This window comes from Streptomyces sp. NBC_01549, from assembly GCF_026339955.1.
Classification (GTDB): Bacteria; Actinomycetota; Actinomycetes; order Streptomycetales; family Streptomycetaceae; genus Streptomyces.
In genome coordinates this window covers 1,552,781-1,783,466 of sequence record NZ_JAPEPW010000001.1, presented here as the reverse complement: position 1 = coordinate 1,783,466, position 230,686 = coordinate 1,552,781, and the positions used below count along the sequence as shown (strand labels likewise).

Below are 230,686 nucleotides of genomic sequence, written 5' to 3'. Positions count from 1 at the left end.
TCGGTCACGGTGGCGGACGGCACGGAAACAGGTCTCTCATCATCAGATCAGGGGCTCGAACCACTGAGGGGCCGGGCCGAACGCCGTCATGCGGAAGCCACCACCTCGCCGGCCACGACCTGGGGAGGGTTGGGGAGCAGCGACGCGAGGTTGTCCCGCACGAAGTCCGCAGCCCTCGAGATCGATTCGTCGGCACCGGCCCGATCCTGGAAGACGCTGGTCGAGACCATCACTCCGTCCCCGGCGTCGATCCAGTAGTAGGCCACGAAGCCGGAGACCTGGCGCATGAGCGGCACGAACCCCTCATTCACGAGACGTGCGGCCTCGGCCGAATCGGTCACCCCTTCGTACCGCCGGACTGCTGCGTACATCGCCAAGCTCCTCACGGTGTTCTGGGTTCGCGCTCTGCTGAGACGTCGTACCCCTGCGACGGCTGCCCGGCCCATGAGGCGTCCGGCAATCACCTGAAGGGCCGCCTCGGGTGATCCGAACGGCGGCCTCCGGCCCGGACACACGGCCCTGGCGAACCGCGGACTACTCCTCGGTGGCCTGCGGCGCCGGCGCGATGCCCGTCGGGCAGGACGCTCCCCGGTTCGTCCCGAACGGGGTGCTCAGCTTGACGCCCGTCCCGCCGATCCCGCAGTAGCCGTCTATGTTGCGGTCAAGATACTGCTGGTGGTAGCCCTCGGCCGGGTAGAAGGTGCGCCCCTCCGCGGGGAGGAGTTCGGTGGTGATCGTGCCGTAGCCGGAGGAGGTCAGCGCCTTCTGGTAGGCCTCGCGGGAGGCGGTCGCGGTGGCTGCCTGGGTGGCGGTGTGGGTGTGGATGGCGGAGCGGTACTGGGTGCCGACGTCGTTGCCCTGGCGGAAGCCCTGGGTCGGGTTGTGGGACTCCCAGAACACCTGGAGGAGGCGCTCGTAGGAGATGAGGGCGGGGTCGTACACCACGCGGACGGCCTCCGTGTGGCCGGTCAGGCCCGAGCAGACCTCCTCGTACGTGGGGTGCTCGGTGAAGCCGCTCTGGTAGCCGACGAGGGTTGTGTACACGCCCGTCGGCAGCTGCCAGAACTTGCGCTCGGCGCCCCAGAAACAGCCCATGCCGAAGTCGGCGATCTCCAGGCCCTCGGGGTAGGGGCCGAGGAGGGGGGTGCCGAGGACGGTGTGCCGGTCGGGGACCGTGAAGATCGGCTCCGGACGGCCGTGCAGTGCCTGCTCGGCGGTCGGGAGCTGAGGGGTGCGGCTGTGCAGGAACATGCGGTCTCCACGGGGTCACAGGGGCACGGGGGAGCGGAGGCGGGGTCGGGTGCGTGATCCAGAACGTGTGGAGACCGGTCGGAATTCCGGGGCGTCGCTCAGCGGGGCAGCGACGCCGGCGTTCCGCCGTTCGCCTCGTAGCCCGCCACCGCCAGGGCGCGGTAGAGCGCGTAGTCCGCCGCCGGGTCGGGTGTGAGGGTCCAGGGGAGGGCGCCCACGTGACCGTCCACGTGCACCAGCTGGTTCATGGCCTCCGCCCAGCGCTCGCCGCGGACCAGGAAGAGCACCAGGAGGTGACGCACGTGCGCCAGCATCGGGTCGTCGGGGCGGGCCGCGTGCACCGCGTAGAGCGCGCCGTGGACCGCCTTGGTGACGACCTCGCTCTGGTAGAAGCCGCGGACCAGGTTCACCTCGGGGAGATGCTCGAAGACCGCGAAGAGGGGCATGGCGGCCAGCAGCGAGCCCTGAGGAGCGCGGGCCGCCGCGGCCTCCGCGAAGGAGTACGCCACCTCGCGCGAGCCGTGCCACTTCTCGCACCAGTAGTGCAGCGCCGCCAGATGCGCGCCCATGTGGGCCGGCGCGCGGTCCAGGATCTTCAGCCAGAGCGCCTCGAACTCGGGCTGGGAGTAGGCGAGTCCGCGGGCCACCGACAGCTCGATGATGTACGGGATCGGGTCACCGGGGGAGAGTAGTGCCGCCTCGCCGCACGCCGTCCTCGCCTCCTCCATGATGATCCGGAACTCGTCCGTCCCCGGCGTCGACGTCCGCCACGCCTGCTGCACCAGGAACTCCGCGTGCACCGCCGCGCCGCCCGCGTCCTTGGGCTTCTCGGCCCGCCACACCCGCAGCCACTGCCCGCCCGGCATCTCGCTGACCCCGCCCGGGCGCTGCTGCAGCTCCAGGGACGCGGCGCCCGCGAAGGCCTGCACCCGCTGCCAGCGCGTCTCGCCCGAGATCTCCGTGCCCGCCAGGAGCTGAGAGGCCGCCTGGTAGTCCTGTGTGCGCTGCACCAGGTCCAGGACGTCCAGGAGGTCCCCGTCCGGTCCGGGCATGCGGATGTCCAGCTCCTCCTGACGCAGGAATCCGTAGTTCGCCGGGTCCGCCGCGTCCGGGTCGCCGGGCGAGACCAGCTGAATGCCGGTGCGCCTGCGCCTGAATACCGGCAGCAGGACCAGGCTGAACATGGCCAGCGCCATCAGGACCCAGAGAATCTCCATGCCTCAAGCGAACCAGACGGGTCCGACAATTGGCCAACCCGGTCCGGTCCCGGCGGCCACGAGGAGCCCCGCGCAGGCCGTGAGCCGCCATCAACCCCGCGGGCGCACTACGCTCAGGACTCATGAGCGACAGGCACATCAGTCAGCACTTCGAGACCCTCGCGATCCACGCGGGCAACACCGCCGATCCCCTCACCGGCGCGGTCGTCCCGCCGATCTACCAGGTCTCGACCTACAAGCAGGACGGCGTCGGAGGGCTGCGCGGCGGTTACGAGTACAGCCGCAGCGCCAACCCCACCAGGACCGCACTGGAAGAGAACCTCGCCGCCCTGGAGGGCGGACGTCGCGGCCTCGCGTTCGCGTCCGGACTGGCGGCCGAGGACTGCCTGTTGCGTACGCTGCTCAGCCCCGGCGACCACGTGGTCATCCCGAACGACGCGTACGGCGGCACATTCCGCCTCTTCGCGAAGGTCGTCTCGCGGTGGGGCGTCGAGTGGTCCGTGGCCGACACCAGCGACCCGGCCGCCGTACGGGCAGCCCTCACGCCGAAGACGAAGGTCGTGTGGGTGGAGACCCCCTCCAACCCGCTTCTCGGCATCACCGACATCGCCGCGGTCGCGCAGATCGCGCGCGAGGCGGGCGCCAGGCTCGTCGTCGACAACACCTTCGCCACCCCCTACCTGCAGCAGCCGCTCGCGCTCGGCGCGGACGTCGTCGTGCACTCGCTGACCAAGTACATGGGCGGCCACTCGGACGTCGTCGGCGGCGCGCTGATCGTCGGCGACCAGGAGCTCGGCGAGGAGCTGGCCTACCACCAGAACGCGATGGGCGCGGTCGCCGGGCCCTTCGACTCCTGGCTGGTGCTGCGCGGCGCCAAGACCCTCTCGGTGCGCATGGACCGGCACAGCGAGAACGCCACCAAGATCGCCGACATGCTCACCCGGCACGCGCGCGTGACCCGCGTTCTTTACCCGGGCCTCCCGGAGCACCCCGGTCACGAGATCGCCGCCAAGCAGATGAAGGCGTTCGGCGGCATGGTCTCCTTCCAGGTCGAGGGCGGCGAGGAAGCGGCCGTCGAGGTCTGCAACCGCGCCAAGGTCTTCACCCTCGGCGAGTCCCTGGGCGGCGTGGAGTCCCTCATCGAGCACCCCGGGCGCATGACGCACGCGTCCGCCGCCGGCTCGGCCCTGGAGGTCCCCGCCGACCTCGTCCGCCTCTCCGTGGGCATCGAGAACGTCGACGACCTGCTGCAGGACCTGCAGCAGGCCCTCGGCTAAGGGCTCGCAGAAGAACAACATGCGCGCGATCGGCGCGGTGACCTGCGAAGTCATTCTCTGCGAGCTCTAAAGCCGGGTCGGAGCCGCCTCGCCGGCTCCTCGAGGTCACCAGCCCGTCAGTGGTGGAGTCGTCTGCGACGGCGGCTCCACCCAGGGGCGGGCCACGGACGCCCAGACCACGAAGGCGACGGCCGCGGCGAACAGCAGCAGCCACATCACCCGCCGGGCCAGCGTCCTGCGGCGCAGCATCCGGCTCCCGCGGCGCACGATGTCCGCGTACAGGTCGGGCGGCACGGAGGGCTGCTTCTGCTCCAGCAGGTGCCGTACGGTCGCCTCACGCTCGGGCAGGTTCATGACGGCACCACCTTCGCCAGGGCCGGCGCCGGTCCCCGCGGCGGGTGCAGCAGTGTCGTCATCGCCCGGGCGCAGATCGCCCGGACCCGTTCCACGGGGAGCCCGAGCAGGGCCGCCGTCTGTTCCTCGGCGACCCCCTCGTACATCCTCAGGACCAGGATCAGCCGCTCCTGGGGCGTCAGCCGGGCCAGGACGGCGACGGAGCCGGAGGGGGACGGGGAGGGGCGGGAGCGCCCCAGGGCCCCGTACTGGTGCCACGCCCCGCGCGCGAAGCGGCCGGCCAGCTGCTGGCGGGCCCGGTCGTACGGGTCCTCGCCGCGCAGCCGGTCCCAGGAGGCGTACGTGTGGGCGAGCGCCAGCGTCAGCAGGCGCCGCGCGCGCGGGTTGTCGTTCGGCGGCTCCGCCGTGAGCAGCGTGGCGGCATGCAGCAACCGCCCTGCCGCGCCCGCGACGAACGCTTCGAACTCCCGGGCCCGGCGGGCGCTTTGGAACGCACGCCGTTCTCGCACCACGCCTCCCGATCGAGGGCGACCCTGAAGGAACCAAGGGCCCCGGCCGTGTACGACGGGTCGCACCGCGTGCGACAAGGACCCGGTCTCATATGAGGCCAGACGCGCCCCCGCGGTCAAGAGTCCGGCGGGCACACACGCGTGAAGGCTCGGGAAGGGGCCGGCGGGTCAGGAAGCCGGCTGCTCCCCCGCCGCGCCCCCCGTGGGGGCCATCCGGGACGAGAGCGCGCCGTTGAAGCGCGTGAGGAGCGCACAGAAGGCCTCGCGCTCCTCCGGCGCCCAGTCGTGTGTCAGCTCGGCCATCAACTGCCGCCTGGAGGAACGCACTTCGTCGAGACGGGACTGCCCGCGCGGCGACAGCTGGAGCACCACGGCGCGCCCGTCCTCGGGGTGCGAGGTCCGCTTGACGAGACCGGTGTCGACCAGTGGGGCCACCTGCCGGGTGACCGTCGAGGAGTCGATGCCCATGCTCGCGGCGAGCGCCTTGACGCCCATCGGGCCTTCCTTGTCGAGGCGGTTGAGCAGCAGGTATGCGGCGCGGTCCATGGAGTTGCGGACCTGCCCCACCCCGCCGAGCCGGGTCTGTTCGGCACGGCGCGCGAACAGGGCGACCTCGTGCTGCAGCGTGTCGAGAAGACCGGTGTCACCGACGGTCGTCATGTCCATCGACATTTCTGGTGTTGTGGGCATGGCCGGGGGCTCAATTCATGCGTGGGGAGCTGGGTTGGGGGAAAGGGTACGCGGCCCGGACGCGGGTCGTACCGACGCTGAGTAAAACCGGTCTCGGCCCGTGGTCACACCAGGATCCCTCGGGTGTGAACTGCGAGACTGATGGTCATGAACTACAGCACGGCGGACTCCTTGCTCAAGGTGACTCTGGACGACGTGCGAGGCGCCCAGAAGATGCTCACGGGCGTGGCGCGGACGACCGCGATGGAGGGCAGCAGGTACCTGTCCCAGCTGGTGGGCGCCCCGGTGCACCTCAAGTGCGAGAACCTCCAGCGCACCGGCTCGTTCAAACTGCGTGGCGCGTATGTGCGGATCGCGGGGCTGCTTCCGGAGGAGCGCGCCGCGGGTGTGGTCGCCGCCAGCGCGGGCAACCACGCGCAGGGCGTCGCCCTCGCCTCCTCGCTGCTCGGCGTGCGCTCCACGGTCTTCATGCCGACCGGCGCCCCGCTGCCCAAGGTCGCGGCCACCCGCGACTACGGCGCCGAGGTGAGGCTGCACGGTCAGGTGGTCGACGAGACGCTGGCCGCCGCCCAGGAGTACGCGGCGGAGACGGGCGCGGTGTTCATCCATCCCTTCGATCACCCCGACATCATCGCGGGTCAGGGCACGGTCGGGCTGGAGATCCTGGAACAGTGCCCGGAGGTGCGCACGATCGTCGTGGGGATCGGCGGCGGGGGGCTGGCCGCGGGCATCGCGGTCGCGGTGAAGGCGCTGCGCCCCGATGTGCGGATCGTCGGCGTGCAGGCGGCGGGCGCGGCGGCGTATCCGCCCTCGCTGGCGGCCGGACGCCCGCTGTCGATCGACAACCCGGCGACGATGGCCGACGGCATCAAGGTCGGTCGGCCCGGCGACGTGCCGTTCCGGATCGTCGCGGAGCTGGTGGACGAGGTCCGTACGGTGTCCGAGAGCCACCTGTCGAGCGCGCTGCTGCTCTGTCTGGAGCGGGCCAAGCTGGTCGTCGAGCCGGCCGGAGCGAGCCCCGTCGCGGCGCTGCTGAGCGAGCCCGGGGCCTTCGAGGGCCCGGTCGTCGCGCTGCTGTCGGGCGGCAATGTGGACCCGCTGCTGATGCAGCGCATCCTGCGCCACGGCATGGCCGCGAGCGGCCGCTACCTCGCGGTCACGCTGCGGCTGACGGACCGTCCCGGCGCCCTGGCCACACTTCTCGGGGTGTTGTCAGTGGCGGACGCTAACGTCCTCGATGTGAGTCACGTACGGACCGACCCCCGGCTCGGGCTCACGGAGGTGGAGGTCGAGCTGCACCTGGAGACGAAGGGTCCGGAGCACTGCGCCGAGCTCGGCCGCGCCCTGCGCGAGGCGGGCTACAGGGTCATCGACTGACATCGTCCGAGGCCGGGGCCACCGTCCTCGAAGCTCGGAAAAATCTGTTGAGTAACGCGATACATCGCGTTACGGTGGGTGTCACGCCCAGCTCTCGCCGGTCTCTCGCTGTGCTCGTCGCAGTCTGTGAGGCGGGACGAGACGGGCAAAGGTAGGTAGTTGCCGTGAAAATTCGCCAACGACGTGGAGAACTCACATGCCAGGCGCCATCTATGCCGAAGGTCTGGTGAAGACCTTCGGTGACGTAAGGGCTCTGGACGGCGTCGATCTCGATGTCCCGGAAGGCACCGTCCTGGGCCTGCTGGGACCGAACGGCGCGGGCAAGACGACCGCCGTCCGCTGTCTGACGACCCTCCTGCGCCCCGACAGCGGCAAGGCGTTCGTCGCGGGCGTCGACGTGCTCAAGCACCCCGACGCGGTACGGCGCAGGGTCGGCCTCTCCGGGCAGTTCGCGGCGGTCGACGAGTACCTGACCGGCCGGGAGAACCTCCAGATGGTCGGCCAGCTCTACCAGATGAGGGCGAAGGCCGCGAAGGTCCGCGCGGCCGAGCTCCTGGAGCAGTTCAACCTGACGGACGCCGCCGACCGCCCCGCGAAGACGTACTCGGGCGGGATGCGCCGCCGGCTCGACCTGGCCGCCGCGCTGGTCGTCTCGCCGCCGGTGATGTTCATGGACGAGCCGACGACCGGCCTCGATCCGCGCAACCGGCAGCAGCTGTGGGAGGTCATCAAGCAGTTGGTCTCCGACGGTACGACCCTGCTGCTGACCACGCAGTACCTCGAAGAGGCCGACCACCTCGCGCACGACATCTGTGTGGTCGACCACGGCCGGGTCATCGCGCGCGGCACCGCCGACCAGCTCAAGGCGCAGACCGGAGGCGAGCGCGTCGAGGTCGTCGTACACGAGCGCGAGCACATAGCGACGGCCTCGGAGGTGCTCCGCGGCTTCGGCAAGGGCGAGACGACCGTCGAGGAGCACACCCGCAAGCTCACCGTGCCTGTCACCGGCGGCGCGAAGCTCCTCGCCGAGGTCATCCGCGAGCTGGACACCCGCGGCATCGAGATCGACGACATCGGGCTGCGCAGGCCCACGCTCGACGACGTCTTCCTCTCCCTGACCGGACATGTCGCCGAGATGAAGGACGAGGAGAACGGCGTGGCGGGGGACACGAGGGGCCGCAAGGCGAAGAAGGGCCCCGTGAAGAAGGACCCCGCGGAGAACGAAACCGCGCAGACGGAAACCGCGCAGACGGAAACCGCGCAGACGGAAACCGCGCAGACGGAAACCGCGCAGACGGAGGCCACGAAGTGAGTGTTGTGACAGACACCGCCCCCGTGGCGGCGGCCCCTCAGGGCGCCATCGTCTTGAAGGAGCAGGCGAAGTGAGCGCTGTGAACGATTCCCTGGTCATCGCGCGCCGGAACTTGATTCGGATGACCCGGATTCCCGAAATGATTCTGTTTGGGCTGATCCAGCCAATCATGTTCGTGGTGCTGTTCACGTACGTGTTCGGCGGTTCCATGCAGATCGGCAACAGCGCCGATCTGGACGTCTACAAGAACTTCCTGATGGCGGGCATCTTCGCGCAGACCGTCACGTTCGCCACCGCCAGCTCCGGTGCGGGCATCGCCGACGACATGCACAAGGGGCTCATCGACCGGTTCCGCTCGCTGCCCATGGCGCGCGGCGCAGTGCTGACCGGACGTACCGTTGCGGATCTCGTGCAGACGGCCTTGACGCTGTTCGTCCTCGCGATCGTCGCGTTGCTCGTGGGTTGGCGCCCTGGCTCCGTGGAGCCGACCAACTTCGGGAAGATCTTGGGCGGCTTCGGCCTGCTGCTTCTTCTGGGGTACGCCTTCACGTGGATCGGCGCGCTGATCGGCCTGTCGGTGCGCACACCGGAGGCGGCCACCTCCGGTGGACTGATCTGGCTCTTCCCGGTGACCTTCATCTCGAACGCGTTCGTGGACTCCAGCAAGATGACCCCGTGGCTGCGTCACATCGCTGAGTGGAACCCGTTCAGCGCGACCGTTCAGGCGTGCCGCAAGCTCTTCGGCGACCCAGGCCTGTCCCCGTCCGACGCCTGGCCGATGCAGCACCCCGTGTGGGCGTCGCTGATCTACTCGATCCTGATCATCGTCGTCTTCCGCACGCTCGCGGTCCGCAAGTACCGCCGGGCGACCAGTTGATGGCTCCGCTTTCCCTGAGCTGCCTTGCCGGCATGCCGCTCTGAGGCCCCTCTCGATTGGGAGGGGCCTCAGGGCTGTCCGCGTCAGTTCTGGCAGCCGCAGTCGGATGTGGTCTTGGCCTCTGTGACGGTGACGCCGGGGTCGGTGGAGGCCTCGGCGGGTGTGCAGCAGGCGTTGATGCCGCAGCAAGCATCGGCCGAACCGGTCGTCTGTGATGCCTGCGTCTCGGTCTCGGGCTTGGTGGCGCGGACGATGGCGGAGTGCATGCCGTCGGCCACGGGGTGCGTGGGGGTGATCTCGACGTTCACGAACCCCGCCGCCTCTAGGCCTTCGCGGTACTCGGTGAACGACAGGGCCCCCGCGATGCAACCGACGTAGTCGCCGCGCTCCGCGCGCTGCTGGGGTGTCAGGGTGTCGTCGGCGACCACGTCCGAGACGCCGATGCGGCCGTTGGGCGCCAGGACACGGAACGTCTCGGCGAAAACTGCCGCCTTGTCGGTCGACAGGTTGATCACACAGTTGGAGATCACCACGTCGATGGTGCCCGCGGGGAGCGGGATCGCCTCGATGGTGCCCTTGAGGAACTCCACGTTCGTCGCACCGGCCTTCGCGGCGTTGGTGAGGGCCAGGGCGAGCATCTCGTCGGTCATGTCGAGGCCGTACGCCTTGCCCGTGGGGCCGACGCGGCGGGCGGAAAGCAGGACGTCGATCCCGCCGCCGGAGCCGAGGTCGAGGACGCGTTCGCCTTCGTGGAGATCGGCCACGGCGGTCGGGTTGCCGCAGCCCAGTGAGGCGGCGACGGCCTCGGCGGGCAGGGCGTCGCGTTCGTCGGCCGCGTAGAGGGTGGAGCCGAAGTTCTCGTCGACCTCGACCGGCTGCGGTCCGCAACACGCGGTGCCGCCCTCGGTCACCTTCACGGCTGCGGCGGCGTACCGCCGGCGGACGGTCTCACGCAGTTCGGTGGACTGCTCGCTCATGACTCACTCCTGGATGACGGGGCACGGCAGGCCCCGGAACGGCTTGTATTGACGTTCATTGATGTAACCTTGCGCCGTGCATCGAAAAACGTCAACATAGAGGCATGTCGAAACAAGAGCTTGAGGTGATCAGCCAGGACGCGGACGGCGCCTGCTGCCAGGGACTGGCCTCGGCCCCGCTGACCGAGGACCGGGCCGTCGAACTGGCAAAGGTCTTCAAGGCGCTGGGTGACCCGGTCCGGCTGCGGCTGCTCTCGATGATCGCCTCGCGGGAGGGCGGCGAGGTGTGCGTATGCGAGCTGACGCCCGCGTTCGAGCTGTCGCAACCGACGATCTCCCACCACCTCAAGCTGTTGCGGCAGGCCGGACTCATCGACTGCGAGCGTCGTGGGACCTGGGTCTACTACTGGGTACTGCCCGGCGTGCTGGACCGGCTGGGCGCGTTCCTGACCACTCCTGAGCCCGCCGCGGTGACCGCGTGAGCGCTTCGCTCGGTCGGCGCGCGGCGGCCGAGCTGGTCGGGACGGCCGCGCTGGTCGCGGTGGTGGTCGGCTCGGGCATCCAGGCGACGGAGCTGTCCCGGGACGTCGGCGTCCAGCTGCTCGCGAATTCGCTCGCCACCGTCTTCGGCCTGGCCGTGCTGATCACGCTGTTCGGGCCGGTGTCGGGGGTCCACTTCAACCCGGCCGTCACCTTGGCCGCCTGGTTCACGGGGCGCAAAAGCGGCGACGGAATGACCGCACGCGAGGTAGCCGTGTACGTCCCCGCCCAGACCCTGGGCGCGATCGGCGGTGCGGTGCTGGCTGATGCGATGTTCGCCGAACCGTTGGTGAAGTGGTCCACGCACGATCGCTCCGCCGGCCATCTGTGGCTGGGCGAGATCGTGGCCACGGCCGGGCTCATCCTGCTGGTCTTCGGCCTGACCCGGACCGATCGTGCCCACCTCGCGTCAGCTGCGGTGGCGTCCTACATCGGGGCCGCGTACTGGTTCACGTCCTCCACGTCGTTCGCGAACCCGGCGGTGACGGTCGGCCGGGCCTTCACCGACACGTTCGCGGGGATCGCCCCGGCTTCCGTCGCCCCGTTCATCGCCGCGCAGCTGGTCGGTGCCGCCGTCGGCCTGGGGCTGTTGGCGGCGGTGTTCGGCCGACCGGCGCCCGCCGAGACAGACGTCGTCGTCCCTCAGGGCGAGACCGAACTCGCTCCGTCCGCCCCCTGAGCCCATCTCCTCCCCAGAAAGACACCTGCCATGAGCACTGCCACCCCGCGCCCGTCCGTGCTGTTCGTCTGCGTCCACAACGCCGGACGGTCCCAGATGGCCGCCGCGTTCCTCACCCACCTCGCGGGCGACCGGGTCGAAGTCCGCTCAGCGGGCTCCACTCCCGCCGACACGGTCAACCCGGCGGTCGTCGACGCGATGAAGGAAGTCGGCATCGACATCTCCGCCGAGACTCCGAAGGTGCTGACCGTGGAAGCGGTGCAGGCATCCGACGTCGTGATCACCATGGGGTGCGGCGACACGTGCCCGGTCTTCCCCGGTAAGCGGTACCTGGACTGGCAACTCGACGACCCCGCTGGGCAGGGCGTCGACGCGGTCCGGCCGACCCGCGACGAGATCGAACAGCGCATCCGTGGCTTGCTGACGGAGCTGGATGGTTGATCCGGCTCGCGTATGACGATGCCCCCGGCGCGCGGCCGGGGGCATCGTCATAGGGGCTGCTCGAGGCTCAGCCCTTGTAGGGCTCGGCCTTGAGGATCTTCACCGAGGCGAGCTTGCCGTTGGGCAGCTCGTACTGGGCGTCCTCGCCGATCTTCTTGCCGTTCACGCCGGAGCCCAGGGGGGACTGGGGCGAGTAGGTCTCGATGTCGGCGCTGGCGTACTCGCGCGAGGCGAGCAGGAAGTCCAGCGTGTCGTCCTCGTCGCCGTCGAAGGCGATGGTGACGACCATGCCGGGGGCGACCATGCCGTCCGCCGCGGGAGCCTCGCCCACCTTGGCGTTCTCCAGGAGCTGGGTCAGCTGGCGCACACGGAGCTCCTGCTTGCCCTGCTCTTCCTTGGCCGCGTGGTACCCGCCGTTCTCGCGCAGGTCGCCCTCCTCGCGCGCGGCCGCGATCTTGGCGGCGATCTCCGTGCGCGCAGGACCAGACAGGTAGTCCAGCTCGGCCCTGAGCTGGTTGTACGCCTCCTGGGTCAGCCAGGTGACGTTCTCGCTGGTCTGGGTCACAGGTGCTCCTCGTAGGTACTGGGAATACAAAGCATCGCCCTACCCAGAAGGATGTGCTTTCACGGGTGGGCGAAACCACGAGCCTAACAATTCCGCGGCAGAAGGGGGAGGACATAAGGCATCAGAATTCCGTCAACGCAGGTCAGCGCGTACGCGTCAAGAGTGATGCCGGGGACGGCGGCGGGTGGAGTCAGTCGGCGTGGCAGCCGAGCAGCTCCGCCGTGCCGCCGCGGGCGGTGGTACGGATCGTGACGACCTTGTCGATGCGGGAGGAGTCCTGGTCGAAACGGAAGTCCGCGCGGCCCACCTCGCTGCCGTTGTCGGCCTGCGAGCGCAGGGTGCAGTAGCCGTGGGCGCCCGAGTCCTTGCGCACCTCCAGATGCACCTCGACCGCGTTGTCCGAGACGGCCTTGAAGGTGATCACCTCGGCGCTGATCTTGTTCGAGAAGACGTAGTAGTACGCGAACCAGCCCATCAGGATGAGCAGAGCCACGCCCAGCACACTGCCGATGACCTTGAGTTTCCGGTCCGCGCGCTCGTCCTCGGAGCGGCCGTAGCGACCCTCGGGCAACTGCGTGCTCGCCGTGCTCATGATCGTCCTCTCGGGGAGGGGGTCCCGGAATTATTCGCCCCCCGATTCCGTCACTATAGAAGCCGCCCATCACGCCGAAACACGCCGGGCGCCGACTTGCCGACTGGCCGACTGGCCGACTTACTGAGGATCGAGTCTTGACTGACCAGCTGCGACTGATGGCCGTGCACGCCCACCCCGACGACGAGTCGAGCAAGGGCGCGGCCACGATGGCGAAGTACGTGTCCGAGGGGGTGGACGTGCTGGTCGTGACCTGCACGGGCGGGGAGCGCGGCTCCATCCTCAACCCGAAGCTGCAGGGCGACAAGTACATCGAGGAGCACATCCACGAGGTACGCAAGAAGGAGATGGACGAGGCCCGCGAGATCCTCGGCATCAAGCAGGAGTGGCTCGGATTCGTGGACTCCGGCCTTCCGGAGGGCGACCCGCTGCCGCCGCTGCCCGAGGGCTGCTTCGCGCTCGAGGACGTGGACAAGGCGGCCGGAGAGCTGGTCCGGCAGATCCGCTCGTTCCGTCCGCAGGTGATCACCACGTACGACGAGAACGGTGGTTATCCGCACCCCGACCACATCATGACCCACAAGATCTCGATGGTGGCGTTCGAGGGGGCGACGGACACCGAGAAGTACCCGGAGTCCGAGTACGGCCAGGCGTTCCAGCCGCAGAAGCTCTACTACAACCAGGGCTTCAACCGCCCGCGCACCGAGGCATTGCACAACGCCCTCCTTGAGCGCGGTCTGGAGTCGCCGTACGGGGACTGGCTGAAGCGGTGGTCGGAGTTCGAGCGCACCGAGCGCACGCTGACCACGCATGTTCCGTGCGCGGAGTTCTTCGAGATCCGTGACAAGGCGCTGATCGCGCACGCCACGCAGATCGACCCGGACGGCGGCTGGTTCAAGGTCCCCATGGAGATCCAGAAGGAGGTCTGGCCGACCGAGGAGTACGAGCTCGCCACCTCTTTGGTCGACACTTCCCTCCCCGAGGACGACCTCTTCGCGGGCATCCGCGACAATGCCTGACATGAGCGCAAGCCTGGCACTGACGCACCTCGTCCCCCTCGCCAAGGAGGTCGACGAGAACAAGGTCACCCCCGGCGTCCTCGGCTTCATCGTCTTCGCGGCGTTGGCCCTGGCGGTGTGGGGCCTGATGAAGTCCATGAACCGGCACATGGGGAAGGTCACCTTCGAGGAGGACCCGGAGCAGCCCAAGAAGGGCGTTGCGGCCTCCGGCAAGGGGAGCGGCCCCGGTGCCGGTCCCGGCGGGAAGGCCTCGCCCGCCAAGGGCTGAGGGCTCAGGGCCGAGGGCGGTGTGCGGGCTCCGGTCGCGGGTGGCCGGAGTGCGTACCCACGGCACCGCCCGCCCCTGCGGTCCTACAGCGGTCCTACGGTGGCCCGCTCCAGCCTGCTGTCCATGCCGCACTGCAGGGCGTACGCGAGGCCGAGCGGGTTGCTCCACGCGTCGGCGAAGTGCCGGGCGAGCCCGTGGACGATCTCGCCCGCGGTCTCCCGCCCGCCGAGGTAGCGGGTGATGTACGCGTGGGCGTACTCGGCGGCGAACAGCCGTGGCATCTCGATCTGCGGCCCCAGCACCCCGCCCGCACCCGCCTCGATGAGCGCGCCGCCCAGGCGTGCCGGCTCGGCGTCGGCGGGCAGCCCGGCGTAACAGGCGTTGAGGAACACCAGGGGACGCCGCGGGAGCGGGGGTTCGGCGACGCCGCGGGAGCGAGGGTTCGGCGACGCCGCGCTCGGCGAGGACCGTACGGACGTCGATGTCCTTGTGGTCGCTCAGCCGTACGGCGAACAGCGGGGCGCTGTCGTCGGGGACGGGTCTGAAGTGCCCGTGGCACCAGAAGTACATCAGCTGCTCGTCGAGCCCGCCGGAGCGCAGGGCGCCCAGCAGTTCGTCGCACCGGGTGCGTTCGACGCGGACGGTGCCGGTGGCGAGGGCGCTCTCGACCTCGGCGGCCCGGGTGGCGCCCTCCGGGTTGATGCCCTGGTCGTGATTGAGGCTCACCACCGGTAACGGGGGCGGCAGCCGGGCGTGCTCGTCGTCGACGGGGACCGGGAGGGCGGGGAGGGCCGGGGGGTCCGGGAGGTTCGGGTGGTGGCCACCGGTCTGCTCGATCTGGTGCCGGTAGCCGAGGAAACGGCGGAAGGCGTCGCCGACGGGGCCGCCGGGCCCGCTCGCGGTGTCCTCGGGCAGCGCGAGCATCGGCCAGGGCAGGACCAGGTCGGAGTCGACGCGGACGCGCAACGGCTCCTCGCGGCTCAGCGCGCCGGTCAGGATCTCGCCGAAGCGCCGGGTGCCCTGGCCGCCGTCGCCGAGCAGTTCCCCGTACAGCAGATGGGAGCCCTGACGGGCGAGCTCGTCGAGGATCCCGCGCAGCTCCTCCCGGGGCTCGGCGGTGAGATCCGGGCAGGTGGCGTACGGGAAGTAGGGGCGGCCCCCGACCGGGATCCCGCGTCCGTCGACGGGCTGGAAGTCGACCAGCTCCCGTTTCCACAGCGCCCGCAGATGCGCCGCGGCGGCGGTGACGGCGGCCGGCTTCACATTCAGCTTCAGCGCGTGCTCGGTCGCGGACGGGGGCCCCGCCGGGCCGTACAGCCGGGCCCTGATGTGGTCGTCGGCGTGGGCGTCGAGGGCGAGGACCAGGTCCGGGTGGCGGACGGTGGGGTCCGGGCGGCGGGTGAAGCCGCGGCTGGGGTCCTGGACGACCTGGGTGAGAAGTTCGCGGGCCATCGGGCTCAGGCCCTCCGTGCGGATGCGGGGCGGGGCGCGGGCGCGGTGGGCCGGTGCGGCCTCGGATCGGACGGGACCAGGACCACGTCGATCTCGGCCTCGACCTGCTGGAGGACGGTCCCGGTGGCGGGATCCTCGAGGGTGAAACGCAGCCGGTGCGAGCCGGGGCGGTGCGGGGTGAAGCGGAACTCCGCTCCGTGGGACTCCGAGCCGTAGGACTTCGCACCGACGACGGGGACGGCGTACGCGGGGTCGATCTCCGCGTGGCCGAGGGGGGTCGCGCGGGCCGTGAGCGGGGGAAGCGGGGCGGTGGACCACGGATGCGCGGGCCCGGGCACGACCTGGAGGGCGATACGGGCGGGCACGTCCGGGACGGGCGCCTCGTCGAGCAGGGTCAGCCGGACGTGGGCCCTGAAGTCGTCCGGGCGGTCGCGGTCGCCGGGGTGCGGGGAGCCGGGGCGGGGGAAGTCGGGGCGGGGGTCGGGCTGGGTGTCGCGGGCGGCGCGCGGGATCAGCGGATCGCCTGCCTCGGTCCACTCGACCGCGTCCAGCAGGGCGGCGGGGTAGCGGCAGGCCAGTTCGTACGGCGGCTCGCCGTCCGGGGGCGGTCCCGCTTCGGCGAGGTCCACCCAGGCCTCGCCCGCCTCGTCGCCGATCCCATGGAACACATGGCGGATCTCGGCCGCCCAGTCGCCGTTCAGGAAGCGGCGGGCGGGGGAGCGGAGCGCGTACTCGCGCATGGTCCAGGCCCGCCCGTGCGGGCAGTCCGCCTCTTCGAAGAGCGCCAAGGCCCTCTCGAACAGCCGGTCCGCCTCGCGCTGACGTTCATCCGTCCCGTCCGTCCCGTCAGTCCCGTCCGCGCCGTCCGGCCCGTCCGCACGGGTCAGGGTCAGCGCGTGGTGGTGCAGTGTCCAGGCCGTCCCGAGCCGGTCGGAGACCTCATGGAAGCGGCGTAGGACGTCCGTGAACTCCTGCTGCCAGGGGAAGCCGGGCTCGTCCGCCCGCGCCACGGTCCACCACAGGTGCGCCCAGGCGGCGCCGCGCCGGTCGCCCGCGCGCTCGTGCAGCCGACGCGCCTCGGCGAGGGCTTCCGGGGCCGGGGTGCCCGACCGAGTGGCCAGCCGCGCGAGTTCGCCGCTCGCCCACGCCACGCCCCGCGCCTCCCCGACCGCCCGGAACGCCTCCCGCGCGGAGTGCAGCAGTCTCCGCGCGTCCTCGGCCCGGCCGCGTAATCGGCACATCCGCCCGTACAGGAAGACGGTCCACGCCTCGCCGTGCCGGTCGCCGCCGACCTGGTGGGCCTCCACGGCTCGCCTCAGCAGCGGTCCTGCCGCGCGCGGATCTCCCCGGTCGCAGTGCACGGCGGCCCGGGTGAGCAGCGCCCGGCCGTCGGCGCGCCGGTCGGAGGGGAGGGCGCGGAGGTGCTGGTCGGCCTCGCCGAGACGACCCCCGCGGTGGGCGGTGACGGCCCGTTCGAGGAGGACCGTGTGGTTGTCGAGGGCGTGGGCCGACGGTGGAGCGGCGCCCTCCTGGGCGTCCGCCGAGCCCACCAGCAGGAAGGACTCCGACTCGGCGAAGACACTGATCAGGCCGGCGAGAAGGGACCCGTCCGCCGTCCCGGTGGGGATTGCGTCCACCGTGCCGCTGGGGATTGCGTCCATCGTCCCGGCCGGGACTCCGTCCACCACCACGACGCAGGGATGCGCGACGAACGCGCCCCGGCAGGCCTCGACGACGCGGTCCGCCGCCTCGCCCGGCGTCCGCACGGCCGGTTCGGCGAGCGCCTCCCGGGCTGCCTCCCCGCACGCCTCCAACAGGCGTGACAGCACGACCTCGGACGACCACTCCCCGGAGTCCGCCGCCACCCGTACGCGGTACACCGGAAGCCCCGCCTCGTCCGCGACCTCTCGCGCGAGTACGTCGAGAAACGCGGACCGGTCCGAGCGGGGCCCGCCGGTCACCACCAGGACCCGCCTGGCCGCCAACTCCCTTCGCGCCGCGCCGAGTTCGTGAGTGCGCCCGACGAACGACACCGAAGTCCCCCTCGTACCCCACCATCACCACCGCGCTAGCGCGCCGCGGTCACCGGCACCCCCATGACCTCCCGGGCATGCCGGTTCGGCACCATTCTCAGGCGCCAAGCCTGCCATCCCGCGTCCAGGTCGACCCCCCGTTCCAGCAAGAGCTGGTACGCCTCCACGTAGTCGTCGAGTTTTCCGTCGCGCAGCGGATGGCCGGTGCGGGAGAGCTGCGCCAGTTCCTCCTGGGCGACGGCGCTGCCCACTTCGAGGCCGCCCGGGGAGGCGTACGGCAGAAGGGTGCACCTCAGGAACCTGGCCCAGTCCTCGCCGCGCCGGTCGCCGTACGAGGCGAACAGGCCCGCCGCCTCGTCGCACAGGGCGAGGGCCCCCGGCGTACGGGCGTTGCCGGCGTCGACCACCGCGAGCTCCAGGCAGGTCCACGCCTCGCCGTGCGCCACGCTGATGCGCTGGAAGTCGGCGCGCGCGTCCACCAGGAGCTGGCGGGCGAAGCCCGAGTTGCGCAGGGAACCGGTCTGAGCGGCCCGTTGGTCGCGGGTCACGCGCGCCGAGTGATGGCGGGCGCAGGCGAGCCCGTACACGTCCCGCATCCGGGAGAACATCGTGCGGGAGCGCTCGAGTTCACGGACCGCCTGGTCGAGATTGCCGGTCTCCTCCAGGGCCTGGCCCAGGTAATAGATCGTCCATGCCTCGCCGCGCGCGTCCTCGTTCTCCCGGTGCCGGGAGACCGCCTGGCGCAGACCGTCGACCGCGGTGGAGGGGTCGCCGTCGACGAGGCGGGCGCGGGCGAGCTGGGTCAGGGCCCAGGCCTCGCCTCGGGCGTCGCGTGTACGGCCGTACAGGTCGAGGGCGTCACGCAGTTCCCGTTCCGCGCGCGGCACGTCGCCCATCCGCAGGCCGAGCTGGCCGAGCTGGAAGTGGGCCCACGCCTCGCCGTGCACGGACTCGCCCTCGCGGTGCAGGACCAGGGCCTCGGTGAGCAGGTTCAGGGCGAGGGCGACATGGCCCCGGTCGCGCTCCACGGCGGCCAGCGCGTGCATCGTCCAGGCGCGGTCCGTCGCCAGCTCGGGGGAGGCCTGCAGGTCCATGGCCTCCTGGAGCTTGGCGGCCGCGTCGGTGAGGTTGCCCTGGTGGTGGAGGGTGATGCCCAGGGAACCCAGGGCCCGGGCCGCGCCTGCGTCGTGGTGCGCCTCGAAGTAGAGGTTCACCACGGAGGACAGGGTGGTGTGGGCCTTGTCCAGTTCGCCGAGCTGGCGGGCCGCGATGCCGGTGCGCCACTGCACCGAGCGCACCAGCAGGCCCTGGTCGACGGCCTGCGTCAACTCGCTGATCTCGCCCAGGCGGTAGAGGTCGCCGCGCAGCAGGCAGTAGTCGCACAGGGCGCCGAGCAGGTTCAGTACGGCCGCTTGGTTCACGCCTTCCGCCTGGCGCAGGGCCGCCGTGATGAAGCTCGACTCGTCGTCCAGCCAGCGCAGGGCAGCGTCGAGGGAGGTGAAGCCGTGCGGTCCGAACTGATCCGCCCGGGTCGACGTCTTGCCGTCGACCAGGCGGATCACCGAGTCGGCCAGCTCCGCGTAGTTCACGATCAGGCGCTCCTGCGCCGCCGTCCGCTCGGCCGGCTCCTCCTCGTCCAGCAGCCGTGCCTGGGCGAAGGCCCGGACGAGGTCGTGCAGCCGGTAGCGGCTGCCGCGGACGTGGTCGATCAGGCCCGCCTGGGCGAGCGCGGTCAGGTGGCGGGTGGCCTCCTGCTCGTCCGTCGCCAGCAGGGAGGCCGCCGCGGCGGCGCCGAGCGAGGCGCGGCCCGCCAGCGCCAGCCGGCGCAGCAGTCGCCGCGCCGTGTCGGTCTGGTCCGTGTAGCGCAGCCACAGCACTCGCTCGACCGGCTCCACGGGGCCGTACGCGCCGAGGTCGGAGGCCAGTTGGCGCGGGGTGCGCGGGCCGAGGGAGGAGCCCGCGATGCGCAGGGCGAGGGGGAGACTGCCGCACAGCTCCCGCACCTGGTCGCAGGCTTCGGCGTCGTACGGGTCCGGCTTCTCCTGGGCCACCGCGTTCAGCAGTTCCTCGGCGCCCGCCGCGTCCAGCGCCTCGACCGGGAGCTGGTGCACCCAGGCGGGGAGGTCGGCGGGCAGGTCGAGCGGTTTGCGGGCCGTGACCAGGACCAGGCTCTCCGAGCGCTCGGGGACCAGGGTGCGGACCTGCTCGGCGTCGCTCGCGTCATTGAGCACGATCGTGACCGGCAAGCCCGTCAGGTGCTGGTGGTACAGCTCGCTGAGGCGTCTGACCTGCTGGTCCTGCGAGGAACGCTCACGGAAGAGGAGCTGCTCGCGGGGCGCGCCGAGCCGGTTGAGGAGGTGGAGCATGGCGTCGCGGGTGGTGAGGGGCGGCTCCTCGGTGCTGTCGCCGCGCAGGTCCACCACGCACGCACCGCGGAACTGGTCCTTCAGGCTGTGCGCCGCCCGGATCGCGAGGGTGCTGCGGCCGGAGCCGGGGGCGCCGTGCAGGACGACCACGGTCGGCTTCGTCTCGGTGCTGGCGCGGGCCGCGTGCACCCACTGCGCCACCCGGGACAGCTCGGTCCGGCGCCCGGTGAACGGGTCGGCCGGCTCGGGAAGCTGCCCGAACGACTGCTCCAGTACGTTGCGTCTGCGCGCGGCGGCGCTCTTGTCGGTGCGCCGCAGCTGGGGCGCGCCCTGTTTCGCACCCGCGGAGGCGATGATGACCCGCTGCTGGTCGAGGAAGGGCCGGATGCCCCGTACCTCCAGCGCCGTCAGCCACTGGAGCCGCAACTGTTCCGGACCGCCCGGCTGGCCCAGGGCTCCCGCCCGGCGACTCGCGGCGGGCACGTGCGAGGCGGTCACCTTGAGCACGGTGGCCGCCGCGCCCACCACGGCGACGGTCGCCCCCGCGCCGACGGCCGTGCCGGCGCCCGTACCCAGCGCCAGGTCCGCCGCGCAGGCGGCGACGGCGGCAACCACCGCCACCAGCAGGGGAGTTCCGGCGCCCTCGCGGGCGTACCGCTGCCCGAACGTCAGCTGTCCGGCATCCGCCTCGTCCAGAGCGCGGGTGTACGCCCCGTACTCGTCGGCGGCCGCCTCAGCCATGGTGTCGAGCGCGGCGCGGGCCCGCGAGAGCAACACGGCTCCGTCGCTGCGCCCGCCCGAGCGCCGCACCTCTTCCTCCACGGCCCGGGCCAACAGCCGCTCGGCTTCCGCCCGATGGCCTTCCCGCATGTCACGTCCCCCTCCAGCGGCAACTCCTTTGATTTCCAGTGTCCTTCGTGGGGGGCGTGAGCGCGAGGGCGCGACGCGATCAATGGGTGGTTGCGCCCGGCGCGTCAGGGGCCGGGTACTGCGGCAGGATGGACCCATGCCGAACCGACTGGCCCATGAGACGTCCCCCTACCTGCTCCAGCACGCCGACAACCCCGTCGACTGGTGGCCCTGGTCGGCCGAGGCCTTCGAAGAGGCCCGTGAGCGGGGCGTGCCCGTGCTGCTCAGCGTCGGCTATTCGTCTTGTCATTGGTGCCATGTCCTCGCACGGGAAAGTTTCGAAGACGAACAAATCGCGGCGTACATGAATGCTCACTTTGTGAACATCAAGGTCGACCGCGAAGAGCGGCCCGACGTCGACGCCGTCTACATGGAGGCCGTGCAGGCCGCCACGGGGCAGGGCGGGTGGCCCATGACCGTGTTTCTCACGCCGGATGCGGAGCCCTTCTACTTCGGGACGTACTTCCCGCCCGCCCCCCGGCACGGGATGCCGTCGTTCCGGCAGGTGCTGGAGGGGGTGCGCGGGGCCTGGACCGATCGGCGGGACGAGGTCGCCGAGGTCGCGGGGAAGATCGTGCGGGATCTCGCTGGGCGGGAGATGAGTTTCGGGGACGATCGGGTGCCGGGGGAGGAGGAGCTGGCGGGGGCGCTGCTCGGGCTCACCCGGGAGTACGACGCCTCGCGCGGCGGCTTCGGGGGCGCGCCCAAGTTCCCGCCGTCCATGGTGATCGAGTTCCTGTTGCGGCACCACGCCCGGACCGGTTCCGAGGGTGCTCTCCAGATGGCGCAGGACACCTGTGAGCGGATGGCGCGGGGCGGGATCTACGACCAGTTGGGTGGGGGGTTCGCACGGTACTCCGTTGATCGTGAGTGGGTGGTGCCCCACTTCGAGAAGATGCTCTACGACAACGCCCTGCTCTGCCGCGTCTACGCGCACCTCTGGCGTTCCACCGGCTCCGAGCTCGCCCGTCGCGTCGCCCTTGAGACCGCCGACTTCATGGTGAGTGAACTGCGCACCAACGAGGGCGGGTTCGCTTCCGCGCTCGATGCCGACAGCGATGACGGGACGGGCAAGCACGTCGAGGGCGCGTATTACGTGTGGACCCCGCAGCAGCTCCGCGAGGTTCTTGGTGAGCAGGACGCCGAACTGGCCGTGCGGTACTACGGGGTGACAGAGGAGGGGACCTTCGAAGAGGGGGCCTCCGTGCTGCAACTGCCGCAGCAGGACGAGGTGTTTGACGCGGAGAGGGTGGCAGGCATTCGCCGTCGGCTGCTCGCCGCGCGGGCCGGGCGGCCCGCTCCCGGGCGCGATGACAAGGTCGTCGCCGCCTGGAACGGGCTCGCCGTCGCCGCCCTCGCGGAGACCGGCGCCTACTTCGACCGTCCCGACCTCGTGGACGCCGCGATCGCCGCCGCGGATCTCCTCGTACGGCTGCACATGGACGACCGCGCACGGCTGTCCCGTACCAGCAAGGACGGGCAAGTCGGGGCCAACGCGGGGGTGTTGGAGGATTACGCGGATGTCGCCGAGGGGTTCCTCGCGCTGGCCTCCGTCACCGGGGAGGGGGTGTGGCTGGAATTCGCCGGCTTCCTGCTGGACCAGGTGATCGTGCAGTTCGCCGATCCCGAGTCCGGGGCGCTGTACGACACCGCGGCCGACGCCGAGCGGCTCATCCGCCGGCCTCAGGACCCCACCGACAACGCCACGCCTTCCGGCTGGAGCGCGGCCGCCGGCGCCCTGCTGAGCTATGCCGCCCAGACCGGCGCCGCACCCCATCGGACCGCCGCCGAAAGGGCGTTGGGCGTCGTGAAGGCGCTCGGACCGCGCGCTCCCCGTTTCATCGGCTGGGGGCTCGCGGTGGCGGAGGCGCTGCTCGACGGGCCGCGCGAGGTCGCGGTCGTGGGGCCCGACGGGCATCCCATGACAACGGCCCTGCACCGGACGGCGCTGCTCGGTACCGCGCCGGGTGCCGTGGTCGCCGTAGGCGCTCCGGAGAGTGACGAGCTGCCGCTTCTCGTCGATCGCCCCCTCGTCCAGGGCGAACCGGCCGCGTACGTCTGCCGTAACTTCACTTGTGACGCCCCGACGACCGATCCCGACCGGCTTCGCACGGCTCTGAGCGGCTGAAACACAGATCATCAGCCTGCTCATCAACTGGTTGAAACGCGACGACTGTTCGAATTGTTCAGCAAATGATCCGACTGTGATGAAACACGCTCTTCACCAGAACAGCCTGTGCGCTTCACAGTTCACCCATAGTCTCTGCATCGTGACGCGGCGGATGTGACACTTCGTCGCGACTGGGGGTTTTGGGATCTGGGGGGATCTGTTGCTCACGTCTGTCTTTATTGCTGCCGTTTCACTGGCCTTGTTCTGGATGGCGGCGTTCACTCTCTGGTGGCAGATGCACGCGTGGCGCACGCCCGAGGTGCTGGCGTCCACCCGGTTCAGCAGACCGGACGGCGATGACCGGCTGGCGTTCTCGCTGCTGCTGCCGGCCCGCCACGAGCAGGCCGTGCTCGACCACACCATCCAGCGGCTGCTGGAGTCGAGCCACACCGACTTCGAGATCATCGTGATCGTGGGGCACGACGATCCGGAGACCGCCGAGGTCGCCCGGCGGGCCGCGGCCCGCGACGAGCGGGTGCGGGTCGTCGTCGACCACCACGAGAAGAAGAACAAGCCGAAGGCCATGAACACGGCGCTGCCGCACTGCCGCGGCGACGTCGTCGGGGTCTTCGACGCCGAGGACCAGGTCCATCCGGAGCTGCTCGCCCATGTCGACCACGCGTTCCGCACGACGGGTGCGGACGTCGTCCAGGGCGGGGTCCAGCTCATCAACTTCAACTCCAGCTGGTACAGCCTGCGCAACTGCCTCGAGTACTTCTTCTGGTTCCGCTCGCGGCTGCACCTGCATGCGCAAAAAGGTTTCATCCCGCTCGGCGGCAACACCGTCTTCGTACGGACGGACGTACTGCGGGAAGCGGACGGCTGGGACCCCGAGTGCCTCGCCGAAGACTGCGACCTGGGTGTACGGCTCTCCAGCGTCGGCAAGAAGGTCGTCGTCGCCTACGACTCCGACATGGTGACCCGGGAGGAGACCCCGGGCAGCCTGGTTTCGCTGATGAAGCAGCGCACCCGCTGGAACCAGGGCTTCCTGCAGGTCTACCGCAAGAAGGACTGGAAGCAACTGCCGGGCTTCGGGCAGCGATTGCTCGCCCGCTACACGCTCATGACGCCGTATCTGCAGGCCGTCTCCGGGGTGGTCATCCCGCTCAACGTGGCCATCGCGCTCTTCCTCGACGTCCCCGTCGGGATCGCCTTCATCACCTTCCTGCCGGCCGTGACCGCCCTGGTCACCTTCGTCTTCGAGCTCGTCGGACTGCACGACTTCGGCAAGCAGTACGGGCTCCGCGTCCGGTTCGTCCACTACCTGAAGCTCGTGGTCGGTGGCCCCTTCTATCAGGTGCTTCTCGCCGGTGCGGCCGTCCGTGCCGTCTGGCGTGAGCAAAGGGGCCGCAACGACTGGGAGTTGACCAGTCATGTCGGTGCGCACCTCGCCGAGGCCGAAGCGACCCACTAGGGCCTGAGGCCACCCGCCCGACGTCCCGTCCGGCGGGATGGCCTTGGTTCCGCATGCCCTGGTGCCGCAGGCCTTGGGCCCGAACATCCAGAAACGTACCGAAAGTCCCGAGAGGACCTTCCCGCGTGACCTCGACACTTCCCGCGGTGACCACGTCCACGGTCCCCGCGACGCGCCCCGACGCGCCCGACATCGTCCACGACCACCCGCCGCTCCAGCGGCTGCGCACCTCGCGCACCGACCTGCTGCTGTGCGGCGTCCTGCTGCTGGCGATCATCGCCGTGCAGGGCTGGAACATCACCGACTACCCGACCCTCAGCGACGACGAGGGCACCTATCTCGCCCAGGCGTGGGCCGTGCAGCAGAGCAAGGGCCTCGCGCACTACACGTACTGGTACGACCACCCCCCGCTGGGCTGGATCCAGATAGCCGCACTGACCTGGATCCCCGCCCACATCAGCCCCTCGCTGATGACGGTCGGTTCGATGCGGGTCGCGATGCTCGCCGTCAGCGCCGTCAGCGCGGTCCTCCTGTACGTCCTCGCCCGCCGTCTCTCGCTGCCGCGCTGGGCGGCGGGCCTCGCGATGGTGCTCTTCGGGCTCTCGCCGCTGTCGGTGGTGCTCCAGCGCGAGATCTTCCTCGACAACATCGCGGTGATGTGGACGCTGCTCGCGTTCTGCCTGGCCGCGTCCCCGAGCCGCCACCTGTGGCACCACTTCGGGGCGGGCATCGCGGCCGCGGCCGCCGTGCTCACCAAGGAGACGATGCTCGTCGTCCTGCCCGCGCTCCTGGTCACCATGTGGCGCCACGGCCACCGCGACACCCGCAAGTTCGCCCTCACCGGAGCCATCACCGCCTGCGCCCTGATCGGCCTCGCGTATCCGCTGTTCGCCCTGCTCAAGGGCGAGTTGTTCCCGGGCGCGGGCCATGTCTCGCTCTGGGACGGCATCACGTACCAGATGAGCCGGCCCGGCTCCGGCTTCATCCTCGACCCCGGCTCCGGCTCGTACGGCGTGCTGCACTCATGGCTCTACTACGACCGGGTGCTGATCATCGGCGGTCTCGCCGGAGCGCTGCTGCTCCTGGCCACCTGGCGCTGGTCCGTCACCGCCCGGGCCCTCGCCGGACCCGCGCTCACCGTGGCGATCCTCGCCCTGGTGGCGCTGCGCCCCAGCGGCTATCTGCCCGCGATGTACGCCATCCAGGCGCTGCCGTTCCTCGCGCTGGTCCTCGCGGGAGGCACCGCCAGCCTCGCCCATCTGGTGCTGCGCAGATGGCGGAGCGAGGCGGAGAAGTCGTACGTCACCTGGGGACGGCGGGTGACGGCGGCCGCGCTCGTGGCGGTCGCCGCGCTCTACGTCCTGCCCCGCTGGTACGACGGCGACCACACCGCCGTGACCGCCGACGCCAACGCCCCCTACCGGGCGGCGGCCACCTGGTTGAAGACCGAGGTCCAGAACCCGGCCGACACCCGGGTCCTGGTCGACGACGCCCTCTGGCTCGACCTCGTGCACGACGGCTACCGGCCCGGGCTCGGCGTCATCTGGTTCTACAAGGCGGACCTCGACCCCGCGGTCACCAAGACGATGCCGCGCGGCTGGAGGGACATCGACTACGTCGTCGCCTCCCCGACGGTGCGGCGCGACGCGGTCGACCTGCCCAACGTCAAGGCGGCCATCGAGCACTCGACGCCGGTCGCCACCTTCGGCGAGGGCGCGGACCGGATCGAGATCCGGCAGATCGACGACAGCACGGGAAACACCATGACGACGGCGACGTCCGGAGGCGGTCGATGAGCAGCTTCGAGAGCACTGTCCCCGGGGAGCTCGGCGATCCGGCCGTACGCGCCGCCACCGCGAGTGAGCCGGAGCGGCGCGCCGGTGTCGAGAGGGCATGGGGGTCCCCCCGCTCATGGGGGTCCCCCCGCTCGAGCGAAGTCGAGAGTGGGGGAGAAGCCGAGAGTGGGGGAGCGCGGAGGCCCGAAGGGTTGAGCACGATCGCCCTCTCGACACCGGCTGGAGCGCCCCGGAGGCGAGCCGAGCGCGAAAACGCAGTTCCCGAACCCGGCGCCGTCACCATCGTCGTCCCGACCTTCAACGAGTCCGCGAACATCCGCGAACTGCTGCACCGGATCACCGAGTCGGTGCCCTCCCGGCTGCCCTGCGAGGTCGTCTTCGTGGACGACTCCACGGACGACACCCCCGAGGTGATCTCCCGGGAGGCGCAGGACTGCCCGTTCCCGGTGACCGTGCTGCACCGGGAGGAACCCGTGGGCGGGCTCGGCGGCGCCGTCGTCGAGGGGCTGAAGGCGGCGAGCTCCGACTGGATCGTCGTCATGGACGGCGATCTCCAGCATCCGCCGTCCCTGATACCGGAGTTGGTGGCGTCCGGGGAGCGGTCCGCCGCCGGGCTCGTCGTCGCCAGCCGGTACATCAAGGGCGGCAGCCGCGAGGGCCTCGCGGGCGGCTACCGCATCGCCGTCTCACGCGGCGCGACCTGGCTGACCAAGACGCTCTTCCCGCGCAGACTGCGCGGCATCAGCGACCCGATGAGCGGCTTCTTCGCGATCCGCCGCAGCGCGGTCACCGCCGACGTCCTCCAGCCGCTCGGCTACAAGATCCTCCTCGAACTCGCCGTGCGCAGCCGCCCCCGCCAGGTCACCGAGGTGCCCTTCGTCTTCCAGGACCGGTTCGCCGGCGAGTCCAAGTCGACCGCGCAGGAGGGCTTCCGGTTCCTGCGTCATCTCGTCGGGCTGCGCACCGCCTCGCCGGTCGCCCGGATGGTGGTCTTCGGCCTGATCGGCGCCACCGGCTTCCTGCCGAACCTCCTCGGCCTGTACGCGCTCACCGCCGCCGGCATGCACTACGTCCCGGCCGAGATCCTCGCCAACCAGCTCGGCGTCGCCTGGAACTTCCTGCTGATCGAGCACCTGCTGTTCCGCGAGCGCCGCAAACACCGCACCTGGTGGGACCGGGTGGGCCGGTTCGCGCTGCTCGCCAACGCCGACCTGGTGCTGCGCATCCCGCTGATCGCCCTGTTCGTCCGCCACTTCGGGATGGGCGCCCTGTCCGCCACCGCGCTCGCCCTGGTGACGACCTTCGTCCTGCGCTTCGTGGGCACCGAGGCGCTGGTCTACCTGCCGCGCCGCAGCAATGAGGCCCCGGGCGGGAGCCGCACAACAAGGAGAGCCGCGTGAAACACCTGGCACGACCCAGACGGAGAACCTCACTGCTGGCCGTGGCGGGCCTGGCCGCCGGGCTGCTGCTCGTCTCGCCGCAGCCCGCCTCCGCCGCCAACCTCGTCACCAACCCGGGTTTCGAGACCGGCGGCACGGACGGCATGCCGTACTGCTGGGAGAAGTCCGGCTGGGGCGACAACGACTTCACCTTCTCCACCGTCGCCGACTCCCACTCCGGCTCCAAGGCCATGAAGGTCACGCTGACCCGGCGCGTCGACGGCGACCGCAAGGCCCTGATCACGGAGTCCGCGACCTGCGCGCCGGTCGTCACCGCGGGCAAGCAGTACGACCTCGGGCTCTGGTACAAGACGACGACGCCCGACGCCTCGATCACCCTCTTCCGGCACGACACCACGGCGGGCTGGCAGTACTGGACCGACCTCAAGACGCTGGACATGGCGGCGGGCTGGACGCAGGCGAGCGTGCGTACGCCCGCGGTCCCGGCCGGTACCGACCGCATCACCTGGGGCGTCTCGGTGTACGGCACCGGCTCGGCGACCACCGACGACTACACGATGGAACAGGTCTCCGACCCGATCCCGCCGGCCACCTGCACCGCCACCACCGACGAGTGCGCCAACGGCCGCTGGGACGTGCTGCCCACACAGAACCCGGTGCGCTCCATGCACTCCGTCGTCCTCAACAACGGCAAGGTGCTGCTGATCGCCGGCTCCGGCAACAGCGAGGAGAACTTCGACGCGGGCACGTTCACCAGCGCGGTCTACGACCCGGTGAACGGCACGTACAAGGTGATCCCCACGCCGAAGGACATGTTCTGCTCCGGTCACGTCCAGCTCGCCGACGGGCGGGTACTGGTGATGAGCGGCAACAAGGCGTTCCCGGTCGCCGGCGGACACGGCTACGAGGGGTACAAGGACTCGTACATTTTCGACCCGGTCACCGAGACCTACAGCAAGACGAACGACCTGAACGACGGCCACTGGTATCCGTCGGCCACCGAACTCGGCAACGGTGACGTCATCTCGTTCGGCGGGCTGCGCGAGGACTCCACCGGCTCGGTGACGGCCGAGCGCTGGTCGGCGGCGCAGCAGCAGTGGCTGCCGTTCACGCAGGTCAACCAGACGTGGTCGTACTGGGGTCTGTATCCGTCGATGATCCTGATGCAGGACGGGCGGCTCTTCTACTCGGGCAGCCATGTCTTCGGCAACGGTACGCCGGGCACGGGCTCGGCGATCTACGACTATGCCGCGAACACCGTCACGGCGATCTCCGGGCTCCAGAGCAAGGACGAGCGCGACCAGTCCGCGAGCGTGCTGCTGCCCCCGGCCCAGGACCAGAAGGTGCTGACGCTCGGCGGCGGCAACATCGACTCCAACCCGGAGGCGAACCGGCTCACCGACATCATCGACCTGAAGGCCGCGAACCCGGCGTACACCGTCGGCCCGCGGATCCCGCAGGGCACGGTCGACCTCGGCAACGGCAAGGTCGCCGAGACCGGCGACCAGGGCAAGATGTACGTCTCCGCTGTCCTCCTGCCGGACGGCAAGGTGCTGGAGACGGGCGGTGGCCTGCACAACCGCGCCAACCCCGTCTTCGAGGCGTCGATGTTCGACCCGGCGACCTCCACCTTCGACCCGGTGGTCGCCGACCCCGAGGCCCGCGGCTACCACTCCTCCGCCTTCCTGCTGCCCGACGGCCGGGTGATGGCCACCGGCGACAACCCGGGCAACGGCACCTGGAACCACAACGTGTCCATCTACACCCCGCCCTACCTCCTCAAGGGCACCCGCCCGACGATCACCTCGGTGATCGACAACGAGTGGGTGTACGGGGACACGCAGCGCATCACGGTCGACCGGCCCATCGTGAAGGCCGAGCTGATCCGCCCGGCCGCGGTGACGCACTCCTCCGACCCGAACCAGCGTTTCGTGGACCTGCCGCTGTCGGTGGACGGCAACAACGTCGACCTGAACGTGACGAGCAACCCCAACATGGCCCCGCCCGGCTGGTACATGCTCTTCGCGGTCGACGCCAACGGAGTGCCCTCGGTCGCCAAGTGGGTGCACCTCCAGGGCCCCGCCGCCCTGGCCACGGACACCGCCTCGGCACACGTCCACTCCTTCGCCGACTCCCTGGAGGGCACGGTCACCAAGGGCGGCAAGAAGCGGACCTCACAGAAGGTCAGCACCACGATCTCCGGCTGCGACCGGCACTACGGCACGATCAACGTCTGCGTGCCGACCGTCTTCCCGGACGGCGTCAAGACGACGACGGCCGCGCGCTGCGCCTGGCTGAAGACGAACGACTACGGCCGCCTGAAGGTCAACGGCAAGGACGACCCACTGGGTCTCGATCCCAACAGGGACGGGCTGGCCTGCGGCCCCAAGGATCTCAGGCGTCGCTAGGGCCTGTCCGGCGGATCATGCCGGAGACGCGGGGTCTGGCACGCCCATCTGCGGCGTTGTCGTCGGTTGCCGACGCTCCGCGTCGACGCCCTCCTCCGCCTTGCAGCTGGACGCACCAGACCCCGCTCACCTGCGCTTATGAGGCGCCGTTACTTTCCTCCGACCTGATCCGCCGGACAGGCCCTAGGCGTCTGGCTTCCGAACTCGGCGAGGGCGCGCGCCACGATGGCTTCCAGGTCGTCGTGGTGCGCGCCTTTCCAGTAGGCGCGCCCGCACTCCTCGCACTGCGCGAACACGTCGTAGGACCGCTCGGTGCCGCCCTCCAGCTGGTCCACGACCTGCTCCTTGGTGGCCTCCTTGAGCAGGCCGTTGCAGGCGGTGCAGCGCGTCCATGGCCGCAGCTCGGGTGCGAACCGGCCCAGCACGTCACGGAGTTGGTCATCGGGCCGGGTGCTGTAGATGAACGCGCCCGCCCACAGCTCGCGGCGGCGCAGCAGCCCCCGGTCGCGGCTGAGCATCACGCGCCGTTCGGCGGCGGAGCGGGCGGCGAGGGCCGGGTCGCCGATGTCCGTCGACTCGTACGCCGTGTCGACCCCGAGGAGACGCAGCCGGCGCGCGAGGGTGCCGAGGTGGACGTCGAGGAGGAAGCGGAGCGGGGCACCGGGCACCCGCTGTGGGCGTTCGACCGCCCGTACGTCGACGCTCTCGCCAGCCGCGGGGATGTGCGAGACGGGCACCTCGCCGCCGTCCACGACGAGAGCGCCCACCTCGGTCAGCGGGACGCCGAGCGACTCGACGACATGCCCGAGGGTGGAGGAGCCGTCGGTGACGATCGCCGTGGCGCCCGAACGCCGCCGGTGCGGGACGAAGAGCCCCAGCTCGGGGGCGAAGGCGACATGGATCTCCGGTCCGTTCACCGGGTCAGGATGTCATGCCGGAGAGCCCTGGCCTCAGGGGTTTTCGGTGGAGAGGCCGTGTTCCAGGACGTCCATCGTGCGGTCCACCAGGTCCTTGAAGTCGTCCCGGTGGTCGTTCTCCGCCCAGTACAGGGACGTCTCCATCAGGCCGCCGATGATCGCCATCGCGTAGACCCGCACCTCCAGGCTGTCCGGGTCCCGGCCGGTGCGTTCGCCGATGGCCTGGCAGAGCATGTTGCCGGTGACCGACATGCTCTCCATCATCCGCGAGCGCACCGCCGGGACCTGGACCATCAGATGGGTCCGCAGCCGGGACACCTCGGGGTCGTCCTTGATGCCGAGCCGGATAGCCTTCTGCATCACGTACCTGAGGGTGTTCATCCATGGTTCGTCCTTGGGCCGGGCCCGCAGCTCCTCCATGATGAGCGGGTCGAACTCGTCCGTGAGGACGATGTCCTCCTTGGTGGGGAAGTAGCGGAAGACGGTCGACGGCGACACCTCGGCGCGCTCGGCGATCTGCTCGATCGTCGTCGCGTCGTACCCCTGTTCCCTGACGAGTGCGTACGTCGCAGTGCGGATCGCCTCGCGGGTCTTGATCTTCTTCCGCTCGCGGAGTCCCAGCTGAGGGGGGTCGGCGGGGCTGAAGGGGGAGGGTGCGGCCGTCATGTTGCTCATTGTCCGGCATCCGCCACGACGGTTGCCATGGCCGGGTCCGCGTCCTCCTTCGTGGCGTGCGTGACCGGGGTGTTCGGCAGGAACGCCGCGGCCAGCAGGGCGGTGACGAGGGCCGCGACGCCGCACACCAGCAGGACCAGGCCCATGCCGTGGACGTACGCGCTGTTCGCGGAGGCCACGAGGTCGGCCGAGCCCGCCTTCTGGGCGACGATATGGGCCGCGACCACGGACTCCCCGGCGGTGTCGGCCGCCTTCGCGGGCAGAGCGGTGACGTCGAGGCGGTCCCGGAAGGTGCTCGCCAGCAGGCTGCCGAGGAGGGCGATGCCGATCGCGCTGCCGACCTGGCGCGTCGTCATGAGGAGCCCGGAGCCGCTGCCGGCCCGGTCGCGGGGCAGGGCGCCGAGGGCGCCGTCCATCGCGGGGACGACCGAGAAACCGAAGCCGAAGCCGGTGATGGACAGCCACAGCGCGGTGAAGCCGTAGCCCGAGTCGACCGTCGTACGGCTGCCGAGCAGCGCGGCGAAGGCCAGTACCACCAGTCCCGCGCTGACCACCGCGCGGGAACCGAACCGGGCGACGACCGGCTGTGCGGCCCGGGCCGCGATGATCAGACCGCCCATCATGGGCAGCAGCCGCAGGCCGGTGCCGAAGGCGTCGTGGCCGAGCACCGCCTGGAGATACGGCGGCAGCACGAACAGCAGGCCGGACAGGACGAACATCACCAGGGTCGCCGCGATCGTGTTGAACAGGAACCCGCGCTGGGTGAGCAGCGACATGTCGAGCATGGGGCGTTCCACGCGCCGCTCGCGCAGCACCAGGGCGGCGATCAGAACGGCGGCCCCAGCGAGCATGCCCACGATCAGCGGGTCACCCCAGCCGCGGCCGGGCGCCTCGATGATCGCGTAGATGAGGGCCCCGAGGCCTGCCGCGGTGAGCGCGGTGGAGAGGGTGTCGACCTTGGGGGAGGCGGGGTCGCGGGTCTCGGGCAGCAGGAAGACGCAGGCGGCGATGCCGATCGCGGCCATCGGGACGTTGACCAGGAAGACCGAGCCCCACCAGAAGTGGTTGAGCAGCCAGCCGCCGATGATCGGGCCGAGCGGCAGACCGAGCGACGAGGCGGCGGAGATGATGCCGACGGCCTTGGTGCGCTCGTCGGGTCCGAAGAGCGAGGGCAGCACGGACAGGGCGAGCGGCATGACCAGCGCGGCGCCGAGGCCCATCACCGTGCGGGCCGCGATGACCCAGTTCACGTCGCCGGCCAGGGAGCCCATCACGGAACCGGCGAGGAAGATCCCGAGTCCGACGACCAGCATCCGCCGTCGTCCGAACCGGTCGCCGAGCAGCCCCGCCGGGAGCATCAGCGCGGCGAAGACGATCACGTACGCGTCCGCCATCCACTGCTGCTGGCCGGTGGTGGCGCCGAGTTCGCCCGCCATCGTCGGCAGGGCGACGTTGAGGATCGTCGTGTCGAAGCCGAGCGTGAGCATGCTCGCGACCAGGGCCCCGAGGGCCCACCAACGATGGGGGTCCCCCCGCTCGAACGAAGTTGAGAGTGGGGGAGGGTCGCGCCGTACGCCATCGTCCTGAGTGACAGTAACCATGAAATGAGAGTAACTATCAAAAGATTGTTGATGTCAATGGGGGTGTACTGTCAGGGCGCACGAAAATGGCCACGGCTCGTGAGCCGTGGCCATGAAGAGAGGAGGGGGGTGCGTTACCCGTGCTGGTACGCCACCAGTGAGATGCCCACGTAGTGCACGATGAACGCCGCGAGGGTCAGGGAGTGGAAGACCTCGTGGAAGCCGAACCAGCTGGGTGAGGGGTTGGGGCGCTTGATCCCGTAGATCACACCGCCCGCGCTGTAGAGCAGTCCGCCGACGATCACCAGGACCAGGACGGCGATCCCGCCCGTGCGCATGAAGTCCGGGAGGAAGAAGACGGCCGCCCAGCCCATCGCGATGTAGCAGGGGGTGTAGAGCCAGCGCGGAGCGCCGACCCAGAACACCCGGAAGATGATGCCCGCCGCCGCGGCGGCCCAGATGCTCCACAGGAGCCACTGCCCCTTGGCGCCCGGGAGCAGCAGCATCGTCAGCGGTGTGTAGGTGCCCGCGATGATCAGGAAGATGTTGGCGTGGTCGAGCCTGCGCAGCACGCCGTCCATTCGCGGGCTCCAGTTGCCGCGGTGGTAGAGCGCGCTCACTCCGAACAGGAGGCAGGCCGTCAGGACGAAGATCCCGCAGGCGATGCGGGCGCGGGTGGAACTGGCCAGGGCGGTGAGCACCAGACCGGAGATCAGGACGGCCGGGAACATGCCGAGGTGCAGCCAGCCGCGGAGCTTGGGCTTGACCGGGTGCGACGGGGAGGACGCTGCGGGGCTGCGGCCTGCGGCCGGCGAGTCCGTGGGCGCGTCGGGGACGGGCGCAGTCATAGGCGGAATCCTACCTACGGAACCGTAAGTTACGTGTCAGTACGACGCACTGAACAGCCAAGAGTGGCCATGTTCTCACGAGCGTGGCGCAATGCGGCTTCCGCGCAAAAAAACCTTCAGCTGAACCCAACGTGTACGCAAAGAATCGCGGATACACGTGGCAATGGTCACTCCGCTCACGTGTGCGGCCCTCTGGACATATGGGCGAACCCGTCGGATGATCAAATGAGTGCGGTCGGCACCGGATGAGCGCCATGGGTTTCCACACCCCGAAGCATCCGGGTCGCAGCCCCCACGGGGCCTCAACAAAAAACCCCTCATCTAGGAGCAATCGTGGCGCGCGACATCGCGGCTCCCTCCACCGTCCCCACCCAGCACAAGGAACTGATCTCGTGGGTCAACGAGATCGCAGAACTGACCCAGCCGGACAACGTGGTCTGGTGTGACGGATCCGAGGCCGAGTACGAGCGCCTGTGCGAGGAGCTCGTTCACAAGGGCACCTTCAAGAAGCTCGATCCCATCAAGCGCCCGCATTCCTACTACGCCGCTTCCGACCCGTCCGATGTCGCGCGGGTCGAGGACCGGACGTTCATCTGCTCCGAGAAGGAGGAGGACGCGGGCCCGACCAACCACTGGAAGGCGCCCGACGAGATGCGGGCCATCTTCACCGGAGGAGGAGACGCGGGGGAGAAGGGCATCTTCCGCGGCTCGATGAAGGGCCGGACGATGTACGTCGTCCCGTTCTGCATGGGCCCGCTCGGCTCCGACCTCTCCGCGATCGGCGTCGAGATAACCGACTCCGCCTACGTCGCCGTGTCCATGCGCACCATGACGCGTATGGGACAGCCCGTCCTCGACGAGCTCGGCACCGACGGCTTCTTCGTGCGTGCCGTGCACACGCTCGGAGCGCCGCTGGCCGAGGGCGAGGCGGACGTACCGTGGCCGTGCAACTCCACCAAGTACATCTCACACTTCCCCGAGTCCCGCGAGATCTGGTCGTACGGCTCCGGCTACGGCGGCAACGCGCTGCTTGGCAAGAAGTGCTACGCCCTGCGCATCGCGTCCGTCATGGCGCGTGACGAGGGCTGGCTCGCCGAGCACATGCTCATCCTGAAGCTGACCCCGCCCACCGGTGAGTCCAAGTACGTCGCGGCCGCCTTCCCGAGCGCCTGCGGCAAGACCAACCTCGCGATGCTGGAGCCCACCGTCTCCGGCTGGACGGTCGAGACGATCGGCGACGACATCGCGTGGATGCGGTTCGGCGAGGACGGCCGGCTGTACGCGATCAACCCCGAGGCCGGTTTCTTCGGCGTCGCGCCCGGCACCGGTGAGCACACCAACGCCAACGCGATGAAGACGCTGTGGGGCAACTCCGTCTTCACCAACGTCGCGCTCACCGACGACAACGACATCTGGTGGGAGGGCATGACGGAGGAGACTCCGGCCCGCCTGACCGACTGGAAGGGCAACGACTGGACGCCGGAGTCCGGTACGCCCGCCGCCCACCCCAACGCCCGCTTCACCGTCCCCGCCTCGCAGTGCCCGATCATCGCGCCCGAGTGGGAGGACCCCAAGGGCGTGCCGATCTCGGCGATCCTCTTCGGCGGACGCCGCGCCACCGCCGTACCGCTGGTGACGGAGTCCTTCGACTGGAACCACGGCGTCTTCCTCGGCGCCAACGTGGCCTCCGAGAAGACCGCCGCCGCCGAGGGCAAGGTCGGCGAGCTGCGCCGCGACCCCTTCGCCATGCTGCCGTTCTGCGGTTACAACATGGGCGACTACATGGGGCACTGGGTCGACGTCGCCAAGGACAAGGACCAGGCGAAGCTCCCGAAGATCTACTACGTGAACTGGTTTCGCAAGAACGACGCGGGCAAGTTCGTGTGGCCGGGCTTCGGCGAGAACAGCCGCGTCCTGAAGTGGATCGTGGACCGCCTCGACGGCAAGGCCGAGGGCGTCGAGACCCCCATCGGCATCCTGCCGGCCAAGGGGGCCCTGGACACCAAGGGGCTCGACCTCTCCGAGGCCGACCTCGACTTCCTGCTCACCGTCGACAAGGACGTGTGGCGCGAGGAGGCGGCGCTCGTGCCCGAGCACCTCAACACCTTCGGCGAGCACACCCCGAAGGAACTGTGGGACGAGTACCGGGCGCTGGTGCGGCGCCTGGGCTAGTCCCGACACGGATCTCCGCGGCCGGTCCGGCTTGCCCTGACCTGCGACGTCGTCAAGACCGGCCGCGGTGACAGCACCACCAACCGGGCCGGGGGCCCGCTGCACCGTACAACGGCGTGCGGGCGGGCCCCCGGCCCAGTTCTCAGTTCTGATCATCCACCCCCGAAAACCAGTACCGGCTCCGCCGGTTGCTCGGCGACCGAAGTCAACCGGCCTGCGTCTGGCATACGTTCGTACTGGGGTCGGCCCCGGCGCACCGTCCAAGCACGGTGGCGATGGTGACCAGCGTATTAGCAGACCCAGCCCACGTACCCCAACAGCCCGAGCGGTGCCGGAGAACGCGGCCGAGTTCGCCCGGAATGTCTACGAGGGGGAAAACGGTCGGCGCGATCTGACCAGCGACTGCGCCGATGTGGGTACTTATGAGGCGAAACATCGCAATTGTGAGGAGTCGGCCGGTAATCTTCGAGCGTCAGTCAGCGCACGACGAAGGAAGTCCGGCCATGTCATTCAACTCGGGGGAGCAGCTCAACTTCGGTGGTGAGGCCGCTGTCGTGCTGGAGGACCGCGGTGACGGTGGCTACCTGATCTCCAGCGGCCCGGCGCAGCTGCCGATCGTGGTCCCCGCCCCCACCCTCGAGGACGCGCAGCTCAAGCCCGCCGCGAAGCGGCTGTTCACCCCCACCGCACCGCACCTGCTCTCCGTGGATGACTTCCTCGACGACCCGGACGAGGTGCGCGAGATCGCGCTCAGCGCCAGCTACCACACCGATCTGCAGTACTTCAAAGGCCTGCGCAGCGACCACCGGTTCCTCTGGCCCGGCCTGCGCGAGGAGTTCTCGCGGCTGCTCGGCACTCCGGTCACCGAATGGCTCGGCCACAACGCCAACGGCGTCTTTCAGCAGACCGCGCACGACGACCCGCTGGTCTGGCACCACGACTCGCAGAGCTACGCCGCCGCGATCTACCTGAACCCGAACCCGCCTCCCGGTGCCGGCACCAGCTTCTGGCGCGACAGGACCTACGGCTGCCGACGTGCGCCCAACCATCCGAAGGAACAGGCACGCCTCGGCAGCTCCAAGGCCGTCGAGGCCGCGCGCTCGGTCGTCTACGACCCTTACAACCTCGAGCACGAGGACAACTGGGAGCTGATCGAGTCGGTCTCCGGACAGTACAACCGGCTGGTGATCTGGGACGCGAAGCTGATGCACTCGGCCACGTCGTACGAGCACTTCGCCGGGGAGCACGGCACCCACCGCCTGGTGCAGCTCTTCTTCTTCGACATCAACGTCTGAGAGGGCGTTTAGGAAGGTTTTTTGGCGCTAAGTTCCTCTTGTGGTCAACGGTTTTCAGGTGGATTCGCACTTTGCATGCGCCTTCGCGGCCTTCCGGGTGTCGACCTGTGCACCCGCTTGATCCGCTTTTCGGAATTGGATTCCGTCTGGTTTGGCAATGGCCCGGAAGCTCCCCGCCGGTGGGGAGTTTCCGGGCATTTCAGGCTGTGCACGTTGGTGATAAACACGGCAAAGCGTGTCGAGGGGGAATGTCAACTCAGCGGTTTCTCTTGGTTTATGGGGGTTCGGCTGTTGGCCGGAGTGCTGACCGAAGGCGATCTGGAAGGCCTTCAGGGGCGCCTTCGTGCGCCATGAGGCGCCGGGGGGGGGTGGGAGCAGTGCCGACAAGGCCGGGGTGCAGCGGTACCGCCACCGGTTCGTTGGTGGCGGGGAACTTCCGGGAGTCGTGAAGCCGATGGCCGGGAGGCCGCGGGGAAGGTCTGCGGTGTAGCGATCGAACCGAGTTGGTGAATCGAGGTCAGTCCTCGGCCGTGTGAAAAAGCGGCATTCATGGGCAATTCACCTATGGTGATGCCATGCGCGGAATCCTGTTGGCCGGAGGCACCGGCTCGCGACTTTGGCCGTTGACCCGCTCGGTGTCGAAGCAACTGCTCCCGGTCTTCGACAAGCCCATGGTCTATTACCCGCTGTCCACACTCGTGATGGCCGGCGTCCGGGAGATCCTGATCGTCACCACCCCCGAAGACCAGTTCCAGTTCCGTCGGCTGCTCGGCGACGGCAGTCAACTGGGCCTGCGGCTGGAATACATGGCACAGGAGCGCCCGGAGGGCATTGCCCATGCTTTCATCCTGGGCGCCGACTTCATTGACGACGAGTCGGTCGCCCTGATTCTGGGCGACAACATCTTCCATGGCAGCGGCCTTGGCACCCGGCTGGCCCACCACGACGATCTGAAGGGCGGCAGGGTGTTCGCCTACCAGGTCGCCGACCCCACGGCCTATGGCGTGGTGGAGTTCGACGAACTGGGTCGGGCGCTGTCCATCGAGGAGAAACCGGCCCGGCCCAAGTCCCGGTACGCCGTGCCCGGACTGTACTTCTACGACAACCACGTCGTGGACATCGCCCGCGGCCTACGGCCCAGCGTCAGAGGTGAGTTGGAGATCACCGATCTCAACCGCGTCTATCTGGAAGCCGGGGCGCTGCACGTCACCCGGCTCGACCGGGGCACCGCGTGGCTCGACACCGGAACCTTCAACTCCATGGTTCAGGCTTCGGAATTCGTCCGGGTGATCGAGGAACGCCAGGGCTTCAAGGTCGGCTGCGTCGAGGAGGCGGTCTGGCGGGCCGGCCTGATCGACGACGACCGGCTCCGGAAACTGGCCCAGCCGCTGCTCAAGAGCGGATACGGCGACTATCTGCTGGGGCTGCTGGAGGACTCCCGATACGTCGTCATGCCCCAAAGGGGCAGCGGATCGCCTCGCGAAGAACTGCTGCGCATGGGGCCGGGCGCTCCGGTGTAACCAACATCCCGAGACGCCCGTGCCGCGGCACCCATTGGGTCGACCAGGTCGCCGCCGCCCCTCCCACCCTGCGCAAGGTGTGGGTGGACGGCGGCGACCACCTGGCCACGGTCGTTCTCATGGCCCGCCCACTCACCGGCGAAGCCCCCGTCTCCTGGGGAGACGGCGATCTCTCAGGCGTGTCCCGATCGGCTCCGCTGCTGCGGCATCACCTCCTGGCGGTGCATCAGCACGAAGCCGCCCTCCTGCGCCACCAGGGCGTACCCCGCACGGCTGCTTTCCACCAAGTGCTGCTGTTCCGCCTCAGCGCTGAGGGGCGCGCCCAGCCACCCTCGCGCGCTGTCCGGCGCCCAGACGTCCACCATGATCCACTGGGGGTTCGGGCGGCTGTCGTTCGAGCCGTAGAGGCTGACGCTCGTACGGTTGCTGAGCTGGGGCACCAGATGGTCGGACGTCTGGACCGTGGCACCGTCGGGGATCTTGTCCATCAGGCGGTGGGCGACGGCGACGCGAGGATCGGTCCGCCAGGTGTCCGGCTGGACCAGCTGGAACAGGGCGAAGTTCGGAAGGATCACGAGGGTGATCGCGGCGCAGCCCGCGAGGTAACGGCGCAGACCGCGCACGCTCGTCCCGCGTCGCACCAGGGCGTCGATGAAGGCCGCGAAGACCATGGGCATCAGGACGAGCGAGTAGTGGAAACCCGTCCCCCAGTGCAGGCCGTTGCTCGACGTGAAGCGCCACACCAGAGTCGGCAGGGCGACCCACAGCAGCGGGGACCGCATTGCCAGGAACATGGTGGGAGCCAGCATGAGTACGAAAGTCGACACCTTCGTCTGGGGGGTGACCAGACCGATCGTGCCCCGGTGGAGCAGATCCAGCAGACCGCCTCCGCTGCCACCGTCCACTCCAGGTGCTCCAGAACCGCCCTCGACCAGGGACCAATAGGCGAAGGACCCACTCGGGCTGAAGGCCGGCAGAACCACGAACAGTGCTAGCGCCGCTGCGGCCACACCGGCTGCAACCGTGAACATGCCGAGCCTGCGGTCGCCTCGCCAGGCGATGACGAGACCGATGACGAGAACCGTGAGTCCGAGGTCCTCCTTCACGAGCAGCAGGGGCAGAGCCCAGTACGCGGCGGCGCTCAGCCGGTCATTCCCGAGGGCGGTCAGCGAGAACGCCAGGAGCGGCACGGCGAACGCCACTTCGTGGAAGTCGTAGCCGACAGCACTCGCGATTCCCCAGGAGAGGCCGTAGCAGGCACCGATCACCGCGCCGGCCGGGCCGCCCAGGGTCCGGCGTGCCCAGAGAGTCAGCGGGACGACGCTCACGGCGAGAAGCGCGGCCTGCACGACGAGGAGCGTTTCCGCTCCCCGCCACACCCAGTAGAACGGCGCCACGAGCGCGAGGATGGGAGAGAAGTGATCCCCGAGGACGGGAAAGTCCTGGCCCTTCACTTCGGAGACCGGCAAGTGTCCTTCCGCGTATGAGCGGACGACCTGATCGAAGATTCCCAGGTCGTAGCTGCTCGTGATCATCCGCTGGTGGAGACGGAGCGACACCGCCGCGTACATCACGAACAGCACTCCGGCCATGGCCCAGATCCACCATGTGCCGTCGAAGCGGCCGTTGTGCGGTGATGCGGCCACCGCCTTTTTCTCGAGGGTCGATTGCTGCGTCGGGAGCGTTGCGCTTTTGGTGAGGGGTGTTTGCATCGCGAGCCCTTCAGGGAACCGGGAGTAGCGGCCATCAAGATGCCAGCAGCACGCGGTATCCGACCTCGACCAAACTCACGTGTGGTCAGAATCCCCCGAATGGCCGCACACATCCGCGTCACCATGTAGGGCACGGTCTAAAGTCCCGCGGTGGATGTCCCGAAGACATGGAGGTAGTGAGCGGCGAAAAAGCCGCGCGGTGGAAGGGAGCATCACGTGAGACCACTGGGCATCGAAGGGGCCTGGGTGGACACACCCAAGGTTTTCGCGGACACCAGGGGACGATTCCACGAGTGGTTCAAAGGTGAAAGGTTCCACGATTGCATCGGCCAGGGACTCCAACTCGAGCAGGCGAATTGCTCCCGCTCCGCTCGCGGCACTCTCCGCGGTATCCACTATGCGTCGGTCCCGCCCGGCCAGGCCAAGTACGTCACATGCGTCAGCGGCGCCGTCCTCGACGTGGTGGTCGACATCCGTACCGGCTCCCCGGATTTCGGGAAATGGGAGGCGGTCCGACTCGATGACACGACGCACCGCTGCGTCTACCTCTCGGAAGGACTGGGCCACGCCTTCATGGCTCTGGAGGACAACTCCACTGTCGTCTACCTGTGTTCGCAGGGATACGCGCCGCAGCGTGAGTACGGGATCAATCCGCTCGACCCCGCGTTGGGTATCGCCTGGCCCGAGGACCTCGCACCGTGCCTTTCGGACAAGGACGCGGCGGCGCCCACACTGGAGGAAGCCGAGCGGCAAGGTCTGCTGCCTTCCTTCGAGGACTGCACCGCGTACCGCGGAAGTCTCGTGAGCGGCACCTGAGACAGTCGGTCTTCGGCGAATCCCCGCCCTTGCGGCGGCGCTTCGCGCTGTCGGCAATCACCGGCCGCCATGACATTGCGCCGGAAAGCCGGTACCACGCCGGAATCGGCCTGAAAAAGTGTATTGAGGCCGCACGGGTGATCTTCGCCTATGACACGGACCGAATCGTAATTATTCAATCTCCGGATGTGAAAACTGGGTGTGTCAGTAACCGAAGCCACGTGACACGCATGCGAATGAAGCGCACCGAGTGCGCGCTTGCGGTCTGATGCGTCCAAGTTCCCGAGGAAGGTTCTCTGTGAGCCGTAGAACGATCCGAAGTTCACGCGTGAAGTCCGCCGCTATGGTGTCGGTCGGCGCGCTTGCCGTAGTGCTCAACATCGCCCCGAGCGCGACGGCCATCGCTGACGCGATCCACAGGTCTGGCAGCAGCACCGGCGCTGGTGAGGTTGCGACGCCCGGCCCGAACGGCGCAGTGAGCGCCCGCGGCGGCGACCGTGGGCCGCAGGGGCCCCGCGGCCACGACGGCCACGACGGCCACGAAGGTAAGCGTGGTCCGCAGGGTTACCAGGGTGCGCAGGGCGCGCAGGGTAAGCAGGGCAACCAGGGTGACCGGGGTGCGCAGGGCTACCAGGGCAACCAGGGTGACCAGGGCTTCCAGGGCAACCAGGGTAACCAGGGCAACCAGGGCAACCAGGGTGACCGGGGTGCGCAGGGCTACCAGGGCAACCAGGGTGACCAGGGCTTCCAGGGCAACCAGGGCAACCAGGGCAACCAGGGTCCGCGGGGCTACCAGGGCAACCAGGGTCCGCGGGGCTACCAGGGCTTCCAGGGTAACCAGGGCTACCAGGGTGCGCAGGGCAACCAGGGTAACCAGGGCTACCAGGGTGCGCAGGGCAACCAGGGCAACCAGGGTGACCGGGGTGCGCAGGGCAACCAGGGCAACCAGGGCAACCAGGGTCCGCGGGGCTACCAGGGCTTCCAGGGTAACCAGGGCTTCCAGGGTGACCAGGGCAACCAGGGCTTCCAGGGGAACCAGGGTCCGCGGGGCTACCAGGGCTTCCAGGGCAACCAGGGTAACCAGGGCTTCCAGGGTGACCAGGGCAACCAGGGCTTCCAGGGGAACCAGGGTCCGCGGGGCTACCAGGGCTTCCAGGGCAACCAGGGCAACCAGGGCTTCCAGGGTGACCAGGGCAACCAGGGCTTCCAGGGCAACCAGGGTCCGCGGGGCTACCAGGGCTTCCAGGGCAACCAGGGCAACCAGGGTTCCTCCGGCATCAAGACGTACGTCAGGCTCGCCAGCTTCGACCCGCCCGCCCAGACGGTGACTGCCACGTGCGACCCGGGCGACATCGCCACCGGCGGCGGATTCAACGGAAATAGCGCCAACGTCCAGACCAGCAGGCCCTTCACCTTCGGTAGCGGAGACACCCCCACGGGGTGGCAGGTTTCCGTCTCAGCTGCCCCCCCCAGTACCCCCCCGGGCCCCAACACGCAGACCGCCTATGTGGTCTGCGCCGATATCACCCCGTAACTCCCATGCGAGCGGTAGCGCGCTACCAGCCATTCGCTTCCGCTTCCGCTGGGAATGAGCGACGGTGCCCCCGATGCTTCGGCCTCGCGGGCACCGTCCGCATTGTGTCCGCGCCCGCGACCTGGCGTCTGAAGCTTTGGTGCTGGACCCTGGGCAGCAAAAAACTCGGAGAAATATGCGCATCCTTGTGACCGGCGGCGCCGGATTCATCGGTTCGGAATACGTCCGCCGACGGCTGGAATCGGATCCGACAGCGCGGATCACCCTCCTCGACAAACTCACCTACTCGGGGGTCGAGGCCAATCTGGCACCGGTGGCGGAACATCCGGGCTACACCTTCGTCCGGGGCGACATCTGTGACCCGGACGTCGTCGACCAGGTGATGGCGGGTCAGGACGCGGTGGTGCATTTCGCCGCCGAGTCGCATGTGGACCGGTCGATCGACGGGGCCGGTCCGTTCGTCCGTACGAATGTGATGGGCACGCAGGTGCTCCTGGACGCGGCCCACCGGCACGGCGTCGGCCGCTTCGTCCACGTGTCCACCGACGAGGTGTACGGCTCGATCAGCGAGGGTTCCTGGACCGAAGGTTGGCCGCTGGCGCCGAACTCCCCGTACTCCGCGTCGAAGGCCGGCTCCGACCTGCTCGCGCTCGCCTACCACCGCACCCATGGCCTGGATGTCGTGGTCACCCGGTGCACCAACAACTACGGGCCGTACCAGTTCCCCGAGAAGGCCATCCCGCTCTTCATCACCAACCTGATCGACGGGAAGACGGTCCCCCTGTACGGAGACGGCCGCAACATCCGCGACTGGCTGCACGTCTCCGACCACTGCCAGGGCATCGACCTGGTCCTGCACGGCGGCAGGGCCGGGGAGATCTATCACATCGGCGGCGGGACCGAGTTGAGCAACCACAAGCTCACCGGCCTGCTGCTGGACGCGGTCGGCGCAGGCTGGGACCGGGTCGAGTACGTGGCCGACCGCAAGGGCCACGACCTGCGCTACTCGCTGGACGACAGCAAAATCCGCGAGCACCTCGGCTACGCGCCGCAGGTGTCCTTCACGGAGGGTCTGGCCGCCACGGTCGCCTGGTACCACGCACACCGCGCCTGGTGGGAGCCGCTGAAGGAGAGGGCCGAGCTGCGATGACCATCAGCTGGCTGGTGACCGGTACGCGCGGGCTCCTCGGCCAGGACGTGCTGGCCGAGCTGGCTGCCGATCCGGACGCCGCGGTGACGGGACTGAGCCGTGACCAGCTCGACATCACCGACCCGACAGCCGTGCGCACGGCCGTCACCGGTCACCGAGTGGTCGTCAACTGCGCTGCCTGGACGGACGTCGACGGCGCGGAGCGGTCCGAGTCGGCGGCCACAGCCGTGAACGGCACAGGCGTCCGCCACCTCGCACGCGCCTGCGCGGACAGCGGCTCACTCCTGCTGCACATCTCCACCGACTACGTGTTCCCGGGCGACTCCCGTCGACCGTACCCGGAAGACGCACCGACGGATCCCGTCAACGCGTACGGACGGAGCAAACTGGAAGGGGAGCGGGCAGTCGTCGAGCTGCTGCCCCGCGCCGGCTACATCGTGCGCACCGCCTGGCTCTACGGCGCGCACGGCCCCAACTTCGTGGCCACGATGCTGGAACTCGCCGCCCGCCGCGAGACCCTGGATGTGGTGGCCGACCAGCACGGCCAGCCGACCTGGTCCCGTGCGCTCGCCCGGCAGCTGGCGGCCCTCGGCCGTGCCGCCCTGGCCGGTCGGGCCCCGGCGGGCATCTACCACGGCACTGCGGCCGGTCACACCACCTGGTGCGGCCTGGCGCGGGAGACCTTCCGTCTCAGCGGCCTCGATGCCGAGCGCATCCGCCCGGTCGGCTCGGACAAGTTCCCGCGTCCGGCCACCCGCCCGGCGTTCGGTGTACTCGGTCACGGCAACTGGCTGCGGGCCGGCCTCGCGCCCCTGCCCCGCTGGGACGACCAGCTGACCGCGGCCCTGAAGGCGCCCGCCTTCGCCGCTCTGGTCGCCGCGGCGCGCCCGAGCGGCAGACGCCTGCCGACCTGAGGGAGGACACGGCCACGACCGAGACGGAACGGCCCAGAACGCTACGAGGCGCCCGGCGGAACCTGACAGATCCGCCGGGCGCCTCGTCACGCAGGCCCTAGACCAGCAGCGGTCCGCCGCACCGGGCGGCTCCCTGCTTCATCGCGATGAGGTTGGCGACCACGTACGAGATGTCGTTCTGGGCGTGCCACTCGGTCGGGAAGTAGGTGACCAGCCGTGACGTCTGGAACTGGGCATCGAGGTCGGGCACGAAGACACGGTACTCGTTGTCCGTGTAGTACCAGAACGAGTTCTCGTTGTAGTAGGCGACGTGAGTCGGGTCCTGGTAGGCGCCGCGGCCGTCGGAGCTCGGCGTCATGGTGAGGAGCATGCCGCCGGGTGCCAGCAGCCGGTACAGCTCGTTGATCAGCGGCACCTTCCCGGGCACGCGCTCCAGGAACTCGGTCGCCCGCACCAAGCCGACCGATCCGTCGGGCAGGTCCAGCTTCCCGGGCAGGGCCGCGACGAGGTCTACACCCTCTCCCGGGTACTGGTCCACGCCCACGTAGCCGGGCGGCTTCCGGCGGGCCGCGCCGAGGTCCAGCGCGAGCAGTCCGCGCCGCTGGGTCCAGGCGAGGGCGTTGGCCTCGATGTACTTGTCGTACAGGACGACTGTCTCGCGCTGGATGTGTGCGTTGATCTCCGGGTCGAGCTGGGTGTTCGTGGAGTGGATCCGCTGGAGGTACAGGCAGCGGTTGATGTGGTGGAAGTCGCCGGCGTGGAAGAGGCGGCACATCAGGTCCTGGTCGTCCAGGACCGTACGCGTGGCGTCGTACCCGCCGACCTCCTCGTAGGTCTCCTTGCGAAACGCCCGGACATGGTTGGGCGCGTACCAGATGTACGAGACGTTGTGCGGCGTCGCCGCCAGGGAAATGGCCTGCAGCAGCTTGCGGCCGTCGACGTCCACCTCCTCGTACTCCCAGCCGCACGTCTCGTCGAAACGGAGTTCCTCCCGCTTGCCTTCCTCCGTGATGTGCGCGGTGTTGCTGTAGACGAAAACGGCATCGGGGTGCGCGTCGAACGCCTCGCCGAGCTCCGCCAGGCACGCCTTCGCCAGGAGATCGTCGTGGTCGAGTTCCACGAGGATCTCGCCGCGCGCCAGTTCACAGGCCCTGCGCTTCGCCGCTCCGACGCCGTGGACGTCGTCCGCGACCTCCAGACGGACCCTCTCGTCGGGTCGCTCCGGCCGCCACCGGGCGCCGTTGTTGAGCAGGACGATCCACTCCCAGTCCGAACAGGTCTGCGCCTGCAGGGACGCCAGGCACTCATCGAGGAAACGGGGACGGTGGCTGGGGGTGAAGACAGAAAACCTGGGCGTCGCGGTCGACGTCATCTGATGCTCCCTGCTTGGCTCGATGTCGGGGAGGGGCTGACGGAATCCCGGAAATCTTCCGGTACTTGGGAACGCAGCGAGGGATTGGCCGCGACGGCACGCCGGAACTCGTCCCCGGCCTCGTCGGCGCGGCCCTTCTCCGCCAGGAGAAGCCCGAGTTGCATGTGGATCACGGCTGCTTCCGGTTCGGCGGCAACGGCACGCTTCAGGAGTTCCATGGTCCGGTCGGGGTCGCTCGACTTCAGCATCATCGCCTCGCTGAAGAGAGCCGACGTGTATGACGGATCGATCTTCAGAGCCTTGTCGTAGGCCGCACGGGCATCGAGCGTCTTGCCGTTCTGCTGCGCGATGAAGCCCAGGTTGTACCAGGCGAGCTTGTTGTGAGGGTCCAGTTTCAGCAGCCGCCCGTAGGTATTGACCGCCCCCTCCGAATCGTTGAGCTGTCGCTGTTGCAGAAGAGCGGTCTGCATAAGCGCGTCGACCTGTTGGTTCTTCGTCCAGATTGCTGGCGTGGTCTTGGAATCCGGGGCCAGGGTCGGATGGGGCTGAATCGCCCAGACGGTCACGCCTGTGGCAACCGCCAGCGTTCCGGCGAGCCCTGCCCACAATCGCCTACGTTTCACTTGGTCACATCTCGCGGAATAGTGAGGGACGGATGGATGCGGCTGATTTCCGAATCACCGTCATCTTCGCCGACGTTACGAGGCCGTCCTGATGAGTCGCCATGTGGCAGGCACTTGGGGGCTTGCAGACCACCCGAATGCACGTATCAAGGATGTGCATCATCGAAACCGATGTCGCGAATCTCTTGCTCTCATCGGGTAATTGGGCGGGCTGTTCGGCTCCTCATCCTCTGATAGGCCACCACCACGGCGCTCATGCCGATGAGAACGGCTGCCTGGACGTCATGCGACCTCGGCGGCGAGCTGCGCGCGAGAACTTCAGTTCCCTCCAGGCGCGTGACACGCCGTGCTGGTGGTTGTGCCGGCGGTCGTCGCGAAACAGCTCCAGGGCTGATGACCGCTCACTGTGAGCGTCCGCGGTCCTCCAGATAGCGCGTGTGCGACTCCTGGCGCCGGGCTTCGACCTCTCGCAGGGCCACCGCCAGCCGGTCGGCCTCCTCCTGCAGCAGGGTGAGCTGGCGCTCCAGGTGGCGTTCCGGCGGTTCGGTGCCGGGCGTCAGCCGGGTCCACCATCGTGTCCGTACGAAGGTGTCGACGGCCTCGGGGATGTCCTGCCGTACGGCACGGGACAGCGCGTGCACGCCCTCCGGGTCCTGCGCGAGCACCTCGGCGACCCAGCCGGGATCCAGAAGCGCGGTCAGGAGCTCGGTCAGTTCGGTGAGCCGGCCCGCCGCCGCCGGGGGCAGTTCCACACCGTCCAGATACTCCCGCAGGCGGCCGAAGTCGCCCCGTAGCTCCTCCAGTTGGGCCGAGGGGTGCGGGAAGTCCGGCAGTGGCGGCCGCTCCGGCGGGGCGATCAGGGCGCCCGCCCCGTACAGCCCCGCGACGACGACCGGCCAGTACGGGCCCGCGACTCCCGCGAACGTGAGGGCCAGACCTACGAGCCCGCAGGCGCTGCCGGTGAGGTTCTTGCGGGACTCCAGGTACCTCAGGGGGTTCTTATTGGTAGCCACGGATCTCCTCGAAGGCGCCGTCGAGCGAGCCCTTGCGGGCGTCGAAGAGGCGGCCGCCGGTCAGGTCGGCGATGTGCTGGAGCTCGCCCCGGTCGGAGTCGCCGAACAAGATCGGGAAGACCGGGATCTCCTTCTGTTCGCCCGGCAGTCGGCCGTAGAAGCCGTCGAAGTCCTCGGGGTCGGCGCCGCTCGTGTTCTCGCCGTCCGTCATCAGCACGATCGACGTGAACGTGTCGCTGCCCGCGCCCAGATGCTCGTAAGCCTTCTCCAGCGAGGTGTAGATCGCGGTGTCGCCGGAGGCGCTGAGAGCCTCGGTGTCCTTGCGGATGCCGTCGAGACCGGCCCCTGGGTCCTCGGGCCGCACCACGTGCGTGTGGACGCTCTTGACCTTCGAGCCGAACGGCATCAGCGTCACCTCCTCGCGGTCACGGAAGTCGCCCGTCAGTCCGGTGAGCGCCTTCTTCAGCCGGTCGAGCCGGCCGCCGCCCATCGAGCCGGAGGTGTCGAGGACGTAGACGGTTCGGGAGGGCCGGCGGAGCTTGTTCTCGTACGAGTCGAGGAGGTGGTCGGCGACGGACCGGCTGCCGGGGAAGGGGAGTTCACGCCGCCGTCCGGTGTCGAGGCCGGCCGCCGGGGCGACGGAGGCGACGACCGGGCGGCGCCGCGTCTGCTGGGTGATCTCGCGCTGGACGGCCGGAGCGCGCAGCGCCTCGGTGAGGCGGCGGACACTTTCGCGGGTGTCCTTGCTGGAGGAGGCGAGCGAGGAGAGCGGGTAGTCGGCGGTCACCACGCCGTCGCGCGGGCGGATGACCGTGAGCCCCTTCATGCCCTTGAGGATCGACTCGTAGTTGAGCAGGGCGTCCACGGTGCCGCGCCGCTCGTACGCCGTCGCCAGCCAGCCCGAGGACCCCGACGTCAGCTTCTGCCCCTTGAAGAACTCCTTCAGGCGCCCGGTCGCCTTCGCCACGTCCGCGTCGGTGAGCGCCGACTGCGCCCCGGACAGCCCCGAGGCCACCGAGATCAGCGTGGAGAAACCGGAGTTGGAGCGGGCCGGGTCGGTCATGCCGTACGTCAGCTTCCGCTCCGCGACGGCCTTCTCGACCTGCGACCAGGTGACGTCCTGCGGCTTCCAGCCCAGCGCGCTCACGGTGGCCGGCTTCACCCCGATCGCCACCGGGCTCGACATGATCGGGGTCTGGGAGACGACTTTCTTCGCCGCTTCGGGGCGCAGCCGCAGATAGTCGTCGGACGACAGCCACAGAGCGTCGTACGCGCCGTCCACCTTGCCCTTCGCGAGCAGGTCGACGGCGGAGAGGGTGCCCATGTAGGTGGGGCGGACCTTGATACCGGTGTCCTTGCGGACCTGTTCGAGGATCGGCGCCATGTCGCTGAGCTCGCTGGAGGCGAGGACGCGCAGGGTGCCGGGTTCGGGGGCGTTGCTGTCGGACCCCTGCTTCTGGTCCTGCGTCGTGCAGCCGGTGACCGCGGCGGTGGCCGTGACGGCGAGCAGGGACACGACGGCGTAGGCCGTACGACGTCTCACGCGGAGCCCCCTTCCAGGGCGCCCTGCGAGCGGCTGCGCTCCAAGTAGGCGCTCGCGTGCTGGAGTTCGGACGTGAGGGACTCGACGGTCGCGGCCATCGACTCGGTCGCCTGGACCTTGTACGTGTCGATGGCGTCGAGGGTGCGGTAGATCTGCTGGAAGGCGGTGCGCAGGGTCTCCGCGCCGACGGCCGGGTCGGCGGCGATGCGCTGGATCTCCCCGCTCTGGGTGGCGAGCATCTCGGCGTTGCCGCGGATCAGGTCCTCGGTCGTGCCGCGCAGGGCGTTGACCTGGTCGACGACCTTGCGCTGGTTCTCGAGGGCGGAGGCCAGCATCACGGAGATGCGCAGCGCGGACACCGTGGTGGTGGCGGCGCGGTCGACGCCCTTGATGAGCTCGTCGTTGTTGCGCCGGACCACGTCCATGGCCAGATAGCCCTGCGCGCACACCGTGAGCTGGGTCAGCAGGTCCTGGTGCTTCTGCCGGACGGGGAAGAGGACGTCGGCGCGCAGGGTGTCGGCCTGCGCGGGGTCCACGGCCTCGGCGGCGGCGATGTGCTCCTCGACCGCCGTGTCCAGCGCCTGGGTGAGGACGACGTACTCCTGCAGCTTGCCCATCGTCTCCCAGAGCCGGACGCGCTCGGTCTGCAACGCCGCGTTGTCGCGGCGCAGTTCGTCCTGGCCGCCACGCAGCGAGCCCACGATCTTGTTCAGGGTGGTCTGCGAGGAGGCGTACTTGGCGACATGGTCACGCAGCTTGTTGCCGCCGGGCAGCTTGGACAGGAACTTCCGCCCCTTGCTCGCGGGCAGGTCGCGCGGGTCCAGGTCCTCGACCACACGGCGGAGTTCGACGAGCGAGCCCGCCACGTGCGACTGGGCGTCCCCGCCCTTGTCGGGCAGGCTGCGCAGGGTGCGCTCCAGCATGCGGTTGGACTGCGCGGCGGCGCCCCGCATCTCGCTCGCGCCGAGGCCCGCGATCTCGCCGACCTTGCCCGCGAACTCGGGCGAGCGGGCGTCGAGGGCGGCGAGAGAGCCGACGTACTCGGCGGCCCGGCGCGCCATCTCGTCCTGGACGGACGGGTCGACGGGCACCAGCCCGCCCGCCTTCTCACGGGGCACGGGCGCGACGGCCTCGGGCGGTGTGAGGGTGAAGGTGTCTTCGGTGGTCACGTGCTTTTCCCCCTAGTTCCCGGCCCGGCGCGCCATCTCGTGCAGCACCTTGTAGGCGGGCACGGGCGCCTGCCGGACGCCGGTCAGCTTCTGGTTGAGATGGGTGGCGTGGGCGGCGGTGGCCGCCGTGAACTCCGCGGTCGCGCCCTGCGGCCGGAACCCGTGCCTGACGGCGAGCTTGCGCAGGGTCGGGTCACTGCTGAGGAGCTCGCCGAGCGCGCGGCCCTCGGGAGTGAGGGGTACGACGGTGTGGTCGCTGTTCGCCGTGGTGTCCGGGTAGAGGACGGTGAGGTCACCGACGTCCTGGCCCTGGTTGAGCAGCGCGGCGACCTGAGACTCGTACACGAGCACGAGCGGGTTCCCGGCCCCGCTGATGAAGTCCCGGAAGGCCGCGTCCGTGCTGGACTGCTGGGCGCCCTGGACGCTGACGAGCTTGTGCATGAGGGGCGCGGTGCGCCCGATGGCGGCGGCGCCGGCCGCGACCCGGCCGCCGTCGGCGACGTACGAGGCGGCGGCGAGGTAGAGCGCGCCGGAGTTGGAGGTGTTCGGATCGGTGCTGGCGATGAAGAGCGTGCCGGTCAACTCGCCGTGCGCCTCTGCCCCCTTGAGCTGCTGCCAGGTCCGGTCCTGCCCGGCGGCCTTGAGGTACTCGGCCATCCTGAGCGTGCCGGTGCCCTTGCCGACGGTCGCGAGCCCGTTCGCCGCCAGGACCTCGGCCGCGCTGCGGTGCGCGACGACCACGAGGGGCGAGTAGAACGGGCGCGGCAGCGGCTGGCGTACGTGGTACTTGGCGGCCAGCTCGTCGGCCGGGGCCTGGCTTGAGGGGAAGGCGAAGTCGTACCCCTTGAGGTCCAGGCCGTCCATGGCCCAGGACCCGGAGGTCTCCGTCTTCACGGTGAAGCCCTTGGCAGCCAGGGCTTTCACCACGTCGGGATCGGCGAAGAACTCCGCCTTCTCCGATCCGATCACTCCTTGCACGGTCTTCGTTGCCGTGCCCTTGTCCTGACCTTCGCGGCCCCCGATGACGGCTGCTACCACGCCGCCGATCAGCAGGACCGCCAGGACGATTCCCGCGATGCGTCTCACATCGAGGAGAGTGCTCCCGGAACCCAACATTCCCGGCCGCGTCGGGTGAACGGAAGGTGTCCGACCGATCCCGGTATGCAACCGGAACGGCGGGTTCGAGCTCTCCGTCTCGGGGGACTGGCAGTACCAGGCTGTGGCGGCGGCGGGGGAGCACCATGGAGGGGTGAGCCAACGAGACCTTCGGGACCATCGCGAGCACGGAGAGCTCGGTACCGCGCTGAGGTACTGGCGCGACCGGACCACACCCCAGGAGGCCGGGCTGCCGAGGGGCGGCGCGCGGCGGGCGCCCGGACTGCGCAGGGAGGAGCTGGCGCAGCTCGCCGGGCTCTCGGTGGACTATGTCACCCGCCTCGAACAGGGCCGGGCCACCGCCCCCTCCGGCCAGGTCGTCGGCGCGCTCGCCCGCGCCCTGCGCCTGTCGGGACCCGAGCGCGACCACCTCTACCGGCTGGCCGGGCAGGCCCCGCCCGCGGCCGGACGCATCTCGCAGCACATCCCGCCGAGCGTGCAGCGCCTCCTGGACCAGCTGAGCCAGTCCCCGGTCGGGGTCCACGACGCGGCGTACAACCTCATCTCGTGGAACCCACTGTGGGCCGCGCTGGCGGGGGATCCGTCCGGCTGGCGCGGGCGGGAACGCAACTACGTGTGGCGGCAGTTCACGGGTCTGCCCAGCCGGACCACGCACACCCCGGAGCAGGAGCAGAGGCTGCGCACGGCTCTGGTGTCGGATCTGCGGTCAGCCACCGCCCGCTATCCCGACGACCGGGGGCTGCGCTCGCTGATCGCGGATCTGCGGCGGGAGAGCGAGCTGTTCCGTGAGCTGTGGGCCTCGCACGCGGTCGGGTTCCACACGGCCGACACCAAGACGGTCCACCATCCGGAGGTGGGGGTGATCGTGCTGGACTGCGACACGCTCGCGGTGCCGGGCGGGGACCTGCGGATCACGATCTGCTCGGCGGCGCCGGGCACGGAGGCGGCGCAGCAGCTGGCGCTGCTCGCGGCGGTGGGGTTGCAGACGACGGGCACTGCCCTCGGCTGACCGGTGGGATGTGTGGCACCCGGTCCGCACGTCGCTGCGGGTGCGCGCGGACCGGGGCCGTACGGGGGAGCCCTGGGGCTCGGGCTCTCAGCGGGCCGCGAGTGTGCGGGGTTCGGCGGCCGGGGCGTGGGCGTCCATGCGCTCGGCGGCCAGGATCGCGCCCGCCGTGTCCGCGCGGGACGCGGCGACGACGAGGGCACGGCCGGCGAGGGCGTGGGCCCGCTGGTGGAGAGCGACGACGTGCGGCTCGCGCACGGCGGCGGCCGACGCGCGGACCGGCGCCACTCCTCGCCGCAGCCGCGCCACCTGCTCGGCGAGCCGCTCGGCCGCCGCGTCCAGGTCGGCGGACGGCTCGATCGCGCGGATCTCGTCGGTCACCGCGAGGAGTGCCGCGAGGTGTCCGGCGAGCTGGATGTCCAGCTCCTCCTCGCGCGACCGGTGGGGGAAGTCGGTAGGGGTGTCGCCCGTCGTGTGGACCGACTTGGTGCGGATCGGTTCGTACATGGGGACGGCCTCCTGTGGTCTTTCAGGAAGCCATCCTAGCTTGGATTTCGTCTAAAGTTGAGCCGGTTCGCAAAAGGGGGGGAGTCTCATGGGGCATGAGTGATTTGGGTGATTGTGGACCGTTATGGCTGGCTGTAGCCGTCCAGGAAGTTCCCGATCCGGGTCACCGCGTCGGTCAGATCGCCCACGCTCGGCAGGGTGACCACTCGGAAGTGGTCCGACTCGGGCCAGTTGAAGCCGGTCCCCTGGACGACCATGATCTTCTCTCGGCGGAGCAGGTCGAGGACCATCTGTCGGTCGTCCTTGATCTTGAAGACCTTCGGATCGAGCCGCGGGAAGAGGTACAGCGCGCCCTTGGGCTTCACGCAGCTCACGCCCGGGATCTGCGTCAGCAGCTCGTAGGCGGCGTCCCGCTGCTCCTTCAGCCGGCCGCCGGGCAGTACCAGGTCGTTGATGGTCTGCCGCCCGCTGAGCGCGGCGACCACGCCGTGCTGGCCGGGCATGTTCGCGCACAGGCGCATGTTCGCGAGGATCGTCAGGCCCTCGATATAGGAGTCGGCGTGCGCGCGGGGGCCGGAGATCGCCATCCAGCCGACCCGGTAGCCCGCCACCCGGTACGCCTTCGACATGCCGTTGAAGGTGAGGGTGAGCAGGTCGGGCGCGATCGAGGCGGTCGGGGTGTGGGTGGCGCCGTCGTAGAGGATCTTGTCGTAGATCTCGTCCGAGCAGACCAGGAGGTTGTGGCGGCGGGCGATGTCGGTGAGCCCGCGCAGCATCGCCTCGTCGTACACCGCGCCCGTCGGGTTGTTCGGGTTGATGATGACGATCGCCTTGGTGCGGTCGGTGACCTTGCGCTCCACGTCCGCGAGGTCGGGCATCCAGTCGGACTGCTCGTCGCAGTGGTAGTGCACGGCGGTGCCCCCGGACAGGGACACGGCCGCGGTCCACAGCGGGTAGTCCGGTGCCGGTACGAGGACCTCGTCGCCGTCGTCCAGCAGGCCCTGCATCGCCATCACGATCAGCTCGGACACGCCGTTGCCGACGAAGACGTGCTCGACGTCGGTCTCGATGCCGAGGGTCTGGTTGTGCATCACGACGGCGCGGCGGGCGGCGAGCAGACCCTTCGCGTCACCGTAGCCGTGCGCCGTCGACACGTTCCGGAGGATGTCCTCCAGGATCTCGGGCGGGCACTCGAACCCGAACGCGGCCGGGTTGCCGGTGTTCAGCTTGAGGATCCGATGACCTGCCGCTTCCAGCCGCATCGCCTCCTCGAGTACCGGGCCCCGGATCTCGTAACAGACGTTGGCGAGCTTGGTCGACTGGATCACCTGCATGACGGTGAGCTTACGGCCGCGTAACGCTCGGCGGGGGGTGTTTTCCACCACGTGAGACGGGGCGTTTTGGGTCATTTTCTTCCCACGTTGTGCCGCAAGCCCTTGCAGTCCTTAGAATCCGCGCCTATGTCCTGGCATAGCGGTGAGACCGAGCCCGAGCCGAGGGTGTACCTCCCGAGCGGTGACGGCGAGACACCTCCGGCGTACGAGGTGTACGCGGATCCGGCGGAGGCGCACGGCTGGCAGGACGCGTACGACGGGTCGGGTCCGCGGACGGCCGATGACGACGGGCCGGGTGCGGGGACGGGCGACGACGGAGCCGGGGCGGGCCGTCGTGGCGGCTCGCGGCGCCGCCGCCGTGCGCGGCTCCCGCGGCGGAGGGTGGCGGTGGCCGGCGGCGCGGTGTGCGCGGTCGTCCTCGGCGCGGTGGTCGTGGGACTGTTCGACTCCGGGTCGTCCGGGGGCTCCTCGCCCTCGGGGCGGAGTGACGATGACGGCCGGGGCGCGTCCGCGTCCCCGGAGCCGACGGCTCCCACGGGCGCCTCGACCGCCGGGGAAGAGGGAGCGGCGCCGGGTGATGCGCCGACCGCCTCTCGCGGGGCCGCCGACCCGACCTCCCCGGGTGCGTCCGCCTCGTCGGCCCCGTCCACGGCCGCGTCGCAGTCTCCGTCGGCCGGGACGTCCACCACCCCCACCTCCACTCCCACCTCGACCACCAGCCGTAGCGCCGTCAATGGCAACCCCGGTCACGGCCGGGGCGCCACCAAGCGGCCGAAGTAGCCGCCGGGTCCCCGACGGGTTCCGCCCGGGACGCGGTGGGCCCCGCGGTGGCCTTCACCCCCGTTCGCTCGCCCGCGTAGGCGAAGCGCTCCGTCCCGCCATGCCGGCCTGCCCATGGCCGGAAAGCGCTCCTTGTTCCCCTCGCCCCCTCGATTGACAATGCGCATGACAAAACTGGAAGTGGCCGGAAGATCTCCGGTCGCCCAAGTCGCAAGAGGGGACCCCCACATGAGAAAGCCTCTCGTCGCCGCGCTCTTCGCCCTGGTGATCACCGGGGCGGGCGTGGCACCCGCGGTCGCGGCACCCGCATCCGCACCCGCGGCGGCGTCCGTGTCCGCGTCCGCGGTCAAGGCGGACACGAAGGCAGCGGCGCCGACCCTCCAGGCCGTCAGCCTCGCCGGGACCGTGGCGCTCAGCAACTGCTCCGGCTCCGTCATCCGCTTCCCCAACTCCGCGGCCAGTGACCCGGCGCTCGTGCTCTCCAACGGTCACTGCCTGGAGACGGGCTTCCCGGAGCCCGGCGAAGTGATCGTCGACCAGGCGTCCAGCCGTACCTTCGGCCTGCTCAACTCCGCCGGCACCCGGGTGGCGACCCTGCGGGCCGGCAAGGTCGCGTACTCGACGATGACCGACACGGACGTCACGATCTACCAGCTCACCAGCACCTACGCGACGATCCAGAGCTCGTACGGCATCGGCGCGCTGACCGTGCAGGACACGCACCCGACCGTCGGCACCGCCATCACGGTCGCCTCCGGTTACTGGAAGCGGCTCTACAACTGCAGCATCGACGGGTTCGCGTACCGCCTCAAGGAGGGCGACTGGACCTGGAAGGACTCGATCCGCTACACCTCCGCCTGCAACACCATCGGCGGCACCTCGGGCTCGCCGGTCATCGACCAGGCCACCGGCAAGGTCGTCGCCGTCAACAACACCGGTAACGAGGACGGCGAGACCTGCACGCTGAACAACCCCTGCGAGGTCGACGCGAGCGGCAACGTCACCATTCACCCGGGCATCAACTACGCCGAGGAGACCTACCAGATCCCGGCCTGCTTCACGACCGGCAACAAGCTCAACCTGAGCGCGAGCGGGTGCACCCTGCCCAAGCCGTGACCGCGGTGCGGCGGCGGGCGGTCACCGGGGAGTCCGGCGGACCGCCCGCCCCGCCAGCACGTCCGTGCGCCGCCCGTCCTCGATCACGAACCGCCCGTCGACCAGGACGTACGGGATGCCCGTGGGGAGTCTGCGCGGGTCCTCGAACGTCGAGCCCGCCGCGACCGTGGCCGGGTCGAACAGGACCAGGTCGGCGCGGTACCCCTCGCGGACCAGGCCGCGGTCGGGCAGCCGCAGCCGGGCGGCCGGGCGGCCGGTGAGATGGGCGACGCACTCCTCCAGGGAGAGGACGCCCAACTCCCGTACGTACTTCCCCAGATACTGCGGGAACGTGCCGTACGCGCGCGGGTGCGGCTTCTCGCCGCGCAGCACGCCGTCCGAACCGCCGGTGTGCACCCGGTGCCGCATGATCGCGCGGACGTTCTCCTCGTGCCCGACGTGCTGGAGGATCGTCGAGCCCAGCCGGTCGTCGAGGAGGAGGCGGCGGGCGGTCGTCCAGGGGCTCTCGCCGAGCCGGTCGGCGGACCGGCGGACCGTGCTGCCGACGTACGATGCGAGCGCCGGGTCGTTGACTCCCGAGATCTCGATCGTGTCCCACTCGATGGGCACGCCGTGGCAGCCGTCGGCGCCGATCACCTCCATGTGGTGCCGGATGCGTTCGGCCGTCTCCTCGTCCTTCAGGCGCGTGAGGATCGCCTCCGGGCCGCCCTCGCTCGCCCAGCTCGGCAGCATCGCCACGAGGGTGGTGCAGCCGGGGGTGTAGGGGTACGTGTCGAGGGTGATGTCCGCGCCCGCGGCGAGGGCGTCGTCGAGGAGGGCCAGCAGCTCCGGGGCCCTGCCCTCGTTGACGCCGAAGTTCATGGTGGCGTGGGCGAGGTGGAGCGGGCAGCCGGCCTCGCGGGTGAGGGTCACCATCTCCTCGTACGCCTCCAGGGCGCCCGCCCCGTACGAGCGGTGGTGCGGGCAGTAGTAGCCGCCGTACTCCGCCACCACCCGGCACAGCTCGGTGAGTTCGGCGTCCTTTGCGTACATGCCGGGGGTGTAGGTGAGGCCGGAGGACATGCCGACGGCGCCCTCGCGCATCCCGTCGGCCACCAGCCGCCGCATCCGCTCCAGCTCCCGCGCCGTCGCCGGGCGGTCGTCCCAGCCGACGGCGAGCATCCGGACGGTGCCCTGCGGGATCAGATACGCGGCGTTCACCGCGATGCCCTCGCCGTCGAAGCCGTGGTCGAGCCGGTCCAGGTACTCGCCCACCGAACGCCAGCTGAAGTCGATGTCGTCACCGGGTCCGTTCCAGCCGGTGATCGCGCTGCGGATCTCCGCGAGGGTGCGGTCGTCGACCGGCGCGTACGACAGCCCGTCCTGGCCGAGGACCTCCAGGGTCACCCCCTGCGCCGCCTTGGCGCTGTGGTCCGGGTCGCGCAGGAGGGCGAGGTCGCTGTGGGCGTGCATGTCGATGAAGCCGGGGGAGAGGGCGAGGCCCTCGGCGTCCAGCACCCGCCGGGCGAGAGGCCGCAGACAGCCGGCCGCCGCCCCCTCCTTGAGCACGGTGGTGATCCTGCCGCCCTCGATGCCGACGTCGGCGCGGTACGAGGGGCCTCCGGTGCCGTCGACGACCTCGGCGTCCCGGATGACGAGATCCATCACAGGGACCTCCAGGAAACATTCGTCACAACGGCCTCCTAGAAGAACGTACGGACGTAGTCCACGACCGTGCCGTCCGCCTCCACCAGCGGAATCAGCTGCCATTTGTCGAAGGACGTGCAGGGGTGGGACAGCCCTAGGCCCACCCAGTCGCCGACCTCCACATCCGCCTCCGGGTCCGTGCGCAGCCACGCGTGCTGGTCGGAGAGCGCGGTCACCGCCAGACCCGGCGCCGGCCGCTCGGCGCCGTCCCGCCGCACCACCTGGACCTCGGGCAGATCGAGGTCGTACGCCGCGTCCCGCTTGCCCGCGTTGGCGAAGGCCTGCTCGGGGGAGGGGCGGGAGACGACCTGGGCCCAGAGGCGGAACGCGGGGTGCAGGGCGCCCTCCTCGGGGACCCGGGTGAAGGGGGTCAGGCGGCGGTAGTGACCGTCGTCGTGCGAGACGTACGCGCCCGAGCGCAGCAGCTTCAGTACGGGAAGGGAGAGGTCGGGGAGCTCGGAGAAGACGTCCGCGACGGCGTCGAACCAGGCGCTGCCGCCCGCGCTGACGACGATCTCCGCCACCCCTTCGAACCGGCCCGCCTTGTCGAAGTCCACCGCCAGCGCGGTCAGCCGCCGCAGCCACGCGTGCACGCGCTCGGGGTCCGCCCGCGGGACCTCGCCTTCGTACCCCGCCACGCCCACCAGCCGCAGCGTCCGCGTCGCGGCCACCGCGTCCGCGACCGCCGCGCACTCCGCCTCCGTACGGACACCGGTGCGGGCCCCCTCACCGGCGGCGAGCTCGACGACCACGTCCACCGGACGGGTGTAGCCGTGCAGCGCCGCGTCCATCAGCTCGACGCCGCGCACCGAGTCGACGTAACAGACGAAGCGGAACTCCGGGTCGGCCGCCAGCTCGGACGCGATCCAGCGCAGCGCCGCCGCGTCGACCAGTTCGTTCGCGAGGAAGATCCGCTCGATCCCGAACTCCCGTGCCACGCGCACCTGGTGGGGCACCGCGAGCGTGATGCCCCAGGCGCCGTGCTCGATCTGCCGCCAGAACAGCTGGGGGGCCATCGAGGTCTTGCCGTGCGGGGCGAAGGCGAGGCCGTGGCGGACGGCGTACGTCTCCATCAGTTCGAGGTTGTGCGTCAGACGCTCGGCGGAGAGGGCGAGGACGGGGGTGGTGAAGCCGCCGGTGAAGAGGTTGCGGCGCTGGGCGGCCAGCTCGCGGACGGTCAGGCCCTCGGCGTCCGGGGGAAGGCCCTTGAAGCGGTGGTCGACGCGGTCCGCGGCGAGACGGTCCGCCCCGAGGGCGGCGGCTTCGGAGGCGGTCATGGGGCCTTCCCTTCAGGGGTGTTGCATCATGCGCAACGGTCATTGCGTATATCGCTTACTGCTGTCTAACATCCCAGCCAACGCAGGGTCAACGGTGCCGCCCGGTCCCCGTCGGCCGCGAGAGCGAGGAGCCCCAGACATCGTGACCCCCAACGGACCTGTCGACGCCCCGGACGTCGTGGATGTCGTCGCGCTCGGCGAGTCCATGGTCACGTTCCTGCCCACCCGGCCGGGGCGCCTCGCCGACGTGCCGTCGTTCGAACGGGCGATCGGCGGAGCCGAGTCCAACGTCGCGTGTGTGCTCGCCTCGGCCGGACACACCGTGCGCTGGGTGGGCCGGGTCGGCACCGACGGGTTCGGCGATCACCTCGTCGAGGCGATCGCCGCGTACGGCGTCGACACCTCCGCCGTACGACGGGATCCCGCGCGCCCGACGGGCATCTACTTCCGCACGGCGGGCGACCGGGCGAGCGACGACCACGAGGTCGCGTACTACCGGGCCGGATCCGCCGCCTCCGCGATGACGAAGGACAACGTGGGCGTGGACGCCGTACGGTCGGGCCGCGTACTGCACCTGTCCGGCATCACCGCGGCGCTGTCCGAGGACTGCCTCGGCCTGATGCGCGAACTCACCGCGCCGCGCGCGGGGCGCCCCCTCGTCTCCTTCGACGTCAACCACCGGGCCCATCTCTGGCACCACCAGGAGCCGGGCAAGGTCCTGCTGGACCTCGCCCGCGGCAGCGACCTCGTCTTCGTGGGCGAGGACGAGGCCGAGGCGGCCTGGGGCGTCATCGGCGGCCCGGCCGCGATCCGCGCCGCGCTGCCCGAACCCCGGGCCCTGGTCGTGAAGCAGGGCTCCCGGGGCGCCACCCTCTTCCAGGGTGACGGCGAGGGCTTCCAAGGCGAGGACGACACGGTCACCTTCGTCCCCTCCCTCAAGGTCGACGTCGTCGCCCCGGTCGGCGCCGGCGACGCCTTCGCCGCCGGGTTCCTCTCCGCCACCCTGCGCGCACTTCCCGCCCGGGACCGGCTCCGGCACGGCCACCTCATGGCCGCCGCCGCCCTCACCGTCCCCGGCGACCTCGCCGCGCCCCCCTCCCGCGAGCACGCCGACCGGCTGGCCGCACTGGACGACCGGGCGTGGGAGACACTTCGACTCGGCCCCGGCTGGACCGAAGCCGTCACGCGGGCCCAGGAGGAGGTACGTACCCCATGAGCCAGACCGTCGACCGAGCGCTGAGCATCCTGCCGCTGCTCGCCGAGGGCCCCGCCGACCTCGGCCAGGTCGCCGACCGCCTCGGCGTCCACAAGTCCACGGCGCTGCGCCTCCTGCGCACCCTGCACGAGCACGGCCTCGTCTACCGCCAGTCCGACCAGCGCTACCGCCTCGGCGCCCGCCTCTTCGCCCTCGCCCAGGAAGCGGTCGAGAACCTCGACGTCCGCGAGATCGCCCACCCCCACCTCGTACGGCTCAACGAGAGCTGCGGCCACACCGTCCACCTCGCGGTGTACGAGGAGAACGAGGTCCTCTACATCGACAAGGTGGAGAGCCGCTATCCGGTGCGCATGTACTCGCGGATCGGGAAGCCGGTGGCCATCACGGTCGCCGCCGTCGCCAAACTCCTCCTCGCCGATCTCCCGGAGCCCGAGCGCCGCGCCGTCGCGGACAAGCTCGACTACCCCATGTACACGGCCCGTTCGACCCCGGGCGCCGCCGCCTTCCTCAAGGAGCTGGCCACGGTGCGCGAACAGGGCTGGGCCACCGACCTCGGTGGTCACGAGGAGTCCATCAACTGCGTCGCGGCCCCCATCCGCGGCGCCGACGGACGCGTCGTCGCCGCGATGTCGGTCTCCGCGCCGAACGTCGTCGTCACCGCCGACGAACTCCTCACGCTGCTCCCGCTGGTGCGCCGTACCGCCGACGCCATCAGCCACGAGTACTCCGGCAAACCCTCAGCCAAGGAAGAGAGTTCCCGACGTCCATGACCGAGAAGACCGCGCTCACCCCCAAGACCCACACCACGCCGCCCGCGAAGTTCTCGCACGGCGTGAAGAAGGGGAACATCCTCCAGGTCGCCGGACAGGTCGGCTTCCTCCCGGCCGAGGAGGGCAAGCCCCCGACCCCCGCGGGCCCCACCCTGCGCGAACAGACCCTCCAGACCCTCGCCAACGTCCAGGCGATCCTCGAGGAGGGCGGCGCGAGCTGGGACGACGCGATGATGATCCGCGTCTACCTCACGGACGTCGACCACTTCGCCGAGATGAACCAGATCTACAACACCTATTTCGAGGAGCAGGGCCTCACCGCGCCCCCCGCCGCCCGCACCACGGTCTACGTCGGCCTGCCGGCCGGCCTCCTCATCGAGATCGACGCGCTGGCCGTACTCGGCTGACGGCGTCCGCGGGCCGGCCGGGCCGACCCTGAGCCGAGGCTCGCCTCCCCCTTCTCCCGCACCTCTTCTCCCGCACCGCGTACGTCATCACGGCACGGCGTCCCCCTTCATGGGGCGCCGTGCCGCGATCCCCCCTGCCCGAAAGCCGCATGCCCCACTTACCCGAATGCAGAGGTCCTCCGCTCATGTCCTCACCCCTGCCCCTGCTCGCAGCCACCACCACACCACCGGCCCCACCCCACACCGGCGGCCTGATCGCCCTCATCCACGGCACCGCCGGTCTGCTCACCGTCGCCGCGCTCGGCATCGCCCTGCTCCTCGTCCTGATCATCAAGGCGAGACTCCAGCCCTTCGTCGCGCTGCTCGCGGTCTCCATAGCCGTCGGCCTCGGGGCCGGTCTCTCCGTCACCGAACTCTTCGGCACGGTCCAGCGCTCCGACGCCGTCTCCCTCATCGAGTCCGGCATGGGCGGCACCCTCGGCCACATCGCGATCATCATCGGGCTCGGCACGATGCTCGGCGCGATCCTCGAAGTCAGCGGCGGGGCGGAGGTGTTGGCGTCCCGGCTGCTGAACCTCTTCGGCGAGAAGCGGGCGCCCCTGGCCATGGGACTCACCGGCCTCATCTTCGGCATCCCGGTCTTCTTCGACGTCGGCATCTTCGTCCTCGCGCCGATCGTGTACGCGGCCGCCAAGCGCGGCGGCAAGTCGATCCTGCTCTACTGCCTCCCGTTGCTCGCGGGTCTCTCCATGACCCACGCGTTCCTGCCGCCGCACCCGGGCCCGGTGGCCGCCGCGGGACTGCTGCACGTCCAGCTCGGCTGGGTCATCCTCATGGGCATCGTCTGCGGCATCCCCGCCGTGCTCGCCGCCTGGGCCTGGTCCGCGTGGATCGGCAGGCGGATCTTCGTCCCCGTGCCGCAGGACATGGCCGAAGCCGCCGACGAGGCGAGGACGGCGCTGGCCGAGGAGCAGCGGGCCGCCGGAGTCACTCCGCAGGAGAAGCCGGTGCCGCTCGGCACGGTCCTGGCCATCATCGGTACGCCGTTGGTGCTGATCCTGCTCGCGACCTTCTCCTCGATCGCCTTCGACCCCTCCACGGGCCGCTCGGTCATCACGTTCTTCGGCCACCCCTTCGTCGCGCTGACGATCGCTCTGATGCTGGCGTACTACCTGCTCGGCATCCGCCGCGGCTGGTCCCGCAAGTCGCTGGAGACGGTGTCCACGGCCTCGCTCAAGCCGGTCGGCAACATTCTGCTCGTGGTCGGCGCGGGCGGGGTCTTCGGCGCGGTCCTCAAGGGCAGCGGGGTCGCCCAGGCCCTCTCCGACACCTTCAACGACGTCGGCCTGCCGGTGGTCGTCCTCGCCTACCTCATCTCCCTGGTCCTGCGCGTGGCCCAGGGCTCGGCGACGGTCGCCATCGTCACCACAGCCGGCATCGTCGCCCCGCTGCTGACCGAGGGCGACCACTCCCAGGCGTTCGTCGCGCTGGTCATCATGGCGATCTCGGCGGGCTCCATCTTCGCCTCGCACGTCAACGACGGCGGCTTCTGGATGGTGGCGAAGTACTTCGGCATCTCCGAACGGGACACCCTCAAGACCTGGACGATCCTGGAGTCCGTGCTGTCGGTGGCGGGCTTCGCGGTCGCGGCGGTGGTGAGCCTCTTCGTATAACAGCCGCGTAGCTATGTAGGGGCTGGCTGTGCCCGACACAGGATCTTCGACCATACTGCCCGCTGTGGAGCAGCGCATAGGTTCGAAGAGCCAGCCCCTGGACGCCGCCGCGGTGAACCCGGCGTACATCCCCGGGCTTACGTCACCCGCGAAGGCGGAGCCGAAGGACGCGGTCGTCGAGGAGGCCGAGTCCGAGGAGGCCGTGTCCGAGGAGGCGGCTGTCGAGGACGCCGCCCCCGAGGACACCGTCTCCGACGAGGCGCCCGCCGATGCCCCTTCCGAGCCCGAAGAGGAGGCCACCGCCGAATCCGGATCCGACTCGGGATCCGAACCCGACCCCGACGGGCCGGAGTTCGAGGCGTCCGACCGGCGCGCCTCGATCAAGGCCGACCACAGCGGCGTACGGCTGCGCCTGGACGACCAGGAGGCGGAGTTCCGCTGGGACGAGATCGGCGCCGTCGAGACGGAGTCGCCACGTTTCGGGAAGCGGTTCACCATCACGGTGCACACCCCGGACCGCCGCTGGTACCCGATCGAGATCGAGGCGACGGCCCGGGCGCGCTTCAAGGAGTGGGAGGACCAGCTGGACGCGGTCCTGGACGCCTACTTCGAAGACGGTGAGGATTCCGAGGAGGCCGCGGACGAGAGCACCCCATAGGGGTGCGGGGAACTGCGCGCCCAGCCACAACGGGCCCGCAGTTCCCTCTCATCGCACCGCCCCGGTGGTCAACTGCAGTACTGCGTCGCCCTCCCGATCGACCGGTACATGCAGTCCGCGTTCTCCAGCAGCTGCAACACGGCGTCCCGGTTGCGTGAGGTCTCCCGCTCGATGACCTCGTCGGGCGGGTAGAACCCGCCTCCGGAACTGGACGTCGGATACATCTCGAAGGTGTAGTCGAAGATCTTCTGGGAGCCCCAGAGATAGTCGTCGATCGACCCGTCGGTGATGTAGAGGTCGCTGGACTGCTCGGGGGTGTACCCGTTGCTGGCCGCCATCTTCTGGCCGACGGCCTTGAACGCGGCGGCGTCGTCCGCCGTCATGCCGGTCGCGGTGTCGGCGGTGGTGTACCCGAAGGGCCACAACACGAGTTCGCTGTACGTGTGGAAGTCGATGCCGGCCTTGATCTGCTGCTTCCCGCCGACGACCCGGCCGCGCACGAAGTCGGCGACGACCTTCACCTCGGGCGCGGATTCGGCCGAGGCACCGCGGTAGGTCTCGGAGGACGTGGAGCCGGACGAACCCCCGCAGCAGCCCCACTTGTAGTTCCAGTTGCGGTTGAGGTCCGTACCGACGTACGAGGAACCGGAGTTGGGCTGGCGGTTCTTGCGCCACGAGCGGTACGAGCCGGTCGCGATGTCGTACTCGCCGCCGTCGGGGTTGAGGTCCGGGACGATCCAGATCTCGCGGCTGTTCACCATGTTGGTGACGCGGGAGTCGCTGCCGTATCCGGCTCCGAGCTCGCGCAGCAGATACAGCGCCATCTCCACGGTCAGGTGCTCGCGGGCGTGCTGGTGGAAGGTGAGGAGGACCTCGGGCTCGTTCTCGTCGGTGGCGACGTTGTCGCTGACCTTGATGGCGACGATGTCCCGGCCCTGGTGCGACTTGCCGATCACCTGCTTGCTCATGATGCTCGGGTAGGCCGCGAGCCGCTGGTCGATCTCCGTGTTCGTCTCGGCGTAGTTGTGGTACTTCGAGTCGGCCGAGGGGAAGTCGAAGAGCCGGACGTCACCGGTGCCGTTCGACCGGTTCGGCGCGGACCCCAACGGCGACACCTCGTAGCCGAGTCGGCGCAGCTCCTTGACCTGGTCGGCGCGGCCGGAGACGACGACGGTCTCCTCGTCGGCCTCGTCCACGGTGACGCCGGTCCGCTGGATGGCGGTGCGGGTCACCGGGGTGGTGCTCTGGTGGATCTCGTACTGACGGATGTCGTCGGCCGAGGGTGCGGGGGCCTTCGCTCCCGTCGCCGTGGCGTGGGTGGCGGTGGCGGTGATCGGGGCGGCGAGGGCGAGCGCGAGCAAGGTCGCGAGGGTGACGGTGCGCCTGCCGCGTCTGTGAAGTCGCATGAAGTCTCCTTGGCGGAGTGGGGGGTGGAATCAGTGCGACGTACGGAGTGCGGGTGTGGCGCTCATGGTGAGTGGTTGGCATGGTCAGGTCAAGAGTCGATAAAGGGCCGGTGGCGGAAACCGGTCATGCGGCGGGCCCCGTCGGCAGCTCCGCCCGACGGGGCCCGAGTCGTGAGAGAGGTGAGGGACCTCAGCCCAGGCCGCGCCACTTCGCACTGAGGGCGATCGCCCGGAGCTGCTTCAACGTGAGCACGGGGGCGGCGCGTGTCGCGGCCGTCACCTGGCTGCCGGAGTTGAAGGCACTGACCACCACACGGAACCCGTCGGTCCTGATGGTGTCGGCGGTCCACATGACGACGTCGGCGCCGCCCTTCTCTCCCGGCTTCTTGTGTGTGACGACCTTCGTGCCGTCGGCCAGCGTCTCGGCGCCCGCCCCGAAGAGCTGGTCCTTGACGTCCGACATGTCCGGCTGCACATTGATCTGGACCAGGCTTCTGCCCTTGCCGTCGTCGAGGACGACGTAGGCGTACCCGCTGCCCGGGCCGCTCTTGGCGACCACCTTGACGCCCTTGGGAAGCAGTGAGACGAGCGTCGAAGTGACCGCGCCGCCGTCGATGCCCTCGGGCTGTGATGGGGCCGCCGTCGGGGCCCTGGGATCCACCGGGATCGCGTCGACGACGTCCAGCCACGCGCCGGCCGTGGCGAGTGTCTTCAACCGGGCCGTGGACAAAGGGGGTTCGGCCCGGCTGACCGCCGCGCCCTTCTCGGCCGCGGCGTTCCACTCACTCACGCTGACCTGCTGACCCTTGGGGGTGACGAGGTCCGCCGTCCACAGCTTCGTGTCCGCGCGGCGGTCCGGGTACTCGTACCCCTGGAAGATCTTGAGCGCCGAGCCGTCGGACAGCCTGGTCACGGCGCAGCTGTCGTACAGCGTCAGGGTCTTGTCCGGGCACGCGATGGTCTGGCGGGCCTGCTCGCTGCCGGGCAGGACCCGGTTGAAGCCGACGGAGATGGCCGCCTTGCCCTTGCCGTCGTTGTGGACGACCTGTGCGTACGGGGGCAGCTTCTCGTCCGTGCCGCGTGCCTGCGCCGTGCCGAACTTGCCGCGGGGGAGCAACTTCTTGAGGATGCCGATCAGTTCGTCGCCGGTGTAAGACGCCTTGGGGGCGGCCGAGGCGACGGGGGTCTTCGCGCCGGTGGCCACGGACTGCCGCCCGTCGTCGCCCCCTGGTACGAGGAGTGCCCCGCCGAGGCCCACGAGCGCGACCGAGACCACGCCGCCCACGACGGCGGCCCTGCGCCGCAGCAGCAGTCGGTGGCCGCGCGCCTCGCCGGCGGCGACCAGGGCGCGCCGGTCGGTCTCGTAGGCCCCGCCGGCGTGGTGCAGGGCCTCGCCGAGCCGTTCCCCGAAACGGTCCTCGTGGTCGTGTCCCCGGTGGTGGTCGTGTCCCCGGTGGTGGTCGTGGTACCGGTCGTGGTCGTGGTCGCGGTCGTCAACGGGCATGGCGAATCACCCTCTCTGCTCTCCGTAAGGGCTGTATGTCGGAGCGGTCTGTACGGTCGTCGGCGCTGGCGCCGGGCCGGGGTCAGGGTCTGGCGTGCTCGCTGAGGGCGTCCCCGAGCAGCAGCCGCAGCCGGGCGAGGGCGCGGGTGCAGCGGGTGCGTACGGCGGCCGAGCTGACGTTCATGGCCTCGGCGGTCTCCTCGACACTGCGGTCCTCCCAGTAGCGCAGCACGACCACGGTCCGGTCCTTGGCGGACAGCCGGCCGAGTGCCTCGACCAGGGTCAGCCGCGGGGGCGTGTCGGTGTCGGCCGCGCGCGGGTCGGGAAGGTCGGGGAACTCGTCCGTGGCGCGTTCCCGGCTGCTGCGGCGCCGCTGGTGGGCGAGGAAGGTACGGGTGAGGACGGTCTGGGCGTACCCGGCGGGGTTGCCGACGCGGGAGACCCGGTACCAGCGGACGTACAGGCGACCGAGGGTCTCCTGCACCAGGTCCTCGGCGAGATGGGTGTCCCCGCCGGTGAGCAGACACGCGGAACGGTAGAGATGCCCCGCCCGCGCCGCCGCGAACTCGGCGTAATCGTCCCTCCGGACCTGTCTCATCCCGCTCCCGTGTCTTTGGTACCGCCGCCTTCACTCCATTGATGCGCCGGCCCCCCGGAAATGTTTCAGGGGACGGAAAGAAGGTTCAGAGGGGGCCCACAGGCAGCCCTCCACGTAGGGGATCTGCGTACGCCGGGTAGGTTGCCGGAGTGACAGACCAGCCGCCCGCTTCCACCCCACCGGGTTTCGGCCCGCCCCCGCCGCAGTACGCCCCAGGGCCACCCCAGCCCTCGGCGCCCGGCCCGGAGTTCCTGGCGGTCGACAAGCACAACTCGGTCGTTGTCGACGCGTCGGGTGTGGCCTTCGAGATGTACGACATCACGGTCGACTTCCCCTGGCCCGAGATCCGCAGCGTCCACTACAAGGCGAGCCCCAACGGCAAGGCCCTGATGGTCGCCGTGGTCCACCTGGACGGCAGGGTCTACGAGTGCGTGGTGAACGCGAAGCCGCGGGAGTTGTTGCGGGGGTGGTTCGCACAGTTGGCGTGGGTGCTGGGGTACTACCGGCCGATGGGGTAGCCGTCCGGCGGCTCAGAGGAGGTGGTCGGCCCTGCCCGCCTTGATGTCGAGGATCATGGTGCGGAGCGCTTCGCGGGTGTCGGTGAGGTAGTGGTCTTCGGCGCCGGCTATGGCGATGTAGGCATTGCCTTGGGGGTCGGTGCCGAGGCGGAAGCAGTTGTTGCCTTCACCGCAGAACGGGTCTTCCCAGGCGATGTGGTCGGTCACGACGTCTCCTACAGTTCGTGGGCGATCTGTTGGATGAGGTCGCGTGACGCCGCTGGGGTCATCGCCGCAACGTCCATCCAGTCCAGATGGGCACGGTACTTCGTGAGCTGAGCCTCGGCGTGGGTGAATTCCGGTCCGTGGGCCGAGTCCAGTTGCACGGTGTCGAGCCGGGGCACGGCCCCGTCTGCGAAGAGCACCGCGTGTCCCGCGCCGGGGAACCCGCCCTTGGACGTGGGGATCACACGGACCTCGATGTTCTCGCGCTCGGACTGGGCGCCCAGATGGCCGAGTTGCTGCCGGTTCGCTTCCGCCCCGCCGTACGGCATGCGCAGGGCCGCTTCGTGGACGTAGGCGATGTACCGGAGCGGGTCCGGCCGCTCGAAGACCTGCTGGCGTTCCATCCGATGTGCGACCCGCAGTTCGACCTCGAGCCGGGTCAGCGACGGCAGGACGGCGGCGAAGACGGCTCGGGCGTATTCCTCGGTCTGGAGCAGCCCCGGCGCGTGCATGACCTGAGCGGTCCGGACACGGGTGGCGTGCCACTCCAGCTCCGCGATGTCCAGGAGCCCGGAGGGCAGCGTGCCCCGATGACGCTCCCACCAGCCGCGCTCCTTTCCGTCCGCCATGGCCACCAAGGCTTCGACATAACCCTTGTCCGTGCAGGCGTAGTTGCATGCGAGGGTGCGGACGCGCTCGGGCGAGAAGGGGCGGATGCCCGACTCCATGTTGGACAGCCGTGTCCTGTCGATACCGAGAAGACCCGCCGCGTACTCCGTGGTGGATCCCGCCGCCAGGCGCATCTTGCGCAGCTCGGCACCGAGACGCTTCTGCCGTTCCGTCGGGGTGGTTCTGGTTGCCATGGCGACAGTCTGCCTGCGTCTGGCGGGGCAGGTCCACGCTCGAAGGGGGTAATTATCCCCAAGGTGATGGACACAGTGACTCCGCAATCTCTACATTCGGTAACGCGCCAGCCACTCTTGGCAGTTGGAAGTGCATCGCAGGCCCCTGCCCGCGACAAGCCACCGCTGCCCTCCCCCCCCCACAGGAGGACCGATGTCCCCATGCCCCCTCGCGACCGCCTACCCCGCCGACCCCACCCGGCCCAGCCCCGAAACCCTCGCGTACAGCCTCACCCTCCCGGCGGCGCCGGCCAGCCCGGCGCTCGCGCGAGCGGCCACGCGCGCGTTCCTCGCTGCGCACGACCTGCGCGACATCATGGACGCGGCACTCCAGGCGATCGGTGAACTGGCCGCGGCCGCGTGTCAGTTCACCGAATCCCCCGACTTCTACCTGTCGCTCCGCTATCGGGGTGACGCCTTCCGCGTGATCGTCTACGACCGTCACCCACGCCACACCCACCCCCGCCTGGCCGCCGCCTGCGACGGCCGCCGCCGCGCGGCCCTGCGGGTCCTGGCCTGCGTATGCCGGGCCTGCGACGGCGACTGGGGCTTCGGGGAGTCGCGGGAGCCGGGCGGGGGGACGCGGATGTGGGCGACGCTGCCGCGGGCGAGCGCGGCTGAGTACGGATCGGAAGCGCCGTTCATCTCGCTGAGGGCTGTCCCGTAAATGATCTACGCCATGTCGGTTGACCAGCTTGGCTTCCGTCAGCCGGCGAGGCTGAGGTTGTGGAGTCGGGCGATGCCGAGCATGGCGTGGTGGCTGACCTGCCTGTTCTTCTGCGCCCGTCAGGGCGTGAGCAGGTCGGCGAGTTCTGTTCGGGAGGTGATGCCGAGCTTGGGGAACGCGCGGTAGAGGTGGTGGCCGACGGTGCGTGGGCTCAGGAACAGGTGCGTGGCGATTTCGCGGTTGGTGGCGCCGGTGGCCGCGAGGCGGACGACTTCGCGCTCCTGGGCGCTCAGGCGAGTCAGGGGGGAGTCGGTGGCGTCGGACGGGTCGTGGGTTTCGCCGGCTGCCTGGAGTTCCGTGCGAGCGCGGTGGGCCCAGGGTCGGGCGTTCAGCTGATCGAAGATTTTCAGTGCGGTGCGCAGTTGGTCGCGGGCGTCGATTTTGCGGCGCGAGCGGCGCAGCCATTCGCCGTAGAGGAGTTGGGTACGCGCCCGATCGAAGTCGTTGCCGTCGGTGTGCAGGTCCAACGCGGCCAGATAGTGCTGCTCGGCCTGTGTGTCCGGGCTGGTCAGGGCCGCGCAGCGGTGCGCTTGGGCCGTGAAGTGGAGCTGTCCGAGGTCGGCCGCCCATGTCATCAGCTGGTCCGCGGGTGCCCGCGCCCCTTCCGGATGTCCGGCGCGCACGGCCGCCTCGATCAGATCCGGCAACAGGTGCCGGGCCAGGAAGGGGTGGCCCGCCGCCTGCCGGGCCGCCTCCAGATGGCGCAGCGCGTCCTGCGCCCGCCCGAGGGCGAGGTCGAGCAGCCCCAGCGCCCACAGCGCCTCCGCCGCGCCCCGTCCGACCTCGCGCGGGCGGGTGTACTCCAGTGCCTGTTCGGCCATTTTCCGGGTCTGCGCCTCCTCCCCTTGGACGGCGGCCAGCACCGCCAACAGGGCGCGCAGATGGGCTGCTCGGTGGTCCAGGTCGTAGCCGTCGGCCAGCCGGAGCGCTTCGGTGGCGTGTGCGTGCGCGTCGTCGAGCCGGCCGAGCGCCAGCTCCACCTGGGCGCGCAGATGCAGCGTGGTGGGCAGCCATCCACCGATACCCTGCTCGCGGCAGTGGGCGACCGCCGCGGCGGCCAGTCTGTGCGCGGTCGCGTGATCGGCCATCAGGTGGCAGTAGATCGCGGTCACCAACTGGTCCATGAGCCCGGCGTCGGCGAGGCGTCCGGCCCGGACGAGAGTGTCCAGGGCCCGGCGCGCGCCGGGCAGGTCGCCCGCCAGGAGGTGGGCGGGCACGGCCAGGATCGGCAGATGGGGTGTGCGGACGCCGATCTCCACCATGAGGGGTGCGTCGCCCGCGCAGAAGGCCGCGTGGATGGCGTCGGTCAGCAGTGGCGCGAGCTTGTCGGGGCGGTCGGCCGAGATTGTGTCCGCGCAGTCGGCCAGGATGCGGGCGGCTCGGCGGGGGCTGCCGTAGCCGAGCTCGACCACGGAGCGTACACGGGCGAAGTCCGCCGCCATCCCTGGGTCCCGCAACGGCAGTGGCACCTGGTCGGTGAGAGCGCGGCACCGTTCGTCCTGGCCGGCCTCGCTCGCCTTCTGCGCGGCGGTGATCAGGCGGCGGGCGTGCCGGTGCGGATCGGCGGTCAGGCGGGCGGCTCGCTCGTACGCCGCGGACGCGGACGCCATCGCCTGCCTGTTTCCGGCCCACTCGGCGACCCGTTCCAACTCCGCGGCGACCTCTTCGTCCGGGCCGGTCGTCGCGGCGGCCAGGTGCCAGGCGCGCCGGTGCGCGTGCTGGGCGCCGTCCAGGTCCGCCGCCAACGCCCGGTGCGCCGCGATCCGCCAGGCCAGCGGGGCCTGTTGGTAGGCGGCGAACCGGATGAGGGGGTGCCGGAAACGCAGTTTCTGCGCGGAGACGAAGACCAGTCCGGCACGCTCGGCGGGCTCTAGATCCCTGACCTCCCCGTCGAGCCGGCCCGCGGCTGCCAGCACGGTGGGAAGGTTCCCGGTGTCGTCGGCCGCGGCCACCGCGAGAGTGCGCTGGGTCGCGTCGGGAAGGCGGCGGATCTGCTGTGCGAACGCGTCCTGGAGCTGATGGGGCAGCTCGGGCCGCGCCTCGGCCGGCGCCAGCGGCCCCAGCTGTCCGGCGCGCTGCGCCGGGGTCAGCGCGGCGGCCAACTCCCGCAGCGCCAGCGGGTTTCCCTGCGCCTGGTCGAGGATGTGCTCGGCGACCGGGGGAGCGAGGCCGGGCAGGAGCGCCACGGCCGACCGCCGGTCGATGCCGGTGACGTGTACGCGCGGCAGCGCCTTCGATCCGCTCTCCGGCGAGGTGCCGCGGGTGGCGAAGAGCACGACGATGCCTTCGTCCCGCAGCCGCCGGGCGGCAAAGGTCAGCGCGTCCCCGGACGGCCGGTCGAGCCATTGCAGGTCGTCGACCAGGCACAGCAGGGGGTCGTCCGTGGCCGCCTCGGACAGCAGCGACAGTGTGGCGAGCCCCAGGGTGAGACGGTCCCGTACGGGCTCGTCGCTCAGGCCGAAGACGGCGCGCAGAGCCCCGGCCTGCGGTCCCGGCAGCCGGTCGAGTAGATCGAGCACCGGCAGGAAGAGCTGATGGAGCCCTCCGAAAGCGAGCTCCATCTCCGACTCGATGCCCTCGACCCGCAGCACGCGCATGCCGTCCGCGTGGGCGGCCGCATGCTCAAGGAGAGTGGTCTTGCCGATGCCGGCCTCGCCGTGCAGCAGCAGTGAACTGCTCGCTCCGCGCCGAGAGTTGGCGAGCAGCCGCTCGATGTGCCGTCGTTCGTCTGCGCGCCCCTGCACCGTCCGCCCCCCGCCAGCAACCGAGCATCATGATCGACACTGTACGTCCGGGGAGGGGCGATGCCGCAACGGGCTGTCCTCAGGTGCCTTGGAGCACCGGCCAGATCTCGATGGTCTCCAAGGTGCCGAGCCCCTTGGCGAGTTCCACGGCTTCCTCACGGTCGGCCACGTTGATGACGAACCAGCCGCCCAGGGTCTCCTCGCCGGGGTGTGCGGGCCCGTCGGTCACCGTGGCGGGCGCTGCTTCGGTGGTCTTGCGCACGGTCGTCGCGGAGGCCGACTCGGTGTCCAGGGCATCGCCACTGATCAGTTTGCCTGCCGCCGCGATCTTGCCGATCCAGGTCTCGTACGCCGCTCGGTGAGCGGCCCGGTCGGTCCGGATCCGGTGGCGTGACTCATCGGTCTCGAAGATCACGAGTGCGTACTTCATGAGCGTTCCCTTTCGTTGCTTCGTTGCTTCGTTGCTTCATTGCTTCATTGCGTGCGGACACGGACGCCGACGCGGGCGAGTGCGCCGATTTCCAGCGCTGTCCACAGAGCTCCGTCCGGGCCCAGAGCGATCCCGTGTGGCTCCGAGCCCGGGGTCGGCAGGTCGTGCACGGTGACAGTGCCGTCGGGGGTGAGGGAGCCCACCCGGTTGCCGGCCCACTCGGTGAACCACAACGTGCCGTCGCTGCCGGTGGTGATGGCATGCGGCCGGGACGTGCGGTCGGGCAGCGGGAACTCGGTGATCCCGCCGTCGGGAGTGATCCGCCCGATCTGCCCTGCACCGATCTCTACGAACCAGACCGCCCCGTCGTGCCCGGCCGCGATGCCCACCGGGGCGGCGGACCTGGTCGGCAACGGGTGCAGAGTGACGGCTCCGTCCATGCCGATCCGCCCGATCGCGTCGGCCTGGTTCAAGGTGAACCACATCCCGTCGTCGGCGCCTGCGGTGATCGCGGAGGGGTAGCTCCCCGTAGCCGGCAGCTGGAACTCGGTCACCCGGCCGTCGGTGGTGATCCTGCCGATCCGGTCGGCGGCGGTCTCGGTGAACCACAGCGCTCCGTCCGGGCCGGCGGCGATTCCGAACGGACCGCACTTCGCGGTCGGCACGGTGAATTCCTCGACCTTGCCGTCGAGGGTGATCCGGCCGATGCGGTGCGCCCGGTGCTCGGTGAACCACAAGGCGTCGTCCGGCCCGACAGCGATGATCGTCGGCCCGCAGTCCGGATCGAGTTGATGGTGCGTGAGTATCCCTCCGGGCACGAGACGCCCGATGCCCCCGCTGTGAACCAGCGTGAACCACAGCGCCCTGTCCGGGCCCGTGGTGAGCGCGTAGGGACCGCTGCCGCTCCCGGCCAAGGTGAACTCTTCGATGAAAACCGGCATCAGACCGGCTCTCCTCTCTTCATACGGCGCGCCCGCTGCCGCCCTTCATCAACCGTCCGTCTCCCCCGGGCGAGGGGGCCTCCGTCTCTCCGCCCTACGCCACCGGCGCCGAATACAGCATGCGGATCTCCGAAGTCCGGTAGCCGGCGCGGGCGAAGGCCGCGGCCATGGGGGCGTTGCCGGTGTCCGTGGTGGCTGTGATCAGTTCGGCACCGGACTCCGCGTGGATGAGGGTGATCTCGGTGAGGAGGTCGTCCACGTACCCATGGCCGCGGAACTCGGGGACGACGCCCAGGTAGCCCACGTTGCGGGCATACGGTGTCGCGGAGGGGAGGGCGAGGCCCGCGACCTGCCCGTCCGGGGTGTGGGCCACGCGCCACCACTCGCGCCGACCGGGGCAGCCGAGATAGAAGTCCATCTCGTCCCTGGCCGTGGCTTCGGCGCCCTTGACGGCGATGTTCCTGCGTGTCTCGTCGTCCAGGCTGCCGACGGCTATCCGACGGAACAGCCGGAGGAACTCCTCGTCCGAAGCGGGGGCGAACGTCAGCCGGCCCCTGGACGCGGGGAGGCCGACGTCGGCCGTCCATTGCAGGCGTAGCCGTTCCACCTCGTGCGTGAGGCCTGCTGCCACGGCGGCCCGGCGCCGCCACTCCACGGCGGCCACCGCGGCCGGGGTGTCACGCCAGCCGACGGGCAGCGTCAGGTTGTACAGCGGAGTTCTGGGCGCACCGGCGTCGGCGAACGCCCGCAGCGCGGCGGTCAGCAGCCCGGCCGCCACCTCCGCGCGGTCGGGGAGCGTCGGGTCGACATGCAGACAGTCCAGGGCGACGGGGTGAGCGCTGTCCTGCTGTCCCCACCACAAGGAACGGCCCACGATCCGCCCGTCGTCCTCGGCGATCCAGGTCCACTCCGGCCGGTACATCCCCTGCTTCAACTCGTCCAGGTAGCGGTCGGCGTCGATCCAGCCCACCGGTTCATCCACGATGACTGCTGCGACACGCTCTTGATCGGCCTCGGTCGTGGGGCGAAACAACACGTGTTCTCCTACTGCTTGGTGTACGTAGTGACAGTCGCGCCGGTGGCGAAGACCCGGAAGTCGGTCAGCGTGAAGGCGGCAGGGTCGAATGCCGCGTGGAACAGTGGAACGCCGGCCCCGAACACCACCGGGTGGCGGTGGACCACGAGCTTGTCGACCTCGTGCAGCAAGCGCCCGGCCAGCACCGGGCCGCCGCACAGCCAGACGCCCATGCCCGGCCGCCGCTTCAGCCCGCGGACGAACTCCGCCGGGTCCTCGGCGACGACATCGACGCCTGACGCGGGCCGTTTCAGGGACGAGGAGACCACGTACTGCCGCAGCCAGGGATACGGGCTGTCGGCACCGGCCGCCCGAGCGGATTCGTAGACGCCGCGCCCCATGACGACCGTGTCGAACAATCTGTTCGCCGTGCTGACGACGCCCAGCGACCTGCGGGCATGGTCCGGGACGGTCTCGGGGTACTCGGCCAGAACGGCGGCCTTGAGATCGCCGTCGAAGCCGAAGGGGGCGCACTGTCCGTCAGGACCGGCGGTGAAGCCGTCGACACTGCAGCCGACGAGGTACGTGAGCAGACGCATGCGGGTCCGATTCCGATCCGTTGCCACCAGGGACGAGATGACACTAGGCACCCCGGTTCAGGAGGGCATCGGTCATCGCGACGTAACGTGACCCGCCTCGCCCGGAACGGCATCGGTAGCGGTGTCGGGGTCGGTACCGGCGGGCCGGGGTGTCAGGGCCGCCCCTTCTGCGCGTCCCGAGTCAGGGGCACGGTGGAAGCCATGAAGTGGTCGCAGACCGTGCGGAGTTCACCGAACCAGCGGCAACCCGGCCAGACAGACCTCCCCGCCTGGAAAGAGGAACGGGTTGTCGGAGCTGTTTCAGCGGGTGCTGCCGCCGCCTCCGGCGCGACCACGAGGTGGCGGTCGCAGGCGGACTATCGGGCGTGACCGCGTTCCGCCGGTGCGCCGAGTGGTCGCGGACTCGAGTGTGGGCCAAGTTGCATCGCCTGATCCTCGACGAACTCGGCAGCCAGGGTGAGCTGGACTGGTCGCGGTGCGCCATCGACCCCGTGAGCGTCCGGGCGGTCAAGGGGGGGGCCTCTGACCGGACCGTATCCGCCTGACCGTGGCAAGAGCGGATCGAAGATCCACCTCGTCGTCGATCGCCGCGGCCTGCCCATCTCGCTGGGAATATCCGCAGCCAGCATCCATGACGGCAAGCCCCGCAATCGGTCGTGCAAGGCATCCCACCGATTCGCTCACGCCGTCGGAGACGACGCCGACGCCTGGTCAAGCTGCACGCGGACAGGGGATACGACTACTTCCACCTGCGGCGATGGTTACGCCCGCGGGGCATCGTCCCCCGCATCGCTCGCCGCGGCATCGGGAATTCCACGCACCTGGGCCGTCGAACGCACCCTTGCCCGGCTCGCCGGCTGCCGGCGCCTGCACCGCCGCTACGAGCGCAAACCCGACCACTTCGTCATCCGTCACGGGTGGATTCATCACATCGGCGCATTATCAAACGCAACGCCGACAGGCGAGTGCCGGCCACCCCTGCATGGGGTGGCCGGCACCGTGTCCGGCCGAAGGGCGCCTTTCTAGCCGAGCGCGTGCACGTGCGCCCCCACCGAGTTCGACCAGGCGTTGCCCGCCGCCGCGTCCCAGTTCGTCGACCAGGTCATCGCGCCGCGCAGGTCCGGGTAGGTCTTTGAGGGCTTGAAGGAGCCGCAGTTCGTGCCCTTGGCCAGGCAGTCCAGGGCGTTGTTCACCACGGAGGGCGAGACGTAACCGCTGCCCGCGCCACTCGTCGAGGCCGGCAGGCCCAGGCCCACCTGGGAGGGGGCCAGGCCGCCCTGGAGCTGGATGCAGGCGAGGGCCGTGAGGAAGTCGACCGAGCCCTGGCTGTACACCTTGCCGTCGCAGCCCAGCATCGAACCGCTGTTGTAGTACTGCATGTTGACGACCGTCAGGATGTCCTTGATGTTCAGGGCGGTCTGGAAGTACGCGTTCGACGTGGACTGCATGTCGATCGTCTGCGGGGCCATGGTGATGATCAGGGGCGAGCCCGCTTTGGAGGAGAGGGACCGCAGGGCCTGGGTCATGTACGTCGCGTTGAGGCCGTTCTCCAGGTCGATGTCGACGCCGTCGAAGCCGTACGTCTGCATCAGGGAGTAGACGGAGTTCGCGAAGTTCGTCGCGGACGTGGAGTCGCTGATCGACACGGTGCCGTTCTGGCCGCCGATGGAGATGACGACCTTCTTGCCCGCGGCCTGCTTCGCCTTGATGTCCGCCTTGAACTGGTCGACCGTGTAGCCGCCGAGCCCGGCCGAGTCGAGGTTGAAGGTCACCGCGCCCGGCGTGCCCGTCGCGTCCGCGAACGCCACCGCGATGATGTCGTACTGGGACTGCACGGCGGAGATCTTCTGGACCGTCGCGCCGTTGTTGAAGTTCTGCCAGTAGCCCGTGACCGCGTGCTTGGGCAGGGTGCCGCCGCCACCGCCCGAGGACGCGGTCGTCGTGCCCGTCACCGCCGTCGACTTCGCCGACTCGCCCGCCGCGTTGGTCGCCGTGACCTGGAAGGAGTATGAGGTGGAGGCCGCGAGGGACGAGACGGTCGCCGATGTTCCCGTCGTCGACTGGACCTTCGTACCGGCCTGGTAGACGTTGTAGCCCGTCGCGCCCGACACCGTGTTCCAGGAGAGGGAGACGGAGGAGGACGTCGTGGAGGGAACCGACAGGCCCGTCGGAGCCGCGGGGACCGTCGGGGCCGGGTCGCCGCCTCCGCCGCCGTCGGGGCCGAAGACCGAGAGGTCGTCGGCGTAGTACGAGGCCTGGCCGTACCACCCGTGCGTGTACACCGTCACCGAGGTCGTTGACGCGCCCGTGGTGAAGGTGGTCGAGAGCTGCTTCCAGGAGGCGGAGTCGGGGGTCCAGGTCGAGACGTCCGTGGTGCCGGTGCCCGTCACGCCCAGATAGGCGTACCCGCCCTGCAGCCACGCGCTCAGCGTGTACGTCGAGTTGGGCTTGACCGCGACGGCCTGGGTGCACTGGGCGTTGTCCTGCCCGACGGGCGTGCCCTTGAGCGCGGCCGAGCCGCCGTGCACCGGTGAGGAGACGGTCGTACCGCTGCCCGCCGTACAGGTCCAGTTGCTCAGGCCCGACTCGTAGCCGCCGTTCTTGGCGTTGTTGACGTCCGCCGCCTGGGCCTGGCCGGCCAGGCCGGTGAGGGAGAGGACGGAGGCGGTGACGACGGCGGCGAGGGCGCCCGCCCATCTCCGTCGGGGCGGTCGGGGCATACGTATGACGCGGTCCACTGGGACCTCCGGTGAGGGGAGGGGGGAGAGGGGATGCGGAACGGTGGCCACCGGCGGACGTTGCTGCGTACAAGTTGGTCCAGACCAATTCGGTTGTCAAGACCTCTGGCGGGCGGCGGGGGTGATCGGACCCTTCAATGGGCCCACAGGGTGGGCGACTTGTGGCATATTCGTCTCACTCTCCGTTGATCAAGCCCGTACCTTCCGTGAGTTGATCTGGAAGATTCGGTGTTGAGGCGGCCATGCCGTGGATATGGTGCTGATGCAAGAGGACGTCACAGGGGCCATCTGAGGCGGTGGTCGACCACCCCGCCACAGTGAACGGGGTGTGTGCAGCGTGCCGACCGCGATAGCCGTCACCAGTCCCGATCTGGTGCTCCCACCGCACGACCGGCAGACCCCACCCGCCGTGGTCCAGCCCCTCGACAGTCTCGAAAGCTCCCTCACGGGCATGCACGCCCTCATCGAGCAGCACGGATACGTCATCGCGCTCTACCCGGCCTCGGTCGAGGACGCGGTCACCCGGCGGCTGCACACCGTCCGCTCCGTCCTGGAGAGCGACCGCATCGCCCTGCTCGGCATCGACCTGCCGCCGCTCGGAGTGGCCTTACTGGCCCAGCAGTTGCGGCAGCTGTCGGTCTGCGACTTCAGCCCGGGCGTGCTCGCCTCCTCCGCCCGGCTGCTCGCCCACTACATCTACGCCGGCGCCCTGCTCGGCTCGGTCGCCAAGCTCGACCGGGTCCCGGTGACGCTGAAGTCGCACGCCAAGTCCTGGGTGCCGGGCGCCCAGTTCGCCGTACTGTCCCATCCGCGCCCGCAGCTGGCCCGGATCGGGCAGGACGAGCTGACCGGGCCCGAGTTCGCCACCCGGCTGCTCGTCGCCGCGGGTCAGCCGCCCTCCGACTGGGTCACCGCGACCCTCGCGCCCGCCTGGCGTGTGCAGGGCGTCGCGTCCGTACCGCTGCCCCAGGAGTCGGCGCGCTGGTGGGGCACCACCAAGCTCGCCGAGTTCGCCGCCGGTCTGTACGACGTCTCCGTGCTCTACCAGCTCGTGTCGTCCGTCCGCCGGGAGGAGTGCCACTGGTGCGGTCTCGAACTCATCGGCGACCGCTGCGGGTTCTGTGCCGCACCGCTGCCCCCGCCTCCTGAGCTTCCGGTGGCCACTGTGCGGGCAGCATCCCCAGTACGCGCTCTGCCCCGAGGCGGCACATAAGCCACGTCCGTACGGCCGAACAACACGCTGATCAACAACAACACGCTGATCGACAACACGCTGATCGACACGTCGAACCACACCAGGCACGACCGCTCGACCCCGCCGTCCCCGCCCCACGATCGAGGTTGTCCGCGTCATGAACTCACGCCAGCGCCGCGGCGTCATCCTGCTGGTCCTCTCGGTCCTGTGCGCCCTCGGCGCCTTCGCCGGAGTGCTCTCGGTGATCCGCGACGTGAACTCCAAGGTCGGCCCGGAGGTGGCGGCGTACCGCCTGAAGAGCGACATCGCGCCCTACAAGGAACTGTCCGCCGACCAGTTCCAGAAGGTCTCGATGCCCAAGCGCTGGCTGTCGAGCACCGCGGTCACGAACCTCGGCCAGATCCGCGGGAAGATCGCCGTCACCCAGCTGGAGAAGGGCTCCCTGCTCCAGACCGACATGATCGTGGACCGGCCCGCGCTGGAAGCGGGCCAGCAGGAGATCGCGATCATGATCGACGCGGCGACCGGCGTGGCCGGGAAGATCGACCCGGGCTCCCGGGTCAACATCTACGCCACCTTCAAGGCCGAGAACGACAAGCAGAAGGACCAGTCCAAGGTCATCGTGGCGAACGCCCGCGTCATCGACGTCGGCAAACTCACCGCCCTCGACCCCGGCCAGTCCAGCACCGACCGGCGCAACAGCGCCACCCAGGCCGTCCCCATCACCTTCGCGCTCGACACCGCCGACGCCCAACGCGTCGCGTTCGCCGAGTCGTTCGCCGAACATGTCCGCCTGGCCCTGGTCGCGGGCGGCTCCGACGCGACCGTCGCCCCCGGCGACCGTACGTACACCCTCGACGAGGACAAGTAGGAGGCCGCGCATGAAGTCCATCCCCACGGGGCTGCGCCGATGGCCCCGCACGAGGTCGATGAGTACGAGGTCGACGGCTACGGGGTCGATGACCACGAGGTCGACGGCTATGAGGTCGATGACCACGAGGCCGACGATCACGGGGACGCGCCGATGACCATCCGTATCCTCCCGGCCGTCGGTGACATCGACTCGGCCCGCGCGCTCACCACCCTGCTGAGCCAGCTCGCCGACGCCGAACCCGCCCCGCCCCTCCCCGACTCGACGGCGCTCCTCGACACGCTGGCGCGGCTCGCCGCCGAGTCCCTCGACGAACTGCCCGAAGTGGTCCTGGTCCACGAACGCATAGGCCCCGTCCCCGCGTTGGACCTGATCCGCGACGTGGTGATGCGCTTCCCCGCGGTCGGCGTCGTCTTCATCACCGCCGACACCAGCACCGGTATCCTCACCGCCGCCATGGACTCCGGCGCCCGCGGCATCATCGGCCTCCCGCTGGGCTACGACGCCCTCGCCGAACGCGTCCAGGCCGCCGCCGGATGGTCGCTCGGCATGCGCCGCCACCTCGGCAGCGGCACGCCCGAGCTGTACACGGGCCCCGGCGGCACCGTCGTCACGGTCACTGGGGCGAAGGGCGGCGTCGGCGCGACGGTCACCGCCGTCGAACTCGCCCTCGCCGCACAGGCGTCGGGGCGCAGCGTCGCGCTGGTGGACCTCGACCTCCAGTCCGGGGACGTGGCCTCGTACCTGGACGTCCAGTTCCGCAGGTCGATCGCTGACCTCGCCGGAATCAGCGACATCAACCCCCGCGTCCTCCAGGACGCCGTCTACACCCACGACAGCGGAGTGGGCCTGCTGCTGGCCCCGGCCGAGGGCGAACGCGGCGAGGAGGTCACCGACCGGGTCACCCGCCAGGTCCTGTCCGCCCTGCGCTCCCGCCACGACGTCGTGGTCGTCGACTGCGGCGCCCAGATGAACTCCGCGACCGCGGCGGCCGTCGAGATGGCCGACCGGGCCCTCCTCCTCGTCACCCCCGACGTCGTCGCGGTCCGTGCCGCCAAACGCATGGTCCGCATGTGGGACCGCCTCCAGATCCGCAAGGCGGAGGAGACGACCACGGTCGTCAACCGCTTCGCACGCGGTACGGAGATCCAGCCCTCCCTCGTCGAACGCGTCACCGGTACCAAGGTCGCCCGCACCCCCGTCCCCGCCGCCTTCAAGGAACTCCAGTCCGTCGTCGACGCCGGCCGCCTCCAGGACCTGGACGCCCGCTCCACGGTCAAAGGGGCGCTGTGGGCGCTGGCGGCGGAACTGGGACTGGTGGTCGCCCAGGAGACCGGCGGGGGCGGGGGCAGGCGCCGCAAGACCTCCTCGGACCGGGGCGCGCTGGCCCTGCGGCGCAAGGGCGGTGACCGGGGCGCGGTCACCCTCGAATTCGCCGGCATGTTCCCCATCCTGCTCGTCGTGATGACGATCCTCTGGCAGTGCGTGCTGTACGGCTACTCGTACTCGCTGGCCGGGAACGCGGCGGACGAGGCGGCACGGGCGGCGACGGCGGCGTACGCGGTCAACGGTGACGTACCCGGGGCGTGCCAGACGGCCGGGAGCAAGCATCTGCCGGGCGCCTGGAACGGTGCCAAGATCAGCTGCGGCCGGGCGGGCTCGGTGATGCAGGCCACCGTGAAGGTCGACGTGCCGCTCTTCTTCCCCGGCTTCGACGCCGGGTTCCACGTGCAGGGGAAGGCGGGCGCCGCGCTGGAGGGGGACAACGGATGAGGTCCCTGCGGTGGCTGAAGCGTCGGCTCCGCGGCGACCGGGGCGTCTCCATGCTGGAGTTCGCCGGGTTCCTGCCCATCCTGCTCGTCATCGGGATGGCCGCCATCCAGCTCGGCCTCATCGGGTACGGGATCAACCAGGCGGGGACGGGGGCGCGGGCGGCGGCACGGGTCGCCTCGCAGGGCGGCGACGGCACGGCGGCCGGGCAGGCCGCCGTGAGCGGCTGGCTCAACCCGAACGTGCCACCGCCCGCTCAAGACACCGACGTCACCACCGCCACAGTCCAGGTCACGGTCCCCGGCGTCATCCCCCTCTTCGGCCCCTACACCGTCACCCGCCACGCCACCATGCCCACCGACAACTGAACCGGAAACGGACAACCGACGAATGACCGGGAGGAGCTGAACCCATGAGTCTGCGCAGCCGACTCTCCACCCCCGACGAGTCGGGCCCCGCCCGCGAGGACGGACACCTCGTCGCCGTCTACCGAGCCAAGCTCCTCGAGGAGATCGACCTCGCGGAGATGTCGAGCCTGGCGGCAGCCGAACGGCGGGTACGTCTGGAGCGCGTGCTCGGCCACATCATCAGCCGTGAGGGCCCGGTCCTGTCCTCCGCCGAGCGCTCCCAGCTGATCCGGCGGGTCGTCGACGAGGCCCTCGGCCTCGGCGTCCTGGAACCGCTGCTCGCCGACGCGTCGATCACCGAGATCATGGTCAACGGGCCGGACTCCATCTTCGTGGAGCGCGCGGGACGGGTTGAACAGCTCCCTCTCCGTTTCGCCTCCCACGACCAGCTGATGCAGACCATCGAGCGCATCGTCTCCACGGTCAACCGCCGCGTCGACGAGTCCAACCCCATGGTCGACGCCCGGCTCCCCACCGGCGAGCGCGTCAACGTCATCATCCCGCCGCTCGCCCTCACCGGCCCCACCCTCACCATCCGCCGCTTCCCCCGCGCGTACACCCTGCCCGAACTCATCGACCTCGGCTCGCTCGACGAGCAGATGCTGATGCTGCTCGCGGCCTTCGTGCGGGCCCGCTTCAACGTCATCGTCAGCGGCGGCACCGGCAGCGGCAAGACGACCCTGCTCAACGCCCTCTCCGGACTGATCCCGTCCCGCGAGCGCATCATCACCATCGAGGACTCGGCCGAACTCCAGCTCCAGCAGGAACACGTCATCCGGCTGGAGTCCCGGCCCCCGAACGTCGAGGGCAAGGGCCACATCACCATCCGCGACCTCGTCCGCAACTCCCTGCGTATGCGCCCCGACCGCATCATCGTCGGTGAGGTCCGCGGCGGCGAGACCCTCGACATGCTCCAGGCCATGTCGACCGGTCACGACGGGTCCCTGGCCACCGTCCACGCGAACTCCGCCGAGGACGCCCTCATGAGGCTCCAGACCCTTGGTTCGATGTCCGAGGTCCAGATCCCCTTCGAGGCGCTGAAGGACCAGATCAACTCGGCCGTGGACGTCGTCGTCCAGCTCACCCGCCACGCCGACGGCTCACGCAAGGTCACCGAGATAGCCCTGGTCGTCTCGCACGGCCGCGAACAGTTCCGCGTCGTCCCCGTCACCCGCTTCGTCCCCCGCCCCGCAGGACCCGACCGCGTCGTACACGGCCGTTTCGAGCACCTTCCGGTGCCGCGCCAGGTCGCCGAGAAGCTGTACGTCGCCAACGAACCGCTGCCGCCCGCGTTCGGCGTGGGCGAGGTCCTCGACGTACTCGACACGAGGCGGGCCATCGGATGAGGACGGTGAATCCTGTGCGGATCGTGAACCCTTTCTGGAGGTGTGAGCCATGAACGACCCCGCCCTGCTCGCCCTCGGTGCGACGGTCCTGTGCGGCACCCTCGCCGTCGCGGGCGTCCACATGTACGCCTCGGGCCGTGCCCAGCGTCAGGCCCTCGTCGACCGCCTCTCCGGCGGCGGCCCGCTGCGCACCGCGGCCGGCCGCGTACGCCGTTTCGCCGCGGTCGACCGCCGACTGCGCCGCACCCGACTCGGCCGCACCATCCATCTGCGCCTGTCGGCGACGGGCCTGGACGTGACGGCGGGGGAGTTCGCCACGTACGTCACCGCCGTCGTCGTCGCGCTGTGGCTGATCGCCGCGTCGGTGCTGGCCCCCTTCTTCGGTCCGATCGCCGCCCTCGTGGGCGTGTGGAGCGCGGTCGTCTTCCTCAACTGGCAGCGCCAGAAACGCATCGAGGCCTTCATCGGCCAACTGCCTGACGTGGCACGCCTGCTGGCCAACGCCACCGCCGCGGGCCTGGCCCTGCGGACGGCACTGGCGATGGCGGCGGAGGAACTCGAAGCCCCCGCGGGGGAAGAACTCGCGCACGTGGCCGACCAGTTGATGCTGGGCCGTACCATCGACGACGCCCTCGGTGAACTCTCCGAACGCCTCCCCTCCCGTGAGCTGATCGTCCTCGTCACGACCCTGGTCCTCGCCAACAAGGCGGGCGGCTCGGTCGTCAGCTCCCTGCGTAACCTCACCCACACCCTCGAGGACCGCAAAGAGACCCGCCGCGAGGTCCGCACCATGCTCTCCGAGGTCAACGCCACCGCCTTCACGGTCCCGATGCTCGGCCTGGGCTCGCTGCTCCTGATCAACTCCTCGAACGAGGGCGCCCTCGCCCGCGTCACCGGCTCCGGCCTCGGCCAGGCCCTCGTCCTGATCTCGCTCGGCCTCTACACCGTCGGCTTCTTCGTCATCCGCCGCCTCGGCAAGATCGAAGTCTGAGAGAGGAGGGGTCACGTTGCTCGCACTGCTGCTCGCCCTCCTGACGGCCGGGGCCGTCGCGGGCGCCCTGCTGGGCATCCGCATGATCCGCGCCGACGCCAAACTCCCGAGCGACCTCGCGCTCGCCCTGGAGGTCGGCGGAACCCGCGTCTCCACGGCGGAGTCCGCCGTGGACCGCCTCGGCATGCGCTTCGCACCCACGGTGCTGCGCCTGATGGGCCCCCGCCGCGTCGACGCCAAACGCCGCCGCATCGACATGGCGGGCAACCCCGGCGGTCTGACCCTCAACCGCTACGCCGCCCGCCGCACGGTGTACGGCATCTTCGGCGTCGTACTGGGCCTCGTCTTCCTCTCCAACGGCCAACTCCTGTTCGCCGTCCTCACCCTGACCTTCGGGCTCGTCGCGGCCGACGCCCTCATCTGGCAGGCCGTCCGCGAACGCAAGGAGGTCATCGACCGCACCCTCCCCGACTTCCTCGACGTCCTCGCGGTCGTGGTCTCGGCGGGCCTCGGCTTCCGCCAGGCACTGGACCGGGTCGCGGAGAAGTACGAGGGCCCCTGGGCGGACGAACTGCGCATCACCCTGCGCCAGATGGACATGGGCGTCAGCCGCCGCCAGGCCTTCGACGAACTGCGCAAACGCAACTCCTCCGAGCAGGTCGCCCAGTTCGTCTCGGCGCTGCAGCAGGGCGAGGAGCTCGGTTCCCCCATCGCCGAGACCCTCATCCAACTCGCCACGGACATGCGCCGCACGGACGCCCAGAACGCCCGCCGCCGCGCCGCCAAGACCATCCCCAAGGCGACGATGGTGACCCTCGTCTTCATGCTCCCGGCGACGATGATCCTGATCGCCACGGGCATGTTCCTGGGGTCGGGCACGAACTTCGGCTCGATCCTGGGCCGCTGATGAACAGCCGCCGTACACCCATGCCGCGCCCGTCACCGCTCTGGACGCTGTCCACTCTCTCGCTGCGGCTGTCGCAGCCGCCACCGTGGCTGACCCGCCTGTGGGCGCGGCGGCACCTCGCGAGTACCGAGGACGGCTACCTGGCCGACGACGCCCCGGCCCCCGGAAGCGTCCGCCTCCAGCTCAACGCCCTCCAGGCCCTGTGCCGCCAGGCCTTCGGAGTCCGCCTCGCCGCGATCGCCATCGGCGCCCCCTTCGCGATGACCAACGCCGTGAACGGCCCACCCCGCTACACGGTCCTGGCCGCCGCCGTCCTCGGCGTCATGGGCTCGTACGCCATGCTCAGGGACTGGGACCGGTTCGGCCCCCGCCTCCTCGCGCACCCCGGCCTCATGGCCGTGGACCTGACCTTCGGCGCGGTCCTGCTTCTGACGGCGTCCCCCGCCTCCCCCCTCGCGTACGCGACGGTCTGCACCCCACTTCTGGCAGGCCTGCTGTACGGCTGGCGCGGCTCGGGCATCTTCACCGGCCTCCAGCTGATCGTCCTGGTGACGGTGTACAGGGCCTGGCAACACCACCCGGGAGCCGGCGCCAGCACCCTGCTCATCGCGGGCTTCTGCGTCGGCGCCGGCATCATCGGCGTCACCCTGCGCAACCTGATGTTCCGCTTCGGTACGGCGAGCCAGGCGCTGTCGGAGGCGAACTCCCGCCTGGCCGTCGCCGAGGCGGTGGAGTCCGAACGGGCGCGACTGGCCCGCGAGATGCACGACTCGGTCGCCAAGACCCTGCACGGACTGGCCCTGGCTGCCGAGGCCCTCGCCACCTCGGCCGCCGCCGGAGACGCGGACCCGCGCACCCTGGGACAGCAGGCGACGATCGTCGCGGGCGCGGCCCGCCGGGCGGCCGCGGAGTCCCGCGACCTCCTCTCCGACCTGCGCCGCCACACGGACCTCACGAGCGCGAACACGGACGTCCTGTCCGAACTCGACACTCGGGTCCGGGCCTTCGAGTCCCGCACCCACCTCCCCACGACCCTCCACCACCGGGGCGAGCCCCCGGTCCTCCCGTACGCCACCGCCCACCACGTCCTGGCGATCGTGTCCGAGGCGCTGGAGAACGCGTACCGCCACGCGGACGCGACGCGGGTGACGGTGGAACTCGAGGTGTCGCAAGCCGAGTGCGCACTGCGCGTACGGGACGACGGAGTCGGTCTGCCCCCGTCCGTCGCCCTCGACGACCTGACCAGATCCGGCCACTTCGGTCTGCTCGGCATGGCGGAGCGAGCCGCGTCGCTGGGCGGCCGCATCGATCTGAACCGCTCCCCGCAAGGAGGCGCGGAGATCCACCTGACCCTCCCGCACTCCTCCGCCGTCCCCCACCCTCCCCCCACCCACCAAGAGGAGGCCGCACATGCCTGAACAGGCACTTCCCGGCCCGAACCTCCGCATACTCGTGGCCGACGACAACCCCGTCGTACGGGCCGGCCTGGCCGCGCTGCTCGACGGCCACCCGGACCTCGAAGTGGTCGCGAAGGCGGCCGACGGCGAAGAGGCCATCGAGGCCGCCACCCGACTGCGCCCGGACGTCATCCTCCTCGACGTCCGCATGCCCGGCACGGACGGGCTGACGGCCCTTCCCGCCCTCTCCCTGCTCGCCCCCGTGATGATGCTGACCTACAGCCGCGAACCCGAGGTCGTGGCCGAGGCGTTGCGCCGGGGCGCGGTCGGCTATCTCGTCCACGGCGAGTTCACGGCCGCCGAACTGATCTCCGCCGTACGGGAGATACGGCACGCGAGGGCGACTGTCCCGGATTCACTCGGTGTTTCGTACGAACCGAACGATTCCTCTTCGCATATGCAACCGCTTGTGGCACAGTCGTCAAAGGCCCGGTCCGGCTTCGCGGCGAGGCTCCATCGCCGCGTGCCCAATCGGCTCAACTTCGGCCTGAGTTCAAGGGAGGTGGAGGTCATGGATCTCATCGCGTCCGGCATGAGCAATCGGCAGATCGCCGCCGCCTGCTTCATCAGCGAGAAGACCGTCAAGAACCACATCAACCGCATCTTCGCAAAGCTGCACAGTTCCTCGCGCAGCGAAGCGATCGCCCACTGGCTGGGCACGGCACGCGAGGGGTGGAGCCGATGACTCCACCGAGGCGAAGTTGGGCCCCTGGGCCCACCCGGAGTAGGCACGGTCTCACGTACGGTGCTCGGGTCGGTAGTGGTGGCGTCGGGTGGGAGGACAGGGGCCATGGTGACGAAGTACTGGAAGCTGAGGGCGACGGTTCGGGTGGAAACCTGGGTGCGTGCGGTCTCCGACCGGGTGCGGGGGCGGGAGCGGGATGCGGGCGCCGGGTTCGTGGAGTATGCGGGCTTGATGATCCTCATTGCCGGGATCTTCGTGATGATCAGGGGTCTGAATCTGGCCGGCACGATCTCGGGAGCGATCGGGACCGCGGTCAACAACGTCATCGGCGGCTGACCGCCGTACACCTGCGGGGCGACCGGGGGCAGACCCTTCCCATCTACATCTGGCTGACAGGGATTCTGCTCTTCGCCGCCTTCGCCTGCTTCGCCTTCGCCCAAGCAGCGTCCGCCCGGAATGGAGCTCAATCCGCGGCGGACGCTGCGGCGTTGGCGGCGGCACAGAGCGCCCGGGACGAGTTGATGGACCACCTGGGGGCCGCCATCGGCACGGACGACAACTGGCTGGATTGGCTCGACGGCGTGCAGAGGCCGGAGGGCGCGGGGGCCGACGCGGCGGCTCAGCAGTTGGCCGCCGAGAACGATTCGACCCTTCAAGGCCGCCTGCAACTCGGCATGAGGAACGGGTATCCCGGCTACCAGGCCAGCATCCAGACCAACTACACGGTCGGCAGGTCGATCATTCCCGGCACGGAGGCCAAGCACGCGACCGCCCACGCCGTCGCCGTCATCCAGCCGCGCTGCGATTTCGATCCGGCCGCGGATCCCAAGAAGCCCGTCGAGCTGAAGTGTGACGGCGAGACCCTGAACATCGACCCCGGAGATTTCGATCCGGGTGATCTTCCGGATGCGTCCGTGCTGTTCTCTGTGCATCTGGCCGAGTGAGAGGAAGCCGTACCGATGGACTTTCGGCACACCATGAAGGGCCGCAGGGCGCTGAGCACGGTGGCGATCACGACTGGGCTATTCCTCACGGTGGCCGGCTGCGGAGGGGGAGGCAGTGGAAAGTCCGACAAGGGGTCTTCGTCCTCGTCATCCTCCGCGACGAACAGCACCGGCGGAGCGACGCAATCGAAGGCCCCTGAGTCCACCACCGCCCCGCTCGCCGAGGTCAGGGGCGAGAGCGGCCTGGTGCTCACGGTCAGCTCCGCGAAGCGTGACGGGGGAGGCTTTGTGACCGTTGAGGGGACAGTTACGAACAACACGAGTGCCCTGTGGGTCGCGGCGGAGTGGCTCGGCGACGAGAGCGAGTTGGCCAGGAACGGCGGCTCCATCGCCGGCGCCAGCCTGATCGACCAGAAGGGCAAGAAGAAGTACTTCATCCTCAGGGACACCTCGGGGCGCTGTCTGTGCACGAAGTTCACCGGCGGCGTCCGCCCGGGCGCGACCGCCGACTGGTTCGCCCAGTTCCCAGCCCCACCCGCCGACACCACCAATGTGGACTTCCAAGTCGGCTCCATGCCCCCCGCCTCCATCCAGATCTCCGACGGCGAGTGACCATGGCCCTCCCACCCCGCAGCGCAGCGACCACGCTCACGGCCCTCGCCGTACTGGCCGCGCTGAGCCTCACCGGTGGCCCGGCGCAAGCCGACGGCACCGATCCCAGTGCCCCGCCGGGCAGCGTTACCACCTCTCCACCCCCCACCGTCGACCCCACCAGCCCCGGCCTGAAGCTCGCCGACGGCGCCACGCTCGCGCCGGCCAAGGTGTTGGACATCAAGTCGGTCGTGGAAGACCTCGGCGGCGAGGAACGCCGCGAAGACACCAACTCGGACGTGACGTTCGCGTTGCAGGCCGAGGTGCTGTTCCCCAAGGACAGTTCGAAGCTGAACCCCGACGCCCGTTCCCGTATCCAGGCGATCGCGGACGAGATCAAGAACCAGAAGGCGACGACGGTCAGGGTGTTCGGGTTCACCGACAACCTCGGCTCGTACGCCCACGGCCTGGTCCTCTCCAAGAAGCGCGCGGAGATCGTCCACGACGAACTGGCGGCGGCGCTCGGCTCGACGGACGTCACCTTCGAGGTGCGCGGCTACAGCGAGGACTACCCGATCGCGGACAACACCTCGGAGCAGGGCCGGAGGAAGAACCGCCGGGTGGAGGTGACGTTCCCGAGGGGCGCGTCCACGAGCGAGAGCGAACAGGGCTGACCGGTTGACCAGGTTCGACCACTGTGTCGTCGCGGTCGTGAGCATCAAGGGCCCGCGGACGGACTGCCAACTCTTCGAGAAGGCGTGTGAAGACAAGGGGGACGATCCTGGAGCGGCCACCGCACCCCACGAGGCCTGAATGCTGCTTGCTGGTGGCGATTGGAGCGGGCCTCGTCGCGGTGTCGCGAGGCTATCGTCGACAGGTAACGGATGAGGCCTGGAAGGAGAGCCGTGCTGGCGGCGACTCCGGCGGCACAGTCGTCCTCTGGGAGCTCGGCACCAAGAAGTTCCCGGCCTCCGGCCACGCCCTCAAGTTCCCCATCTCCCGGCTCCGCATCGCCCCGACGGCCGCCCCGGACGCGCCCTGCGGCTGACCGCGCCGAGCCGCACGCTACGGCTCCGCCACAGCATCGTTGCACGGCAGCACCGCCCACATCCGCGTAGCCTCTCGTCTCCCGCGCTTTCCCGATCGCCCTCGCAGGTCCCGTACAAGACAACCGAGCACTCGCAGGGCCTCCCGGCGCCGAGAGGGGGCAAGGCGAGGAGTGGCGTGGCGCGGACCCCCGCCCACGCCATGACGCCGAGCCTGCTCACGCGATGACACGGGGCGCAGTCCGTACCCTCGTCCGCGACTTCAAGGCAGGCGAGGCGCACCACCTCCCGCACCCCCGCTCCCCACCGCCCGCCGAATCGTGGCGATCACCGTCCCCGGCGAGCGGAACACCTCCTCGGCGGTGAATCGCAGGGCGATCCGGACTTCGGGGCACTGCTGGAGGTCGTTGAAACGGGCGACGTCCCGGCGGTGGTCCTCGCGGCGGCCGTGGTATGCGTACCCCTCGATCTCGACGGCGACGCCCTGTGCCCGGAGCAGGAAGTCGGGGCGCAGGACACGTCCGGCCAAGGTGACGACCTCGGCCTGTGTCTCCGGGTGCAGCCCGGCGTCGTGCATCCGCAGCCGGGCCACTGTCTCCGCCGGTGACCCGCTCGCCGGGTCGGCGAGCGTCAGCCAGCCGCGGGCCCGGGTAGCGCCGCGCGACCGCTGCCCGAGGGCGGCGGCGACTGCGTCGAGCCGGGTGAGCGGCACCCGACGGACTCGCTGTTCGCCCGCCGTGACCGTGCGGCGGGCGAGCGCGGAGTCAACGGCCACCAGAGCCTCGTCCCGGGGCCCGGACAGGAGCAGGTCGGCCAAGGTGCGGTCGACGCTCGTGATCCGCAGCCCACCCCGCTCGACCACGTCCTCGGCCGGCAACGCGCTGCGGTGTACCCGCACCCCCGTCCGCTTCCGAACCCCCTCCGGATCGGTGAACTCCGCCTCCACCCGTAGGAGTTCGATCCGCCACAACCAAGCCGCCGCCCGATGGCTCACCACGAGCTCCGGTGTGGTCAGCTGCGCCGCTCTGAGCCGTATCCGAAAGTCCGTCCTTGCCCCCGGCTCCGCCCAGACACCCTGCCCGAGCCCCGTCCACCCCTCCTCCTTCAGGCGGCGGAAGAGAGAGGGACGAGACCACCCTTCCCCCACCGCCCACGACGTCAGCAACAGCCCTGCCCGGGCCACATCCCGCAACTCTCGCACCCCCCAACTCTCCCGCACTCCCGCCCGCCACCCACCCCCCTGTGGATAACCAGGCACGGCCCCAGGGCCGAAAAAGGCCCTGGGAGGGGTAAGTGTCTTTTCAGTCTCAGGGGGTTGCTGACGTGAGGCCTCTGACCTGGACGTATGCGATACACATCGACGAATTCCTGAGACGGGATGCCCAATTGGCTCATGTCCCAAGGGCGGCCCGAGCGGCCGTGAGAGACGCTGATCGCTACTGCGGGGCCGGGGCGGCTCCCGTGCCCTCTCCTTGGTCGTCGGTGCCGGACCCGCCGGGCAAGGGATCGGCCACGGAGTGGCCGCCGCGGCGCCGCTGCATTCCGGAGGGGGCGACACGGTCCGGCGCGGCCTGGCCGACTGGCTGAGCCTCCTGTCACCATGCTCCCGGAATGGCCCGGCAACGACCCCGGCAACGACCCCGGCGAGGATGCGATGAGAAGGATCGTCCTGATGATGTCGGTGTCCCTGGACGGATTCATCGAGGGACCGAACCGCGAGATCGACTGGCACCGCGTCGACGCGGAGCTGCACCGCCACTTCAACGAGGAGATCGGGAAGCTCGGCGGCCTGCTGGAAGGGCGGGTGACGCACGAGCTGATGGCCGGGTTCTGGCCGACGGCCGACCAGGATCCGGACAGCCCGGACAGTACGGCTGAGACGGTCGAGTTCGCGGGGATCTGGCGGGACATCCCCAAGTTCGTGTACTCGCGGACGCTGGAGCGGGCCGACTGGAACACCACGATCGTCCGGGACGTCGTACCGGACGAGGTCAGGGTGCTCAAGGAACAGCCCGGCGGGGACCTCGGCCTCGGCGGCGCCGACCTCGCCGCCGCGTTCCTGCGGCACGACCTGGTCGACGAGTTCCGGGTGTACGTGCATCCGGTCATCATCGGCCGCGGCAAACCACTGTTCCCGGAGTCGGGCACCCCGACCGGTCTGAGGCTCATCCAGTCACGGGCCTTCGGCAACGGGGTCGTACTCCTGCGGTACGAATGCGACAGCGCCGCCACGACCACCGTCACCGTCACTGTCACCGATCCCGACCCCGGTACCACCGACGCATAAAGGTGTTGTCCGCGCGCCGGGGCATCGGTAGGAAGGCTCCATGACTGTTCTCGGTGCTGTGTTCCGGCCCCAACTGCCCCCCGAACGGCTGCGTGCCGTCGCGCGAGCGGCGGACGAGGCGGGTCTGGAGGAGCTGTGGCTGTGGGAGGACTGCTTCCTCGAAGGGGGTATCTCGGCCGCGGCGGCCGCCCTCGCCTGGACCGAACGGGTCCGGGTCGGCGTGGGACTGCTGCCCGTCCCGCTGCGGAACGTCGCCGTCACCGCGATGGAGGCCGCCACGCTGCACCGGATGTTCCCGGGGCGCGCGATCGTGGGCGTCGGCCACGGCGTACAGGACTGGATGGGGCAGGTCGGGGCGCGTGCGGAGTCGCCCGTGACGCTGCTGCGCGAGCACCTCGACGCGCTGCGCGCGTTGCTGCGGGGCGAGCGGGTCAGTACGGACGGCCGGTATGTGAGGCTGGACGGCGTCGCCCTCGACTGGCCGCCGACAGGGGCACCGGAGGTGCTCGCGGGCGCCACCGGGCCGCGTTCGCTCCGGCTCTCCGGGGCGGCTGCCGACGGCACCGTCCTCACCGCGGCCACCGCGCCGGAAGGGGTACGGCGGGCGCGCCGACTCATCGACGAGGGGCGGGAGTCGGCGGGCCGGACCGACCACCATCGGGTGGTCGTCTACCTCCACACGGCCACCGGACCGGACGCGGCGGCCCGGCTGCGCGCCGAGATCGAGGCGAACGGTGAGGATCCGCTGCCGGAGCACGGCGTCGCCGGGGACGCGGGCGCGGTCGCCAAGGCCGTACAGCGCCTCGCGGAGGCCGGCGCCGACACCGTGGTCCTCCAGCCCACCGCCGACGAACCGGACCCCGAGGGCTTCGTACGGTTCGCGGCCGAGGAGGTACGGCTGCTCATCACGTAGGCCGGTCGTTGTCAGTACCCGCTGCCACACTCGTCGGCATGAGCGATGACGACGTACGACTGAGGGACGTGGTCGAAGCCGACCTCGACAGCTTCCTTGCTTACGAGCACGATCCCGAGGCGGCCCGGCGGTCGAGGTTCACGCCTCGGCCGCGGGAGGCGTTCATGGCGCACTGGAGGACCAGGGTCCTCGGCGACGACACCGTCCTCGTGCGGACGGTCACCGTGGACGGTGAGCCGGCAGGGAACCTCGTCTCCTGGTGGGAGGGCGAGCGCCGCTTCATCGGCTACTGGCTGGGCCGCCCGTACTGGGGCCGGGGGATCGGTACCAAGGCCCTGGCACGCTTCCTCGAGCTGGAGAAGAACCGCCCCCTGTACGCCGATCCCTTCACGGGCAACACCGCGTCCATACACCTCCTGGAACGCCACGGCTTCCAGAGCCAAGGGACCGTCCGCCACGGCGACGACGAGCACACCCTGCTCGTACTCCACGAGGAGTGAACCGGTGACCGGCCCCGTCCTCCCCGCCCCCTGGCAGCTGCCCTTCGAGCTCGCCTGGGAGGCCCTTCGCGCCGGTAGCCGTCCCATCGGCGCGGTCCTCCTCGACGGGGCGGGGCGGCCCGTCGCCACGGGACGAAACCGCAGCCAGGAATCCACCGCCCCGCCCGGCCAGTTGGCCGGCACCGCGATCGCCCACGCCGAGATCAACGCCCTCGCCCAGCTGCCCGCGGGCGGCCGCTACGAGAACCACCGCCTCTACACCACCCTCGAGCCCTGCCTGCTCTGCAGCGGCGCCCTCATCCACAGCCACGTCCGCCACGTCCTGTACGCGGCGTCCGACCCGTACTGGACGGGCATCGAGCACGTGCCCGGCGTCGGCGGGCAGATCGCCGCGCGCTGGGCCCACAGACAGGGCCCTGCCGCCGCGCCGCTCGCCGCGTTCAGCGTGCTGCTCATGGACCTGTGGGCCGTGCGGCACGCCCCGTCCGGCCTCCGCAACCAGGCCGACGACAGCTCGGTGGCCCTGGCGCGGCACTGCCTGACCGTCGAGGGCATCCTCGACGCTCGGAGCGTCGAGACGGTCTACAGGCTGGCCTTCCCGCACCTGCACCCGCACCGACGAGGCCCCGAAGGAAAACACCTCGCCTCCCCACCGCCCCGTTGAGAAGATCTCCCCATGACCACCACCCGCACCTTCGAAGCCCTAGTCGACGAGGCCGTGGCCGCGCCCGTCGAGGGCTGGGACTTCTCCTGGTTCGAGGGCCGTGCCACCGAGGAGCGGCCCTCGTGGGGCTACGCGCGGGTGATGGGGGAGCGGCTCGCGCACGCGTCCGCCGCGCTCGACATCCAGACCGGTGGCGGCGAGGTGCTGGCCTCCGCCCCGGCCCTGCCCCCGCTCACCGTCGCCACCGAGGGCTGGCCGCCGAACGTCGCGAAGGCCACCGCCCTGCTCCACCCGCGCGGCGCCGTGGTCGTCGCCTGTCCGGAGGACGCCCCGCTGCCCTTCGCGGACGCCGCCTTCGACCTGGTCACCAGCCGGCACCCGGTCACGACGTACTGGTCCGAGATCGCGCGCGTCCTGCGCCCCGGCGGTACGTACTTCTCCCAACAGGTCGGCCCGGCGAGCGTGTTCGAACTCGTCGAGCACTTCCTCGGCCCGCAGCCGGAGGACGTCAGGAACGGCCGGCACCCGGACCGCGCCCGTGCCGCCGCCGAGGCCGCCGGGTTCGACGTCGTCGATCTGCGCGCGGAGCGGCTGCGCATGGAGTTCCACGACATCGGTGCCGTCGTCCACTTCCTGCTCAAGGTGATCTGGATGGTCCCCGGCTTCACCGTGGACCGGTACGGGACCGAGTTGCGTACGCTGCACGAGCGGATCGAGGCGAAGGGTCCGTTCGTCGCCCACAGCGCCCGTTTCCTGATCGAGGCGCGCAGGACCCGGCGGCGTGCGTAGGGCGTGAGGGCTCAGCACCCAGGCACCAGGCACCCAGGCACTCAGGCATGTGGTCCCGCCGTCACCGCCCCCACCACCAACTCCGCCCTCGCCTCCAGGATGTCGCCCACCCGCTCCACCTGCTCCGCCAGCTCCCGTTCCCGCGCCGCCGGCAGCCGTTCCAGCGGCTCCACGGTGACCGTCGTACGCCGTCCCCGGCGCCGCTGGTGCCAGACCCCGGCCACCACACCGTCGACGAGCAGGACGGGGAAGTTCCCGGCCTGGCCGCCCGCGAGGGCACGTGCGTAGGCCGGCCCGGGGAAGAGCGTCTCGCGGGGCTGTGCGGCGATGGCGTACGCGTCGAAGTAAGGAAGCAGTCGCACCCCGCGCACCGGTGTCCCGGGGAACTCCGTGTCGCCCGCCACGACCCAGGCCGGGCCCTCGAAGTCGACCTCTTCGATGACCCCCGTACCCGCCAGCGAGGCGAAGAGTTCCGTGGCCCAACCGCGCGGCGCCGCCGCCCACTTGGCGAAGTTCCCCGGCGTCGCGGGTCCGTACGCGCGCAGATAGCGCCGTACGAGCAGGGTGAGCCCCTCGTCGGCGGGGAGCGGCTCGAAGCGCGGGGGCCGGGTGTACGTCACCTTGCGGCCCCGGTTCGGGGCGAAACACAGCGCGCCACGCTGACCCGCCCGGTGCATGACCTGCCGCCAGCGCGGCCACATGCCCTGGAACGCGGGCATCACCAGGTCCCCGGCCCAGGGCCCGGTGCGAGCCACCACCTCGTCGCTCAACTCGTCGACGGTCAGCCGGGCGCCCTCCAGGGCGTCCCCGATCGCCGCCACGACCTCGTCCGCCTGCTCCTCGGTGAGCTGGACGGCCGGCGCGAACGGGCTCCGGCCGGACGGGATCGCGGTCAACGCGGCCGTCCAGAGCGGGAGTTCCGCGGTGGGGAGTAGATGTACGGTGCCGCGCGGGCCGTATGTCTTCACCAGCGACCGGTCCTCCCAGAGCGCGGCGCGCACCTCTGCCCGTGTGACTCCGTCGGCGCGTACGCCCACCGACACCTCGGCCGCCGACAGGACTTGTGCGTGCGCGCCGAGCATCGCGCCGACGATGTCGGCGACCGGAGTCCCGGCCCTCGCCGGAAAGGCCAGGAACTGGCGCTCCGTTCGCCGCGCGCTCGCCTCGTCCCATGTGATCTTCAGGGTCATGCGGCGAAGGTAGGAGGGAATGAGGTCAGATCCTGTCCGCTGGAGCGTCCGGGAACCGATTGACCGAAAACACCCTGATGCGTCCTTTCAGGGCTGAGATGTCCGTCCGTATGACGGACTTCTCCACGGGGTTTCCACATCGTTATCGGGGGTGGGTCGCCCGGGGTGTGCGCCTCACGTAAGTTCAGACCAAGGTAATTCGCGTGAGCAAATCTGCGCGTGTGGCGCCGCGCAATGGAGGGGCTGCGCGGTGCTGCGCCCCCTGCCTGGTGTGGCGTCACCGGTCGTGCACCGTGACCTGCGCCCCGCGCCGCACACCCCATCGCTCCATCGTCCCGGCCTCCGCCTCCAGGATGTGGCGGGAGCGTGGGCGGGGGCGTCCCACGCGCCCCGGCTTCATCGTCCGCACCGCGAGGACGCGGTACTTCCGGTCCAGATAGGCGACGTCGATCGCGAACCGCATCCCCAGGGTGTGCACCGCGCCGGCCGGCGAGAGCAGCAGGGCCCCGTCGATCCCGTCACGCCCGAGCAGCCCACGGCGTCGGGCGTGGGCCGATACGGCGACTTCGAGCGGCACCGGTGCGGGGATTCCCGGGGTGGTGAGCGTGGCCATGGGTGCGAAGTTAGCGGCGCCGTCAAGCGGGCGACACCGACGTGCGTCACTCTCCCGGAGTACGTGGGGGCGAGCCGGCGCGGAAGACCCAGTTGTTCGCAAATCCTCCAGAACTCTCCGTTTACCTCTTCATTCCCTTTGAATCCGCTGCGATTCGGCCATGATCATGCCCTGAATGAGAGGTTCCGCAGCCATCGTGGCGTCGTCGGCCGGTTTCGGAGAGTAGTTGTGGCACGCCGATGCACGCAGCATCACTTGCGAAGGGTTATGGTGGAAACCCCCCCTCGGGCCGGTCCGTCTCCCCCCCACGGACCGGCCCGTTTTTTGTGCCCTCACGCGCCACCCCGCCGACGTCTCCGCCTGCGCCCCCGTGCGCCCCCCTGACCTCGGGGACCGGCCCTGGTAACTCAGCGCCGCCCACCCCGGCCTCTTGTCGGACCACGACACCCCAAGGGCCTGTCCGGTCGATCACGGCGGAGACGCGGGGTGGCGGTGACATCAGCCGCTCCGCTACGGGCGCACATCTGTGGCGTTGTCGTCGGTTGCCGACTCCCCCACTCGCGGCTTCGCTCGAGCGGGGGGACCCCCATCGCGTCGACGCCCTCCTCCGCCTTGCAGCCGCACGCACCACACCCCGCTCACCGGTATCGACAAGGCGCCGCTGCTTTCCTCCACCGTGATCGACCGGACAGGCCCTTGGAAGGGCGTTGGTTTCGCGGGGGTAGGCTTCGCCCCCGGGGACCGTCATATGGACAGGGGTTGCGCTGAGCGAGGCCGCTCTGCCGCGCCCGTCCGATCCGCACGGAGGGGCTGACAACACGTGAACCTGCGGGACAACCTGCGCCGGCTGCTGCTCAGGTTCTACACGCGCAGGGTGGAGGGCCACCTCGACCACGACCAGGTGCCCAAGCACATCGGGGTCATCATGGACGGCAACCGGCGCTGGGCGAAGGCGGCGGGCAGCACGGCCGCCCAGGGGCACCGCGCGGGCGCCGACAAGATCGAGGAGTTCCTCGGCTGGTGCTCGGAGACCGATGTCGAGGTCGTCACCCTCTGGCTGCTGTCGACGGACAACTTCGACCGTCCCGAGGACGAGCTCGTCCCGCTGCTCGGCATCGTTGAGGGCGTCGTACGCACCCTCGCCGCCGACGGCCGCTGGCGCGTGCACCACGTGGGCACGCCGGACATCCTGCCCTCGCAGATGCAGACCGCGCTGAAGGAGGCCGAGGAGGCCACCGCGCAGGTCGACGGAATACTCGTCAACGTCGCCATCGGCTACGGCGGCCGCCAGGAGATCGCCGACGCCGTGCGCTCCATGCTTCTCGACGCCGCCGACAAGGGCTCCTCGATCGAGGACGTCGCCGAGTCCGTGGACATCGACCTCATCGGCAAGCACCTCTATACGAGTGCCCAGCCCGACCCGGACCTGGTGATCCGTACCAGCGGCGAGCAGCGGCTGTCCGGATTCATGCTCTGGCAGACCGCCCACTCGGAGTACTACTTCTGCGAAGTCTTCTGGCCGGCGTTCCGCAAGGTCGACTTCCTGCGTGCCCTGCGTGACTACGCGGCGCGACATCGCCGTTACGGAGGCTGACCCAGGGGGGTGCGAGGGGTGCGCGTCATCCGGAGTTAACGAACGCGTGGTCACATGCTTTTGCATGGCCGCGCATGTTCGAGGGCATAAGCCATGCAGGTCGACGCCCGAACCACGGGTGTCGTATCTCAGCGGACGGCACGGGGCCGTCCGCCCGGGAGGCCCTTTGCACCAGCCCGACCGTGCGGTCAGTACGGACGAGACGGAGGGCCGGTCTCCGGCCCGCGCAATGCGGCCAGGACCGGTCCAGCTCCTCTCCGTCGCTCCCCGACCTCATCCGAGGGGGTACGTCCTTCCGTGGTGACCAGCGCAAAGCGCCACAAGCCAGACCGGCGCACCTATGTTCTCGACACCAGCGTCCTGCTGGCCGACCCGAACGCCCTGAGCCGCTTCGACGAGCACGAGGTCGTGCTTCCGATCGTCGTGGTGACGGAACTGGAGGCCAAGAGGCACCATCCGGAACTCGGCTACTTCGCCCGGCAGGCCCTTCGCCTGCTCGACGAGTTCCGGGTGCGGCACGGCCGCCTCGACTCCCCCATTCCGATCGGGGACCTCGGCGGGACCGTACGCGTCGAGCTCAACCACTCGGACCCCAGCGTCCTGCCCAGCGGGTACCGCCTGGGGGACAACGACTCCCGCATCCTCGCGGTCGCCCGCAACCTGCAGGCCGAGGGGTACGACGTCACCGTCGTATCGAAGGACCTGCCGCTCAGGATCAAGGCCTCGTCCGTCGGGCTCCTCGCCGAGGAGTACCGCGCGGAACTGGCCATCACGGGCTCCTCCGGCTGGACCGGAATGTCCGAACTGACCCTGTCCGGCGAGCAGGTGGACATCCTCTTCGAGGAGGGACACGCGTACGTCCCCGAAGCGGCCGACCTGCCGGTGCACACCGGTCTGACGATCCAGTCGGAGCGTGGCAAGGCCCTCGGCCGTGTCACCTCCGAGGGCAACGTCCGGCTGGTGCGCGGCGATCGGGAGGCCTTCGGCATCAAGGGCCGCAGCGCCGAGCAGCGCATCGCGCTCGACCTGCTGCTCGACCCGGACATCGGGATCGTGTCGATGGGCGGCCGGGCCGGCACCGGCAAGTCCGCGCTCGCGCTCTGCGCGGGGCTGGAGGCCGTGCTCGAGCGGCGTCAGCACCAGAAGGTGATGGTCTTCCGGCCGCTGTACGCGGTGGGCGGGCAGGAGCTCGGCTATCTGCCCGGCTCCGAGTCCGAGAAGATGAGCCCCTGGGCGCAGGCGGTCTTCGACACGCTGTCGGCGGTCACCTCGCGCGAGGTCATCGAGGAGGTCACGGCGCGCGGCATGCTGGAGGTCCTGCCGCTCACGCACATCCGTGGCCGCTCCCTGCACGACGCCTTCGTGATCGTGGACGAGGCCCAGTCACTGGAACGGAACGTGCTGCTGACCGTTCTGTCCCGCATCGGCGCCAACTCGCGGGTGGTTCTCACTCATGACGTGGCACAGCGGGACAATCTGCGCGTCGGTCGGTACGACGGTGTGGTCGCCGTCGTCGAGAAGCTGAAGGGTCATCCGCTCTTCGCGCACGTGACGCTGAACCGCTCCGAGAGGTCCCAGATCGCGGCGCTTGTGACCGAAATGCTGGAGGACGGACAGATCTGACCCGCCTGGATGCATCTGACTCCATCTGGGGCCACCTGAATCCATCTGGCACCACTTGGCCCGGTTGGTCAAAACGTGGTGGATGCAGGGTAGTTGACGCCGCCCGGTGAAAGGCCAAGAGCCTAGCCGGGCGGCGTCTTCGTGCGCGCTTGTTTCCGTAAAATTCCCGGGGCAAACGGGGTGTGAGCTTTCACACTCAACGGGGAATTGCCTCGCGGCGTCGGGTTACGGCAGAGTCTCACTCCTGTCAGGCCCCGCATACGACACACGTGTACCCCCAGCGGTACCGCACCTCAGGAACAACCAGAACTCCATAGAGTCGTCGTATGCCGCCCGAGCACCACGCGGCGCTCCCGTCAAGGGAGTTGCCCACCGGGCCCGTGCCTCCCGTGACCCCGCAGTTGGGAGGCCAGCGTTCAGGGGCACGATTGCGTCCGCGCGGGTCACCTAAACGGGCGATGCTGGAAGGAAACCGTGTGAGCCGGATTTCGGTCCGGGGACTCGCAGTGGCCTCGGCCACCGCGGTCACCGCTGTCGGCGCCGTGAGTGGTGTTGCCTCGGGCAGCACTGGCCAGCCGTCTATCGACGCTGAGGCGACGGCGAGTGACTCGACCCTCCTCGCGGACATACCTGCGGGCCAGCAGGCCCAGGTGCAGACCGCGTCCCTGACGCAGCAGGCCGACGCACAGGCCGTCGCCGCGGACGCGAGCGCCAAGAAGGACGCGGAGGAAGCCGCCCGCAAGCAGGCGGCCCAGGACGCGGTCGCCAAGCAGAAGGCCGCGGCGAAGGCCGAGAAGGAAGCCAAGGAGCGCAAGGCTGCCGCGGAGGCCGCCAGCCGGTCCGCGGCCCGAGGCCCCGTCAGTCTGGCCCCGCAGGCGTCGTACACCGTCGCCGAGGTCCAGGCGCTCGCGCGCCAGATCATCCCCAGCGGCCAGTTCCAGTGCTTCAGTAACATCGTGGACCACGAGTCCACCTGGAACTACCGGGCCCAGAACCCCTCTTCCGGCGCCTACGGTCTCGTCCAGTCGCTGCCCGGCAGCAAGATGGCGTCCGTCGGTGCCGACTGGGCGACCAACCCGGTCACGCAGATCAAGTGGGGCCTCAACTACATGAACGAACGCTACGGCAGCCCCTGTGGCGCCTGGTCGTACTGGCAGGCCCACGGCAACTACTGAGCCGACGCCGCTCCGGCCGCTCAACCTTTCGAAGCCCCTCCCCGTCCTAGGGGGAGGGGCTTCGGCCATGTACGGTCGGAACGGAACCGACGACTCCAGGGGGGAGTGGTGGGGAGAAGCGGGGGAGAAGGACGGATCATGTCGCGAGTGCCAGGGTTGCTGGGCCGGCTCGGCGCCGGACTGACCGAGCTGGGTGAGCGGTTGGACAAGCGCCGCGCCGAGGTGGAGAGGGAGTCGGGGGGCTCGCTCGACCTGAGCGACTTGAGCGACCTGAGCGATGAGACCGACGACCGCTCGCCGCGCAGCTTGACGACGACGGCGGCGACAAAGGCGGACACGCATCCCTCCGCACCCCCTTCCGATGCGGCTCCCGATGCCGCCCCCGAGCCCACTCCCGACCGGGAACCCGAATTCGCATCCGAACCCGGGCCCGCCCCTCCGCACACTCATGACGCCCATGACACTCATGGACCGGGGACGGGCGCTCGGCCCGATCCCGTCACGGCCGTGCCGTGGGGTGTACGGGTCGCGGCCGAGGCCGGCTGGCGACTGCTCGTTCTCGCGGGCACCGTCTGGGTGTTGATGCGAGTGATCAGCGCCGTACAACTGGTCGTACTGGCCTTCGTCGCCGCGCTGCTCATCACCGCGCTCCTCCAGCCCACCGTGGCGCGCCTGAAGCGACTGGGATTTCCCAGAGGTCTCGCCACCGCGCTCACCGCGATCCTCGGCTTCGTCATCATGGGGCTGGTCGGCTGGTTCGTGGTCTGGCAGGTCCAGGAGAACATCGACAACCTCTCCAACCAGATCCAGGACGGCATCGACGAGTTGCGCAAGTGGCTCCTCACCAGCCCGTTCCATGTGACGGACAAGCAGATCAACGAGATCGCCAAGAACCTGCGGGAAGCGATCGGCGCGAACACGGACCAGATCACGTCGGCGGGCCTGGAGGGCGTGACGGTCATAGTGGAAGCGCTGACCGGCATCCTCCTGACGATGTTCTCGACGCTCTTCCTCCTCTACGACGGCAAGCGCATCTGGGAGTGGACGCTGAAACTGGTGCCGGCGGCGGCGCGGCCGGGGGTGGCGGGAGCCGGGCCCCGTGCGTGGCGGACCCTGACGGCGTATGTCCGCGGCACGGTGATAGTGGCTCTGATCGACGCGATCTTCATCGGCCTCGGCATCTACTTCCTCGACGTCCCCATGGCCGTGCCCCTCGCCGTCTTCATCTTCCTTTTCGCGTTCATTCCGCTGGTCGGCGCGGTGGTGTCGGGGGCGTTGGCGGTGGTGGTCGCGGTGGTGACGCAGGGTGTGTTCACCGCGCTGATGACGCTGGCCGTCGTGCTCGCGGTCCAGCAGATCGAGGGCCACATCCTCCAGCCCTTCATTCTGGGGCGGGCTGTGCGGGTGCATCCGCTGGCGGTCGTGCTGTCCGTCGCGGCGGGTGGGCTGGTCGCCGGGATCGGTGGGGCTGTGGTGGCGGTGCCGTTGGTGGCGGTCACCAACACGGTGGTGGGGTATCTGCGTTCACACTCCCGCGAGCCGGCACTCCGCCACGCGCCGGAGCCGCGGGGCGCCACGGCGATGGACGTGGCCCCGGTACGCCCCCCATCGCCGTAAGGATTCCACCTCACCCCGGACGCGTTCCTTGCCTGCGGGCGGAGCTGCGCCCCGGAGCCCGGGTGGGTTCTTCGTCTACGGGCGGGTGGGGGCTGGTCGCGCAGTTCCCCGCGCCCCTAGAGACGGCAGCGCGTCCCGCACCCTTCAGCCCGTCCGGCGTTTGAGGACGAGGCCGTTCAGGCCGACGGGGGCGAGAAAGGCGAGGCCCCGCCCACCCGACCAGGGTGAACGGGGCCCGAGTGAAGAGGCGGAGGTTACTCCGCGAGGACCGCTTCGGCGTCCAGGGTCGTGGCGACCGCCTGGATCACAGAAGCGATCTTGAACGCCTCCTGGATCGTCTCCCGATCGACGCCCGCCTTGCGGAGCACCTGCTCATGGGAGTCAAGGCACTGACCGCAGCCGTTCACCGCGGACACCGCCAGCGACCACAGCTCGAAGTCGACCTTCTCGACACCGGGGTTGCCGATGACGTTCATCCGAAGACCGGCCCGCAGGGTCCCGTACTCCGGGTCCGACAGCAGATGCCGCGTGCGGTAGAAGACGTTGTTCATCGCCATGATCGCGGCGGCCGACTTGGCCGCGGTGTACGCCTCCGGCGACAGCTGAGCCTTCGCCTGGGGCGCCAGCTCCCGCAGCACCCGCGGCGACCGCGCCGCGATCGCGCACGCCAGCACCGTCCCCCACAGCTGCTGCTGCGGAAGGTCGGAGTTGCCGATGACCGAGCCGAGGTTGAGACGCAGGTCCTTCGCGTAGTCCGGTACGGCGGACTTCAGTTCGTCGAGGGCCATGGAGGGTTACTCACCCGCCAGGAGCGCCACCGGGTCGAGGGTGTTCTCGCCCTTGGTCCAGTTGCAGGGGCAGAGCTCGTCCGTCTGGAGCGCGTCGAGAACCCGGAGGACCTCCTTGGGGTTACGGCCGACGGAACCGGCGGTCACCATGGAGAACTGGATCTCGTTGTTCTGGTCGACGATGAACACCGCACGCTTGGCGAAGCCGTCCTCGCCCTCGATGCCGAGGTCCCGCATGAGCTCGTGCTTCGAGTCGGCCATCATCGGGAAGGGCAGGTCACGCAGGTCGTCGTGGTCCTTGCGCCAGGCGTGGTGCACGAACTCGGAGTCGCCGGAGAAGCCGAGCACCTGGGCGTCACGGTCGGCGAACTCGTCGTTCAGCTTGCCGAACGCCGCGATCTCGGTCGGGCACACGAAGGTGAAGTCCTTGGGCCATGCGAAGATCACCTTCCACTGACCCTCGTAGGTCTTGTGGTTGATCTGCTGGAACTCCTCGCCCTTCTCCAGCGAGACACAGGCGGTCAGATCGAACTCGGGGAACTTGTCACCGACAGTGAGCACGCGCTCTCCTTGCAGCAGGGAAGAGCCCCTTTTGAGGGCGTTTCCCGGGGGTTGGACGCTCCTGATGCTGGCACAAGCTGCATTGATTACGGAAATAGCTACACTCGGTCGTGTTGATCGACTGCAGCTATCAGTGACTATGAGTAAGAGGTACGGCCATGGCCAGCCCGCTGGGCAACGCAAGCTCCAAGGGCCCCATGAGCGGCAAGGGGGCCATGAGTTCCAAGGGGAACGGGCGTCGTCAGCCCAGCCTCGCCCAGCTGCGCGCCTTCGCCGCCGTGGCCGAACACCTGCACTTCCGTGACGCGGCCGCCGCGATCGGCATGAGCCAGCCCGCACTGTCGGGCGCGGTCTCCGTCCTGGAGGAGACGCTCGGCGTGACCCTCCTGGAGCGTACGACCCGCAAGGTGCTGCTCTCACCCGCCGGCGAGCGCCTCGCCGTACGCGCGAAGGCGGTACTGGACGAGGTCGGCGCGCTCATGGAGGAGGCGGAGGCGGTACGGGCGCCGTTCACCGGGGCGCTGCGCCTCGGCGTCATCCCCACCGTCGCGCCCTACCTCCTGCCCACCGTCCTCAACCTGGTCCACGACCGCTACCCGGACCTCGACCTCCAGGTCCACGAGGAGCAGACGGCCAACCTGCTGGAGGGCCTCGCGATCGGACGGCTCGACCTGCTTCTGCTCGCCGTGCCGCTCGGAGTGCCCGGTGTCCTCGAACTCCCGCTGTTCGACGAGGACTTCGTGCTCGTGACCCCACTGGACCACTCGCTCGGCGGCCGGGAGGGAATACCCCGTGAAGCGCTGCGCGAGCTCAACCTCCTGCTGCTCGACGAGGGGCACTGTCTGCGCGACCAGGCTCTCGACATCTGCCGGGAGGCCGGGCGTGCGGACGCCCCCGTCACCACCACGGCCGCCGGACTGTCCACCCTGGTGCAGCTCGTGGCCGGCGGGCTCGGCGTGACCCTGCTGCCGCGTACGGCTGTCAGGGTCGAGACGACCCGCAGCAACCAGCTCCGCACCGGCTACTTCGCGGACCCGGCGCCGACCCGCCGGATCGCGCTGGCGATGCGCGCCGGGGCCGCGCGCGGCGGCGAGTACGAAGAACTGGCCGCAGCGCTCCGAGAAGCGCTGCGGCCGTTGCCGGTACGGGTGTTGGACCGGGACGCCTGAGCGTCCCGGTCCATGGGCCCGTCACTCGGTGCGCAGTCCGTCCGGCCGCATCAGCCGCAGCAGCGGCGGCAGACTGAACAGGGTGACCAGCAGGACCACGCCGGCGCCGATGCCGGACATGGACAGCACGCTCACCCAGTCCAGGCGGACCGAAGTGTTGGTCATCTTCAGCAGCACCGCGCCCAGGGTCAGGCCCACCACCGATGCCAGCGCCATCCCCAGCCCGATCGGGATCGCCGTCTGCCACAGCACCGACAGGCTCAGCGTGCGCCGCCGGGTGCCGAAGGCGACCAGCGCCGACAGCAGCTTCTTGCGCTCGCGCAACTGTTCCAGCTGCGACACCAGCAGACTCGCGCCGATCAGCAGGAGGACGCAGGTGGCGCCGACGAACAGCCCGGTGCGGATGGACCGGAACTGCTGCGACTGCTTGCTGGCCGCCAGGGTGAACACGTCCGCCAGCGGATCGAGCCGGGCGGCGGTGTTGCGCGCGTAGTCGCCGGCGTCCGGCACCGACGGGTCGAGGGTGACGAACACCTTCTGGCTCAGGCCGTCCGCCGCGTTCGCGGGCAGCGCGCCCGAAGTGACCAGCAGTCCGCCGCGCGCGTAACCGGTCGGATCCTCGCGGGGTTCCGCGGTCTTCAGGTCGGCGGGCACCTTCCAGGCCGCCGAGTGGGTCGGCGTCTCGTCGTACGACGGATCGAAGTAGAGGGTGCTGCCCGGTTCGATGAGCTTCTTCGTCTTGTTGTCGTACTCGCCGCCGCGGATCCAGAAGGCGTCGCCGTCCTTGCAGGAGGCCAGGCGTGCCACCTCGCGCAGTTCCGCGCAGCTGCCGGCGGCAACTTCCAGCTCGGTGTCCGGATTCTTCGGCCGGTCGCCGACCGAGGACAGCGAGAGGGCCGACGCACGGCGCACGCCCTCGGTCCGCGCGAGCTGTCGGCCGGCCTCGCCCAGCTGGACGTCGCGGTGCAGGGAGATCTCCATCTGAGCCCGGGTCACGTCGTTGGCGGTCTGCTTGGTGTAGTCGCCGTCGACCCCGGCGAACAGCATCTGCAGCGCGATCGCCCCGGCCACCGCGACGGCGATGCCGTTGACCATGCGGGCGGCCGTACCGCTGCTCAACTGTAGCCTGCGTACGGCCAGTTGCCAGGAGACCGAGCCGGAGTTCAGCCGGGCCACGACGGCCTCGACGACCCACGGCAGCAGCGCGGTGACGCCGACGAGCAGCAGCACCGTGCCACCGATCACCAGCCACTGGTTGAAGTTCCCGTTGTCGTTGCCCTGGCCGATCATCGGGTACAGCAGCCCGAGGCCGCCCAGCGGCAGCAGCAGCCGCCACCACAGCCGGCGCCGCGGCGGCTTCGCCGTGCGGACCACACCGAGCGGTTCGATGACGACCCCGCGCAGCGCGAACAGCGTCACCAGGACGGCCGCGGCCGGCACGGCGAGAGCGACGAGCACGGCCAGCGCGGGCGAGGGGTTGAGGTCGCTCGGGAACATGCTGATGTCGCGCACGACCAGCAGGGTCGCCAGCTGACGCCCGGCCAGGAAGAAGCCGGTGCCGAGGACGAGCCCGAGCAGCGCTCCGGCGAGCGCCTCGCCGCCCGCGATCCGGCGCACCATCCGTCCGTCCGCGCCGACCAGCCGCAGCGCCGCGAGCCGGCGGTCCCGGCGCTCGCCGCCGAAGCGCACGGCCGCCGCGATGAACACGCCGACCGGCATCAGCAGCACGATGAAGACCATCAGGACGAGCAGGAGCAGCACCGGGTCCAACTTGTCCGGCGCGCTCCCGGGGGAGGGTCCGAAATAGTCGATGCGCTCGACGCCGCCGTTGGCCAGTTGGCTCGCCAGCCCGTCGACGCCCGCGTAGTAGGCGAGTTCGGCGGGTCCGATGAGACCGGACTGCCCGATGGTGCCGGTGACCCGGTAGGGCAGGCGGTCGCGCAGCAGCTTGCCGCCGTCGGACTTGAGCAGCCTGTCGAGCGCGGGTGAGACGACCATGTCGCCCTTCGCGGGGAACTTCCCGACGCCCGGCGGCAGCGGGGCCTGCGGGCCCTCGGCCTCCAGGAGCCGGCCGCGTACGTCCTTTTCGCGGAACGTCGTGTCGGAGCGGCCGATGACGAGCGTGTCGTCCGCCTTCGGCAGCTTCTTCCCGCTGTACGTGAAGTCGTCCCGGGAGCTGCTGCGATGGTCGCGCGCGGCCAGCGCGTTCGGTATCGCCGTCGTCAGCAGCAGCAGTGCCACGCCGAGTCCGACACCGACCGCTGTCAGCAGTGCCCGGACCCACCCTTCGCGTCCGCCGGAGAAGGCGAACCGGACCCCCATGGCGAGATCTTTGGACCACTGACGCATGCTCATACGATGCGCTCCATGTCCTTGGACTTGCCGTCCCGTACGACGATCTCGCGGTCCGAGTAGGCGGCCACGCGTGCCTCGTGCGTCACCAGCACGACCGCCGCGTTGGTCGAGCGGGCCGCCTCCGTGAGCAGCTCCATCACGCGCTCGCCGTTGAGGGAGTCCAGCGCGCCGGTCGGTTCGTCGGCGAACAGCACCCGGGGACTGGTGACGAGCGATCGGGCGACGGCGACCCGCTGCCCCTGACCGCCGGACACCTCACCGGGTCGCTTCGCCGCGAGGTCGTCGACCTCCAGCCGTTGCATCCACGACAGGGCGGCCCGTTCGGCCTCCTTGCGCCCGGTCCCGTTGAGCCGCAGCGGGAGCGCGACGTTCTCGACGCAGGTCAACTCCGGCACGAGCTGGCCGAACTGGAACACGAACCCGAACTCGCTGCGCCGCAGCGCACTGCGCTGGGCGTCGTTCATGGTCGCCATCTCCTGGCCGTTGTAGACGATCGAGCCGGAGTCCGGTGTCACGATGCCGGCCAGGCAGTGCAGCAGGGTCGACTTGCCGGAGCCGGAGGGGCCCATCACGGCGACGACTTCGCCCGGGTGGATGGAGAACTCGGCGCCGTCGAGGGCGTTGGTGGGGCCGTACGCCTTGCGCAGGTCGTGGGCCGCGAGCAGGGAGCCTGCGGGGGTCATCGGGTTACCGCCTCGGCGAGTTTGTCGAGGCGCGCGGCGGTGAGCTCGAGCCACCGCAGGTCGGCCTCCAGGTGGAAGAGGGCGTGGTCGCAGATCAGCTGGTCGGCGAGGTCGCCCTTGCGCTTGCGATCCGTCAGGATGCGCATCATGCGCAGGTGCTCGGACCGCTGTGTGTCGAGGATCTCGGACGCGTCCCGGTGGGTGAGCAGCGCGAGAACGACCTTTGTGTAGAGGGTCGACTGGAGATACGGCTCGGGCTTCTCCGGCGTCGCGAGCCACTGCTGTACGTCGGTGATCCCGGCGTCGGTGATCGCGTACCGCTTCCGCTCCGGGCCGCCGCCCGCCTCAATTCCGTCGACCTCGACGAGGCCGTGCTTGAGCAGCCGCGACATCGTCGAGTAGACCTGGCCGTAGTGCAGCGGCCGGTCGTGACCGAACTTCTCGTCGAAGGCCCGCTTCAGGTCGTAACCGTGACGGGGCCCGGACTCCAGGAGTCCTAGGAGGGTGTGACCGATGGACATGCGGAGCACTCTACATACGGCGTATACACCGCACGTATACACACCGAGAATAGATCATGCCGAGCCCCACGTCCGCGCAGGTCACAGCCGATTGTCACGGTTCCGTCACCACGCATTTCAGGGGCGCGGGGAACTGCGCGATCAACCCCCACCCACCCGCGGACGGCAAACCCGTCCGGGGGTGGGTGGGGGGCGGAGGTGGTGCCTACTCCTCCGGTTCCCCCGTCGCGGAAGCGGCCGGTCGCCCCCGCCGGGGAATCGGCCCCGCCCCACCCGGCAACCGCCCCGCCTCCGTGAGCGCCCGCCGCAACAGATACTCGATCTGCGCGTTGGCCGAGCGCAGCTCGTCCCCCGCCCACCGCGCCAGCGCCTCATGGACCAGCGGATCCAGCCGCAGCAGAACCTGCTTGCGCTGCTGCGGCCGACGCCGGGGGGCCGACTCTTCGGAGGGATCCGTCACTGGTAGAGGGACCCCGTGTTCAGGACGGGCTGCGGAGCCCGGTCACCGCACAACACCACCAACAGGTTCGACACCATCGCCGCCTTCCGCTCGGGGTCCAGCTCCACGATGTCCCTCTCGGCGATCCGCGCGAGCGCCGCCTCGACCATCCCCACCGCTCCGTCCACGATCTCCCGCCGCGCCGCGACCACCGCGCCCGCCTGCTGGCGCTGGAGCATCGCGGAGGCGATCTCGGGAGCGTACGCGAGATGCGTGAAGCGCGACTCGATGATCGAGACCCCGGCGGCCTCCACACGCGCGTGGAGTTCGACGGCGAGCTTCTCGGTGATCTCCTCGGCGTTGCCGCGCAGCGAGAGACCGTCCGCCTCGTGGGCGTCGTAGGGGTACTCGATCGCGATGTGCCGTACGGCCGCCTCGGTCTGCGTGGCGACGAACTCCAGGAAGTCGTCGACCTCGAAGGAGGCCTGCGCGGTGTCCTCGACCCTCCAGACCACGACCGCGGCGAGTTCGATCGGGTTGCCGTAGGCGTCGTTGACCTTGAGGACGGCGGTCTCGTGGTTGCGCACCCGGGTTGATATCGCCGTACGGGAGGTGAAGGGGTTCACCCAGCGCAGCCCGTCCTGGCGGATCGTCCCCCGGTACCGCCCGAAGAGCTGGACGACCCGCGCCTCGCCGGGCGCCACCGTGTTCAGCCCGCACATCGCCAGGAACGCGGCGAGGCCGATCAGGATGCCGGCAACGATCAGCGCGGCCTTGGCGCCGCCGGTGAAGACCGCCGCGGCGGCCGCGATCATACCCACGCCGAGCAGCAGCCCGACCAGCCCGAACAGCAGCGCGAGTCCGCCGTCGATGCTGTGCGCGGTGAACTCCCGTACGCGCGGATCGGGCAGCCGCGGCACATCGGCGAGAGGGGCAGAGCCGCTGGGGTTCGAGCCGCTGGGAGTCGAGCCGCTGTGATCGGAGTCGCTGGGAGTGGAGTCGCTGGGAGTGGAGTCGCTGGGAGTGGAGTCGTGTTCCGGCATGGGTCCCCCCGTTTTCGTGCGGCGGAAGCCCGTACGGCTCCCGCCCGCCCAAGGCCATCCAGGGCCTATCTAAGTGATATCACTTTACCCCGCATGGCAACCTTCCACCCCTCTCGCTCGTCGGTTGAGATGGGGCGGATGCGCAGTCCTGGGCAGTACGTGCTGATTGTCACGTCCGCAAAAGAGCGGATCGGCAGCCCTTTGTCATAGCGCGTGGTGTTAGTTTGCTGAGCTGACCTCAGCGGCGAACCTGTGTGGCGCACGAGCATGAACGCGACACGCGAGCGCGTGAGTGAACGCGGCAGGACACGCGTACAAGAGAGCGCGACACGAGAGCGAGCGGAGCGGACTCAGCCATGGGACGAGCGCAAGAGAGACGAGCGCGGCAGCACGGTGGCCGCCGCGCGGCGGCCATGCCCTCGTTCGGAGGGAAGCCCCGCCGCACCGGCATACGCCGGTTCGTGAACTGGAAGACGATCCTCGGCACCTTCCTGGGCGTCTGCCTACTTGGCATGGGCGCCTTCATCGTGCTCTACATGGTCGTCTCCATACCTCAGGGCAACGCGGACGCACAGCGTCAGAGCAACATCTACAAGTACAGCGACGGCAGCACGCTCGCCCGGACCGGCAAGGTCAACCGAGAGATCGTCGGCCTGGACAAGGTGCCCCAGGACGTCCAGAAGACCTTCGTCGCCGCGGAGAACAAGTCCTTCTACAAGGACTCCGGCGTCGACCTCAAGGGCACGGCCCGCGGTCTGATCAACACTCTGTCCGGCAAGGGCAAGCAGGGTGGTTCGACGATCACCCAGCAGTACGTCAAGAACTACTACCTCACCCAGGACCAGACCGTCACGCGCAAGCTGAGGGAACTGGTCATCTCGCTGAAGCTGGACCGCCAGCAGTCCAAGGACGACATCCTCGCGGGCTACATCAACACCAGCTACTACGGCCGCAACTCCTACGGCATCCAGGCGGCGGCCCAGGCGTACTACGGCAAGGACGCGAGCCAGCTCTCGGTCGAGCAGGGCGCGTACCTCGCCTCGCTGCTCCAGGCCCCGAGTCAGTACGACTGGGGTGTCGCCACGGACACCGGCAAGCGGCTGGTCACGGCCCGCTGGAACTACACCCTCGACAACATGGTCGAGGAGGGCTGGCTGCCCGCCGCCAAGCGCGCGACCATGAAGTTCCCGATCCCGCAGGACCCCAAGGGCGTGCCCGGCATGGAGGGCCAGACCGGCTATCTGGTGGACGCGGCCAACAGCGCGCTGGCCAACCGGCTCGTGGCCCAGGGCGCCGCCGCCGACTACGAGGACGCCAAGGCGCTGGTCGACGCGGGCGGCTGGACGGTCACGCTCAACATCGACAAGAAGAAGCAGACGCAGCTGGAAGTCGCCGTCAAGACGAAGCTCACCGGCAAGCTGGACGCCAAGAATCGCACGGTCGACGGTGACGTCGAGGGCGGGGCGGTCTCCGTCAGTCCCAAGACCGGCAAGGTCGTGGCGATGTACGGCGGCGAGGACTACTTCAAGCACTACGTGAACAACGCGACGCGCCGCGACTACCAGCCGGCCTCTACCTTCAAGCCGCTGATCTTCGCGGCGGCCCTGGACGAGCAGGCCAAGACGCAGGACGGCCAGGACATCACGGCGGACACGGTCTACGACGGCACCAGCGGTCGCTCCGTCGAGGGCAGCAGCATCGGCTTCGCACCGCCCAACGAGGACGACCAGAACTACGGCGACGTCACCGTCCAGACCGCGATGAACAAGTCCATCAACTCCGTCTTCGCGCAGATGGGCGTCGACGTCGGAATGGACGAGGTCCTCAAGGTCGCCGGCAAGCTCGGCATGGACACCAAGGGCATGCAGGCGGTGCCCGCGCAGACCCTCGGCACCATGGGCGCGAGTCCGATGGAGATGGCCGGCATCTACGCGACCCTCGACAACCACGGCCGGAAGGTCACCCCGGCCATCGTCGCCTCGGCCGAGCACAAGGACCGCTCGGTCGACTTCCCAAACCCGATCGGCGACCAGGTCATCAGCAGTGAGGCGGCCGACACCGTCACCTCGGTGCTCACCGGCGTGGTCAACGACGGTACGGCCCAGGTCTCGGTGGCCCAGGCGGTCGACCGCAACGGCCAGCAGGTAGCGGGCAAGACGGGTACGTCCGACAACAACAAGTCGGCCTGGTTCACCGGGTACACGCCGAACCTGGTCACCTCGGTCGGTCTGTTCGGAGAGGTCCCCAAGGACCGCAAGGACGCCGAGGGCAAGGTGGTCAAGCAAGGTACGCAGGTGTCCCTGAAGGGCGCCGCGGGCGGTGGCCGTGTCAACGGCGGTGGGTTCCCGGCCCAGATATGGGCGGCGTACACCTTCAACGCGATGGGCGGCGTCACCACGTTCGAGCTGGACACCACCCAGGGCGCGGCGATGGCGCCCAGCACCACGCCGACGATCAGCGAGACGCCGAGCGAGACGCCGTCGCAGACCCCGACCACCGAGCCGCCGACGATCGAGACGCCCACCACCAGCGCCCCGCCGACCCCGACCTCCGAGCCCCCGACCACCCCGGCGACGACACCGGCGACCACGTCACCGACCCCGACCGACGAGATCACGCCAGAGGACCCGTTCAACCCGCTCAACCAGCAGTAATCGTCAAAACGGCCCACCAGGGCCTAAGGAAAAGGGCGCCCGGTGACCCACCGGGCGCCCTTTTCGTGCCAACCGGACCGAAGCTCATGGTCGAGATGGTCGCGTATATCTGAAGGATTCCCTCCATGGGGCGATTTATTCCCGGGCGATTATCGGCCACAAAGGCCGAAACTTTAAAGTTCTATGAGAAATTCATTGACTCGGGTTGGGTGTCTGTTCCATTCTCCCGTCAACGGGGAGGGGATCTTGGCGACACCTTGCGCTGCGCACTGACCGGCTGACCGCGCTCAATTCTTGTCTGAATCAGCGAACTGCGAAATCGGTGTGCGGCTCTCAGGCATGCCCGGATTGTGGTCAAGGTGCCCTTTCCCTTTCAGGGCTCTCGTAGTGCGGGAGCCATGTGAGAAGGGGATGTTTTGAGACTCTGCAGACGAATGCGGGCACGGCTGGCCGCGTTGGCGGCCGGTGCGTTACTCGCCGGACTTACGCAGTCCGTGGCCTGGGCCGATCCACCGGCACCGACGTCTTCCGCCACGAAGGCGGCGACCGGGGCTCAGCGTGACGCGGTGCCGTCGGCCGAGCGGGCCGCGGTGCTGGGCAAGGGGTGGCAGGCGTCCGGCGATGTGGCGTGGACGACCTCGGGGGACGCGGACGGCTTCCATCTCCTGACCGCCGGTAAGAAGGACGGATACAGCTGGCGCACCATCGCGTCGCTTTCCGAGCCGGGATTCGACGCCGACGCCTGGATCGGCAACACCTGCGTCACCGGTTCGGGTAAGCGGGCGGTTGTGGTCTATGCGCCGCGTACCTTCACCAACAAGCCCCAGCTGATGGCTCGGGGCGGGTTCACCGCGGTGGTCGATCTGGCTTCCGGCCGGGTGACGAAGCTGGACCTGAAGGCGTCGCTGTCCTACTACAACCCGGGCTGCGGACCTGGTGAGACGGTGATCCTGACCCAGTCCGGTGGTGAGGACCGGCCCGGCACCCGCCTGTTCCGGCTGGACGCCTCAACAGGCGGAATCGGCAAGCCGATCCCGGTCAAGGGGCAGGTCACCTCGGCCGTCCCGGCCGCCGACGGTTCCATAGCCGCGGCCTCCGGCGCGGAGGTCATCAAGGTCGACGCCAGGGGCGGGCGCACGGCTCTCGCCCGTACCGACGGTGTGCCCTACCGCCTGACGCCCGACGGCGACGGGGGGATCACCTTCCTCGACAAGCGCGGTGCCACGTCCAAGGTGAAGCGCATCACGGCCGGTGCCGTCGCGCACCCCAACGTACGCACCACGCGGGCGACCGTGCTGGCCCGGGGCCTCGCCACCGAGACCGGACTGACCCGCAGTGCGGGCACCGTGTATGTGACGGGCACGACCAGGCCGACCGGGATCCGCACGCCGGCCACGGTGAAGAGGCTCGCGTCGACGCCGAAGGACGTCACCGTCTCCACACGCGGTGAGGCCGTCCTGACCCACACGGCCTGGGCCGACGGCAAGGGCACGCTGCTGCAGCCCGGCGAGGCCACCGGGGCCCGTACGGTGAGGACGTCCCTGACCACCCGCGCCACCGGACGCGAGGTGTCCTTCACCGTCGATCCGGCGCATCGGGTGTCGGCGTACGCGGGCCAGGGCCGTGCCGCGTCCCCGGGACTGCTGTCCGGTTCCGGGGGCAGCGCCAGGACGTCGGTGGCCGCGACGGCCGCCGGTGACCCGAGCGACCCGGTGGAGGCGGAGCGCACCTGCTCCGTGCCGCGCAACGATGTGCGCAACCAGGCCATGCAGCCCAAGCCGCGGCAGGTGGAGTGGGCGGTCGACATGGCGGTCAAGGGCTTGCTGAACACGCACATTTCGCGCCCCGCGAACTGGAAGAACCTGGGCATGCCCGCGTACATGCCGCAGTCACTCTTCCTGAACCCGGCGCTCGACGGGGGCGGCCGCGCCATGGCGCAGGTCATGCTCGGGGTGACCACCCAGGAGTCGAACATGTGGCAGGCCGGCCGGGAGGCCGTGCCCGGGGTCACCGCCAGCCCGCTGATCGGCAACTACTACGGCATCAACCTCTACGACGGCGACCCCAGCAACGACTGGGACGTCGACTTCGCCAAGGCGGACTGCGGTTACGGCATCACGCAGATCACCGACCACATGCGGATGGCCGGCCGCGAGGACGGCCACGGCGGTGCGGCCTGGGACTACCAGAAGCAGCGGGCCGCCGCGCTGGACTACACCGCCAACATCGCCGCGGGCCTGCAGACCCTCGTCTCCAAGTGGAACGAGACCCGCGCCGCCGGCGTGATCGCCAACCACGGCACCAGCGGCCGGCCGGAGAACTGGTACTTCGCCCTGTGGGCGTACAACTCCGGCTTCCACCCCAACGCCGGTGACGGCTCGCCGTGGGGACTGGGCTGGGCCAACAACCCCGCCAATCCCGAATGGGACGCCGGACGGCTGCCGTTCATGGAGAACGCGGCCGGCGGCGAGGACGCCAGCGCCGCGGCCCGCCCGCAGAACTGGCCCTACCAGGAGAAGGTCCTCGGCTTCGCCGCCCACCCGCCCTCCTTCCTGGAATCGCCCGGCACGCTGGTCCCCGCGTTCCGCCCCGCCACCTGGAACGGCACCAACTCGGCCGTCACCGTCAAGGGCAGCGCGCTCTACAACCGGGCCCACCTCAAGGCGCCCGAGGACGCCTTCTGCGACTCCTCCAACAGCTGCGACCCGAGCCGGATCTCCGACGGCGCCTCCAACGACACCGCGAGCAGCGGTCCCTGCGGCCGTGACGACGTCAAGTGCTGGTGGAACAAGCCGGTGACGTGGAAGACCGACTGCGTCGACACCTGCGGATACGAGTTCGTCCGCTTCGGTGACACCGCGCCCGAAGAGCCCGACGGCACGGCGTATCCGCCGAACTGCAGCACCAGCGGCCTGCCGGACGGCGCCCTCATCATTGACGACGTCCCCGCCGACACCCCCGTCGTCCGAGTGGGCTGCAGCAACTCCTGGACGAACTCCGGCACCTTCAGCTTCAACTTCGCCAACAACTCGGTCGAGACCGTCTACCCGGCCAAGGTCGACCTCCACCAACTGGGCGCGGGCTTCGGTGGCCACTTCTGGTTCGGTCACACGCGCGCGGACGACGCCAAGGGCCAGCGGCTGAAGATCACCGGAACCTGGCAGCTGAACAAGTCGCTGAACAGCACGGCGAAAGTGTGGGTCCACATCCCCGACCACGGGGCGCAGACGAAGTACGCGAGATACGAGGTCGACAACGGACGGTGGACCAGTCGGCGGACCATCTCGCAGGTCGGGTCGAGCAACCGTTGGGTGTCTCTCGGAGCGTTCCGTTTCAGCGGTGTTCCCAAGGTCCGTCTGACGACCATCACGCCGGACGGGACCGGCGACGAGGACATCGCATTCGACGCCGTGGCCATCCACCCGGGCGACTACGCGGTCAACGGCACCGAGTTGTCCCTGCCCGCCGCGAATCCCAACGCTGCGGACATCGACTACACACAGCAGGAGGTGGTGGAAACGCCCCACGCGGGTTCGGCCGCCCTTGCGCAGCAGCGGTCCGGGATCCCGCCGAGCAAGTGCACGTCCGTTCCGTCGCAGAAGGGCGTGCGAATGTGCCTTGGATTCGGCAAGCCGAGTCCGGGTAAATCACCCTTCGCGCGGAATTCGTCCAACCTCCGCGCCCCGGAGCTCGATCTGGTCCCGTGGTGCAAGAACCGTGTACACAATTCATTCAATCGGTTCGAGGGGTGCATGCAGGACAGCAGTCCGCTCATTGCGACCTTCATCAACAGTGACGGAGAGCCGATCGGTGAAGTCCACTGGGCCATGCAACGGCAGATCAAGCTCTATCCGGATGACGATCTGATCCGGGAAGTCCTGAAGATCATTCCGGTCCGGATGGATCCAAAGATCTCATCCGTCTCCCTCAAGTGGTTCACGGACTGCTATCCCGCGTGCACGTCCGACCCACCGCTCTTCAACGGATCCACCACATGGACACAGGGCGACGAGCACACGACGGAGGCCCTCTTCACCCATCAGTCACGGCAGCTGTAGTTCGTGACTCGTGAGGTTCCTGTCATGCGATGGCCACTGCTGTGACGTTGTTCCAGCGGCGGTGGCAGGCCGTCGCGCGATGCTGGTGTCGGCGACGCCAGTTCGACCAGCGCAGGGCGTGTGCCGGATCGGTGTCCTGGCGGGGCCTTGGCAGGGCGAAGACCCGCAATAGCGCGAGGAGTTCGCGCGGGCTGACGGGCACCATGGCCAACTCGTCGTCGGAGTTGGCGGGGTGGGCGCGTTGCCGCTCGTGGAGGGCGCCGACGGCCAGAAGTGCGTAGGCGATCATTGACATGAGGCTCCAGCGGTGCCAGGACGTCCAGCAGGTGACCTGGCCGGTGTCGAGGTGGGCCAGGCCCTTGGCTCCCTGGAAGTCCTCCTCGACCCGCCACCTGCGGCAGACCGCGCTGACCAGCACCGATATCGGCTGCGGGTCGGGGTGCCAGGTCCGGTAGAAGGAAAGGGTGCCGGTGCGGCGGTGGCGTCGGACCAGGACCTGGCTGTGCCCGGCGGCCTGTCCGGGCGGCGCATCGTCGGGGTTCACGTCGATCATCGCCCAGTCGTAGAGCCGCTCGGCCTTGGTGCCATGGCCGGTCCTCAGCCGCATCCAGGCCCGCTTCGGCACCCGCTCCAGCAGCGCGGTGACCTTCTTCTTCCCGGCGCCCGGGGTGGTGACCCGGTGGCTGGTGGGTACCGCGATCGCGTAGCCGTAGCCCAGCGCACGGATCCGCGCACGCAACTCCCGTCCACCGTAGACCTCGTCGGCGGCCACCCACGCGGTGTGCACCCCCGAGGCGTGGGCGTCCTCCAGCATGTCGCCGGCCAGTTGCGGCTTGGTGGCGAACACCCTCTCGTCGGGCACCCCGACCAGCTCACGGCGCTCGTCGTCCGCCGCCCATGCCTCGCCCAGGTACAGCCGACGGTCGACCAGCGCGTGCCCCTCGGCACTCACGTAGGAGAGGTGTACCGCGACCTGGCACAGCCCGATCCCGCCCAGCGCCCCGGAGTACTGCCGGGCCGCGCCGACCGCGTCGAGGGACGACTTCTCATCGCCCGTCTCGTCCACCACCAACATCACCTCCTCTCGCCGAGTTGCTCCACCGTCCAGGCCGCGACCGACCGGCGGACTGCCTCGGTGTCGAAGCGGGCCCTCGACAAGAAGTGCTGCAGGACATGCGGACCGCTGTGGCCGATCGCCTCGGCCAACGACCAGCAGTTCGCCGATTCCTTGACCATCAGCAGCCCAGAGACCATGTTCCGGCAGGTCAGCCGGGTCTCCCGGCGCGGGAAGCAGCTCGCGAACCGGCCCATCAACCCCTCGAACAACCCGTCCCACCCGGCGTGTACTACCGTGGCCTGCGCGGCCACCGCTTCTTGATTCTTCGTCACACAAGATCACGATGCCGGTGGCCGTACCCCTGCCGCAGGCACCCCACCCACCACGCTGGCCAGCGGCGATGCCTCACGCCTCACGAACTACAGCTGCCGTGTCAGTGGACCGGCTCGACCTTCGACGCCATGAAGGTCGACTGGCTCATCACCGGCTCCTCGCCCCAGGCGGCCAACGAGTCGACGGCGTGGATCCAGGACGAGGACTTCGACATTCGCTGCGACGCCATGGTCGGCTCCTTCCGGGGGTGCGTGTTCCCGGCGTACGTCCCGTCCTTCACGGTGAACACGGCGAAGTACCCGTCGGCGAGCGCCCTGTACTGGGTCCTCAAGACCAAACTCAGGACCCACCCGGGCAGCGAGGCGGACAACAGCCCCCTCCACCGCCTGGCGGACACCAGTGCCCAGGACGGCAATCGGCGCCGCATGTGCCAGAACGTGAGCGCCAAGTTCGATCCCCACCCCGACACACCCGATACGACGTGCGACGAGTATCCCTTCGCCGCGTCGCGGGAAAGCGGGGGCCAGATCTCCGGCCTGACGGGAGACCAGTGCGCGCAGTTCTACGCATTCACTGACAACGGGCACTGGGTTCTCCGCGACGACGACAGGGTCGGTCCGGTGACCTGGGACGAACCCTGCGGGCGGGGGAACATCCCAGGCGAACAGAACGAGGGTGCCGGTGGCGACCTCGGAAGATTCACGCAGGACGACCGTCTGCTGGACGGCGATCCCTATTGGGTGGACACACCAGGGTTCGAGGACTGCGCGACGAACACGTTCTGTGAGATCCGTCTGCCATAGGTGAGGCGGTGCGGTAGAGGTCGGGTCCGGAACAGGCTTCGTTCTGTCTCGGGCCCGACCGACGCTCAGCTGGAGAGCCGGGTGCCCATCAGTTCACCCTGCGCGACGAGATCCCGTGGAAGGGTGAGACCGAAGGCCTGCTCGGCGACAGCCAGCATGGCCCGTCGGGTGTTCACATCCTCGGTCTCCAGCGACATCAGGCCTACGCGCTCCATGTGAGGCAGCAAGATGTCGCGATCCGTCCCCGACCGGATATGCGGCGTGTCCGCGTCGAAGCGGCAGACGATGTCCCCGTCGCGCGCGTAAGTCAGCGTCTTCGTCGCCTTTGCCGTGATGGTCACCACGACGGCTTCGGTACCGGCGGAGACCGCGCGGACGACGGCGCTCTTGCCGCCATGGTTCCCCCAGCTCTCCACCGCGAAAGCCCAGTCCTTTGTCTCCCCGAAACGGACGACGGGGCCGGCGTCGCGGTCCTTGAGTTCCAGCCGCTCGGCCTGCGGGCGGGTAAGAGGAGAAACGGAACACGGATCGCCGCCCATCCGCGTCACCAGTTCATCGTGCGACAACGCGCGTGCGAATGTCACGCTAAAGCCCAGTTCGAATACGTCTGGCAGCCACTGAATGCCGTCGTTGGTCATCGTTCCCCAGGGAGTTGTCGTGAGCCCCGTGCTCCCCGAGGGAACTCGCCGGAGCGCCGCGGTGTCAAGTGACTCCGAGTGTTCCAAAGCGATCCGCCGCTGGGTGGATATCGGAGTGCCGTAGCGGTGCATTCCGGGCCGGCCGCCGAATACCGCTCCGCTGTCGAGTCACTGCCGGACAAGATGCCGGACGCCGTCCGTCCCCTGGGCGTATTCGCCCCGGAGCCCCTGCCGGTCACGATGTCGATGAGACGTCAGGTCTCCAGGGATTCGAGTGTCTCCTGGAACATCTCGGACAGGCTCTTCCAGCGCACGACCCCCCACAGTTCCAGATCCTGGTCGATCTCCAGGACGGCGCCGTACGTCGGCCCCTCGCGATGGTCCACGACCAGCTGCGTGCCGACGTGTGTACTGCTGATGGGCACCCATTTCACATGAGCCGTCCGGCCCACGACGAAGTCCGCGTTGTCGTCCTCCTGGCTCCACGCCACGTCCTGCTCCATGTCCCGCTGGCCGAGCATCCTGCGCTCGGCGTCGACCGGATAGTGGCCGCCCGGAATGAAGCCGCCGGGGCCGCTGTGCCGGAAGTGGGTCGACACGCCGTTGTGATGCTCCAGCCACGTCCGGATCTCCGGGACGAGCGAGAACCTGTTCTCGGTGATCGCATCGATCTCCGACGCCGTCGCGGGCGGGTTCAACGTGCCGAAATCATCCGGCACGTTGACTTCCAGCCACCGGTCGAGACGGTTCAGTACGTCTTGAAGCTGCACGGTTCGGCCTCACGTCTGGATGCTGCCTCCCCTACAACACCACAAGCGCGTGGCGCCCGAGGTGGAGTCGGATCGATTCCACCTCGGGCGCCACGCGCTGAATGCCCCGGCGCTCAGCCTCCGTTGACGTCGTGGGCGATCCGGTCGCCCAGTTCCTTGTCGATGTTGCGCCAGTACTGCAGGGCGCGGTCCAGGACCGGGCGGGAGACGTCCGCCTTCAGATGGCCGCTGACGTTCGAGACCAGGCGGTCGCGGGCCGCGTCGTCGAGGACCTGGCGGACCATCGTGCCCGGCTGGCCCCAGTCGTCGTCCTCGCTGTGCAGCTTGTAGGCCTCGCGCACCAGCTCGCCCGTGGCCTCCCAGCTCGCCGGGTCGCCGAAGCGCGAGAAGTCGGCCGCCGGGCCGCCGTAGGAGTTGGGCGCGTACGGGCGGGCCGCCTGCGACGGCTCGTAGCGCATCGGGCCGTCCTTGGCGTACGAGTTCATCGGGGCGTGCGGCCGGTTCGGCGGCAGCTGGGCGTAGTTCGGGCCGATCCGGTACCGGTGTGTGTCCGGGTAGGAGAACAGCCGGCCGAGCAGCATCTTGTCCGGTGACGGGCCGATGCCCGGGACCAGGTTGGACGGTTCGAAGGCGGCCTGCTCGATGTGGATGAAGTAGTCCTCGGGGTTCCTGTCGAGGGTCATCCGGCCGACGTCGATCAGCGGATAGTCCCCGTGCGGCCAGACCTTGGTCAGGTCGAAGGGGTTGAAGCGGTAGTCCGCGGCGTCCTCGAACGGCATGATCTGGACCTTCAGGCTCCAGGTCGGCGCGTTCCCGGACTCGATCGCCTTGTAGAGGTCCATGCGGTGCAGATCCGGGTCTGTACCGGCCAGCTCGTCGGCCTCCGCCTGGGTGAGGAAGTCGATGCCCTGGTCGGTCTTGAAGTGGTACTTCACCCAGAACCGCTCACCGGCGCCGTTGATCCACATGTAGGTGTGGGAGCCGTAGCCGTTCATGTTGCGGTAGGTCTTCGGGATGCCCCGGTCGCCCATCAGATAGGTCACCTGGTGCGCCGACTCGGGCGAGAGCGTCCAGAAGTCCCACTGCATGTCGTTGTCGCGCAGCCCGTTGTCGGGGCGGCGCTTCTGCGAGCGGATGAAGTCCTGGAACTTGATCGTGTCACGGACGAAGAAGATCGGTGTGTTGTTGCCCACCAGGTCGTAGTTGCCCTGCTCGGTGTAGAACTTGAGCGCGAAGCCGCGTGGGTCGCGCCAGGTGTCGGGCGAACCCTGTTCGCCGGCCACGGTGGAGAAACGGGCCAGCATCTCGGTGCGTTTGCCCGGCTGGAAAAGGTCGGCCTTGGTGAACTGGCTGACGTCATTCGTTACTTCGAAGAATCCGTACGCGCCACTGCCCTTGGCGTGCACCACACGCTCAGGGACCCGCTCCCGGTTGAACTGGGCCATCTTCTCGATCAGGTAGTGGTCCTGGAGCAGGATCGGGCCGTCTCGGCCGACGGTCAGCGAGTGTTCGTCGCTCTCCACCGGAATACCGACGTTGTTCGTGGTGTACGGAGTCTTCTGGGGTGCCTGCGTCACGAGCGTCCTCCCGTCACGAAAAAGGGTGGTTTGGTCGCTTCGCTCACTTCAGCAGTCAACTCCGCCGACGGGATGTCGGCAACCGGGCTGCCGTGGGGCGAGGTGGATCGCGTACCCCCTCGGCCCCCGGTCCATTCAGCCCCGGTTCAACTCGAACCAGACCACCTTTCCGGTGCTCAGCCGCGTGGCGCCCCACCGTCTGGCCAGTTTGTTGACCAGGTAGAGGCCACGCCCGCCCTCGTCCGTGGCACGCGCCTGCCGCAGCCTGGGCAGCTGAGGCACGTCGTCGCCGACCTCGCAGCGCAGCACGTCCGTACGCAGCAGCCGCAGCGTCACCGGGCGTGACGCATAGCGCACGGCGTTGGTGACGACCTCGCTGACCAGCAGCTCCACGGAGTCGCTCATGTCCTCCATGCCCCAGCGGGACAGTGCCCGGCGGGCCAGGCGCCGGGCCCGCCCCGGAGCCGCGTCCTCCGGCTCGAGGAACCAGTACGCCACATCGCTCGGCGCGATCCCGTCGAAGCGGGCGGCGAGCAGCGCGATGTCGTCGTCCCGGTCGCCCGGACCGAGCATGTCGAGCACCTCGTCGCAGAGCGCTTCCAGCGGCGGCGGATGGTCCGGGCCGGTGAGCTGTGCGGTGGCGGCGAGCTTCTCGCGCAGCTGCTCTATGCCCGTCCACACGTCCCTGAGCCGCGACTCGACCAGCCCGTCCGTGTACAGCAGGAGCGTCGCCCCGGCGGGCGCGTCCAGCTCCACCGCCTCGAAATCCACTCCTCCTACGCCGATGGGGGCGCCCGGCGGCACCCGCAGCACCTCGGCCCGGCCGCCCAGGTGCAGCAGCACCGGCGGCGGATGGCCCGCGTTGGCGATGGTGATCCGGTGCGCGACCGGGTCGTAGACGGCGTACAGACAGGTCGCCATGCGGTCGGTGCCCAGGCGCTGGGCCTGCTCGTCCAGGTGGTGCAGCACCTCCTGCGGGGGCAGGTCGAGCCCGGCGAGGGTCTGCGCGGTGGTGCGCAGCTGACCCATGATCGCGGCCGAGGTCATCGAGTGGCCCATGACGTCACCGACGACGAGGGCGACACGGCTGCCGGGCAGCGGGATCGCGTCGTACCAGTCGCCGCCGACCCGCGCGGTCTCCGCGGCCGGCAGATAGCGCGAGGCCAGCCGTACGCCGGTGGGGCGCGGCAGCGTCTCGGGCAGCATGGTGCGCTGGAGCTCGTCGGCGATATAGGCCTCGCGGCCGTACAGCACCGCCTTGTCGATACCGAGCGCGCTGTGCGTGGCGAGCTGGGCCGCGACCAGCAGATCGTCGGTCTCGAACGCCATCCGCTCGGGGCGGCGCACGAAGAGCGCCGCGCCGATCACCCGGCGCCGCCCGCGCAGCGGGGCGAGGATCGCGCGCTGGCCGGTGGGCACGATCAGGTCGTCGCCGAGCAGCTCGGGCAGCGCGGCCCGGGCGGCGGGCGCGTCCGCGAAGACCGGGCGCACGCCGCGCAGCACCTCGGCGAGGGCGCCGCCGGGGCGCACCTCGCACAGCTCGGCCGTCATCGCCGACAGCTCGTTCGGCTCCGGCCGCAGCGCGGGCATGAAGCCGTTCTCGGTGTCCCGCTCCTCGGGGATCCGGTCGGTGCGCCGCAGTCGCAGCACGAGGGGCCCGGTGGGCCGCTCGTCGCCGACCGGCAGCGGGTCGCGCAGATAGACGAGGATCGCGTCCGAGAAGGTCGGCACGGTGGCCCGGCACAGACCCATGACGATCTCGTCCAGGTCGATGCCGCGGGCGATCCGCCGGGTCGCCGCGCCCACGAAGCGCAGCCGGTCCCCGTCACGCCGCATCGGCATGGGGCCGGCGTGCGGCAGCCCCTGCCCGGTACGCCGGTCCGTGCCCGCGGAGTTTCCGGACGGCCGGTCCCCCTCCGCGCCCGGCTGGGCAGGGATGCTTTCGGGAGCCGGGCGCGGGCGGTGCGCGTCGGGCTCGCTGGCCGAGAGCTGGGAGTGCTCGGGCCCGGGGGCGGCGGGCGGCGACGTGGATGCGCCGGTGCCGGAGGGCGACGGCGTGTCGGTGCTCGCCGAGGCCTGGGTGCCGGACGATCCGTGCTGGCCGCGGTGCGCGCTCGGAGTGGAACCGGTGGATGCGTCGCCGGTGCGGGCGGGTTGCGCGGGTAATGCGCCGGGCGCGCGCAGCGGCTCCGGGGTATGCAGGAGCGCCCCGCGGGGGTCCGCAGGGGTGGAGGGCCGGCCGGCGCCGCTCTGGCGGCGCTCGTGCGAGGTGGGGTGCTCCGTCACGCGTGTCGAATCCATCCGTCCGGGGCTGCGCGCCGTGCGTGCAGTTCGTCCCGCAGCCCCGATACCCGGAATGTGTGTCCCGGGAACGGAATCTGCGTGTCGTCAGGACGGGGCCTGCCCGTCGCCGACGTGAACACCGTCGTCGGGCCGAACGCCCTGTGCGGCCCGGCGGGCCGTCCGCCGACCGTACCGCTGTGGCCCTCGTACCCCTCGCTCACGTCCTGCCGCCCCTCGGTGACGTATGGTCAAGCTCGGCGCATGCTGCGGGAGTTGCTGCTGTGCTCCCACCCGCCTCCCGGCCACCGCCCTCAATGACGATGCTGTGCACCGGCCTTGATTATTTGATGCGGAGGACGATCCTACGGTTGTACCACGGGGGCGCAGCAAGGGTCTCACGAGGACACGTGCGCGGGCGTACGGTCCCAGTCATCCGGCAGGGACGGAACCGGCCAGGCGGGATCCGGACGCCAGTGCTGCCAGCCGTCCGAGAACGGCGCACCCCAGGCACGGATCACCTCCACCGCGGAGTGCCCTGCTTCTCTTACCTGTGCGGCCAGTTGAGTATCCATCAATCCGGCCCGTTGCGCCTGTGCGAACTCGTCTTCGTCGAGCCAGCGCCAACTGCGGTCCGGGTGCACGGAGATGTCCAGGAAGTGATCCTCGGAGTCGACCCCGCCCTCCCAACGGGCGAGTGGCGCCTCCAGGTTCACGTACCAGTTCTTGAACCGCCAGCCCGGCTCCCAGAACAGCCACACCGACCAGGGCTCGCCGGGCCGCGCCAGCTTCAGCACTCCGGTGCCGAACCAGCGGTCCCGCTGCACCGTTCGCGCCTTTGTGTAGCGGGACTCCAGCGGTTCTCCGTGCACCGGTGTGCCGTCGGCGAGCACGGGCTTCACACACTCCGTGCCGGGCGCCATCCACACCGCGAGCAGTTCCTCGTCGTCGCGTACGACGGTCACGGGGCGGCAGATGTGGAGGCGCTCACCGGCGTTCTCCCGGTACCGCCACAGGATGTGACTCCCGGGGGCCCAGTACACCGTCGACCCGCCCGCCGCCACTCGCCTCACCGCTCCACCCTCTGCCATGACCAGATATTAGGTGCCCCAGGCATACGACGCTGCGGTACGCGTCACGGTTCGCGCCAAGGAGCGAATGACGTAACGGAGGCGTCATCCAACGGCTTCCAAGGTCATACGGGGAGTGGACGCCGTTTACGGATGCGTCATCCTCAGGACATCGAGCGCCTCGTCCAGCTGCTCCAGGGTGAGGTCACCACGCTCCACGTACCCGGATTCCAGGACGACCTGGCGGATCGTGCGGCGTTCCGCCAGTGCCTTCTTGGCCACCTTGGCGGCCTCCTCGTAGCCGATGTACTTGTTGAGCGGTGTCACGACCGACGGCGAGGACTCGGCGTACTCGCGGGCTCGTTCGCGGTGGGCGACGATCCCGTCGACGGTGCGGTCGGCGAGCAGGCGCGAGACGTTGGTGAGCAGGCGGATGGACTCCAGGACGTTCTTCGCGATGACCGGAAGCATGACGTTCAGCTCGAAGTTGCCGGCGGCCCCGGCGACGGCGACCGTCGCGTCGTTGCCCATCACCTGGGCCGCGACCATCAGCACCGCCTCGGGGATGACCGGATTCACCTTGCCGGGCATGATCGAGGAACCGGGCTGGAGGTCGGGCAGGCTGATCTCGGCCAGCCCGGTGCGCGGCCCGGACGCCATCCACCGCAGATCGTTGGCGATCTTCGTCAGCCCGACCGCGATGGTCCGAAGCTGCCCGCTCGTCTCGACGATCCCGTCCCGTGCGCCCTGCGCCTCGAAGTGGTCACGGGCCTCGGTGAGCGGCAGCCCGGTGGCCCGTGCCACCTCCGCGATGACGGCGGCCGAGAACCCGGGCGGTGTGTTGATCCCGGTGCCCACGGCGGTCCCGCCCAGCGGCAGTTCGGCGAGCCGGGGCAGCGCGGCCCGGAGGCGCTCGACGCCGTACCGCACCTGCGCCGCATACCCCCCGAACTCCTGTCCGAGCGTCACGGGCGTGGCGTCCATGAGATGCGTACGCCCCGACTTCACGACGTCCGCGAACTCCTCCGCCTTGCGCTCCAGGGCGGCGGCGAGGTGTTCCAGGGCCGGAACGAGATCCCTGGTCACGGCGGCGGTCGCGGCGATGTGGATCGAGGACGGGAACACGTCGTTCGACGACTGCGAGGCGTTCACATGGTCATTGGGGTGTACGTCCCTGCCGAGCCGCTCGGTCGCGAGCGTGGCGATGACCTCGTTCGTGTTCATGTTGGAGGACGTCCCGGAACCCGTCTGGAAGACGTCCACCGGGAAGTGCGCGTCCCAGCGCCCCTCGGCGACCTCGGCGGCCGCCTCCTGAACGGCCTCGGCCACGTCCTTGTCGACCACGCCCAGCTTCGCGTTGACCTTGGCGGCCGCGCCCTTGATCAGAGCCAGCGCCTCGATGTGCGCGCGCTCCAGACGCTGCCCCGAGATGGGGAAGTTCTCCACGGCCCGCTGGGTCTGGGCCCGCCACTTCGCGTCCGCGGGCACCCTGACCTCACCCATGGAGTCGTGCTCGATCCGGTACAGGGCTGCCTGTTCGTCGGCCATCGACGATCACCTCCAGTGGGGACAGCATCGCGGACGTGCCCCGTGTTCCCGGCCAGGCGGCACCCGTTTCCCCGGGCGGTCAGCTCCGTGCGCCACCGAGCGGGCCGGTGCACGCCGACGTCCCGCCGACCTTGGCGCAGGCCTCCGCCCCGAACGGGCTCGACGCGGCCAGCATCGGGCTGCTGTAGCCGTCCGAGGGATCACCCGGGTACGCGGCCGACAGCTCGTCCTGGTCCGATCTGATCGAGATCTCCCGCGCCCCGCCGGTCTTGGTGCGGACCTCGGACCAGACCGTCGCGCACGAGGGGGAGAAACGCAGCAGCACGACCTGCCCGGCGCGCGCGACGGTGCTCTCCGTACGCGCGTCACGGCCGCAGGTCTCCGAGGTCGGGAACTGCCCCTGGCAGCCGTGGCCGCGACAGACGGCGCCCGCGGGGGCCACGGGCTGGTCGGGGTCGAGGACGTCGGCGGCGCCCGCGGTGACCACCACCGTGGCCGCCATCGCCGCGAGGGCGACGACGGCCCGGTTGGGCCCCCGGACGCGCCGGCCCCGAACCGGCGCGTCCGGAACCGCGGCCTGTGGGCCCGGGGCGCCCAGCGCCAGGGTCGCTGCCCTGGACTGGGCCCGGGACGCGGCGTCCCACAGGGAGAGAAGGGGACCCGGGTCGGTGTCCGCCAGGCGGCCGAGCGACTCGACCGCCGAGCGCGGCGGAAACTGATCACCGTTCAGGTAGCGGTGCCAGGTCGACTTGCTGTACGGGGTGACGGAGGCCAGCGCGGCCAGACTCAGTCCCGTCCGCTGCTTGAGGCTCCGCAGCCGCTCCATCAGCAGCTGCTCCTCGTCGAAGTCCTCTGTGTCGAAGCATTCTGTGTCGATATGTTCAGTGCCGATATGTTCTGTGCTAGTACGATCTGTATTGATGCGTCGTGTCTCGTCCAACGAGTCGGGCAGCGGCTGTCTCTTGACCCTCACGTGGCTCTTCCTCTCGCTCCCTCCCCCTGCCGGGGTGACCGCCCTGATGTGTTCCCTCGCGCGGCGCCCGGACACACCCCGATCGCCCGAATGCGAACCGAATATGAAGGGGAGTTGACCTGCTGTTTCGTCAGGGGAGTGGGGTCGTCGGCTGATCGATTTGTCCTACCGGCCGGCGGGCGGACCTCGCCCCGCCGGCCGGCATCGGACCTCAGGGGGCGAGCGGTGGGGTGGTCGTCAGCACCAGCGGACGGCGTGGCTGTTGCGGACGTAGTGGGCGGAGACATAGCCCCGGCCGTGGGCGAGCTTGTACCAGCGCGGGTTGCCCATGACGTAGGAACCGCGCTTCTTGCAGACCAGGGTCACCGCGCGGCCGGCCGGCCGTGAGCCGACGATCCGGTAGCCGGTGCCCGGTCCGGACCGCACGCGCAGACGCATGTGGTGGGTCGTCACCCGGCCCTGGACGTGCCGGGTGTAGTGGTGCCGGGTGAAGTGGCGCCACGCGTGGGTGATCACGTGGTGATGGGGGCGGTGCCTCGCGGCCAGTGGCATGGTGTGCGGGGCGCGCTGGGAGCCGGGGAGGCCGGGGATCGAGAACTGCGGGGACGTCGGGTGCCAACTTGACGTCGCGGCCGACGGGGACACGGTGCCCAGGCCGGGAACGTGTGGGGCGGCCGGGGCGGCGGAGGCGACGGCTGTCACCGGGAAGACGGCGGCAGCCGCGATCGCGGCCACCAGGCCGTTGCGCAAAGTGCGACCAATCATGGGATTTCCCTCCGAGATGACCTGCGGACCACAGGCTGTGATCCGGTCATCACCGAGGGTTTCCGGCAAAGCTCGCAAAAATGCTGTCCCACCCGTTCCTGGGACGAAGTGGGACAGCATCGGGGCGTGGTGGGACGCGTCCGGGCAGGGAACAACTGCCTCCGGCGTCCCGGGACGCTATGCCAGCCCAGGCCCCCGCACCGGGATCGACGTGAACGTCGGGGCGGGCGCCGGGTCCTTGAAGAAGTCGTTGCCCTTGTCGTCGACGACGATGAACGCCGGGAAGTCCTCGACCTCGATCCTCCAGACGGCCTCCATGCCGAGCTCCTCGTACTCGACGACCTCGACCTTCTTGATGCAGTCCTGGGCGAGCCGCGCGGCGGGCCCGCCGATGGAGCCGAGGTAGAAGCCGCCGTGCGCGTCACAGGCGCCTGTGACCTGCGCGGACCGGTTGCCCTTCGCGAGCATCACCTTGGAGCCGCCCGCGGCCTGGAACTGCTCCACGTAGGAGTCCATGCGGCCGGCGGTGGTGGGACCGAACGAACCCGACGCGTACCCCTCGGGGGTCTTGGCCGGACCGGCGTAGTACACCGGGTGGTCCTTCAGGTACTGCGGCATCTCCTCGCCCGCGTCCAGCCGCTCCTTGATCTTGGCGTGCGCGATGTCGCGCGCCACGACGAGCGGACCGGACAGCGAGAGCCGGGTCTTGACCGGGTACTTCGTCAGCTCGGCGAGGATGTCGTCCATCGGCTGGTTCAGGTCGATCCTGACGACGTCGTCCCCGGCGGACTCCAGGTGCTCGTCCGTGGTCTCCGGCAGGAAGCGCGCGGGGTCGGTCTCCAGCTGCTCCAGGAACACGCCCTCGGCGGTGATCTTCGCGACGGCCTGACGGTCGGCGGAGCAGGACACCGCGATCGCGACGGGACAGGACGCGCCGTGCCGCGGCAGGCGCACCACGCGCACGTCGTGGCAGAAGTACTTGCCGCCGAACTGCGCGCCGATGCCGATCTTCTGCGTCAGCTCGAAGACCTTCTGCTCCAGGTCCTTGTCCCGGAAGCCGTGTCCGAGCTCCGAGCCCTCGGCCGGGATCTCGTCCAGGTAGTGCGCGGAGGCGTACTTGGCGGTCTTCAGGGCGTACTCGGCGCTCGTGCCGCCAACGACGATCGCCAGGTGGTACGGCGGGCAGGCGGCCGTGCCCAGCGAACGGATCTTCTCCTCCAGGAACTTCATCATGGAGGCCTCGTTCAGAACGGCCTTCGTCTCCTGGTACAGGAAGCTCTTGTTCGCCGAACCGCCGCCCTTGGCCATGAACAGGAACTTGTAGGCGCCGCCGTCGGTCGCGTACAGCTCGACCTGTGCGGGAAGGTTGGACCCGGTGTTCTTCTCCTCCCACATGGTGAGCGGAGCCATCTGCGAGTAGCGCAGGTTCAGCTTGGTGTAGGCGTCGTAGATGCCGTGCGAGAGGGCCTCTTCGTCGCCGCCCTCGGTGAGCACGTTCTGTCCGCGCTTGCCCATGACGATCGCGGTGCCGGTGTCCTGGCACATGGGCAGTACGCCGGCGGCCGCGATGTTCGCGTTCTTCAGCAGGTCCAGGGCGACGAACTTGTCGTTGCCGGACGCCTCGGGGTCGTCGATGATGCGCCGCAGCTGCGCCAGGTGCGCGGGCCGCAGATAGTGCTGGATGTCGTGGATGGCCTCCGCGGCGAGCTTGCGCAGCGCCTCCGGCTCGACCTTGAGGAACGTGCGCCCGTCGGCCTCGAACGTGGAAACACCCTCGGAGGTCACCAGCCGGTACGGGGTGGTGTCCTCTCCCTGGGGGAGCAGATCGGTGTACGCGAACTCAGGCATCTACGGCCCATTCCTCACTCGACAGAAAGCGGCGTGCCTCCATTGGCAGCGTGAACCAGCCTAAAACCTGGCGCCGACGGTGAGTCTGTGAGGTAAGGCTCAGTTGGTGTGAAGGGCTGGTTTTCCACAGGTCGCGAGAAGGGGTAGTCGCGATCTATCGCGTTTGGGTACCCTGCTGTCGTGGACCTTCAGAAGCGCACCGAAACCCGGGCCTCCGACGCCGAACTCCGGGCCTCCGACGCCGACCGTGACCGGATCGCCGACATGCTGCGCGAGGCCCTCGCCGAGGGGCGCCTCACCGCCGACGAGCACTCCGAGCGGGTCGAGGGGGTGCTGGCCGCGAAGACCGTGGGCGAGCTGGACCAGTTCGTGCGCGACCTGCCCGCCGCGCGCGCGAGCCGCGCGGCCAGCAGCGCGTACGCGTCGGTGCCAGGCCGTCCCCAGCCGGGCGCTGTCCCGGCGGAGGCCGACGAGAACGTGGTGGCGGTGTTCAGCGCCGCCATGCGCAAGGGCCGCTGGCGCGCCGGGCGCCGCATCCACGCGTACGCCGTCTTCGGCACCGTCGACATCGACCTCAGCGAGGCGATCTTTGAGTACCAGCAGGTCGTGATCAAGGCGATATCGGTGTTCGGCAACGTCGAGATCAAGGTCCCGGAGAACGTCTCGCTGCGTGGCAGCGGCGGCGGAGTCCTCGGCAACTTCGAGACGCACACGATGGACGCGGGCGAGCCCGACGCCCCCGTTGTCTACGTCGAAGGCCTCGCGGTCCTGGGGAACATCGAGGCGCGGCCCAAGCGCGGCAAGCTGGTCGCCGACATCCTCGACCGCACGATGGACCGGGTGGACAGGACTTTGCGCAAACACCTGGACCGTTGACGCCTGTGAACGCGACGGCGCGCGGGGCGTATTGGTCCAGCCGCCCGCGCCCCGTTTTGAACGACCGGCTCCGCTCTCGGGAACTCAGTGCATAGGCGCGCGCACAGCGGGTAGGGCTTGCTGCATCGCCTCTTGGAGGGCGCTGTGGGACTTCCCGCGGTGCCCGGCACGCCCGCGAAGCCGTCGTCAGGAGTAGACCGTGCTGCAACCGCCGCATCAGTCCCTGCAGGTAGCTGCCGTTCCGGCCCAGCGGGCGCCAGTGCGGGACAGGGATCAGGAAGCTCCATGGCACACGGAGGCGGTGTGCCGCCGGGACGAGGCCGGCCTGTTCTTCGCGCCCTCCAAGGAGCCCACGGCAGCCCGGTTGTCCCGCGAGGAGGCGGCGAAGCGCGTCTGCGCCCGCTGTCCGGTGATGGTCGAGTGCCGCGAACACGCGCTGCTGCAACCCGAGCCGTACGGAGTGTGGGGCGGCCTGACCGCCGCCGAGCGCCGCGTGGTGCTCGCCCGCCGCCGTCGCCGTGACCTCGAACTCAAGAAGGCCGCCCGCGGCACGATAGCCGCGGCGGGCTGACCCACGCGCACACCGAAGGGGCCATCCCCCCGCACTGGGGCGGCCCCTTCGCCGTACACACTTCTTCACGCGCCCCGTAGGGCATGCGCCCCCAAGGGGCGCGGGGCTGTGGCATTTGCGGCTCCGCCGCGTGGGCGCGACCAGCCACAACAGACCCGCAGTGCCCCACAGCCGACATTTCCCGGCTGCCCCTGCGGGAGCTACTTGGCTCGGTCGAAGTCGATCGCGCTGTACGCCCGCAGCTTGCTCAGCCGGTGCTCGGACCGAATCTGCCGCACCGTGCCTGACTTGGACCGCATCACGATCGACTCGGTGGTCGCGGTCTCCGCCCGGTACCGCACCCCGCGCAGCAGCTCCCCGTCCGTGATCCCGGTGGCGACGAAGAAGACGTTCTCGCCGGAGACCAGGTCGTCGGTGAGCAGCACACGGTCGAGGTCGTGCCCGGCGTCCACCGCTCGCTGCCGCTCGTCGTCGTCCTTGGGCCACAGCTTGCCCTGGATGGTGCCGCCCAGGCACTTCACGGCGCAGGCGGAGATGATGCCCTCCGGCGTCCCGCCGACGCCGAGGAGCAGGTCGATGCCGGTCCCGTCGCGCAGCGCGAGGATCGAGCCCGCGACATCGCCGTCGGAGATCAGCTTGATCCGGGCGCCCGTCTCGCGGATCTCCTTGATGATCCCCTCGTGGCGCGGCCGGTCGAGGATCACGACGGTGACGTCCTCGGGCGAGGACTTCTTGGCCTTGGCGACCCGACGGATGTTGACCGAGACGGGGGCGTTGATGTCGACGAAGTCGGCGGCCTCCGGCCCGGTCACCAGCTTGTCCATGTAGAAGACCGCGGAGGGGTCGAACATGGTGCCGCGGTCGGCGGCGGCCAGCACCGCGATCGCGTTGCTCATGCCCTTGGCGGTCAGCGTGGTCCCGTCGATCGGGTCGACGGCGATGTCGCACTCGGGACCGGTTCCGTCACCGATGCGCTCCCCGTTGAAGAGCATCGGGGCCTCGTCCTTCTCGCCTTCACCGATGACGACGACGCCGTTCATCGAGACGGTGGAGACGAGGTTGCGCATGGCGCGGACGGCGGCGCCGTCGGCGCCGTTCTTGTCGCCGCGGCCGACCCAGCGGCCCGCGGCCATCGCGGCGGCCTCGGTGACCCTGACGAGTTCCAGGGCGAGATTTCGGTCGGGGGCCTCGGAAGGCACCTCGAGTTCGGACGGCAGATGATGCTCGGTCATCGGAGCGCACCTTTCTGATACGACGACGGCCGGATGAGGGTGTGCCCCGACTCTATCGTCAGGCTGACAAAATGAGCAGGGGGCCCCACGGATGAGCAGGCCGGGGCACCTGCGACGATAGGGGGCGTGGCAGGTACGAAAGGCAAGCAGAGCGTCCGGGACATGCTTCTCTCCCTGGGCCTGATCGGGCTCATGGCGGGCGTGATCTACATCTTCATCCCGCACGACGACTCCGCGCCTCCTCTCAAGCGCGTCGACTACCGTGTCGAGCTGCTCACGGCACGCCGCGCGGCGTCGTATCCGGTGGCGGCACCCGTGGGTCTGCCGACGGCGTGGAAGGCGACCTCGGTGCGGTACGACGGCACCCAGTTCGATGCCTGGCATCTGGGCTTCCAGGACCCCGAAGGTCAGTACGTGGCGGTCGAGCAGTCCACTCAGCCCGCCGCCGTCTTCATCGACTCGGCCAGCCAGGGCGCCAAGGAGACGAAGGCCACCCAGCGGATCGGTGCCGCGACGTGGCAGCGGTACGAGGGGGACAAGTACGACGCCCTCGTGCTCAAGGCCAAGGGGGCGACCACCGTGGTGACCGGGACGGGGTCGTTCGGGCAGCTGACGAAGATGGCGGAGGCGCTGAAGACGTCGTAGGGCGCATGGACGTCGTAGTGCGTATGAGCGTGAGTCGTAGTGCGTATGAGCGTGAGAAGGGCCCCCGGCGCCATTGCCGGGGGCCCTTCTCGTATCTACGCGCCGGGGCGTACGCGGGGGCTCAGACGGTCGTGATGACCTGGTCGAAGTCCAGGCGCGGGGAGCGCGGGAACCAGGCGTCCTCGCCCGGCTTGCCGATGTTGATGACCATCAGCGGGGTGTGGTCGTCGTCCAGGAACTCCTTCTGGACGCCCGCGAAGTCGAGGCCGGTCATCGGGCCGGCGGCGAGGCCGGCGGCGCGGATGCCGATGATGAAGTAGGCGGCCTGGAGGGCGGCGTTCAGTGAGGCGGCACCCTCACGGGCCGGACGCTCGGCGTAGAAGAGGTCCTTGGCCTGCGGGAAGTGCGGGAACAGGGTGGGGAGCTCCTCGTGGAACTCGTTGTCCGCGGAGAGGATCGCGACCAGCGGGGCGGTGGCGGTCTTGGGCTGGTTGCCCTCGGCCATGTGCTGCACCAGGCGCTCGCGGGCCTCGGCGGAGCGGACCAGGGTGATGCGCAGCGGCGACTGGTTGAAGGCGGTCGGTCCGTACTTGACCAGGTCGTAGATCGCCTGCACCTGCTCGTCGGTCACCGGCTCGTCGGTGAACGTGTTGGCGGTGCGGGCCTCGCGGAACAGCAGGTCCTGGGCGGCGGGGTCAAGAACGAGAGACATCAGAAACCTTCTCGGGATGTGCGGTGGATCCGGGGGGATCAGTTGGCGATGCCGACACTACGGGGAGGAGGTTTAAGGTTCAACCAAAACCGGGGCAGGGTGATCCGCTTCACAGGGGGCGAGGCTGGTGGGATCACGACGCCTGTGGGCAATGGGAGCCGGCAGAGCGCGCGATCAGGCGGCGGTGAGGCCGTTGCGACGAGGCCGTTCCAGGGTGCCAGGGCTCCAGGAGAGCGACGAGGCCGCCGTCACCGAGCGGGACGGCGGCCGGGTGTCGCTTGGGATGCCACCGGGGTGGGGCGTGAGCCGGGTGTGGGCGCGGTCGGCCGGAGCCGAGGCGTCACCGGTCCCGGAAGGGGGCGACCGTCACTCGGAGTCGCGGCCCCCGTCCCCGTCTCCGTCGCCGCTGTCCGGCTCCTCCTCGGCCAGCGCCGCGTCCAGGCGGGCCCGTGCGCCCTCCAGCCAGCGGCGGCAGACCTTCGCCAGCTCCTCGCCCCGTTCCCAGAGCGCCAGGGACTCCTCGAGCGTCGTGCCGCCCGCCTCCAGTCGGCGTACGACCTCGATCAGCTCGTCCCGCGCCTGCTCGTACCCGAGCGCCTCGTCCACCTTGCTGGTCATGCGCCCACCCTATGCATCGACTCGTACCGTGAATTCACCCTCGGCGACCCGCGCCCGCAGCGCCTCGCCCTCCGCCACCTCGCCCGCGTCCCGGACCACATGACCGTCGGCCTTCTGCAGCACCGCGTACCCCCGCTGGAGGGTCGCGGCGGGGGAGAGGGCCACCACACGCGCGTGGGTGTGCGTCAGCTCCGAGTCGGCGCGGTCGAGCAGATGCCCGAGCGTGCGCCGCCCGCGGTCCAGCAGCGCGGCGACCTGATCGGCGCGCTCGTCGACCATCCGGTGCGGATCCTCAATCGAGGGCCGGGCCAGCGCGTGCGCGAGCCCGCGCTCCTCCCGCTCGATGAAGGACCGTACGCTCCGCCGCGCACGGTCCCGCAGCAACCGCACCCGCTCGTACTCCTCCCCGACGTCCGGCACGACCTTCTTGGCCGCGTCCGTCGGCGTGGACGCGCGCAGGTCGGCCACGAAGTCCAGCAACGGATGGTCGGGCTCGTGCCCGATGGCCGACACGACCGGCGTACGACAGGCCGCGACCGCCCGTACGAGCTGCTCGTCCGAGAACGGCAGCAGGTCCTCCACGCTGCCACCGCCGCGCGCCACGACGATCACGTCCACGGCGTCGAGCGCGTCCAGCTCCTTCACGGCCTGCACGACCTGCGGCACCGCGTGCACCCCCTGCACGGGGACGTTGCGCACCTCGAAGCGGACGGCCGGCCAGCGGTGCCGCGCGTTCTCCAGCACGTCCCGCTCGGCCGCGGACGCGCGCCCGCACACCAGCCCGATGAGCTGCGGCAGGAACGGCAGTGCCTTCTTGCGCTCGGGCGCGAACAGCCCCTCGCTCGCCAGGGACTTCTTCAACTGCTCAAGGCGCGCGAGAAGTTCTCCCACCCCCACCGGCTTGATCTCCGTGGCCCGCAGCGACAGCTGCCCGCGCGGCGCGTACCACTCCGGCTTCGCCAGTACGACGACGCGGGCGCCCTCGCTCACCACGTCCGCCACCGCCTCGAACACCTGCCGGAAGCAGGTGACGCTCACCGAGATGTCGTACGACGGGTCGCGCAGCGTCAGAAAGACGACGCCCGCGCCGGGGCGCCGCGACAACTGGGTGATCTGCCCCTCGACCCACACCGCGCCGAGCCGGTCGATCCACCCTCCGATGAGCCGCGACACCTCGCCGACGGGCAGGGGGGCGTCCGCGGACGTGTTGAGAGCCATGCGCCCGAGGGTAACGGCCCCAACTGACACGGGGTGCGTACCCGTTTCTTGGCGCGGAGCATCGGTCCTGCCCAGCTCCCCATCAGCCGCCCCAAGGAGGCGATCTTCGACCCGCCGAGCGCGGCCTTACGATGGGTGCCATGACTGCTTCGCCTGGCCGCCGTGTCCTGCTCGCCGCCCCCCGTGGCTACTGCGCGGGCGTGGACCGCGCAGTGATCGCCGTCGAGAAGGCCCTCGAGCAGTACGGGGCCCCGATCTATGTCCGCCACGAGATCGTCCACAACAAATACGTCGTGCAGACCCTGGAGAAGAAGGGCGCGATCTTCGTCGAGCGGACGGCCGAGGTCCCCGAGGGGTCCATCGTCATGTTCTCGGCGCACGGCGTCGCCCCGGTCGTCCACGACGAGGCCGCGGCCGGCAAGCTCGCCACCATCGACGCGACCTGCCCGCTGGTCACCAAGGTCCACAAGGAAGCCGTCCGGTTCGCGAACGAGGACTTCGACATCCTGCTGATCGGGCACGAGGGCCACGAGGAGGTCATCGGCACCTCCGGCGAGGCACCCGACCACATCACCCTCGTGGACGGCCCCGGGGACGTCGCCAAGGTCGAGGTCCGCGACCCGTCCAAGGTCGTCTGGCTCTCCCAGACCACGCTGTCGGTCGACGAGACGATGGAGACGGTCGACGCGCTGAAGGAGAAGTTCCCGCAGCTCATCTCCCCGCCCAGCGACGACATCTGCTACGCCACGCAGAACCGTCAGCTGGCCGTGAAGCAGATGGGCGAGGAAGCGGACCTGGTCATCGTGGTCGGCTCGCGCAACTCCTCCAACTCCGTACGTCTCGTCGAGGTCGCCAAGCTCGCGGGAGCGCGGGCGGCCCACCTCGTGGACTTCGCCGACGAGATCGAGGAGGGCTGGCTGGAGGGTGTGACGACGGTCGGTGTCACCTCGGGTGCCTCCGTCCCGGAGATCCTGGTCGAGCAGGTCCTGGAGTGGCTCTCCGCCCGTGGCTTCGAGGACGTCGAGATCGTCAAGGCGGCCGAGGAGTCCATCACCTTCTCGCTGCCCAAGGAGCTGCGCCGCGATCTGCGCGCGGAGGCGGCGGCGCTGGTGGAGCAGCGCACGGCGGCCGGTGCTTCGGCCCCCTCGGAGAAGTAACTGTCAGTCGTACGACGTAGCGTAGGGCCATGCAGATCTTCGGCGTGGACATCGGCGGATCCGGGATCAAGGGTGCCCCTGTGGACCTGGACCGCGGCGAACTGACGGAGGAGCGCTACAAAGTGCTCACTCCGCATCCGGCGACCCCGGACGCGGTGGCCGACGGCGTGAAGGAGGTCGTCGGTCACTTCGGCTGGACGGGACCCGTCGGCATCACCTTCCCCGGCGTGGTCACCGGCGGCGCCACCATTCGTACGGCTGCCAACGTCGACAAGGCGTGGATCGACACCGACGCTCGCGCCCTGCTGGGCGACCGGCTGGGCGGTCTCCCGGTGACGGTGCTGAACGACGCGGACGCGGCGGGCGTCGCCGAGATGGAGTTCGGCGCCGGGCGCGACCGCCAGGGCACGGTCCTCATGCTCACCTTCGGCACGGGCATCGGCAGCGCGCTCTTCATCGACGGCGAGCTGGTTCCGAACACGGAGCTGGGACACCTCGAGCTGAACGGCCACGACGCGGAGAAGCGCGCCTCCACCAAGGCCAAGGAAGACCACGAGCTGACCTGGGAGCACTGGGCGCGCCGGGTCACGAAGTACCTCGCCCACGTGGAAATGCTGTTCTCTCCCGAGCTCTTCATCATCGGCGGCGGCGTCAGCCGCAAGGCCGACAGGTTCCTGCCGCTGATCGAGGGCATCAAGGCGGAGATCGTCCCGGCGCAGTTGCAGAACAACGCGGGGATCGTGGGAGCGGCGATGCGGGCGGCGAAGTCCGCGTAGGCCTTCCGGAGCGCGCAGGGCGGGCCCGGGAGCCCGGCGCCGGTGTGGTCGCGTCCGCCGGCCCGTCGGTGTCTGTCAGGCCGCCGCCGTCAGTCAGGCCGGACGGCGGCGCGGCTGGATCTCCGGACGGGCCGCCTGGGCCGCCCTGCGTTGGGCGGCCCTGCGGCGCATCAGGCGGACCTTCCGTACGGTGGTGATGACGCCGGCGACCAGCGTCCCCCCGTACAGCCATACCGCCTGGGTCGCCAGCGCGGTGACCAGCCCCATCAGCTCGCCCCCCATCCCGCCGCCCCCGTCGGCGACGGGCAGCAGCCCGAACGCGAAGGCGATGGGCACGATGATGGGCGCGGTGACGAGGTCTCCCCGTCGCACCCACAGCGCGGTCAGCGCGCACACAGGCAGGAACAACACCCCGTAGACCACCAGCGACGCCCCGAACAGCAGCTGGTCGAGACAGGCGAGCGCGAACATCGTGGCCCCGCAGAACAGTCCGCCGCCGAGCCCGGTGAGCCGGGGGTTCGGCATCCGCCGTCGCGCCGGAGCGGGCCTGGGCAGGGGCGCGGGCCGTCGAGCGGGGGGTGTACCCCTGCGTACGCCGTCGGCCGCGGCGCGCCCCGTCTGAGCGGGAAGAGGTGCGCCGCGTCGCGGTCTGTACTGAGGGGGACGCGTCCTGTGTTGCTCCACTGGACCAACTTAGGTCGGTTTATGTGTGGAATAGCCCCTCAGACACGCCGATGGGCCGACCTTGGCCATGCGTTCGACAGGTCGCCGGTAAGGGGTCTGGCACCCCGTAGACTGGTGGATCGGCCCGCGCACCTTCGCGGGCCTGTCGCCCACCCTCACGTACGGGAAGTCGCAACGTGTCGCTCACGATCGGAATCGTCGGTCTGCCCAATGTCGGCAAGTCGACCCTGTTCAACGCCCTGACCAAGAACGACGTGCTCGCGGCCAACTACCCGTTCGCGACGATCGAGCCGAACGTCGGCGTGGTCGGCGTCCCCGACGCGCGCCTGACGAAGCTGGCCGAGATCTTCTCCTCCCAGAAGGTCCTCCCGGCGACCGTCGACTTCGTCGACATCGCGGGCATCGTGAAGGGCGCATCCGAGGGCGAGGGCCTGGGCAACAAGTTCCTCGCGAACATCCGCGAGTCGGACGCGATCTGCCAGGTCATCCGTGCCTTCAAGGACGAGAACGTCGTGCACGTCGACGGCAAGGTCTCGCCCAAGAACGACATCGAGACGATCAACACCGAGCTGATCCTCGCGGACCTCCAGACCATCGAGAAGGTCTTGCCGCGCCTCCAGAAGGAGTCGCGCATCAAGAAGGACATCGCTCCCAAGGTCGCGGCGGTCGAGGCGGCGAAGGAGATCCTGGAGAAGGGCGACACACTCTTCTCGCAGGGCATCGTCCAGGGCTCCGGCAACGAGGAGCTCCTGCACGACCTCCACCTCCTGACCACCAAGCCGTTCCTCTACGTCTTCAACGTGGACGAGGACGAGCTGGTCGACGAGGACTTCAAGGCCGAGCAGCGCACCCTGGTCGCCCCCGCCGAGGCGATCTTCCTCAACGCCAAGCTGGAGGCGGACCTCGCCGAGCTCGACGAGGAGGACGCCATGGAGCTCCTGGAGTCGGTGGGCGCCGAGGAGCCTGGCCTCGCCACCCTCGCCCGCGTCGGCTTCGACACCCTCGGCCTGCAGACCTATCTGACGGCCGGCCCCAAGGAATCCCGCGCCTGGACCATCAAGAAGGGCGCCACCGCCCCCGAGGCCGCCGGAGTCATCCACACCGACTTCCAGAAGGGCTTCATCAAGGCGGAGGTCATCTCCTTCCAGGACCTCGTCGACACGGGCTCGGTCACCGAGGCCCGCGCCAAGGGCAAGGCCCGCATGGAGGGCAAGGACTACGTCATGCAGGACGGCGACGTGGTGGAGTTCCGCTTCAACGTGTAGCGGGCGATATACCACCACATCGCTGATCTGCGAAGACGCGGATCGGAAGGGGCCCCGCTCTTTGGAGTCGAGCCCCTTCTTTGCTGTGCGTACAAGTCCGCCGTCGTCCCATGTTCAGCGACAGATCGCATAGGCGCGCGTCACGTTGCCCGGTCTCCATCGGCCTTCCGAGGACGAGTACGACATCGTCGACAACTGGGGCACCTACCGGTTCCAGGCGGATCCGGGGCGCGTGACCGCGGTGGCCCGCGCGCCGGGAGCCGGGCCGGGCTGTCGGTGGTGGGCAGTAATGTCGGTCCGGTGGGGAAACGTGAGCGGAGTCTGCTCGCCGAGGGCGTCGGACTGCACGAGGCCGCGCGGGGTGTGCTCGCCGATCACGCCCGCGCGCTCGAAGCGGTGCGCGCGGCGCTCGCACCGATCCACGCCGAACTCGTCGGCAAGGAGCTGGAGTCCATCCCTGTCTCCCGGCTGAAGGATGTCACCGAGGGGCGGCTGCGGCTCGGGGCGCTGGAGACGGCCGGGTTCGCGTCGGTGCGGGCGGTGTACGAGGCGGGGCGGTACGAGCTGCGGCAGCTGCCGGGGGTGGGCGCGCAGACCGCCGACCGGGCCCTCGCCGCGGCCCGGCAGCTCGCGCGCGCGGTGGGGGAGACCGTTTCCGTACGGATGGACGTCGACCGGCCCGAGCCCCGCACGACCGCCCTGGTGATCGCGCTGCGCACCCTCGTCGAGGCCGGTCCCGAGCTGCGCCGGGCCGTGGACGCGGCGACGCGGATCGACGAGCGGCTCGGGGCGCTGCTGCCCGCGGCCCGGCCCGCCGGCGGACGGCTGCGGATGGCGCTCGCGGGGCGGGAGCGGCGACGGAGCGCGCTCGACGCGGTCGCCGAACTGCGCGAGCTGACCGCCGACGCGGGCGCCCGTGACGTACGCCTGCTGCTCGCTCAGGCCTCGACCGACCTGCTGCGGGAGCCCGCCTCCGAGATCGAGGCGTGGGTCGACTTCGAGTTGCGCTCCACGGAGTACTACAGCCAGCTCGCCGAGGTCAGTGAGCACCGTTCGGACGTGGCGGCCGTCGAGGGCTTCCTGCCGTCGGAGGTCGCCGAGCGGGTGCATGCCCAGGTGCTGGACGACACCCGGCGCAGGGTCTCGTTGCGCGGCTACCAGGACTTCGGCGCCCGGTTCGCGCTCGCCCAGCGCCGGGTCGTTCTCGGCGACGAGATGGGGCTCGGCAAGACCGTGCAGGCCATCGCCGTGCTCGCCCATCTCGCGGCGGACGGGCACAGCCACTTCCTGGTCGTCTGCCCGGCGAGCGTACTGATCAACTGGACGCGCGAGATCGGCGCGCGCAGCACGTTGCGGGCCCTGCCGGTGCACGGTGCGGAGCGGCTGGAGGCCTACGAGGAGTGGCGGGAGCGCGGGGGCGTCGCGATCACCACGTACGACATGCTGCACCGGCTGCCCGCCCCGGACGGCGAGGGGACGAAGCCGGGGATGGTGGTCGTCGACGAGGCGCACTACGTGAAGAATCCGGACACCCGCCGTTCCAAGGCGGTCGCGGCCTGGACGGGGCACTGTGAGCGTGTCCTGTTCCTCACCGGGACGCCCATGGAGAACCGGGTCGAGGAGTTCCGTACCCTCGTCCGCTACCTCCAGCCCACCCTCCTCCCCTCGATACGGCACGCCACCGCGGCCGCCGGTCCGCACGCCTTCCGCAAGTCCGTCGCCCCCGCCTACCTGCGCCGTAACCAGCGGGACGTCCTCACCGAGCTGCCCGCGCTGGTGGAGGTCGACGAGTGGGAGGAGCTCAGCGCCGCGGACCGGGCGGCGTACCTCAGGGCGGTCGAGGACGGGAACTTCATGGCGATGCGCAGGGCCGCGTACGCCGACGCGGAGAAGTCCGCGAAGCTGGGGCGACTGCGCGAACTGGTCGCCGAGGCGGCGGAGAACGGCCTGAAGGTCGTGGTGTTCTCCTACTTCAGGGATGTACTGGGGACGGTTCAGCAGGTGTTGGAAGCGGGTCAGGACGGCCTGGGGACGGGGCAACGGGCGCGGGCGAGAGGCGTGTTCGGGCCGGTCTCCGGCGCCGTGCCCGCCGTGCGTCGGCAGCGTCTCGTCGACGACTTCACGGCAGCTCCCGGTCACGCGGTCCTCCTCTGCCAGATCGAGGCCGCCGGTATCGGACTCAACCTTCAGGCCGCCTCCGTGGTCATCCTGTGCGAACCGCAGGTCAAGCCCACGATGGAGCATCAGGCCGTGGCTCGTGCCCACCGCATGGGCCAGGTGAGGCCCGTTCAGGTGCACCGACTCCTCACCACCGACAGCGTCGACCAGCGCCTGCTGCACATCCTCAAGAACAAGACCCGTTTGTTCGACGCCTACGCCCGCCGCAGCGACACCGCCGAACAGAGCCCGGACGCGGTCGACATCTCCGACAGCGCCCTCGCCCGCCGCATCGTGGAGGAGGAGCAACTACGACTGGCGGGCGGCACGGGGCCGGGGCAGGCTGGTGCGCGGGAGCCGTGAGGGTCACCTGGGAGAAGCGCACCCGGGACACGGCCTTCGACGAGTAGGCGCCGCTGCTTTCCTCCGACCTGATCCGCCGGACAGGCCCTACCCCCGGGCCAACCCGGTCTTCACGCCCGCCCCGCACAGCGGCACCACCGCCGTACGTCCCCAGAGCACCCCCTCCCGTACCGCCGCCCAGCACGCCGCGCCCGTCGACTCGACGTACAGGCCCCGTGCCGCCAAGTCCCGCTGGGCGTGCCGGATCTGGTTCTCCGTCACCGTGAGGAACGTGCCGCCGAAGGCGCGTACGGTGCGCAGGATCTGGCGGGCCCGGGGCGGGCGCGGGATGGCGATTCCCTCGGCGATGGTGGGGGCCGTGGGGGTGACGCCGACCAGCTCTTCCGAGCCCTCGGCCCAGGCATGCGCGAGCGGGGCCACCGCGGCGGCCTGGACCGCGTACAGCGCGGGCCTCCGGTCGATGAGCCCCGCACGGTGCAGCTCGGCGACGGCCAGGGCGGCGCCGAGGAGCAGTGTGCCGTTGCCGACGGGGACGACGATGACGTCGGGCAGGCGCCCGCCCAGGTCTTCCCAGAGCTCGTGCACGTACGTCTTCGTGCCGTGCAGGAAGTACGGGTTGAAGACGTGCGAGGCGTAGAACGTGCCGGGCGAGTCCGCGGCTTCGCGGGCCGCTCGTGCCGTCGCCTCCCGGTCCCCGTCCACGACGTGCACCCGCGCGCCGTGCGCCTCGATCTGCTCCAGCTTCTTCGGTGACGTGCCCTCGGGGACGTACACCGTGCAGGGCAGCGCGGCCCGCGCGCAGTACGCGGCGATCGCCGTCCCCGCGTTGCCGCTGCTGTCCGCGAGCACCTGTCGGGGCCCCAGCCGCAGCGCCAGCTCGGCCAGCAGGACGGCGCCGCGGTCCTTGAAGGACAGGGTCGGCATCAGGAAGTCCAGCTTGGCCGAGATGCCCCCGCGCAGCTCCACCAGCGGGGTGCGGCCCTCGCCCAGGCTGACCGTGGGTGCGGCCAGCGGGAGGCACTCCGCGTACCGCCACAGTGAGTTCACGCGCCCGGTCAGGGAGGTGAGGGGTGCGGGGGTCGGTGCGAAGTGCAGGTCGAGCGGGCCACGGCAGACCGGGCAGCACCAGTCGAGCGAGCCGCCGGGGACGCGCGTACCGTCCGCCGGGCAGAAGCGATCCGGCAAAGGTGTCATGTGTGCAGGCTATGCGTGCGCCTCGTCGTCGAGCCGACCCGAGGAAGACGGTCACCGCACGCAAGGTTTTGGGCCTCACTGCCACCCCGCCGTCGGGCGGCGGAGGAGGGGACGGCCGGGGCGACGGGGGGAAACGGTGAGGGTGTGGAGGTGTGACGCGGGCTATAGCGGGGAGAAAGTGCCTGGGTAAAGCCCTCGGCAGGCATAAGTAATCACATCGAGTGATTCTCTGGCCTGCACTTGCGTGGCACAACCCACGGTTGCCAGGCTGTTGCTGTCTGTACAACCTGATGGGAGCGGCCAGTGACTTTCGGTGAGCAGCCGGCGTATCTGCGTGTCGCGGGTGATCTCCGCAAGAAGATCGTCGACGGTTCGCTGCCACCGCACACCCGCCTCCCCTCCCAGGCCAGGATCCGCGAGGAGTACGGGGTCTCGGACACGGTCGCCCTGGAGGCGCGCAAGGTGCTGATGGCCGAGGGCCTGGTCGAGGGCCGCTCCGGCTCGGGGACGTATGTGCGGGAGCGGCCGGTGCCGCGCCGGGTGGCCCGCTCCGGGTACCGCCCGGACAGCGGCGTGACCCCCTTCCGTCAGGAGCAGGCCGACCTGTCCGTGCGCGGCACCTGGGAGTCGCACAGCGCGCAGGCCGAGGCGAGCGGCGCGATCGCCGAGCGCCTCTCGATCCGGCCCGGCGACCGCGTCATGTGCACGAACTACGTGTTCCGGGACGGCGGCGAGGCGATGATGCTCTCCACCTCCTGGGAGCCCCTCGCCGTCACAGGCCGCACCCCGGTGATGCTTCCCGAGGAGGGCCCGCTCGGTGGCATGGGCGTCGTCGAGCGGATGGCGGCCATCGACGTGATCGTGGACAACGTCACGGAGGAAGTGGGAGCCCGCCCCGGCCTCGCCGAGGAACTCCTCGCGCTGGGCGGTGTTCCCGGGCATGTGGTCGTCGTCATCCAGCGGACGTACTTCGCCTCGGGCCGTCCGGTGGAGACGGCCGACGTCGTCGTACCGGCGGACCGGTATCGCATCGCGTATCACCTGCCGGTGAAGTAGGCGTAGGAGTTCACGGGCGGTCGGCGTCCGCGGGGCGACCTCGTTCCCGGGCGAGCCGACCGTCAAGTGCCCGGCGCGCGACCTCGGTTGCAATCTGGCCTTTCTCAACTGCCCTGCTCGGGGTGGAGTTCGCGCTGCCTGGACGGCGCACGGAGGGCGGTCGACGGCGCGTTCGTACGCATGCGCCCCCTCCGCCTTGGCCGGTTGCGTACCTCTTTGTGCAAAGGCGTATTCGCTGCGTAAAGGTTAGGCGTAGGCTCGGGCATATGCGGATTGCGGTTTCCTTAGCGCGCGAGGCACGGCGCGAGCCGGGGGCGGGAAGTGGAGGGGCTTGATGAACGAGGGCACGATCACTCTTCCCTGGCTCGTCATACGACAGGACGACAACGGCAATCGCTACTGCGTCGGGAGGTACGCGACCCGGGCCGAGGCCCAGAAGATCGCGGACAGCCTCGACGACCGCGGCCACAAGCAGCTCTACTGGGTCGAGCGGATCGCGCAGAACGGATCCAAGTGACTGTCCGCGTCCGGTGTGCCCTGCCGTAGGCTCCGGCGCATGGACGAAACGATCGTGGTGGTGGGCGGCGCCCTGCTGCACGACGGACGCCTCCTCGCCGCGCGCCGCAGCGCACCCCCCGAGCTGGCCGGCCGCTGGGAGCTGCCCGGCGGCAAGGTGGAACCGGGTGAGGCTCCCGAAGCCGCCCTCGTACGCGAACTGCGCGAGGAACTCGGCGTCACGGCGGAGTCCCTCGAGCGCATCCCGGGGGAGTGGCCCCTGCGGACGCCGTACGTCCTGCACGTGTGGACCGCGCGGCTGCTTCCCGGCTCGGCCGATCCGGTGCCTCTCGAGGACCACGACGACCTGCGCTGGCTGACTCCGGACGAGCTCTGGGACGTGGACTGGCTGGACCAGGACATCCCCGCCGTGAAGGCCGTACAGCGGCACTGGGACGGCTGAGACGGCCGAGACGTCGGAGGGGCCGTGACGTCGGAGGGGCGCCGGACCCGCTGTCGTGTGCCCGCTCCTCTCTTTGGGGGACAGCGGTCTTTCTGGGAGGCGCCGGCTGACGTGCGAGCGCGGGCGCCGGGGCGCGGCGCTGTGTGTGCGGCTTTCGGGAGCGGGAGAGCGCGAGTCGCGTCCGCGGCTCGGGGTCCCGTACGCCGTTCGTGCCACAGTGCGCCCACATGTGCGGTAAAGCGTCCCGGATATCGGGTATGTGCCCATTAACCCCACGAAACCAGACATGGGTGGGTTCCTGGCCTGGGAAGTGATCGGCGTGATCGACACCGAAGGCGACTACGCCGAGTGGAGCTTTCCCGCGGAGCCCGGTGCCGTCCGCACCGCCCGTGCCGTCGTCCGGGGCCAGCTGCGCACCTGGGGGCTGGATTCCCTCGGTGATGTGACCGCGCTGCTGGTCAGCGAGCTGGTGACCAACTCGCTGCGGCACGCCACCGGCCCCATCGGTGTCCGTCTGGTCGGGCCCGCGGGACTGCCGGGTGCCCTCCTGGTGGAAGTCTCCGACCCGTTGCCCGACCCGCCCCGCGAACGGTCCGCCGACGCGGACGACGAGAGCGGCCGAGGGCTGCAACTGGTGGCGGGCTCGTCGCGGCGCTGGGGTACCCGGCCCGGAAACACTGGAAAGACGGTGTGGTTCGAACTGGCGGTGCCCGACTGAGGGTCCGTCGGCTGTCGTGCTGAGGGTGTGTCGGGCGGAGGGTGGGGCGACCGATCGCTTCAGGCCACCAGAGTTGTCCGGAGTCTTTGATTCGATGGGGCGCCACCTGGTTAGAAGACTGGGAGTATGTCGCGGCCGGTCCAAAAACCATCGGGACCGTGCTGTGATCGTGAACACCGTGTTGTGCGGCGCCGTAGTGCTGGATACTGCGGGCAGCCGCCCCCGGTGACCGGTGCCGGACGCGGTGAGCTGGAGGGGACGGATCGCGTGAGCGAGATACCAGCGAAGGCCACGGAGTCCGAGGACCCGTCGGACGGCGCGAGGGCGGAGGCCGCGGCGGGTTTTGCCGTGGCCGGAGCGACGGGCGGGGCGATGAGCGACGCCATGACCGAACCGCGAGGCGACGCGAGAACCGAGCCGACGAACACACCATGGGGCGGCGCACCCTCCGGACCGAGCGGCGACGCGAGGCCCCGGGCGGCCGGCACCCCGACGGACACGGGTACGGGTGCGGATGCGGGTACGGACTCGGGCGCGGACATGGACCGGGCCACGGCCGTGCCGCCTGGCGAACCGCAGGCCGAACCGCACGCCGCATCGCACGTAGAGCCGTACGGAGAACCGCCCGGCGAGCCCCTGGGTGACACGATGTGGCAGAGCAGCCCGCCCGGTTCGATCTACGACTACATCAAGGTCGCCTCGTTCTCCATCGGCGCCGACGGCCTCGTCGACCAGTGGAGCCTGCGTGCCGAGCAGCTCTTCGGAATATCCGCGGAACGAGCCCTCGGTATGGACCCCATCGAGGCGTTCTTCGAACCCGACCAGCGCGAGCGCGGCCAGCGCAAGATGGCGGAGATCCTGGACGGCCGCGAGTGGACCGGTGTGGTCCCCTTCCGCGTGCCGGCCACTGGTGACGGCGAGCCGGGCGAGGAGGGCCTCGCCGAGGTCTATGTGATGCCCACCACGACGGAGGACGGCGAGCGGGCCGCCGTGTGCATCGTCGTGGACGTCCGGACCCTCCGCAGCATCGAGACGGACCTCGCCGCCTCGCAGGCGATTTTCGGTCAATCTCCGTTCGGCTTCCTGCTCATCGACACGGATCTGCGGGTCCGGCGCGCCAACAAGCAGTTCGCCTCGGTGTTCGGCGGAAACGTGGAGAGCCACCGTGGCCGTACGGTCCACGACTACCTGCCGCGTTCCGAGGCCGAGCGGGTCGCCGCGACGCTGCGCCGCGTCCTCGAAACCGGCGACTCCATCACGGACATGCACGTCACCGGGTTCATACCCGGCTCCGACGAGCGCCGGCACTGGTCCGTCAACCTCTACCGCGTGCACAGCGGCTCCGGCCGCCCCATCGGTATCGCCTGGCTCGGAACCGACATCACCAGCCGCCGTGCCGCGGCCCGGGAAGCGGCCTCCGCACGGCGCAATCTCGCCCTTCTGAACGAGGCGGGCGCCCGCATCGGCAACTCCCTCGACCTGGAGACCACCGCACGCGAACTCCTCGACGTCGTCGTGCCCGGTTTCTGCGACCTCGCCACCGTCGACCTCTACCAGGGCCTGCTCGCGGGCGACGAGACCCCGCGGGCGCTCGCCGACGGCAGCGCGGAACTGCGCCGGGTCGCCTTCGCCAGCGCGGTGTCCGACGCGCCGTTCATCGGCGGACCGGCGCCGGTCGCCGTGGGCGCGGTCCATCACTACGCCTTCAACTCGCCCTGCGCGGACGCCCTGCGCACCGCCCGCCCGCAACAGGTCCCCGCCGAGGACGGCGGCCTCATCCAGTCCACGCTGGCGGTCCCGATGGTCGCCCACGACACGGTGGTCGGCCTCGCCCAGTTCTCCCGTACGAAGGGCAGCGAGCCGTTCGGCGACCGCGACCGGGCGCTCGCGGTGGAACTCGCGGCGCGCGCCGCGGTCTGCATCGACAACGCCCGTCTGTACCGCCGCGAGCACGAACGCGCGCTGATCCTGCAGCGCTCGCTCCTCCCGCCGGGCGACCCGGAGGCCTCCGGTCTGGACATCGCGTGCCGGTACCTGCCCGGCAACGCGGCGACCGAGGTCGGCGGCGACTGGTTCGACGTCATCGAACTCCCCGGCCACCGCACGGCGTTGGTCGTCGGCGACGTCATGGGGCGCGGTCTGCGCGCGGCGGTCGCCATGGGTGAACTGCGCACCGCGGTCCGCACCCTGGCCCTCCTCGATCTCGAACCCGCCGAAGTGCTCTCGGCGTTGGACGAGATCGCCCGCGGCCTCGGCACCCCCGGCGGGGTCCAGCAGGCCACCCGCGCGGCCCGCCAGCCCCGCGACGCCGACCTCTCCGAGGTGTACCTGGCGACCTGCGTGTACGCGGTGTACGACTCCGTGACCCGCCGCTGCACCTTCGCCAACGCGGGCCATCTGCCGCCGGTGCTGGTCGAACCCGGCGAGAGCGCGCTGATGCTCGACGTGCCGCCCGGCATGCCCCTAGGGGTGGGCGGCGAGCCCTTCGAGGAGGTGGAGGTCGAACTACCCGAAGGCGCCCTGTTGGCGCTCTACACGGATGGACTGGTCGAATCGCGCGACCACCCCCTCGACGAGGGCCTGCAAGCCTTCGTCGGCGCGCTCACCGACCCTTCCCGGCCCCTGGAGGACGTCTGCGACCACGTCCTCAACACCCTCGACACCCACCACGGCGAGGACGACATCGCGCTGCTGATGGCTCGTGTCCAGGGGCTGCCCGCCGACTCCGTGGGCGACTGGACGCTGCCGCGCGAGCCGCGCAGTGTGGGGCGGGCCCGTGAGTACGCGCGCACCCAGCTCACCGCCTGGGACCTGGAGCCGCTCGTCGACACCACCGAGCTCCTGGTCAGCGAACTCGTCACCAACGCGCTGCGCTACGGCGAGGGTGAGATCAGGCTGCGTCTGCTGCTCGACCGGACCCTGGTGTGCGAGGTCTGGGACGCGGGCCTCGTCCAGCCACGTCGGCGCCGCGCCCGCGACACGGACGAGGGGGGCCGGGGGCTGCAGCTCGTCGGTCTGCTCTCCGCCGCGTGGGGCTCGCGGCGGACACCGGCCGGCAAGACGGTCTGGTTCGAACTTCCGCTCCCGGACGGCGGTACGCCCCTCACGGACCCGGCGGAGGCATTGCTGAGCCTGTTCTGACCGCGCGGTTGCCCGCGCCCCTGAAATCTCCGCGCCCCCGGGTCCTCGGTCCGCCGAAGCTCGCCGCGGGGGCGTCCGGGGTGTCGTCCAGCAGGATCCCGCCGAGCACCGCACCGCCGACGCCCGCACCCTCGGGCCCGGCGTACGGATTCCCGTACGCCCGTACGTCCCGTTCCGCGAGTTGCTCCGCCTCCCGGGCGAGCACGTCGGCGCGCCGGACGTCGACGAGGGCGCAAGGCGCGAGCGCGAGGCGGCGCTCCGCCTCTGAGAGCCGGGTCCGGGCCTCGGCACCGACCGCTCCCCGGTGCGTGGTGACGAAGTCCGAGGCGAGGGCGACGACACTGCGGGCCGGCAGCAGCGCGTGGTCGAGGAAGGGCCGGTCGACGGGAACGCGGTCCTCGGCCAGGAGCGGTGCTCCGGCGTCAACGACGCGACGGAGGGCGTCGAGCGGGTCGTACGGATGGCCGCCGCCCGCGCTCTCCCGCCGCACGTCGGCGACGACCGACGCGGCATGCGCGATCCGTCCGGGCAGCGCACCGACGGCCGGGAGGCCGCGCGCCGCCGCGAGCTCGGCCTCCGCGTCGCGCAGCGCGCCGGGCAACCGGGCCGCCGCGGAGGCGAGTTCGCGGGAGAGCCGGAAGACACCGTCCATGAAGAGGCCCGCCTGGTCGACGGCACCTTCGGCGGCCCGCAGATGTGCCGACGCCCGCTCGCCCTCCCCCCGGTCGAGGGACTGCCGGGCCTGGTCGAGGCGGGTGGTGGCGAACACGAGCCGGTCCTTGGCCTGTTCGACGTGGCCCGCGACGGGCAGGGACGCGGAGGGCGGGTATCGCTCGTGGAGCTCGGCGAGTGCCGCCCCCGCGGCCGGGGCGCGCGCGGCGAGCTCCCGGAAACGGGCCTCCGCCGACTCCAGCGCGGGGCGCAGGGTCCGTTCCAGGGCGCGCAGCAGGTCGAAGCCGGCCGCCTCCGCGTCCAGCCGCCGCCCCGCCTCCATGCTGCGGGCGGCGATCTCCTCCAGCAGCTGCCGCTTCACCAGGTCGTCGTCCGGCACGGTGTCGCCCAGTCGTTGCCGCAGCCGGAAGGACGCCGTCAGCTCGGAGCGTGCGTACGCCAGCGCCGCCGTGTACGTCTCGACGGCCTCATTGCCGAACTGGGCCTCCGCCCAGCCGAGTTCCTCCGCGCAGGTGCGCACGCAGTCGTCGATCTCGACGAGCGACTGCCGTGCCCGCCGGTCGAGTTCGGCGAACGGGGCGGGATGCGCAGTGGCTCCGCCAGGTGTCGTACGGGTCCGGGCCCGTCGTATGCGCCGGGTGTACGAGTACGCCGCCAGCGCCGCCGCGGCGACCACCGCGACGAGGGGCAGCACGAGATCGGCGGTGCTCGTCCCACCCTGCCCGGGCGCGGCCGCCACCTCGTCGGCACCCGCCCGTGCGACGGGCAGCAGCAGCCACCCCGTCGCCAGCAGTCCGCCGAGCACGGCGTGCGCCACCCGCGCGGCTATGTGGGACGTGGCTCGGCGCGGCCGGCTTCGGCTCAGGGGCGACGTCACATTTGGGAGCGTATGACCGCTTGCCCGGAGGCGCGACCGGGATGCGCCGAGGCGGGGCCGCTTAGTACTGCAACCGCATCTGGAGAATGTGGCCTCGGCGTTTATAGTGGGAGCGGCGGGCTCGGGCTTGGCTGCGTCGTCGGAAGCGTGACCAGTGCAGATGGTGCTCGTTGCTGTGACAGTGGCGCGTGACGACGACGTGGCCCATCAACCGGCGGATCTCCGGGACGCTGAGGGGTATGAGGTCTTGCTCGTCGTCGAGAGTGCCCCTTTGTGGCTTCTGCGGCGCGGACGGCGGTCAGGTAGGCAAGGGCGGCCATGGCCAGGGTGATGTGGCGGTACCAGGCCCGGTAGAGCCGCACCTGGTAGTGGTCCAGACCGCACTCTCCCTTCGCGGTCTGGAAGCACTCCTCGACCGCCCACCTCGCGGCAGCTACTTTGACCAGGTCTTTCAGTCGGGAGGCGACCGGGCCGTAGCAGACGTAGTAGGCGATCTCGCTCGGGTCGCTGACGCTGCGTCGGGCCAGCACCCAGTGCCCGAAGCCGTTTTCCCAGGACGGGCGGATCGCGACACGCGCCCAGTCGTAGATCCGCTCACCGTGCGCGCCGGCCCCGCCGGAGATTCGTTTCCACCGCTGGCGGGGCAGCGCGGCGACCAACTGGTCCACCCGCGTGTCCGCCCCGTGCGTGGTGATCACAGTGTCGTTGACCTTCGTAGCCAGCACGTGCGCGACCCGACGTTCCTCCAGCCACACTCGCAGGTGCTTGACCTGCCCGTATGCCTCGTCAGCGGTGACCCACGCGAACGGGACACCCGCGTCGATGGCGCGTTGCAGCATCCACTTGAAGTGCTCGTTCTTGGTCGCGAAGGGGACCTCGTCGTCGATCCCGGCCGCGCGGCAGCGGTCACGGTCATCCGTCCAGGAGACGGGGATGTAGAGCTCGCGGTCGATCAACGCCCGCCCCTGGCGGAGGCGTAGGCCAGGAATGTTCCGATCTGGCTGTTCTCCGTGCGGCCGGCTGTGCCGGTGTACTGCCGCTGGACGCCGGCGGACTTGGTGCCCTTCTTCAGGAAGCCGGTGTCGTCGCCGATCAGCACCGCGTCCTTGGCGCCGATGGTCTCCACGACGAAGTCCCGGACATCGTCGCGGACCGCGTTCTCGTCCCAGTCGGAGTGGTTGAGCAGGCGCTGGACGCCGTCGGGGCGCAACTGCCCGACCTGCTCCGACAGCGTCCACCCGTTCTTCTTCTCAAGCGGCGCGAGCAACCCGTTCAGGTAGTCCGACGCCCGCTCGCGGGGCTCCGACCTGCCGAAACGGTGGGCGAACCGGGCATGGAACCCGGCTATCCCCTCGGACCACGACTCGACCTGCTCAACCGTCAACGATTCATCGCACAGTCGGAACAACGAGCCAACCCAGCACCTGTCACGGCAGATGCGGTTGCAGTATTAGGGTACGGGGGATACGGGGGCGTACGGAGGGGGCGCGGGGGATGGACGAGGGGCGCACGGGGACCGAGGCGGAGCCGGCGGCGGAGACCGCGGCGACACCGGCCGGGGCCGGGGCGGACACGGGAGCGGGCGGGCCGAGGGACGACGAGGGCCGTGCGTCCTCGAGCCGTGTCCCCGGCTGGCTTCGAACGGTGGGCCGGGGCTGGCGGAACCCCCGACTGCGCTGGCCCAAACGGGTCGCGCTCGGGCTCGTTCTGGCGTTGGTCCTCTCCACGCTCGCCGCGGGCATCGCGCTGCGGGCCAACTACGCCGGAGACCCGGCCTCCGGTACCCGTACCAGGGACCGTGACGCCCTCTGGATGGGCCACGCCTGGGTGGACGGCCGGAAGAAGGACGCGGACGTCAAGGCGCTCGCGGAGCGGCTGCGGACGACCGGGATCCGGGATCTGTACGTGCACGCGGGACCGCTGGAGCACGACGGGACTTTGCCCGAGTCGGCGTACCCGAAGGCGCGTTGGCTGGTCGAGGCCGTGCACCGCGAACTGCCCGGCGTCCGCGTCCAGGCCTGGCTCGGCGACGTGCTCGCCACCGAGGGGGAGGTCGGGATGCGTCTGGAACGGGCGGCCACCCGGGCCGCCGTCGTCCGCTCCGCCGGGCAGGTCCTCGACGCCGGTTTCGAGGGCGCCCACTTCGACCTGGAACCCCTGCACTCCGACGACTCGGACTACCTCTCCCTGCTCGACGATCTGCGCCGCGTCACCCGGGCCCGCGACGCCCAGCTCTCCATCGCCGCCCACCAGATCGACCCGCTCCCGAACCTCCACTCCGTCGCGGGCGTCTTCACGGCACACCCCAAGTGGTGGTCCCAGTCGTTCTTCGGGCAGGTCGCCCGCCGGGTCGACCAGATCGCCGTGATGTCGTACGACACGGCGCTTCCCCTGGAGAGCCTGTACGGCGGTTACGTCGCCGAGCAGACCGCCCTCGCCCTCGAAGTCACCCCGAAATCGACCGACCTGCTGATGGGCCTGCCCTTCTACTACGAGGACAACATGGACCACCACGGCTCGGCCGAGACGGTCGCGGCGGCCGTCCGCGGCGCCCGCCTGGGCCTGTCCCGCACCGACCGCACCCGAGAACACTTCGGCCTTGCCCTGTACGTGGACTTCGCCGCCCGGGAGAAGGACTGGACGGCGTACGAGGAAGGGTGGGTGCGATGACCGTCACGCGCAGGCCGCTCACGAAAGACGACCTGGCGCCCCACGCCCGTGCCGCGCTCGGCCCGGCCCGGACGCTCACCGCTGCCGAGCGTCTGCGCGGAGGCTCCAAGAAGAGTGCCTACCGGCTCTTCCTCGACGACGGTTCCACCGCGGTCGCCTACGTCTGGGACCCGGCCGAGGACTACTGGGACGCGGCCCCGGCGGACCCCCGTGACTCCTTCTCGCACGCCTCCGGACTCGACCTCTTCACCGCCGCGTACGACAGGCTCACCGCCCTCGGCATCCGCACCCCCCGCCTGCTGTTCGCCGACCGCACGCACACGCACGTGCCCTCGGACGCGGCCGTGGTGGAGGACGTACGCGGCGGCAGCCTGGAGGACTTGCTGCGCCGAGACCCCCAGGCCGCCGCAGGGCCCCTGCGGGAACTGGCCGAGGCCCTGCGCACCATGCACGCCCATCCGGCACCCCGCCACGGCAAGGTCGCCGTCGTCGACAACGGCGGCAGCGCGTACGGCGGTTCGTGCGAAGAGGTCGTCCTCGAACGGGCGCTGGCCGACCTGGCGGAGGCCGCCGCACGCGACGCCCGGATCGCCGCCGTACGCGAGGCCCTGCACGACCGACTGCACACCCTCGCCGGGGCCGTCCGCCCGCGCCGCCGCGTGGGCCTCGTCCACGGCGAACTCGGCCCGGACCACGTCCTCGTGGACGAGCACGGCCATCCCGCCCTCATCGACATCGAGGGCTTGCTCTACTTCGACGCCGAGTGGGAGCACGTCTTCCTGCGTCAGCGCTTCCACGACGACTACGCGGCGCTGCGTGCCGACGGTCTCGACGAGGACCGGCTGCGCCTCTACCGCCTGGCCATGCACCTCTCGCTGGTCGCGGGCCCGCTCCGGCTCCTCGACGGCGACTTCCCGGATCCGGAGTTCATGCGGGCGATCGCGGAACACAGCGTCGGGCAGACCCTCACCCTGCTGGAGAACCCCGTGCCATGATCTGGGGGCGCGCCTGGTCGGCGCGCTATGGGGGAGGGAGAGACGGTGCACCCGTATCTGGTGGGCTTCGCCGCGCTGGCCATGACCGGCACGGCGCTGACGGGGATCGCCGGGATCGTCACGGGCTGGGTGCCGCCCTGGCTGCGCCCCCGTGTCGTCCGGCCGAAGCTGTGGGGGTACGGCTCGGTGGTGGGGGCCGCCGGGATGTCCCTGTACCTGTTCATCGGCCCGTTCCGAGGGCCCGACCTCAGCATGGCGCCCTTCGCGATGACCGGTATGGCCCTGTTCATCGGGGGGCTCGTGCTGCAGATGGCCTCGCGGCGTCCCGGTAGCCCCGGCATACCCGAACGCCGATGACAGGGCACTGGCTCTTTACGGCCGGTCTCGGTGAAGGCGTGGTCCTCGGACTCGCGGCGGCCGTCGGGATCGTCGCCGTGCGCGGCGGCCGGGTGCCGGGGTGGGAGCGCCGTCCCGTCGTCCGGCGCCGCCTGTGGGGCCAGGGCGCGCTGCTGGTGACGGCGGCCGTCGCGCTCCAGTCGTTGAACCTGGCCTTCTCGGGCCCCGGCTTCCTCCAGTTCGCGGGCGCCCTCGTGAGCGGCGCGGGCCTGATCACCGGGGCCGCCCTGATGTACCGGGCGACCCAGGACCGCCGCCGCGGCCCCACCGCTCCTACGACGACGGATCCCGCCTCCTGATCTTCGACCCCAGCCACACCAACGGGTCGTACTTGCGGTCGACCGCCCGTTCCTTCAAGGGGATCAGGGCGTTGTCCGTGATCTTGATGCCCTCGGGGCAGACCTCGGTGCAGCACTTGGTGATGTTGCAGTAGCCGAGGCCGTGTTCCTCCTGGGCGGTGCGCTTGCGGTCCAGACCGGTGTCGGCGGCGGCGTCCAGCGGGTGCATGTCCAGTTCGGCGACGCGCATCAGGAAGCGCGGGCCCGCGAACGCCGGTTTGTTCTCCTCGTGGTCGCGCACGACATGGCAGGTGTCCTGGCACAGGAAGCACTCGATGCACTTGCGGAACTCCTGCGAGCGGTCCACGTCCTCCTGCTGCATGCGGTACTCGCCGGGGCCGAGACCTGCCGGGGGAACGAAGGAGGGAACCTGCCGCGCCTTCGCGTAGTTGAAGCCGACGTCCGTGACGAGATCCCGTACGACCGGGAAGGCGCGCAGCGGTGTGACGGTGATCGTCTCCTCCCGCGTGAACACCGACATCCGCGTCATGCACATCAGCCGGGGGCGTCCGTTGATCTCCGCCGAGCACGAACCGCACTTGCCCGCCTTGCAGTTCCAGCGGACGGCCAGATCCGGGGCCTGGGTCGCCTGGAGCCGGTGGATGATGTCCAGCACCACCTCACCGTCATTGACCTCGACGGCGAAGTCCTCCAGGCCGCCGCCCTTGATGTCCCCCCGCCAAACCCGGAAGTGCGCCTCGTATGTGGTGGACGCGGCTGTGCTCATCGGCTTCCCTCCCGCGGCAGCTCAGTGGAATTCATGAAAAGCATCTCCCTTACATCGGAAGGCGGTTAGCGTGTAAACATGGCGCAGCAGGTGAAGCGGGCTTTCATGTATCGCTTCTATCCCACGGACGAGCAGGCGGCGGAGCTGTCGCGCACGTTCGGGTGCGTCCGCTACGTGTACAACTGGGCGCTGCAGCTGCGTTCCGAGGCGTACACCCTGCGCGGGGAGAAGATTGGCTATCCGGCAACGGACAAGGCGCTCACCGCCCTCAAATCCAGTGAGGAGGCCGCGTTTCTGCGGGAGGTGTCCTCTGTGCCGCTTCAGCAGGCGCTGCGGCACCTTCAGGGTGCGTTTCAGGCCTTCTTCGACAAGCGTGCCCGATACCCGCGGTTCAAGTCGAAGAAGAAGGCCAGACCTTCGGCGACATACACCCGTTCCGCTTTCCGCTGGCGCGGTGGAGAGCTGTTCCTGGCGAAGATGTCCGGCCCGCTGGACATCGCCTTGTCGCGTCCGCTGCCCAAAGGCGCGGAGCCGACCACGGTGACCGTGTCCCGAGATGGGGCGGGACGCTGGTTTGTGTCCCTGCTCGTGGAGGACATGGTCAAGCCACTGCGCAGAACGCGTACTGCCGTAGGTGTCGATGCGGGCGTATCCAGCCTGGTGACCTTGTCGACCGGAGAGAAGATCGCCAACCCGAAGCAGGAGCAACGGGAGCGTGCCCGGCTCGCGAAGGCGCAGCGGGAACTGGCCCGTAAACTTAAGGGGTCGAACAACAGCGCCAAGGCGCGTGTCAAGGTAGCGAGGGTCCACGGCCGGATCGCCGACCGGCGCCGGGATTATCTGCACAAGCTGACCACTCGACTCGTCCAGGAGAACCAACTGGTCGTGATCGAGGACCTGACCGTCCGGAACATGCTCAAGAACGGCAGCCTGGCGCGTGCCATCAGCGACGCGTCGTGGACACGGCTGCGTTCCATGCTGGAGTACAAGTGTGCCTGGTACGGGCGTGAACTTGTCGTCATCGACCGCTGGCACCCCTCCTCGAAGGCGTGCTCTGCGTGTGGTCGGATCTGCGAGAGCCTTCCCTTGCACGTCCGTGAATGGACGTGCAAGGGCTGCGGCACCCGGCACGATCGGGACCACAACGCCGCGAAGAACATCTTGGCCGCCGGGCTGGCGGTTGCAGCCTGTGGAGCCGGTGTAAGACCTCAGCGGAAGTTCATTCCAGCTGAGGCAGTCGGCGGTGAAGCAGGAAATGCTGAGGCGCGAGCCGCGGCACTTCCCGCCTTTCGAGGCGGGAAGAAGGTCAATCGTAGAGCTCCTCTTCGGCGAGGTACTTGACCAGCTCCTCCTTCTCGAAGAGGGCGAGCAGGTCGGGGCGAATGGGTTCGGTGGTCTCGCGGCTGAGGTCGATCTGGCCGTGCACGGGGTCGGTGGCCGCCAAACCGCCCGTGGGATCGGTGAGTTGGCACACGAGATTGACGCGACGCCAGGACCGCTCCATCGTCGGGTGGTCCTCGCGGGTGTGGCCGCCGCGCGACTCCGTGCGCTCCAGGGCGGCGCGGGCCACGCACTCGCTGACCAGGAGCATGTTGCGCAGGTCGAGGGCGAGGTGCCAGCCGGGGTTGAACTGCCGGTGGCCCTCGACTCCCGCCCGCCGTGCCCGTACCCGCAGCTCCGCGAGCTTCTCCAGGGCCTGTTCCATCTCGGCCTCGCGGCGGATGATGCCGACCAGGTCGTTCATGGCCTGCTGGAGTTCCTGGTGCAGGGTGTACGGGTTCTCGGGCGGGCGTCCGGCGCCGGGGGCCCGGGTGCCGTCCCCCGGCGAAGCACTGCCGGTGCCGGTCTCCGGGCCCTCCGCCGAGAAGGGCCGCAGGGCCTCGGCGGCCGCCGTGTCGATCTGGACGTCGTCCACGGGAGGACGGTCGTCGGTGTGCTCGGCGGCGTACTCGGCGGCGTGCAGTCCCGCCCGCCGCCCGAAGACCAGCAGGTCGGAGAGGGAGTTGCCGCCGAGCCGGTTGGAGCCGTGCATACCACCCGCGACCTCGCCGGCGGCGAACAGCCCCGGTACGCCGCGCGTCGCCGCCGAGTCCGAGTCGACCGCGATGCCGCCCATGACGTAGTGGCAGGTGGGTCCGACCTCCATCGCCTCCGCCGTGATGTCGACGTCGGCGAGCTCCTTGAACTGGTGGTACATGGAGGGGAGCCGGCGCCGGATCACCTCGGCGGGCATACGGGTCGACACATCCAGGAAGACCCCGCCGTGCGGCGATCCGCGACCCGCCTTGACCTCGGAGTTGATGGCGCGGGCGACCTCGTCGCGCGGCAGCAGCTCCGGGGGACGCCGGTTGTGGTCCGGGTCCTCGTACCAGCGGTCGCCCTCCTCCTCGGACTGCGCGTACTTCTCCTTGAAGACGTCCGGGATGTAGTCGAACATGAACCGCTTGCCGTCGGAGTTCCTGAGCACCCCGCCGTCGCCGCGCACCGACTCGGTGACCAGGATCCCCTTCACCGACGGCGGCCAGACCATGCCCGTCGGGTGGAACTGCACGAACTCCATGTTGAGCAGTGGCGCTCCGGCGAGCAGCGCGAGGGCGTGCCCGTCGCCGGTGTACTCCCACGAGTTGGACGTCACCTTGAACGACTTGCCGATGCCGCCGGTGGCGATGACGACGGAGGGCGCCTCGAGCACGAAGAAGCGCCCGGACTCGCGCTCATAGCAGAACGCTCCCGAGACCCGGCTGCCGTCCTTCAGCACACGTGTGACGGTGCACTCCTGATACACCTTCAGCCGGCTCTCGTAGTCCCCGGTCTCCTTCATGTCCTCCTGCTGGAGCGACACGATCTTCTGCTGGAGGGTCCGGATGAGTTCGAGCCCGGTCCGGTCGCCGACATGCGCGAGCCGTGGGTACTCGTGGCCGCCGAAGTTGCGCTGCGAGATCCGCCCGTCCTTCGTACGGTCGAAGAGCGCACCCCAGGTCTCCAGCTCCCACACCCGGTCCGGGGCTTCCTTGGCGTGCAGCTCGGCCATCCGCCACTGGTTCAGGAACTTGCCGCCCCGCATGGTGTCGCGGAAGTGGACCTGCCAGTTGTCGTGGGAGTTGGCGTTGCCCATCGCCGCCGCGATGCCGCCCTCGGCCATCACCGTGTGCGCCTTGCCGAACAGCGACTTGCAGATCACGGCCGTACGGGCGCCGCGCTCGCGCGCCTCGATGGCTGCGCGCAGTCCGGCGCCCCCGGCACCGACCACGACAACGTCCCACTCCTGCCTGTCAACCACGGACATCAGAAGGCCCCACCCAATCTAGAAGAAGCGCGGATCGTCGAAGGCGCCGGACGCGACGAGGTACACGTAGAAGTCGGCGAGTGCCACGCTGACCAGCGAGGCCCAGGCGAGCAGCATGTGACGGGCGTTCAGCTTCCCGACCCACTGCCACATCCGGTAGCGCACGGGATGTTTGGAGAAGTGCTTGAGCTTGCCGCCGACGATGTGCCGGCAGGAGTGGCAGGACAGGGTGTATGCCCAGATCAGCGTGATGTTGAGCAGGAAGACCAGGGTGCCCAGGCCCATGTGGCCCCAGCGGTAGTGCTCGTCGCGGAAGGAGAGCACGGTGTCGTAGGTCAGGACGCCTGCCACGAGGAGTGCCGCGTAGAAGAAGTACCGGTGGATGTTCTGCAGGATCAGCGGGAAGCGGGTCTCGCCGGTGTACTTCTTGTGCGGTTCCGCCACCGCGCAGGCCGGGGGCGACAGCCAGAAGCCGCGATAGTAGGCCTTGCGGTAGTAGTAGCAGGTCAGCCGGAAGCCGAGCGGGAAGATCAGGATGATGACGGCGGGGGAGATGCCCCACCAGCTCCCGAAGAGGTCCGCGTTCGGGCCCGCGTGCATGGTCTGGCACCGGTCCGCCAGACAGGGCGAGTAGAACGGCGAGACGTACGGCGCGGAGTAGTAGTTCGAGTCCGCGAAGGCCCGCCAGGTCGAATAGACCACGAAGGCCAGCAGCCCGGCCGCGGTGGCGGCGGGCGCCAGCCACCAGCGGTCGGTCCGCAGATGCGGGGCGGTGATCGCGGCGCGCGTGCCGGTCCGTACGCCGCCGCTGTTGGGATGAGGTTCCGTACCAGTGGTCAAGGAGAGCTCCGGTCGGTGGGGTCAGGGGGCGTGCCGGTCGCGGGCGCCGAGACCCTCGTCGTCCGAGTCCGTCCACAGGGTGTTGTCGTACGGGGTGTCGGGGATGGCCACGAGATCGGGGCGCCGCGGCGAGGTGAGGCCGGGGGCCGTCTCGCGCAGCAGCGCGACGCTCTCGCGCAGATGGTCGGCGTCGGCACGGACGCGGCGCATCTCGAGCCCGCCGCTGCCGATTTGCTGCTCCAGGCGGCCCACCGACCGGTTCAGGTCGTCGAGGCAGCGCTGGACTGACATCAGGTCGTCTTGCACGGACATGACGTGACCTCGCTTCCGTGGGCCTTCTGGGCCCTGGGTGGCAACGTTCATGCGCCTGCGAGTGTTGCGCGTCACACCTGCCGGTGTGAAGGGACGTGCACCGATTGGCGGGCGTGCGCTGGGGCGCCGTCCCCTGGGTGCGCCCCCTCAGACCCCCGCTTCGGCCCGAACGGGGCTCGTCCTCGAACGCCGGACGGGCTGGGTCGAGTCGCTCGGCGTTGCGCCGCACGGGTGCGCTTGCTCTCGCTCCTCGCGTGTCGTCACCGGTGGGCGAACCCTTTCCTCTTCAGTGGGTCCGTAGATCTGATCAGCTCCATATATCCGTAATGTACCGCCGAACGTGATCAGAAACCCTCGTTCGCCCACGGCGCGGCTTGTCCCGGAGGTAGCAGAGATGTCCCACGACGGCGTCGGACCGCGCGCGGTGATGCGCTCGGTCGCGTTCCTCACCGCGGGTGCGCTCGCGGTACCCGCCCTCGCCGCGTGCAGCGCGGACGAGGAGGTCGCCAAGCCCGTCGCCGCGCAGGACATCGCGCCCGCGACCCGCGACCTGATCCAGGACGGCGGCACCCTGCGCTGGGCGGTGGACGCCATGCCGCAGACCCTCAACACCTTCCAGGCGGACGCCGACGCCGGGACCTCCCGGATCGCCGGCGCCGTCCTGCCCGCTCTGTACCGCCTCGACGCCAACGGCACCCCCCAGCTCAATCCCGACTACCTCGAATCGGCCAAGATCGTCGAGAGCGAGCCCAAGCAGGTCGTGCTCTACAAGCTCAACCAGCAGGCGGTCTGGAGCGACGGCCGCGAGGTCGGCGCCGCCGACTTCGCCGCCCAGTGGCGTGCCCTGTCCGGCAAGGACAGCGCGTACTGGACGGCCCGCAACGCCGGCTACGACCGCATCGAGAAGATCGAGCGGGGCAAGAGCAACCTGGAGGTCCGCGTCACCTTCAGCCGTCCGTACGCCGACTGGAAGTCGCTCTTCTCGCCGCTGTACCCGAAGGACGTGATGGGCACCGCGGACGCCTTCAACGACGGAGCGCGCCGCAAGCTCCAGGCCACCGCGGGCCCGTTCGCCCTGCGGAAGATCGACCACAAGAGCGGCGAGGTCCTGCTCGCCCGCAATCCGCGCTGGTGGGGCCGCCCCGCCAAGCTCTCCGAGATCGCGCTGATCGCCGTCCCGCGCGACAAACGGGAGGACGCCCTCGCCAACGACAAGGTCGACATGGCCGAGATCGACCCCGAGGAGGCCGGACGGATCACGCTCGCCGCCCGCGACAAGGGCAGCGCCCCGTCGCAGGGGGCGGGTGCCCCGCTGCAGGGGCCGGGCGCCCCGTTGCAGGGGTCGGACGTGCCGCTGACGCCCGCGAAGGCGATGCGCGCCGGGGACTTCGTGGTCCGCAAGTCCCTCGAACCCGCCTACACCCAGCTGGCCCTGAACGGCTCCGAGGGTCCACTCGCCGACGAGCGCGTCCGCCGCGCCGTCGCCCGCGCCATCAACCGCGACGAACTCGCCAAGGTCGTTCTGGATCCGCTGGGCCTGCCCGCCGTCCCGGTCGGCAGCCACCTCGCGCTCTCCGGCCAGCCGGCCTACACCGACAACAGCGGCGCGCTCGGCGGTCAGGACACCAAGGAGGCGCAGGCGCTGCTGGCGGATGCCGGATGGGTGCCCGGGGGACCGGTGAAGCAGCAGCAGAAGAAGGAGAAGGAGAAGGCCGCGGGGCCCGAGGGCAAGAAGGCGGACCCCGAGGGCAAGAAGGCGGACTCCGACGCGCTCCCGGACGACTGGACGTACATCGTCGGCGAGGACGACAAGAACGGTGAGGCCGACCGGGAGAAGGTCGACCGGGAGAAGAAGGACCCGAACGACCACTCCGACAAGCACGGGAAGCAGCACGCGGGCGACGAGGCCGGCAAACACCTCGACGGCAGGCAGTACGCCCCCAAGGACAACCGGCAGGGCGGGGCGCCCGGCGCCTACGCGCCCAAGGGCACGGCCGCCCCCGCGGGCGCCGCGGCCGGCGCGCTCGCCAAGGACGGCCAGGCGCTGACGCTGCGCTTCGTCCTGCCCTCGGGCCCCGGTTCGGAGTCGCTGCGCGCGGTCGCCGACCGGATCTCATGGATGCTGGAGCGCATCGGTATCCGTACGGAGACGTCCAAGGTGCCGGACGACAGCTACTTCAAGGACCACATCGCCTCCGGCCAGTACGACCTGGCGCTGTACTCATGGCCCGCCTCGGCCTTCCCGGCCACCGACGCCCGCCCGATCTACGCCAAGCCCGTCCCGGCCGCCGACGGCTCTCTCACCATCGAGCAGAACTACACCCGGGTCGGCACCGACCAGGTCGACCAGCTCTTCGACCAGGCCATCGCGACGCTGGACGAGGACGAGTCGCGCTCCCTGGTCCGCAAGGCCGACGCCCGGATCTGGGCCGCCGCCGGATCGATTCCCCTCTATCAGCGGCCCCAGCTGGAGGCCACCCGCGCTACCTTGGTCAACGCGGGTGCCTTCGGCTTCCAGACCCCGATTTATGAGGACATGGGCTTCGTCAAACACCGACGCTGAAGCGCCGATTTATACAACGGACGCCACTGGTTGTGACGCGGCGTTTGCGTCCAGCTCCGCACGGGGCGGAACAGGGGCGATTGACTGCACCCCGCACCTACGCGATCAGTGCCCCTTGTGAAACCGGGTCCACCAGCCATGCCGGGGTTGTGCCTTCGGGGGCTCCCGCGCGGGAATAGTAACTTAGCGTACTGTCTCGATTACGTGTCAAGCTCGGATGGAGGTCGCCCCCGGAGGCCGCCTCCGTCCGGGCCCCGTACGATGGGGTAAGGCCGTGGCGTGTCCAGCCCGGCAGGGTCCGCGTAGCACTGACGTACGCGCAGGCCGTCCACTCACTCCGGGAGAAGCGCCTCAATATGGCCACGCGCCACGACATCCGCAACGTCGCCATCGTCGCCCACGTCGACCATGGCAAGACCACCCTGGTCGATGCCATGCTCAAGCAGGCCGGTGCCTTCGCCGCGCACGCCGCCGAGTCGCTTGACGACCGCATGATGGACTCGAACGACCTGGAGCGTGAGAAGGGCATCACGATCCTGGCCAAGAACACGGCCGTGAAGTACCACCCGAAGGATGGTGGTGAGGTCATCACCATCAACATCATCGACACCCCGGGCCACGCCGACTTCGGTGGCGAGGTCGAGCGCGGTCTGTCGATGGTGGACGCGGTCGTCCTCCTCGTCGACGCCTCCGAGGGCCCGCTGCCGCAGACCCGCTTCGTGCTGCGCAAGGCGCTGCAGGCCCGCCTGCCCGTCATCCTGTGCATCAACAAGACGGACCGCCCCGACTCTCGTATCGACGAGGTCGTGAACGAGGCGTACGACCTCTTCCTCGACCTGGACGCCGACGAGGACCAGATCGAGTTCCCGATCGTCTACGCGTGTGCGCGTGACGGCGTCGCCTCCCTGACCAAGCCGGAGAACGGCACGGTCCCGCAGGACAGCGACAACCTGGAGCCGTTCTTCACCACGATCCTGGAGTCCGTCCCGGCCCCGTCCTACGACGAGTCCGCCCCGCTCCAGGCGCACGTCACCAACCTGGACGCCGACAACTTCCTCGGCCGTATCGCGCTGCTGCGCGTCGAGCAGGGCGAGCTGCGCAAGGGCCAGACCGTCACGTGGATCAAGCGCGACGGCACGATGTCCAACGTCCGCATCACCGAACTGCTGATGACCGAGGCGCTCACCCGTAAGCCGGCCGAGAAGGCGGGCCCGGGTGACATCTGCGCGGTCGCCGGTATCCCGGACATCATGATCGGCGAGACGCTTGCCGACCCCGAGAACCCGATCGCGCTGCCGCTGATCACGGTCGACGAGCCGGCCATCTCGATGACCATCGGTACGAACACCTCGCCGCTGGTCGGCCGCGGCGGCACCGGTAAGGGCGCCACCGCGAAGGCCGCCGTCAAGGACCGCAAGGTCACCGCCCGCCAGGTCAAGGACCGTCTCGACCGCGAGCTGGTCGGTAACGTCTCCTTGCGGGTGCTGGACACCGAGCGTCCGGACGCCTGGGAGGTCCAGGGCCGTGGTGAGCTCGCGCTCGCCATCCTGGTCGAGCAGATGCGCCGCGAGGGCTTCGAGCTGACCATCGGCAAGCCCCAGGTGGTCACCCAGATCATCGACGGCAAGGTGCACGAGCCGGTCGAGCGCATGACGATCGACGTGCCCGAGGAGCACATGGGCGCGGTCACGCAGCTCATGGGCGTCCGCAAGGGGCGTATGGACAACATGTCGAACCACGGCTCCGGCTGGGTCCGCCTGGAGTTCGTCGTGCCCTCCCGCGGCCTCATCGGCTTCCGGACCGAGTTCCTGACCGGGACGCGCGGCACGGGCATCGCCCACTCCATCCACGAGGGCCACGAGCCCTGGTTCGGCACGCTGACGACCCGCAACAACGGCTCGCTGGTCGCCGACCGCTCCGGCGCCGTCACCGCGTTCGCGATGACGAACCTCCAGGAGCGCGGTGTGCTGTTCACCGACCCCGGCACCGAGGTGTACGAGGGCATGATCGTCGGCGAGAACTCCCGCGCCGACGACATGGACGTGAACATCACCAAGGAGAAGAAGCTCACCAACATGCGCTCCGCCGCCGCCGACTCGTTCGAGGCGATCGTCCCGCCGCGCAAGCTCTCCCTGGAGCAGTCCCTGGAGTTCTGCCGCGACGACGAGTGCGTCGAGGTGACCCCGGAGGCCGTGCGCATCCGCAAGGTCGTCCTCGACCAGAAGGAGCGCGGTCGCAGCGCCAGCCGGGCCAAGCACGGCTGACCTCGACCGTTCCGCAGTGATTTCGGGCACCTCGCATCCGCGGGGTGCCCGTTGCGTTGGGGGAGGCGTGGAGCGCGGCGCGCGGCTTGCGCCGCGGTACGGCGCTGCGATAGGGCGGGGAGCCGGGAGAGGGTAGGGAAAACCCTTCATTACGGAGGAGTAGGCCTCCAAAATGGCTGGTTCCCACTACCCTGCAATCACGTGGGTCCCGGCCGCACGGCATGTATCGAGGCCATGGTCACACCGTCAGGGGGCGTACGCGCTTGATCACGAACGGCCTTGTGGTGGAAGCCCGTTGACCGCATGCCGGGGCAGCTGCCCCCGCCGGTCCGGGGTGGGTGGGCACGCCAATGGCACCCCCACATGACGGCCACGATAGTCGCAACCTCTTTTTTCGCTCCGTGCGTCCGCAATGCGGACGGTCGAGACCGATAGATGTGTAACAAGTCCGTTTCGGAGGGATCTTTCAGCAAACCCTTTGTCCGGATTTTGGAAGAAGTAGGCGACAGGTGTGATCGAACCGAGACCTTGTGAGTGTGGTCGGGGTCTGGCCCATGGCAGATAGTTAGGCGCGTAGAGCTCGGACCAACGGGCCATACGCCTTCAGGTGGCGTCGGCTTGCGAGCGCAGGGAGCACCAGCACTTTCTCCGTCCGAAGTGTCGGCAATGTGACTAGTGCTCCCTTTTGCGGTGAACCAATGGACTCATGAGGAGGAACCCATGCGCGGTGCCAAGAGCGCCAAGTGGGTCGCGATAGCCGCGGTTGTGGCGCTGGGAGTGACCGCCTGTGGTGGTGGCGGCGACGACAAGGGCAGCGACAGCAAGGCCGCCGTCGACCCGGCCGGTAAGTTCTCGGTCGAGGTGGGCGAGCCGCAGAACCCGCTGCAGCCGGCCAACACCATGGAGTCCAACGGCAGCATCGTCATCAAGTCCCTCTTCTCGCAGCTCGTGAGCTACGACGAGAAGGGCAACATCGTCTACGTGAACGCCCAGTCGGTGGACACGAAGGACAACAAGACGTACACGGTCAAGCTGAAGTCGGGCTGGAAGTTCCACGACGGGACCCCGGTGACCGCCACGTCCTACGTCAAGGCGTGGAACTGGGCTGCCGCCCCGGCGAACAAGCAGACCAACAGCTTCTGGTTCTCCGACATCGCGGGCTACGACGACGTCGCCCCGGCGAAGGGGAAGCCGAAGGCCACGAAGATGTCCGGTCTGAAGGTCGTCGACGACAGTACCTTCACGATCACGCTCTCCAAGCCGATTCCCTACTACGTGTACAAGCTCGGCTACGAGGTCTTCTCGCCGCTGCCCGAGTCCTTCTACAAGGACCCGAAGGCCGCGGGCGAGCACCCGATCGGCAACGGCCCGTACAAGTTCGTCAGCTGGGCGCACAAGAAGCAGATCGAGGTCGCCAAGTTCGACGGCTACCAGGGTCCGGACAAGGCCAAGAACGGTGGTGTGCTCTTCAAGAACTACACCAACCTGGAGACGGCCTACGAGGACCTGAAGTCGGGCAACGTCGACGTCCTGCGTCAGATCGCCCCGAAGGACCTGCCGGTCTACAAGTCGGACCTCGGCAGCCGCGCGGTGGACAAGGCGTACTCGGCGATCCAGACCATCGCGCCGGCCTTCTACACCAAGCAGTGGAAGAACATCGACCCGAAGGTCCTGCAGGGCCTGTCGATGGCGATCGACCGCGCCACCATCACCAAGACGGTGCTCCAGGGCACCCGCGAGCCCGCCACCGGCTGGGTCGCGAAGGGCGTCCTCGGCTACGAGCCCAACGCCGGCGGCGACGTCTTCACGTACAACCCGACGAAGGCCAAGCAGCTCATCAAGGACGGCGGCGGCGTCCCGGGCAACGCCATCACCATCCAGTACAACGCCGACGGCGGTCACAAGGAGTGGGTGGAGGCGGTCTGCAACTCGATCACCAACGCCACCGGCGTCAAGTGCGCGGGTGACTCCAAGGCCGACTTCCAGGCCGACCTCAACGCGCGTGACGCCCAGCAGGTCAAGTCCCTGTACCGCAGTGGCTGGGTGCTCGACTTCCCGATGAACGCCAACTTCATCCGTGACCTGTACGGCAGCAAGTCGGACGGCAACCAGAGCGGCTTCTCGAACAAGAAGATCGACGCCGACATCGCCGCGGCCGACTCCGCCAGCTCGCTCGCGGACTCGGAGAAGAAGTACCAGGACATCGAGAAGGAGCTCGTCAACTACATGCCGAGCATTCCGCTCTGGTACTACAAGGTCAACGCGGGCTACTCGGACAAGGTCACGGGCGTCGCGTACGCCCAGGACGGTGACCCGATCCTGACCGGCGTTCAGGTCAAGAAGTAACCGCAATCAGCCCGTGATCCCGGGTGCGGCGCCGCCTCGTGCGCCGCACCCGGGGGGACGGCAGCGGCCGGGGGGCCCTTTCCATGCGCATCGTTCAGGGGTGCGCAAGGAAAGGGCCCGTCGGCTGTCGTCGTAGTAACTACATGGAGGCACGATGGGGCGCTACGTCGCACGACGACTGCTCCAGATGATCCCGGTCTTCATCGGGACAACCCTGCTGATCTTTCTCATGGTCTACGCCCTGCCCGGCGACCCCGTGCGAGGCCTGTTCGGCGACAAGGGCGGAAGCCCTGCCGTCATCGCCTCACTGAGACATCAGTACGGCCTGGACCAGCCGATCCTGGTGCAGTACTACCACTACATGAAGGACATGATCCTTCACTTCGACTTCGGCACGCAGATCGCGAGCGGCCGCCCCGTCACGGACGTGCTCGGCGAGGCGTTCCCGGTGACCCTCCGTCTTGGCGGGCTGGCCTTCGCCATCGAGTTGGTCCTGGGCTTGATCCTGGGCGTCTGGGCGGGCATGCGCGCCGGGCGGTTCGCGGACAACGCGATCCTGCTGGTCTCGCTGCTGCTGATCTCGGTTCCGGTGTTCGTCCTCGGCTTCATCCTGAAGGTCGTCTTCGCCTTCCAGCTCAACTGGCTGCCGCCGAACGTGAACGACTCCACGAACTTCAACGAGTTGCTGATGCCGGCGTTCGTCCTCGCGACCGCCTCGCTGGCCTATGTGACCCGGCTCACCCGTACGTCGGTCGCCGAGAACATGCGCGCCGACTACATCCGTACCGCCGTCGCCAAGGGCCTGCCCAAGAGCCGTGTGGTGGGCGTCCACCTCATGCGCAACTCGCTGATCCCCGTGATCACCTACCTGGGCACCGACATCGGCGCGCTGATGGGCGGAGCCGTCGTCACCGAGGGCCTGTTCAACATCCAGGGCATCGGCGGCACGATCTACCAGTCCATCGTGCGCCGGGAGGGCACCACGCTCGTGGGCCTGGTGACCATCCTGGTCATCGTCTACCTCCTCGCCAGCCTGCTCGTCGACCTGCTGTACGCGGTCCTGGACCCGAGGATTCGCTATGCCTGACGTGACCAAGACCGACGTCCAGACGGCGGTGGCCACCGCTGGCGGAGCGACCCCGGTGACGCCTGCGGTGAACAAGCCGGAGAAGTCCCGCAGCCTGTGGGGCGACGCCTGGAACGACCTCCGGCACAGCTGGATCTTCGGTGTCTCGGCGGTGCTGATCCTGCTGCTGCTGACGATCACCTTCTTCCCCGGGCTGTTCACCGACACCGACCCCATCAAGGGCGACCTGGCCAAGCACTTCCTGCAGAAGCCGAAGTTCGGCCATGTCTTCTCCGGGGACTGGCTGGGCTACGACCAGCAGGGCCGCAGCGTCTACGCCCGTGTCATCTACGGCACCCGGGCCTCCGTGGCCGTGGGCTTCGGCACCACCCTCGCGGTGACGGTCGTGGGCGGCCTGATGGGCATGATCGCCGGATACTTCGGCGGCGTCGTCGACTCGATCCTGTCGCGTCTGACGGACGTCTTCTTCGGCATCCCGTTCCTGCTCGCCACCATGGTCGTGCTGACCTCCTTCCCGGACCGCACGACCTGGGTCGTCATCGGCGCGCTGGCCGCCTTCGGCTGGACGCAGATCGCCCGCGTGATGCGTGGCGCGGTGATCACCACGAAGCAGGCCGACTACGTCCACGCGGCCAAGGCCCTGGGCGCGAGCACCCCGCGGATCATGTTCCGGCACATCCTGCCGAACACGCTCGCCCCCGTGATCGTCGTCTCCACCATCTCGCTCGGCGTCTACATCTCCGCCGAGGCGACCCTGTCCTTCCTGGGCCTCGGCCTCAACGGCGTGTCCTGGGGCAACGACATCTCGGACGGCGGCAACCAGATCCGCGTGGCGCAGTGGATCATGCTCTATCCGTCGATCATGCTCAGCATCACGGTGCTGGCATTCATCATGCTCGGTGAGGCCGTCCGTAACGCCCTCGACCCGAAGCTGCGCTGAGGGAGGCGTACGTGACCATCATCGAAGACTCCGTCCCGGTGCCCGCCCCGCGTAAGGGCGGCACCGACGACGGGCCGCTGCTCGAAGTGCGTGACCTGCACGTCGAGTTCCACACCCGCGAGGGCGTGGCCAAGGCGGTCAACGGTGTCAACTACAGCGTCAGCGCGGGCGAGACCCTCGCCGTGCTCGGCGAGTCCGGCTCCGGCAAGTCCGTGACCGCGCAGGCGATCATGGGCATCCTCGACATGCCGCCGGCGAGGATCCCGCAGGGCGAGATCCTCTTCCGCGGCCAGGACATGCTCAAGATGTCGGGCGAGGAGCGCCGCAAGATCCGCGGCCAGAAGATCGCCATGATCTTCCAGGACGCGCTCAGCTCGCTCAACCCGGTCCTGTCCGTCGGCTACCAGCTCGGCGAGATGTTCCGGGTGCACCAGGGCCTCTCCAAGAAGGAGGCCAAGGTCAAGGCGATCGAGCTGATGGACCGGGTGAAGATCCCGGCCGCCGCGGCCCGTGTGAACGACTACCCGCACCAGTTCTCGGGCGGTATGCGCCAGCGCATCATGATCGCGATGGCGCTGGCCCTGGAGCCGGACCTGATCATCGCGGACGAGCCCACCACGGCGCTCGACGTGACGGTCCAGGCCCAGGTCATGGACCTGCTCGCGGATCTTCAGCGCGAGTACAACATGGGCCTGATCCTGATCACCCACGACCTCGGCGTCGTCGCCGACGTCGCGGACAAGATCGCCGTGATGTACGCGGGCCGGATCGTGGAGCGTGCCCCGGTCCACGAGCTGTACAAGCGCCCCGCGCACCCGTACACGCGGGGTCTGCTGGACTCGATCCCGCGCCTGGACCAGAAGGGCCAGGAGCTGTACGCGATCAAGGGTCTGCCGCCCAACCTGCTGCACATTCCGAGCGGTTGCGCCTTCAACCCGCGCTGCCCCAAGGCCCAGGACATCTGCCGTACGGACGTCCCGGGGCTGCTCCCGGTCAGCGAGCAGGACGGCACCGAGCTGGTCGGCCGCGGTTCGGCCTGCCACTTCTGGAAGGAGACGATCCATGGCTGAGCTCAGCAAGAACGACGAGCAGGAGGCCACCCCGAACGTCTCCGAGGTGGAGGTCGTCGACGCCCACTCCGAGACGGAGGCGGTCGCCGCGATCGAGGCACCCGTGGACCGTGGTGAACCGATCCTTCAGGTGCGCAACCTGAAGAAGCACTTCCCGCTCACCCAGGGCATCCTGTTCAAGCGGCAGATCGGCGCGGTGAAGGCCGTCGACGGTGTCTCCTTCGATCTGCACCAGGGCGAGACGCTGGGCATCGTGGGCGAGTCCGGCTGCGGCAAGTCCACCGTGGCCAAGCTCCTGATGAACCTGGAGCGGGCCACCGCGGGCGAGATCTTCTACAAGGGCCAGGACATCACCAAGCTGTCCGGGCGCGCCCTGAAGGCCGTGCGCCGCAACATCCAGATGGTCTTCCAGGACCCGTACACCTCGCTCAACCCCCGTATGACGGTGGGCGACATCATCGGTGAGCCCTTCGACATCCACCCCGAGGTGGCTCCGAAGGGCGACCGGCGGCGCAAGGTCCAGGAACTGCTGGACGTGGTCGGTCTCAACCCCGAGTACATCAACCGCTACCCGCACCAGTTCTCGGGCGGTCAGCGTCAGCGCATCGGCATCGCCCGCGGTCTCGCGCTCAACCCCGAGATCATCATCTGCGACGAGCCGGTCTCGGCGCTGGACGTGTCGGTGCAGGCACAGGTCATCAACCTGATGGAGCGGCTCCAGGACGAGTTCAACCTCTCCTACCTCTTCATCGCGCACGACCTGTCGATCGTCCGGCACATCTCGGACCGGGTCGGCGTGATGTACCTCGGCAAGATGGCGGAGATCGGCACCGACGAGCAGATCTACGACCACCCGACGCACCCCTACACCCAGGCGCTGCTGTCGGCGGTCCCGGTGCCGGACCCGGAGGCCCGTGAGCACCGCGAGCGGATCATCCTGACCGGTGACGTGCCGTCCCCGGCCAACCCGCCGTCGGGCTGCAGCTTCCGTACCCGCTGCTGGAAGGCCCAGGACAGGTGTTCCGTGGAGACCCCGATCCTCGCGGTACCCGAGGTCTTCATGGGCGTGGACTCGCCGGCGTCCCACGAGTCGGCGTGCCACTTCGCCGAGGAGAAGGACGTCGTGCACGCGGCCTGAGCGCCACGCGTTCCGTGATCGACCGGCCGGTTCCCGGCACCGCCACCGCGGTGCCGGGAACCGTCTTTTTTGTGTGGGGGAAGAACGGGTGGGGGAGATGCTGCACCACGTCGAACTGTGGGTGCCGGACCTGAGGCGCGCGGTCCGCTCCTGGGGATGGCTGCTGGAGCGCCTGGGCTGTGAGCCGTACCAGGAGTGGCCGCACGGCCGCAGTTGGCGCCGGGGCGAGACGTATCTGGTCGTCGAGCAGTCGCCCGCGCTGCGGGTGGGCTCCCACGACCGGCTGCGCCCCGGTCTGAACCACCTGGCCTTCCACGTGGCGGACCGGACCGAACTCGACGGTCTCGTGGCCGAGGCGCCCCGGCACGGCTGGTCCCCTCTCTTCCCGGACCGCTATCCGCACGCGGGCGGCCCGGAGCACTGCGCCGCGTATCTGGAGGACGCGGACGGCTTCGAGGTGGAGTTGGTGGCGCGCGCCTGACGCATGTCGGGCCTGCCCCATGTCGTGCCTGACACATATCGCGCTGACACATATGGGTGTGCGATTCCACGTACGGGTGGCCTGAATATGCGGTACGTGCGGTACCGGCCGATATTGGCCGGTAACGGAACAGCGCCGCGGCGCTGACGGCAGCGCACTCTGGGAGGCACTCCATGCGTGGAGCGACGCACGCCACATGGGCCGCGGGGGCGGCGGCGATGGCCCTCGTGGCGACCGCTTGCGGGGGCGGGGGCGGGGGCGGGGGTGGCAGCAGCGGCTCCGGGGTCCTGAGTTCCTCCTGGGGTGACCCGCAGAACCCGCTGGAGCCGGCCAACACCAACGAGGTGCAGGGCGGCAAGGTCCTCGACATGATCTTCCGGGGCCTGAAGCGGTACGACGCCAAGACCGGCGCGGCCCAGAACATGCTGGCGCAGAAGATCGAGACCTCGGACTCGAAGCATTTCAAGATCACCGTCAGGAGTGGCTGGACGTTCAGCAACGGGGAGGCCGTCACCGCCCGGTCCTTCGTGGACGCCTGGAACTACGGGGCCAGCCTCAAGAACAACCAGAAGAACGCGTACTTCTTCGGCTATATCGACGGCTACGACAAGGTCCACCCCGACACCGGGAAGCAGAGCGCGAGCAAACTGTCCGGGCTGAAGGTCACCGGCACCCACACCTTCACCGTGAAGCTCAACCAGAAGTTCTCGACGTTCCCCGACACCCTCGGCTACGTGGCCTACGCGCCGCTGCCCAAGGCGTTCTTCGACGACCACGCCGCCTGGCTGAAGAAGCCGGTCGGCAACGGGCCCTACACCATCGACTCGTACACCAAGGGCTCGGTGATGTCCCTGCGGAAGTGGGACGCGTACCCCGGGACGGACAAGGCGCGCAACGGCGGTGTGGACCTGAAGGTCTACACCGACAACAACACCGCTTACACCGACCTGCTGGCCGGCAACCTCGACCTCGTCGACGACGTGCCCGCCTCTCAGCTCAAGAACGTGAAGAGCGACCTCTCGGGCCGATACATCAATACTCCGGCCGGCATCATCCAGACGCTCGCTTTCCCGTTTTATGACAAGAGCTGGGACACGAGCGGGATGGCGAAGGTCCGCAAGGGCCTGTCCATGGCGATCAACCGGAAGCAGATCACCAGCACGATCTTCCAGAAGACCCGTACCCCCGCCACCGACTGGACCTCACCGGTGCTCGGCAGTAGCGGCGGCTTCCAGGACGGACTGTGCGGCGACTTCTGCGCGTACGACCCGTCCGAGGCCAAGAAGCTGATCCAGGAGGGCGGGGGCCTGCCCGGCGGACAGATCAAGATCACGTACAACGCGGACACCGGCTCGCACAAGGAGTGGATCGACGCCGTCTGCAACTCCGTCAACAACGCGATGGGCAACGACAAGGCCTGCGTCGGCAACCCGGTCGGCACCTTCGCCGACTTCCGCAACCAGATCGGGCAGCACAAGATGAAGGGTCCGTTCCGGGCCGGCTGGCAGATGGACTATCCGCTGATCCAGAACTTCCTGCAGCCCCTCTATTACACGAACGCCTCCTCCAACGACGGCAAGTGGTCCAACAAGGACTTCGACAAGCTCGTCGACCAGGCGAACGCCGAGACCAACCGGGGCAAGGCCATCAAGCTCTTCCAGAAGGCCGAAAAAGTCGTACGCGACAACATGGCAGCCATCCCGCTCTGGTACCAGAACGGCAGCGCGGGCTACTCGGACAAGGTCTCCAACGTGGCGCTCAACCAGTTCAGCGTGCCCGTCTACAACGAGATCAAGGTCAGCTGAGCCGTCCACGGGGTGAGCGCCGGGTTGCTGAAGCGAACCCGCGCGTGGGACCCGTACTACCTCCGGAGCCCTCATGGGACGGTATGTGATCCGGCGTCTGCTGCAGATGATCCCGGTCTTCATCGGCGCCACGCTCCTGATCTTCCTGATGGTGAACGTGATGGGCGACCCCATCGCGGGCCTGTGCGGCGAGCGGCAGTGCGACCCCGCCACCGCCGCCCAACTGCGCAAGGAGTTCGGCCTCGACAAGCCTGTGTGGCAGCAATACCTGATGTACATGGGCAATGTCTTCACCGGCGACTTCGGCACCGCCTTCAACGGGCAGCCGGTCACCGAGCTGATGGGCGCGGCCTTCCCGGTCACCATCCGGCTGACGATCGTCGCGATCCTCTTCGAGATCGTCATCGGCATCCTGCTGGGCGTCGTCACCGGCCTGCGTCGCGGCCGGCCCGTCGACACCGGCGTCCTGCTGCTGACCCTCGTCGTCATCTCGATCCCGACCTTCGTCACCGGATTGCTGCTGCAACTGCTGTTCGGCGTCGAGTGGGGCTGGATCAAACCCTCCGTCTCCACGGACGCCACGTTCGGGGAACTGATCGTGCCCGGACTGGTCCTCGCCTCCGTCTCCCTCGCCTATGTGACCCGGCTGACCCGGACCTCCATCGCGGAGAACAAACGGTCCGACTACGTCCGTACGGCCGTCGCCAAGGGCCTGCCCCGGCGCCGGGTGATCACCAAGCACCTGCTGCGCAACTCTCTGATCCCCGTGGTCACCTTCATCGGCACGGACATCGGCGCGCTCATGGGCGGCGCGATCGTCACCGAACGGATCTTCAACATCCACGGCGTCGGCTACCAGCTCTACCAGGGGATCGTGCGGCAGAACACCCAGACCGTGGTCGGTTTCGTGACCGTCCTCGTGCTCGTCTTCCTGGTCGCCAACCTGCTCGTCGACCTCCTCTACGCCGTACTCGACCCGAGGATCCGCTATGCCTGAGCCGCCGCCTGAGCCGCCGCCGCCGTATGAGCCGTCGCCTGAGCCGCCGCCGCCGTATGAGCCGTCGCCGTACCAGCCGGAGGGCGCCATCGCCGCGACCGGCGCGGGCGGTGCCATGGACCTCGCCACGAGCGAGGGGGCCACCCTGGAGAAGGTCCCAGGAGGACCGGAGGGCACGGGGCCCCAGGAGAAGCCCAGGAGCCTGTGGTCCGACGCCTGGCGCGATCTGCGGCGCAACCCCGTCTTCATCGTCTCCGGGCTCCTCATCGTGTTCCTGGTCGTCATCTCCCTGTGGCCCTCGCTGATCGCCACCCAGAACCCCCTCAAGTGCGACCTCGCCAAGGCCCAGGAGGGCTCGCAGCCGGGGCACCCCTTCGGGTTCGACGGGCAGGGCTGCGACGTCTACACACGGGTGGTGTACGGGACCCGCGTGTCGATCGGCGTCGGCGTCTGCGCCACCCTCGGCGTCGCGATCCTCGGCTCGGTCCTCGGCGGGCTCGCAGGGTTCTTCGGCGGGGTGGGCGACTCGTTCCTGTCCCGGATCACCGACATCTTCTTCGCGATCCCCGTCGTGCTCGGCGGTCTGGTCCTGCTCTCCGTGGTGACCAGCAACACCATCTGGCCGGTCATCGGGTTCATGGTGCTGCTCGGCTGGCCCCAGATCTCCCGCCTCGCACGCGGCTCCGTCATCACCACCAAGCAGAACGACTACGTCCAGGCCGCCCGCGCCCTCGGCGCCTCGAACTCCCGCCTGATGCTGCGGCACATCACCCCCAACGCCGTCGCACCGGTCATCGTCGTCGCCACCATCGCGCTCGGCACCTTCATCGCGCTGGAGGCGACGCTCTCCTACCTCGGCGTCGGCCTGAAGCCCCCCACGGTCAGCTGGGGCATCGACATCTCCTCGGCCTCCGCCTACGTCCGCACGGCGCCGCACATGCTGCTGTGGCCCGCCGGCGCCCTCGCGATCACCGTGCTCGCGTTCATCATGCTCGGCGACGCGGTGCGCGACGCCCTCGACCCGAAGCTGAGGTGACGGCCGTGCTGCTCGAAGTGCGTGATCTGCACGTGGAGTTCCGCACCCGGGACGGGGTCGCCAAGGCCGTCAACGGGGTCGACTACGGCGTGGACGAGGGCGAGACGCTCGCCGTCCTCGGCGAGTCCGGCTCCGGCAAGTCCGTCACCGCGCAGGCCGTGATGGGCATCCTCGACATGCCGCCCGGGCGGATCACCGGCGGCGAGATCCTCTTCCAGGGCCGGGACCTGCTGAAGCTCAAGGAGGACGAGCGGCGCAAGGTCCGCGGCGCCGAGATGGCGATGATCTTCCAGGACGCGCTGTCCTCCCTCAACCCCGTGCTCAGCGTCGGCGACCAGCTCGGCGAGATGTTCACCGTGCATCGCGGGATGTCCCGCAAGGACGCCCGCGCCAAGGCGGTCGAGCTGATGGACCGGGTGCGCATCCCGGCCGCCGCCGACCGGGTGCGGGACTATCCGCACCAGTTCTCCGGCGGTATGCGCCAGCGCATCATGATCGCCATGGCGCTGGCCCTGGAGCCCGCCCTGATCATCGCCGACGAGCCGACCACCGCCCTCGACGTCACCGTCCAGGCCCAGGTCATGGACCTGCTCGCCGAGCTGCAGCGCGAGCTCGACATGGGGCTCATCCTCATCACCCACGACCTCGGCGTCGTCGCGGACGTCGCCGACCGGATCGCCGTCATGTACGCGGGCCGGATCGTCGAGTCCGCGCCGGTCCACGACATCTACAAGGCCCCCGCCCACCCGTACACCAAGGGCCTGCTGGAGTCGATCCCGCGCCTCGACCAGAAGGGCCAGGAGCTCTACGCGATCAAGGGCCTGCCGCCCAACCTGATGCACATCCCGCCCGGCTGCGCCTTCAACCCGCGCTGCCCGATGGCCCAGGACATCTGCCGCACCGAGGTGCCGCCGCTGTTCGAGGTGGAGCGTGAAGGGGCGGACCGGTCAGGGGCGGACCGTGAAGGGGCGGACCATGAAGGCGGGACCCGCACCAGCGCCTGCTTCTTCTGGCGGGAGTGCCTCGATGGCTGAGGCGATCCTGGAGGTCCACGACCTGGTCAAGCACTATCCGCTCACCCGGGGGATCCTCTTCAGGAGACAGATCGGCGCGGTGAAGGCCGTCGACGGCGTCGACTTCCACCTCGGCCGCGGCGAGACCCTCGGCATCGTCGGCGAGTCCGGCTGCGGCAAGTCGACGGTCGCCAAGATGCTGGTCAACCTGGAGAAGCCGACGGCCGGGACGATTCTGTACAAGGGCGAGGACATCACCAAGCTGTCCGGCAGGGCGCTCAAGGCCGTACGCCGCAACATCCAGATGGTCTTCCAGGACCCGTACACCTCGCTCAATCCGCGCATGACCGTCGGCGACATCATCGGGGAGCCGTACGAGATCCACCCCGAGGTCGCGCCCAAGGGCGACCGCAGGAGACGCGTCCAGGACCTGCTGGACGTGGTCGGCCTCAACCCCGAGTACATCAACCGCTATCCGCACCAGTTCTCCGGTGGCCAGCGCCAACGCATCGGCATCGCACGGGGGTTGGCGCTGCGCCCCGAGATCATCGTCGCCGACGAGCCCGTCTCCGCGCTCGACGTCTCGGTACAGGCGCAGGTGATCAACCTGATGGAGCGGCTCCAGAACGAGTTCGACCTGAGTTACGTCTTCATCGCGCACGACCTCTCCATCGTGCGGCACATCTCCGACCGGGTCGGCGTGATGTACCTCGGGCGGATCGTCGAGACCGGCAGGGACGCCGAGATCTACGACCACCCGACGCACCCGTACACCCAGGCCCTGCTCTCCGCCGTGCCCGTCCCCGACCCGGAGGCCCGCGAGCGACGGGAGCGGATCATCCTCGCCGGAGACGTGCCCTCCCCGGCGAACATCCCTTCCGGCTGCCGCTTCCGCACCCGCTGCTGGAAGGCCCAGGAGCGCTGCGCGCTGGAGGTGCCGCCGCTCGCGGTGCCCTCGGAGTTCCGCTTCGTGGAAGGTCCGGCCGCGCACGACTCGGCCTGTCATTTCGCGGAGGAGCTACCCCTCAGGCGCTCCGCACCGGGGCGGGCCGTACCGCCGGAGGAACCACCCGAGCGGGCGACATAACCGCGCAAATGCTGGCGAACTTCGTTAACGCGCAGGCAACTTGGCCGAAGCCGCACCGATATACGGACGCGTCAAGGTAATCAGCGTACGGCCGTGCGGGTGCCGTAGACGGGCCGGGGCGCGCCATGTCGCCCCGGCCTGTCGCACCTTTTTTTGCGCCTAAACCGGCGCCGCTCTCGCGGACCTGGCTGGGGTTTCGTCGGGGTTCCTCAATTGATGGTTGCGGTGCTCTGCGGAGATTCGTGGCTCAGCTCAGTTTGAGGGCGCGCCTTAGGAAGTCCACCTGGAGCAGCAGCAGGTTCTCCGCTACCTGTTCCTGCGGGGTCATGTGGGTGACGCCCGACAGGGGCAGCACCTCGTGCGGGCGGCCGGCGGCCAGCAGCGCCGAGGAGAGCCGCAGGGCGTGGGCGACCACCACGTTGTCGTCCGCGAGGCCGTGCACGATCATCAGCGGCCGGTGCGGCTCGGCGGGCGCGGACAGCCCGTCGTCCGTGATCAGCGAGCTCTTCGCGTACGCCTCCGCGGCCGCCGCCGGATCACCGAGGTAGCGCTCCGTGTAGTGCGTGTCGTACAGCCGCCAGTCGGTGACCGGGGCGCCCGCGATGCCCGCGTGGAAGACGTCGGGGCGGCGCAGCACGGCGAGCCCCGCGAGCCAGCCGCCGAACGACCAGCCCCGGATCGCCACCCGGGACAGATCCAGCGGGAACCTCTCCGCGAGGCCGTGCAGCGCGTCGATCTGGTCGTCGAGGGTGAGCGTGAGGTCGTCGCGGATCGCCTTCTCCCAGGCGGGGGAGCGGCCGGGGGTGCCGCGGCCGTCGGCGACGACCACCGCGAAGCCCTGGTCGGCGAACCACTGCGAGGTGAGGTGCGCGTTGTGCGCGGCCAGCACCCGGGGGCCGTGCGGACCGCCGTAGGGGTCCATGAGGACGGGGAGGGGAGTGACACCGTCGTAGTCAGTAGGCATAAGCAGGGCGCATGAAATTTTCCGTGCGCCCCCCTCGGTGAGGGTCACGCGCGGGGACAGACCGGGACTTTCGGCATTCGACGTGACGGTCGCCACCGGCTTTCCGTCCCGCAGCACCCGCACCTGGGCCCCCGGCCGGTCCGGCACCGAGGAGACCAGTACGGTCACGCCCCCGCCGCGCACCGCCGAGTGCACGCCGGGTTCCTGGGAGAGGCGCTCGACACCGAGTTCGTTGACGCGGTAGACATGCACCTCCCCCGTCTCCGGGGCGGTGGCCGCCTCACCGGCCGACGCCGAGATCAGCACATCGTCGTCCGAGACGTCCAGTACCGCGCGCACATGCAACTGCGGGCCCGTGAACGGGCGTTCGCCGAAGGCCAGTACCCGTGCCCCGCCCTCGTCGGCGATCCGCACGAGCTGTCCCGCGGGGCTCCAGCACGGCACGCCAGCGAAAAGATCAAGCCATTGTCGATCTTCGTCGGCGTGCACCATCCGGGTCGTCCCGGTGTCCGGGTCGACCGCCAGGAACAGCTGGCTGCGCTGGTCCCGCGCCTGCACCAGAATCAGCGGTGCGCCCGCCGCTGACCAGTGCACATGCGCCAGATACGGGTAGCGTGCCCGGTCCCAGACCACCTCCGTGCGGGCCCCGTCGAGACCGATCACGAAGAGCCGTACGTCCGCATTGTCCGTTCCGGCGGCCGGGTAGCCGACCTGCTGCGGAGCGCGCTCCGGTTGCGCGGGATCGGAAATCCACCAGCGTCGAACGGGCGCGTCGTCGATCCGGGCGACCAGCAGCCGGTCCCCTTCCGGCGACCACCAGAAGCCGCGTGAACGCCCCATCTCCTCGGCCGCGATGAACTCGGCCAATCCATAGGAAACCATCCCCGACTCCGCCCCGGACTCCGGCTCCGCGAGCGCCCGGTCGTCCTCCCCCTCGGCGCCGATGACCCGCAGGGCGCCCCCGCGGACGTACGCGACGAGCCTTCCGTCGGGCGAGGGGCGCGGGTCGATCACCGGCCCCGGGACCCGGAGTTCGCGTGCCGTACCGGCCCGCAGCTCCGCCGTGAAAAGCCGCCCTGACAAGGCAAAAGAGGCCAGCTCGACCGCCGTGTCGGTGGCGTAGCCGACGATCCCGGCGCCGCCCTCGCGACTGCGCTCGCGGCGCGCCCGCTCCGCCGCCGACAGACGCTCCGTGGCGCCGCCGAGCAGCGCCCGCGGGTCCGCCGCGACGCGCTCCTGCCCCTCCGCGGCGTCGAGGACCCACAGCTGATTCGCCCGGTCCGTCCCGGAGGAGGACCTCAGGAACACGACCCGGGAACCGTCCGGGGAGACGGTGAACGCGCGGGGTGCGCCGAGGGTGAAGCGCTGCGTCCGGGCGTACCGGCGGGGGAAGGAGAGAGGCTCGGTGGTCATCCCCTGACCATATTGGCCATGCGCCCCCTTGTGCGGCTGTGCGCCGATCGATGCGCGCGTATGGATAGTTATGATCACTGGCGGTGTGTGGGTATGAACCCGCTGGCCGCTGTATGGATTTACCGACCCCCATGTCCGACCCCCCATGTCCCTGGGATCTTTGGAGGTGAGCCGCCGTGGCACTCTCGATTTCGGCGGTGGTGCTGCTGGCGATCATCGTCGTCATCCTGGTCAGGAAGTCCGGGTTGAAGGCCGGCCATGCGGTGGTATGTGTCCTGTTCGGCTTCTATCTCGCCTCTTCGACGATGGCCCCCACGATCAGCGACCTGACGACGAACGTCGCGGACATGATCGGCAGCTTCAAGTTCTGACGGGTGCCGGCTGAGCTTTTGGAGCCGAACTCCGCCCACTGCCTGTCCTGTTCCGCTGCTTTGTACTGCCTGGCTCCGTAAACTTGGCGGATCCAGGACAAGTGAAGGCTGAGGCAGCGGCGCGTGGACGGACACAGTGCGGACGATCGGCTCCGGAAGCTGGCGAAGGCGTCTCCCAACTTCGGGCGCCTGTACGGGTACCAGCCCCTCCTGGCCATCTACGGCTCGCAGGCGGAGCTCACGGTTCTGACGAACCCGAACGCCGCCTACGTCAGCGCCGGGCAGTTCGGTGAGGTGCTGGCCGAGGAGTTCGTCACCCGTACGGGCACTCGGGTCGAGGGCACCAGCCAGTTCGACCGCCTCAACGCGCTCACGCGGGCAGGCGTGCTGGTCGGCTGGAGCCGTGACGCCTTCGACAGGCTCCGCCGAGGCCGCAACGACGCCGCGCACAACCACCTGTTCGACACGACGAAGGCACTCGAAGCGCTGAAGTTGTGCTGGCAGTTGGGTGATCTCTTCGACCGGGCCATGGGCGGCACACGGACCGTGGGCGCGTTCGTCCCGCCCTCGCTTCCGGCCGACGTGCAGTCGGCCGACCCCGAGGAGATCACGGAGCTCCAGGAGGCGCTGGAGGGGCATCGCCGCGCGCTGGCGGAGTCGCGCGTGAAGCTGTCGGAGACCAGTGACCGCCTCGAAGCGGCGAAGCGGGCCCGTGAAGAGGCCGAGGCCCTCATCGCCAGTGCGGAGCGGACCAAAACCGCGTATGCCGAACAGATCGAGGAGTTGCGGACGCAGGTCTCGGAACTGCGGACTGCCCACCAGCAGCAGTACGACCGAGAGCGTGTCCAGCCCCGCAAGGTCGCCTCCGCCGCCCGTGACGCCATCGTGGAGCGCGCGCAGCGCCCCGCGCCGCTCAACGAGGTGCAGGCGCGGAAGAAGATCGACGCGATGCTGTCCAAGGCAGGCTGGCTGATCCAGGCCAAGGCGGACGCCAACCCGCTGGCGGGCAAGGGTGTCGCCATCGAAGAGTTCACCCTGGCCACCGGCCGTGCCGATTACGTCCTCTACGTGGACGGGAAGATCGTCGGTGTCATCGAGGCGAAGCGTGAGGGAACGCCGCTCGCCGGAGCCCTCGCCCAGAACGAGCGGTACGCGGCGGGTGTGCTCAAGGAGCACGCGATGGCTGTGTGGCGCCGGGAGGAACCCTTCGCGTTCCGTTACGCGACCACGGGCACGGAGACGTACTTCGTCAACCGGGTCGACCCGCATGCCCGTTCCCGTGAGGTCTTCGCCTTCCACCGCCCCGAAACCATCGCCGCGTGGATGAAGCGGGCCGACGAGGATCCGGAGACGCCCACCTTCAGGGCGGCGCTTCGTACGAACATGCCGCTCCTGGAGACGCACGGTCTGCGCATGGCTCAGGTCAAGGCGATCACGGGCCTGGAGGACTCTCTGGCCGGCGATCGGCCGCGCGCCCTCATCCAGATGGCGACGGGCGCCGGCAAGACCTTCACGGCCGTCACGGAGACGTATCGCCTGCTCCGTCACGCGGGCGCCCGCCGGGTCCTTTTCCTCGTCGACCGCAACAACCTCGGCCGCCAGGCGCACGCGGAGTTCGACAAGTACCGCACGCCGGACGAGAACCGGAAGCTCACCGACCTCTACAACGTCGACATGCTGGGCCGCAGTGGGCTCCAGGAGACCTCGTCCGTCGTCATCTCGACGATCCAGCGGATGTACGCCCTCCTCAAGGGCGAGGCGATCGCGGACGAGCCGGAGACCGAGGACCGGGAAGACAGCGAGGGCACGACGGTCTCGACGCTGGACGAGACCTATGCGACGGACGAACCGATCACGGTCGAGTACACCCCGGACGTCCCGATCGAGTCCTTCGACGTGATCGTGATCGACGAGTGCCACCGCTCCATCTACGGCCTGTGGCGTGGCGTCCTTGAGTACTTCGACGCCCACCTCGTCGGCCTCACGGCCACGCCCACCCGCCAGACCAAGGGGTTCTTCGACAACAACATGGTCTCGCAGTACACGTTCGAGCAGGCCGTGGCCGACGGCGTCAACGTCGACTTCGACATCGTGCGTCTCAACACCGACCTGCGGGAGGACGGCGGCGCGAAGATCGAAGCGGGTACGACCGTACGCATCCGCGACCGCCAGACGCGCGCCCAGCGCTACGAGGAACTCGACGAGGACTTCGAGTACACCGTCGCGCAGCTCGGCCGCACGGTGATCACCGAGGACGAGATCAGGGCTGTACTGACGACGTACAAGAACAACTGGCAACGGTGGTTCCCGGGGCGTGCCGACCTTCCCAAGACCCTCGTCTTCGCGGCCGGCGACGACCACGCCGACGAGGTGCTCAAGCAGGTGAAGGAGGTCTTCGGGCGGGGCGACGAATTCGCGAAGAAGATCACGTACAGGTCGAGGGAGAACGGAGACGACCCCGACTCCCTCATCAACGACCTCCGTAACTCGCCGAGGCTGAGGGTGGCGGTGACGGTCGACATGATCGCCACGGGCACGGACGTGAAGCCGCTCGAATGTGTGATCTTCCTCCGGTCGATCAAGAGCCCGGTGCTCTTCGAGCAGATGAAGGGGCGGGGTGCCCGCTCCATCGACCCGGACGAACTGAAGGCGGTCACGCCGGAGGCGGCGCCGGACCTGACGAAGGACCGTTTCGTCCTGATCGACGCGGTGGGTGTAACCGACTCGCCTCTGGTGGACGCCCGGCCGCTGATCCCGGCGGGCGAGAAGGGCATCTCGCTGTCGAAGCTCCTCGACAAGGCCGGCACGCGGTCGCTGACGGCGGACGAGGCGGAGACGCTGGGGCGCCGCCTGGCCCGTATCGACCGTCAGCTCGGCGACGAGGAGAGGGCGCTCCTGGCCCAGACGTCCGGAGGCGCCTCCCTGGCCGACCTCGCGCGTCGCATCGCCGACGCGGTCGACGTCGACACCCAGGACCGTGCCCGCCACGAGGGCGGCCCCGAACTGGCCCGGAAGCTGGTCCAGGACGCGATAGCCCCGCTGACCGCCCGGCCGGAACTGCGCAAGCTGATCCTTGAGATCCGCCACCAGCAGGACCTGACGTACGACGAGACGACGGAGGTACGGGTCACCGAGCTGCGGGAGATACCGCGCGAGGAGAGGGCCCGCAAGGAGCTCGCCGAGTGGAACACGCTGCTCGAAAAGGAGCAGCGGGACGAGAACGCGGCGATCCGTGTCGCGCTGGGAAGCGGCTCGCGCCGCTTCACCCCGAGCGAGGCCCGGGACGCCCTGAGGGAACTCGCGGGCAGGATCCGCGCGACGAACCGTTCCTGGACGACGGGTGTCCTGTGGGACCACTACGAGCAGGTCGGCAAGGCCGCGGTCGGCCCCGGCAAGGAAGCCAGCCTCGGCGACCTCGTGCGGCTCATCCGCTACGAGCTCGGCGCCGACGACGAGCTGCGTCCGTACCGTACGGTGGTCGAGGAGCGCTTCGAGGGCTGGCTGCTGCGGCAGCGGCAGGCGGGCGTGGAGTTCACGGACGACCAGCTGTGGTGGCTGGAGCGTATAAAGAACGCCATTTCCCAAGACATCGGCATCGAGCCGGGGGACTTCGGACACGCGCCTTTCTCCGAGCGTGGCGGAGGCCGGGGCTTCATGCGGGCGTTCGGGGACAAGGATAAGGCGTTGGAACTGTTGGATGAGCTGAATCAGGAACTGGCTTGAGTGTGAGCGTGGACGGGGAGAGAGAGCTTCCGGCAGGGTGGGCTTGGGTCAAGTTGGACCAGGTTTGCGACGTGACTGGGGGAATCCAAAAGCAGGCCAAACGCCGCCCGGTGAAGAATAAATTCCCTTTCCTGCGCGTGGCCAACGTTGGGCGCGGTCGTCTTGACCTTGGTGACGTTCACGAGGTTGAACTGTTTGAGGGGGAATTGGATAGGTTTCGCCTGAAGGACGGTGACCTGCTCGTCGTTGAAGGTAATGGGAGCCCGGATCAAGTTGGCCGTGCTGCCACATGGCACGGCGCGATCAAGGATGCCGTTCACCAGAATCACCTGATCAAGGTTCGACCAACTTCTGTCATTGATCCCAAATTCCTTGAGTTGCTGTGGAACTCGCCTGATATCGCGTCTCAGTTGCTTAGAGTGGCTCAGTCGACGAGTGGTCTTTACACGCTGAGCACGTCGAAGCTGAATCGCGTGGAGTTCGCCCTGCCGCCGCTCGCGGAACAGCGCCGTATTGTCGATGCCCTCGAAGAGCAGCTGTCGCGTCTCGACGTGGCGATCATATCTCTGGGATCCTCTGCCGTACGCGGCGCGAACCTGCGCAAGGCGCTGGTGGCCCGGGCCTTCTCCGGAGCCCTGCTTCCCGATGACGGCGGTGCCCGTACGGCCCGTCCCCTCTTGGAGCGGGTGGACTCTCAAGTTTCCGCGCAGGCCGGTAAGAAGCGTTGGAGCCAGGAACGTGCTCCCGCACAGGAATGGCGCCAAGGCCTTCCAGAGGGCTGGGAATGGAGGACGCTGGGGTCGTTGTCCGTGCTGATTCAGTACGGCACCTCGGCGAAGGCCGAGGCTGCGGCCGTCGATGGTGCTGTACCCGTGATCCGGATGGGTAACATCCAATCGGGGAGCATTGTCATGGACAGCATCAAATACTTGCCAGGTGATCATCCGGACATCGATCCCATGCGACTTCAGGACGGAGACCTGCTGTTCAACCGCACCAACAGTGCAGAATTGGTTGGAAAGTCTGCGGTGTATCGGGATGTACTGGGTGAGGCTGCTTTTGCCTCGTACCTCATTCGTTGTCGTCTCGCGGACGGGATCGATCCCGACTGGGTGAATGCTTACGTGAACAGTCCCGGTGGGCGAAAATACATCAGGTCGGTCCTGTCGCAGCAAGTCGGCCAAGCGAACGTCAACAGCGCTAAGCTGGCGATGTTCCCTATCCCTGTTCCTCCGGCGGAGGAACAGGCAAGAATCATGGAAAATCTGCGAGAGTGGTACCGCCTGCTAGAACATTCTGACAAGGGACGAGAAAGCGCGAAACTGCGGGCGACGGGACTACGTGAATCGCTGCTCCGTGCAGCGTTCGCCGGCACACTCACGCAGCAGTCGCCAGATGATGCGCCCGCCGCCGATCTCCTGGACCGTATCGCTGCCGAGCGCGCCGCAGAAGCCAAGCCCAAGCGCACCCGAAGCGGTACTCACCGGCGGACGGTGGAGGCATCCGCCGCAGCACCGGGCCCCGCCCCCGAGCCAACCCCCGCCCCCGCCCTCGCCGTACAGCAGGAGTTCGACCTGTGACCGTCCCCGCAGACGCCCAGCAGCCCGACACAGAGGCCCCCGAGACGGCCAAGGTCGCCGCCCAGACCAACACGCTGGTCTCCAAACTCTGGAACTACTGCAACGTTCTCCGTGACAACGGCATGTCCACCATCGAGTACGTCGAGCAACTGTCGTACCTGCTCTTCCTCAAGATGGTCGACGAGTTCGAGAACGACCCGTGGGACGGGCGCGACATGAGCGGAATCGTCCCCGCCGAGTACAACTGGCAGTCCCTCGTGGGCAAGCGCGGTGCCGAACTGGAGAGGCACTACCGCGACACCCTTGAGCACTTGGGCCGCCACCCCGACACCACCATCGGCACGATCTTCGCCGACGCCCAGAACCGGATCACCAAGCCTGCCCTTCTGGAGAAGCTGGTTGTCGACCTGATCGGCCAGGAGGAGTGGACCGTCAAGGGTACGGACCTCAAGGGCGATGCCTATGAGGGCCTGCTCAGCAAAGGCGCCTCGGACACCAAGACCGGCGCCGGCCAGTACTTCACTCCCCGTGCGCTCATCGACGCCATGGTCGACGTCGCCCAGCCCGGCCCGGACGACACCATCACCGACCCGGCGTGCGGTACCGGTGGCTTCCTCATCGCGGCCCACTCCTACATCCGCGACCACCACATGAAGAAGATGTCGCTGGACGAGCGAAAGGCGTACGACGGCGGCCGCAAGATCTGGGGCAACGAACTCGTCACCGGCACTGCCCGTCTCGCCGCGATGAACATGCTTCTTCACGGCATCGGCAAGAGCGACGGGCCCAGCCTCATCCACGTCGGCGATGCCCTAGCCGACAAGCCCAGTGGCAAGCACGCCACCCTCGTTCTCGCGAACCCTCCCTTCGGCCGCAAGTCCGCGATCACCGTGATCGGTCAGGACGGCGATGTCGAGAAGGAGGACATTCAGTACGACCGTGACGACTTCACTGCCACGACCACCAACAAGCAGCTGAACTTCCTCCAGCACATCATGTCGCTCACGGCAGTTGGAGGGCGCGCCGCTGTCGTCCTGCCGGACAACGTGCTCTTCGAGGGCGGGGCCGGTGAAAAGGTCCGCCGCAAACTGCTCGACGAGTTCGACCTTCACACGATCTTGCGCCTGCCGACCGGCATCTTCTACGCGGGAGGCGTCAAGGCCAACGTCCTCTTCTTCGACAAGAAGCCCCCGCGCGCTGACGGCAAGCCGCACACCACCGAGACCTGGTTCTACGACCTCCGTACCGGCCAGCGCTTCACGCTCAAGCAGCGCCCGCTCACCCGGGTCCACCTGGACGACTTCGTGGCGGCCTACCGCGCTGGCGAGCCAAGGTCGTCCCGCGTCGAGTCCGAGGACGAGAATGGGCCCTTCAGGAAGTTCAGCTACGAGGACCTGATCGCTCGCGACAAGGTCAACCTCGACATCACGTGGATGAAGGACCCCGCGCTCGACGACGCCGATAGCGGTCTGGCGCCCGAGGTGATCGCCGAGGAGATCGTCCGCGACCTCCAGTCCGCTCTGAACGAGTTCACGGCCATCGCCCGCTCCTTGGGCGGCGAGGTCGACGTACCGCAGGCCGAGGTCGAGTAAGTCGGTCCGTCGGTCAGTCTTCGGACGTGTACGACACGAAGTCGGCCCACGCCCCCGGCGTAAGCATGAGCCGGGGGCCAGCGGTGTTCTTGGAATCGCGGACGTGCACCGTGCCGGGAGTGGTGGCGATCTCGACGCAGGAATCGCCGTCGGGGCCACTGCTGTAGCTGCTCTTGAACCACTCCAGTGCGAAGGTGGGCCTGGCAGTGGACTTGTGGATCATGTTTCTCCCAGCAGTTGCTCGATGAGGGCCAGCGACTCCCCGGGCGGGAGAGCCTGGGCCCGGATGGTGCCGTACCGCAGCTCAAGGAGGCGCAGCTGCCTCAAGTCGGAGACCGGACGACCGTTGAAGGCGCCGTCGGAACGTCCGACGGCCGTGCCGTCCTCGAACTTCAGCACTTCGATTCTGCCGCTCATACCAGGATGCGCTCCACTGTCCATGGGCATGATCTGAAGGGTGACGTTGTTCAACCGTCCCACCTCCAGCAGGCGTTCGAACTGCTGTTGCCGCACCATTGTGCCTCCAACCTTGCGGCGGAGCGTCGCCTCTTCCAGGACGAACCCAAGGGCGGGCGCGGGCGATCGGTCGAAGACGGACCGCCGAGCCACACGGGCGGCAACCCGGCGCTCCAAGTCTTCCGGCGAATAGGCCGGCTGCCACGATTCCAACAGGGCTCGCGTGTGCTCCGGCGTCTGCAACAGACCGGCGATGTTGCTGCTTTCGTACACTCCGATCTCGACCGCCCTGGCCTCCATCTGCGCCAGATCCCGCACCTTCTTCGGGTACCGAACCCTCTTCACGTCCTCCTTCATCGCCGAGAGCAGCCCACCCGCCCTTAACACCTCGTCGGCCTTGTCCAGATACTCGGGCTGAGGAATCCTCTTCCCGCCCTCGATCTTGTACACCATGTCCTCGCCGTACCCCACCGCCTTCCCGAACTCGGCGGCCCGCATCCCCACCGCCTCCCGCCGTAGCTTCAGCTGCCGCCCGACGGTCGCGACGACCGCCACACCCCAGTCGTCGTCCGGGTCCACCTCCCAACCCGGCTCTTCTGCCTCGCCCTTGAGCCGTACCGCTTCACCGTCCACCTGCTGCATCGCGCGCCCCTCCGTCGTACCACCGTGCCTCAACGCCCCTTACCCGTACGACCGTTCCGGACTGGCCGGACACCACCGGACAACGTCCGGACAGTCACCGTACGCATCGGCTTCGTCACTGTTCACGGTATGCGCACGCCGCCACGCTGAGTGACGTGAATCAAGAAACAGCCGTCTCCGAGGTCCACCCCGTCACCCCCATCCGCAACTTCAGCGTGCTCCTGTCGCCGACGCCACGCGGTGCCCGCCTCGGCCGTCTTCTCGCCACCGAGCAACTCCGCACCTGGGGACTCCCCATGGACCGGGCGGCGCACGTCGTCGCCGAACTGGCGGCCAACGCGGCGACGCACGGGCGCGTCCCGGGCCGTGACTTCCGGCTCACGCTCTACGTCGTCGCCGACACGCTCCGGATCGAGGTCAGCGACACCCGCGGTGACCGTCTTCCGTACGCCCGGCACTCCACCCCCGACGCCGAGTCCGGCCGCGGTCTCGTCCTCGTCGACGCGTTGGCCGACCGTTGGGGCTGGGCCCCGGGGCCGCCTCCGCGCAAGACGGTATGGGCCGAGCTGGACCTCGCACCGGAACCCAGCCGCCCGTGCTCCGGCGCGACGGGCGACCTTTACCAAGAAACACCAGGGTGAAAGAACCCGACCAAACCCCACCTCCCGCTGAAGGTCCCCGTTGGACCTCCGCTCCGACCCGCATGGCCGAAACCCGTACGCACCGTTGAACGCGCCTGTGAAGCCTCGGAAGATGGTCATGAGCGGATGACGCGATGCCGGTCTTTCGAGGCCGGTGGAACGGGGGGTGAGCGGTGTTGATGGGTGGCGGCGCGGTCGTGAGCGGTGACCGATGAGGAACCGTGTGCAGGTCGCGATCCAGATCATGCTGGCGCTGGTCGCCTGCTTACTCGGGATCGCCACCAACTACGCGACCAGCACCGACAAGGTTCCCTGGGCACTGGAGGCGATTCAGCGGTTCTCCGTTCCGGCCATCGGCGTGCTGATCGTGGCGCTTGTGGCCGGGCAGGTCGTCGTCTACCGGTTGGAGCATCCCGCGCCGCCCCGGAGCGAGTGGCCGAGGGAGCGGGTTCCGTATCCGGGTCTCGACGCGTTCGACGAGGACGAGGCAGCTGTCTACTTCGGCCGGGAGGCACAGGCAGCCGAACTGACGCGCAGGCTGCACGCCACCGCGACCCGCCCCGCGGAACGGTTCCTGGTGCTGGTCGGGGCGTCCGGCAGCGGAAAGTCTTCGCTGGTCAGAGCGGGGGTGATGCCCAGGCTTCGGGCGCGCCGCTGGACTGTCGTGCCGGCCTTCGTCCCCGGACCCAATCCGCTGGGCGCCCTCGCGGCAGCGCTGGCGGCCGCCGCCGACGGGCAGGAATCGGCGAGCGCCGTACTGCGCAGGCTGCGCCAGGGGCCGGACGCCCTGCGAGCCGAGCTGTCGCGGCTGCGTGGCGGCCGGTTCCGGCGGATACTCCTCGTGGTCGACCAGTTCGAGGAGATCGTCACTCTGGCGGGCGAGCGCGAACGCGCCCAGTTCCTCGAAGCGCTGAGTACCTGCGTGGAACAGGACCCGGCGGTCCGTGTACTGGTCACCCTCCGGGTGGACCTGCTCGGCAGGCTTCTCGGCATCGGACAGGCGGAACTCCTTCAGCACCCTGTCGCCATCGGCACCTTGGGCAGAGCGCAGCTCGTCGAAGTCGTGGAGCGTCCTGGGGCCCTCGTCGGCCTGGGCTTCGAGCCCGGAGTCGTCGACTCCATCGTGAGCGAGACCGGGACGGATGACGCGTTGCCGCTGCTCGCCTACCTCCTCCAGGAGTTGTACTTCGCCTCCGGCCCAGGCGGGACGGTGACCGAGGAGCTGTACCGGCGGCTTGGCGGAGTACCCGGCGCGCTCGCGCGCCAGGCGGACAACACCGTGACCGGGCTCGGTGCGGGCGTGGGCATCGACGCCGTCCTCCGCGTCCTGCTCAGGTTCGTCACCGTCGAGGGGCAGGAGGTGGCCCGCCGCCATGTGCCGCTGTCCGAACTCGACGAACGGGACCGCCATGTCGTCGATGCCTTCGTCGAGGCACGGCTGCTGCGCACTGGCGTCACGGGCGGCGGTTCCGTAGCCGGCGGCGAGCCGTTTGCGCAGGTGACGCACGAGGCGCTGTTCCGACAGTGGGCCCCTCTGCGGCAGGAGGTCGAGGCGCGGGCCGAACGACTCCGTGAACGCGCCGAACTGGAGCGGTGGGCGGCCGACTGGGAGCGGGCCGGACGCAGCGACGACTATCTCCTTACCGGCGAACGCCTCACGGCTGCCCGGCGCTGGTTGGAAGCGCTGGAAGAATCCGGGCAGGCGTCCACACCCGCCCGCGCGCTCGTCGAGTCCTCGCAGCGCCGCGACCTGACCTTCCTGAGCCAGGTCTCCGACAGTATCGGCCGTCAGGTTCTGCTGAGCGCGGAGAGTGAACCGGAGCGTTCCCTGTTGCTTTCGCTCGCCGCGCTGGGCGAGTGCGCGCCCACGCCCTCGGCCCGGCGCGGACTGATGGCGGCGCTGGCGGCGAGTCACCTCCGCTCCCGGCTCGACGGACACACGGACACGGTCCGGCACATCGCCTGGTCCCCGGACGGGCGCATGCTGGCCACGGCATCCAGGGACGGCACGAGCCGCGTGTACGACGCACCGTCCGGACGTCCCTTGCTGGTGCTGCCGTGCGACGGCGTCATGGTGGAGTCCGTTGCCTGGTCACCGGATTCGGCGAGGCTTGCGACCGTCGGCCGTGACCGTGTCGTACGGATCTGGGATGCCGTCTCGGGGGAGCCGGTCGATCTGCTCACCGGGGCCGGAGATCTCAACAGACAGGTGGCCTGGTCGCCGGACGGCCGACATGTCGCTGCAAGCTCCAAGGACCGGATCGTACGGGTCTGGGAGGCTGGCACAGGGCGGCTCGTACACGAACTGCACGGACACGGCGAAGATGTGTGGGGCGTCGCGTGGTCGCCGGACGGCAGCCGCCTAGCCTCCGCCTCCCACGATCAGACCGCGATCGTCTGGGACCTGACGACAGGGACGGCGGCCACCACGCTCACCGGGCACTCGGACTTCGTGGAGGGCATCGCCTGGTCGCCGGACGGACGACACATCGCCACGGGCTCCGGGGACCACACCGCCCGCATCTGGGACGCCGGGACCGGTGATCTGCGCCTGTTGCTGCGAGGGCACACCGACTACGTGTGGAACCTGGCCTGGTCGCCAGACGGACGGATGCTGGCCAGCGCCTCCTCCGACCACACAGTGCGCATCGTCGACACGGAGAACGCCAAGGTCCTGGCGGTGTTGCGCGGCCACGCGGACACCGTGTGGGGGGTCTCCTGGTCCCCCTGCGGGACGATGCTCGCCACCAGCTCCACCGACGGCGCCGGCATGGTGTGGGACCTGCGCCCGCGTGGTGCCGAGGTCGTCGTGGCCGACGGGCATCGAGGTCCGGTGAACCAGGCCACGTGGTCCGGCGACGGCAGTCGTTTCGCCACGGCCTCGGACGACGGCACCGTACGGGTGTGGCACGCGTTCACCGGCGTTTCTGCCGGACTGGTGACCGAGGTGGAGGACCGGGTCTGGGGCGTCGCCTGGGCGCCGCAGGGGGAACGGCTCGCGTTCGGCACCAACGACGGCCTGTTCCGGATCACAGACGGGCGCGGCGGCACGCTGTTCGAACGACAGGGCGAGGTCGTCGAAGGGTGTGCGTGGTCTTCGAACGGCGGCCGGATCGCCACTGGTGGCCATGACGGCGCCGTGCGTGTCCTGTCCGCGTCGGACGGGACCGAGCTGTTGAAACTGACGGAACATCAGGACTGGGTGGGGCGCGTGGCCTGGTCGCCGAGCGGACGGCAGCTCGCCAGTTGTTCCGACGACCGTACGTGCCGACTGTGGGACATCGGCGAGGGGCGGCAGTTCACAGTGCTACGCGGCCACGACAACTACGTGGAGGACGTGAGCTGGTCCCCAGACGAGGCGAGGATTGCCACCGCTTCCGGCGACTGGACGGCCGCCGTGTGGGACGTCCTCACTGGACGGCGCATCGAGGTGCTGAGGGGGCACGAAGGACGGCTTCGCGCGGTGGCCTGGTCACCGGACGGACGGCACATCGCCACGGGCGCCGACGACCGCACCGTACGGGTCTGGTCCGCCACCACCTTTGAGGAGATCGCCGTCGTGGGTGTGCACCAGGACAAGGTGACCTCTGTTGCCTGGTCCCCGGACGGCGCACGGCTGCTCACGGGATCGGCCGACGGGACAGCGCGGGTATGGAGGGCGGAGCCCGACCACGACCGGCTGGAGGCGACCGCCCGCGGAAGGGTTTTCCGTACCCTCACTCACGAGGAACGGCGGCAGCATCTGCTGCCGCTCGACCCCGTGTGACCGTGTGATCAGTAGGCCGGTTCGACCGTGAGCTCTTCGGTGCGGACAAGGTAGTCGTCCGGGTTCAGGCCCATGGCCTCGCGCGCGGGCGACGACCAGTACAGTGCGTTGCGCTCGGCGAAGGTCTCCGGGCCCTCGTACGAGATCAGCCAGACGAACTGGTTCCTCTCGCGGTCCACCCAAGCGCCTCCGATCGCGAACCCCAACTCCAGCCGCAGCGGAACGATTTCGCTCCGCCACCGCTCCACCCACTCGTCGAGCAGGCCGTCCCGGACTGTGTACGTACGCAGTTGTGTGGTCTTCGGCATGGCAGACATCCTCTCCAAGGGGCGAAGTCCGTGCGCCACCGGAACCCGCCTGCTCGTGTTTCGGTGTCAGGGACGGTCTTTCCCAAGGAACTCAAGGTGAAAGAACCCGACCAAACCCCACCCCTCCCGCCCGTGGCGCCCGCTCACTCGCGCGAGTGAACATCACCGACTCGGCTGGATTCAGGGGCCGTTGCCTGCCCTACGCTCGGCACAACACAACCGCAGACATGCGACGGCCCCCGCCGGGACGCCAATCCCAGTGCGAGGGCCTGACCACCGAGGAAGTAGGAGCTTCCCGATGGATACGCAGAACCCTAGCGTGCCGCCGCGCGCCCAGCCCCGTGTTGCCACTAAGAACCACGCGAACCGGCGCCCCGTGCATGCCGGCGGCCTCACCCACGACAACACCCGCCACACCACCCGCTTACGGTGATCGGCAACCACCTCGCCCAGCACCCCGAGCTGTCGGGGCTCGCGATCGGACTGGGCGTGCACATCCAGTCCCTGCCCAGCGGCGCCCGCGTCGACATCAAGACCCTCGCCGCCCGCTTCCCCGAGGGCGCGACGCGTATCGCCGCCGCTCTGCGCGAGCTCGAAGCCCACGGCTACCTGCGCCGCGCCCGCGAGCGCGTCCCCGGCGGCCGTATCGTCACCCGTACGGTCTCCTGCAACCAGCCAGAACGACGTGGCGAGGACGTGCCCGTACGCCCCGCCCCTGCCCGTCCGGCGGCGACCCGGGAAAAGCGTGAGAAGCGCGAGCGGCGCGCACCCCGCAAGCCCCTCCCTGCCGTACCACGCCCGGTCTGTCCCGCCCCCGCGCTCCTTCAGGCCGCCACAGACCTGCTCGCCGACCTCCGCCGCGACGACCCCCGCCTGCTGCTCTCCGCCTGCGACACGGCCCACCTCGCCCCCGGCGTCGCCGCCTGGCTGGAGCGCGAGGTCAGTCCCGGTGCCGTACGCCACGCGCTGTCCAGCGACCTGCCACCCGAAGGACTCCGGCGTCCGGCCGCCCTCCTGGCCCACCGCCTCGCCGCCCAGCTGCCGCCTCCGCCGCCGTTCCGCGCGCCCGCACAGCCGCCAGGCATCCGGCACCCGCTCCAGACCTGCGACGGCTGCGAGCGCGCCTTCCGTGCTCCTGAGCCCGGCCACTGCCGGGACTGTCGATCCGACCTCTCGACGGCAGCCTGATGCGAAGCCGCCGCCGTGTCCCGTTCTGCCACCAGCCCGCCCCGATACGCTGGCCGGGGCACTCACTGGAGGACACCATGGGCACTCAGGCCGACCACGGACACGAGCTGATCCCCCGTCCCGAGCTGACTCCCGATGCCCTGCGTGCTGCCCTTGCCGTCGTCGCTCCAGGTCGCCTGGACGAGATGCAGGCCATGAAAGATGAGGCCTTCGCCAACGCAGTCGAGTGGCAGTCCCTCAGTCCGGTGCAGAGCTGGGTCCTTATCTGGGCCAGGGAGATCGAGATCGCCCGTCGCCCGGATCTGTCCACCCGCTATACCCAGGCGGAGAACAATCTGGAACACGAGGATCCAGCCATCGCGCGGGAAGCCCTTCGCGAGCTGAGTGCGGTCCTCGACGAGGCGATGAAGGCAGTTCGCGAGTGAGCTGGAAATGGGAGTACGCCTTCGGTGCCGAAGAGGCCGCCCGAACCGCTCCCGCAGACTTCCTCGCCGCTGTGGAACTCAAGGCGAACGAACTGGTCAGGGCAGCCGAAGCACTTCATGTCCACGGTCGGGCCCATGACGGGATCGACCCGAAGGGACACGAAATGATCGTCACCGGCGGCATGTTCAGGTACCAGGTCGTCGTGCGCAGCGAGCGTGTCTACGTCGTCCAGATCACCTATCTGGGCTTCTGAACGCACCGCATCCGGAGAGGTGTGATCCGGAAACCGAGGGGCCGGAATCGGTCACGTTGGTTCGAGCTGATCCGTCTGGCTTGACTGGCCCCCGTACGGCTCGGGAATCGTACTCGTAGAGATCGTGGTGAAGAGTTCGTACGGGGGTTGCGCATGGCCATTTCCAGACCACAGACGCGTCAGTTCGAGGCGTTCATGACGAACCTGTCGTACGCCCGGCGCATGGTCGAGGCGGGCAGGATGCTCACCCCGTTCAAATCACCCACGATCGACATCGACGACTTCTACCGGGCGGCCTGGGTTCAGGCCGTCGCCGCCATCGACCACTGGCTTCACGAGGAGGTGCTGCGCCGGGTCGCCGAACTGGCGGCCAAGGACAGCCCTGACATGCCGTACCAGCTGCGTGTGTATGAATTGCCATTGCATCGGGTCGAGGCGGTACGGCGCGGCGACGTCACTCTGCCCGATGCCGTCGTCGAGCATCTGCGCGACAAGCTTGCGGGCCAGGCGCTTCAGCACCCCGGAAAGATCTCCGAGGTGCTCAAGCTCGTGACGGAGAAGAAGGTCTGGTACGAGGCGGCGGGACGGATCAACGACTGGTTCCAGGGCCGTACCACCCTGAACGAGAAGAAGCTTCGCAGTCGCTATCTGGAGATCACTCAGCGGCGCAACAAGATCGCCCACGACGCCGACCTGATCGACGGCGATCTCAAGCAGCGCCGTCCGATCGACGAGGCCGAGGTCACGGACGCGATCGACTGGATCGAGCGGATCGCGCTGGCCATCGCCCACGTGCTCGACGACGAGGGGTGACAGGCGGCCGGGGCAGGTCGGACGGTGGGGCCGGGCGCCTCGTAGGGTGGGTTCCATGACGGAACTGCCCGACCGGCGTCTGCTCCTGGTGCACGCGCACCCGGACGACGAGTCGATCAACAATGGCGCGACCATGGCCAGGTATGCGGCCGAGGGCGCCCATGTGACGCTGGTGACCTGCACCCTCGGCGAGGAGGGCGAGGTCATCCCGCCCGAGCTGGCGTATCTCGCGCCCGACCGCGAGGGCGGGCTCGGCCCGCACCGGATCGGCGAGCTGGCCGCCGCCATGAAGGAGCTCGGGGTCACCGATCACCGCTTCCTCGGCGGCCCCGGGCGTTTCGGCGACTCCGGGATGATGGGCCTCGAGCAGAACCACCGCGCGGGCGCCTTCTGGTCCGCCGACGTCGACGAGGCCGCGGAGTACCTGGTCGAGGTGATCCGCGAGGTCCGCCCCCAGGTGCTCGTCACCTACGACCCCGACGGGGGCTACGGACACCCGGACCACATCCAGGGCCACCGCGTCGCCATGCGCGCCGTCGAACTGGCCGCGGACCCCGCCGTCCGCCCCGGCCTCGGCGCGCCTTGGGAGATCACCAAGGTCTACTGGAACCGCGCCCCGCGCACGGTCGCCGAGGAGGGCTTCCGGCGGCTGCGCGAGGTGCTGCCCGGGCTGCCGTTCGAGGAGTCCGCCGCCATGGACGACGTACCCGGCGTGGTCGACGACACGGTGGTCACCACCGCGATCGACGGGAGCGCGTACGCCGCCGCGAAGGCCGCCGCGATGCGGGCGCACGCCACCCAGATCGAGGTGGCCGAACCCTGGTTCGCGCTGTCGAACGCACTCGCGCAACCGCTGTTCACCACCGAGTACTACGAGTTGGTGCGCGGGGAGCGCGCGGGACCCGGTCGGGAGACCGACCTCTTCGCGGGGATCGAACAGGGCTCTACGGGGACCGAGCAGGGAAAGGCGGACGCGTGATGAGCATGTCGGGACAGCGGGGGAGCGCGCTCGCCCAGCCGCTGCAGCGGCCCTCGGCCGGGCGGATCGCGGCCTACCTGGGCCTGTTGCTGCTCGGCGCGGTGGTCGGGGCCGCCGGGACGCTGGTGCAAGCCGCCTGGTTCCCGGGCGGGTTGCTGCTCGCCCTGGCCGGCGGGGCCGGGCTCTTCCTGGGCGGATCGCGGGCGACCGGCTCCCGGGCCGGTGCCGTCGCGCCCGCCGTGGGCTGGATGATCGCGGTCGTCCTGCTCACCTCCACCCGCCCGGAAGGGGACTTCCTCTTCGGCGCGGGACTCGGCTCCTACCTCTTCCTGCTCGGTGGGATGGCTGTGGCTGTGATGTGCGCCACGCTTGGTCTGGGGCGGCAACCGGACGGCTCCGCCGTCCGACTTGGGAAGTGACGTACCGGTTCGCCGTAGCGGACAGGTGCGGGTCCCGTGCGAGTTTCCTGGGCGGGCGAGGTTTGCGCGCCGAATATGGCCAGTATGGTGGTGCGCGCCGCCGAGCTGCCCGAGATGAGGTCGAGTAAACGGGCGGCGGAGCCAACCGGGAGAACCTGCCTTGAGTCGTGAAACTGACAGTTCGTCCTCCGGGCCCAACGGGCGCGGTGGAGCCGCGTACCCGTCGGGGACGCCCCCCTACGGAACCCCCACGGCTTCCGAAAACGGTGCCGACGCGGGCCGTTCGGCCACCGGCACCCCGCCGGAGGAACGTAAGACCGAGACCACGCTGACGACACGGATCCGGATCAACATCCCCGGATCGCGGCCCATCCCGCCGGTCGTCGTACGCACACCGGTCGGGGACGCCGAGTCGTCCGCCGAGCCCGCCGGTCCCGCGGGAGCCCCCGCGGAGGCGCAGCGTGCCGTGAGTGCGCCCGTGGCAGCGGCCACGGCCACCGAGCCCTCGGCCGAAGCCGCCGTCGCGGGCGGTGCTCCGGCCAGGGATAAGACCAGCGACTGGTTCGCACCCCGCAAGTCCGGTGCGCCGGGCGGTGCTTCGGGCGGCGGGTCCACCAATGGGGCGGCCTTGCCCACCGGTTCGGGACCCGCGGGTCCCGCGGCGCCGCAGGGCGCGGGCGCGCCGGGCGGCAACGGCACCGGCGGTACGCGGCCGGGTGCTCCCGGCGGCGCGAACGGCGCCGGTCCCCTGGGCGGCGCGGGCGGTGCCCGGCCGGGTGGGGCGAACGCGCCCCGTCCCGGGAGCGGCGGTACGAACGGTGCCGGACTGCCCGGTGGTGCCACCGGCGCCGGACCCGTGGCCCCCGGTCACGGCGGCGGCACCGGCTCCTTCGACGTCTCCGCGGCGCTGGGGAACACGGCCTCCTTCCCGGCCATAGGAAGCGACGGTCCGGGCGGACCGGGTGGCCCCGGCGGACCGGGTGGCCCCGGCGGACCGGGCGGTCCCGGAGCGGCGGGTGGCCCTGGAGGGCCGGGTGGCGAACCGCGCCGCGACGACCTCCCGTACTTCGCGGAGAACTTCTCGGACAACGGCCGTGGCGGCCCCGCGGGCCCGACGGGCGGTCCGGTCACCGGCGACGGCCCGATGGTGCCGCCGGCCGGCCCGGGCGTGGCTCCGGGCAGCCTGGCCGCAGGGCGGCCCGGCGGGCACGGTGCGCCCGGCCTCGGCACGGGCTACCCCGGTGGCGGCCTCAGCGACGACACCGCGATCCTCACCCCGCAGAAGCCCGCGCCCGAGCCGGGCGGCCAGGGCTACGGCGGCCCCGTGGACAACGTCTCCGGGCACACCCTGACCAGCGGCATCCCCGTCGTGCCCACCTCCCAGAACTCCCCGTTCGGGCCGGGCGCGCACACCGACGGACCGCTGCCGCACACCCCGCCGAAGGCGCCCGAGCCGAAGCCCGCCGCCTCCTCGAAGAAGCCGGCCAAGAAGAAGGGCCGCAGCAAGCTGACGCTCCTGGTCGTCGGCGTGGTGTTCATCGGCGGTGGCGTCTACGGCGCCGGGCTGCTCATGAACCGCTCGGACGTCCCCAAGGGCACCACCGTGCTCGGCGTCGACATCGGCGGCGGCACCCGCGACGAGGCCGTCAAGAAGCTCGACGACGCCTTCGGGGCGCGTGTGAACAAGGCGCTCAAGCTGTCGGTGGACGGCACCACGGTCTCGCTCAAGCCGGACCAGGCCGGGCTCCAGTTCAATGCCCAGGACACGGTCCGCGCCGCCGCGGGCAGCGACTACAACCCGGTCTCCGTGATCGGCTCGCTGTTCGGTCAGCAGCGTGTCGTCGAGCCGGCGATGCCCGTCGACGCGGAGAAGCTGCAGGCCGCCCTGGAGCGCACCGCGAGCGGTTCCGGTTCGGCGAGTGACGGCACCATCAAGTTCGAGTCCGGCAAGGCCGTCGCCGTGTACGGCAAGGCGGGCAAGGGCATCGACGTGGCGGCCTCGACCCAGGCCGTCAAGGACGCGTACCGCGCCCAGGTCGAGACGGACGCCAGCACCCCGGTGAAGGTCGCCACCACGACCCGTCAGCCGACCATCTCGAACGCCGAGGTCGACCGGATGATGAAGGAGTTCGCCGAGCCCGCGATGTCCGCCCGCGTCACCATTCAGACCGACGCGGCACACAGCATCCCGTTCGGCGCCCTGTCACTGCCGAAGATCCTCGGCTTCAAGGCCGTCAACGGCAAGCTCGTGGAGACGTACGACCTCACGGCGCTCAAGGCGGCGTACGGCGCCACCTTCGACGGCGTGCAGATCCAGACCGCGAGCGGGAAGCGCGCTGTCACGCCGCAGGACGTCGTCACCGCACTGGGCAAGGCCCTGCGCGGCAAGACGGCGGCGGAGCGCGTCGGGGTCATCGGCAGCAAAGCGAGCTGACCTCCGGTCGTCCGGATGAACGGAGCCCCTGCCCGCGCCGGGCAGGGGCTCCGTCGTCGCGGCACGGAGTTCCGCGCGGCATGACATCTGTCATGCGGCACCCAGGACCGTCGGCACTGCCGGGCACCGGGCCCTCGCGGCCACGATGGTCCCCATGACGACAACAGCGGCGCCCGCCACCGTCCCGGTGGTCGGGTTCGATCAGGTGAGCAAGAGCTACGGGAACGTACGGGCCGTCGACGGGCTGACGCTCGACCTGCACCCGGGCGAGACCGTCGCCCTGCTGGGTCCCAACGGGGCCGGCAAGTCGACCACGCTGGACCTGCTCCTCGGCCTCAAGCACCCCGACACCGGCGCGGTCCGGGTGTTCGGCGCCGGCCCCCGCGAGGCGATCGTCGGCGGCCGGGTGGGCGCCATGCTGCAGAGCGGCGGCCTGATGGACGAGGTCACGGTCGGCGAGCTGGTGAAGCTGGCCTGCGATCTGCACCCGAAGCCGTACAAGGTCAGTGACGTGCTGGCCCGCGCGGGCATCTCGCAGATAGCCGACCGCAAGGTCAACAAGCTCTCCGGCGGCCAGGAACAGCGCGTCCGCTTCGCGCTCGCCACGGCCGGCGCCAACGACCTGATCGTCCTGGACGAGCCCACCACCGGCATGGACGTCTCCGCCCGCCAGGCCTTCTGGGCCACCATGCGCGAGCAGGCCGACCAGGGCAGGACCGTCCTGTTCGCCACGCACTACCTGGAGGAGGCCGACGCCATAGCGGACCGCGTCCTCGTACTGCACCGGGGCCGCCTGCTCGCCGACGGCACCGCCGCCGAGATCAAGGCGAAGGCCGGCGCCCGCCGTATCGCCTTCGACCTGGAAGCCCCCATCGACGAGGCCCCGCTGCGCGCGCTGCCCTTCCTGACCTCGATCGACATCTCCGGGCACACCGTCCGCATCCAGTCCTCCGACGCCGACGCGACCGTACACGCGCTGTACGGGCTCGGCCTCTACCCCCGCAATCTCGAAGTCGCCGGGCTCGGGCTCGAGCAGGCCTTCGTCGCCATCACGGCCGCCGAGGAGGCGAAGTCACGGTGAACAGCCTCATCAAGCTCGAGATCACCCGCGCCCTGCGCAACAAGAAGTTCCTGTTCTTCTCGGTGGTCTACCCCTCGGCCCTGTTCCTGCTCATCGCGGGCAGCGCCGACAGCACCACCGAGGTGGACGGCACCGGGCTCACCCTGCCGACCTTCTTCATGGTCTCCATGGCCTCCTTCGGCGCCCTGACCGCCGTCCTGATGGGCAACAGCGAACGCATCGCGAAGGAACGCGAGAGCGGCTGGGTACGGCAGCTCAGGCTCACCACCCTGCCGGGCCGCGGCTATGTCCTGGCGAAGACGGCCAGCGCCGCCGTGATCAGCCTGCCGTCGATCGTGGTCGTCTTCGCGGTCGCCGCCGCCGTGAAGCACGTACGGCTGGACGCCTGGCAGTGGCTCGCGCTCACCGGCGCGATCTGGGCCGGCAGCCTCGTCTTCGCGGCGCTCGGCGTGGCCATCGGCTATCTCGCGAGCGGCGACGCGGTCCGCCCGATCACGATGATCCTGTACTTCGGGCTCTCGGTGCTCGGCGGACTGTGGATGCCCACGACCACCTTCCCCGACTGGCTCCAGAAGATCGCGTCCTGGCTGCCCACGCACGCGTACGCCGCCCTCGGGCGGTCCATCGAGCTGGGCGACGCCCCGCACGCGAAGGACCTCGTCATCCTCGCCGTCTCCTTCCTCCTCTTCGCGGGCGGCGCGGCATGGCTGTACCGGAAGGACACGCTGAAGGCGTGAGCAGCGTCGGCATCGGGCAACGCCCGCAGAATCGCAGGCAGATGATGGTCAAGGCCGTCTGGACCGGCATCTGGCTCGTCTATCTGAGCGCGCCCGTCAGCGACCTGGTGCACGGCGGCCACAGCACCGGTGTCGTCGTGCTCGGCTGGTGCGGCCTGGTGGCCTTCGTCGGGTGGTACGGGGCGCTGGTCTTCCGCACCGGCCGCGGCGAGACGACGCCCTTCGTGCTCGTCTCGCTCTGGGTCCTCGCGGCCGAGGCCGCCCTGCTCTCCTTCACCCTGGGGCGGGAGTGGCTCGTCCTGTTCGTGTACGTCTCGATCGCGTCCGGCGCGGTGCTCCCGCTGCGGATGGCGCGCTGGGCCATCCCGGCGGTCTCCGCCGTGCTGACGGCGATCGCCCTGATCGTCCCGGGCGGCAAGGCGTATCTGGCGGGGCTGCTCATCCCGGCGTTCCTCGGCGGGTTCGCCATGACCGGCGTCCGCGAACTGATCCGCACGACGATCGCGCTGCGCGAGGCCCGTGCGACGGTCGCCCAACTGGCCGCGAACGAGGAGCGGCTGCGCCTGGCCCGCGATCTGCACGACCTGCTGGGCCACTCGCTCTCCCTGATCACCCTCAAGAGCGAGCTGGCCGGCCGGATGCTCCCCGACCACCCCGAGAAGGCGGCGCAGCAGGTGGCCGACATCGAACAGGTCAGCCGTCAGGCCCTCGTCGACGTGCGCGAGGCCGTCACCGGCTACCGGCGGGCCCGGCTGTCCGGCGAACTCGCGGGCGCACAGGTCGCGTTGACGGCGGCGGGAGTCACCGCGGAGCTGCCCGCCGAGCCGGACCTCACCGACGTCGCCGAGGAGAGCGAGTCCGCGCTCGCCTGGGCGCTGCGGGAAGCGATCACCAATGTCGTACGGCACAGCGGGGCCCGGCGCTGCACCGTGGAGCTCGTGCGCCGCCAGACACTGGACGGCCCTGTGCTCGAACTGAGCGCGGAGGACGACGGTTCGGGCGGCTCGGGCCACGGTCCGGGCAACGGTCTGACGGGGCTGACCGAGCGGCTGGAGAAGGTGGGCGGAGCCCTGGAGGCGGGCCGGGTGCGGCACGGCTTCCGGCTGGTCGCACGGGTGCCGACGCAGGCCCCCTTCGAGGCCGCCGATCACCCCGTAGGATCCGGTCCATGAGCCACACGATCAAGGTCCTGCTCGCCGAGGACCAGTCGATGGTCCGCGAGGCGCTCGCCGCGTTGCTGGGCCTCGAGCCCGACATCGAGGTGGTCGCCCAGGTGGCGCGCGGCGACGAGGTGCTGGCCGCGGCCCGCGCCCACGACGTGGACGTGGCGCTCCTCGACATCGAGATGCCGGGCAGGACGGGCATCGAGGCGGCGGCCGAGGTCCACAAGGAATTCCCCGGCATCAAACTGCTCATCCTCACGACCTTCGGCCGCCCCGGCTATCTGCGCAGCGCGATGGAGTCCGGCGCCGACGCCTTCCTCGTCAAGGACGCCCCGGCGGCGCAACTCGCCGCGGCGGTCCGTAAGGTGCTCGCCGGCGAACGGGTCATCGACCCCACCCTCGCGGCCGCCGCCCTCGCCGACGGCGCCAACCCCCTGACCGACCGCGAGCGCGAGATCCTCCGCGCGGCGGCCGACGGCTCCACCAACGCCGAACTGGCCACCGCCCTCCACCTCTCCCAGGGCACGGTCCGCAACTACCTCTCCACAGCGATCCAGAAGCTGGCGGCCCGCAATCGCGCGGAGGCGGTCCGGATAGCACGGGAGAAGGGCTGGTTGTAATCACCGTCGAGGCAGGCGCCCCTGAAAGGGGCGCGGGGCTGTGACATTATGCGGCTCCGCCGCGTGGGCGCGACCAGCCGAATCGGACCTGTAGTCGCCCTCTGTCCCCAAAGCCCCACGGCGCGAAGGCGACCTCAGTTCAACATCGCCCGAGCCGCCCGAGCCTGCCCCCGAACCTTCTCCGCCGTAGGCGGATCCACCGCGGCGACCACATCGGCGTAGGCGTCCAACTCCGCCGCCCCACCCAGGAAATCCCCCCGCTGCACCAGCAGCTGAGCCCGCTCGTACCGCAACCGCGCGGGATGCGACGGCAGCACCAGCGACAACTCCACGGCCCACAGGGCGACATCCGACCGTTCAGGCCGCGCCGCCGCCCAGGCCCGGACGTTGTTCAGGATCCGCACGACCACGTCGAGCGGAGGGGCGGGGACGAGCACCGAGGGATCGAGAGGCGCACCGGTGGCCCCCTGCACGAGCAGCTCCGCATCGGAGCCGCTCAGCACCCGCCCCCCGTCGAAGGGATCGGCGAGCACCTGTTGCTCGGCCGGTCCGAAGCCCACCACGAAGTGCCCGGGCAGGGCGACCCCGTACACCGGCGCGCCGGCCCGCCTGGCCACCTCCATCCACACCACGGAGAGCAGGATGGGCAGCCCGCGCCGCCGCCGCAGCACCGCGTGCAGCAGCGACGACTCCAGCCGTTGGTAGTCCCCGGGCGAGCCCCGGAACCCGCAGCGCCCGCCGAGCAGCTCGGCGAGCGCGCTCGCCCAGGACAGTGCCGTACCGGGCCGGAACGGCAGCTGACCGGCGAGCCGGTCGAGTTCGATCTGCGCCGCGTCCACTCCCGCCTCGTCCAGTGTTCCGTCCGCCGCCGCCCCGATCAGCAGACACAGCGCCGCCAGGTCGGGCCGCTCGGACCGGGCCTCCTCGGCGAACATCCGGCGGACCTCGGCGGCCCGCTCCGGCTCCGGGGGATGGGGGGAAGGCATGGCGGTCTCGTACCCCTTCACGACGGTGGACGGCGGTCGCCTGAGGATGCCTGAGGCGCGCGGTAGTGGTGGTAGGCGTGATGCGCGGAGAAGCCCATTCCTGCGTACAGCGCCCGCGCCCCCGCGTTGTCCGTCTCCACCTGGAGCCAGGCCGCCGAGGCGCCCTCGTCCAGGGCACGGTGGGCGAGCGCGGGCATGACGACGGTGGCGAGGCCCCGGCGCCGCTGGGCGGGGTCGACCTCGACGGCCGAGAAACCGGCCCACCGCCCGTCGACGACACACCGCCCGATCGCGGCCGGAGGCTCCCCCTCCGCACCGGGCACCGTCGCGAACCACACCGAGGGCCCGCTGCCCAGGACGCGCAGCGCGACCTCGCTCAGCCCCTTGCGCTGGTAGCGGCCCAGCCACGCCTCGTCGGCCGCACGGGAGAGGACGACCTCGGGGCCCCCGGAGACCTCACGGTCGGCGAGGGGCGCGAGCGCGCCGATCCACAGCTCGGCGCTCACCTCACGCGCCCAGCCGCGCGCCTCCAGCTCCGCGCACAGCAGCTCCTGCGCGCCCTCGGCCCCGGTCGCGGTCTGGACGTAGGCGGGCAGGCCACGGGCCGCGTACCAGTCACGTACGCACGTCAGCGCCTCGTCGAGCGGCACGCCCGGGTCTCCGAGCGGCAGCACGGAATTCGCGCGCCGGGTGAACCCGGAGGCCGCCCGCAGCTCCCAGTGGCCGAACCGCTCGCTCTCCACCGGCTGCCAGGCCCGCGCGGCGACCCGCGCCAGCTCCTCGTACGAGGCCGCGGGGCCCCGCCGACGCTCCGGGGCGGCCGGTACGACCTTGCCCGCGACCAGCGAGGACTCCGGAATCCGGACGCTCTCGCCGCCCCGTCGTGTGATCAGCAGCACACCGTTGTTCCATGATGTGAGAACACCGACCGTGTCGGTGAACTTCTCACCTTCGGCGGCACCTTCGATATCTATGATCATCCGCCGAACAGAGACACGTTTGCCCACGTCAGCAGCGGTGATTCGGACCTCGAGACGCCCAGCCGCAGAGATTTCCACAGGTCAGTTCACCCCTCCTGTATGGATCACGCCCCGGAACGGAGATACTAGGTGCGGGCATCGACGACGCCGCGCTCCCGCGCGCCAGGCGGCGGAGCCTATGGAGGCCCGCCAGCGCCCTATCGAGGAGGAACGACAGCGTGACCTACGTCATCGCGCAGCCTTGTGTCGACGTCAAGGACAAGGCGTGCATCGAGGAGTGCCCGGTCGACTGCATCTACGAGGGCTCCCGGTCCTTGTACATCCACCCGGACGAATGCGTCGACTGTGGAGCCTGTGAGCCGGTGTGCCCGGTCGAGGCGATCTTCTACGAGGACGACACTCCCGAAGAGTGGAAGGACTACTACAAGGCGAACGTCGAGTTCTTCGACGAGCTCGGCTCGCCCGGCGGCGCCAGCAAGCTCGGTCTGATCGAGCGCGACCACCCCTTCATCGCAGCGCTGCCGCCGCAGAACCAGTAAGCGGCCGCACCTACGCGCCGCCTCGGTCCCGTACGGCCCGATTCCCTCGATCGCCGTACGGGACCGAGGCGTTTGCCGTAGCAGCCCGTACCGGCCACAGGCACGCAGGCCGTGTGCGTACGGGTCGTACGAACGAGAAAGTGAGCCCGATCCCGTGTCCGCAGTCTCCGACCGGCTTCCCGTCTTCCCCTGGGACAAGCTGGAGCCCTTCAAGGCGACGGCCGCCGCTCATCCGGGTGGCATCGTCGACCTGTCCGTCGGCACCCCGGTCGACCCGGTGCCCGAGCTGATCCAGAAAGCTCTGGTCGCGGCCGCGGACTCGCCGGGCTATCCCACGGTGTGGGGCACGCCCGAACTGCGCGACGCGCTCACCGGCTGGGTCGAGCGGCGGCTCGGCGCACGCGACGTCACCCACCGGCATGTGCTCCCGGTCGTCGGCTCCAAGGAACTCGTCGCCTGGCTCCCCACCCAGCTGGGCCTGGGCCCCGGCGACAAGGTCGCCTACCCGCGCCTCGCCTACCCGACGTACGAGGTCGGCGCGCGCCTGGCCCGCGCGGACTACGTGGTCTACGACGACCCCACGGAGCTGGACCCGACCGATCTGAAGCTCCTGTGGCTGAACTCCCCGTCGAACCCGACGGGCAAGGTCCTCTCCGCCCGGGAACTCACCCGGATCGTCGCGTGGGCCCGCGAGCACGACATCCTGGTGTTCTCCGACGAGTGCTACATCGAGCTGGGCTGGGAGGCCGACCCGGTCTCGGTCCTGCACCCGGACGTCTGCGGCGGCTCGTACGAGGGGATCGTCTCGGTCCACTCGCTGTCGAAGCGCTCGAACCTGGCCGGCTACCGCGCCGCGTTCCTCGCCGGTGACCCCGCGGTCCTCGGCGACCTCCTCCAGATCCGCAAGCACGGCGGCATGATGACGTCCGCGCCGACCCAGGCCGCGGTGGTCGCCGCCCTCGCGGACGACGTCCACGTCCGCGAACAGCGCGAGCGCTACGCGGCCCGCCGCAGCGCCCTGCGCGAGGCACTGCTGCGCCACGGCTTCCGGATCGAACACAGCGAGGCGAGCCTGTACCTCTGGGCCACCCGCGACGAGTCCTGCTGGGACACCGTCGCCCACCTGGCCGAGCTGGGCATTCTCGTCGCGCCGGGCGACTTCTACGGCGAGGCGGGCGAAAAATTCGTCCGCGTGGCCCTGACGGCGACGGACGAGCGGGTGGCGGCGGCGGTAGAGCGCCTGGCGCTCTAGGGAACTGCGCTCCCAGCCCCCACCGGCCCGCACGCCAGGAACCGACACACGCGAAGGGGTCCAGGGAAACTCCCCGGACCCCTTCGCCGTACAGCTACAGCATGTGCACGGCCCCGGCGGCTAGCCGAGCGGCAGCCCCTTCAGCGGCAGCTGCCCCGTCGGCAGACCACCCTTGGCCACCGCGTCCGTCGGAAGTCCGCCACCGGCGGTCTTCGCGGTGTCACCGAGCAGACCCCCGGCCTGTCCCGCCGCGTCCCCGGCCACCTTCTGCGCGGCTGGCGTCGCCGTCCTGGCGACGCTGCCACCGGTCTTGCCCGCGGCCGGGACGGCCTTCTTGAGGGCGTTGCCACCGGTCGTGCCCGCGAGCCCGGTGACGCTCTGTGTCGCACCGTCGACCGTGCTGCCGACGTGCGCCCCGTCCAGAGCGGTCAGCCCGCCGAGGCTGGGGGTGGCCGGGAGTTCGGCCGCCGCGCTGGCGGAGCCGGCCGCACCGACCACGGGCGCCGCTCCCGCTGCGATGAGCAGCGCGGCACGGGCGATCCGGCGGGTCAGGGGGAGGGACATGATGCTCCTTAGACGGAAGAGAACGGTGAAGTGTCCACCCGTGCCCGGGAGTTGACCGACCGGCCGCCGACCGGCTGTCGGGCGACCCGTTGATCGTTCCGGGCTCGGACGCAGTGACTACCGCTCGAAACCCGCGAAGGTTGCGGTGGCCCAATGTAAAGAATTGGCAATGCGTCGCATTATCGGTTGTGGATAAAAACGGGCAAAGCGTGTCCGGTCGGAAAGTCTGCCGAATCCTTACGGCCCTTTGTTTCCAAGGGATCCGGCGCATTCTGAAGTGAGCACGCGAAAACCTGGGCGCAGCGGCACCGCGCCGCGCCGGGCATCCCCCGTACGGGTGAAGCCCCGCACTACTGCGCAGTGACGATGCGGACCTCGGCGGCGGACTGCGTCGTCGTCGAGTCGCCCTTGGCGTCCGCCGCGCGCCACTCGCCTCTTCTTTCCCCGGCCGTCCACTCCCGTCCCGCGTAGGAGACCCGTTGGATGTGCAGCGCCGAGGAGTTGGCCACCGCCCAGTGCGCCAGCTCCCAGCCACGCTGGCGGACGGTGGACCTGCCGGTGGGGTCCTTGCGCACGGGCACGGTCACGGTCCGGCCGGAGACGGCCGGCGAGGGGGAGAGCGACGGGGAGAGCGACGGGGACGCCGTCGGGGTGGCGGCGGAGCCCGCGGTGCTCACATCGGCTCCGGCCTCCTGCAGCACCTCGTGCCCGAAGTCCCGTACGAGCGCGGCGCGCACCGAGTCCGGGCCGCCGACCGGGGTCGCGCCCGGGCCGCCCTCACAGGTCAGCGTGGCCGCCGCGTGGCCGGTCAGGGCCGCGGCCAGCAGCGTCGCGTCCGGCTCGTGCTTCGCGTACGCCTGCGGATAGCCGCTGCGCTGGACGCGCTGCGCGGCGTCGGTGAGCGGCAGCCGCGTATAGCCCGGCACCTTGGCCAGGTGTTCGTAGAACATGCCGGCCGCGTACGTCGGGTCCATGATCTGCTTCGTCGTCCCCCAGCCCTGCGAGGGGCGCTGCTGGAACAGACCGAGCGAGTCACGGTCGCCGTGCTGGATGTTGCGCAGCCCAGACTCCTGGAGCGCGGTCGCGAGCGCGATGGCCACGGCACGCTCGGGCAGCCCGCGAGTGGTGCCGACGGCCGAGATCGTCGCCGCGTTCACCGCCTGCTCCGGGGTGAACTCGTACGACGCGCCATCGCTCTTGCCCGAGACGACTCTGCAGCGTGGCGCACCTGTCCCTGCCGTGAGGTACTGCACCGCGAGGTACCCCGCGAGGGCGAGCAGAACTGTGACGGCCGCCCCGAAACGGAAGAGGCGGCCGCGCCGGACAGGAGTGGGGGACGGCTCTGGCACGCGTACAAGGTACTGGAGGCGACTGTCGGTGAGGTGTGAGCTTGTGGACAACGCAGGTGCGGCAGCGGGCCGGCCACGGGGCATTAGGGTCGAGGGCATGGCCGACACCACCCTTGACCTCACGCTGGACGCCGCCGAGCTCACGGCGCGGCTCGTCGACTTCCCGTCGGAGAGCGGCAACGAGAAGCCGCTCGCGGACGCCATCGAGGCCGCGCTGCGCGCCCTGCCGCATCTGACGGTCGACCGGTACGGCAACAACGTCGTGGCGCGTACGAACCTGGGGCGGCCCGAGCGCGTGATCCTCGCCGGCCACATCGACACGGTCCCCATCGCCGGCAACGTGCCCTCCCGCCTCGACGAGGACGGCGTCCTGTGGGGTTGCGGCACCTGCGACATGAAGTCCGGCGTCGCGGTACAGCTGCGCATCGCGGCCACGGTTCCCGCACCCAACCGCGACCTCACCTTCGTGTTCTACGACAACGAAGAGGTCGCCGCCCACCTCAACGGCCTGAAGCACGTCGCCGAGGCCCACCCCGACTGGCTGGCGGGCGACTTCGCGATCCTCCTGGAACCGACGGACGGCCAGGTGGAGGGCGGCTGCCAGGGCACGCTCAGGGTGTTCCTGAAGACCAAGGGGGAACGCGCCCACTCCGCGCGCGCGTGGATGGGCTCCAACGCGATCCACGCGGCGGCCCCGATCCTCGCCAAGCTCGCCGCCTACGAGCCGCGCACGCCGGTCGTGGACGGACTCCAGTTCCACGAAGGCCTCAACGCCGTCCGGGTCGAGGGGGGCGTGGCCACCAACGTCATCCCCGACGTCTGCACCGTCGTCGTCAACTTCCGCTACGCGCCCGACCGCAGCGAGGCGGAGGCCGAGGCTTTCGTCCGCGACTTCTTCGCCGACTGCGACATCGACGAGTTCATCGTCGACGACCACTCCGGCGGGGCCCGGCCCGGCCTGACCCACCCGGCCGCCGCGGCCTTCCTGGCGGCCGTCGGCGCAGAGGCCCGCCCCAAGTTCGGCTGGACGGACGTCGCCCGCTTCAGCGCGCTCGGTGTGCCCGCGGTGAACTACGGGCCCGGCGCGCCGCTCCTCGCCCACAAGGTGGACGAGCGGGTGCGGGCGTCGGAGATCCCGGAGGCGGAGGAACGCCTGCGGGCCTGGCTGACGTCCTGAGGCGGACCCGAACCGCCCTGGCGCACGGCAGACATACGCATGTCCCCCCTCCGTAACCCGCGTAGATCTAGGCTGGGGCTGAACCACTTGCAAGCGGAGGGAGCGCACATGGCTACTGGCAACCCCGAGGGCAAGAAGCAGCCACCGGAGGAGCAGCGACTGGGGCCGGTGCTGCGCAGGCGGGACCAGGTCCAGGCGAGCACCACGGACCAGCGGTTGCTGGACGCGGGCGGCCCCTCCGACTGGGTGCACACGGACCCCTGGCGGGTTCTGCGCATCCAGTCGGAATTCATCGAAGGCTTCGGCACGCTCGCCGAACTCCCGCCCGCGATCAGCGTCTTCGGCTCCGCCCGGACGCCGGTGGACTCGCCCGAGTACGAGGCGGGAGTCGCCCTCGGCCGCGGCCTGGTCGAAGCGGGTTTCGCCGTCATCACCGGTGGCGGCCCCGGGGCCATGGAGGCTGCCAACAAGGGCGCCTGCGAGGCCAGGGGCATCTCCGTCGGCCTCGGGATCGAGCTCCCCTTCGAACAGGGCCTCAACCCCTACGTCGACATCGGCCTCAACTTCCGGTACTTCTTCGTCCGCAAGATGATGTTCGTCAAGTACGCCCAGGGCTTCGTGGTCCTGCCCGGCGGCCTCGGCACCCTCGACGAACTCTTCGAGGCCCTCACCCTGGTCCAGACCCAGAAGGTGACCCGCTTCCCGATCGTCCTCTTCGGCACGGCGTACTGGGGCGGTCTCGTCGACTGGCTCAAGAACACCCTGATCGCCCAGGGCAAGGCCTCCGAAAAGGACCTCCTCCTGTTCCACCTCACGGACGAGGTGGAAGAGGCGGTCGCCCTGGTCTCGAAGGAGGCGGGCCGCTAGCGGCCCGGGGTTCCCCGCGCGCCTGACGGCTTTCAGCCCGCCCGGCGTTCGAGGACGAGGTAGGTCACGCCAGACCCCGGCGGGCCACCGTCGGAGGGCGGTGGCCCGCGATCGACGCCACCATGTCCAGGACCTGACGGGTCTCGGCGACCTCGTGGACGCGATACACCTGCGCCCCCAGCCACGCCGACACCGCCGTCGTGGCCAGCGTCCCCACCACCCGCTCCTTCACCGGCTTGTCGAGCGTCTCCCCGACGAAGTCCTTGTTGGAGAGGGACACAAGCACGGGCCACCCCGTCTCCACCATCTCGCCCAGCCGCCGGGTCGCCTCCAGGCTGTGCCGCGTGTTCTTCCCGAAGTCGTGCCCGGGGTCGATCAGCACGGACTCCCGGGGCACGCCCAGGGACACCGCCCGCTCGGCCAGTCCCACGGTCACCCGCAGGATGTCGGCCATGACGTCGTCGTAGGCGATCCGATGCGGCCGCGTACGAGGCTCGGCGCCCCCGGCATGGGTGCACACCAGCCCCACCCCGTAGCGCGCGGCCACCTCCGCGAGCCGGGGATCCACGCCACCCCACGCGTCGTTGAGCAGATCCGCCCCCGCTTCGCAGACCGCCTCCCCGACCTCGTGCCGCCAGGTGTCGACGCTGATGATCACGTCCGGGAACCGCCGCCGCACCTCGGCGACGAAACCGACCGTACGGCGCGCCTCCTCCTCGGCGGTCACCTCTTCCCCGGGCCCGGCCTTGACCCCGCCGACGTCGATGATGGCGGCGCCCTCGGCCACCGCCTGTTCCACGCGGGCGAGCGCGGGCTCGTCGCGGAAGGTGGCTCCCTGGTCGTAGAAGGAGTCCGGGGTCCGGTTCACGATGGCCATGATCACCGGCTCGTGCGGGTCGAATTCGTGCCTGCCCAGCCTGAGCATCCCCCGTGACCTCTCCTAGTAAGTCCGGCTGCTTAGCCGCCTGCGACCTTAACTGCCAGACTCGCATGGCACGATCGGACCCTGACACTTTCAGCGCCGGACGGCTTCGGCACTCGTCAGACATTTTCAATAGCTTCAGTACTTTCGCGCCGGCGCCCAACGCGTCGGCACCAGAGCGTGGGGACCTCAGCGATGTTCATGTTCTTGTTCCTGGTCGTCGCGCTCGCCGTCGTGGTCGCCGCGGTGACACTGTCCGTGGTGGGCGGCGGCGAGAGCGCCCCCCTTCCCGACGCCGAGCCCGATCGGCTGGTGGACCCGCTGCCGCAGGACCGGCCGGTGAACCGCGCGGACGTGGAGTCCGTGCGCTTCCCGCTCGCCGCCCGTGGCTACCGCATGGCGGACGTGGACGACGCCCTCGGCCGGCTCGGTGCCGAGCTCGCCGAGCGTGACGCCCGGATCGCCGACCTGGAGGCCGCGCTGGCCGGCGCCCGCGCCATCGCGACCACGTCGCTGCGCAAGCCGGCCGAGGGGGAGCAGCAGTGAGTGACGCGCTCGCCGGGCGCGACGGCGCGCTGCGCTGCCCGTGGGCCCTGTCCACCGAGGACTACGTCTCGTACCACGACGAGGAGTGGGGCCGCCCGGTCCACGGCGACGACGCGCTGTACGAGCGGCTCTGCCTGGAGGCCTTCCAGTCGGGGCTGTCCTGGATCACCATCCTGCGCCGCAGGGAGGGTTTCCGGTCCGCCTTCGCCGACTTCAAGATCGCCTCGGTGGCCGCGTTCACGGACGCCGACAAGGAGCGCCTCCTCGGCGACGCGGGCATCATCCGCAACCGCGCCAAGATCGAGGCGACCGTCGCCAACGCGCGTGTGCTGGCCGACTGGGCGCCGGGCGAGCTGGACGAGCTGGTCTGGTCCTTCGCCCCCGACCCGGCCACCCGCCCGGCGCCGAAGCGGCTGGCCGACGTCCCGGCCGTCACCGACGAGTCGACGGCCCTCTCCAAGACCCTCAAGAAGCGCGGCATCCGCTTCGTGGGCCCGACCACGGCCTACGCGCTCATGCAGGCCTGCGGGCTGGTGAACGACCACTTGGAGGATTGCGCGGCCAGGAGCGCCCCCTGAGGGGCGCGGGGAACTGCGCGACCAGCCACAGACGGCCCGCAGTTCCCGTACGGACCTCCGCCCGCCGAATCCAGCGAAGCGTTACCGCCCCAAGTACTTCGGCTTCTCCTTGTTGACGAACGCCTGCACCGCGATCACATGGTCCTCGGACGCCCCCGCTCGCGCCTGCAGCTCGTCCTCCTTCTCAAGGGTCTCGTCCAAGGAGTGGGTGAGCCCATAGGCCACGGCCTCCTTCAGCGCCGCATACGCGACCGTCGGCCCCGCCGCCAGCGCCCGCGCCACCTTCTCGGCCTCGCCGCGCAGCTCGGACGCCGGGACGAGCCGGTTGGCGATCCCCAGTTCGTAGGCCTCCTGCGCGGTGATGCTGCGCGGGAAGAGAAGCAGATCGGCCGCGCGGCCCGGGCCGATCACCCGCGGCAGGGTCCACGACATGCCCGAGTCGGCGGTCAGCGCGACCCTGGCGAAGGACGTGTTGAAGGCGGCGGTGTCGGCGACGATCCGGTAGTCCGCGCAGAGGGCGAAGCCGAACCCGGCTCCCGCGGCGACGCCGTTCACCGCGGCCACCACGGGCTTCGGGGCGCCGGTGAGTGCGCGCACGATCGGGTTGTAGTGATCGCGCACGGTGGTCATCGTGTGCCGCGACCCCGACTCCTTGTCGGCGGCCAGCAGCCCGATGTGCTCCTTGAGGTCCTGCCCGACGCAGAACGCGCGGTCACCGGCGGCGGTGAGCAGGATCGCCCGCACGCCGTCGTCCGCCGCGGCGGCCTGCGCGGCGTCCCGGAGGGCGACCTTGGTCTCTGTGTTCATCGCGTTCATCGCCTCGGGGCGGTTCAGCGTGATCGTCGCGAGTCCGTCGCTCACCTCGTAGAGCACGGTGTCGGCCATGGTGGGTCCCCTCCGGTGTCGCGGCTCCGACGTACCGGCCGGTACGTCCTGGGTACGAGGACAGCATGGCGGAGATCACGGTCCGGGGCGTGGAGTGGACATGTGACCTGCGTCAAAGAATTCCGCGCCGTGGAAGTCGATGCGGCGGCGCAGTATCGCAGCCACATCGCCGAATTGAGTGGTTTTGCTCAAGCGCGTTGCGCAAGCGATGCCGACTGATGTTGGTCATCGGGTCCTGAGATGCGGGATAATGGCCTGGAAGCAATGTGTTCGATGCCGGTGACGTGTGTCCTATGAGGGGACGTGCGTGCCCTTCAAGGGGCCGTCGGCGACGATGAGCTGGTTTCAGGAAGGGGAACGAGCATGGCGGCCATGAAGCCGCGGACGGGCGATGGCCCGCTCGAGGTGACCAAGGAGGGGCGGGGCATCGTCATGCGCGTTCCGCTCGAAGGCGGCGGTCGACTCGTCGTCGAGCTGACCCCTGACGAGGCTGACGCGCTCGGCGACGCCCTCAAGAAGGTCGTCGGCTGACGCGGAACGCGACCATACCTTTTCAGCTGCCCCGGCATCGTATTCGGTGCCGGGGCGGTGGTTTTCCCGGGGTGCGTCAGCGTCGCACGCCATGTATATCGATGCAGGTCAGAGATGTATTCCAGGTGCGGGCCGAGCGTGCGGTCAGCGCTTGACCCCGCACAGCAACCCGTCGCCCACCGGCAGCAGCGAGGGCACCAGGTCCTGGCTCTCACGCACCGCGCGCAGCAGTTCGCGCAGCCGGCCGACCTCGGCGGGCTGCGGTCCCGATTCGACCGTGCGGCCGTCCGCGAAGACACCCTCGAAGACGACCAGCCCGCCCGGGCGCAGCAGGCGCAACGATTCAGCGAGGTAGTCCAGGCACTCCAGACGATCGCCGTCGCAGAAGACGAGGTCGTAGCCGGCGTCCGCGAGCCGCGGCAGGACGTCCAGCGCGCGGCCCGGGATGAAGCGGGCGCGGTTGCTGGCGAAGCCGGCCGCGCGGAAGGCCTGCCGGGCGAACTGCTGGCGGTCCGGTTCCGGATCGACGGTGGTCAGTACCCCGTCCGGCCGCATGCCGTGCAGCAGATGAATTCCGGAGACGCCGGTCCCGGTCCCGATCTCCGCCACCGCTTTCGCGTCCACGGTGGCGGCGAGCAACCGCAGCGCGGCGCCCGTGCCGGGCGACACCGGGCGCAGCCCTGCCTCGTGGGCCCGGTCGCGGGCCCAGTGCAGCGCTTCGTCCTCGGCGACAAAGGCGTCGGCGAACGCCCAGCTCGTCTGCCGGTTGCCGGTAATGACCCTCTCCCTGTCCCCGTGATTGCCTGGGCGTGACTGTATCCGTTGGTGCCGGGAACCCGCAGATGGGACCAGGCGTTTAGAGGGGTGCGGAAACAGAGCGGGGGAAAGTCGATGGATCGGTACGTGGAACGGGGTGTGGAGCGGGGTGGCGATCACGTGCTGACGCGGCCATATGAGCGCGTATCAAATTCGCGTAAAACCGCTTATCCGGAGCTAACGGGCGAGGTGGCTATGGTAGGGGCTCCGCTGGACACCACCAGAGCCGACAGGGGAGGTGCGGCTGCGCCTGTGGATCGGGGCGGGGTGCTGCGGCGCCTCCTCAGATCGACGGGTGAGCCGAAATCCGTGACCGACATCGCTGACAAGTTCCATGCTGCTGCCCCAGCGCAGACCGCGACGTTCACCACCGACGCGGAGCCGCAGGCGTGGACTCCGCCCACCTGGGAGGAGATCGTCAGCACGCACAGCGGCCGGGTCTACCGGCTCGCCTACCGCCTGACGGGCAACCAGCACGACGCCGAGGACCTCACCCAGGAGGTCTTCGTCCGCGTCTTCCGCTCCCTGTCGACCTACACCCCCGGCACCTTCGAGGGCTGGCTGCACCGCATCACCACGAACCTCTTCCTCGACATGGTGCGCCGCAAGCAGCGTATCCGCTTCGACGCCCTCGGTGACGACGCGGCCGAGCGCCTGCCCAGCCGCGAGCCCTCCCCGCAGCAGGTCTTCAACGACGCGCACTTCGACGCGGACGTCCAGCAGGCGCTGGACACGCTCGCGCCCGAGTTCCGCGCCGCGGTCGTCCTGTGCGACATCGAGGGACTCTCCTACGAGGAGATCGCCGCGACCCTGGGCGTCAAGCTCGGTACGGTCCGCAGCCGGATCCACCGTGGCCGTTCGCAGCTGCGCAAGGCCCTCGCGCACCGGTCTCCCGAGGCCCGTGCCGAGCGCCGCGGCTTCGCGATCACGGGAGTTCCCGCGCTGGGAGGAGGGGGCGCGACCGCGTGAGTGGATCCCGGCCCAACCCTACGGAGCGGCGTGTAGCCGACCAGCATCTTGGGGACCGACTCTCCGCCCTGGTGGACGGGGAGCTCGGTCACGAGTCGCGCGAGCGCGTCCTGGCCCACCTCGTCACCTGTGCGAAGTGCAAGGCCGAGGCGGACGCCCAGCGCCGACTGAAGAACGTGTTCGCGGAAGTCGCCCCTCCGCCCCCCTCCGAGAGCTTCCTGGCCCGTCTCCAGGGACTTCCCGGGGGAGGTGACTTCGACGGCGGTGACGGCTCACCGTTCGGCGGGGGCGGATTCGGCGGAAGACTCCCCTCCGGCCCCCCGGTGACCGGCGTCTTCGGAGTGCGCGGAGAGCCCTTCGGGTACGTGCCCGCGGCGCCGCACGGCGACGTGCTGCCCCCCGCCTCCGGACGCGGTTTCCGCATTCATGACGTCAGCCGTCACGAGACCGACAGATCGGCCTCGCGCGGGCTGCGCTTCGCGGTCGCCGCGGCCGGTGCGGTGTCGCTGGCCGCGGTCGCGCTCGGCGGGGTGTCGACCGGAGTGCCGGCCGACACCACGGACGCGCGCGGCGGCTCCGGCGGAAGCAATGTGACACCGATGCGTACGCCGGGCTCGGGGGCCGCGACGGCTCCCGAGACTCAGCGCCGCCGCTCCGACGGGCCGCTGCTCGCCCAGGGCGAGCGTTCGCTCGGCGCGGCGCCCGCGGTACCGACCTCGGTGTCCGCGCCTCTGCTCCCCGGAGTCCCCGCTCCGGCGACCCGGGCAGACGACGTCATGCACACGCTGACCACCCCCGTGGTGGCCGGTGCCGCCGCGATGTCCCCGCTCATACATCCGCTCACCGAGGCCCAGCCGATCGCGCGGACCTCCTGGTCGACGCCGCCCGGCCTCACGACTCCGGACCTGCTCGCCGCCCCGGTCATCACCTCGCCCCCCTCCTCCTCCCCGTCCCCCTCCTCCCGTACCGCCCACTGACCGGCCCTCTGCGCCCCGGCCCCGGAACCTGGTTGAATCCCAGGGTGGACCGCGTCCGCCGGAGGGATTCCCGGACGCGGAGTCGGCAATCTGCGGTGACCGTCGGCGTGGTGTGCCGCGGGCCAGGTGTGGGGAGAGCATGAACGAGGGGAAGCCCACGAAGGCGAAGTGGTGGAGTCGGCCCCGCCCGGTTCCTCCGGGGGCCGGCGCGGTGGGTCCGGTCGAGGGCGTCTTCGGGTCCGACGGGGACTACGAACTGGACCGGCCGTCGACGGCCGCGGCCTCGTCGGGTGCCGCCTCGTCGGACGCCGTCTGGTCGGGCACGGTCGCTCCCGACGTCGCCCCATCAGGGTCCATTGCCGGGAGCGACACCGGCGACGGTGACTTCGAGTTGGCGCGTCCCGCGGCGGTTCTTCAAGAGAGCGTGCCGGGTGCGGAGGCGTCCGCGGCCGGTGGTCCTGCCGACGTGGTGCCCGCAGGCCAGGCCCCGGTCGCCGCCGTACCGGCGCAGCAGGCCTCCGTGGACCGTCCCCGGCCCCTGCATGACCCCGACCCCTACAGCACCCCGCCCTACGGCGAGCCGGGCCCCTGGGCGCCCGCCCCGCCCGTCCAGCACCCGGCGGCGACCTCCGCGCACGGCACCGCGATGCCTCCGGGCCCGCCCCCGGCCCCGTACACGGGCACCCACCACCCCGCGCCCACCCCGTGGCAGAACTACGACCCCTGGGCCGCACCCGGACCGCTCCAGCAGACCGGGGCGGCTGTCGAGACGAGGACTCAACGACGTAAGCGGGCGAAGAAGGCGCTGGCTCTCGGGGCCGTGCTGCTCGCCGTCGTCTGCGGAGGCGTCGGCGGCGCCGTAGGGGCCTATCTGGAGCGCAACGGCGGGGTCGGTGACATCACGCTGCCGCAAGCCGCCGAGGAGCCGTCCGGGCGGGCCCCGGACAGCGTGGCCGGGATAGCGGCCCGCGCGCTGCCCAGCGTGGTCACCCTGCATGTGCGCGGGGGCGGCGAAGAGGACACCGGCACCGGGTTCGTGCTCGACACCCGGGGTCACATCCTCACCAACAACCACGTGGTCCAGCCGGCTGGCAGCGGCGGCGAGATAACCGTGACGTTCAGCGGCGGCCAGAGCGCCAAGGCGACCGTCGTCGGGCACGACAGTGGCTACGACCTCGCCGTGGTCAAGGTGTCGGGGGTCGGTGGGCTCCGGCCGATGCCCCTGGGCAACTCCGACAGCGTCCAGGTGGGCGACCCCGTCGTCGCCATCGGCGCGCCCTTCGACCTCGCCAACACCGTCACCTCCGGGATCATCAGCGCCAAGGAGCGGCCCATCACGGCGGGCGGCGAGAAGGGCGACGGGAGCGACGTCTCGTACGTCGACGCGCTGCAGACCGACGCGCCCATCAACCCCGGCAACTCCGGCGGCCCCCTCCTCGACTCCCGGGCCCGCGTCATCGGCATCAACAGCGCCATCCGCTCCGCCGACAGCGGCACCGACCTCCAGGGCGGTCAGGCCGGTTCCATCGGGCTGGGCTTCGCCATCCCCGTCAACCAGGCCAAGCGCGTCGCCGAGGAGCTGATCAACACCGGCAGGGCGACCCACCCGGTGATCGGGGTCATGCTCGACATGGACTACACGGGTGACGGCGCCCGGGTCGGGACGAAGGCCGGCGGCGGCGCGCCGGTCACCGCGGACGGCCCCGGGGCCAAGGCGGGCATCAAGGCCGGCGACGTCATCACCGAGGTCGACGGACAGCCCGTCCACTCCGGCGAGGAGCTGATCGTGAAGACCCGCGCCCACCGTCCTGGCGACCGGCTCCGGCTGACCCTCAGGCGGGGCGGCTCACAGCGGACCGTCACCCTGGTCCTCGGCTCCGCGAACGGCGGCTGATCTTTATGGACAGCAACTGACATGAACTTCACAGGAGCGACCCGAAGCCCGTCCTGAGCGGCGAACATCCGGGGAAACTCGTCGTGTACACGAACCCTGAAGCCCCGGGACAGTTCCGGACGGACGGGATCGACGGGTACCGTGGACCCGGCCCGGACCACGGAAGAACCCCGAGGGCCCGAGGACTGAGGACATCGCAAGGAGCTTCAGGTGTTCAATGACATAGGACCGCTCGAGCTGGTGACGCTCGTTGTCCTTGCCGTGCTCGTCTTCGGTCCGGAAAAGCTCCCGAAGATGATTCAGGACGTCACCCGCACCATCCGCAAGATCCGTGAGTTCTCGGAGAGCGCCAAGGCGGACATCCGTGAGGAACTCGGACCGGAGTTCAAGGACTTCGAATTCGAGGACCTCAACCCCAAGACGTTCATCCGCAAGCAGCTGGACAACGACGAGCTGGGGCTCAAGGAGATCCGCAACGGCTTCGATCTGAAGAAGGAGATGGCCGAGGTCACGGACGCGGTCCACAGCCGCGACACGGACTCGTCCTCCTCGTCCTCCTCGTCTTCCTCGTCCTCGTCCTCGTCCTCGGGTTCGTCCGGCGGTTCGATCGACATGACGAAGAAGCCCGAGCAGAGCGACCCGGACGAGCGCCCGCCGTTCGACGCCGACGCCACCTGAGCCGTCCCGCAGACGTCTGACACGGCCTGAAAACGGCGCGTGCGCGCCCCACGCGCGGGGTGCTTTCCCTGCTGCTCGAAGCGGTGTGGCTATGCTGCCCAGTTGTTGTGCGGACTGCTGAGGACGCCCGAGGGGGGCGGGCCGCCCGGTCCGACGAGAGCAAGGAGGCGTCCGGGCAGATGGAGACGACAAGTCGGGTAGGCACGCAGGCGCCGGCCGCGGAAGGCGGACAGCACGTCCCCTTCGCCCGCCGCACGGCCGATGGCTACCTGCTGGCGCCCTTCCCGTGGTACGGCCTCGACGAGGCCTTCACGGGGCCGCGCTGGCTGATGCAGGTCGGTACGTCGGCGGACGGTGCCGTCGAGCACGGTTCGATCGGGCACGGGGAAGAGCCCTCGGTGCGCGGCGAGTCGACGGAGGACAAGGAGCGGTTCGCGGTCGTGGTGACCGTCGCCGCGAGCCCCTCGCGCCGCAGCGCGGACGGGACGGGGCTCCTTGAGGCCACGTCGGTGTCCTCGGCGGCCTGGCTGGCCGGGGTGGGGCTGCTGTCCTTCACCTGGCCCGGCCAGATGGACCACACCCGGCGGGACGACTGGCTGGACCAGCAGACCGAGACGGCGTGGGCCCTCGCGGACGACCTCGCGGGGCCCGACTGGTCCTCGCTGTCCCTCCCCGTGGACGGCGTCCCCACGCCGTTCCACTACCGCGAGTTGGAGTTCGGCTGGGTCCTCGCGGGTTCCACCCAGATGGGGGTCCATGTGGGGGCGTACGGCCGGGGGATGAGTGCGTACGGGCTGGGCTTCGCCATGATCAAGGACATCGCGGCGTACGCGTGACGGTGCCCTCCGGGGGTTTGCGGGAACTGCGCCGTCTATGGCTGCGGGCCGTCGTGGCTGGTCGCGCAGTTCCCCGCGCCCCTGATGGGGCGCGTTCACCTCTCCGGGGTTGGAAAGTGCTGGAACCTGTTGCTCAGAACTTGTTCCTCGGGGTGATGCCCAGGGACATGCCGGACAGGCCTCGCTGGCGGCCGCCGAGCTTGCCGGCGATGGCGCGCAGGGCGGAGCCCGCGGGGGAGTCCGGGTCGGTCAGGACGACCGGCTTGCCCTCGTCGCCGCCCTCGCGCAGGCGGACGTCGATCGGGATGGAGCCGAGGACGGGAACGCTCGCGCCGGTGGTGCGGGTCAGGCCGTCGGCGACGCTCTGACCGCCGCCCGTGCCGAAGACGTCGACCATCTCGCCGCAGTGCGGACAGGGCAGGCCCGACATGTTCTCGACCACGCCCACGATCTTCTGGTGGGTCTGGACGGCGATGGAGCCGGCCCGCTCGGCGACCTCGGCCGCCGCCTGCTGCGGGGTGGTGACGACCAGGATCTCCGCGTTCGGGACCAGCTGGGCCACCGAGATCGCGATGTCGCCCGTGCCCGGCGGGAGGTCCAGGAGCAGGACGTCCAGGTCGCCCCAGAAGACGTCCGCCAGGAACTGCTGGAGGGCGCGGTGGAGCATCGGTCCGCGCCAGACGACCGGTGCGTTGCCCGGGGTGAACATGCCGATGGAGATGACCTTCACGCCGTGCGCGGACGGCGGCATGATCATGTTCTCGACCTGGGTCGGACGGCCGTCGGCGCCGAGCATACGGGGCACCGAGTGGCCGTAGATGTCCGCGTCGACCACGCCGACCTTGAGGCCGTCGGCCGCCATCGCCGCCGCGAGGTTCACGGTCACCGAGGACTTGCCGACGCCGCCCTTGCCGGAGGCGACCGCGTACACGCGGGTGAGCGAGCCCGGCTTGGCGAAGGGCACCTCGCGCTCGGCCTGCCCGCCGCGCAGCGCGGTCGCCAACTCCTTGCGCTGCTCGTCGCTCATCACGTCCAGGGTCACGGCGACGCGGGTGACGCCCTCGACCGCCGAGACCGCCTCCGTCACGTTCTTCGTGATGGTCTCGCGCATCGGGCAGCCGGAGACGGTCAGATACACGGTGACCGCGACCGCGCCATCCGCACCGATCTCCACCGATTTGACCATCCCCAGCTCGGTGATGGGTCGCTGGATCTCGGGGTCGTTCACCGTCGCCAGTGCTTCGCGCACCGCGTCTTCCGTAGCCATAGGACGATGGTACGGTGCCCGGCCCCGGGCCCGGAAAGCCCCGTCAGCGGTCGTCTACGTCACGTCGTGGCGGCCGTTCTGCCCGGAATACGACCCGGCCGTCGGAACGGTGTTCCTCCAGCTCCTTGATCAGGTCCTGGAATTCGGAGCGGATCCAGTCGCGGGTGGCGACCTCGCCGAGGCCCATGCGCAGGGCGGCGATCTCCCGGGTGAGGTACTCGGTGTCCGCGATCGACCGCTCGTTCTGCTTGCGGTCCTGTTCGAGGTTGACCCGGTCGCGGTCGTCCTGGCGGTTCTGCGCGAGGAGGATCAGCGGGGCGGCGTAGGAGGCCTGCAGCGAGAGCAACAGGGTCAGGAAGATGAACGGGTACGGGTCGAAGCGCAGATGACGCGGCGCCGCGATGTTCCACACCAGCCACAGGATGATGACGACCGTCATCCAGACGATGAACCGTCCGGTGCCGAGGAAACGCGCGATCCGCTCCGACAGCCGCCCGAACGCCTCCGGGTCCCACTCGGGCATCAGCCGGCGGCGCGGCGGCAGCGGCTGGTCGAGGCGGGTGCGGGGCCGGGTGGCGGCGGTCGCCCCGGTGGCGGCCCGTTCGCGGGTCTCGCGGTCAGGTCCCATCGCGCCCCCCTTCGTCCACGCCTTCACGGGCTTCTTCCTGATCGCCTTCCTGATCGCCTTCCTCGTCGTCTCCCCGGTCGTCCTCGCGGTCGTCCTCGAGTTCGCGCAGGCGCCCGTCCTGAGGTTCGTCCAGTGGTTCGTCCTGGGGGTCGTCCTCGCGCAGATGGAACTCGGTCTCGCGCCAGTCCTCCGGCAGCATGTGGTCCAGTACGTCGTCCACGGTCACCGCGCCGAGCAGCGAGCCGCTCTCGTCGACGACGGGCGCCGCGACCATGTCGTACGTGGCGAAGAACCCGGCGACGACGGGCAGCGCCGCGTCCGGCGCGAGGGTCTGCAGATCGTCGTCGAGTATCGAACTGACCAGCGTGTACGGCGGGTCGCGCAGCAGCCGCTGGAAGTGCACCGTGCCGAGGTACTTCCCGGTCGGCGTCTCGTCCGGCGGGCGGCACACGTACACCTGGGCGGCGAGCGCGGGGGACAGGTCGGGGTTGCGGACCCGGGCGAGCGCGTCGGCGACCGTGGCGTCGGGCCGCAGCACGATGGGCTCGGTCGTCATCAGACCGCCGGCGGTCCGCTCCTCGTACGCCATCAGCCGTCGTACGTCGGCCGCCTCGTCGGGCCGCATCAGCGTCAGCAGCCGTTCCACGTCGGCCTCGGGGAGTTCGGCGAGCAGGTCGGCCGCGTCGTCGGGGTCCATTGCCTCCAGGACGTCGGCGGCGCGCTCCTCCTTGAGCTTGCCCAGGATCTCGATCTGGTCGTCCTCGGGGAGCTCCTCCAGGACGTCGGCGAGGCGGTCGTCGGCCAGGGCGGCGGCCACCTCCCCGCGCCGTTTCGGCGACAGGTGGTGCAGGACGTTGGCCAGGTCGGCCGCGCGCAGCTGCTCGAAGGTGGCGAGGAGGCTCTCGGCGCCCTGTCCGTGCTCCTCCAGCGAGAACCCGGTGACGGCGGACCAGTCGACGGTCATCGTCTCGCCCTTGGTGCGCCGGAAGGTCCCGCTGCGACCCCTGCGCACGAAGACGCGGCCGATCTCCCACTCCCGGCGGGCCGGCCGCTGCTGGACGGACACGTCGAGCACGGTCACCTCCTCGTCGGTCTCGACGAGCCGGACCCGGCGGTCGAGCAGTTCGCCGAAGACGAGCCGCTCGGTGGGCCGCTGTTCGAAGCGGCGCACGTTCAGGACACCGGTGGTGATGACCTGGCCGGACTCGATGCCGATGACACGGGTCATGGGCAGGAAGATGCGCCGCCGGGTGGAGAGTTCCACGACCAGCCCGAGCAGCCGGGGCGGGCGGCGTCCGACACGGAGCATGGCGACCAGGTCCCGCACGCGGCCCACCTGGTCGCCGCTGGGATCGAAGACGGCGACACCGGCGAGGTGCGAGACGAAGATCCGGGGGGCGCTCGCGGCCATGCCCGCGCCTCCTTCTTTCCGTGTTGCTTTCTCCGTGTTGCTCCGGACGCTTGCCGGCTTTCTCCGTACGCGCGTTTGGTCCCGACGTGTCCGCTCAGGTGGGCTTCAGGCTAGCCCGTCCCAGTCGGATACGCCCTGGTGAGCGGTCCGGACGGACTGGCTCCGCCGGGCAGGCGCGGCACCGGTACGCTGCCGTACGCCGTTGGGGACACCCGGCACGGCTACCCCGGCATGGGCACCCGCACGGACACGCGTATGGACACCCGCATGGACACCCGTATGAAAGGCAGCCCCACCTGTGACTGCGATTTCCCAGGGCCGTACCCGCAGGGCCGCACTGGTGGGCGCGATGTGCGCACTGGTCGTGACGGGGACGGGGCTGACGGGGTGCGGTAGTGAGGATCCGGACGCGGGCACGAACGGTGTGGGGAAGCTGTCCGCCACCGAGATCCAGTCGAAGACGCGCAAGGCCGCCACGTCCGCCGAGACGGTGAGACTCGCCGGGACCGTGGTGTCGAACGGGCGTACGTACAAGCTCGACATGCGGCTGAAGACCGACGGTGGCACCGGTTCGGTCACCTCGGAGGGTGCGAGCTTCCATCTGCTCCGGGTCGGCCGGCGCCTCTTCCTCAAGGCCGGCGCCGAGTTCTGGAACCATCAGGGCGGCAAGAGCGGTGCCACCTCCTCGGCGGACACCGCGGCCGCCGACAAGCTCGACGGCAAGTACGTGAAGGTCCCGAGCGGCGACCCGGCCTACAAGCGCTTCATCAGTTTCACGGACAAGGACGTCCTGCTCGACGGTCTGCTGACCCTGCACGGCTCCCTCGCCACGGACGGCCACCACGAGCAGTCCGGCGTCCGCACCATCCGCATCACCGGCGACAAGGGCGCGGGCGGCACCCTGGACGTCTCCCTGAAGGGAACCCCGTACCCGCTGCTCCTGGTCCGCGCGGGTGACGCGGGCACGCTCAGCCTCAGTGACTGGGGCAAGGACTTCGCCCTCGCGGAACCCGCCAAGGACGAGACCGTGGACTACGGTCAGCAGCTGCCGACGTCGTAGTCCTACCCGCGACGTCCCCGCTTCCTGAACAGGAGGCGGGGCACGGCGGCCGGGATCGGCTGCCGGGTGGTCGCCGGCGTCGGCAGCGGCGCGGCGGCCAGCGAGCCGTCCGGCAGCGGGTGGATGCCCGGCCGGGGCTCCAGGCGCAGCACCCGGCACTCGCGGGCCCAGCGGGCGGGCATCTCCTCGCCGTCGGGCGCGTTCAGGCGCTTGCCCTTGAGTTCGGCGACCGTCGCCTCCCACGCGGGGGAGCCGGGCGCGAGCTCGACCGCCTTCGCGGTCCACGTGACCAGCCGCCCGCCCTTGTCCTTGCTGCGTACGGTCACGACCGCGTCGCCCCCGTCGACGAGCCCGGGCAGCGGCTGCTCACCGGGCCCGTCACCGACCAGGCAGGCCGCGCCGTCGTGCCACACGTGCCACAGGGCCCGGGTGGGCGCCTCGGCGCCCGGCGCTCCGTGTGTCGACGCGCCGCTGCCGCGTACCCAGATCAGCCCGGACTTCTTCGTGGCCTCCTCGACGAGGGCCCGGTCGAGCAGCTGTTCCGTCATGACCCCAGCCTATCCAGGGCTGCCCGGCGATCACCCGGCGCGCTCAGAGCCAGCCGTTGCGCTTCAGGATCCGGTGGATCGACAGACACATCCCGACCGTGGCGGCGAGCACCAGCGGGTAGCCGAACTTCCAGTGCAGCTCCGGCATGTAGTCGAAGTTCATGCCGTACACCCCACAGACCATCGTCGGTACGGCGATGATCGCGGCCCAGGAAGTGATCTTGCGCATGTCCTCGTTCTGCGTGACGGACGCCTGCGCGAGGTTGGCCTGGAGGATGGAGTTGAGCAGCTCGTCGAAGCCGAGGACCTGCTCCTGGACGCGGGCGAGGTGGTCGGCGACGTCACGGAAGTACTTCTGGATGTCCGGGTCGATCAGCCGCATCGGGCGCTCGCTCAGCAGCTGCATGGGGCGCAGCAGCGGGGAGACGGCCCGCTTGAACTCCAGCACCTCGCGCTTGAGTTGGTAGATGCGGCCGGCGTCCGTGCCGCGCGGGGTGCCCTTGCGGCCCGGCGAGAAGACCTCGGTCTCCACCTCGTCGATGTCGTCCTGCACGGCGTCCGCGACCGCGATGTACCCGTCGACGACGTGGTCGGCGATGGCGTGCAGCACGGCGGAGGGCCCCTTGGCGAGCAGCTCGGGGTCGTCCTGCAGCCGGTGCCGCAGCGCCCGCAGCGAGCCCTGCCCGCCGTGCCGGACGGTGATGAAGAAGTCCCGCCCGGTGAAGCACATGACCTCGCCGGTCTCCACGATCTCGCTGGTGGCGGTGAGTTCGTCGTGCTCGACGTAGTGGATGGTCTTGAAGACGGTGAACAGGGAGTCGTCGTAGCGCTCCAGCTTGGGCCGCTGGTGGGCCTGAACGGCGTCCTCGACGGCCAGCGGGTGCAGTCCGAACTCGCCCGCGATACCGGCGAACTCGGCCTCGGTGGGCTCGTGCAGCCCGATCCACACGAAGCCGCCGTCGCGGTGCACCAGCCGCATCGCCTCCTGGGGCGTCAGCGGCTCGGAGGTCTGGACGCGGGTGCCGTCGCGGTAGACCGCGCAGTCGACCACGGCGGAGTTGGTCCCGGGGGCGCGGGTGTGGTCGTACGAGCCACTGTCCTTGCGCAGCGAGGGACGGGGGCGGACCGCGGCACGCAGGTCACGAATCATCGACATGACGGGCTCCTTCGCAACGGAGGCGACCGACGACGGTTGAAACTACCCGGAATGGGGACGTCCTGACTGCGGATGTTTGGCACGTCCACAAAGCGGGGAGCACCGCACCGTCGCGGTGGCAGCTTCGCTACTGATTCAGATCAGACAGATCGGATGGATCAGGTGGAAACGAAGCGCTCTTCCGTGGTGCACCGGGACAACGCTGACACGTATGCACACGTTTGCAGGAGGAAGCAGCCGACAGAGCTACGGGAGCCAGGGAACGGCTGGAACCAGCTACAGAACTTCAGCGACCGGAAGAGCGGGTGGTACTGCCTGGTCGACTTCGGTCCATTGCAGCCCCACCTCCTCCGGCCGGTCCCCCGTGAGGGACGATCCATCCCCCTTGGGGGAGCTGTCTCCCCCCGTGGGGAAGGCAGTCAGTCTCAGTGTGTCGGGGCTTGAGAGCGACGCTTGGCGTGCTGCCCCGACCAGCGGCCAAGACTATCAGCGCACTGAAGCGTCAAGCCGCCGCTTTGCCCGTTACTGACGAGTTCTATGCTCGGCTCATGGCTGATGTTCTTCCTTTGGTCGAGGCCCGGTTGCGCTCCGCGCTGGGCGAGCCCGACGCCCGGGCCGCGGTCACCTTCCTCGGCACCGACCGCATCGAAGTGCTGCGCTTCACAGAGGGTGACGTCGTCCGCTACGCCACGCTCGGTATGTCCGCCCAGCCCATGGCGGACCCCACGGCGGTCCTCGCCGACCCGGTGAAGGGCCCGCGCGCGGAGCTGATCCTGTCCGTCCGCCTGGGGGTCGCCGACACCGACAAGGTGCTCCGCCCGCTCGCCGTGCTCGCCGCGTCCCCGCAGGTCGAGGGGCTGATCGTGGCCCCCGGTGCCTCGCTCGACGTGGGCGGGGCGCTGTGGCCCGGAGCGCCGTTCACCTCGGTCCTGGTCGCCGAGTCCGGCGGCCTGGTGGAGGACCTGGAGCTGGACGCGCCGGCCGATCCCGTACGGTTTTTGCCGCTGCTCCCGATGACGCCGAACGAGGCCGCGTGGAAGCGCGTACACGGCGCCGGGGCCCTCCAGGAACGCTGGCTGAACGGCGGAACGGACCTGCGCGATCCGTTGCGCAGGTCCGTTCCGCTGGACTGAGTACTTCTGGCCCGTCCCTTTCCGCCGACCTGAGAGCAGGTCAGTCCTGGCCGAAAACAGTCAGTTGGCAAACACGGTCACACTGTCCTCGGCGGCGTGCTTCGGCTGGAGCTCCTCGGCCTCGTGGGAGAGCGCGTCGCGTCGTACGAAGACCACGACCGCGCCGACCGCCGCGGTGATCGCGGCGACCACGAACGGGATGTGGATGTCGCTCCACTCCTCGATCTTCGGCGCGAAGTAGGGCGCGGCCGCGGCGGCGAACCAGCGGACGAAGTTGTAGCCGGCGCTCGCCACCGGGCGCGGAGCGTCCGAGACGCCGAGCGCCAGCTCGGTGTAGACGGTGTTGTTCACGCCGATGAAGGCGCCCGACAGGATCGTGCAGACCACGGCCGTGGTGTGGTCGCCGTACCCGAGCACGAGCACGTCGGCGGCGAGCAGGACCAGGGAGCCGCCCAGCACCTTGAGCGAGCCGAACCGTGCCTGCATCCGCGGCGCCACGATCACCGAGAACACGGCGAGCAGCAGGCCCCAGCAGAAGAACACGGCGCCCGACTTGTAGGG

Annotated in this window: 204 protein-coding genes and 5 pseudogenes (2 of these 209 cut by a window edge); 122 read left to right on the top strand and 87 right to left on the bottom strand. The window is 69.8% G+C overall.

The features are described 5' to 3' along the window. Nucleotides 1-67: the 3' end of a YhjD/YihY/BrkB family envelope integrity protein gene (locus tag OG819_RS07625; protein ID WP_266648598.1), read on the top strand. Its footprint begins 776 nt before the window's first position; the window shows 67 of its 843 coding nt (coding positions 777-843); its start codon lies beyond the left edge, outside the window; the stop codon is at nt 65-67. A 19-nt stretch (nt 68-86) separates the two neighbouring features. Here the strand turns inward: OG819_RS07625 and OG819_RS07620 are convergent, their stop codons facing one another. The 3 genes from OG819_RS07620 to OG819_RS07610 form a co-directional block, all read right to left on the bottom strand. Next, nucleotides 87-371, bottom strand: a complete 285-nt coding sequence (locus tag OG819_RS07620; protein ID WP_266436571.1) for a hypothetical protein — start codon at nt 369-371, stop codon at nt 87-89. A 163-nt stretch (nt 372-534) separates the two neighbouring features. Beyond that, the gene (msrA, locus tag OG819_RS07615; RefSeq protein WP_266648596.1) at nt 535-1,251 is read right to left on the bottom strand and encodes a peptide-methionine (S)-S-oxide reductase MsrA; all 717 of its coding nucleotides are present in this window, start codon (nt 1,249-1,251) and stop codon (nt 535-537) included. A gap of 98 nt (nt 1,252-1,349) precedes the next feature. Beyond that, nucleotides 1,350-2,468, bottom strand: a complete 1,119-nt coding sequence (locus tag OG819_RS07610; RefSeq protein WP_266436569.1) for a hypothetical protein — start codon at nt 2,466-2,468, stop codon at nt 1,350-1,352. A gap of 122 nt (nt 2,469-2,590) precedes the next feature. On the opposite strand from OG819_RS07610, the gene OG819_RS07605 reads away from it, so the two are divergent. Next, nucleotides 2,591-3,745, top strand: a complete 1,155-nt coding sequence (locus tag OG819_RS07605; RefSeq protein WP_266648595.1) for a cystathionine gamma-synthase — start codon at nt 2,591-2,593, stop codon at nt 3,743-3,745. 105 nt (nt 3,746-3,850) lie between these two features. Here OG819_RS07605 and OG819_RS07600 read toward each other — a convergent pair whose 3' ends face one another. The 3 genes from OG819_RS07600 to OG819_RS07590 form a co-directional block, all read right to left on the bottom strand. After that, nucleotides 3,851-4,099, bottom strand: coding sequence for a hypothetical protein (locus OG819_RS07600; RefSeq protein ID WP_266628035.1), 249 nt, complete (start codon nt 4,097-4,099; stop codon nt 3,851-3,853). Continuing rightward, nucleotides 4,096-4,608: a sigma factor-like helix-turn-helix DNA-binding protein gene (locus OG819_RS07595; protein ID WP_266648594.1), complete on the bottom strand. Its 513-nt coding sequence runs from the start codon at nt 4,606-4,608 to the stop codon at nt 4,096-4,098. Before OG819_RS07595 ends, OG819_RS07600 begins: the two co-directional genes overlap by 4 nt. A gap of 168 nt (nt 4,609-4,776) precedes the next feature. After that, nucleotides 4,777-5,280: a MarR family winged helix-turn-helix transcriptional regulator gene (locus OG819_RS07590; protein WP_266628039.1), complete on the bottom strand. Its 504-nt coding sequence runs from the start codon at nt 5,278-5,280 to the stop codon at nt 4,777-4,779. A 165-nt stretch (nt 5,281-5,445) separates the two neighbouring features. Between OG819_RS07590 and ilvA the strand changes: the two genes are divergently transcribed. The 3 genes and pseudogenes from ilvA (at nt 5,446) to OG819_RS07575 (ending at nt 8,864) form a co-directional block, all read left to right on the top strand. Next, complete coding sequence (ilvA, locus tag OG819_RS07585; protein WP_266628041.1) at nt 5,446-6,675, top strand: threonine ammonia-lyase; 1,230 nt, start codon at nt 5,446-5,448, stop codon at nt 6,673-6,675. Between the two features lie 196 nt (nt 6,676-6,871). After that, nucleotides 6,872-7,825, top strand: a pseudogene (locus OG819_RS07580) (ATP-binding cassette domain-containing protein); the annotation flags it as partial. A 283-nt stretch (nt 7,826-8,108) separates the two neighbouring features. After that, a complete protein-coding gene (locus OG819_RS07575; RefSeq protein ID WP_266634633.1) occupies nt 8,109-8,864 on the top strand; it encodes an ABC transporter permease in 756 nt (251 codons plus the stop codon). A gap of 83 nt (nt 8,865-8,947) precedes the next feature. On the opposite strand, the gene arsM is transcribed toward OG819_RS07575, so the two are convergent. After that, nucleotides 8,948-9,841, bottom strand: coding sequence for an arsenite methyltransferase (gene arsM / locus OG819_RS07570; RefSeq protein ID WP_266648586.1), 894 nt, complete (start codon nt 9,839-9,841; stop codon nt 8,948-8,950). A 104-nt stretch (nt 9,842-9,945) separates the two neighbouring features. Here arsM and OG819_RS07565 point away from each other — a divergent pair, with 104 nt between their 5' ends. From OG819_RS07565 to OG819_RS07555, 3 genes are read left to right on the top strand one after another with little or no spacing between them, the layout of a single operon-like run. After that, on the top strand, nt 9,946-10,323 hold the full coding sequence (locus OG819_RS07565) for a helix-turn-helix transcriptional regulator (RefSeq protein ID WP_266628047.1): 378 nt from the start codon (nt 9,946-9,948) through the stop codon (nt 10,321-10,323). Beyond that, a complete protein-coding gene (locus OG819_RS07560; protein WP_266648584.1) occupies nt 10,320-11,060 on the top strand; it encodes an MIP/aquaporin family protein in 741 nt (246 codons plus the stop codon). The genes OG819_RS07565 and OG819_RS07560 overlap by 4 nt, the downstream gene beginning before the upstream one ends. 30 nt (nt 11,061-11,090) lie before the next feature. Further along, a complete protein-coding gene (locus OG819_RS07555) occupies nt 11,091-11,501 on the top strand; it encodes an arsenate reductase ArsC (protein WP_266648583.1) in 411 nt (136 codons plus the stop codon). A gap of 67 nt (nt 11,502-11,568) precedes the next feature. Here the strand turns inward: OG819_RS07555 and greA are convergent, their stop codons facing one another. After that, a complete protein-coding gene (gene greA, locus OG819_RS07550; protein WP_054234773.1) occupies nt 11,569-12,066 on the bottom strand; it encodes a transcription elongation factor GreA in 498 nt (165 codons plus the stop codon). A gap of 190 nt (nt 12,067-12,256) precedes the next feature. After that, complete coding sequence (locus OG819_RS07545) at nt 12,257-12,658, bottom strand: DUF4307 domain-containing protein (protein ID WP_266648582.1); 402 nt, start codon at nt 12,656-12,658, stop codon at nt 12,257-12,259. A 158-nt stretch (nt 12,659-12,816) separates the two neighbouring features. Between OG819_RS07545 and mca the strand changes: the two genes are divergently transcribed. Together mca and OG819_RS07535 are read left to right on the top strand one after the other, a co-directional pair. Next, nucleotides 12,817-13,677 carry a mycothiol conjugate amidase Mca gene (mca, locus tag OG819_RS07540; RefSeq protein WP_266634635.1) on the top strand — a complete coding sequence of 287 codons (861 nt, stop codon included), beginning with the start codon at nt 12,817-12,819 and terminating at the stop codon, nt 13,675-13,677. A 1-nt stretch (nt 13,678) separates the two neighbouring features. Further along, complete coding sequence (locus OG819_RS07535) at nt 13,679-13,945, top strand: hypothetical protein (RefSeq protein WP_266436553.1); 267 nt, start codon at nt 13,679-13,681, stop codon at nt 13,943-13,945. Between the two features lie 83 nt (nt 13,946-14,028). Here OG819_RS07535 and OG819_RS07530 read toward each other — a convergent pair whose 3' ends face one another. Beyond that, complete coding sequence (locus tag OG819_RS07530; RefSeq protein ID WP_266648581.1) at nt 14,029-14,337, bottom strand: hypothetical protein; 309 nt, start codon at nt 14,335-14,337, stop codon at nt 14,029-14,031. Here OG819_RS07530 and OG819_RS07525 point away from each other — a divergent pair. Beyond that, nucleotides 14,327-14,680: a hypothetical protein gene (locus tag OG819_RS07525; protein ID WP_266648580.1), complete on the top strand. Its 354-nt coding sequence runs from the start codon at nt 14,327-14,329 to the stop codon at nt 14,678-14,680. The two genes, OG819_RS07530 and OG819_RS07525, sit on opposite strands and share 11 nt — an antisense overlap. A 722-nt stretch (nt 14,681-15,402) precedes the next feature. On the opposite strand, the gene OG819_RS07520 is transcribed toward OG819_RS07525, so the two are convergent. After that, entirely contained in the window at nt 15,403-17,430 is a 2,028-nt protein-coding gene (locus OG819_RS07520) for a tetratricopeptide repeat protein (RefSeq protein ID WP_266648578.1), read from the bottom strand. 35 nt (nt 17,431-17,465) lie between these two features. Then, on the bottom strand, nt 17,466-20,666 hold the full coding sequence (locus OG819_RS07515; protein WP_266648577.1) for an NB-ARC domain-containing protein: 3,201 nt from the start codon (nt 20,664-20,666) through the stop codon (nt 17,466-17,468). Between the two features lie 136 nt (nt 20,667-20,802). Here OG819_RS07515 and OG819_RS07510 point away from each other — a divergent pair, with 136 nt between their 5' ends. The 5 genes from OG819_RS07510 to OG819_RS07490 all read left to right on the top strand — a co-directional run bounded on the left by OG819_RS07510 (nt 20,803) and on the right by OG819_RS07490 (nt 29,893). Beyond that, nucleotides 20,803-22,833, top strand: a complete 2,031-nt coding sequence (locus tag OG819_RS07510) for a thioredoxin domain-containing protein (protein WP_266648576.1) — start codon at nt 20,803-20,805, stop codon at nt 22,831-22,833. A 202-nt stretch (nt 22,834-23,035) separates the two neighbouring features. Further along, nucleotides 23,036-24,289: a glycosyltransferase gene (locus tag OG819_RS07505; protein WP_266436543.1), complete on the top strand. Its 1,254-nt coding sequence runs from the start codon at nt 23,036-23,038 to the stop codon at nt 24,287-24,289. A 125-nt stretch (nt 24,290-24,414) separates the two neighbouring features. After that, nucleotides 24,415-26,085 (top strand): phospholipid carrier-dependent glycosyltransferase, encoded by a 1,671-nt coding sequence (locus tag OG819_RS07500; protein WP_266648575.1) that lies wholly within the window; start codon nt 24,415-24,417, stop codon nt 26,083-26,085. A 200-nt stretch (nt 26,086-26,285) separates the two neighbouring features. Continuing rightward, on the top strand, nt 26,286-27,485 hold the full coding sequence (locus OG819_RS07495) for a glycosyltransferase family 2 protein (RefSeq protein ID WP_266652605.1): 1,200 nt from the start codon (nt 26,286-26,288) through the stop codon (nt 27,483-27,485). Nucleotides 27,486-27,490: 5 nt separating this feature from the next. Beyond that, a complete protein-coding gene (locus OG819_RS07490; protein WP_266652603.1) occupies nt 27,491-29,893 on the top strand; it encodes a galactose oxidase early set domain-containing protein in 2,403 nt (800 codons plus the stop codon). 149 nt (nt 29,894-30,042) lie between these two features. Here OG819_RS07490 and OG819_RS07485 read toward each other — a convergent pair whose 3' ends face one another. The 4 genes from OG819_RS07485 to OG819_RS07470 all read right to left on the bottom strand — a co-directional run bounded on the left by OG819_RS07485 (nt 30,043) and on the right by OG819_RS07470 (nt 33,913). Further along, entirely contained in the window at nt 30,043-30,810 is a 768-nt protein-coding gene (locus OG819_RS07485) for a Mut7-C RNAse domain-containing protein (RefSeq protein ID WP_266648574.1), read from the bottom strand. A gap of 33 nt (nt 30,811-30,843) precedes the next feature. Then, nucleotides 30,844-31,485 carry a TetR/AcrR family transcriptional regulator gene (locus tag OG819_RS07480; RefSeq protein WP_266436535.1) on the bottom strand — a complete coding sequence of 214 codons (642 nt, stop codon included), beginning with the start codon at nt 31,483-31,485 and terminating at the stop codon, nt 30,844-30,846. Next, on the bottom strand, nt 31,482-33,086 hold the full coding sequence (locus OG819_RS07475; RefSeq protein ID WP_266648573.1) for an MFS transporter: 1,605 nt from the start codon (nt 33,084-33,086) through the stop codon (nt 31,482-31,484). The genes OG819_RS07480 and OG819_RS07475 overlap by 4 nt, the downstream gene beginning before the upstream one ends. A gap of 113 nt (nt 33,087-33,199) precedes the next feature. Next, nucleotides 33,200-33,913 (bottom strand): hemolysin III family protein, encoded by a 714-nt coding sequence (locus OG819_RS07470; RefSeq protein ID WP_266628077.1) that lies wholly within the window; start codon nt 33,911-33,913, stop codon nt 33,200-33,202. Nucleotides 33,914-34,246: 333 nt separating this feature from the next. On the opposite strand from OG819_RS07470, the gene OG819_RS07465 reads away from it, so the two are divergent. The 3 genes from OG819_RS07465 to rfbA all read left to right on the top strand — a co-directional run bounded on the left by OG819_RS07465 (nt 34,247) and on the right by rfbA (nt 38,900). Continuing rightward, the gene (locus OG819_RS07465; RefSeq protein WP_266648572.1) at nt 34,247-36,085 is read left to right on the top strand and encodes a phosphoenolpyruvate carboxykinase (GTP); all 1,839 of its coding nucleotides are present in this window, start codon (nt 34,247-34,249) and stop codon (nt 36,083-36,085) included. Between the two features lie 503 nt (nt 36,086-36,588). Next, complete coding sequence (locus OG819_RS07460) at nt 36,589-37,380, top strand: DUF6445 family protein (protein ID WP_266648570.1); 792 nt, start codon at nt 36,589-36,591, stop codon at nt 37,378-37,380. Between the two features lie 575 nt (nt 37,381-37,955). Next, nucleotides 37,956-38,900 carry a glucose-1-phosphate thymidylyltransferase RfbA gene (rfbA, locus tag OG819_RS07455; protein WP_266628083.1) on the top strand — a complete coding sequence of 315 codons (945 nt, stop codon included), beginning with the start codon at nt 37,956-37,958 and terminating at the stop codon, nt 38,898-38,900. Nucleotides 38,901-39,073: 173 nt separating this feature from the next. On the opposite strand, the gene OG819_RS07450 is transcribed toward rfbA, so the two are convergent. Continuing rightward, nucleotides 39,074-40,546 carry a DUF2079 domain-containing protein gene (locus OG819_RS07450; protein ID WP_266628085.1) on the bottom strand — a complete coding sequence of 491 codons (1,473 nt, stop codon included), beginning with the start codon at nt 40,544-40,546 and terminating at the stop codon, nt 39,074-39,076. A 282-nt stretch (nt 40,547-40,828) separates the two neighbouring features. Between OG819_RS07450 and OG819_RS07445 the strand changes: the two genes are divergently transcribed. The 4 genes from OG819_RS07445 (at nt 40,829) to rfbD (ending at nt 45,026) form a co-directional block, all read left to right on the top strand. Then, nucleotides 40,829-41,428 (top strand): dTDP-4-dehydrorhamnose 3,5-epimerase family protein, encoded by a 600-nt coding sequence (locus tag OG819_RS07445; RefSeq protein ID WP_266628087.1) that lies wholly within the window; start codon nt 40,829-40,831, stop codon nt 41,426-41,428. A gap of 328 nt (nt 41,429-41,756) precedes the next feature. Continuing rightward, nucleotides 41,757-42,962 carry a collagen-like protein gene (locus OG819_RS58545; RefSeq protein ID WP_323139329.1) on the top strand — a complete coding sequence of 402 codons (1,206 nt, stop codon included), beginning with the start codon at nt 41,757-41,759 and terminating at the stop codon, nt 42,960-42,962. Nucleotides 42,963-43,137: 175 nt separating this feature from the next. Then, complete coding sequence (rfbB, locus tag OG819_RS07435; RefSeq protein ID WP_266628089.1) at nt 43,138-44,112, top strand: dTDP-glucose 4,6-dehydratase; 975 nt, start codon at nt 43,138-43,140, stop codon at nt 44,110-44,112. Then, entirely contained in the window at nt 44,109-45,026 is a 918-nt protein-coding gene (gene rfbD, locus OG819_RS07430) for a dTDP-4-dehydrorhamnose reductase (RefSeq protein WP_266648568.1), read from the top strand. Before rfbB ends, rfbD begins: the two co-directional genes overlap by 4 nt. Before the next feature lie 97 nt (nt 45,027-45,123). Here rfbD and OG819_RS07425 read toward each other — a convergent pair whose 3' ends face one another. The 6 genes from OG819_RS07425 to OG819_RS07400 all read right to left on the bottom strand — a co-directional run bounded on the left by OG819_RS07425 (nt 45,124) and on the right by OG819_RS07400 (nt 51,832). Continuing rightward, a complete protein-coding gene (locus tag OG819_RS07425) occupies nt 45,124-46,398 on the bottom strand; it encodes a glycosyltransferase (protein WP_266648566.1) in 1,275 nt (424 codons plus the stop codon). Next, complete coding sequence (locus tag OG819_RS07420) at nt 46,395-46,964, bottom strand: tetratricopeptide repeat protein (protein ID WP_266628095.1); 570 nt, start codon at nt 46,962-46,964, stop codon at nt 46,395-46,397. Before OG819_RS07420 ends, OG819_RS07425 begins: the two co-directional genes overlap by 4 nt. A gap of 458 nt (nt 46,965-47,422) precedes the next feature. After that, nucleotides 47,423-48,034 carry a hypothetical protein gene (locus OG819_RS07415; RefSeq protein ID WP_266648565.1) on the bottom strand — a complete coding sequence of 204 codons (612 nt, stop codon included), beginning with the start codon at nt 48,032-48,034 and terminating at the stop codon, nt 47,423-47,425. Beyond that, nucleotides 48,021-49,577 carry a VWA domain-containing protein gene (locus OG819_RS07410; RefSeq protein ID WP_266648564.1) on the bottom strand — a complete coding sequence of 519 codons (1,557 nt, stop codon included), beginning with the start codon at nt 49,575-49,577 and terminating at the stop codon, nt 48,021-48,023. The genes OG819_RS07415 and OG819_RS07410 overlap by 14 nt, the downstream gene beginning before the upstream one ends. After that, a complete protein-coding gene (locus OG819_RS07405) occupies nt 49,574-50,746 on the bottom strand; it encodes a toxic anion resistance protein (RefSeq protein WP_266648562.1) in 1,173 nt (390 codons plus the stop codon). Before OG819_RS07405 ends, OG819_RS07410 begins: the two co-directional genes overlap by 4 nt. Nucleotides 50,747-50,758: 12 nt before the next feature. Then, nucleotides 50,759-51,832, bottom strand: coding sequence for a substrate-binding domain-containing protein (locus OG819_RS07400; RefSeq protein ID WP_266628101.1), 1,074 nt, complete (start codon nt 51,830-51,832; stop codon nt 50,759-50,761). Between the two features lie 163 nt (nt 51,833-51,995). On the opposite strand from OG819_RS07400, the gene OG819_RS07395 reads away from it, so the two are divergent. Beyond that, entirely contained in the window at nt 51,996-52,871 is an 876-nt protein-coding gene (locus OG819_RS07395; protein WP_266628103.1) for a helix-turn-helix transcriptional regulator, read from the top strand. An 87-nt stretch (nt 52,872-52,958) separates the two neighbouring features. Here OG819_RS07395 and OG819_RS07390 read toward each other — a convergent pair whose 3' ends face one another. Both OG819_RS07390 and OG819_RS07385 read right to left on the bottom strand, forming a co-directional pair. After that, nucleotides 52,959-53,375: a hypothetical protein gene (locus OG819_RS07390; protein WP_266648561.1), complete on the bottom strand. Its 417-nt coding sequence runs from the start codon at nt 53,373-53,375 to the stop codon at nt 52,959-52,961. Nucleotides 53,376-53,497: 122 nt separating this feature from the next. Next, nucleotides 53,498-54,709 (bottom strand): pyridoxal phosphate-dependent aminotransferase, encoded by a 1,212-nt coding sequence (locus OG819_RS07385; RefSeq protein WP_266628107.1) that lies wholly within the window; start codon nt 54,707-54,709, stop codon nt 53,498-53,500. 126 nt (nt 54,710-54,835) lie between these two features. On the opposite strand from OG819_RS07385, the gene OG819_RS07380 reads away from it, so the two are divergent. Together OG819_RS07380 and OG819_RS07375 are read left to right on the top strand one after the other, a co-directional pair. Then, nucleotides 54,836-55,489 (top strand): hypothetical protein, encoded by a 654-nt coding sequence (locus OG819_RS07380; protein WP_266648560.1) that lies wholly within the window; start codon nt 54,836-54,838, stop codon nt 55,487-55,489. A 228-nt stretch (nt 55,490-55,717) separates the two neighbouring features. After that, a complete protein-coding gene (locus OG819_RS07375) occupies nt 55,718-56,605 on the top strand; it encodes a serine protease (RefSeq protein ID WP_266628111.1) in 888 nt (295 codons plus the stop codon). Between the two features lie 21 nt (nt 56,606-56,626). Here the strand turns inward: OG819_RS07375 and OG819_RS07370 are convergent, their stop codons facing one another. Further along, complete coding sequence (locus tag OG819_RS07370) at nt 56,627-58,249, bottom strand: amidohydrolase family protein (protein ID WP_266628113.1); 1,623 nt, start codon at nt 58,247-58,249, stop codon at nt 56,627-56,629. A gap of 38 nt (nt 58,250-58,287) precedes the next feature. After that, nucleotides 58,288-59,568 (bottom strand): amino acid deaminase, encoded by a 1,281-nt coding sequence (locus tag OG819_RS07365; RefSeq protein ID WP_266628115.1) that lies wholly within the window; start codon nt 59,566-59,568, stop codon nt 58,288-58,290. 142 nt (nt 59,569-59,710) lie between these two features. Here OG819_RS07365 and OG819_RS07360 point away from each other — a divergent pair, with 142 nt between their 5' ends. The 5 genes from OG819_RS07360 (at nt 59,711) to OG819_RS07340 (ending at nt 64,292) form a co-directional block, all read left to right on the top strand. Next, on the top strand, nt 59,711-60,784 hold the full coding sequence (locus tag OG819_RS07360) for a sugar kinase (RefSeq protein WP_266648558.1): 1,074 nt from the start codon (nt 59,711-59,713) through the stop codon (nt 60,782-60,784). Next, on the top strand, nt 60,781-61,554 hold the full coding sequence (locus OG819_RS07355; protein ID WP_266436481.1) for an IclR family transcriptional regulator: 774 nt from the start codon (nt 60,781-60,783) through the stop codon (nt 61,552-61,554). The genes OG819_RS07360 and OG819_RS07355 overlap by 4 nt, the downstream gene beginning before the upstream one ends. Beyond that, nucleotides 61,551-61,961 carry a RidA family protein gene (locus tag OG819_RS07350; RefSeq protein WP_054234976.1) on the top strand — a complete coding sequence of 137 codons (411 nt, stop codon included), beginning with the start codon at nt 61,551-61,553 and terminating at the stop codon, nt 61,959-61,961. The genes OG819_RS07355 and OG819_RS07350 overlap by 4 nt, the downstream gene beginning before the upstream one ends. A gap of 185 nt (nt 61,962-62,146) precedes the next feature. After that, nucleotides 62,147-63,634, top strand: a complete 1,488-nt coding sequence (locus OG819_RS07345; RefSeq protein ID WP_266648556.1) for a gluconate:H+ symporter — start codon at nt 62,147-62,149, stop codon at nt 63,632-63,634. A gap of 64 nt (nt 63,635-63,698) precedes the next feature. Further along, a complete protein-coding gene (locus OG819_RS07340; protein ID WP_266648554.1) occupies nt 63,699-64,292 on the top strand; it encodes a hypothetical protein in 594 nt (197 codons plus the stop codon). Nucleotides 64,293-64,360: 68 nt separating this feature from the next. Here the strand turns inward: OG819_RS07340 and OG819_RS07335 are convergent, their stop codons facing one another. The 3 genes from OG819_RS07335 to OG819_RS07325 all read right to left on the bottom strand — a co-directional run bounded on the left by OG819_RS07335 (nt 64,361) and on the right by OG819_RS07325 (nt 67,800). After that, a complete protein-coding gene (locus OG819_RS07335; RefSeq protein WP_266648552.1) occupies nt 64,361-65,698 on the bottom strand; it encodes a M14 family metallopeptidase in 1,338 nt (445 codons plus the stop codon). A gap of 190 nt (nt 65,699-65,888) precedes the next feature. Beyond that, nucleotides 65,889-67,202 carry a hypothetical protein gene (locus OG819_RS07330; RefSeq protein WP_266648551.1) on the bottom strand — a complete coding sequence of 438 codons (1,314 nt, stop codon included), beginning with the start codon at nt 67,200-67,202 and terminating at the stop codon, nt 65,889-65,891. 82 nt (nt 67,203-67,284) lie between these two features. Next, nucleotides 67,285-67,800: a SigE family RNA polymerase sigma factor gene (locus OG819_RS07325; RefSeq protein WP_266648549.1), complete on the bottom strand. Its 516-nt coding sequence runs from the start codon at nt 67,798-67,800 to the stop codon at nt 67,285-67,287. Between the two features lie 149 nt (nt 67,801-67,949). Between OG819_RS07325 and OG819_RS07320 the strand changes: the two genes are divergently transcribed. Beyond that, nucleotides 67,950-68,318, top strand: coding sequence for a hypothetical protein (locus OG819_RS07320; RefSeq protein ID WP_266628129.1), 369 nt, complete (start codon nt 67,950-67,952; stop codon nt 68,316-68,318). A gap of 12 nt (nt 68,319-68,330) precedes the next feature. Here the strand turns inward: OG819_RS07320 and OG819_RS07315 are convergent, their stop codons facing one another. After that, nucleotides 68,331-68,525: a hypothetical protein gene (locus tag OG819_RS07315; protein ID WP_266628131.1), complete on the bottom strand. Its 195-nt coding sequence runs from the start codon at nt 68,523-68,525 to the stop codon at nt 68,331-68,333. 8 nt (nt 68,526-68,533) lie between these two features. Next, nucleotides 68,534-69,385, bottom strand: a complete 852-nt coding sequence (locus OG819_RS07310; protein ID WP_266648548.1) for a helix-turn-helix transcriptional regulator — start codon at nt 69,383-69,385, stop codon at nt 68,534-68,536. A 193-nt stretch (nt 69,386-69,578) separates the two neighbouring features. Here OG819_RS07310 and OG819_RS07305 point away from each other — a divergent pair, with 193 nt between their 5' ends. Beyond that, a complete protein-coding gene (locus OG819_RS07305; protein ID WP_266648547.1) occupies nt 69,579-70,091 on the top strand; it encodes an ATP-binding protein in 513 nt (170 codons plus the stop codon). Between the two features lie 119 nt (nt 70,092-70,210). Here OG819_RS07305 and OG819_RS07300 read toward each other — a convergent pair whose 3' ends face one another. From OG819_RS07300 to OG819_RS07280, 5 genes are all read right to left on the bottom strand, one after another. Continuing rightward, the gene (locus OG819_RS07300; protein ID WP_266648545.1) at nt 70,211-72,895 is read right to left on the bottom strand and encodes a LuxR family transcriptional regulator; all 2,685 of its coding nucleotides are present in this window, start codon (nt 72,893-72,895) and stop codon (nt 70,211-70,213) included. Between the two features lie 79 nt (nt 72,896-72,974). After that, nucleotides 72,975-73,325 (bottom strand): YciI family protein, encoded by a 351-nt coding sequence (locus OG819_RS07295; protein ID WP_266648544.1) that lies wholly within the window; start codon nt 73,323-73,325, stop codon nt 72,975-72,977. Nucleotides 73,326-73,369: 44 nt separating this feature from the next. Continuing rightward, nucleotides 73,370-74,266 carry a virginiamycin B lyase gene (locus OG819_RS07290; RefSeq protein WP_266648542.1) on the bottom strand — a complete coding sequence of 299 codons (897 nt, stop codon included), beginning with the start codon at nt 74,264-74,266 and terminating at the stop codon, nt 73,370-73,372. Nucleotides 74,267-74,360: 94 nt separating this feature from the next. Next, a complete protein-coding gene (locus tag OG819_RS07285; RefSeq protein ID WP_266648540.1) occupies nt 74,361-75,302 on the bottom strand; it encodes a GNAT family N-acetyltransferase in 942 nt (313 codons plus the stop codon). Nucleotides 75,303-75,310: 8 nt separating this feature from the next. Continuing rightward, a complete protein-coding gene (locus OG819_RS07280; RefSeq protein WP_266648538.1) occupies nt 75,311-75,880 on the bottom strand; it encodes a dihydrofolate reductase family protein in 570 nt (189 codons plus the stop codon). A 286-nt stretch (nt 75,881-76,166) separates the two neighbouring features. Between OG819_RS07280 and OG819_RS07275 the strand changes: the two are divergent. Further along, nucleotides 76,167-76,786: pseudogene (locus OG819_RS07275) on the top strand (IS5 family transposase); the annotation flags it as partial. Between the two features lie 116 nt (nt 76,787-76,902). Here the strand turns inward: OG819_RS07275 and OG819_RS07270 are convergent. Then, nucleotides 76,903-78,600 carry a glycosyl hydrolase family 18 protein gene (locus tag OG819_RS07270; protein WP_266648536.1) on the bottom strand — a complete coding sequence of 566 codons (1,698 nt, stop codon included), beginning with the start codon at nt 78,598-78,600 and terminating at the stop codon, nt 76,903-76,905. 355 nt (nt 78,601-78,955) lie between these two features. On the opposite strand from OG819_RS07270, the gene OG819_RS07265 reads away from it, so the two are divergent. From OG819_RS07265 to OG819_RS07200, 14 genes are all read left to right on the top strand, one after another. Next, on the top strand, nt 78,956-79,831 hold the full coding sequence (locus OG819_RS07265; RefSeq protein ID WP_266628147.1) for a hypothetical protein: 876 nt from the start codon (nt 78,956-78,958) through the stop codon (nt 79,829-79,831). 139 nt (nt 79,832-79,970) lie between these two features. Continuing rightward, complete coding sequence (cpaB, locus tag OG819_RS07260; RefSeq protein ID WP_266436464.1) at nt 79,971-80,684, top strand: Flp pilus assembly protein CpaB; 714 nt, start codon at nt 79,971-79,973, stop codon at nt 80,682-80,684. A 153-nt stretch (nt 80,685-80,837) separates the two neighbouring features. Continuing rightward, complete coding sequence (locus tag OG819_RS07255; protein WP_266652601.1) at nt 80,838-82,457, top strand: AAA family ATPase; 1,620 nt, start codon at nt 80,838-80,840, stop codon at nt 82,455-82,457. Next, entirely contained in the window at nt 82,454-82,822 is a 369-nt protein-coding gene (locus tag OG819_RS07250; RefSeq protein WP_266648534.1) for a TadE family protein, read from the top strand. The genes OG819_RS07255 and OG819_RS07250 overlap by 4 nt, the downstream gene beginning before the upstream one ends. A gap of 44 nt (nt 82,823-82,866) precedes the next feature. Next, nucleotides 82,867-84,207 carry a CpaF family protein gene (locus tag OG819_RS07245; RefSeq protein ID WP_266648533.1) on the top strand — a complete coding sequence of 447 codons (1,341 nt, stop codon included), beginning with the start codon at nt 82,867-82,869 and terminating at the stop codon, nt 84,205-84,207. Between the two features lie 49 nt (nt 84,208-84,256). Beyond that, the gene (locus OG819_RS07240) at nt 84,257-85,198 is read left to right on the top strand and encodes a type II secretion system F family protein (RefSeq protein ID WP_266648531.1); all 942 of its coding nucleotides are present in this window, start codon (nt 84,257-84,259) and stop codon (nt 85,196-85,198) included. Nucleotides 85,199-85,214: 16 nt separating this feature from the next. Then, nucleotides 85,215-86,105 (top strand): DUF5936 domain-containing protein, encoded by an 891-nt coding sequence (locus tag OG819_RS07235; RefSeq protein ID WP_266648529.1) that lies wholly within the window; start codon nt 85,215-85,217, stop codon nt 86,103-86,105. Nucleotides 86,106-86,125: 20 nt separating this feature from the next. Next, entirely contained in the window at nt 86,126-87,523 is a 1,398-nt protein-coding gene (locus OG819_RS07230) for an ATP-binding protein (RefSeq protein WP_266648528.1), read from the top strand. Further along, nucleotides 87,516-88,247, top strand: coding sequence for a response regulator transcription factor (locus tag OG819_RS07225; RefSeq protein WP_266648527.1), 732 nt, complete (start codon nt 87,516-87,518; stop codon nt 88,245-88,247). The genes OG819_RS07230 and OG819_RS07225 overlap by 8 nt, the downstream gene beginning before the upstream one ends. A 105-nt stretch (nt 88,248-88,352) precedes the next feature. Beyond that, the gene (locus OG819_RS07220) at nt 88,353-88,583 is read left to right on the top strand and encodes a hypothetical protein (protein ID WP_266648526.1); all 231 of its coding nucleotides are present in this window, start codon (nt 88,353-88,355) and stop codon (nt 88,581-88,583) included. Then, complete coding sequence (locus OG819_RS07215; protein WP_266652599.1) at nt 88,580-89,191, top strand: pilus assembly protein TadG-related protein; 612 nt, start codon at nt 88,580-88,582, stop codon at nt 89,189-89,191. Before OG819_RS07220 ends, OG819_RS07215 begins: the two co-directional genes overlap by 4 nt. Nucleotides 89,192-89,206: 15 nt before the next feature. Further along, nucleotides 89,207-89,803, top strand: a complete 597-nt coding sequence (locus OG819_RS07210; RefSeq protein ID WP_266648524.1) for a hypothetical protein — start codon at nt 89,207-89,209, stop codon at nt 89,801-89,803. A 2-nt stretch (nt 89,804-89,805) separates the two neighbouring features. Then, nucleotides 89,806-90,456 (top strand): OmpA family protein, encoded by a 651-nt coding sequence (locus tag OG819_RS07205; RefSeq protein ID WP_266628165.1) that lies wholly within the window; start codon nt 89,806-89,808, stop codon nt 90,454-90,456. A gap of 152 nt (nt 90,457-90,608) precedes the next feature. After that, nucleotides 90,609-90,830, top strand: coding sequence for a hypothetical protein (locus tag OG819_RS07200; protein WP_266648522.1), 222 nt, complete (start codon nt 90,609-90,611; stop codon nt 90,828-90,830). Between the two features lie 260 nt (nt 90,831-91,090). On the opposite strand, the gene OG819_RS07195 is transcribed toward OG819_RS07200, so the two are convergent. Then, entirely contained in the window at nt 91,091-91,822 is a 732-nt protein-coding gene (locus OG819_RS07195; RefSeq protein ID WP_266648520.1) for a hypothetical protein, read from the bottom strand. 660 nt (nt 91,823-92,482) lie between these two features. On the opposite strand from OG819_RS07195, the gene OG819_RS07190 reads away from it, so the two are divergent. The 5 genes from OG819_RS07190 to OG819_RS07170 are packed head-to-tail and all read left to right on the top strand — an operon-like array spanning nt 92,483 to nt 95,981. Next, a complete protein-coding gene (locus OG819_RS07190; RefSeq protein ID WP_266628169.1) occupies nt 92,483-93,115 on the top strand; it encodes a dihydrofolate reductase family protein in 633 nt (210 codons plus the stop codon). A gap of 40 nt (nt 93,116-93,155) precedes the next feature. Further along, entirely contained in the window at nt 93,156-94,028 is an 873-nt protein-coding gene (locus OG819_RS07185; protein WP_266628171.1) for an LLM class flavin-dependent oxidoreductase, read from the top strand. A gap of 38 nt (nt 94,029-94,066) precedes the next feature. Continuing rightward, nucleotides 94,067-94,528 (top strand): GNAT family N-acetyltransferase, encoded by a 462-nt coding sequence (locus tag OG819_RS07180; protein ID WP_266628173.1) that lies wholly within the window; start codon nt 94,067-94,069, stop codon nt 94,526-94,528. A 4-nt stretch (nt 94,529-94,532) separates the two neighbouring features. After that, entirely contained in the window at nt 94,533-95,192 is a 660-nt protein-coding gene (locus OG819_RS07175; protein ID WP_266628175.1) for a nucleoside deaminase, read from the top strand. 12 nt (nt 95,193-95,204) lie between these two features. Continuing rightward, nucleotides 95,205-95,981: a class I SAM-dependent methyltransferase gene (locus tag OG819_RS07170; RefSeq protein WP_266648519.1), complete on the top strand. Its 777-nt coding sequence runs from the start codon at nt 95,205-95,207 to the stop codon at nt 95,979-95,981. Nucleotides 95,982-96,022: 41 nt separating this feature from the next. Here OG819_RS07170 and OG819_RS07165 read toward each other — a convergent pair whose 3' ends face one another. Both OG819_RS07165 and OG819_RS07160 read right to left on the bottom strand, forming a co-directional pair. Next, complete coding sequence (locus tag OG819_RS07165) at nt 96,023-97,171, bottom strand: winged helix DNA-binding domain-containing protein (protein ID WP_266628178.1); 1,149 nt, start codon at nt 97,169-97,171, stop codon at nt 96,023-96,025. Nucleotides 97,172-97,448: 277 nt separating this feature from the next. Continuing rightward, nucleotides 97,449-97,784 (bottom strand): DUF192 domain-containing protein, encoded by a 336-nt coding sequence (locus OG819_RS07160; RefSeq protein ID WP_266585385.1) that lies wholly within the window; start codon nt 97,782-97,784, stop codon nt 97,449-97,451. Nucleotides 97,785-98,604: 820 nt separating this feature from the next. Between OG819_RS07160 and OG819_RS07155 the strand changes: the two genes are divergently transcribed. From OG819_RS07155 to OG819_RS07140, 4 genes are all read left to right on the top strand, one after another. After that, entirely contained in the window at nt 98,605-99,378 is a 774-nt protein-coding gene (locus tag OG819_RS07155; RefSeq protein WP_266628180.1) for an isoprenyl transferase, read from the top strand. A gap of 297 nt (nt 99,379-99,675) precedes the next feature. Next, nucleotides 99,676-101,001 carry a PhoH family protein gene (locus OG819_RS07150; protein WP_266648517.1) on the top strand — a complete coding sequence of 442 codons (1,326 nt, stop codon included), beginning with the start codon at nt 99,676-99,678 and terminating at the stop codon, nt 100,999-101,001. Nucleotides 101,002-101,477: 476 nt separating this feature from the next. Continuing rightward, on the top strand, nt 101,478-102,176 hold the full coding sequence (locus tag OG819_RS07145; RefSeq protein WP_266628182.1) for a transglycosylase SLT domain-containing protein: 699 nt from the start codon (nt 101,478-101,480) through the stop codon (nt 102,174-102,176). Nucleotides 102,177-102,314: 138 nt separating this feature from the next. Next, on the top strand, nt 102,315-103,793 hold the full coding sequence (locus tag OG819_RS07140; RefSeq protein ID WP_266648516.1) for an AI-2E family transporter: 1,479 nt from the start codon (nt 102,315-102,317) through the stop codon (nt 103,791-103,793). Between the two features lie 254 nt (nt 103,794-104,047). Here OG819_RS07140 and OG819_RS07135 read toward each other — a convergent pair whose 3' ends face one another. Further along, nucleotides 104,048-104,581, bottom strand: a complete 534-nt coding sequence (locus OG819_RS07135) for an alkyl hydroperoxide reductase (protein ID WP_266436426.1) — start codon at nt 104,579-104,581, stop codon at nt 104,048-104,050. A gap of 6 nt (nt 104,582-104,587) precedes the next feature. Next, on the bottom strand, nt 104,588-105,142 hold the full coding sequence (locus tag OG819_RS07130) for a peroxiredoxin (protein WP_054235005.1): 555 nt from the start codon (nt 105,140-105,142) through the stop codon (nt 104,588-104,590). A 215-nt stretch (nt 105,143-105,357) separates the two neighbouring features. On the opposite strand from OG819_RS07130, the gene OG819_RS07125 reads away from it, so the two are divergent. Further along, entirely contained in the window at nt 105,358-106,311 is a 954-nt protein-coding gene (locus OG819_RS07125; RefSeq protein WP_266634645.1) for a LysR substrate-binding domain-containing protein, read from the top strand. A 21-nt stretch (nt 106,312-106,332) separates the two neighbouring features. Here OG819_RS07125 and OG819_RS07120 read toward each other — a convergent pair whose 3' ends face one another. The 5 genes from OG819_RS07120 to OG819_RS07100 all read right to left on the bottom strand — a co-directional run bounded on the left by OG819_RS07120 (nt 106,333) and on the right by OG819_RS07100 (nt 111,352). Further along, nucleotides 106,333-108,666: an FtsX-like permease family protein gene (locus OG819_RS07120; protein WP_266648515.1), complete on the bottom strand. Its 2,334-nt coding sequence runs from the start codon at nt 108,664-108,666 to the stop codon at nt 106,333-106,335. Continuing rightward, entirely contained in the window at nt 108,663-109,349 is a 687-nt protein-coding gene (locus OG819_RS07115; RefSeq protein ID WP_266585394.1) for an ABC transporter ATP-binding protein, read from the bottom strand. Before OG819_RS07115 ends, OG819_RS07120 begins: the two co-directional genes overlap by 4 nt. Further along, the gene (locus tag OG819_RS07110) at nt 109,346-109,870 is read right to left on the bottom strand and encodes a PadR family transcriptional regulator (RefSeq protein ID WP_266628189.1); all 525 of its coding nucleotides are present in this window, start codon (nt 109,868-109,870) and stop codon (nt 109,346-109,348) included. Before OG819_RS07110 ends, OG819_RS07115 begins: the two co-directional genes overlap by 4 nt. Before the next feature lie 205 nt (nt 109,871-110,075). After that, nucleotides 110,076-110,330, bottom strand: a complete 255-nt coding sequence (locus OG819_RS07105) for a hypothetical protein (protein ID WP_266628190.1) — start codon at nt 110,328-110,330, stop codon at nt 110,076-110,078. Continuing rightward, nucleotides 110,327-111,352 (bottom strand): SPFH domain-containing protein, encoded by a 1,026-nt coding sequence (locus OG819_RS07100; RefSeq protein WP_266648514.1) that lies wholly within the window; start codon nt 111,350-111,352, stop codon nt 110,327-110,329. The genes OG819_RS07105 and OG819_RS07100 overlap by 4 nt, the downstream gene beginning before the upstream one ends. Before the next feature lie 356 nt (nt 111,353-111,708). Between OG819_RS07100 and OG819_RS07095 the strand changes: the two genes are divergently transcribed. Both OG819_RS07095 and OG819_RS07090 read left to right on the top strand, forming a co-directional pair. Beyond that, on the top strand, nt 111,709-114,006 hold the full coding sequence (locus OG819_RS07095) for a transglycosylase domain-containing protein (RefSeq protein ID WP_266648513.1): 2,298 nt from the start codon (nt 111,709-111,711) through the stop codon (nt 114,004-114,006). Nucleotides 114,007-114,440: 434 nt separating this feature from the next. After that, the gene (locus OG819_RS07090; protein ID WP_266648512.1) at nt 114,441-118,064 is read left to right on the top strand and encodes a NocE; all 3,624 of its coding nucleotides are present in this window, start codon (nt 114,441-114,443) and stop codon (nt 118,062-118,064) included. Between the two features lie 22 nt (nt 118,065-118,086). Here OG819_RS07090 and OG819_RS07085 read toward each other — a convergent pair. Then, a pseudogene (locus OG819_RS07085) lies at nt 118,087-119,318 on the bottom strand (IS701 family transposase). Between the two features lie 264 nt (nt 119,319-119,582). Between OG819_RS07085 and OG819_RS07080 the strand changes: the two are divergent. After that, on the top strand, nt 119,583-120,257 hold the full coding sequence (locus OG819_RS07080) for a hypothetical protein (protein ID WP_266648511.1): 675 nt from the start codon (nt 119,583-119,585) through the stop codon (nt 120,255-120,257). Between the two features lie 65 nt (nt 120,258-120,322). Here OG819_RS07080 and OG819_RS07075 read toward each other — a convergent pair whose 3' ends face one another. From OG819_RS07075 to OG819_RS07035, 9 genes are all read right to left on the bottom strand, one after another. Beyond that, nucleotides 120,323-120,895 carry a DUF6461 domain-containing protein gene (locus OG819_RS07075; RefSeq protein WP_266648510.1) on the bottom strand — a complete coding sequence of 191 codons (573 nt, stop codon included), beginning with the start codon at nt 120,893-120,895 and terminating at the stop codon, nt 120,323-120,325. Nucleotides 120,896-121,149: 254 nt separating this feature from the next. After that, nucleotides 121,150-121,665, bottom strand: coding sequence for a hypothetical protein (locus tag OG819_RS07070; RefSeq protein ID WP_266648509.1), 516 nt, complete (start codon nt 121,663-121,665; stop codon nt 121,150-121,152). A 113-nt stretch (nt 121,666-121,778) separates the two neighbouring features. Further along, nucleotides 121,779-123,242, bottom strand: coding sequence for a catalase (locus tag OG819_RS07065; protein WP_266628201.1), 1,464 nt, complete (start codon nt 123,240-123,242; stop codon nt 121,779-121,781). Between the two features lie 135 nt (nt 123,243-123,377). Further along, nucleotides 123,378-125,543, bottom strand: a complete 2,166-nt coding sequence (locus OG819_RS07060; RefSeq protein ID WP_266648508.1) for a SpoIIE family protein phosphatase — start codon at nt 125,541-125,543, stop codon at nt 123,378-123,380. A 377-nt stretch (nt 125,544-125,920) separates the two neighbouring features. Beyond that, nucleotides 125,921-126,613, bottom strand: coding sequence for a DUF402 domain-containing protein (locus tag OG819_RS07055; protein WP_266648507.1), 693 nt, complete (start codon nt 126,611-126,613; stop codon nt 125,921-125,923). 126 nt (nt 126,614-126,739) lie between these two features. Further along, nucleotides 126,740-128,140, bottom strand: coding sequence for an aspartate ammonia-lyase (locus OG819_RS07050; RefSeq protein WP_266628205.1), 1,401 nt, complete (start codon nt 128,138-128,140; stop codon nt 126,740-126,742). A gap of 79 nt (nt 128,141-128,219) precedes the next feature. Beyond that, nucleotides 128,220-128,966, bottom strand: coding sequence for an XRE family transcriptional regulator (locus OG819_RS07045; RefSeq protein WP_266648506.1), 747 nt, complete (start codon nt 128,964-128,966; stop codon nt 128,220-128,222). 384 nt (nt 128,967-129,350) lie between these two features. Continuing rightward, nucleotides 129,351-129,878, bottom strand: a complete 528-nt coding sequence (locus OG819_RS07040) for an SH3 domain-containing protein (RefSeq protein ID WP_266648505.1) — start codon at nt 129,876-129,878, stop codon at nt 129,351-129,353. Between the two features lie 177 nt (nt 129,879-130,055). Next, entirely contained in the window at nt 130,056-131,726 is a 1,671-nt protein-coding gene (locus OG819_RS07035) for a fumarate hydratase (RefSeq protein WP_266628211.1), read from the bottom strand. Between the two features lie 180 nt (nt 131,727-131,906). Between OG819_RS07035 and OG819_RS07030 the strand changes: the two genes are divergently transcribed. Together OG819_RS07030 and OG819_RS07025 are read left to right on the top strand one after the other, a co-directional pair. After that, nucleotides 131,907-132,602: a DUF1707 domain-containing protein gene (locus tag OG819_RS07030; protein WP_266648504.1), complete on the top strand. Its 696-nt coding sequence runs from the start codon at nt 131,907-131,909 to the stop codon at nt 132,600-132,602. A gap of 199 nt (nt 132,603-132,801) precedes the next feature. After that, nucleotides 132,802-133,173, top strand: coding sequence for a WhiB family transcriptional regulator (locus tag OG819_RS07025; RefSeq protein WP_075028724.1), 372 nt, complete (start codon nt 132,802-132,804; stop codon nt 133,171-133,173). A gap of 200 nt (nt 133,174-133,373) precedes the next feature. Here the strand turns inward: OG819_RS07025 and glpX are convergent, their stop codons facing one another. After that, nucleotides 133,374-134,405 (bottom strand): class II fructose-bisphosphatase, encoded by a 1,032-nt coding sequence (gene glpX, locus OG819_RS07020; RefSeq protein ID WP_266436379.1) that lies wholly within the window; start codon nt 134,403-134,405, stop codon nt 133,374-133,376. A 126-nt stretch (nt 134,406-134,531) separates the two neighbouring features. Here glpX and OG819_RS07015 point away from each other — a divergent pair, with 126 nt between their 5' ends. After that, nucleotides 134,532-135,050: a DUF4245 domain-containing protein gene (locus OG819_RS07015; RefSeq protein WP_266436377.1), complete on the top strand. Its 519-nt coding sequence runs from the start codon at nt 134,532-134,534 to the stop codon at nt 135,048-135,050. A 121-nt stretch (nt 135,051-135,171) separates the two neighbouring features. Here OG819_RS07015 and OG819_RS07010 read toward each other — a convergent pair whose 3' ends face one another. The 3 genes from OG819_RS07010 to xseA all read right to left on the bottom strand — a co-directional run bounded on the left by OG819_RS07010 (nt 135,172) and on the right by xseA (nt 137,598). Then, the gene (locus OG819_RS07010) at nt 135,172-135,762 is read right to left on the bottom strand and encodes a malonic semialdehyde reductase (protein ID WP_266436375.1); all 591 of its coding nucleotides are present in this window, start codon (nt 135,760-135,762) and stop codon (nt 135,172-135,174) included. A 366-nt stretch (nt 135,763-136,128) separates the two neighbouring features. Beyond that, on the bottom strand, nt 136,129-136,380 hold the full coding sequence (locus OG819_RS07005) for an exodeoxyribonuclease VII small subunit (RefSeq protein WP_266648503.1): 252 nt from the start codon (nt 136,378-136,380) through the stop codon (nt 136,129-136,131). 9 nt (nt 136,381-136,389) lie between these two features. Then, nucleotides 136,390-137,598, bottom strand: coding sequence for an exodeoxyribonuclease VII large subunit (gene xseA, locus OG819_RS07000; protein ID WP_266585428.1), 1,209 nt, complete (start codon nt 137,596-137,598; stop codon nt 136,390-136,392). Nucleotides 137,599-137,729: 131 nt separating this feature from the next. On the opposite strand from xseA, the gene OG819_RS06995 reads away from it, so the two are divergent. Both OG819_RS06995 and ppgK read left to right on the top strand, forming a co-directional pair. Next, complete coding sequence (locus tag OG819_RS06995) at nt 137,730-138,755, top strand: 4-hydroxy-3-methylbut-2-enyl diphosphate reductase (RefSeq protein ID WP_266436369.1); 1,026 nt, start codon at nt 137,730-137,732, stop codon at nt 138,753-138,755. 29 nt (nt 138,756-138,784) lie between these two features. Beyond that, nucleotides 138,785-139,531 (top strand): polyphosphate--glucose phosphotransferase, encoded by a 747-nt coding sequence (gene ppgK / locus OG819_RS06990; RefSeq protein ID WP_266648502.1) that lies wholly within the window; start codon nt 138,785-138,787, stop codon nt 139,529-139,531. 93 nt (nt 139,532-139,624) lie between these two features. On the opposite strand, the gene OG819_RS06985 is transcribed toward ppgK, so the two are convergent. Then, nucleotides 139,625-140,215 carry a DUF6542 domain-containing protein gene (locus OG819_RS06985; protein WP_266628226.1) on the bottom strand — a complete coding sequence of 197 codons (591 nt, stop codon included), beginning with the start codon at nt 140,213-140,215 and terminating at the stop codon, nt 139,625-139,627. Between the two features lie 176 nt (nt 140,216-140,391). Between OG819_RS06985 and ychF the strand changes: the two genes are divergently transcribed. Then, nucleotides 140,392-141,480 (top strand): redox-regulated ATPase YchF, encoded by a 1,089-nt coding sequence (gene ychF / locus OG819_RS06980; protein ID WP_266628228.1) that lies wholly within the window; start codon nt 140,392-140,394, stop codon nt 141,478-141,480. 300 nt (nt 141,481-141,780) lie between these two features. Continuing rightward, nucleotides 141,781-144,000, top strand: coding sequence for a DEAD/DEAH box helicase (locus OG819_RS06975; RefSeq protein WP_266648501.1), 2,220 nt, complete (start codon nt 141,781-141,783; stop codon nt 143,998-144,000). Between the two features lie 87 nt (nt 144,001-144,087). Here OG819_RS06975 and OG819_RS06970 read toward each other — a convergent pair whose 3' ends face one another. Then, the gene (locus OG819_RS06970; RefSeq protein WP_266648500.1) at nt 144,088-145,194 is read right to left on the bottom strand and encodes a pyridoxal-phosphate dependent enzyme; all 1,107 of its coding nucleotides are present in this window, start codon (nt 145,192-145,194) and stop codon (nt 144,088-144,090) included. Between the two features lie 303 nt (nt 145,195-145,497). On the opposite strand from OG819_RS06970, the gene OG819_RS06965 reads away from it, so the two are divergent. The 5 genes from OG819_RS06965 to OG819_RS06945 all read left to right on the top strand — a co-directional run bounded on the left by OG819_RS06965 (nt 145,498) and on the right by OG819_RS06945 (nt 151,067). Next, a complete protein-coding gene (locus tag OG819_RS06965; protein WP_266436357.1) occupies nt 145,498-146,250 on the top strand; it encodes a GntR family transcriptional regulator in 753 nt (250 codons plus the stop codon). Between the two features lie 334 nt (nt 146,251-146,584). Further along, nucleotides 146,585-146,767: an SPOR domain-containing protein gene (locus OG819_RS06960; RefSeq protein ID WP_266648499.1), complete on the top strand. Its 183-nt coding sequence runs from the start codon at nt 146,585-146,587 to the stop codon at nt 146,765-146,767. 39 nt (nt 146,768-146,806) lie between these two features. After that, nucleotides 146,807-147,208 carry a (deoxy)nucleoside triphosphate pyrophosphohydrolase gene (locus OG819_RS06955; protein WP_266648498.1) on the top strand — a complete coding sequence of 134 codons (402 nt, stop codon included), beginning with the start codon at nt 146,807-146,809 and terminating at the stop codon, nt 147,206-147,208. Nucleotides 147,209-147,494: 286 nt separating this feature from the next. After that, the gene (locus OG819_RS06950) at nt 147,495-147,926 is read left to right on the top strand and encodes an ATP-binding protein (RefSeq protein WP_266436351.1); all 432 of its coding nucleotides are present in this window, start codon (nt 147,495-147,497) and stop codon (nt 147,924-147,926) included. A gap of 267 nt (nt 147,927-148,193) precedes the next feature. Further along, nucleotides 148,194-151,067 carry a SpoIIE family protein phosphatase gene (locus OG819_RS06945; RefSeq protein ID WP_266628237.1) on the top strand — a complete coding sequence of 958 codons (2,874 nt, stop codon included), beginning with the start codon at nt 148,194-148,196 and terminating at the stop codon, nt 151,065-151,067. On the opposite strand, the gene OG819_RS06940 is transcribed toward OG819_RS06945, so the two are convergent. Further along, nucleotides 151,030-152,616 (bottom strand): hypothetical protein, encoded by a 1,587-nt coding sequence (locus OG819_RS06940; protein WP_266648497.1) that lies wholly within the window; start codon nt 152,614-152,616, stop codon nt 151,030-151,032. The two genes, OG819_RS06945 and OG819_RS06940, sit on opposite strands and share 38 nt — an antisense overlap. 101 nt (nt 152,617-152,717) lie before the next feature. Continuing rightward, nucleotides 152,718-153,964 (bottom strand): annotated as a pseudogene (locus OG819_RS06935) (IS701 family transposase). A 146-nt stretch (nt 153,965-154,110) separates the two neighbouring features. On the opposite strand from OG819_RS06935, the gene OG819_RS06930 reads away from it, so the two are divergent. Genes OG819_RS06930 through OG819_RS06915 form a run of 4 tightly spaced genes read left to right on the top strand, consistent with a single transcriptional unit; the run spans nt 154,111 to nt 156,976 of the window. Beyond that, complete coding sequence (locus OG819_RS06930; RefSeq protein ID WP_266648496.1) at nt 154,111-155,286, top strand: hypothetical protein; 1,176 nt, start codon at nt 154,111-154,113, stop codon at nt 155,284-155,286. Next, on the top strand, nt 155,283-156,281 hold the full coding sequence (locus OG819_RS06925; protein WP_266648495.1) for a phosphotransferase: 999 nt from the start codon (nt 155,283-155,285) through the stop codon (nt 156,279-156,281). Before OG819_RS06930 ends, OG819_RS06925 begins: the two co-directional genes overlap by 4 nt. Nucleotides 156,282-156,326: 45 nt before the next feature. After that, a complete protein-coding gene (locus tag OG819_RS06920; protein WP_266648494.1) occupies nt 156,327-156,638 on the top strand; it encodes a hypothetical protein in 312 nt (103 codons plus the stop codon). Next, entirely contained in the window at nt 156,635-156,976 is a 342-nt protein-coding gene (locus OG819_RS06915; protein WP_266628245.1) for a hypothetical protein, read from the top strand. The genes OG819_RS06920 and OG819_RS06915 overlap by 4 nt, the downstream gene beginning before the upstream one ends. Here OG819_RS06915 and OG819_RS06910 read toward each other — a convergent pair. Next, nucleotides 156,951-157,742 (bottom strand): succinate dehydrogenase/fumarate reductase iron-sulfur subunit, encoded by a 792-nt coding sequence (locus OG819_RS06910; protein WP_266648492.1) that lies wholly within the window; start codon nt 157,740-157,742, stop codon nt 156,951-156,953. The genes OG819_RS06915 and OG819_RS06910 overlap by 26 nt on opposite strands. A gap of 78 nt (nt 157,743-157,820) precedes the next feature. Here OG819_RS06910 and OG819_RS06905 point away from each other — a divergent pair, with 78 nt between their 5' ends. Continuing rightward, entirely contained in the window at nt 157,821-159,083 is a 1,263-nt protein-coding gene (locus tag OG819_RS06905) for an RNA-guided endonuclease TnpB family protein (protein WP_266628249.1), read from the top strand. Here OG819_RS06905 and OG819_RS06900 read toward each other — a convergent pair. Genes OG819_RS06900 through OG819_RS06890 form a run of 3 tightly spaced genes read right to left on the bottom strand, consistent with a single transcriptional unit; the run spans nt 159,049 to nt 162,180 of the window. After that, complete coding sequence (locus OG819_RS06900; protein ID WP_266648490.1) at nt 159,049-161,028, bottom strand: fumarate reductase/succinate dehydrogenase flavoprotein subunit; 1,980 nt, start codon at nt 161,026-161,028, stop codon at nt 159,049-159,051. The genes OG819_RS06905 and OG819_RS06900 overlap by 35 nt on opposite strands. A gap of 18 nt (nt 161,029-161,046) precedes the next feature. After that, nucleotides 161,047-161,868, bottom strand: coding sequence for a hypothetical protein (locus OG819_RS06895; RefSeq protein ID WP_266628253.1), 822 nt, complete (start codon nt 161,866-161,868; stop codon nt 161,047-161,049). A 21-nt stretch (nt 161,869-161,889) separates the two neighbouring features. Next, nucleotides 161,890-162,180 (bottom strand): hypothetical protein, encoded by a 291-nt coding sequence (locus OG819_RS06890; protein WP_266436331.1) that lies wholly within the window; start codon nt 162,178-162,180, stop codon nt 161,890-161,892. 394 nt (nt 162,181-162,574) lie between these two features. On the opposite strand from OG819_RS06890, the gene OG819_RS06885 reads away from it, so the two are divergent. From OG819_RS06885 to OG819_RS06825, 13 genes are all read left to right on the top strand, one after another. Continuing rightward, entirely contained in the window at nt 162,575-164,743 is a 2,169-nt protein-coding gene (locus tag OG819_RS06885) for an ABC transporter family substrate-binding protein (RefSeq protein ID WP_266648489.1), read from the top strand. Nucleotides 164,744-165,099: 356 nt separating this feature from the next. Then, the gene (gene typA, locus OG819_RS06880) at nt 165,100-167,007 is read left to right on the top strand and encodes a translational GTPase TypA (RefSeq protein ID WP_266648487.1); all 1,908 of its coding nucleotides are present in this window, start codon (nt 165,100-165,102) and stop codon (nt 167,005-167,007) included. 720 nt (nt 167,008-167,727) lie between these two features. Continuing rightward, complete coding sequence (locus OG819_RS06875) at nt 167,728-169,353, top strand: ABC transporter substrate-binding protein (protein ID WP_266648486.1); 1,626 nt, start codon at nt 167,728-167,730, stop codon at nt 169,351-169,353. 154 nt (nt 169,354-169,507) lie between these two features. Next, nucleotides 169,508-170,440, top strand: a complete 933-nt coding sequence (locus OG819_RS06870) for an ABC transporter permease (protein WP_266628262.1) — start codon at nt 169,508-169,510, stop codon at nt 170,438-170,440. After that, the gene (locus OG819_RS06865; RefSeq protein WP_266648485.1) at nt 170,433-171,380 is read left to right on the top strand and encodes an ABC transporter permease; all 948 of its coding nucleotides are present in this window, start codon (nt 170,433-170,435) and stop codon (nt 171,378-171,380) included. The genes OG819_RS06870 and OG819_RS06865 overlap by 8 nt, the downstream gene beginning before the upstream one ends. An 11-nt stretch (nt 171,381-171,391) precedes the next feature. Continuing rightward, a complete protein-coding gene (locus tag OG819_RS06860; RefSeq protein WP_266648484.1) occupies nt 171,392-172,450 on the top strand; it encodes an ABC transporter ATP-binding protein in 1,059 nt (352 codons plus the stop codon). Further along, nucleotides 172,443-173,588, top strand: a complete 1,146-nt coding sequence (locus OG819_RS06855) for a dipeptide ABC transporter ATP-binding protein (RefSeq protein WP_266648482.1) — start codon at nt 172,443-172,445, stop codon at nt 173,586-173,588. Before OG819_RS06860 ends, OG819_RS06855 begins: the two co-directional genes overlap by 8 nt. 97 nt (nt 173,589-173,685) lie before the next feature. After that, entirely contained in the window at nt 173,686-174,069 is a 384-nt protein-coding gene (locus OG819_RS06850) for a VOC family protein (protein ID WP_266648480.1), read from the top strand. A gap of 173 nt (nt 174,070-174,242) precedes the next feature. Further along, on the top strand, nt 174,243-175,874 hold the full coding sequence (locus OG819_RS06845) for an ABC transporter substrate-binding protein (protein ID WP_266648478.1): 1,632 nt from the start codon (nt 174,243-174,245) through the stop codon (nt 175,872-175,874). A 73-nt stretch (nt 175,875-175,947) separates the two neighbouring features. After that, nucleotides 175,948-176,871 carry an ABC transporter permease gene (locus OG819_RS06840; RefSeq protein WP_266648476.1) on the top strand — a complete coding sequence of 308 codons (924 nt, stop codon included), beginning with the start codon at nt 175,948-175,950 and terminating at the stop codon, nt 176,869-176,871. Then, entirely contained in the window at nt 176,864-177,907 is a 1,044-nt protein-coding gene (locus OG819_RS06835) for an ABC transporter permease (RefSeq protein ID WP_266648475.1), read from the top strand. Before OG819_RS06840 ends, OG819_RS06835 begins: the two co-directional genes overlap by 8 nt. 5 nt (nt 177,908-177,912) lie before the next feature. Next, the gene (locus tag OG819_RS06830) at nt 177,913-178,941 is read left to right on the top strand and encodes an ABC transporter ATP-binding protein (protein WP_266648473.1); all 1,029 of its coding nucleotides are present in this window, start codon (nt 177,913-177,915) and stop codon (nt 178,939-178,941) included. After that, complete coding sequence (locus tag OG819_RS06825; RefSeq protein WP_266648471.1) at nt 178,934-180,007, top strand: dipeptide ABC transporter ATP-binding protein; 1,074 nt, start codon at nt 178,934-178,936, stop codon at nt 180,005-180,007. The genes OG819_RS06830 and OG819_RS06825 overlap by 8 nt, the downstream gene beginning before the upstream one ends. Before the next feature lie 247 nt (nt 180,008-180,254). On the opposite strand, the gene OG819_RS06820 is transcribed toward OG819_RS06825, so the two are convergent. Beyond that, a complete protein-coding gene (locus OG819_RS06820) occupies nt 180,255-182,384 on the bottom strand; it encodes a prolyl oligopeptidase family serine peptidase (protein ID WP_266648470.1) in 2,130 nt (709 codons plus the stop codon). Nucleotides 182,385-182,560: 176 nt separating this feature from the next. Between OG819_RS06820 and OG819_RS06815 the strand changes: the two genes are divergently transcribed. From OG819_RS06815 to OG819_RS06800, 4 genes are all read left to right on the top strand, one after another. Further along, a complete protein-coding gene (locus tag OG819_RS06815; RefSeq protein WP_054228237.1) occupies nt 182,561-182,755 on the top strand; it encodes a hypothetical protein in 195 nt (64 codons plus the stop codon). 123 nt (nt 182,756-182,878) lie between these two features. Next, on the top strand, nt 182,879-186,478 hold the full coding sequence (locus OG819_RS06810; RefSeq protein ID WP_266648468.1) for a DEAD/DEAH box helicase family protein: 3,600 nt from the start codon (nt 182,879-182,881) through the stop codon (nt 186,476-186,478). A 2-nt stretch (nt 186,479-186,480) separates the two neighbouring features. Continuing rightward, nucleotides 186,481-188,058 carry a restriction endonuclease subunit S gene (locus OG819_RS06805; RefSeq protein WP_323139328.1) on the top strand — a complete coding sequence of 526 codons (1,578 nt, stop codon included), beginning with the start codon at nt 186,481-186,483 and terminating at the stop codon, nt 188,056-188,058. Then, nucleotides 188,055-189,650, top strand: coding sequence for a class I SAM-dependent DNA methyltransferase (locus tag OG819_RS06800; RefSeq protein ID WP_266648467.1), 1,596 nt, complete (start codon nt 188,055-188,057; stop codon nt 189,648-189,650). Before OG819_RS06805 ends, OG819_RS06800 begins: the two co-directional genes overlap by 4 nt. Before the next feature lie 13 nt (nt 189,651-189,663). Here the strand turns inward: OG819_RS06800 and OG819_RS06795 are convergent, their stop codons facing one another. After that, on the bottom strand, nt 189,664-189,873 hold the full coding sequence (locus OG819_RS06795) for a DUF397 domain-containing protein (protein WP_266648466.1): 210 nt from the start codon (nt 189,871-189,873) through the stop codon (nt 189,664-189,666). Continuing rightward, nucleotides 189,870-190,748 carry a helix-turn-helix transcriptional regulator gene (locus OG819_RS06790; protein ID WP_266648464.1) on the bottom strand — a complete coding sequence of 293 codons (879 nt, stop codon included), beginning with the start codon at nt 190,746-190,748 and terminating at the stop codon, nt 189,870-189,872. The genes OG819_RS06795 and OG819_RS06790 overlap by 4 nt, the downstream gene beginning before the upstream one ends. 155 nt (nt 190,749-190,903) lie before the next feature. Between OG819_RS06790 and OG819_RS06785 the strand changes: the two genes are divergently transcribed. After that, nucleotides 190,904-191,389 (top strand): ATP-binding protein, encoded by a 486-nt coding sequence (locus tag OG819_RS06785; protein ID WP_266648462.1) that lies wholly within the window; start codon nt 190,904-190,906, stop codon nt 191,387-191,389. Between the two features lie 223 nt (nt 191,390-191,612). Further along, nucleotides 191,613-195,155, top strand: coding sequence for an AAA family ATPase (locus OG819_RS06780; RefSeq protein WP_266648460.1), 3,543 nt, complete (start codon nt 191,613-191,615; stop codon nt 195,153-195,155). 8 nt (nt 195,156-195,163) lie between these two features. Here the strand turns inward: OG819_RS06780 and OG819_RS06775 are convergent, their stop codons facing one another. Beyond that, nucleotides 195,164-195,463 (bottom strand): NIPSNAP family protein, encoded by a 300-nt coding sequence (locus OG819_RS06775; RefSeq protein ID WP_266648458.1) that lies wholly within the window; start codon nt 195,461-195,463, stop codon nt 195,164-195,166. Nucleotides 195,464-195,761: 298 nt separating this feature from the next. On the opposite strand from OG819_RS06775, the pseudogene OG819_RS06770 reads away from it, so the two are divergent. The 11 genes and pseudogenes from OG819_RS06770 (at nt 195,762) to OG819_RS06720 (ending at nt 205,576) form a co-directional block, all read left to right on the top strand. After that, nucleotides 195,762-196,651 (top strand): annotated as a pseudogene (locus OG819_RS06770) (helix-turn-helix domain-containing protein). A gap of 77 nt (nt 196,652-196,728) precedes the next feature. Beyond that, on the top strand, nt 196,729-197,076 hold the full coding sequence (locus OG819_RS06765; RefSeq protein ID WP_266648456.1) for a hypothetical protein: 348 nt from the start codon (nt 196,729-196,731) through the stop codon (nt 197,074-197,076). Beyond that, the gene (locus OG819_RS06760; RefSeq protein WP_266648454.1) at nt 197,073-197,330 is read left to right on the top strand and encodes a hypothetical protein; all 258 of its coding nucleotides are present in this window, start codon (nt 197,073-197,075) and stop codon (nt 197,328-197,330) included. Before OG819_RS06765 ends, OG819_RS06760 begins: the two co-directional genes overlap by 4 nt. 153 nt (nt 197,331-197,483) lie before the next feature. Beyond that, entirely contained in the window at nt 197,484-198,143 is a 660-nt protein-coding gene (locus OG819_RS06755; RefSeq protein ID WP_266648452.1) for a hypothetical protein, read from the top strand. A 55-nt stretch (nt 198,144-198,198) separates the two neighbouring features. Then, the gene (gene mshB / locus OG819_RS06750; RefSeq protein ID WP_266648450.1) at nt 198,199-199,122 is read left to right on the top strand and encodes an N-acetyl-1-D-myo-inositol-2-amino-2-deoxy-alpha-D-glucopyranoside deacetylase; all 924 of its coding nucleotides are present in this window, start codon (nt 198,199-198,201) and stop codon (nt 199,120-199,122) included. Next, entirely contained in the window at nt 199,122-199,541 is a 420-nt protein-coding gene (locus OG819_RS06745) for a DUF6113 family protein (protein WP_266436298.1), read from the top strand. Before mshB ends, OG819_RS06745 begins: the two co-directional genes overlap by 1 nt. Before the next feature lie 160 nt (nt 199,542-199,701). Next, nucleotides 199,702-201,975, top strand: a complete 2,274-nt coding sequence (locus OG819_RS06740) for a hypothetical protein (protein WP_266648449.1) — start codon at nt 199,702-199,704, stop codon at nt 201,973-201,975. Nucleotides 201,976-202,129: 154 nt separating this feature from the next. Beyond that, entirely contained in the window at nt 202,130-203,056 is a 927-nt protein-coding gene (locus OG819_RS06735; protein WP_266648448.1) for an ABC transporter ATP-binding protein, read from the top strand. Next, nucleotides 203,053-203,793 carry an ABC transporter permease gene (locus OG819_RS06730; protein WP_266648447.1) on the top strand — a complete coding sequence of 247 codons (741 nt, stop codon included), beginning with the start codon at nt 203,053-203,055 and terminating at the stop codon, nt 203,791-203,793. Before OG819_RS06735 ends, OG819_RS06730 begins: the two co-directional genes overlap by 4 nt. Next, nucleotides 203,790-204,965, top strand: a complete 1,176-nt coding sequence (locus tag OG819_RS06725) for a histidine kinase (RefSeq protein ID WP_266648445.1) — start codon at nt 203,790-203,792, stop codon at nt 204,963-204,965. Before OG819_RS06730 ends, OG819_RS06725 begins: the two co-directional genes overlap by 4 nt. Next, complete coding sequence (locus OG819_RS06720; protein ID WP_266648443.1) at nt 204,962-205,576, top strand: response regulator transcription factor; 615 nt, start codon at nt 204,962-204,964, stop codon at nt 205,574-205,576. Before OG819_RS06725 ends, OG819_RS06720 begins: the two co-directional genes overlap by 4 nt. Before the next feature lie 134 nt (nt 205,577-205,710). On the opposite strand, the gene OG819_RS06715 is transcribed toward OG819_RS06720, so the two are convergent. Continuing rightward, complete coding sequence (locus tag OG819_RS06715; RefSeq protein WP_266628293.1) at nt 205,711-206,562, bottom strand: transglutaminase-like domain-containing protein; 852 nt, start codon at nt 206,560-206,562, stop codon at nt 205,711-205,713. 17 nt (nt 206,563-206,579) lie between these two features. Next, on the bottom strand, nt 206,580-207,620 hold the full coding sequence (locus OG819_RS06710; RefSeq protein ID WP_266648441.1) for a GNAT family N-acetyltransferase: 1,041 nt from the start codon (nt 207,618-207,620) through the stop codon (nt 206,580-206,582). A 140-nt stretch (nt 207,621-207,760) separates the two neighbouring features. Here OG819_RS06710 and fdxA point away from each other — a divergent pair, with 140 nt between their 5' ends. Beyond that, a complete protein-coding gene (gene fdxA, locus OG819_RS06705; RefSeq protein WP_018089397.1) occupies nt 207,761-208,081 on the top strand; it encodes a ferredoxin in 321 nt (106 codons plus the stop codon). 154 nt (nt 208,082-208,235) lie between these two features. Then, a complete protein-coding gene (locus OG819_RS06700) occupies nt 208,236-209,333 on the top strand; it encodes a bifunctional succinyldiaminopimelate transaminase/glutamate-prephenate aminotransferase (RefSeq protein ID WP_266628297.1) in 1,098 nt (365 codons plus the stop codon). A gap of 120 nt (nt 209,334-209,453) precedes the next feature. On the opposite strand, the gene OG819_RS06695 is transcribed toward OG819_RS06700, so the two are convergent. Both OG819_RS06695 and OG819_RS06690 read right to left on the bottom strand, forming a co-directional pair. Beyond that, the gene (locus OG819_RS06695; protein ID WP_266436279.1) at nt 209,454-209,897 is read right to left on the bottom strand and encodes an ATP-binding protein; all 444 of its coding nucleotides are present in this window, start codon (nt 209,895-209,897) and stop codon (nt 209,454-209,456) included. Between the two features lie 350 nt (nt 209,898-210,247). Beyond that, nucleotides 210,248-211,246, bottom strand: a complete 999-nt coding sequence (locus tag OG819_RS06690; protein ID WP_266628299.1) for a heavy metal transporter — start codon at nt 211,244-211,246, stop codon at nt 210,248-210,250. Between the two features lie 97 nt (nt 211,247-211,343). Here OG819_RS06690 and dapE point away from each other — a divergent pair, with 97 nt between their 5' ends. After that, nucleotides 211,344-212,423, top strand: coding sequence for a succinyl-diaminopimelate desuccinylase (gene dapE / locus OG819_RS06685; protein ID WP_266628301.1), 1,080 nt, complete (start codon nt 211,344-211,346; stop codon nt 212,421-212,423). Nucleotides 212,424-212,531: 108 nt separating this feature from the next. Continuing rightward, on the top strand, nt 212,532-213,290 hold the full coding sequence (locus OG819_RS06680; protein WP_266628303.1) for a TIGR00730 family Rossman fold protein: 759 nt from the start codon (nt 212,532-212,534) through the stop codon (nt 213,288-213,290). 64 nt (nt 213,291-213,354) lie between these two features. On the opposite strand, the gene folP is transcribed toward OG819_RS06680, so the two are convergent. Then, entirely contained in the window at nt 213,355-214,215 is an 861-nt protein-coding gene (gene folP, locus OG819_RS06675) for a dihydropteroate synthase (protein ID WP_266585541.1), read from the bottom strand. A 192-nt stretch (nt 214,216-214,407) separates the two neighbouring features. Between folP and OG819_RS06670 the strand changes: the two genes are divergently transcribed. Beyond that, nucleotides 214,408-214,758, top strand: coding sequence for a DivIVA domain-containing protein (locus OG819_RS06670; protein WP_266648440.1), 351 nt, complete (start codon nt 214,408-214,410; stop codon nt 214,756-214,758). Further along, nucleotides 214,755-215,336, top strand: coding sequence for a DNA-3-methyladenine glycosylase I (locus OG819_RS06665; RefSeq protein ID WP_323139327.1), 582 nt, complete (start codon nt 214,755-214,757; stop codon nt 215,334-215,336). Before OG819_RS06670 ends, OG819_RS06665 begins: the two co-directional genes overlap by 4 nt. 81 nt (nt 215,337-215,417) lie before the next feature. On the opposite strand, the gene OG819_RS06660 is transcribed toward OG819_RS06665, so the two are convergent. Beyond that, on the bottom strand, nt 215,418-216,221 hold the full coding sequence (locus OG819_RS06660; RefSeq protein ID WP_266628307.1) for an enoyl-CoA hydratase/isomerase family protein: 804 nt from the start codon (nt 216,219-216,221) through the stop codon (nt 215,418-215,420). A gap of 363 nt (nt 216,222-216,584) precedes the next feature. On the opposite strand from OG819_RS06660, the gene OG819_RS06655 reads away from it, so the two are divergent. Continuing rightward, nucleotides 216,585-216,752: a DUF3117 domain-containing protein gene (locus tag OG819_RS06655; protein ID WP_003966491.1), complete on the top strand. Its 168-nt coding sequence runs from the start codon at nt 216,585-216,587 to the stop codon at nt 216,750-216,752. A 144-nt stretch (nt 216,753-216,896) separates the two neighbouring features. On the opposite strand, the gene OG819_RS06650 is transcribed toward OG819_RS06655, so the two are convergent. Beyond that, a complete protein-coding gene (locus OG819_RS06650; RefSeq protein ID WP_054228219.1) occupies nt 216,897-217,421 on the bottom strand; it encodes an O-methyltransferase in 525 nt (174 codons plus the stop codon). 414 nt (nt 217,422-217,835) lie between these two features. Here OG819_RS06650 and sigE point away from each other — a divergent pair, with 414 nt between their 5' ends. From sigE to OG819_RS06625, 5 genes are all read left to right on the top strand, one after another. Further along, nucleotides 217,836-218,537, top strand: coding sequence for an RNA polymerase sigma factor SigE (gene sigE / locus OG819_RS06645; protein ID WP_266436264.1), 702 nt, complete (start codon nt 217,836-217,838; stop codon nt 218,535-218,537). After that, entirely contained in the window at nt 218,534-219,514 is a 981-nt protein-coding gene (locus OG819_RS06640) for an anti-sigma factor (protein ID WP_266648438.1), read from the top strand. Before sigE ends, OG819_RS06640 begins: the two co-directional genes overlap by 4 nt. A gap of 139 nt (nt 219,515-219,653) precedes the next feature. Further along, nucleotides 219,654-221,408 (top strand): trypsin-like peptidase domain-containing protein, encoded by a 1,755-nt coding sequence (locus OG819_RS06635; protein WP_266648437.1) that lies wholly within the window; start codon nt 219,654-219,656, stop codon nt 221,406-221,408. Between the two features lie 210 nt (nt 221,409-221,618). Continuing rightward, the gene (locus tag OG819_RS06630; protein ID WP_266648435.1) at nt 221,619-222,086 is read left to right on the top strand and encodes a sec-independent translocase; all 468 of its coding nucleotides are present in this window, start codon (nt 221,619-221,621) and stop codon (nt 222,084-222,086) included. Between the two features lie 179 nt (nt 222,087-222,265). Further along, nucleotides 222,266-222,922 carry a hypothetical protein gene (locus OG819_RS06625; protein ID WP_266628322.1) on the top strand — a complete coding sequence of 219 codons (657 nt, stop codon included), beginning with the start codon at nt 222,266-222,268 and terminating at the stop codon, nt 222,920-222,922. A gap of 133 nt (nt 222,923-223,055) precedes the next feature. Here the strand turns inward: OG819_RS06625 and OG819_RS06620 are convergent, their stop codons facing one another. The 3 genes from OG819_RS06620 to OG819_RS06610 are packed head-to-tail and all read right to left on the bottom strand — an operon-like array spanning nt 223,056 to nt 226,228. Continuing rightward, nucleotides 223,056-224,189 carry an Mrp/NBP35 family ATP-binding protein gene (locus tag OG819_RS06620; protein WP_266648433.1) on the bottom strand — a complete coding sequence of 378 codons (1,134 nt, stop codon included), beginning with the start codon at nt 224,187-224,189 and terminating at the stop codon, nt 223,056-223,058. 43 nt (nt 224,190-224,232) lie between these two features. Beyond that, the gene (locus OG819_RS06615) at nt 224,233-224,817 is read right to left on the bottom strand and encodes a DUF1003 domain-containing protein (protein ID WP_266628326.1); all 585 of its coding nucleotides are present in this window, start codon (nt 224,815-224,817) and stop codon (nt 224,233-224,235) included. Next, on the bottom strand, nt 224,807-226,228 hold the full coding sequence (locus tag OG819_RS06610) for a CBS domain-containing protein (protein WP_266628328.1): 1,422 nt from the start codon (nt 226,226-226,228) through the stop codon (nt 224,807-224,809). Before OG819_RS06610 ends, OG819_RS06615 begins: the two co-directional genes overlap by 11 nt. 298 nt (nt 226,229-226,526) lie before the next feature. On the opposite strand from OG819_RS06610, the gene OG819_RS06605 reads away from it, so the two are divergent. Further along, nucleotides 226,527-227,288, top strand: a complete 762-nt coding sequence (locus tag OG819_RS06605) for a hypothetical protein (protein ID WP_266628330.1) — start codon at nt 226,527-226,529, stop codon at nt 227,286-227,288. Nucleotides 227,289-227,290: 2 nt separating this feature from the next. Here the strand turns inward: OG819_RS06605 and OG819_RS06600 are convergent, their stop codons facing one another. Continuing rightward, nucleotides 227,291-227,836: a hypothetical protein gene (locus OG819_RS06600; protein ID WP_266648432.1), complete on the bottom strand. Its 546-nt coding sequence runs from the start codon at nt 227,834-227,836 to the stop codon at nt 227,291-227,293. A 43-nt stretch (nt 227,837-227,879) separates the two neighbouring features. After that, nucleotides 227,880-228,992: a magnesium and cobalt transport protein CorA gene (locus OG819_RS06595; protein WP_266628334.1), complete on the bottom strand. Its 1,113-nt coding sequence runs from the start codon at nt 228,990-228,992 to the stop codon at nt 227,880-227,882. A gap of 548 nt (nt 228,993-229,540) precedes the next feature. Here OG819_RS06595 and OG819_RS06590 point away from each other — a divergent pair. Continuing rightward, nucleotides 229,541-230,125, top strand: coding sequence for a suppressor of fused domain protein (locus OG819_RS06590; protein WP_266436242.1), 585 nt, complete (start codon nt 229,541-229,543; stop codon nt 230,123-230,125). A 60-nt stretch (nt 230,126-230,185) separates the two neighbouring features. Here the strand turns inward: OG819_RS06590 and OG819_RS06585 are convergent, their stop codons facing one another. Next, on the bottom strand, nt 230,186-230,686 hold the 3' portion of the coding sequence (locus OG819_RS06585) for an MFS transporter (protein ID WP_266648431.1). It continues 753 nt past the right edge of the window; 501 of the gene's 1,254 nt are visible here — the last part of the coding sequence; its start codon lies off the right edge, out of view; the stop codon is at nt 230,186-230,188.

What these genes read in the sequence shown, in the direction of transcription:
- folP (WP_266585541.1), bottom strand. Translation starts at nt 214,215, where the DNA reads ATGCTCAGGCTGGGCAGGCACGAATTCGACCCGCACGAGCCGGTGATC.
- OG819_RS07545 (WP_266648582.1), bottom strand. Translation starts at nt 12,658, where the DNA reads ATGAGCACGGCGAGCACGCAGTTGCCCGAGGGTCGCTACGGCCGCTCC.
- OG819_RS07475 (WP_266648573.1), bottom strand. Translation starts at nt 33,086, where the DNA reads ATGGTTACTGTCACTCAGGACGATGGCGTACGGCGCGACCCTCCCCCA.
- OG819_RS06820 (WP_266648470.1), bottom strand. Translation starts at nt 182,384, where the DNA reads ATGACCACCGAGCCTCTCTCCTTCCCCCGCCGGTACGCCCGGACGCAG.
- OG819_RS06720 (WP_266648443.1), top strand. Translation starts at nt 204,962, where the DNA reads ATGAGCCACACGATCAAGGTCCTGCTCGCCGAGGACCAGTCGATGGTC.
- OG819_RS07575 (WP_266634633.1), top strand. Translation starts at nt 8,109, where the DNA reads ATGACCCGGATTCCCGAAATGATTCTGTTTGGGCTGATCCAGCCAATC.
- OG819_RS07555 (WP_266648583.1), top strand. Translation starts at nt 11,091, where the DNA reads ATGAGCACTGCCACCCCGCGCCCGTCCGTGCTGTTCGTCTGCGTCCAC.
- OG819_RS07370 (WP_266628113.1), bottom strand. Translation starts at nt 58,249, where the DNA reads ATGGATCTCGTCATCCGGGACGCCGAGGTCGTCGACGGCACCGGAGGC.
- OG819_RS07590 (WP_266628039.1), bottom strand. Translation starts at nt 5,280, where the DNA reads ATGTCGATGGACATGACGACCGTCGGTGACACCGGTCTTCTCGACACG.
- OG819_RS07510 (WP_266648576.1), top strand. Translation starts at nt 20,803, where the DNA reads ATGCCGAACCGACTGGCCCATGAGACGTCCCCCTACCTGCTCCAGCAC.
- OG819_RS06775 (WP_266648458.1), bottom strand. Translation starts at nt 195,463, where the DNA reads ATGCCGAAGACCACACAACTGCGTACGTACACAGTCCGGGACGGCCTG.
- OG819_RS07535 (WP_266436553.1), top strand. Translation starts at nt 13,679, where the DNA reads ATGAGCGCAAGCCTGGCACTGACGCACCTCGTCCCCCTCGCCAAGGAG.
- OG819_RS06745 (WP_266436298.1), top strand. Translation starts at nt 199,122, where the DNA reads ATGAGCATGTCGGGACAGCGGGGGAGCGCGCTCGCCCAGCCGCTGCAG.
- rfbB (WP_266628089.1), top strand. Translation starts at nt 43,138, where the DNA reads ATGCGCATCCTTGTGACCGGCGGCGCCGGATTCATCGGTTCGGAATAC.
- OG819_RS07565 (WP_266628047.1), top strand. Translation starts at nt 9,946, where the DNA reads ATGTCGAAACAAGAGCTTGAGGTGATCAGCCAGGACGCGGACGGCGCC.
- OG819_RS06850 (WP_266648480.1), top strand. Translation starts at nt 173,686, where the DNA reads ATGCTGCACCACGTCGAACTGTGGGTGCCGGACCTGAGGCGCGCGGTC.
- mshB (WP_266648450.1), top strand. Translation starts at nt 198,199, where the DNA reads ATGACGGAACTGCCCGACCGGCGTCTGCTCCTGGTGCACGCGCACCCG.
- OG819_RS07095 (WP_266648513.1), top strand. Translation starts at nt 111,709, where the DNA reads ATGGGACGAGCGCAAGAGAGACGAGCGCGGCAGCACGGTGGCCGCCGC.
- OG819_RS06995 (WP_266436369.1), top strand. Translation starts at nt 137,730, where the DNA reads ATGGGTGCCATGACTGCTTCGCCTGGCCGCCGTGTCCTGCTCGCCGCC.
- OG819_RS07335 (WP_266648552.1), bottom strand. Translation starts at nt 65,698, where the DNA reads ATGCGACTTCACAGACGCGGCAGGCGCACCGTCACCCTCGCGACCTTG.
- OG819_RS06660 (WP_266628307.1), bottom strand. Translation starts at nt 216,221, where the DNA reads ATGGCCGACACCGTGCTCTACGAGGTGAGCGACGGACTCGCGACGATC.
- OG819_RS07425 (WP_266648566.1), bottom strand. Translation starts at nt 46,398, where the DNA reads ATGACGTCGACCGCGACGCCCAGGTTTTCTGTCTTCACCCCCAGCCAC.
- OG819_RS07480 (WP_266436535.1), bottom strand. Translation starts at nt 31,485, where the DNA reads ATGAGCAACATGACGGCCGCACCCTCCCCCTTCAGCCCCGCCGACCCC.
- OG819_RS06845 (WP_266648478.1), top strand. Translation starts at nt 174,243, where the DNA reads ATGCGTGGAGCGACGCACGCCACATGGGCCGCGGGGGCGGCGGCGATG.
- OG819_RS06615 (WP_266628326.1), bottom strand. Translation starts at nt 224,817, where the DNA reads ATGGGACCTGACCGCGAGACCCGCGAACGGGCCGCCACCGGGGCGACC.
- OG819_RS06790 (WP_266648464.1), bottom strand. Translation starts at nt 190,748, where the DNA reads ATGCAGCAGGTGGACGGTGAAGCGGTACGGCTCAAGGGCGAGGCAGAA.
- OG819_RS06655 (WP_003966491.1), top strand. Translation starts at nt 216,585, where the DNA reads ATGGCGGCCATGAAGCCGCGGACGGGCGATGGCCCGCTCGAGGTGACC.
- OG819_RS06635 (WP_266648437.1), top strand. Translation starts at nt 219,654, where the DNA reads ATGAACGAGGGGAAGCCCACGAAGGCGAAGTGGTGGAGTCGGCCCCGC.
- OG819_RS07090 (WP_266648512.1), top strand. Translation starts at nt 114,441, where the DNA reads ATGCGGGCACGGCTGGCCGCGTTGGCGGCCGGTGCGTTACTCGCCGGA.
- OG819_RS07515 (WP_266648577.1), bottom strand. Translation starts at nt 20,666, where the DNA reads ATGCGGGAAGGCCATCGGGCGGAAGCCGAGCGGCTGTTGGCCCGGGCC.
- OG819_RS07600 (WP_266628035.1), bottom strand. Translation starts at nt 4,099, where the DNA reads ATGAACCTGCCCGAGCGTGAGGCGACCGTACGGCACCTGCTGGAGCAG.
- OG819_RS07245 (WP_266648533.1), top strand. Translation starts at nt 82,867, where the DNA reads ATGAGTCTGCGCAGCCGACTCTCCACCCCCGACGAGTCGGGCCCCGCC.
- OG819_RS06840 (WP_266648476.1), top strand. Translation starts at nt 175,948, where the DNA reads ATGGGACGGTATGTGATCCGGCGTCTGCTGCAGATGATCCCGGTCTTC.
- OG819_RS07010 (WP_266436375.1), bottom strand. Translation starts at nt 135,762, where the DNA reads ATGTCTCTCGTTCTTGACCCCGCCGCCCAGGACCTGCTGTTCCGCGAG.
- OG819_RS07140 (WP_266648516.1), top strand. Translation starts at nt 102,315, where the DNA reads ATGTCGCGAGTGCCAGGGTTGCTGGGCCGGCTCGGCGCCGGACTGACC.
- OG819_RS06960 (WP_266648499.1), top strand. Translation starts at nt 146,585, where the DNA reads ATGAACGAGGGCACGATCACTCTTCCCTGGCTCGTCATACGACAGGAC.
- glpX (WP_266436379.1), bottom strand. Translation starts at nt 134,405, where the DNA reads ATGACCGAGCATCATCTGCCGTCCGAACTCGAGGTGCCTTCCGAGGCC.
- OG819_RS07295 (WP_266648544.1), bottom strand. Translation starts at nt 73,325, where the DNA reads ATGAAGTACGCACTCGTGATCTTCGAGACCGATGAGTCACGCCACCGG.
- ilvA (WP_266628041.1), top strand. Translation starts at nt 5,446, where the DNA reads ATGAACTACAGCACGGCGGACTCCTTGCTCAAGGTGACTCTGGACGAC.
- OG819_RS06950 (WP_266436351.1), top strand. Translation starts at nt 147,495, where the DNA reads ATGGGTGGGTTCCTGGCCTGGGAAGTGATCGGCGTGATCGACACCGAA.
- OG819_RS07280 (WP_266648538.1), bottom strand. Translation starts at nt 75,880, where the DNA reads ATGCGTCTGCTCACGTACCTCGTCGGCTGCAGTGTCGACGGCTTCACC.
- OG819_RS07035 (WP_266628211.1), bottom strand. Translation starts at nt 131,726, where the DNA reads ATGCCTGAGTTCGCGTACACCGATCTGCTCCCCCAGGGAGAGGACACC.
- OG819_RS07460 (WP_266648570.1), top strand. Translation starts at nt 36,589, where the DNA reads ATGTCATTCAACTCGGGGGAGCAGCTCAACTTCGGTGGTGAGGCCGCT.
- OG819_RS07290 (WP_266648542.1), bottom strand. Translation starts at nt 74,266, where the DNA reads ATGCCGGTTTTCATCGAAGAGTTCACCTTGGCCGGGAGCGGCAGCGGT.
- OG819_RS06915 (WP_266628245.1), top strand. Translation starts at nt 156,635, where the DNA reads ATGACAGGGCACTGGCTCTTTACGGCCGGTCTCGGTGAAGGCGTGGTC.
- OG819_RS07380 (WP_266648560.1), top strand. Translation starts at nt 54,836, where the DNA reads ATGTCCTGGCATAGCGGTGAGACCGAGCCCGAGCCGAGGGTGTACCTC.
- OG819_RS06865 (WP_266648485.1), top strand. Translation starts at nt 170,433, where the DNA reads ATGCCTGACGTGACCAAGACCGACGTCCAGACGGCGGTGGCCACCGCT.
- OG819_RS06900 (WP_266648490.1), bottom strand. Translation starts at nt 161,028, where the DNA reads ATGTCCGTGGTTGACAGGCAGGAGTGGGACGTTGTCGTGGTCGGTGCC.
- OG819_RS07055 (WP_266648507.1), bottom strand. Translation starts at nt 126,613, where the DNA reads ATGGCAGAGGGTGGAGCGGTGAGGCGAGTGGCGGCGGGCGGGTCGACG.
- OG819_RS07390 (WP_266648561.1), bottom strand. Translation starts at nt 53,375, where the DNA reads ATGTACGAACCGATCCGCACCAAGTCGGTCCACACGACGGGCGACACC.
- OG819_RS06600 (WP_266648432.1), bottom strand. Translation starts at nt 227,836, where the DNA reads ATGACGGAACAGCTGCTCGACCGGGCCCTCGTCGAGGAGGCCACGAAG.
- OG819_RS07165 (WP_266628178.1), bottom strand. Translation starts at nt 97,171, where the DNA reads ATGACCCTGAAGATCACATGGGACGAGGCGAGCGCGCGGCGAACGGAG.
- OG819_RS07330 (WP_266648551.1), bottom strand. Translation starts at nt 67,202, where the DNA reads ATGCCCGTTGACGACCGCGACCACGACCACGACCGGTACCACGACCAC.
- OG819_RS07270 (WP_266648536.1), bottom strand. Translation starts at nt 78,600, where the DNA reads ATGCCCCGACCGCCCCGACGGAGATGGGCGGGCGCCCTCGCCGCCGTC.
- OG819_RS07250 (WP_266648534.1), top strand. Translation starts at nt 82,454, where the DNA reads ATGAGGTCCCTGCGGTGGCTGAAGCGTCGGCTCCGCGGCGACCGGGGC.
- OG819_RS07325 (WP_266648549.1), bottom strand. Translation starts at nt 67,800, where the DNA reads ATGAGACAGGTCCGGAGGGACGATTACGCCGAGTTCGCGGCGGCGCGG.
- msrA (WP_266648596.1), bottom strand. Translation starts at nt 1,251, where the DNA reads ATGTTCCTGCACAGCCGCACCCCTCAGCTCCCGACCGCCGAGCAGGCA.
- OG819_RS07310 (WP_266648548.1), bottom strand. Translation starts at nt 69,385, where the DNA reads ATGGCAACCAGAACCACCCCGACGGAACGGCAGAAGCGTCTCGGTGCC.
- OG819_RS07080 (WP_266648511.1), top strand. Translation starts at nt 119,583, where the DNA reads ATGAAGGTCGACTGGCTCATCACCGGCTCCTCGCCCCAGGCGGCCAAC.
- OG819_RS06855 (WP_266648482.1), top strand. Translation starts at nt 172,443, where the DNA reads ATGGCTGAGCTCAGCAAGAACGACGAGCAGGAGGCCACCCCGAACGTC.
- OG819_RS06795 (WP_266648466.1), bottom strand. Translation starts at nt 189,873, where the DNA reads ATGATCCACAAGTCCACTGCCAGGCCCACCTTCGCACTGGAGTGGTTC.
- OG819_RS06905 (WP_266628249.1), top strand. Translation starts at nt 157,821, where the DNA reads ATGGCGCAGCAGGTGAAGCGGGCTTTCATGTATCGCTTCTATCCCACG.
- OG819_RS06620 (WP_266648433.1), bottom strand. Translation starts at nt 224,189, where the DNA reads ATGGCTACGGAAGACGCGGTGCGCGAAGCACTGGCGACGGTGAACGAC.
- OG819_RS07610 (WP_266436569.1), bottom strand. Translation starts at nt 2,468, where the DNA reads ATGGAGATTCTCTGGGTCCTGATGGCGCTGGCCATGTTCAGCCTGGTC.
- OG819_RS07240 (WP_266648531.1), top strand. Translation starts at nt 84,257, where the DNA reads ATGAACGACCCCGCCCTGCTCGCCCTCGGTGCGACGGTCCTGTGCGGC.
- OG819_RS07135 (WP_266436426.1), bottom strand. Translation starts at nt 104,581, where the DNA reads ATGGCCCTCGACGAACTGAAGTCCGCCGTACCGGACTACGCGAAGGAC.
- OG819_RS07050 (WP_266628205.1), bottom strand. Translation starts at nt 128,140, where the DNA reads ATGGCCGACGAACAGGCAGCCCTGTACCGGATCGAGCACGACTCCATG.
- OG819_RS07045 (WP_266648506.1), bottom strand. Translation starts at nt 128,966, where the DNA reads ATGGAGCGGCTGCGGAGCCTCAAGCAGCGGACGGGACTGAGTCTGGCC.
- OG819_RS06625 (WP_266628322.1), top strand. Translation starts at nt 222,266, where the DNA reads ATGGAGACGACAAGTCGGGTAGGCACGCAGGCGCCGGCCGCGGAAGGC.
- OG819_RS06755 (WP_266648452.1), top strand. Translation starts at nt 197,484, where the DNA reads ATGGCCATTTCCAGACCACAGACGCGTCAGTTCGAGGCGTTCATGACG.
- OG819_RS07115 (WP_266585394.1), bottom strand. Translation starts at nt 109,349, where the DNA reads ATGACCCCCGCAGGCTCCCTGCTCGCGGCCCACGACCTGCGCAAGGCG.
- OG819_RS06870 (WP_266628262.1), top strand. Translation starts at nt 169,508, where the DNA reads ATGGGGCGCTACGTCGCACGACGACTGCTCCAGATGATCCCGGTCTTC.
- OG819_RS07110 (WP_266628189.1), bottom strand. Translation starts at nt 109,870, where the DNA reads ATGTCCATCGGTCACACCCTCCTAGGACTCCTGGAGTCCGGGCCCCGT.
- OG819_RS06670 (WP_266648440.1), top strand. Translation starts at nt 214,408, where the DNA reads ATGTTCATGTTCTTGTTCCTGGTCGTCGCGCTCGCCGTCGTGGTCGCC.
- OG819_RS07470 (WP_266628077.1), bottom strand. Translation starts at nt 33,913, where the DNA reads ATGACTGCGCCCGTCCCCGACGCGCCCACGGACTCGCCGGCCGCAGGC.
- OG819_RS06885 (WP_266648489.1), top strand. Translation starts at nt 162,575, where the DNA reads ATGTCCCACGACGGCGTCGGACCGCGCGCGGTGATGCGCTCGGTCGCG.
- OG819_RS07375 (WP_266628111.1), top strand. Translation starts at nt 55,718, where the DNA reads ATGAGAAAGCCTCTCGTCGCCGCGCTCTTCGCCCTGGTGATCACCGGG.
- OG819_RS07160 (WP_266585385.1), bottom strand. Translation starts at nt 97,784, where the DNA reads ATGGCCACGCTCACCACCCCGGGAATCCCCGCACCGGTGCCGCTCGAA.
- OG819_RS07365 (WP_266628115.1), bottom strand. Translation starts at nt 59,568, where the DNA reads ATGACCGCCTCCGAAGCCGCCGCCCTCGGGGCGGACCGTCTCGCCGCG.
- OG819_RS06925 (WP_266648495.1), top strand. Translation starts at nt 155,283, where the DNA reads ATGACCGTCACGCGCAGGCCGCTCACGAAAGACGACCTGGCGCCCCAC.
- OG819_RS06610 (WP_266628328.1), bottom strand. Translation starts at nt 226,228, where the DNA reads ATGGCCGCGAGCGCCCCCCGGATCTTCGTCTCGCACCTCGCCGGTGTC.
- OG819_RS07190 (WP_266628169.1), top strand. Translation starts at nt 92,483, where the DNA reads ATGAGAAGGATCGTCCTGATGATGTCGGTGTCCCTGGACGGATTCATC.
- OG819_RS06910 (WP_266648492.1), bottom strand. Translation starts at nt 157,742, where the DNA reads ATGAGCACAGCCGCGTCCACCACATACGAGGCGCACTTCCGGGTTTGG.
- OG819_RS07170 (WP_266648519.1), top strand. Translation starts at nt 95,205, where the DNA reads ATGACCACCACCCGCACCTTCGAAGCCCTAGTCGACGAGGCCGTGGCC.
- OG819_RS06875 (WP_266648486.1), top strand. Translation starts at nt 167,728, where the DNA reads ATGCGCGGTGCCAAGAGCGCCAAGTGGGTCGCGATAGCCGCGGTTGTG.
- arsM (WP_266648586.1), bottom strand. Translation starts at nt 9,841, where the DNA reads ATGAGCGAGCAGTCCACCGAACTGCGTGAGACCGTCCGCCGGCGGTAC.
- OG819_RS07125 (WP_266634645.1), top strand. Translation starts at nt 105,358, where the DNA reads ATGAGTTCCAAGGGGAACGGGCGTCGTCAGCCCAGCCTCGCCCAGCTG.
- OG819_RS06590 (WP_266436242.1), top strand. Translation starts at nt 229,541, where the DNA reads ATGGCTGATGTTCTTCCTTTGGTCGAGGCCCGGTTGCGCTCCGCGCTG.
- OG819_RS06825 (WP_266648471.1), top strand. Translation starts at nt 178,934, where the DNA reads ATGGCTGAGGCGATCCTGGAGGTCCACGACCTGGTCAAGCACTATCCG.
- OG819_RS06930 (WP_266648496.1), top strand. Translation starts at nt 154,111, where the DNA reads ATGGACGAGGGGCGCACGGGGACCGAGGCGGAGCCGGCGGCGGAGACC.
- OG819_RS06735 (WP_266648448.1), top strand. Translation starts at nt 202,130, where the DNA reads ATGACGACAACAGCGGCGCCCGCCACCGTCCCGGTGGTCGGGTTCGAT.
- OG819_RS07385 (WP_266628107.1), bottom strand. Translation starts at nt 54,709, where the DNA reads ATGCAGGTGATCCAGTCGACCAAGCTCGCCAACGTCTGTTACGAGATC.
- OG819_RS07225 (WP_266648527.1), top strand. Translation starts at nt 87,516, where the DNA reads ATGCCTGAACAGGCACTTCCCGGCCCGAACCTCCGCATACTCGTGGCC.
- OG819_RS07210 (WP_266648524.1), top strand. Translation starts at nt 89,207, where the DNA reads ATGGACTTTCGGCACACCATGAAGGGCCGCAGGGCGCTGAGCACGGTG.
- OG819_RS07205 (WP_266628165.1), top strand. Translation starts at nt 89,806, where the DNA reads ATGGCCCTCCCACCCCGCAGCGCAGCGACCACGCTCACGGCCCTCGCC.
- OG819_RS06765 (WP_266648456.1), top strand. Translation starts at nt 196,729, where the DNA reads ATGGGCACTCAGGCCGACCACGGACACGAGCTGATCCCCCGTCCCGAG.
- mca (WP_266634635.1), top strand. Translation starts at nt 12,817, where the DNA reads ATGGCCGTGCACGCCCACCCCGACGACGAGTCGAGCAAGGGCGCGGCC.
- OG819_RS06970 (WP_266648500.1), bottom strand. Translation starts at nt 145,194, where the DNA reads ATGACACCTTTGCCGGATCGCTTCTGCCCGGCGGACGGTACGCGCGTC.
- OG819_RS07060 (WP_266648508.1), bottom strand. Translation starts at nt 125,543, where the DNA reads ATGGATTCGACACGCGTGACGGAGCACCCCACCTCGCACGAGCGCCGC.
- OG819_RS07180 (WP_266628173.1), top strand. Translation starts at nt 94,067, where the DNA reads ATGAGCGATGACGACGTACGACTGAGGGACGTGGTCGAAGCCGACCTC.
- OG819_RS06955 (WP_266648498.1), top strand. Translation starts at nt 146,807, where the DNA reads ATGGACGAAACGATCGTGGTGGTGGGCGGCGCCCTGCTGCACGACGGA.
- OG819_RS06680 (WP_266628303.1), top strand. Translation starts at nt 212,532, where the DNA reads ATGGCTACTGGCAACCCCGAGGGCAAGAAGCAGCCACCGGAGGAGCAG.
- OG819_RS07185 (WP_266628171.1), top strand. Translation starts at nt 93,156, where the DNA reads ATGACTGTTCTCGGTGCTGTGTTCCGGCCCCAACTGCCCCCCGAACGG.
- rfbA (WP_266628083.1), top strand. Translation starts at nt 37,956, where the DNA reads ATGCGCGGAATCCTGTTGGCCGGAGGCACCGGCTCGCGACTTTGGCCG.
- OG819_RS07230 (WP_266648528.1), top strand. Translation starts at nt 86,126, where the DNA reads ATGCCGCGCCCGTCACCGCTCTGGACGCTGTCCACTCTCTCGCTGCGG.
- rfbD (WP_266648568.1), top strand. Translation starts at nt 44,109, where the DNA reads ATGACCATCAGCTGGCTGGTGACCGGTACGCGCGGGCTCCTCGGCCAG.
- OG819_RS07120 (WP_266648515.1), bottom strand. Translation starts at nt 108,666, where the DNA reads ATGAGCATGCGTCAGTGGTCCAAAGATCTCGCCATGGGGGTCCGGTTC.
- OG819_RS07005 (WP_266648503.1), bottom strand. Translation starts at nt 136,380, where the DNA reads ATGACCAGCAAGGTGGACGAGGCGCTCGGGTACGAGCAGGCGCGGGAC.
- OG819_RS07350 (WP_054234976.1), top strand. Translation starts at nt 61,551, where the DNA reads ATGACCGAGAAGACCGCGCTCACCCCCAAGACCCACACCACGCCGCCC.
- OG819_RS07620 (WP_266436571.1), bottom strand. Translation starts at nt 371, where the DNA reads ATGTACGCAGCAGTCCGGCGGTACGAAGGGGTGACCGATTCGGCCGAG.
- OG819_RS07305 (WP_266648547.1), top strand. Translation starts at nt 69,579, where the DNA reads ATGTCCCCATGCCCCCTCGCGACCGCCTACCCCGCCGACCCCACCCGG.
- cpaB (WP_266436464.1), top strand. Translation starts at nt 79,971, where the DNA reads ATGAACTCACGCCAGCGCCGCGGCGTCATCCTGCTGGTCCTCTCGGTC.
- OG819_RS06715 (WP_266628293.1), bottom strand. Translation starts at nt 206,562, where the DNA reads ATGCCTTCCCCCCATCCCCCGGAGCCGGAGCGGGCCGCCGAGGTCCGC.
- typA (WP_266648487.1), top strand. Translation starts at nt 165,100, where the DNA reads ATGGCCACGCGCCACGACATCCGCAACGTCGCCATCGTCGCCCACGTC.
- OG819_RS06835 (WP_266648475.1), top strand. Translation starts at nt 176,864, where the DNA reads ATGCCTGAGCCGCCGCCTGAGCCGCCGCCGCCGTATGAGCCGTCGCCT.
- OG819_RS06595 (WP_266628334.1), bottom strand. Translation starts at nt 228,992, where the DNA reads ATGTCGATGATTCGTGACCTGCGTGCCGCGGTCCGCCCCCGTCCCTCG.
- OG819_RS07255 (WP_266652601.1), top strand. Translation starts at nt 80,838, where the DNA reads ATGACCATCCGTATCCTCCCGGCCGTCGGTGACATCGACTCGGCCCGC.
- dapE (WP_266628301.1), top strand. Translation starts at nt 211,344, where the DNA reads ATGGCCGACACCACCCTTGACCTCACGCTGGACGCCGCCGAGCTCACG.
- OG819_RS07345 (WP_266648556.1), top strand. Translation starts at nt 62,147, where the DNA reads ATGTCCTCACCCCTGCCCCTGCTCGCAGCCACCACCACACCACCGGCC.
- OG819_RS07355 (WP_266436481.1), top strand. Translation starts at nt 60,781, where the DNA reads ATGAGCCAGACCGTCGACCGAGCGCTGAGCATCCTGCCGCTGCTCGCC.
- OG819_RS06695 (WP_266436279.1), bottom strand. Translation starts at nt 209,897, where the DNA reads ATGTCCCTCCCCCTGACCCGCCGGATCGCCCGTGCCGCGCTGCTCATC.
- OG819_RS07220 (WP_266648526.1), top strand. Translation starts at nt 88,353, where the DNA reads ATGGTGACGAAGTACTGGAAGCTGAGGGCGACGGTTCGGGTGGAAACC.
- OG819_RS07075 (WP_266648510.1), bottom strand. Translation starts at nt 120,895, where the DNA reads ATGACCAACGACGGCATTCAGTGGCTGCCAGACGTATTCGAACTGGGC.
- OG819_RS07605 (WP_266648595.1), top strand. Translation starts at nt 2,591, where the DNA reads ATGAGCGACAGGCACATCAGTCAGCACTTCGAGACCCTCGCGATCCAC.
- OG819_RS06890 (WP_266436331.1), bottom strand. Translation starts at nt 162,180, where the DNA reads ATGTCCGTGCAAGACGACCTGATGTCAGTCCAGCGCTGCCTCGACGAC.
- ppgK (WP_266648502.1), top strand. Translation starts at nt 138,785, where the DNA reads ATGCAGATCTTCGGCGTGGACATCGGCGGATCCGGGATCAAGGGTGCC.
- OG819_RS07100 (WP_266648514.1), bottom strand. Translation starts at nt 111,352, where the DNA reads ATGCCGGAACACGACTCCACTCCCAGCGACTCCACTCCCAGCGACTCC.
- xseA (WP_266585428.1), bottom strand. Translation starts at nt 137,598, where the DNA reads ATGGCTCTCAACACGTCCGCGGACGCCCCCCTGCCCGTCGGCGAGGTG.
- OG819_RS07040 (WP_266648505.1), bottom strand. Translation starts at nt 129,878, where the DNA reads ATGATTGGTCGCACTTTGCGCAACGGCCTGGTGGCCGCGATCGCGGCT.